At 55.3% G+C, this 230,686-nt stretch carries 197 protein-coding genes and 4 tRNA genes (2 of these 201 only partly in view); 75 read left to right on the forward strand and 126 right to left on the reverse strand.

Annotated features, from left to right (window positions below):
* Positions 1–1,203: the 3' portion of an insulinase family protein gene (locus JJO78_RS04285; RefSeq protein WP_273622883.1), read on the forward strand. It extends 1,650 nt beyond the left edge of the window; 1,203 of the gene's 2,853 nt are visible here — the last part of the coding sequence; its start codon lies beyond the left edge, outside the window; its stop codon occupies positions 1,201–1,203.
* Between the two features lie 7 nt (positions 1,204–1,210).
* Here the strand turns inward: JJO78_RS04285 and JJO78_RS04290 are convergent, their stop codons facing one another.
* The 3 genes from JJO78_RS04290 to JJO78_RS04300 are packed head-to-tail and all read right to left on the reverse strand — an operon-like array spanning position 1,211 to position 2,970.
* Complete coding sequence (locus JJO78_RS04290; protein ID WP_273622886.1) at positions 1,211–1,849, reverse strand: TIGR04282 family arsenosugar biosynthesis glycosyltransferase; 639 nt, start codon at positions 1,847–1,849, stop codon at positions 1,211–1,213.
* Positions 1,833–2,576 (reverse strand): TIGR04283 family arsenosugar biosynthesis glycosyltransferase, encoded by a 744-nt coding sequence (locus JJO78_RS04295; protein WP_228712231.1) that lies wholly within the window; start codon positions 2,574–2,576, stop codon positions 1,833–1,835. Before JJO78_RS04295 ends, JJO78_RS04290 begins: the two co-directional genes overlap by 17 nt.
* A 25-nt stretch (positions 2,577–2,601) precedes the next feature.
* Entirely contained in the window at positions 2,602–2,970 is a 369-nt protein-coding gene (locus JJO78_RS04300) for a DUF488 domain-containing protein (RefSeq protein WP_273622892.1), read from the reverse strand.
* 87 nt (positions 2,971–3,057) lie between these two features.
* Between JJO78_RS04300 and JJO78_RS04305 the strand changes: the two genes are divergently transcribed.
* From JJO78_RS04305 to JJO78_RS04350, 10 genes are all read left to right on the forward strand, one after another.
* Positions 3,058–3,134, forward strand: a tRNA-Arg gene (locus tag JJO78_RS04305).
* Positions 3,135–3,320: 186 nt separating this feature from the next.
* Positions 3,321–4,577 (forward strand): tyrosine-type recombinase/integrase, encoded by a 1,257-nt coding sequence (locus JJO78_RS04310; protein WP_273622894.1) that lies wholly within the window; start codon positions 3,321–3,323, stop codon positions 4,575–4,577.
* A complete protein-coding gene (locus tag JJO78_RS04315) occupies positions 4,574–5,332 on the forward strand; it encodes a hypothetical protein (RefSeq protein ID WP_273622896.1) in 759 nt (252 codons plus the stop codon). The genes JJO78_RS04310 and JJO78_RS04315 overlap by 4 nt, the downstream gene beginning before the upstream one ends.
* A 95-nt stretch (positions 5,333–5,427) precedes the next feature.
* A complete protein-coding gene (locus tag JJO78_RS04320; protein WP_273622897.1) occupies positions 5,428–5,637 on the forward strand; it encodes a helix-turn-helix transcriptional regulator in 210 nt (69 codons plus the stop codon).
* Positions 5,634–5,876: a hypothetical protein gene (locus tag JJO78_RS04325; RefSeq protein ID WP_273622899.1), complete on the forward strand. Its 243-nt coding sequence runs from the start codon at positions 5,634–5,636 to the stop codon at positions 5,874–5,876. The genes JJO78_RS04320 and JJO78_RS04325 overlap by 4 nt, the downstream gene beginning before the upstream one ends.
* Positions 5,873–6,223, forward strand: a complete 351-nt coding sequence (locus JJO78_RS04330) for a hypothetical protein (RefSeq protein ID WP_273622901.1) — start codon at positions 5,873–5,875, stop codon at positions 6,221–6,223. The genes JJO78_RS04325 and JJO78_RS04330 overlap by 4 nt, the downstream gene beginning before the upstream one ends.
* A gap of 3 nt (positions 6,224–6,226) precedes the next feature.
* Positions 6,227–6,631: a helix-turn-helix domain-containing protein gene (locus JJO78_RS04335; RefSeq protein WP_273622902.1), complete on the forward strand. Its 405-nt coding sequence runs from the start codon at positions 6,227–6,229 to the stop codon at positions 6,629–6,631.
* A 544-nt stretch (positions 6,632–7,175) separates the two neighbouring features.
* Positions 7,176–7,358: a hypothetical protein gene (locus tag JJO78_RS04340; RefSeq protein ID WP_273622904.1), complete on the forward strand. Its 183-nt coding sequence runs from the start codon at positions 7,176–7,178 to the stop codon at positions 7,356–7,358.
* On the forward strand, positions 7,349–7,939 hold the full coding sequence (locus tag JJO78_RS04345; protein ID WP_273622906.1) for a hypothetical protein: 591 nt from the start codon (positions 7,349–7,351) through the stop codon (positions 7,937–7,939). The genes JJO78_RS04340 and JJO78_RS04345 overlap by 10 nt, the downstream gene beginning before the upstream one ends.
* A 22-nt stretch (positions 7,940–7,961) precedes the next feature.
* On the forward strand, positions 7,962–13,997 hold the full coding sequence (locus tag JJO78_RS04350) for a hypothetical protein (protein WP_273622908.1): 6,036 nt from the start codon (positions 7,962–7,964) through the stop codon (positions 13,995–13,997).
* 50 nt (positions 13,998–14,047) lie between these two features.
* On the opposite strand, the gene JJO78_RS04355 is transcribed toward JJO78_RS04350, so the two are convergent.
* The 4 genes from JJO78_RS04355 to JJO78_RS04370 all read right to left on the reverse strand — a co-directional run bounded on the left by JJO78_RS04355 (position 14,048) and on the right by JJO78_RS04370 (position 16,293).
* Complete coding sequence (locus JJO78_RS04355; protein ID WP_273622909.1) at positions 14,048–14,203, reverse strand: hypothetical protein; 156 nt, start codon at positions 14,201–14,203, stop codon at positions 14,048–14,050.
* 335 nt (positions 14,204–14,538) lie between these two features.
* Entirely contained in the window at positions 14,539–14,940 is a 402-nt protein-coding gene (locus JJO78_RS04360) for a hypothetical protein (protein WP_273622911.1), read from the reverse strand.
* Positions 14,941–15,482: 542 nt separating this feature from the next.
* Positions 15,483–15,707: a hypothetical protein gene (locus tag JJO78_RS04365; protein WP_273622913.1), complete on the reverse strand. Its 225-nt coding sequence runs from the start codon at positions 15,705–15,707 to the stop codon at positions 15,483–15,485.
* Positions 15,700–16,293: a hypothetical protein gene (locus tag JJO78_RS04370; RefSeq protein WP_273622914.1), complete on the reverse strand. Its 594-nt coding sequence runs from the start codon at positions 16,291–16,293 to the stop codon at positions 15,700–15,702. The genes JJO78_RS04365 and JJO78_RS04370 overlap by 8 nt, the downstream gene beginning before the upstream one ends.
* Positions 16,294–16,730: 437 nt before the next feature.
* On the opposite strand from JJO78_RS04370, the gene JJO78_RS04375 reads away from it, so the two are divergent.
* The 4 genes from JJO78_RS04375 to JJO78_RS04390 all read left to right on the forward strand — a co-directional run bounded on the left by JJO78_RS04375 (position 16,731) and on the right by JJO78_RS04390 (position 20,186).
* On the forward strand, positions 16,731–16,988 hold the full coding sequence (locus JJO78_RS04375) for a hypothetical protein (RefSeq protein WP_273622916.1): 258 nt from the start codon (positions 16,731–16,733) through the stop codon (positions 16,986–16,988).
* Positions 16,989–17,003: 15 nt separating this feature from the next.
* Positions 17,004–17,219: a hypothetical protein gene (locus JJO78_RS04380; protein WP_273622919.1), complete on the forward strand. Its 216-nt coding sequence runs from the start codon at positions 17,004–17,006 to the stop codon at positions 17,217–17,219.
* 220 nt (positions 17,220–17,439) lie between these two features.
* On the forward strand, positions 17,440–18,453 hold the full coding sequence (locus JJO78_RS04385) for an SIR2 family protein (RefSeq protein ID WP_273622921.1): 1,014 nt from the start codon (positions 17,440–17,442) through the stop codon (positions 18,451–18,453).
* An 11-nt stretch (positions 18,454–18,464) separates the two neighbouring features.
* Positions 18,465–20,186, forward strand: coding sequence for an ATP-binding protein (locus JJO78_RS04390; RefSeq protein WP_273622923.1), 1,722 nt, complete (start codon positions 18,465–18,467; stop codon positions 20,184–20,186).
* Between the two features lie 197 nt (positions 20,187–20,383).
* On the opposite strand, the gene JJO78_RS04395 is transcribed toward JJO78_RS04390, so the two are convergent.
* The 8 genes from JJO78_RS04395 to JJO78_RS04430 all read right to left on the reverse strand — a co-directional run bounded on the left by JJO78_RS04395 (position 20,384) and on the right by JJO78_RS04430 (position 37,278).
* Positions 20,384–21,817, reverse strand: coding sequence for an RNA-directed DNA polymerase (locus tag JJO78_RS04395; RefSeq protein WP_273622924.1), 1,434 nt, complete (start codon positions 21,815–21,817; stop codon positions 20,384–20,386).
* Positions 21,818–22,098: 281 nt separating this feature from the next.
* Entirely contained in the window at positions 22,099–23,085 is a 987-nt protein-coding gene (locus JJO78_RS04400) for a hypothetical protein (RefSeq protein ID WP_273622926.1), read from the reverse strand.
* A gap of 37 nt (positions 23,086–23,122) precedes the next feature.
* Positions 23,123–25,969 (reverse strand): BPTD_3080 family restriction endonuclease, encoded by a 2,847-nt coding sequence (locus JJO78_RS04405; RefSeq protein ID WP_273622927.1) that lies wholly within the window; start codon positions 25,967–25,969, stop codon positions 23,123–23,125.
* A gap of 10 nt (positions 25,970–25,979) precedes the next feature.
* Positions 25,980–29,390, reverse strand: coding sequence for a site-specific DNA-methyltransferase (locus tag JJO78_RS04410; RefSeq protein ID WP_273622929.1), 3,411 nt, complete (start codon positions 29,388–29,390; stop codon positions 25,980–25,982).
* Between the two features lie 215 nt (positions 29,391–29,605).
* Positions 29,606–33,499, reverse strand: a complete 3,894-nt coding sequence (locus tag JJO78_RS04415) for a DEAD/DEAH box helicase (RefSeq protein ID WP_273622930.1) — start codon at positions 33,497–33,499, stop codon at positions 29,606–29,608.
* Positions 33,496–35,532, reverse strand: a complete 2,037-nt coding sequence (locus tag JJO78_RS04420; protein WP_273622931.1) for a hypothetical protein — start codon at positions 35,530–35,532, stop codon at positions 33,496–33,498. The genes JJO78_RS04415 and JJO78_RS04420 overlap by 4 nt, the downstream gene beginning before the upstream one ends.
* Positions 35,525–36,676, reverse strand: a complete 1,152-nt coding sequence (locus JJO78_RS04425) for a hypothetical protein (protein ID WP_273622932.1) — start codon at positions 36,674–36,676, stop codon at positions 35,525–35,527. Before JJO78_RS04425 ends, JJO78_RS04420 begins: the two co-directional genes overlap by 8 nt.
* A gap of 119 nt (positions 36,677–36,795) precedes the next feature.
* Positions 36,796–37,278 carry a hypothetical protein gene (locus JJO78_RS04430; protein ID WP_273622934.1) on the reverse strand — a complete coding sequence of 161 codons (483 nt, stop codon included), beginning with the start codon at positions 37,276–37,278 and terminating at the stop codon, positions 36,796–36,798.
* 280 nt (positions 37,279–37,558) lie between these two features.
* Here JJO78_RS04430 and JJO78_RS04435 point away from each other — a divergent pair, with 280 nt between their 5' ends.
* The 3 genes from JJO78_RS04435 (at position 37,559) to JJO78_RS04445 (ending at position 40,123) form a co-directional block, all read left to right on the forward strand.
* Complete coding sequence (locus JJO78_RS04435; protein WP_273622935.1) at positions 37,559–37,777, forward strand: MbcA/ParS/Xre antitoxin family protein; 219 nt, start codon at positions 37,559–37,561, stop codon at positions 37,775–37,777.
* 970 nt (positions 37,778–38,747) lie between these two features.
* On the forward strand, positions 38,748–39,737 hold the full coding sequence (locus JJO78_RS04440; RefSeq protein ID WP_273622936.1) for a hypothetical protein: 990 nt from the start codon (positions 38,748–38,750) through the stop codon (positions 39,735–39,737).
* Positions 39,737–40,123, forward strand: coding sequence for a hypothetical protein (locus JJO78_RS04445; RefSeq protein WP_273622937.1), 387 nt, complete (start codon positions 39,737–39,739; stop codon positions 40,121–40,123). Before JJO78_RS04440 ends, JJO78_RS04445 begins: the two co-directional genes overlap by 1 nt.
* 689 nt (positions 40,124–40,812) lie before the next feature.
* On the opposite strand, the gene JJO78_RS04450 is transcribed toward JJO78_RS04445, so the two are convergent.
* The gene (locus tag JJO78_RS04450) at positions 40,813–42,066 is read right to left on the reverse strand and encodes a hypothetical protein (RefSeq protein ID WP_273622938.1); all 1,254 of its coding nucleotides are present in this window, start codon (positions 42,064–42,066) and stop codon (positions 40,813–40,815) included.
* Between the two features lie 165 nt (positions 42,067–42,231).
* Here JJO78_RS04450 and JJO78_RS04455 point away from each other — a divergent pair, with 165 nt between their 5' ends.
* A complete protein-coding gene (locus JJO78_RS04455) occupies positions 42,232–42,585 on the forward strand; it encodes a hypothetical protein (protein WP_273622939.1) in 354 nt (117 codons plus the stop codon).
* Between the two features lie 22 nt (positions 42,586–42,607).
* On the opposite strand, the gene JJO78_RS04460 is transcribed toward JJO78_RS04455, so the two are convergent.
* The 6 genes from JJO78_RS04460 to merT form a co-directional block, all read right to left on the reverse strand.
* Positions 42,608–42,775: a helix-turn-helix transcriptional regulator gene (locus tag JJO78_RS04460; RefSeq protein ID WP_273622940.1), complete on the reverse strand. Its 168-nt coding sequence runs from the start codon at positions 42,773–42,775 to the stop codon at positions 42,608–42,610.
* Between the two features lie 105 nt (positions 42,776–42,880).
* Positions 42,881–44,236, reverse strand: coding sequence for a tyrosine-type recombinase/integrase (locus tag JJO78_RS04465; RefSeq protein ID WP_273622943.1), 1,356 nt, complete (start codon positions 44,234–44,236; stop codon positions 42,881–42,883).
* A 219-nt stretch (positions 44,237–44,455) separates the two neighbouring features.
* On the reverse strand, positions 44,456–44,890 hold the full coding sequence (gene merR / locus JJO78_RS04470; protein WP_036206363.1) for an Hg(II)-responsive transcriptional regulator: 435 nt from the start codon (positions 44,888–44,890) through the stop codon (positions 44,456–44,458).
* 97 nt (positions 44,891–44,987) lie between these two features.
* Complete coding sequence (gene merA, locus JJO78_RS04475) at positions 44,988–46,391, reverse strand: mercury(II) reductase (RefSeq protein ID WP_075194571.1); 1,404 nt, start codon at positions 46,389–46,391, stop codon at positions 44,988–44,990.
* A 5-nt stretch (positions 46,392–46,396) separates the two neighbouring features.
* Positions 46,397–46,693 carry a mercury resistance system periplasmic binding protein MerP gene (merP, locus tag JJO78_RS04480; RefSeq protein WP_075194570.1) on the reverse strand — a complete coding sequence of 99 codons (297 nt, stop codon included), beginning with the start codon at positions 46,691–46,693 and terminating at the stop codon, positions 46,397–46,399.
* A 13-nt stretch (positions 46,694–46,706) separates the two neighbouring features.
* Positions 46,707–47,069 (reverse strand): mercuric ion transporter MerT, encoded by a 363-nt coding sequence (merT, locus tag JJO78_RS04485; protein ID WP_273622945.1) that lies wholly within the window; start codon positions 47,067–47,069, stop codon positions 46,707–46,709.
* 389 nt (positions 47,070–47,458) lie between these two features.
* Between merT and JJO78_RS04490 the strand changes: the two genes are divergently transcribed.
* The 3 genes from JJO78_RS04490 to JJO78_RS04500 are packed head-to-tail and all read left to right on the forward strand — an operon-like array spanning position 47,459 to position 49,705.
* The gene (locus JJO78_RS04490) at positions 47,459–47,812 is read left to right on the forward strand and encodes a heavy-metal-associated domain-containing protein (protein ID WP_273622947.1); all 354 of its coding nucleotides are present in this window, start codon (positions 47,459–47,461) and stop codon (positions 47,810–47,812) included.
* Complete coding sequence (locus JJO78_RS04495) at positions 47,802–48,719, forward strand: hypothetical protein (protein WP_036206353.1); 918 nt, start codon at positions 47,802–47,804, stop codon at positions 48,717–48,719. Before JJO78_RS04490 ends, JJO78_RS04495 begins: the two co-directional genes overlap by 11 nt.
* 14 nt (positions 48,720–48,733) lie before the next feature.
* Positions 48,734–49,705, forward strand: coding sequence for an NHL repeat-containing protein (locus tag JJO78_RS04500; RefSeq protein WP_036206351.1), 972 nt, complete (start codon positions 48,734–48,736; stop codon positions 49,703–49,705).
* Here the strand turns inward: JJO78_RS04500 and JJO78_RS04505 are convergent.
* The 11 genes from JJO78_RS04505 to JJO78_RS04555 form a co-directional block, all read right to left on the reverse strand.
* Positions 49,702–50,541 (reverse strand): ABC transporter ATP-binding protein, encoded by an 840-nt coding sequence (locus JJO78_RS04505; protein ID WP_273622950.1) that lies wholly within the window; start codon positions 50,539–50,541, stop codon positions 49,702–49,704. The two genes, JJO78_RS04500 and JJO78_RS04505, sit on opposite strands and share 4 nt — an antisense overlap.
* A 14-nt stretch (positions 50,542–50,555) precedes the next feature.
* Positions 50,556–51,632, reverse strand: coding sequence for a FecCD family ABC transporter permease (locus tag JJO78_RS04510; RefSeq protein WP_126810343.1), 1,077 nt, complete (start codon positions 51,630–51,632; stop codon positions 50,556–50,558).
* Position 51,633: 1 nt separating this feature from the next.
* Positions 51,634–52,638, reverse strand: a complete 1,005-nt coding sequence (locus tag JJO78_RS04515; protein WP_126810344.1) for a FecCD family ABC transporter permease — start codon at positions 52,636–52,638, stop codon at positions 51,634–51,636.
* Positions 52,635–53,468: an ABC transporter substrate-binding protein gene (locus tag JJO78_RS04520; RefSeq protein WP_126810345.1), complete on the reverse strand. Its 834-nt coding sequence runs from the start codon at positions 53,466–53,468 to the stop codon at positions 52,635–52,637. The genes JJO78_RS04515 and JJO78_RS04520 overlap by 4 nt, the downstream gene beginning before the upstream one ends.
* Positions 53,469–53,557: 89 nt before the next feature.
* On the reverse strand, positions 53,558–55,666 hold the full coding sequence (locus JJO78_RS04525) for a TonB-dependent receptor family protein (protein ID WP_126810346.1): 2,109 nt from the start codon (positions 55,664–55,666) through the stop codon (positions 53,558–53,560).
* Between the two features lie 266 nt (positions 55,667–55,932).
* Positions 55,933–56,142, reverse strand: a complete 210-nt coding sequence (locus JJO78_RS04530; protein WP_085681276.1) for a hypothetical protein — start codon at positions 56,140–56,142, stop codon at positions 55,933–55,935.
* A 13-nt stretch (positions 56,143–56,155) separates the two neighbouring features.
* Positions 56,156–57,388, reverse strand: coding sequence for a TolC family protein (locus JJO78_RS04535; protein WP_126810347.1), 1,233 nt, complete (start codon positions 57,386–57,388; stop codon positions 56,156–56,158).
* Entirely contained in the window at positions 57,385–60,531 is a 3,147-nt protein-coding gene (locus JJO78_RS04540) for an efflux RND transporter permease subunit (RefSeq protein WP_126810348.1), read from the reverse strand. The genes JJO78_RS04535 and JJO78_RS04540 overlap by 4 nt, the downstream gene beginning before the upstream one ends.
* On the reverse strand, positions 60,524–62,050 hold the full coding sequence (locus tag JJO78_RS04545; protein WP_126810349.1) for an efflux RND transporter periplasmic adaptor subunit: 1,527 nt from the start codon (positions 62,048–62,050) through the stop codon (positions 60,524–60,526). The genes JJO78_RS04540 and JJO78_RS04545 overlap by 8 nt, the downstream gene beginning before the upstream one ends.
* Positions 62,051–62,130: 80 nt before the next feature.
* Entirely contained in the window at positions 62,131–62,526 is a 396-nt protein-coding gene (locus JJO78_RS04550) for a hypothetical protein (RefSeq protein WP_126810350.1), read from the reverse strand.
* Positions 62,527–62,747: 221 nt separating this feature from the next.
* Positions 62,748–63,149: a MerR family transcriptional regulator gene (locus JJO78_RS04555; protein ID WP_085681284.1), complete on the reverse strand. Its 402-nt coding sequence runs from the start codon at positions 63,147–63,149 to the stop codon at positions 62,748–62,750.
* A gap of 848 nt (positions 63,150–63,997) precedes the next feature.
* Between JJO78_RS04555 and JJO78_RS04560 the strand changes: the two genes are divergently transcribed.
* Positions 63,998–64,291 (forward strand): hypothetical protein, encoded by a 294-nt coding sequence (locus JJO78_RS04560; protein WP_126810353.1) that lies wholly within the window; start codon positions 63,998–64,000, stop codon positions 64,289–64,291.
* A gap of 82 nt (positions 64,292–64,373) precedes the next feature.
* Entirely contained in the window at positions 64,374–64,886 is a 513-nt protein-coding gene (locus JJO78_RS04565; protein WP_126810354.1) for a DUF411 domain-containing protein, read from the forward strand.
* A 77-nt stretch (positions 64,887–64,963) separates the two neighbouring features.
* Here JJO78_RS04565 and JJO78_RS04570 read toward each other — a convergent pair whose 3' ends face one another.
* Both JJO78_RS04570 and JJO78_RS04575 read right to left on the reverse strand, forming a co-directional pair.
* Positions 64,964–66,676, reverse strand: coding sequence for a SulP family inorganic anion transporter (locus JJO78_RS04570; protein ID WP_227517761.1), 1,713 nt, complete (start codon positions 66,674–66,676; stop codon positions 64,964–64,966).
* Between the two features lie 75 nt (positions 66,677–66,751).
* Positions 66,752–67,618, reverse strand: a complete 867-nt coding sequence (locus JJO78_RS04575; protein WP_126810355.1) for an MBL fold metallo-hydrolase — start codon at positions 67,616–67,618, stop codon at positions 66,752–66,754.
* 258 nt (positions 67,619–67,876) lie between these two features.
* Here JJO78_RS04575 and JJO78_RS04580 point away from each other — a divergent pair, with 258 nt between their 5' ends.
* The 4 genes from JJO78_RS04580 to JJO78_RS04595 all read left to right on the forward strand — a co-directional run bounded on the left by JJO78_RS04580 (position 67,877) and on the right by JJO78_RS04595 (position 69,427).
* Positions 67,877–68,269: a YeeE/YedE family protein gene (locus JJO78_RS04580; protein ID WP_227544241.1), complete on the forward strand. Its 393-nt coding sequence runs from the start codon at positions 67,877–67,879 to the stop codon at positions 68,267–68,269.
* Positions 68,266–68,667, forward strand: coding sequence for a DUF6691 family protein (locus JJO78_RS04585; protein ID WP_036206247.1), 402 nt, complete (start codon positions 68,266–68,268; stop codon positions 68,665–68,667). Before JJO78_RS04580 ends, JJO78_RS04585 begins: the two co-directional genes overlap by 4 nt.
* Before the next feature lie 134 nt (positions 68,668–68,801).
* The gene (locus JJO78_RS04590; protein WP_085681298.1) at positions 68,802–69,089 is read left to right on the forward strand and encodes a hypothetical protein; all 288 of its coding nucleotides are present in this window, start codon (positions 68,802–68,804) and stop codon (positions 69,087–69,089) included.
* Between the two features lie 104 nt (positions 69,090–69,193).
* Complete coding sequence (locus JJO78_RS04595; protein WP_228210876.1) at positions 69,194–69,427, forward strand: hypothetical protein; 234 nt, start codon at positions 69,194–69,196, stop codon at positions 69,425–69,427.
* Positions 69,428–69,517: 90 nt separating this feature from the next.
* Here the strand turns inward: JJO78_RS04595 and JJO78_RS04600 are convergent, their stop codons facing one another.
* The 5 genes from JJO78_RS04600 to JJO78_RS04620 all read right to left on the reverse strand — a co-directional run bounded on the left by JJO78_RS04600 (position 69,518) and on the right by JJO78_RS04620 (position 76,489).
* Positions 69,518–71,830 (reverse strand): heavy metal translocating P-type ATPase, encoded by a 2,313-nt coding sequence (locus JJO78_RS04600; protein WP_273622963.1) that lies wholly within the window; start codon positions 71,828–71,830, stop codon positions 69,518–69,520.
* A 30-nt stretch (positions 71,831–71,860) separates the two neighbouring features.
* Positions 71,861–73,213: an APC family permease gene (locus JJO78_RS04605; protein ID WP_126810357.1), complete on the reverse strand. Its 1,353-nt coding sequence runs from the start codon at positions 73,211–73,213 to the stop codon at positions 71,861–71,863.
* Positions 73,214–73,342: 129 nt separating this feature from the next.
* Positions 73,343–74,092: a copper resistance protein B gene (locus JJO78_RS04610; RefSeq protein WP_273622964.1), complete on the reverse strand. Its 750-nt coding sequence runs from the start codon at positions 74,090–74,092 to the stop codon at positions 73,343–73,345.
* Complete coding sequence (locus tag JJO78_RS04615; protein WP_273622965.1) at positions 74,089–75,873, reverse strand: copper resistance system multicopper oxidase; 1,785 nt, start codon at positions 75,871–75,873, stop codon at positions 74,089–74,091. Before JJO78_RS04615 ends, JJO78_RS04610 begins: the two co-directional genes overlap by 4 nt.
* Before the next feature lie 88 nt (positions 75,874–75,961).
* Positions 75,962–76,489: a cupredoxin domain-containing protein gene (locus tag JJO78_RS04620; RefSeq protein ID WP_151981723.1), complete on the reverse strand. Its 528-nt coding sequence runs from the start codon at positions 76,487–76,489 to the stop codon at positions 75,962–75,964.
* A gap of 213 nt (positions 76,490–76,702) precedes the next feature.
* On the opposite strand from JJO78_RS04620, the gene JJO78_RS04625 reads away from it, so the two are divergent.
* The 3 genes from JJO78_RS04625 to JJO78_RS04635 all read left to right on the forward strand — a co-directional run bounded on the left by JJO78_RS04625 (position 76,703) and on the right by JJO78_RS04635 (position 79,588).
* Positions 76,703–77,368 (forward strand): response regulator transcription factor, encoded by a 666-nt coding sequence (locus JJO78_RS04625; protein WP_151981725.1) that lies wholly within the window; start codon positions 76,703–76,705, stop codon positions 77,366–77,368.
* Positions 77,355–78,710, forward strand: a complete 1,356-nt coding sequence (locus tag JJO78_RS04630; RefSeq protein WP_151981727.1) for an ATP-binding protein — start codon at positions 77,355–77,357, stop codon at positions 78,708–78,710. The genes JJO78_RS04625 and JJO78_RS04630 overlap by 14 nt, the downstream gene beginning before the upstream one ends.
* 209 nt (positions 78,711–78,919) lie before the next feature.
* Positions 78,920–79,588, forward strand: a complete 669-nt coding sequence (locus JJO78_RS04635) for a response regulator transcription factor (RefSeq protein WP_072676521.1) — start codon at positions 78,920–78,922, stop codon at positions 79,586–79,588.
* Positions 79,589–79,647: 59 nt separating this feature from the next.
* Here the strand turns inward: JJO78_RS04635 and JJO78_RS04640 are convergent, their stop codons facing one another.
* Positions 79,648–79,887 carry a hypothetical protein gene (locus tag JJO78_RS04640; RefSeq protein WP_072676519.1) on the reverse strand — a complete coding sequence of 80 codons (240 nt, stop codon included), beginning with the start codon at positions 79,885–79,887 and terminating at the stop codon, positions 79,648–79,650.
* Between the two features lie 302 nt (positions 79,888–80,189).
* Between JJO78_RS04640 and JJO78_RS04645 the strand changes: the two genes are divergently transcribed.
* Positions 80,190–81,512, forward strand: a complete 1,323-nt coding sequence (locus JJO78_RS04645; RefSeq protein WP_273622966.1) for a sensor histidine kinase — start codon at positions 80,190–80,192, stop codon at positions 81,510–81,512.
* Between the two features lie 87 nt (positions 81,513–81,599).
* Here JJO78_RS04645 and JJO78_RS04650 read toward each other — a convergent pair whose 3' ends face one another.
* From JJO78_RS04650 to JJO78_RS04685, 8 genes are all read right to left on the reverse strand, one after another.
* On the reverse strand, positions 81,600–84,797 hold the full coding sequence (locus JJO78_RS04650) for an efflux RND transporter permease subunit (protein ID WP_273622968.1): 3,198 nt from the start codon (positions 84,795–84,797) through the stop codon (positions 81,600–81,602).
* A 14-nt stretch (positions 84,798–84,811) separates the two neighbouring features.
* Positions 84,812–86,062: an efflux RND transporter periplasmic adaptor subunit gene (locus JJO78_RS04655; protein WP_273622969.1), complete on the reverse strand. Its 1,251-nt coding sequence runs from the start codon at positions 86,060–86,062 to the stop codon at positions 84,812–84,814.
* Positions 86,063–86,086: 24 nt separating this feature from the next.
* A complete protein-coding gene (locus tag JJO78_RS04660) occupies positions 86,087–87,304 on the reverse strand; it encodes a TolC family protein (protein WP_085681218.1) in 1,218 nt (405 codons plus the stop codon).
* A 227-nt stretch (positions 87,305–87,531) separates the two neighbouring features.
* On the reverse strand, positions 87,532–87,876 hold the full coding sequence (locus tag JJO78_RS04665; protein ID WP_007151691.1) for a P-II family nitrogen regulator: 345 nt from the start codon (positions 87,874–87,876) through the stop codon (positions 87,532–87,534).
* Between the two features lie 17 nt (positions 87,877–87,893).
* A complete protein-coding gene (locus JJO78_RS04670) occupies positions 87,894–91,001 on the reverse strand; it encodes an efflux RND transporter permease subunit (protein ID WP_085681220.1) in 3,108 nt (1,035 codons plus the stop codon).
* Positions 91,002–91,015: 14 nt separating this feature from the next.
* Complete coding sequence (locus tag JJO78_RS04675; protein ID WP_273622977.1) at positions 91,016–92,200, reverse strand: efflux RND transporter periplasmic adaptor subunit; 1,185 nt, start codon at positions 92,198–92,200, stop codon at positions 91,016–91,018.
* A 49-nt stretch (positions 92,201–92,249) separates the two neighbouring features.
* Positions 92,250–93,551 carry a TolC family protein gene (locus tag JJO78_RS04680; protein ID WP_085681224.1) on the reverse strand — a complete coding sequence of 434 codons (1,302 nt, stop codon included), beginning with the start codon at positions 93,549–93,551 and terminating at the stop codon, positions 92,250–92,252.
* A 290-nt stretch (positions 93,552–93,841) separates the two neighbouring features.
* Positions 93,842–95,095: a DcaP family trimeric outer membrane transporter gene (locus tag JJO78_RS04685; protein ID WP_273622979.1), complete on the reverse strand. Its 1,254-nt coding sequence runs from the start codon at positions 95,093–95,095 to the stop codon at positions 93,842–93,844.
* Positions 95,096–95,427: 332 nt separating this feature from the next.
* On the opposite strand from JJO78_RS04685, the gene JJO78_RS04690 reads away from it, so the two are divergent.
* Both JJO78_RS04690 and JJO78_RS04695 read left to right on the forward strand, forming a co-directional pair.
* Entirely contained in the window at positions 95,428–95,724 is a 297-nt protein-coding gene (locus JJO78_RS04690; RefSeq protein WP_085681226.1) for a hypothetical protein, read from the forward strand.
* 185 nt (positions 95,725–95,909) lie between these two features.
* Positions 95,910–97,223, forward strand: coding sequence for an ATP-binding protein (locus JJO78_RS04695; RefSeq protein WP_273622981.1), 1,314 nt, complete (start codon positions 95,910–95,912; stop codon positions 97,221–97,223).
* A gap of 30 nt (positions 97,224–97,253) precedes the next feature.
* Here JJO78_RS04695 and JJO78_RS04700 read toward each other — a convergent pair whose 3' ends face one another.
* From JJO78_RS04700 to JJO78_RS04715, 4 genes are all read right to left on the reverse strand, one after another.
* Complete coding sequence (locus JJO78_RS04700; RefSeq protein WP_273622982.1) at positions 97,254–98,792, reverse strand: hypothetical protein; 1,539 nt, start codon at positions 98,790–98,792, stop codon at positions 97,254–97,256.
* Positions 98,793–98,865: 73 nt separating this feature from the next.
* Entirely contained in the window at positions 98,866–100,272 is a 1,407-nt protein-coding gene (locus JJO78_RS04705; protein WP_085681232.1) for a hypothetical protein, read from the reverse strand.
* Between the two features lie 248 nt (positions 100,273–100,520).
* Positions 100,521–101,510, reverse strand: coding sequence for a porin (locus tag JJO78_RS04710; protein ID WP_273622983.1), 990 nt, complete (start codon positions 101,508–101,510; stop codon positions 100,521–100,523).
* A gap of 145 nt (positions 101,511–101,655) precedes the next feature.
* Positions 101,656–102,003, reverse strand: coding sequence for a hypothetical protein (locus JJO78_RS04715; RefSeq protein WP_273622984.1), 348 nt, complete (start codon positions 102,001–102,003; stop codon positions 101,656–101,658).
* A gap of 183 nt (positions 102,004–102,186) precedes the next feature.
* Between JJO78_RS04715 and JJO78_RS04720 the strand changes: the two genes are divergently transcribed.
* The 8 genes from JJO78_RS04720 (at position 102,187) to JJO78_RS04755 (ending at position 107,808) form a co-directional block, all read left to right on the forward strand.
* Entirely contained in the window at positions 102,187–103,083 is an 897-nt protein-coding gene (locus JJO78_RS04720) for a cation transporter (protein ID WP_273622985.1), read from the forward strand.
* Between the two features lie 4 nt (positions 103,084–103,087).
* The gene (gene lspA, locus JJO78_RS04725; RefSeq protein ID WP_273622986.1) at positions 103,088–103,624 is read left to right on the forward strand and encodes a signal peptidase II; all 537 of its coding nucleotides are present in this window, start codon (positions 103,088–103,090) and stop codon (positions 103,622–103,624) included.
* A 12-nt stretch (positions 103,625–103,636) separates the two neighbouring features.
* Entirely contained in the window at positions 103,637–103,987 is a 351-nt protein-coding gene (locus JJO78_RS04730) for a DUF3703 domain-containing protein (RefSeq protein WP_228210855.1), read from the forward strand.
* A 101-nt stretch (positions 103,988–104,088) separates the two neighbouring features.
* The gene (locus JJO78_RS04735; protein ID WP_085681243.1) at positions 104,089–105,003 is read left to right on the forward strand and encodes a cation diffusion facilitator family transporter; all 915 of its coding nucleotides are present in this window, start codon (positions 104,089–104,091) and stop codon (positions 105,001–105,003) included.
* Positions 105,004–105,017: 14 nt separating this feature from the next.
* Positions 105,018–105,479 carry a hypothetical protein gene (locus JJO78_RS04740; protein WP_151981748.1) on the forward strand — a complete coding sequence of 154 codons (462 nt, stop codon included), beginning with the start codon at positions 105,018–105,020 and terminating at the stop codon, positions 105,477–105,479.
* A gap of 208 nt (positions 105,480–105,687) precedes the next feature.
* Complete coding sequence (locus tag JJO78_RS04745; protein ID WP_273622988.1) at positions 105,688–106,326, forward strand: DsbA family protein; 639 nt, start codon at positions 105,688–105,690, stop codon at positions 106,324–106,326.
* A 19-nt stretch (positions 106,327–106,345) separates the two neighbouring features.
* The gene (locus tag JJO78_RS04750) at positions 106,346–107,188 is read left to right on the forward strand and encodes a cytochrome c oxidase assembly protein (protein WP_151981752.1); all 843 of its coding nucleotides are present in this window, start codon (positions 106,346–106,348) and stop codon (positions 107,186–107,188) included.
* The gene (locus JJO78_RS04755) at positions 107,185–107,808 is read left to right on the forward strand and encodes an SCO family protein (protein ID WP_273622989.1); all 624 of its coding nucleotides are present in this window, start codon (positions 107,185–107,187) and stop codon (positions 107,806–107,808) included. Before JJO78_RS04750 ends, JJO78_RS04755 begins: the two co-directional genes overlap by 4 nt.
* A 65-nt stretch (positions 107,809–107,873) precedes the next feature.
* Here the strand turns inward: JJO78_RS04755 and JJO78_RS04760 are convergent, their stop codons facing one another.
* Positions 107,874–109,178, reverse strand: a complete 1,305-nt coding sequence (locus tag JJO78_RS04760) for an MFS transporter (RefSeq protein ID WP_273622990.1) — start codon at positions 109,176–109,178, stop codon at positions 107,874–107,876.
* A 112-nt stretch (positions 109,179–109,290) separates the two neighbouring features.
* A complete protein-coding gene (locus JJO78_RS04765; protein WP_126810364.1) occupies positions 109,291–109,569 on the reverse strand; it encodes a metal-sensing transcriptional repressor in 279 nt (92 codons plus the stop codon).
* 80 nt (positions 109,570–109,649) lie between these two features.
* Here JJO78_RS04765 and JJO78_RS04770 point away from each other — a divergent pair, with 80 nt between their 5' ends.
* The 4 genes from JJO78_RS04770 to JJO78_RS04785 all read left to right on the forward strand — a co-directional run bounded on the left by JJO78_RS04770 (position 109,650) and on the right by JJO78_RS04785 (position 112,329).
* Positions 109,650–110,021: a hypothetical protein gene (locus JJO78_RS04770; protein WP_126810365.1), complete on the forward strand. Its 372-nt coding sequence runs from the start codon at positions 109,650–109,652 to the stop codon at positions 110,019–110,021.
* 48 nt (positions 110,022–110,069) lie between these two features.
* Positions 110,070–110,804: a HupE/UreJ family protein gene (locus JJO78_RS04775; protein WP_206512133.1), complete on the forward strand. Its 735-nt coding sequence runs from the start codon at positions 110,070–110,072 to the stop codon at positions 110,802–110,804.
* 15 nt (positions 110,805–110,819) lie between these two features.
* Positions 110,820–111,500 carry a hypothetical protein gene (locus JJO78_RS04780; RefSeq protein WP_273622992.1) on the forward strand — a complete coding sequence of 227 codons (681 nt, stop codon included), beginning with the start codon at positions 110,820–110,822 and terminating at the stop codon, positions 111,498–111,500.
* Positions 111,501–111,675: 175 nt separating this feature from the next.
* On the forward strand, positions 111,676–112,329 hold the full coding sequence (locus JJO78_RS04785) for a hypothetical protein (RefSeq protein WP_273622993.1): 654 nt from the start codon (positions 111,676–111,678) through the stop codon (positions 112,327–112,329).
* Between the two features lie 5 nt (positions 112,330–112,334).
* Here the strand turns inward: JJO78_RS04785 and JJO78_RS04790 are convergent, their stop codons facing one another.
* A complete protein-coding gene (locus JJO78_RS04790; RefSeq protein WP_007151771.1) occupies positions 112,335–112,958 on the reverse strand; it encodes an L-threonylcarbamoyladenylate synthase in 624 nt (207 codons plus the stop codon).
* Positions 112,955–113,299: a BolA family protein gene (locus JJO78_RS04795; RefSeq protein ID WP_075194523.1), complete on the reverse strand. Its 345-nt coding sequence runs from the start codon at positions 113,297–113,299 to the stop codon at positions 112,955–112,957. The genes JJO78_RS04790 and JJO78_RS04795 overlap by 4 nt, the downstream gene beginning before the upstream one ends.
* Positions 113,300–113,422: 123 nt before the next feature.
* On the opposite strand from JJO78_RS04795, the gene JJO78_RS04800 reads away from it, so the two are divergent.
* The 4 genes from JJO78_RS04800 (at position 113,423) to JJO78_RS04815 (ending at position 120,668) form a co-directional block, all read left to right on the forward strand.
* The gene (locus JJO78_RS04800; protein WP_273622996.1) at positions 113,423–115,588 is read left to right on the forward strand and encodes a DNA topoisomerase III; all 2,166 of its coding nucleotides are present in this window, start codon (positions 113,423–113,425) and stop codon (positions 115,586–115,588) included.
* Positions 115,589–115,702: 114 nt separating this feature from the next.
* Positions 115,703–116,428, forward strand: a complete 726-nt coding sequence (locus tag JJO78_RS04805; RefSeq protein ID WP_075194521.1) for a response regulator transcription factor — start codon at positions 115,703–115,705, stop codon at positions 116,426–116,428.
* A 1-nt stretch (position 116,429) separates the two neighbouring features.
* Positions 116,430–118,067 (forward strand): FecR family protein, encoded by a 1,638-nt coding sequence (locus JJO78_RS04810; RefSeq protein WP_273622998.1) that lies wholly within the window; start codon positions 116,430–116,432, stop codon positions 118,065–118,067.
* Positions 118,068–118,100: 33 nt separating this feature from the next.
* Positions 118,101–120,668 (forward strand): CHASE2 domain-containing protein, encoded by a 2,568-nt coding sequence (locus JJO78_RS04815; RefSeq protein WP_273622999.1) that lies wholly within the window; start codon positions 118,101–118,103, stop codon positions 120,666–120,668.
* Between the two features lie 46 nt (positions 120,669–120,714).
* Here JJO78_RS04815 and JJO78_RS04820 read toward each other — a convergent pair whose 3' ends face one another.
* The 17 genes from JJO78_RS04820 to rpsB all read right to left on the reverse strand — a co-directional run bounded on the left by JJO78_RS04820 (position 120,715) and on the right by rpsB (position 136,281).
* Positions 120,715–121,176 (reverse strand): fibronectin type III domain-containing protein, encoded by a 462-nt coding sequence (locus JJO78_RS04820; RefSeq protein WP_227517763.1) that lies wholly within the window; start codon positions 121,174–121,176, stop codon positions 120,715–120,717.
* Positions 121,177–121,507: 331 nt separating this feature from the next.
* Positions 121,508–121,584: transfer RNA gene (locus JJO78_RS04825), tRNA-Met, on the reverse strand.
* Between the two features lie 70 nt (positions 121,585–121,654).
* Positions 121,655–122,332, reverse strand: coding sequence for a ribonuclease HII (gene rnhB, locus JJO78_RS04830; RefSeq protein WP_041335156.1), 678 nt, complete (start codon positions 122,330–122,332; stop codon positions 121,655–121,657).
* Complete coding sequence (gene lpxB / locus JJO78_RS04835; protein WP_273623002.1) at positions 122,329–123,513, reverse strand: lipid-A-disaccharide synthase; 1,185 nt, start codon at positions 123,511–123,513, stop codon at positions 122,329–122,331. Before lpxB ends, rnhB begins: the two co-directional genes overlap by 4 nt.
* A 19-nt stretch (positions 123,514–123,532) precedes the next feature.
* Positions 123,533–124,324 carry an acyl-ACP--UDP-N-acetylglucosamine O-acyltransferase gene (gene lpxA, locus JJO78_RS04840; RefSeq protein ID WP_273623004.1) on the reverse strand — a complete coding sequence of 264 codons (792 nt, stop codon included), beginning with the start codon at positions 124,322–124,324 and terminating at the stop codon, positions 123,533–123,535.
* Positions 124,324–124,761 carry a 3-hydroxyacyl-ACP dehydratase FabZ gene (fabZ, locus tag JJO78_RS04845; protein WP_036206143.1) on the reverse strand — a complete coding sequence of 146 codons (438 nt, stop codon included), beginning with the start codon at positions 124,759–124,761 and terminating at the stop codon, positions 124,324–124,326. The genes lpxA and fabZ overlap by 1 nt, the downstream gene beginning before the upstream one ends.
* 11 nt (positions 124,762–124,772) lie before the next feature.
* Positions 124,773–125,798: a UDP-3-O-(3-hydroxymyristoyl)glucosamine N-acyltransferase gene (gene lpxD / locus JJO78_RS04850; protein WP_273623009.1), complete on the reverse strand. Its 1,026-nt coding sequence runs from the start codon at positions 125,796–125,798 to the stop codon at positions 124,773–124,775.
* 50 nt (positions 125,799–125,848) lie between these two features.
* Positions 125,849–126,346 (reverse strand): OmpH family outer membrane protein, encoded by a 498-nt coding sequence (locus tag JJO78_RS04855; protein WP_041335153.1) that lies wholly within the window; start codon positions 126,344–126,346, stop codon positions 125,849–125,851.
* A gap of 51 nt (positions 126,347–126,397) precedes the next feature.
* The gene (bamA, locus tag JJO78_RS04860; RefSeq protein WP_036206138.1) at positions 126,398–128,716 is read right to left on the reverse strand and encodes an outer membrane protein assembly factor BamA; all 2,319 of its coding nucleotides are present in this window, start codon (positions 128,714–128,716) and stop codon (positions 126,398–126,400) included.
* Positions 128,717–128,759: 43 nt separating this feature from the next.
* On the reverse strand, positions 128,760–130,109 hold the full coding sequence (rseP, locus tag JJO78_RS04865) for an RIP metalloprotease RseP (RefSeq protein ID WP_041335150.1): 1,350 nt from the start codon (positions 130,107–130,109) through the stop codon (positions 128,760–128,762).
* A 49-nt stretch (positions 130,110–130,158) separates the two neighbouring features.
* The gene (gene ispC / locus JJO78_RS04870; protein WP_174447637.1) at positions 130,159–131,352 is read right to left on the reverse strand and encodes a 1-deoxy-D-xylulose-5-phosphate reductoisomerase; all 1,194 of its coding nucleotides are present in this window, start codon (positions 131,350–131,352) and stop codon (positions 130,159–130,161) included.
* The gene (locus JJO78_RS04875; RefSeq protein WP_075194517.1) at positions 131,346–132,185 is read right to left on the reverse strand and encodes a phosphatidate cytidylyltransferase; all 840 of its coding nucleotides are present in this window, start codon (positions 132,183–132,185) and stop codon (positions 131,346–131,348) included. Before JJO78_RS04875 ends, ispC begins: the two co-directional genes overlap by 7 nt.
* Before the next feature lie 22 nt (positions 132,186–132,207).
* Complete coding sequence (gene uppS, locus JJO78_RS04880; protein ID WP_036206128.1) at positions 132,208–132,978, reverse strand: polyprenyl diphosphate synthase; 771 nt, start codon at positions 132,976–132,978, stop codon at positions 132,208–132,210.
* A 75-nt stretch (positions 132,979–133,053) separates the two neighbouring features.
* Positions 133,054–133,611 carry a ribosome recycling factor gene (frr, locus tag JJO78_RS04885; RefSeq protein WP_040474182.1) on the reverse strand — a complete coding sequence of 186 codons (558 nt, stop codon included), beginning with the start codon at positions 133,609–133,611 and terminating at the stop codon, positions 133,054–133,056.
* A 42-nt stretch (positions 133,612–133,653) separates the two neighbouring features.
* The gene (gene pyrH / locus JJO78_RS04890) at positions 133,654–134,382 is read right to left on the reverse strand and encodes a UMP kinase (RefSeq protein WP_007151790.1); all 729 of its coding nucleotides are present in this window, start codon (positions 134,380–134,382) and stop codon (positions 133,654–133,656) included.
* A 186-nt stretch (positions 134,383–134,568) separates the two neighbouring features.
* Complete coding sequence (gene tsf, locus JJO78_RS04895) at positions 134,569–135,438, reverse strand: translation elongation factor Ts (RefSeq protein WP_036206125.1); 870 nt, start codon at positions 135,436–135,438, stop codon at positions 134,569–134,571.
* A 90-nt stretch (positions 135,439–135,528) separates the two neighbouring features.
* Positions 135,529–136,281, reverse strand: a complete 753-nt coding sequence (rpsB, locus tag JJO78_RS04900; protein WP_036206122.1) for a 30S ribosomal protein S2 — start codon at positions 136,279–136,281, stop codon at positions 135,529–135,531.
* Between the two features lie 285 nt (positions 136,282–136,566).
* On the opposite strand from rpsB, the gene map reads away from it, so the two are divergent.
* Genes map through dapE form a run of 6 tightly spaced genes read left to right on the forward strand, consistent with a single transcriptional unit; the run spans position 136,567 to position 143,704 of the window.
* Positions 136,567–137,337, forward strand: a complete 771-nt coding sequence (gene map, locus JJO78_RS04905) for a type I methionyl aminopeptidase (protein WP_041335145.1) — start codon at positions 136,567–136,569, stop codon at positions 137,335–137,337.
* The gene (locus tag JJO78_RS04910) at positions 137,338–139,983 is read left to right on the forward strand and encodes a [protein-PII] uridylyltransferase (protein ID WP_269400118.1); all 2,646 of its coding nucleotides are present in this window, start codon (positions 137,338–137,340) and stop codon (positions 139,981–139,983) included.
* Positions 139,980–141,182, forward strand: a complete 1,203-nt coding sequence (gene dapC / locus JJO78_RS04915) for a succinyldiaminopimelate transaminase (RefSeq protein WP_269400117.1) — start codon at positions 139,980–139,982, stop codon at positions 141,180–141,182. Before JJO78_RS04910 ends, dapC begins: the two co-directional genes overlap by 4 nt.
* On the forward strand, positions 141,179–141,523 hold the full coding sequence (locus JJO78_RS04920) for an ArsC family reductase (protein ID WP_036206111.1): 345 nt from the start codon (positions 141,179–141,181) through the stop codon (positions 141,521–141,523). Before dapC ends, JJO78_RS04920 begins: the two co-directional genes overlap by 4 nt.
* A 17-nt stretch (positions 141,524–141,540) precedes the next feature.
* Positions 141,541–142,569: a 2,3,4,5-tetrahydropyridine-2,6-dicarboxylate N-succinyltransferase gene (dapD, locus tag JJO78_RS04925; protein ID WP_075194515.1), complete on the forward strand. Its 1,029-nt coding sequence runs from the start codon at positions 141,541–141,543 to the stop codon at positions 142,567–142,569.
* Positions 142,556–143,704 (forward strand): succinyl-diaminopimelate desuccinylase, encoded by a 1,149-nt coding sequence (gene dapE / locus JJO78_RS04930; protein ID WP_151981785.1) that lies wholly within the window; start codon positions 142,556–142,558, stop codon positions 143,702–143,704. Before dapD ends, dapE begins: the two co-directional genes overlap by 14 nt.
* Here dapE and JJO78_RS04935 read toward each other — a convergent pair whose 3' ends face one another.
* Positions 143,705–143,923: a SlyX family protein gene (locus JJO78_RS04935; RefSeq protein WP_007151799.1), complete on the reverse strand. Its 219-nt coding sequence runs from the start codon at positions 143,921–143,923 to the stop codon at positions 143,705–143,707. It abuts the gene before it with no gap.
* Between the two features lie 244 nt (positions 143,924–144,167).
* Between JJO78_RS04935 and JJO78_RS04940 the strand changes: the two genes are divergently transcribed.
* Positions 144,168–144,749: a cold shock domain-containing protein gene (locus JJO78_RS04940; RefSeq protein ID WP_036206100.1), complete on the forward strand. Its 582-nt coding sequence runs from the start codon at positions 144,168–144,170 to the stop codon at positions 144,747–144,749.
* A 71-nt stretch (positions 144,750–144,820) separates the two neighbouring features.
* On the opposite strand, the gene JJO78_RS04945 is transcribed toward JJO78_RS04940, so the two are convergent.
* The 4 genes from JJO78_RS04945 to JJO78_RS04960 all read right to left on the reverse strand — a co-directional run bounded on the left by JJO78_RS04945 (position 144,821) and on the right by JJO78_RS04960 (position 148,598).
* Positions 144,821–145,198 (reverse strand): hypothetical protein, encoded by a 378-nt coding sequence (locus JJO78_RS04945; RefSeq protein ID WP_136634016.1) that lies wholly within the window; start codon positions 145,196–145,198, stop codon positions 144,821–144,823.
* Positions 145,170–146,576, reverse strand: a complete 1,407-nt coding sequence (locus tag JJO78_RS04950; RefSeq protein WP_136634015.1) for a hypothetical protein — start codon at positions 146,574–146,576, stop codon at positions 145,170–145,172. The genes JJO78_RS04945 and JJO78_RS04950 overlap by 29 nt, the downstream gene beginning before the upstream one ends.
* A gap of 54 nt (positions 146,577–146,630) precedes the next feature.
* Positions 146,631–148,037 carry a mannose-1-phosphate guanylyltransferase/mannose-6-phosphate isomerase gene (locus JJO78_RS04955; protein WP_075194511.1) on the reverse strand — a complete coding sequence of 469 codons (1,407 nt, stop codon included), beginning with the start codon at positions 148,035–148,037 and terminating at the stop codon, positions 146,631–146,633.
* A gap of 120 nt (positions 148,038–148,157) precedes the next feature.
* A complete protein-coding gene (locus JJO78_RS04960) occupies positions 148,158–148,598 on the reverse strand; it encodes a VOC family protein (protein ID WP_075194510.1) in 441 nt (146 codons plus the stop codon).
* A 77-nt stretch (positions 148,599–148,675) separates the two neighbouring features.
* On the opposite strand from JJO78_RS04960, the gene JJO78_RS04965 reads away from it, so the two are divergent.
* Entirely contained in the window at positions 148,676–149,620 is a 945-nt protein-coding gene (locus JJO78_RS04965; RefSeq protein ID WP_273623016.1) for a DUF1853 family protein, read from the forward strand.
* An 11-nt stretch (positions 149,621–149,631) separates the two neighbouring features.
* Here the strand turns inward: JJO78_RS04965 and JJO78_RS04970 are convergent, their stop codons facing one another.
* Positions 149,632–150,693: a GGDEF domain-containing protein gene (locus tag JJO78_RS04970; RefSeq protein WP_226909896.1), complete on the reverse strand. Its 1,062-nt coding sequence runs from the start codon at positions 150,691–150,693 to the stop codon at positions 149,632–149,634.
* 192 nt (positions 150,694–150,885) lie between these two features.
* On the opposite strand from JJO78_RS04970, the gene JJO78_RS04975 reads away from it, so the two are divergent.
* Positions 150,886–152,763 carry an MFS transporter gene (locus JJO78_RS04975; RefSeq protein ID WP_269400114.1) on the forward strand — a complete coding sequence of 626 codons (1,878 nt, stop codon included), beginning with the start codon at positions 150,886–150,888 and terminating at the stop codon, positions 152,761–152,763.
* Between the two features lie 141 nt (positions 152,764–152,904).
* Positions 152,905–153,777 carry a substrate-binding periplasmic protein gene (locus JJO78_RS04980; RefSeq protein ID WP_151981795.1) on the forward strand — a complete coding sequence of 291 codons (873 nt, stop codon included), beginning with the start codon at positions 152,905–152,907 and terminating at the stop codon, positions 153,775–153,777.
* Positions 153,778–153,783: 6 nt separating this feature from the next.
* On the opposite strand, the gene JJO78_RS04985 is transcribed toward JJO78_RS04980, so the two are convergent.
* The 5 genes from JJO78_RS04985 to JJO78_RS05005 form a co-directional block, all read right to left on the reverse strand.
* The gene (locus tag JJO78_RS04985; RefSeq protein WP_075194506.1) at positions 153,784–154,167 is read right to left on the reverse strand and encodes a hypothetical protein; all 384 of its coding nucleotides are present in this window, start codon (positions 154,165–154,167) and stop codon (positions 153,784–153,786) included.
* A gap of 171 nt (positions 154,168–154,338) precedes the next feature.
* Positions 154,339–154,635, reverse strand: coding sequence for a contact-dependent growth inhibition system immunity protein (locus JJO78_RS04990; protein ID WP_075194505.1), 297 nt, complete (start codon positions 154,633–154,635; stop codon positions 154,339–154,341).
* Complete coding sequence (locus tag JJO78_RS04995; protein WP_269400113.1) at positions 154,632–159,434, reverse strand: RNase A-like domain-containing protein; 4,803 nt, start codon at positions 159,432–159,434, stop codon at positions 154,632–154,634. The genes JJO78_RS04990 and JJO78_RS04995 overlap by 4 nt, the downstream gene beginning before the upstream one ends.
* A gap of 14 nt (positions 159,435–159,448) precedes the next feature.
* On the reverse strand, positions 159,449–160,231 hold the full coding sequence (locus tag JJO78_RS05000; RefSeq protein ID WP_136633646.1) for a DUF4123 domain-containing protein: 783 nt from the start codon (positions 160,229–160,231) through the stop codon (positions 159,449–159,451).
* On the reverse strand, positions 160,224–162,290 hold the full coding sequence (locus JJO78_RS05005) for a type VI secretion system Vgr family protein (protein ID WP_273623020.1): 2,067 nt from the start codon (positions 162,288–162,290) through the stop codon (positions 160,224–160,226). Before JJO78_RS05005 ends, JJO78_RS05000 begins: the two co-directional genes overlap by 8 nt.
* A 181-nt stretch (positions 162,291–162,471) precedes the next feature.
* Here JJO78_RS05005 and JJO78_RS05010 point away from each other — a divergent pair, with 181 nt between their 5' ends.
* Positions 162,472–163,497, forward strand: a complete 1,026-nt coding sequence (locus JJO78_RS05010; RefSeq protein WP_228210829.1) for an NADP-dependent oxidoreductase — start codon at positions 162,472–162,474, stop codon at positions 163,495–163,497.
* Between the two features lie 26 nt (positions 163,498–163,523).
* On the opposite strand, the gene JJO78_RS05015 is transcribed toward JJO78_RS05010, so the two are convergent.
* From JJO78_RS05015 to JJO78_RS05040, 6 genes are read right to left on the reverse strand one after another with little or no spacing between them, the layout of a single operon-like run.
* Entirely contained in the window at positions 163,524–164,489 is a 966-nt protein-coding gene (locus JJO78_RS05015; RefSeq protein WP_036206891.1) for an NAD(P)H-quinone oxidoreductase, read from the reverse strand.
* Between the two features lie 32 nt (positions 164,490–164,521).
* Positions 164,522–165,634, reverse strand: coding sequence for a tRNA-queuosine alpha-mannosyltransferase domain-containing protein (locus tag JJO78_RS05020; protein WP_228210828.1), 1,113 nt, complete (start codon positions 165,632–165,634; stop codon positions 164,522–164,524).
* Between the two features lie 15 nt (positions 165,635–165,649).
* The gene (locus JJO78_RS05025; protein WP_273623022.1) at positions 165,650–167,380 is read right to left on the reverse strand and encodes a sugar phosphorylase; all 1,731 of its coding nucleotides are present in this window, start codon (positions 167,378–167,380) and stop codon (positions 165,650–165,652) included.
* 1 nt (position 167,381) lies between these two features.
* A complete protein-coding gene (locus JJO78_RS05030; protein ID WP_036206058.1) occupies positions 167,382–168,602 on the reverse strand; it encodes a glycosyl transferase in 1,221 nt (406 codons plus the stop codon).
* A 29-nt stretch (positions 168,603–168,631) separates the two neighbouring features.
* Positions 168,632–169,435: an HAD-IIB family hydrolase gene (locus tag JJO78_RS05035; RefSeq protein ID WP_269399819.1), complete on the reverse strand. Its 804-nt coding sequence runs from the start codon at positions 169,433–169,435 to the stop codon at positions 168,632–168,634.
* Positions 169,436–169,446: 11 nt separating this feature from the next.
* Entirely contained in the window at positions 169,447–170,394 is a 948-nt protein-coding gene (locus JJO78_RS05040; RefSeq protein ID WP_227544243.1) for a hypothetical protein, read from the reverse strand.
* Positions 170,395–170,509: 115 nt separating this feature from the next.
* Here JJO78_RS05040 and JJO78_RS05045 point away from each other — a divergent pair, with 115 nt between their 5' ends.
* Positions 170,510–171,964, forward strand: a complete 1,455-nt coding sequence (locus tag JJO78_RS05045; RefSeq protein WP_269399820.1) for a protein adenylyltransferase SelO — start codon at positions 170,510–170,512, stop codon at positions 171,962–171,964.
* Between the two features lie 13 nt (positions 171,965–171,977).
* Here JJO78_RS05045 and JJO78_RS05050 read toward each other — a convergent pair whose 3' ends face one another.
* A complete protein-coding gene (locus JJO78_RS05050; RefSeq protein ID WP_036206052.1) occupies positions 171,978–173,492 on the reverse strand; it encodes a fumarate hydratase in 1,515 nt (504 codons plus the stop codon).
* A gap of 195 nt (positions 173,493–173,687) precedes the next feature.
* On the opposite strand from JJO78_RS05050, the gene JJO78_RS05055 reads away from it, so the two are divergent.
* The gene (locus tag JJO78_RS05055; RefSeq protein ID WP_085681338.1) at positions 173,688–174,461 is read left to right on the forward strand and encodes an enoyl-CoA hydratase; all 774 of its coding nucleotides are present in this window, start codon (positions 173,688–173,690) and stop codon (positions 174,459–174,461) included.
* A gap of 295 nt (positions 174,462–174,756) precedes the next feature.
* A complete protein-coding gene (locus tag JJO78_RS05060) occupies positions 174,757–177,645 on the forward strand; it encodes a hypothetical protein (RefSeq protein ID WP_085681339.1) in 2,889 nt (962 codons plus the stop codon).
* A gap of 134 nt (positions 177,646–177,779) precedes the next feature.
* Here the strand turns inward: JJO78_RS05060 and JJO78_RS05065 are convergent, their stop codons facing one another.
* Both JJO78_RS05065 and JJO78_RS05070 read right to left on the reverse strand, forming a co-directional pair.
* Positions 177,780–180,428, reverse strand: coding sequence for a penicillin acylase family protein (locus JJO78_RS05065; RefSeq protein WP_269399821.1), 2,649 nt, complete (start codon positions 180,426–180,428; stop codon positions 177,780–177,782).
* Between the two features lie 119 nt (positions 180,429–180,547).
* Positions 180,548–181,666, reverse strand: a complete 1,119-nt coding sequence (locus JJO78_RS05070) for a CaiB/BaiF CoA transferase family protein (protein ID WP_269399822.1) — start codon at positions 181,664–181,666, stop codon at positions 180,548–180,550.
* A gap of 177 nt (positions 181,667–181,843) precedes the next feature.
* Here JJO78_RS05070 and JJO78_RS05075 point away from each other — a divergent pair, with 177 nt between their 5' ends.
* Positions 181,844–182,863 (forward strand): AraC family transcriptional regulator, encoded by a 1,020-nt coding sequence (locus tag JJO78_RS05075; protein ID WP_075195573.1) that lies wholly within the window; start codon positions 181,844–181,846, stop codon positions 182,861–182,863.
* Here the strand turns inward: JJO78_RS05075 and JJO78_RS05080 are convergent.
* Together JJO78_RS05080 and rmuC are read right to left on the reverse strand one after the other, a co-directional pair.
* Complete coding sequence (locus JJO78_RS05080; RefSeq protein WP_269399823.1) at positions 182,854–183,714, reverse strand: hypothetical protein; 861 nt, start codon at positions 183,712–183,714, stop codon at positions 182,854–182,856. The two genes, JJO78_RS05075 and JJO78_RS05080, sit on opposite strands and share 10 nt — an antisense overlap.
* A 5-nt stretch (positions 183,715–183,719) precedes the next feature.
* Complete coding sequence (gene rmuC, locus JJO78_RS05085; RefSeq protein ID WP_228210907.1) at positions 183,720–185,195, reverse strand: DNA recombination protein RmuC; 1,476 nt, start codon at positions 185,193–185,195, stop codon at positions 183,720–183,722.
* A 367-nt stretch (positions 185,196–185,562) separates the two neighbouring features.
* On the opposite strand from rmuC, the gene JJO78_RS05090 reads away from it, so the two are divergent.
* The 4 genes from JJO78_RS05090 (at position 185,563) to JJO78_RS05105 (ending at position 189,365) form a co-directional block, all read left to right on the forward strand.
* Positions 185,563–185,949: a hypothetical protein gene (locus tag JJO78_RS05090; protein WP_036206881.1), complete on the forward strand. Its 387-nt coding sequence runs from the start codon at positions 185,563–185,565 to the stop codon at positions 185,947–185,949.
* Between the two features lie 154 nt (positions 185,950–186,103).
* Positions 186,104–186,901: an ATP-dependent zinc protease family protein gene (locus JJO78_RS05095; protein ID WP_126810392.1), complete on the forward strand. Its 798-nt coding sequence runs from the start codon at positions 186,104–186,106 to the stop codon at positions 186,899–186,901.
* Entirely contained in the window at positions 186,898–188,415 is a 1,518-nt protein-coding gene (locus JJO78_RS05100; protein WP_091644480.1) for an inactive transglutaminase family protein, read from the forward strand. Before JJO78_RS05095 ends, JJO78_RS05100 begins: the two co-directional genes overlap by 4 nt.
* A complete protein-coding gene (locus JJO78_RS05105) occupies positions 188,415–189,365 on the forward strand; it encodes an alpha-L-glutamate ligase-like protein (protein ID WP_036206034.1) in 951 nt (316 codons plus the stop codon). The genes JJO78_RS05100 and JJO78_RS05105 overlap by 1 nt, the downstream gene beginning before the upstream one ends.
* Positions 189,366–189,428: 63 nt before the next feature.
* On the opposite strand, the gene JJO78_RS05110 is transcribed toward JJO78_RS05105, so the two are convergent.
* The gene (locus JJO78_RS05110) at positions 189,429–191,018 is read right to left on the reverse strand and encodes a BCCT family transporter (RefSeq protein WP_075195576.1); all 1,590 of its coding nucleotides are present in this window, start codon (positions 191,016–191,018) and stop codon (positions 189,429–189,431) included.
* Positions 191,019–191,266: 248 nt separating this feature from the next.
* Between JJO78_RS05110 and JJO78_RS05115 the strand changes: the two genes are divergently transcribed.
* Positions 191,267–192,913 (forward strand): FMN-binding glutamate synthase family protein, encoded by a 1,647-nt coding sequence (locus tag JJO78_RS05115; protein WP_127400829.1) that lies wholly within the window; start codon positions 191,267–191,269, stop codon positions 192,911–192,913.
* A gap of 116 nt (positions 192,914–193,029) precedes the next feature.
* Positions 193,030–193,106, forward strand: a tRNA-Pro gene (locus JJO78_RS05120).
* A gap of 60 nt (positions 193,107–193,166) precedes the next feature.
* Here JJO78_RS05120 and JJO78_RS05125 read toward each other — a convergent pair.
* The 22 genes from JJO78_RS05125 to JJO78_RS05230 form a co-directional block, all read right to left on the reverse strand.
* Positions 193,167–193,538, reverse strand: coding sequence for a VOC family protein (locus tag JJO78_RS05125; protein WP_075195578.1), 372 nt, complete (start codon positions 193,536–193,538; stop codon positions 193,167–193,169).
* 116 nt (positions 193,539–193,654) lie between these two features.
* Positions 193,655–194,020 carry a MerR family transcriptional regulator gene (locus tag JJO78_RS05130; protein ID WP_036204624.1) on the reverse strand — a complete coding sequence of 122 codons (366 nt, stop codon included), beginning with the start codon at positions 194,018–194,020 and terminating at the stop codon, positions 193,655–193,657.
* Complete coding sequence (ihfA, locus tag JJO78_RS05135; protein WP_007151838.1) at positions 194,001–194,303, reverse strand: integration host factor subunit alpha; 303 nt, start codon at positions 194,301–194,303, stop codon at positions 194,001–194,003. Before ihfA ends, JJO78_RS05130 begins: the two co-directional genes overlap by 20 nt.
* 3 nt (positions 194,304–194,306) lie before the next feature.
* Positions 194,307–196,679 carry a phenylalanine--tRNA ligase subunit beta gene (gene pheT, locus JJO78_RS05140; RefSeq protein ID WP_036204618.1) on the reverse strand — a complete coding sequence of 791 codons (2,373 nt, stop codon included), beginning with the start codon at positions 196,677–196,679 and terminating at the stop codon, positions 194,307–194,309.
* A gap of 59 nt (positions 196,680–196,738) precedes the next feature.
* A complete protein-coding gene (pheS, locus tag JJO78_RS05145; RefSeq protein WP_036204614.1) occupies positions 196,739–197,737 on the reverse strand; it encodes a phenylalanine--tRNA ligase subunit alpha in 999 nt (332 codons plus the stop codon).
* Positions 197,738–197,876: 139 nt separating this feature from the next.
* The gene (gene rplT, locus JJO78_RS05150) at positions 197,877–198,230 is read right to left on the reverse strand and encodes a 50S ribosomal protein L20 (protein WP_007151841.1); all 354 of its coding nucleotides are present in this window, start codon (positions 198,228–198,230) and stop codon (positions 197,877–197,879) included.
* A 50-nt stretch (positions 198,231–198,280) separates the two neighbouring features.
* Positions 198,281–198,472, reverse strand: a complete 192-nt coding sequence (gene rpmI / locus JJO78_RS05155; RefSeq protein WP_007151842.1) for a 50S ribosomal protein L35 — start codon at positions 198,470–198,472, stop codon at positions 198,281–198,283.
* A 93-nt stretch (positions 198,473–198,565) separates the two neighbouring features.
* Positions 198,566–199,108: a translation initiation factor IF-3 gene (gene infC / locus JJO78_RS05160; protein WP_075195579.1), complete on the reverse strand. Its 543-nt coding sequence runs from the start codon at positions 199,106–199,108 to the stop codon at positions 198,566–198,568.
* The gene (gene thrS, locus JJO78_RS05165; RefSeq protein ID WP_075195580.1) at positions 199,105–201,030 is read right to left on the reverse strand and encodes a threonine--tRNA ligase; all 1,926 of its coding nucleotides are present in this window, start codon (positions 201,028–201,030) and stop codon (positions 199,105–199,107) included. The genes infC and thrS overlap by 4 nt, the downstream gene beginning before the upstream one ends.
* Positions 201,031–201,176: 146 nt before the next feature.
* Complete coding sequence (locus JJO78_RS05170) at positions 201,177–203,774, reverse strand: TRAP transporter permease (protein WP_036204608.1); 2,598 nt, start codon at positions 203,772–203,774, stop codon at positions 201,177–201,179.
* A gap of 86 nt (positions 203,775–203,860) precedes the next feature.
* Complete coding sequence (locus tag JJO78_RS05175) at positions 203,861–204,844, reverse strand: TAXI family TRAP transporter solute-binding subunit (RefSeq protein ID WP_036204607.1); 984 nt, start codon at positions 204,842–204,844, stop codon at positions 203,861–203,863.
* A gap of 188 nt (positions 204,845–205,032) precedes the next feature.
* Positions 205,033–207,417: an efflux RND transporter permease subunit gene (locus JJO78_RS05180; RefSeq protein WP_126810395.1), complete on the reverse strand. Its 2,385-nt coding sequence runs from the start codon at positions 207,415–207,417 to the stop codon at positions 205,033–205,035.
* Between the two features lie 46 nt (positions 207,418–207,463).
* On the reverse strand, positions 207,464–208,612 hold the full coding sequence (locus JJO78_RS05185) for a WD40/YVTN/BNR-like repeat-containing protein (protein ID WP_227544245.1): 1,149 nt from the start codon (positions 208,610–208,612) through the stop codon (positions 207,464–207,466).
* Between the two features lie 154 nt (positions 208,613–208,766).
* Positions 208,767–210,155 carry a DUF1329 domain-containing protein gene (locus tag JJO78_RS05190; RefSeq protein ID WP_126810396.1) on the reverse strand — a complete coding sequence of 463 codons (1,389 nt, stop codon included), beginning with the start codon at positions 210,153–210,155 and terminating at the stop codon, positions 208,767–208,769.
* Between the two features lie 185 nt (positions 210,156–210,340).
* Positions 210,341–212,986: an aminopeptidase N gene (gene pepN, locus JJO78_RS05195; RefSeq protein WP_126810397.1), complete on the reverse strand. Its 2,646-nt coding sequence runs from the start codon at positions 212,984–212,986 to the stop codon at positions 210,341–210,343.
* Positions 212,987–213,016: 30 nt separating this feature from the next.
* Positions 213,017–213,820 (reverse strand): DUF2797 domain-containing protein, encoded by an 804-nt coding sequence (locus tag JJO78_RS05200; protein WP_412535603.1) that lies wholly within the window; start codon positions 213,818–213,820, stop codon positions 213,017–213,019.
* Between the two features lie 35 nt (positions 213,821–213,855).
* Positions 213,856–214,155 (reverse strand): YeaC family protein, encoded by a 300-nt coding sequence (locus JJO78_RS05205; protein ID WP_036204593.1) that lies wholly within the window; start codon positions 214,153–214,155, stop codon positions 213,856–213,858.
* A gap of 138 nt (positions 214,156–214,293) precedes the next feature.
* Positions 214,294–215,169: a rhomboid family intramembrane serine protease gene (locus JJO78_RS05210; RefSeq protein WP_075195586.1), complete on the reverse strand. Its 876-nt coding sequence runs from the start codon at positions 215,167–215,169 to the stop codon at positions 214,294–214,296.
* 3 nt (positions 215,170–215,172) lie between these two features.
* Positions 215,173–216,186 carry a metallophosphoesterase gene (locus JJO78_RS05215; protein ID WP_036204586.1) on the reverse strand — a complete coding sequence of 338 codons (1,014 nt, stop codon included), beginning with the start codon at positions 216,184–216,186 and terminating at the stop codon, positions 215,173–215,175.
* A 4-nt stretch (positions 216,187–216,190) separates the two neighbouring features.
* Positions 216,191–217,075 carry an NAD(+) kinase gene (locus tag JJO78_RS05220; RefSeq protein WP_007151855.1) on the reverse strand — a complete coding sequence of 295 codons (885 nt, stop codon included), beginning with the start codon at positions 217,073–217,075 and terminating at the stop codon, positions 216,191–216,193.
* Positions 217,076–217,207: 132 nt separating this feature from the next.
* Positions 217,208–218,458 carry a DNA repair protein gene (locus JJO78_RS05225; protein ID WP_041334726.1) on the reverse strand — a complete coding sequence of 417 codons (1,251 nt, stop codon included), beginning with the start codon at positions 218,456–218,458 and terminating at the stop codon, positions 217,208–217,210.
* A gap of 214 nt (positions 218,459–218,672) precedes the next feature.
* Complete coding sequence (locus tag JJO78_RS05230; protein WP_127400826.1) at positions 218,673–220,739, reverse strand: oxidoreductase; 2,067 nt, start codon at positions 220,737–220,739, stop codon at positions 218,673–218,675.
* 131 nt (positions 220,740–220,870) lie between these two features.
* On the opposite strand from JJO78_RS05230, the gene JJO78_RS05235 reads away from it, so the two are divergent.
* Positions 220,871–221,929, forward strand: a complete 1,059-nt coding sequence (locus JJO78_RS05235; RefSeq protein ID WP_126810399.1) for an AraC family transcriptional regulator — start codon at positions 220,871–220,873, stop codon at positions 221,927–221,929.
* A gap of 206 nt (positions 221,930–222,135) precedes the next feature.
* On the opposite strand, the gene JJO78_RS05240 is transcribed toward JJO78_RS05235, so the two are convergent.
* A tRNA-Asp gene (locus JJO78_RS05240) sits at positions 222,136–222,212 on the reverse strand.
* 125 nt (positions 222,213–222,337) lie between these two features.
* Positions 222,338–223,369 (reverse strand): AraC family transcriptional regulator, encoded by a 1,032-nt coding sequence (locus JJO78_RS05245; RefSeq protein WP_036204580.1) that lies wholly within the window; start codon positions 223,367–223,369, stop codon positions 222,338–222,340.
* A 169-nt stretch (positions 223,370–223,538) separates the two neighbouring features.
* On the opposite strand from JJO78_RS05245, the gene JJO78_RS05250 reads away from it, so the two are divergent.
* Entirely contained in the window at positions 223,539–224,414 is an 876-nt protein-coding gene (locus JJO78_RS05250; protein ID WP_075195589.1) for a MaoC family dehydratase, read from the forward strand.
* Between the two features lie 13 nt (positions 224,415–224,427).
* Here JJO78_RS05250 and JJO78_RS05255 read toward each other — a convergent pair whose 3' ends face one another.
* From JJO78_RS05255 to JJO78_RS05265, 3 genes are read right to left on the reverse strand one after another with little or no spacing between them, the layout of a single operon-like run.
* Positions 224,428–226,017, reverse strand: coding sequence for an ATP-binding response regulator (locus JJO78_RS05255; RefSeq protein ID WP_126810400.1), 1,590 nt, complete (start codon positions 226,015–226,017; stop codon positions 224,428–224,430).
* 45 nt (positions 226,018–226,062) lie between these two features.
* Positions 226,063–226,689: a response regulator FixJ gene (gene fixJ, locus JJO78_RS05260; RefSeq protein WP_007151863.1), complete on the reverse strand. Its 627-nt coding sequence runs from the start codon at positions 226,687–226,689 to the stop codon at positions 226,063–226,065.
* A 59-nt stretch (positions 226,690–226,748) separates the two neighbouring features.
* Positions 226,749–229,157 carry a Lon protease family protein gene (locus JJO78_RS05265; protein ID WP_126810401.1) on the reverse strand — a complete coding sequence of 803 codons (2,409 nt, stop codon included), beginning with the start codon at positions 229,155–229,157 and terminating at the stop codon, positions 226,749–226,751.
* Between the two features lie 167 nt (positions 229,158–229,324).
* On the opposite strand from JJO78_RS05265, the gene JJO78_RS05270 reads away from it, so the two are divergent.
* Positions 229,325–229,609 carry a hypothetical protein gene (locus tag JJO78_RS05270; protein WP_036204572.1) on the forward strand — a complete coding sequence of 95 codons (285 nt, stop codon included), beginning with the start codon at positions 229,325–229,327 and terminating at the stop codon, positions 229,607–229,609.
* A gap of 177 nt (positions 229,610–229,786) precedes the next feature.
* Positions 229,787–230,164 carry a PilZ domain-containing protein gene (locus JJO78_RS05275; RefSeq protein WP_036204571.1) on the forward strand — a complete coding sequence of 126 codons (378 nt, stop codon included), beginning with the start codon at positions 229,787–229,789 and terminating at the stop codon, positions 230,162–230,164.
* Between the two features lie 6 nt (positions 230,165–230,170).
* Here the strand turns inward: JJO78_RS05275 and JJO78_RS05280 are convergent, their stop codons facing one another.
* Both JJO78_RS05280 and recA read right to left on the reverse strand, forming a co-directional pair.
* Complete coding sequence (locus JJO78_RS05280) at positions 230,171–230,641, reverse strand: flavodoxin family protein (RefSeq protein ID WP_126810402.1); 471 nt, start codon at positions 230,639–230,641, stop codon at positions 230,171–230,173.
* A 37-nt stretch (positions 230,642–230,678) separates the two neighbouring features.
* Positions 230,679–230,686: the end of a recombinase RecA gene (gene recA / locus JJO78_RS05285; RefSeq protein ID WP_036204567.1), read on the reverse strand. 1,045 nt of this gene lie beyond the right edge of the window; 8 of the gene's 1,053 nt are visible here — the last part of the coding sequence; the start codon falls outside the window, past its right edge — the gene reads right to left on this strand; the stop codon is at positions 230,679–230,681.

The following is a 230,686-nucleotide window of genomic DNA, read 5'->3' on the forward strand; positions in this document are numbered from 1 at the left end:
AATGTGTACCTAAGCCTGCGAACCCCGGCGACACGGGCATCCGCTCGCAGCAATGTGCTGTCGTCGCTGTTGGTGGATGCCATCAACACCAACGTGAACGCATGGGCCTATCCCGCCCAGCTGGCGGGACTCGACTACAGCATCTACCCCCACCTTCGGGGCATAACCGTCCGCGTCGGCGGTTACAGTGACAAACTCCACACCCTGATGGCCCGCATCCTGACCCAGGTAGCGGACCCCACACTCACCGAGCAACGCTTCCGCATTGCCCGGCAAAACATGATCGATGGACTGCTAAACAAGGCCAAAGAACGGCCTGTGCAGCAGACCTCTGAACGCATTCAGAGCCTGCTGATCGAGGGCGCCTGGAGTACAGAAGAGAAGCTTAAGGCCGCCCGGGAAGTCACGCTGGATGAACTCAAATCCTTCGCCGAGGCGTTCCTGGCCCAGGTCGACCCGGTGATGCTGGCACACGGCAATATGACACAAGCGTCCGCCCTTAACCTCACCAATCGTATCCATGCCATGGTGCTGGACGACAGTGAGCTGACAACGGTCGAGCGCAGCCGCGTTCGGGCCTTACCGGAAGGTGAAACCCTGTTACCGCTGGAGGTAGACCATCCGGACACCGGCTATACCCTCTATGTACAGGGCGATAACACCGGCTTTGAGGAACGCGCCGTGTTCCGCCTGCTGGGGCAGATTATCAGCAGCCCGTTCTATGAAGAGCTCCGCACCAATCGCCAGCTTGGCTATATCGTTTACGCTACCCCGTTCGAAATGCTGGAGACCCCCGCACTGGGCTTCGTGGTGCAATCCCCGGAAGCCAGTGGCGACCAGATCGACCAAGCGGTGCGGGAATTTTCCAAGGCTTTCAAGGACACGTTATCCAACCTCTCGGAGCAGGACCTGGCGCGAGAGAAACAGGCTGTCATCAGCCAGTTGATGGAACAGGATCGGCAACTTGGTGAGATTTCGGAGCGTTACTGGCGTGAAATCGACCGCGGCGCGACCGACTTCAAATCAAGGGAGAAACTGGCCAAGGCGATACAACGCGTGAGCCGGGAAGCCCTGGTTAATACTTTGCAAGAGCAAGTCATTGACCGTGAACACGCACTGCAGGTGTTCACTGCTGCCGAGGCAAAAAACAACGCCAGCGTGGTTGAGCTGTTGCTGCAACGCAGTGCTGTTCCCGACGCCTGATCAGCTCTCAACCTGAGGACTGGCCCGTGAACCGGTGCCAGTCTTCGGGTTCATCCACGTCCCATCGTTGCGGAAGTAACCTGAACGACAGACCCGCTTGCGTAAGGCGGTCACAGGTTTGCGACAACGCGTTTTCCGTTCCCCAGGCCACGTCGGCCAGCATGCCTGGGATGACCCGGCGAGCACCGATGAGAACATAGCCGCCGTCCTCCGACGGCCCCAGTACCACGTCCACCTCGTCCAGCGCAGCCACGGCCGTTCGCACGTAGTCCGCATCCACGGAGGGGCAATCACTGCCCACAATCATCGCCTTGCCAAAGCCACACAACCCTGCGTCCAGTGCCTGTGACATGCGTTCCCCAAGGATGTCGCCCTCCTGTACAGCCTGAGCAACCCCGTGAACGTCAAGCCGTTCCAGTACAGGAGCAGCACCCGTGGGCACATTCTCCAGCGCCCGGTCCCACAGGAACTGGACGGTATAACCACTGGCCACCAGATTATCGAGCACAGCCAGACTGAGCCTGACGTGTGCCGCCATTGCCCCCTCGGCGCCCAGTGCCGGCATCAGACGGGTTTTCACCCTGCCCGCCTCCGGCCACTTGGAAAACTGCATAACCAGCACTGAAGCATCAGGATTGACGGGCATTACGAACATCCGATCGGTAGAGGGTAACAAGGGTTTCCGGCGAGTCGCCGCGCCAATAGCGCCAGCGCAATCGCCACATCAGCAGGATGGTACGCCAGGCACCTTGCTGTTCCCAGCGCCGGCTATCCGTGACCACGGGATCGGTAATACGGAAAGGTCGTGACACCAGCCTCAGGCGAGACGATAGTTCCACATCCTCCATCAACGGCATCTCTTCAAAGCCACGCAAGGCCTCGAACACCGGCCGACGCACGAACAGAGCCTGGTCGCCAGTGGCGATACCCGTCAGCCAGGAGCGTTGATTCATGAACCAGGCGATCACCCGGTACAGCACTCTCTTGCCGCTGAGACGCACATCAAACCGCCCCCATGCCTTACGGCTGGCATTAAATTGCTCCAGTGCCGCCAGCGTAGAATCCGGTAAACGGGTATCAGCGTGCAGGAACAGAAGGACATCGCCACGGGCTGCTTGTGCGCCGGCGTTCATTTGCGGCGCCCTTCCACGGCCACACTGGATGACACGGTCACAATGACCCTGCGCCAGCCTGGCTGTTCCATCATCACTGCCACCGTCCACCACAATGACTTCATGGCCCGCCGCTCTGAGCGGCTGCAGATGATCCAGGGTGTCGCGAATGGTGGCGGCTTCCTGCCAAACAGGCACAATAACGCTTAAACGCAACGGCTGGGGCGGTGTCTTGGAAGTGTGCTGTGCTGCTGTCTTCAATGCGCCTGGTATCCCCTGTGCCCGATCAAACCGGTAGCTCGCTCGCCTCAATAAACTGTTTCAACGCTACCGCATTATTATGATCTGTATCTTTGGCTGCAAATACCAGCGTGATTCGTTCGTGCTTATCAACGTAGGATGCCAGAGTGCGCAGGTCCGCACGATCGGACGATGCCAGTTCCTGCAGGTACTTTTCACGAAACCCGTCCCATCGGGCCGGGTCATGGCCAAACCACTTACGCAATTCAGTGGATGGGGCCAATTCCTTCAACCACTCGGCCAGACAGGCCTTTTCCTTGGCAACGCCTCTCGGCCAAACCCGGTCAACCAACAGCCTCGGACCATCAGAACGGGCCGATTCATCATAGGCACGCTTCAACCGAATTTCTGTCATAGCGATCTCCTTCTATTCCGGAAGTATTCCCGCAAGCCCTTGAGACACATCACTCAGCCCGCTATCATACCCGCCTTCTGACGATCAGCCCCCGTAGCTCATCTGGATAGAGCGTCCCCCTCCTAAGGGGAAGGTAGCAGGTTCGAGTCCTGCCGGGGGTACCAAATCAGCGCCTACCCCGCCCCACAAAATATCCTGAAAGCCCCGCACTGCAAGACTTCAAGATCAACCATAGCACACAATATACACCACTGCACAATACTAGACGTACCCACAAATTGAGGGTACTGTTGAGGGTACTTGGTCACTCATCGACCAACGGTACCCGCAATGATGCACAGGTGGCGCGTATGGCGAGAGAAATCAATAAGCTGACCGACAGCATGGTGAAGGCTGCAAAATCCGAAGGCCAGAAAAGGCGGAAACTCGCCGACGGTGGCGGCCTAACTCTAGTCATCAAACCTGAATCAAAAGTATGGTGGTTCCGCTACCGGTTTGGCGGAAAGGAAAAGACCCTAAGCCTGGGCAGTTATCCAGAGGTTTCACTCAAGGAGGCCCGGGATGGACGAGACGCAGCCCGCAAGCTGGTAGCGCAGAAGAAAGACCCCGTGACACATCGACGCTCAGAAGGTGCCAAGAACCTTTCAGCAGCCAGCAATACCTTCAAGGCCGTGGCGGAGGACTGGCTCAAGCTCCAGAAAGGCCAACTCAACGACAGCACCATAGACGTTACCCGCAACCGCCTGACCAAGTGGATCTACCCACACCTTGGCAGTATGCCGGTCACAGATATTGAACCTCCCCTAGTTCTGCAGGTACTGCGCAAGATCGAAACCAAAGGCAAACACGAAACCGCACACAGGATGCGCCAGAGAGTCAGCCAGATTTACCGTTTCGCCATATCCGAAGGCAGAGCCACCCGCGACCCCGCCGCCGATTTGCGGGGACTTCTGAAAGCGGTACCCGCAAAGAATAGATCTGCCATCACGAAGCCGGAAGAACTCGGAGGCCTTCTCAGAGCCATGGAGGCCTATTCAGGACAACCGGCAACCTGCGCTGCCCTCCAGCTTGCCCCGATGCTGTTCTTGCGCCCTGGCGAGCTCAGGAAGGCCGTTTGGCCCGAGATCGATCTGAAGGCCGGCATGTGGATTGTTCCCGGCGAAAGAATGAAAGGCACGATGAAAGCCAAGCGGGCCGGACAAGTGCCAGACCATAAAATCCCCCTACCCCGCCAGGCCATCGAGATTCTGAAACCCCTTGAGAAACTCACCGGTCACAGGCCGTACGTTTTCGAATCCATCAAGCCGGGCCGTCCCCTCTCCGATAACACCATCAACACCGCCCTGCGAAGCATGGGCTATGACAGTGACACGATGGTAGGGCATGGCTTCAGAGCCACGGCTTCAACGCTCCTTCATGAGATGGGCTGGCCTCCAGAGGTCATTGAACTGCAACTGGCACACCGTCAGCGCAACCAGGTTGCCGCCGCCTACAACCGGTCCGCCAGGCTGGACGAACGGAAAGCCATGATGCAGCAATGGGCGGATTACTTGGACAATCTGAAAAAGGGCGGCTCAGTTGTGTCGTTCAAAGCGGTGAAGCAATGAACAATCGAATCGAGGACCTTCTGCCTAAAAGATTCAAAATGCTTGTAGAGTTTCGTCGTGGAAATATGGAGCCTCTCATCGACTGGATCGAGAATAGCCCTGACAGCTTTCGATCGCTTAATCTCAACAGAGAAGATAGGAAACGCCTCGCAAGGGCACTCAGAACCGGCTCGCCATTGACCAGAAGTGAAAAACGTGAGAACAGCGAAGCCTGTCAACATCGCGACGGCTATCTCATCTGCTCCGTGTTCTATTGGATCGGAGCAGGACTCCCTGGTTTTTCGCTCACCTCCGAAAACACCGCTTTCCATGCAGCGATAAATGATTTTGAGGCAGAGGTGTCTTTACATCCGAAAAAAGAGCCATTCGACAAAAATTTGTTCAGAGGCGCGCCTTTCAGAACAGCCGAGAGTCTATACAGGCATGCATGGAAGCCTTTTGTGAACCGCCTAAATAGCGGGAGCGCCACAAACTCGGATTTTAGCCTCCTGTTTGGTGGATTTATTCAGTTCGCATTTCGCGGCCTAACAAATTCAAGCCCCAAGCCCGAAGAAATAAGAGATCGACTTCAATGGTTTCAAACAAATTTTCACGTACCAGGGGCCGGGTTTTTGCTTTCCTATAACGGTCTGAAAAGGTTCCGCGAACTATTGGATCTAGCAAATATACAGGGCAGCGAATGGAAGCCCTACCTCCATCTCACCGGAGCACGCGACCGATCCGACAAAATAATGGGCGAGCTTTTCTCTGACTGATGGACAGATAGCCCTTCACTAGCCGTCCATTATGGAAGCAATCCCCTGCTGATTTACTGATTCCCGTGTACAACACTGGATGAGGTTAATCAGCAATGACCGAAGCAAACCGCCCCGCATCAAACGTAGACCGCCTTTTACGGTATCGAGAAGTTGAGAACGTGACCGGCTTTCGCCGTTCAACAATCTACTTCTGGATGAGCAAGGGCCTATTCCCGAAACCCCTCAAGATTGGCCGTGCCATCGCCTGGCGCGAGCGTGACATTCAACAATGGATGGACGAGCGAGCGGAGGCGACGGCATGAGACCAAGCAACCGCTTTCAGCCTGGCTGGTTCTTCAAAGACGAACACCCTTATCTGGCGCTCAGCCATGTACCAAAAGTCGCCAACATGACCGCAATTGACGTTGAGTGCGCCATCACAACCGGCGACCTCACTGAAGAGCGTGTGGCCGGGTGCAAAGCGATAGCGCTTCTAGAGCTAATTGGTTTCCTGGAAAGAAGAGCGATTCTATCGGATCGGGAAAAGGGGGGCCGCGCATGACCGACCAACAAAAAGCCCCCGCCGGCCGCAATCCGGACAGGGGCTCCACAGTCACTTCCAAAGCACGCAATCAGACTATCACAAATCGCCTGCACTCGCCGCGCCAATACAGAGCTCTGAGGGAGCTGCTGACGGGGCCCCGCTCAGTCCGCCAGCTATTCGACAGCGTTGGTTGTAATGGCGTCCCTCAGCTTGTTTCCGCATTGCGAGACAAGGGGCTTCAGATCGACACCGAAGAACGAAAGGGCCAAGACCGAGACGGTAAACCGGTGGCGTTCTGTGTTTACGTGCTTCACAGGGATTCGCGCCGGAAAGCCTTCCGTTTGCTGGCGGATTACGCGGGGTAAGGTATGGGCCGGAGCCGAAATAAGGGCGAAAAGCTGCCCTTCGACAAGGCTGGCGGTGTTATCGCTATACAGCGCCGCTTGATCCAGTCGAGGCCCTACTTGGGCCTCTCACCCCAGGCCAAAACACTCATGGTTCTGATGCAGTCTCATTGGGACGCTCAGGGGCCCGTAGACTACGGAGTGCGAGAAGCTGAGGCCAAGATCCCCTGTTCCCGAAAAACAGCCATGCGCGCATTCAAGGAACTGGAAGAGGCCGGCTTCATCGTCAAGATCGACGAGAGCCTGTTCAGTTCCAGGACGGAATCCAAAACCCGAACATGGCGCCTTACGTGGATGCCTTGCTGGAGAAACCGAGCACCGACGAACGATTGGGAGAACGCTTCCCGTGGTGAAAACGAGGCTGCATAAAAAAGTTACCGGTGTATTTTCGACACCTCTGGCACATTCACAGGTGTCGTTTTTACACCATTGCAGAAAAATCAGGCCTGTTTTAAAGGCCACAGGTGTCGTTTTTGCTACCTGTGGACCCCATTTTTCAATGTCTCAGGTGTCGTTTTTACACCACACCTACATAAGCCACCCACAGAAGTTTCTATTAAGCCTTTATGACCGAAGGGAAAGCGCGCGCGGGTCGAAAATGCGGCTGCGTGCTCGAACGTTTTGAAGGTCACTTACAGGAAGACGATACCGGCAAACTTCCGACTGCGCTCAGGAAATGAATAAGGCTTCTACTTGGTAAAGGCCTGTCTGCCAGGGCTCTGACAGCCTTCAGCGACCTATGAGCAGAAAGCCCAATACCCTCAGTGAATAAACACTGTTTATCCACACATATATCAAAGCAAAAATGTTATAATTGTAGAACAGTCCGACAAAATTAACAGGCCAAAGATTGTCAGACAAAGACACAGCAAAACGCAAGGATGCGTTAACCATTTCGCTTTGAGGTATCGATATGGCACGCACAAAAGGCGCCACCAACGCCAAGCCCTCCAAGAAAGCCCTCAAGACCTATTACGCAATGCTCCGTAGCGCTGCAGACCACGGTGACCTCGCCGCAGCCGGCAAACTCATCGAACTGGACCACCTCGAAAAACAGCGTCAGCTTCAAGCAGAGGAGAAACACCAATGCGGGTAACAAAATTCCACCCAGAGCTTGCCCCTCCCCCACTTGGGAAAAGCTTCGAGGAAGGCACAGAACCCACCGGTGATGGCTGGGTAGATCACCCTTCCGAATTCCCCAACACCAAGGTTTACCTCTACCACCCCTGGAAAGCGCCACGAGGGGAAACGTTCGAACAGGGCGAAGAACCGCAAGAACCCGGCTGGGTAACCTCCAAGAAACACCTTCCGACTATGCCGGATCCACTAGGGCCGATTTACAACGAGAAGCGAATTCCTGCCCTCGTGAGGGTTGCTGAAGTGCTGCGTGCTCGAGGCTTTCCCGAAGTTGAGATCAAGAGACACGTGGAGACGGTTAACCAGCGGGAATGCTTGCCGGCAGTAGAAGTGCACAGCCTTGATGAGGTTGTTCAAGGCACAACGCCAATTGGAATGCCTCACCTAAGCTTTGTTCTACAGGACGTTGTAGAGGAACTGGCCAGGCAAGGCAAACCCATAGAGGCCGCATACGAGACGCTGAACGACTTGAACGCCAACCGGGGCAACAGCGCGCTTGGTGACGATGACATGCAGCAATTCTACAACCGCTTTTCCTGAAGCAGCTGGCCGGGAGGCTTCAATGGTGAATCCATACAACGAGATTGCAGACCAGATCGACCAGAAAACGATAGGAAATGATAAGTCAGCAACACCGGAGAGACGCCGACCGCTGGCGCCACCCAACCCTTACGAGGCGTCAATCAAGAAGGTTGAACAGCAAAGGAACGTGCTACTAAACCGCGCACTGAAACGCGCAATGAGTAGCCCGCCTGATGAGATTGCTGAGGTAATCGGCCTTTCCAGAGCCACCGGACTGAACCCCGAAATCGTCAAAGGTCACAAGCAGGAGGTGGAGTTTCGAGCCAGGCAGCGCGAGACCGGCGCCCAGGTGGCTGCACTCTCTCACCCTGGCCAGGAATGGCTCACAGAAAAGTACAACCTGGATCTGTCCCGAGATGACCTTGCCAACATTAAGGCTCTTGATGACGCCATCCAAAACCGTGACTACTACGAACAAACCGCTCTGGAGCGAAATCTAGTCACTCCTGTACGCGATGCCCTTCTCAGCATTCGGTCTGCCTTCACCTCGCAGAAAGCCGCGGCCAATGCTCCGGTGATTCCGGTGCTCGAGCAAGCTGAGGAAATCCTCCAGACTCAGGGCCGGGAAAAGGCCCGCGAGTGGGCCCAAAGAGACGAGCGAGTCCGGGAGCTCGGCATTCACTCCAATGTCGATTACTTCCTCAGACAGTCGGAGGACAAGCGCCAAGAGCTTCTTGGATACCGCGAGCAATCAGCCACAGAGGCCGCACAAGCGACGGTAGAGACCGAGACAGAGCGCCAGGGACTGCCGAGAAACCCGCGCCTGACAGAAGCTGAGGGCTTCACTGGTGTCACCAGCGCAATCTTCAACAATCCTGAAATCATCCTTCAGGAAGCAACCCGGGCTACTGCCCTCTCCTTGCCGATGCTCGCCATGGGCGCCGCTACCGGTGGCGTTGGTGCCGCTGCCATTGGGTTCGAGACAGAGCGCAGCCTGGAAATCCTCAGCCGACTGCAGAAAGCCGGAGTAGACGTTACCGACACCGATGTACTGCTGGCGGCCTTCGCTGATTCTGACCTGATGGAAGAAATTGGGGGCGAGGCCGTTCTGAAGGCAGGAGGCGTAGCCGCCATGGATCTGCTGAGCTTCGGAGTAGCCGGTAAGCTGTTGGCGCCAGCTGCCATCGGCTCCAGAGCGCTAACAGGGCCGCAACGAGAATTGCTGAACGTCATGGCCCAGGTTCCGGTTCAGTCAGCCTTTGAGGGCGGTGGTGAGGCCCTTGGCCAGCTGCTGGCGGATGGTGAAGTGGATGGCGCTGAAGTCGCCATTGAAATGATTGCTGGTGCTGCCACTTCTACGCCTGAAGTTGCTGTCTTCGGCGGCCGCAGAATAGTTGAGAGTTTCACCCGCAAGGCCCTGGACTACAGGACGGCAAAGCGAGACCGGGCCTATCTCACCGAAGTGAAAGACGCGGTGAACCAGACCAAGCTACAGAAGCGCGACACCCAGGCCCTGAAGGAACTGATAGCCAAGCTGAACGAGCAGGCACCAGCGAAAGAGGTGTTCATCGGCGCTGAAGACTTCCGAGAGCTGTTCCAATCCCGTGACATGGATCCTGATGAATACGCCGGACGAATGGACTCTGTCGGCAATCAGTACGCCGAAGGGCTCGCCACCGGCTCTGATATCGCGGTATCCATGGAGGACTTCGCCTCAATCATTGCGCCCCTGGAGCTGGCAGAAGACTTTATTGAACTCGCCAGAACGCAACCGCTCGGCATGAGCCCGGCAGAGGCTGAGGCCTGGATGAGCGAGGAAGCGCGGCCGGCGCTGGACGATGTACTGAGTGCGCAGAAGGATGAACTGCTGGCCTCCGGTGACCGAGTTTTTCAGGAAGTTACCCAGGCACTGACCGCTACCGGCATGGAGCGCCGCACCGCTGAGCGCAACGCCACGCTCTACCGGGCATTTTTCGAGACTCAGGCCGAAAGCGAAAGCCTGGATCCTTACGAGCTGTTTCGCTCTTACAATCTCGACATTACACGCGAGCTTCCAGAAACGCTGAAAGCCGATAATCTGGACGCACTGAATCCATTACTGGATGCGCTCCGCGAGGAACTGCAGAGCGCCACCACTGAAAGCTCACATGCTGATGAACAAACGGGGACGACTACTCCCGGTACTGAACGCGCCACGGACCTGAAAAAACTTGAAATTGAACTTGAACGCCTCGGCCTTTCCGTTACGGAGATGGACAACGATTCTATCAAGGCTGCCCTACGAAGTTTGGACAGTCAGGCCTCGACCGATACGGACACGGTGCTCTCCCAGGACTCAGAGGGTGACGAGACCAGCGGAAAGAATCGGGGCCGTATCCGAATCAACCGCAACGACAAGCGCTTTCAGATTGAACTTCTGGAAAACGCCAACTTGTCTACGTTCCTCCATGAGTCAGGCCACTTCTTCCTCGAGGTCTTGGGTGACCTGTCGAGCCGGGAAAACGCCAGCGACCGGGTAAAAGCCCAATATGAGAGCCTACTGGATTGGCTGAAAGTGTCTGACCGGGATGCGATAGCGACCGACCAACACGAGCAATTCGCCCGAGGCTTCGAAGCCTACCTAATGGAAGGCAAGGCCCCCACTCCTGAACTGCAATCCATATTCTCACGCTTCCGCGCCTGGCTACTTTCGATCTATCGAAGAATCAGCCGTCTCAATGTTCAGCTATCGGGTGAAGTGCGCCAGGTAATGGATCGTATGCTGGCAACGGATGAAGCCATAGCTCAGGCCCGCGAGGGTGCTGCCTATTCCGCCAGCCTGTCCGATATTGAAGCGTTGAACTGGACTGAACAGGAGCGAGCCCGCTACCAGGATTTAGTCACCCGGGCACGAAACGACGCTGAGGAGACGTTGACCCGCCAGCAAATGGCGGACTTGGATAAGGTTAATCAGCGCTGGTGGAAACAGGAGACCAAACGAGAGCGAGAGAAAGCCCTCAAGGCGATGAACGAGGAAATGCCTTATATCGCCCGCGCTATCCTTCAAAAGGGCGTCCTACCGGACGGTAGCGCCCTTCCCGAGCCTCTACGCGCCATGAAACTAAGCCGTCAGGCCTTATCGGAGATTTACCCAGCTGACAGCGACGTATGGAAGCAGCTGAAGGCGATGAAAGGCACCTACATCTACACCAGGAAAGAAACTGGAGTGCACCCGGATATCTTGGCCGAGGTACTGGGCTTTGGCTCAGGTGATGAACTTGTGAGAGCCGTTATCCAGACCCAGCCGATTGCTGACGAGGCGCAGGCCAGAGCAGACGCCGCAATGAAAGCCGCCTATCCGGATCTCAGTCTCAGCGGTGAAGCTTCACAGGAAACAGTTGAAGCCATCCATAACGAGAAGCAGGCGGAGCTGTTACTTACTGAACTGAAGAAGTTGCACAGTTTGGGCAACCGAACCGGACGCCCTCTCACGCCCGCCAGGATGCTGAAAGAGACCGCCGGCTCCGTTATCGCCGGCACACGTGCCAAGGACATCAGACCTGACCTATACCGTCGTGCTGAGGCGAAGGCCGGACGAGAAGCGTTTGAGGCCGCCGTTCGGCAGGACTTCGAAAGCTCCTACAGAGCGAAGCAGCGCCAACTATTGAACCACTACCTTTACCGAGAGGCCAGACAAGCTCAGGAGGCATCAGAGAAGGTCTACCAGTACGCCAAAGGCTTCAACCGGAAAAGCACACGAGAGCGCATTGCAAAGGCTGGAGGCGGTTACCTCGAACAGATTGACGCGATTATTGACCAGCACGAATTCCGCAGGGTGTCGGTCCGCCAGCTGGACCGTCGCCAATCTCTTCGAGCATGGGCGGATGAGCAGCAAGCGAACGACCTGCCACTCGATATTCCCGAAGAAGTCCTTGAGCGCTCGCAACGGGTCAACTATCGGGAACTCACGATGGAAGAACTGCAGGGCGTTTATGACTCCATCCGAAACATTGCCCATGTTGCGAACTTGAAAGGCCGTCTGCTCAAAGACCGACAGAAGCGGGAACTGGAAGAGGCCCGTCGCCAGGCCGTGGAAGGCATCAACCAGAACGCCAACCGTAAAGCGAAAGCAGAGGTCGAGACACGCCTGCCCTTCCAGGAGGCCGGCTACATGGTGGGTAATTACCTTGCTTCACACCGGCGCCTTTCCAGCCTGATACGTGAAATGGATGGCGGAAAAGATGGGGGCACTCTCTGGCAGTTGGTGATGCGGCCATTGAACGAAGCCGGCGACCTGGAAACCGAGCGAACGCGAATCTTCAACGAAGCACTGGCCAAGCAGTTCAAGAAGTACAACCCGGGCGAGCTGTCGCGCTTCTATCGCAAAGAGTACATCCCAGAACTCGACTACAGCCTGAGCAAACAAGGGCTTCTGATGATGGCTCTGAATGCCGGTACCGCCGACAACTGGCAAAAGCTCGTTGCCGGGTATCAACAGCGCAAAGGATGGACCGAGGAGCAGATGCGGGCCGCCATAAACCGGCTTGAGAAGCGAGATTGGGAGTTCGTGCAAGGCGTTTTGGATCTGGTGAACAGTCTCTGGCCAGACATCGAAGCGAAAGAGAAGCGGGTGAAGGGAATCGCCCCCGAGAAAGTACCAGCCCAGCCGATTCAAACGCCCTATGGCACCTATGCTGGCGGCTACTTCCCTCTAACCTACGACGAGCGGCAAAGCGAAAAGGCGTACTCCGACCGGGTGAAGGAGATGGCAGAGAAGACGATGCAGGGAGCGTTCACGGCGGCCACGACAAAGAGAGGCTTCACCAAGTCCCGGGTTGAGGGAGTAGTTCTGCCGGTGCGCCTGGATTTCGGCGTCATCTTCGAGCACTTCAATGAGGTCATCCACGACCTGACCCACCATGAAGCGCTATTGGACGTGAACCGCCTGCTGCAATCGAAGTCTGTACAGGAATCGATCTACAACTCTTATGGCAACAACGTGTACCGGACCATGAAGGCTGCCGTTGACGATATCGCAGCCGGGGACGTGCCGGCCATTCACGCCCATGAAAAAGCGCTCAAACACCTGAGAAACGGCGTCACTATCGCATCAATGGGCTGGAATATCGGAACAGCTGCAATGCAGCCACTCGGCATCACAAACTCCATCGTGCGAATCGGGCCCAAATGGGTTGGCCGTGGCCTCAAGCGATGGCTTGGCGATGCGGCAAAGATGGAGAACACCGCCAACTGGATCTTTCAGGTATCCCCGTACATGAAAGACCGGGTGTTCACTCAGAGCCGGGAGATAAACGACATCCGCAACCAGATGCGGGGACGCGGAAAACTTTCTTGGATCGAAGATTCTTATTTTTGGTTCATCACCCGCATGCAGATGGCTGTTGATATCCCGACCTGGCTTGGCGCTTACGAGAAGGCCCAGAGCGAGGGAGCGAACGAGGCAGACGCCATCTCAATGGCTGACCAGTCGGTGATCGATGCCCAGGGCGGCGGCCAGATTAAAGACCTGGCCCAGATTCAACGAGGCCACCCGGCACTGAAGCTGTTCACCAACTTCATCAGCTACTTCGTCACCACTTGGAACCTGATGGCCGAACGGTATCGCCTGAACAAGTTTGAGAACCTTTCAGACGCCGGAAGATTCGCGACAGATTTCCTCCTGCTCTACACGGTGCCCGCGATTCTCGGTTACTACGTGTCCGGCGCCATTAGGGGCTTTGGGGGTGACGACCTGGAGGATCCAGAAGAGATGGCGAACGTCCTGGCCAGAGAGCAGCTGTCCTACATGCTCGGTGGCTTCATAGGTATTCGGGAGCTCACGTCAGGCATTCAGGGTTTCTACGGCTACTCTGGACCGGCCGGCACCCGGTTCTTCAGTGAGGCAGTCGGAACCATGAACCAGGTGAGCCAGGGAGAGGCAGACGCAGCCTTTGCCAAGTCAATGAACGACATGGCCGGCATTCTGTTTCACTATCCGTCCGGGCAAGTGGAACGCTCAGTTGAAGGCGCAGGCCTGATACTCAACGGTGAGACCATGAATCCTTACGTATTGCTCACGGGCGAGAAACGAGAGTAGAGGGAGTTTTCGGAGTCCATAAAAAGGAACTCAGAGCGCAAGGAGGCGCTTTATTCCATCTTGGCGAAGTAGCCAACTATCAAAATGAAGAGAGTAATCACAACAGCGCTGCCAACACCAACTTGATCCCTAAAAACACCTATCCATAAAGAGAAAATGACGCAGCCTACAACCACCCATTTGATACCAGAATCACGGCTATCCATAAATTCGCCTTCAAACCAACTCGTTCCGGCGCATTACGCGTGGGTCCCTGTCGAATGAGCCATACCGCGAGGCCAGAGCAGCCACGCGGTGAACGGCAAATTTTCGGGCATGTATAGCGCCTCACCAGTTAAAAAGAATCAGGGCCTATAAACAAGAGCTTAACCCTGTGACATTTGAGTAGATCGACCCGAACTTCCCCGCCCGGGCCATGCAGCAACCTGGCAACGCCCCGCCCCATTCGCTCACGGATGAGCCCCGCTCCACGCGGGACAACGGAGTTTTGCGAGTCCATAAAAAGGCAGGGATGCCGAGCATTTCTATGAGCATAAAAGCATCAGTCGGAGGTTGCCGAGACTGGGAAAATTCTCGATATATACCAAGCCTGTATGCCGAGCATCCCTATGACGGCGAAACCGGCAGCCCATCTCATCAATATTGAAGCATCGTAAAAAAAGTAGGCAATGACGACCCCCGACAGGCAAGCGGTCACATTGGCCAAAACTGCCAGAAGAAAAGAAAGTGCCTGAAAGCTGACATTTCGGAAAAATAGCCAACCAGTGTAAAGGTGTGCGAGAAGATACAGAGCGGGGACCAAGGTGCCACCAGCCAAACCAACATCGAAGTAAACGCCATCCATGATGACCATCCGCCGTCCCTCATAAAGAACAGACCCGCTCAACCACAAGGCAACCAAAGCGCCGACAAAAGCGGTGATTGCGTACAATGCAATTTTCATCAGAAAGCCCCTCACACCTCGCAAACCACTAGCCGGAAACAATTCAGGCTCAAAACCTTATTGCTACCCTCTGAAACTAGCACACACCACAGCCCGCCAATCTAATTCCGGCTATGTTAGAAAGCCTGGTCACTTTCAGGCCATTGAATTCTGATCTGTGCGCAGCAAAGTGCGCACCCCCTACGCGGGGGGATCAAAGGTGCGCACAACAACACAGCATGTCGCTCTGCTTGAGTTGCGGGCGTCCAGGCCTCCGGCAGCAAATAAATCTTGTCTACCAATCTCGTAGCAGATCATAAGCGTTTACGCGGTTTTCAATGGACTGGAAAGGTACTCACGAAACGCAGGCCGTGAAGGGTGTCGTGGATCGCCAGGCCTCGTTGCATGTAGAAAAAGCCAGAGGATGGTTGTTGTATGAGTTACCACCAGCGCCCGCCACGCCTGAATTGTGCGCATCAAAACCTACAACCGCGACCCAAGATTGTCAGACAACCTCGCAGTAAATCATAAGCCCCGGACCGGCCGGGGCTCACGCTCTCAGGTTACCTTTCAGTTATTTTCATCCCAACTAGTTTCATTGTCTCCCGCTGAGCAAGCTCCATGTTGGCCTTCATCTGTCCGAGATAGTTTTCGAGGGCATTAGAATTGATTTGCTCCCCGCCATCGCGCTCCGCTGCAACATAAACCATCATCATCAGAAGCATGGCGTCTGTTTGGCTGTGCAGCATACACAGCGCATCAAGTGGATTTAGCTCCTCTTCATTCATGGCCTGCCCCCTCGTTTTCGCGTCCGTTTTCGCTCGCAAGTTGGCATACACGTTCACCCAGAACTTCACTTGCCTGAACGAGACCACCGAGGACATAATCTGATTCCATCCAATCGGGGCAGCCTTGCAGCGTACGCTCTACCAAAATTCGTTGCATAAGCTCGGATACGACAGTGCTGGCGGCGCCGACCTTTTCCAGCTCATCATTTTGATCTTTCAATCGGGCATTCATCGTGCCGCCCGTCCTTTCGCTCTCAGGCAGCGCTTTCTGAAACCCTGCCGTCAGGTCTTCATTATCCAGGTCTTCGAATTTGAACGACTTGGCATGATTGATTGCTTCAATAGCAGCTTCTTTATACTCTGCCAGGAAATCCTCGTCCCTGGCCTCTAGCAAAGCCTGGCACAATTCATTCGCGTCAGAGATTGAATTATAAGCGCTGTCCAGCATGGCCTGTATTGGGTCTTCCGGAGAGCCGTGATTTAACATCTGCTGCAAGTTTTCACGGTCACGCATGAAGAAAAGCAGCGACTCAGTATCTAGAACGCGTGCTCTGAGGTCATCAAGTTTGGCTGAATGCTTATTCATAGGTCACGTCTCCATTGATGGTTTTGGCAATGCAGCGCGTGATTTTGCGGGTACTTTTGAGGGTACTCGGAAACCTCAATCAACAGCCACGCCATATAAAACATAGCCTTAAATCAAGGTTTCGGCTCCTGCCGGGGGTACCACCACAGCATTAAAATCATATAGTTACAGCTCAAAATACAGCTAACCCACCAACCTACCCCTCAACCCCAAAACGATCAATTTTTAGCCAAAACCTTTCACCCCCAGCCACATAAATTTTATGACTTGGCGATCGCCGTTTTTCAATGGGGGCGATATCTCTCTGTTTTGCCTGATATTCAAGCACACGGTCCGGCCAAAATCTATTTGCTTGCTAGAACGACGAAATGGGGTAACGTCGAAATAGGTCTCGAATGACGTGACCAATTCAACAGGCAAGCAGAGGATACTCCAAAATGATGAAACACTTGATTGAACAAATTACCGACCTGCTGAAACAGGCGAATACACTGGCGGAGACTCTCGACAATTTCGAGCTGAGCACGGCGGAACTGAAAGTGTCCTGCACGGATGGCACCAGGCTGGTAATTGGCGATACTCTCCAGAACTACAGCGATGGCACTACCGGTGACAGCTCCCTGTCACAGCTAACACCCGCGACCGCCAGCGCTGCGGACCAGCTGGGCACCATCAAAAAGAACGTCTGGTTCTGATCGGAGGGATTCAACATGGATTTCATGAAAAAGACCCAGAACCTGGCAGCCACGCTCACCAAAGAGTTTGATTGCGAAGAGATCAATCTCACCGTCCAGATGCGACGGGGAGAGGACTGGATTACGCTCGATCTTTTCCAGAACTCTGAGGAGCCCAATAAGTTCTACGCGACCGTTGACTACTCTTCCAGCCAGCAGGTCCAGATCGGTTCCGGAAGAATCCTACACTGAGACGAGAGCCCATCCTCCTAAGACTAAAAGGCGAGGATGGGCATTTACGTTTGCCACCTCTCACCTAAGTCCCTCTTAGATTTCAAAAACCACCCTCCCTGGTATATGCTGACTCTCACTCTGTCTGAAGCTATAGCTGCGGAACTGCCCCCCGCAAAGCCGCAGTCACAGAAAATGCAGCCCAAAGCACACAAGAGAGTTGCGGAATACAGGGACGTTCATGTCTGACTTCGATTTCAAGAAACAAGTTCAAGATTATTTCGCAAAAGGCCCCGCCATCGTGCTGGGTAGCGGTGCATCAGCTGCTTATGGGATACCTGGCATGGGCCAGCTCGGCACTCACCTCATCGCTACCGTAAAAACGGACGATTTGAGTGGCGAAGAGATAGAGGGATGGTCTCTGTTCTGCGAACTCCTGGAACAGGGCACAGGACTTGAGGAAGCGTTACACAGAGCACGACTCAGTACCGCCATAACATCTCGCGTAGTAGAAAGTACCTGGGAACTGATATGCCCAGCAGATGAGAAAGTATTTTTGGAGGGTGTGGCAGACAAAAATCGCTTCGCTCTCAGCGATCTTCTTAGACAGATCGTAAGAAGTGACATTAACGAGATATCGATAATAACAACCAATTACGACTGTCTGGCAGAATATGCCTGTGAGCAAATTAAACTGCATCACTTCACGGGGTTCTCCTTCGGCGCTCTGAGAACCATGTCTCCAAAGGGCCGGGTCAGAACTGACAAACAGGCCAACATTTGGAAAGTTCATGGCTCTATTGACTGGTTTGACGGGCCCGACAAGACAACCATTGGTCTTACTCGAAGCAGATCAATACCAGCCGAGCACATCCCAAAGATAGTGACACCGGGCATTGAGAAATATCGGCTGACCCATGGTGAACCCTTCAGAACAGTAATCCAAGAAGCTGACAGAGCAATAATGCAAGAAAAGAGCTATCTCTGCGTGGGCTTTGGATTTAACGACGAACATATTCAACCGAAGTTAAAAGACCGGTGCACAAGCGACCGCATTCCAATTACGGTCATAACCCGGGACTTAACTCAATCCGCCCGAGAATTCCTGCTCCAGGGTGATATTAAAAATTACATCGCCATTGAGCGCGGTGCCTCGGATAATGAGTCAATCGTCTACAGTTCACTTACCGAAGAACCGATCACGGTCCAAGAGAACCTTTGGAGCCTTGATGGCTTCAACACAATTATTATATGAGGTGACACAGGATGTCTTTATTCGAATACACGGCTGAGGATGCATTGGGCACGGTCTTGGCTGTTGACACAGGGACAGTGACCGTGGAGGTCAAAGATGCCGACCACCTTCGAAGACTTCAGGTAAACCGACTGGTCGCACTGCAGAGTAAGCCCGGAAGACACATGATTGGTTCAATTACAAACGTCACTCGTAAGCGTCTTCCGGGGTTGGATGAGGATACTGACGAAGCTCAGGAACTAAATCTCTGTAAAATCGCGCTCATCGGAACAATGTTTGATCGTGAAGGAGAAAAACGCAACGTCTTCCGCAGAACACTGGAGAGCGTCCCCGAGATCGATGCTTTGTGCTTCGCACTGGAGGGGCAAGAACTAACCAATTTCATGAGGACGCTCGCTAGTGTCGCTGCTGATGGCAGCTCACTAAAACTGGGCACCTATACACTTGATGAAAATGCAGAGGCTTTTCTGAACGGTAACAAATTCTTTCAGAGGCATGCATTCATTGGAGGGAGCACAGGTTCTGGAAAATCGTGGACAACTGCAAAAATCCTGGAACAGATGTCTACTCTCGCCACTGTGAACGGAATCGTTTTCGATGTGCACGGGGAATATAAACCTCTCAAAGGAGATCGGATTCAGCATCTACGAATCGCGGGACCTGAGGATATTGAGCGATCTAGGGGGCTGAAAGACGGTGTAATCCACCTGCCCTATTGGCTGCTTAGCTATGAGGCTTTGACATCGCTTTTTGTCGATCGGACTGATCAGAACGCCCCCAATCAGGCAATGATAATGGCCCGGGAGATCAATGCTTCAAAGCAGCGTTATCTCCTAGGCAAAGGCAAGGATGATGTTCTTGCCAATTTCACGATCGATAGCCCCGTTCCGTTTGGGCTAGAGGAGTTTCTGGATAGTCTGCGGGAAATCAATGAAGAGATGATCCCGGGTGCCAAAGCTGGAACTACCAAACAGGGCGATTTCCACGGCAAACTTTCCAGAATGATCTCGCGGCTAGAAAATAAAACCTCTGACCGTCGACTTGGCTTCATGTTCCAAGGCGGTCCCGCGACGCTGGAGTTTGATTGGTTGCAACTACTAACCGAAACGTTAATGGGTGCCGCGTCTGAGACAGCGTCAGGCGGCGTAACGATTGTGGATTTTTCAGAGGTTCCTTCGGACGTATTACCGCTTGTGGTTTCGCTCGTTGCTCGAATGGCTTTTTCGATTCAGCAATGGACGCCTCCCGATGACCGACACCCACTTGCCATCCTATGTGACGAAGCTCATGTCTATATGCCGCAACGGGGACAAGCATCTTCTGCAGATAACGTTTCTCTCGACATTTTCGAGAAAATCGCTAAGGAAGGCCGAAAGTACGGTCTCGGGTTAGTAGTAATCAGCCAGCGCCCTTCTGAAGTAAACAAAACGTTGATCAGTCAGTGCAGCAATTTCATCTCTATGCGATTGACCAACGCCGAAGACCAACAAGTTGTGAAGAGATTGCTTCCCGACAGCCTCGGTGGCTTCAGTGATATTCTTCCCACTTTGGATACTGGCGAAGCCTTGGTCGTGGGCGACGCAAGTCTTTTGCCAACACGGATAAGAGTGGACGAGCCATTAAACAAGCCCAATAGTGGAACGGTCGATTTCTGGACCGAATGGCAAGCCCCTGTTGCTAAAAACCGACTGAAATCGGCTATTGATAACTGGCGAAAACAAACATTGCAGTAGGCCCAGATGTCTTTAGATCTACGCAACCAAATAAGGTCGGTAGACGGGATCCTTTGTCAAAGTATCTGTTAGAGGGATCCCGCAGGGCATCCCTGTCGACCCTGAGCACCAATTTCAACACACCCAATATCAGTTGCAACCAGCGGTCGGATCAATGTACAAAGAGGTTAACATCTTCTTTACGGAATATTTAATCCTCAAAAATAGCTCGACTCCTGCAACTGTGTGATGACGTCAAAGGCGAGCTGTTCATCCCTATCAAATGCCGTATCGAGCATTTCGGTGTGTCGTGAATCTGGATAAGCTCCGTGTAAACAGGCTAGCTCCTGTACGAATGGCTCCTCACTACTCATTAAGTCGGAGCCAGATTTCCACTCTGCAAAATCATTGATTGGAGCCCGATGGCCATCAATCCCATCAAGCCTGAGTCCATTTATAACTAGCATCGCCGCGCCTTGACTTTGCACCTTGCCTAATCGTTCAGCACTGCAACTTATTTGGTACCTCCCGGTCCGGAGTACTTGAGCTGCTGCATTGACGGCATTCGTTCCCAGATTCAAAACCTCGGTCACATCTCTTGTGGCGATTGCTCTGCTGACCCGAGAGATGAGAAATAACTCTGGGTGCTCTTCCAGCTTTCCAGCCATTGCTAGCAGCTGGTCGTCCGGCAGAAGGTAAATCAGTCTGCCGGCAAAATAACGAAGCTTTGGGATAGCCCGTTTTCGTCCAAAGCCACTTGCGGGCACGTGTTCCAAATGGCTATCGAGAGCCTCGGTATAATTACTCCGTGCCAGCAATGCTTGGCGTACCAGGGATGCTACCGAGATTTCCTGAATCCGCCTTCTTGCCCAGCTATATCGACGAGCCCAGTCGTATGTCCGTTCAACAAAAGATGACTCGGCAATGGCGCTTTCGTAATCCAAGAGGGGGAGGCGAATTCCATTGTCTGAAAAAGCCCGATGAAGCTCAGCTTTCAGTCCGGGCTTGTAAAGGAGCAGCTTTTTTATATTCGAGACAAGCTCCATCCAAAGACCGCTGTCTGAATTTGAGAAATCATTCTCTCCTTCTAACCAAGTCGAGGCTGAAACCCTAAAGTCTTTATCCCCGGTATGAAGTTCGAGTTCAAGTTCACCCATCAATTCAGAGAGGCGATGCCTTCCATCCGCGGTTCTGCCCTTCGTACCAGCTATTACAACGTCATCCACGTAACGCCAATAGTGACCCGGAAATTCTGACTCCATCTTCTGGTCGATTTCATCCATCACCAAGTTTGCGACGAAGTGGCTGAAGGCAGGCCCAGTCAAAATCCCCTGCGTCCCCGAACGCTCTGAGATCAAGCCATGGTCATGGATTATCCTTTCCCCTAGCTCAATCCAACCCGGCTCAAGGCCCGCCAGCTCACTGCGTTTCTTCCATACTTGCAGTGCCCTATCTATCTTTATTGATGGGTAGAATTTTTTGATATCTGTGTACAAGAGAAAGTCGACGTCGTCACCGTGGCTCGCCGCTGCAATTGATCGATGTCGCTCCCGAAATCCATTGAAGTACGGCTCGAATATGCCGTCTTCCGAACCATTTTGAGGAAGGCGATAGCTATACACACAAGACCGGGCTTGAAAGGGCGCTTCCACAGCACACCGGTTGATCAGAGCAGCTTCGGCGTACATCTCTGTGGGGGAAGGTATATCTATTCGTCTGTGCAGAACTTCCCCCTCGTCATCAACCTCCTTGAAATGCTGAGATCCGAAGTAAGGTGCGTTGCTTCGAGTCCGAACCAAATGCGTCGCTATCTCATTCGCCCACCGATCTCTGCGGGCACACCGATTATTTAGAAAATATCGCAGCCCAACATAGGCTAGAGTGTCTCTCCGTCGATACTGGTTGATTGCCCGCAGTGCCAGAGTCTGAGCCCTCATTCCGCACCACCTACTCTCGGCAAATCGAATCGAACAACAGTTAGGTTCGAACGAACTTCATGGTCTTTCAGCGGATGCTTAAACTGACTCGTTGAGGAAACAAACTCAACATCGTCCAAGTTCTTGCCACTACCGAAGAAAACAGAGAAGCTGTCCTTGAACCATTTCGTTACTTTTCCAAAAAAGCCGGACTCGCTAGTGACGTCGTTTTTCCCTGGCTCGATCCAAATAGCTGTACTAAAGATTTCATCGGTGCTGTGCCTGAAAATCTCCTCGAACTGTGGTTTGGCTTTCTTCCAATTACCACTCGAATTCAGAAAGCCGGAAAAGTTGGCCAAAATAACCATTCGGGCAGCTGCGTTTTGAGAGTGGAGGGTCATTTTTCGAACCAAGTTCGACGTCGAGAAGGCATCCAAAGCATTCCAAGGCAGTATGTGAAGCTCAATGGTGATAGCCTGATCTGCCAAATCTTTTTTGACACTATGCAGCATCGAGTTCGCGTAACCTCTGGAAAACTCTGAAAGCTCTCCAGCAAGGATTACCACTGTAAGAGGGTTCCTCGGAATCCGTTCTTGCTTGCGAAGCTCTGCCAGAGTTGTCAGTACCGTGAGGATGGACGCCCCTGCACCTGCGGGGATATCAGCGATAAAAACGCGGTTGCCAGAAAACGTTTGATAGAAAGCGTCAGAGATATCATCTAACTTCCCTTTTGGATCGAGCATTAGCATCGATACCCTTGCTGACGAGCCAGTGAATCGCCACGTCAAATGATCTTTAGAGTCCTTCTCAGTCAAACCACCGATTAACTTTTTTGGCGCAGGTTGTTTGGCTTTATCGAGCAGTCCATGCTTCTTGAGGAGCTCTGTCCATGAAGAAATCAACATGGGAGGCAGGTGAATCATTGAGGATACCGAACACCAGAGCTCTCCCGGTATATCTTGGCTCCCCACAAGCCGTCTTTTACCACGCGTGAACAATTCCATGCGTACTGCCTTTCCTATCCCTTTGTATCCATTAATATCAAGCAGAAACAGACTGCTTGGCATGAGCACCGATAACATCCCGAACCTGGCTAGGATCGAACACAGTATCAAAGCACCAGGAACCAAATCCTCCCTGCTCGTTGACCGCTTTGATCCATGTGTCCATCGCTGCACGCTTGGCCCGATTCTGCTCTGAATCCTGGCCTTTCACCTCCAGTACCAGAGTCTGTCCACTTTTCAACCGAATGAGATAGTCCGGAACAAAGTTACGGGATGAGCCATTCCACAGGTATCGTACTTTGAAACCCAGATGATCGTTCTTTGCCCAGGCGTGAATCGACTCATCCTTCTCGCAGATGTCCGCCACCGGTTTCTCCCAGGTACTGTCATACACTACATGGCTAATTTGTGACCGTTCTGTAGGGCGGCAGGGTTTGGTAGTCAGCCATGGGCGCATTTGTGAGGTCGCGCCAATCGGTTGGTGCTCATCGAACAATGCCTCCAGGCGCTCAACGTTCTGCTTGCTCACGAAGCGATTCACATGGGTAACTACGTTGTCCATATTCAGAGCAAACAACAATCTGCGACGCACCGGGTCCTGATGCCATAGGCTTGGGATATCGAGTTTGTCTGACTCCAGAAATTGCTCAACAATTCGAATCAGCTGCACCGCCAGATACTGTTTATCTCCTTCAAAACCGTCGTTACTACTCAAGAACAGTTTTCGTGCGGCCCGAAAGATCAGGTGCTGCAAGCGGAAGTCTTCTACGGCCTTCTCAAGGTCGATCTGAGAGACCTGCGCGAGGTTTGGAATGCCCGTCAACGCGGGGGCAATCTCAGCGTTGAGCGGAGTCTGAGCGGGATCCAGCGTCAAAGGCTCCACCGCGCGCCAATCCATCTTCAATTCAGGCTTGAGAACGGTCTGAACGCGGTCAATATTGGGCCAGCGTATTTCGAAGTGGTTTCTGCCTGGCTCCACTTCAACACGCACACTCGGTTTCGGCGGCGGAGGTGTTTCGCCACCCTCACCGACTTCCTGGAATATCGAAAGCGGCACGCCGAACACATTTACGTACTCCGGAATAAACTTACCGCTTTCGTCCATGTCGTGAGCGACACGGCGTAGGCCTCGACCAATCACCTGCTCACAAAGAAGCTGGCTACTAAACGCTCTCAGGCCCATGATGTGAGTTACATTGGCGGCATCCCAACCTTCGGACAGCATGGCCACCGAAATCACGTTCTCAAGGTTCTGTCCAGGCTTGCCGCGCTTCCCTACGGTGTCGACCAGGGCCCGTAGCTGGTCCTCTTGCTTCTCCGCCAGCAGGGCCTCTTTCTTGTCTGTGGGCAAACCGGATGCCTCTATAATTTCCTCAAGCCGAGCAACGTAATCTTTATCCTTCGTGATGCTCTCACCACGCTCTGCTTTTTCCAGAACCTTTGAGTCCACCCGTAAGGTAGCCTTTGGGTTCTGGGTACCGGAAATCAGGCAATCACCGCTGTTAAAAAAATGCTCAATACGAGAAGCAGTTTCCGTCCGGTTACAGACAGTCAGCAGCACTGGCGGAATGGTATGACCGTTTTCTTCCCAGCTCTTCGCCGTCTCCCGCCAGTCATAGGCAAGAATCGCATAGGCTTTCTGGACCAGATCCGGAAGCGGATCGGTGGGCTGAGCCTTCCTGGCTAGGTCCTGCTTTACGGCATCATCACGATACAGATGGTAGAGCTTGCTGGCATAGGTCTTCGCATCAGGCAATGCATCATCCCGGACCACGATTCGAGGCGTTTTTACCAACCCCGCCTCAATCGCATCGTTCAACCCAAAATCCGAGATAATCCACTCGAAGAGCCCTTTCTCAGTATTCTTTTTGCCTGTCGGAGAAAACGGCGTTGCCGTTACGTCGAAGCAGCGACGAATACGGCGGGTTTTATGGATGCGGTCGAGCCCCTCAATCCATCGCGTTGCTTCCTCCAGGTCGATCCCCATTTCCTCCGCTTCTTTCTTACTGACCTTTACTTCAGCTTTCTGACGGTAGGCGTGATGAGCTTCATCGTTGATGACCAGGATGTCTTTAAAGGAAGCCAGCTTGCCAAGTACCCGACGGGTGAAAGCTTCATCGCTTTCCTTGCCTTTCTTCACCACTGAGCGAGTTTGTTCCTTCAGGGGCATCAGGCTATGCCAGTTCTCAATCACCAACGCTACCTGGTTCAGCTTTTGGCGCATTGCTTCGTTAGGGCACAACACAAACTCGTCGTAGACGTTGTTTTCGTTGCCTGGGTTCAGAACCTGCAGTCGACTTTTAACCGTCAGGCCAGGGGCCACCACGAAAATGGCTTTGGAGTAACGCTTGTCTTTCGGATAGGTGACGGCATTGAGGGTTTGCCAGGTAATGATCAGCGCCATCAGGGAAGTCTTACCAGACCCGGTGGCCATCTTGTTGCAGATACGCTCCCATGGCCCGCCATCGCCTTGCAGGAAAATACCTTGGCGGTACTCTTCCGGAGCCTCCAACCACCAGATCAAAGACTCGATGGCTTCAAGCTGACAATAGTAAAACGGGTATGGTCTCGGACCACCGTTCCAGCGTTTTGAGTCAGGATCCCACTCACCTCTGGAGTACCAGTGGTTGAGCAACTCCCGGGATACGCTAGTTACACCTGGCCAACCGGCATCGCGCCACTCATCTACTCGCTGGCGGATCCGGTTGACCGTTTCCAGTTCCTCTACCCGTCTGGTGTTGTTACGGGGGTCGTAAAGCTCGTAGGCGGCAGGCCTGCGACCCTCAACTACCCCAGCAACCCGACCATTATCATCCTGAGACCAGAATTTGTTGGGCTTGTCATAAGGTGAATTGATCACCAGGGAATTCGGTTTATCGGCCATAATCCCCTCCTCAATCCAGCCTGATGACTTTCAGTGACTCAATACCCCTGTCGTCGACAATCTTGACCGCGATGCAGCGATTATCACCTGGCTCGAAAGGAATAGATTTGGTGCCATGGAACTGGTCCAACAGATCTTCATTGAGTTCCGCACGAATATCTTTCTTTAGCTTGTACCAGCCATCTTTCTTACCAGCCATGGGAAAGAAAACCTGACGGGCATAGAGTGAACGGTTGTCGTAATCCGTATCGAGCTGCCACATAGCGATATTTTTCTTCCCACCAGATTTAAGCTCACCGGTTTTAGTATCGAAATAATCGAAGCCGTGGACCTCAACCTGAAGCTTACCGCCCTTTAGCTCATGCAGTTGAACGTCTGGCTGTCCCATCAGCCAAAAAGATTCGTTACTTGCACGACCTTTCTTAAGATCAGTTGTGAGCAAATCGGTATTCATCTGAACTTTTAAGGCGTGAATACCCCTTATATTGTCTATATCTTTCGCAGCCTCTGGATCAAAATTAAAAGCACAAAATACCAGCATTTTAGGCAATGGGAATAAATCACCTGCATCACGCATAGCGATTTCAACTTGCCTTTGCTCTAGAGCGGCATATTCAGGCCCAAAACTTACAGCGACTCGCTCCCCCGTATCCGCCAGCGTTCCAATTGCATGAATATATTTAGACTGAGGTAATACTTCCAAATCTTGGAGCTTCAGTTTCTGTCCGGACTTACCTCGAATCCCAGTCCTGAGCAGTTCATCCCTCCACAACGAATGACGAGAATTTGCGCCGGATCGTGCAATAGCCACATCAGCCCTCTCAGGCTTCTCAATGTCGCCTAGACCCAACACTGTGGCGAATGGTACCGCTTCAACTGTAAATGGGCCGGTGATTCTTAGTTTATTTTTGCTAACCCGAGGGTCGTCATAGAGTGTCTCTTGTCCGGCATGCGATGCGATGCTGGCATCTATTTCTTCTCTCAAGATGGCGCGCAGCTCTTGATACTTCTCAAATTGGCCCTTTACAGATTCTGGCCAAATTTCGGGTAACTGATAAGGAACCTCCCAAGAGAGAAGTTGATTTGCGCTAACGTTCTCGCCTGTTTCTAACGCCTCTGATTTCTTGTTATCAGGTGAGAACCGAACTGTTTTTCCAGCACGTGCGCCAACCTGGACCATAAACTCCGCACCAGCATCAATTAGTGCTTTGTTTAAATCAGCCAAACTGGCTTGCATTTTTTTCTGATGCCTATCATATATTTCGTCAATCTCAGCGTTATTTGCGAACGATTTCAAACCTATCTTAGGTTGAGTCTTATATATGAATCCCCCGCTTAGGCCTTCCTGCGGGAACTTTAACTCAAAATAAGGAAAGCTTGACGTAATCATTCGTTGCTTTGCTAAAGTGATAGCAACTCTAGAAGTGTCACACGTAATCCACCGGCGCCCCCACTTTTCTGAAGCGAACGCAGATGTACCCGAGCCACATGTCGGATCCAAGACTAAGTCGCCCGGATCAGTTGTCATCAAAATACAGCGCTCAATTACCGTTGGAGACGTTCTCACGACATACTGCCCCTCTCGATCGCCGACAGTATCCAGCCACGCAGACGATAACTTTTTAAGCGGATAATCCTCTAGAAAGTAACAATATCTAAGGTTTTTCTCTCCTTGAACACCAATTCGATTAGCCTTTTTTAGCCTATTCATCGCCCTCTCATTAGAAATCCAGGACGCACCTGGCTTTGGCCTATAAACCCTTCCCTGGAAATCAAATGGAAACACATCTTTCGGAGAAAAAGATGGAGGATAAAGGGATACTTCAGAATATACTTTGCTCCCAGACGGCAGCGGATCTGTTCCTCGTCTCTCAGCCGTTGTTTTCTTCCTTCTTGAGCCATCTGGCAGCTGAATATCGACCCAATGCGCATCCCCATCAAGAGATTGTTCTTGGAATAACTGACGATATTTTGTTTTATCCTTGTCTTTACCATACCAAACCAAGTAATCGCCCATTGACTCTAAAAACTTAGCGCCCAATGGCATAGTTTTTTTTCGGAAATATATTTCAGATATAAAATTATTAACCCCAAAAATTTCGTCCATTAATTCTCGAACATGATGGATGTTCTCGTCAGAAATTTGGACAAATATACTCCCAGATTCAGCCAGCAACTCACGCGCCAAAAGAAGTCGATCCCTCAGATAGCTCAAATATGAATGGAGCCCAAGCTCCCACGTATCGCGAAAAGCTTTAATCATTTCGGGCTCTTGGGTTAAATCTTCATCTCTTCGGTCTTTCACATCCTTCTTGTTGACAAATGGCTGAAAATTAGACCCATACTTTATTCCATAGGGTGGATCAATAAATACCATTTGGACATTGCCGCCCATTCCCTCTTTCTCTAGCAGAGAATTCATGACCAGTAACGAATCCCCCGCAATCATACGGTTAGCCCAGTCTCGCTCATGCTTGTAAAAATCTATTGCATCCCTCAGCGGCAAGTTCTCAAACGGAGCGTGAAACAAGTCAGGTTGAAGAGCTGGTGAGGACTTTCCCTTCGAGTCTTTAATGCGTTTTTGAACTGCCGCCAAAATAGTGGCCGGGTCAATCCGCTCATGAACATGAAGCGAAACGGTATCCACCTCGAAACTGGTGCGCTCGGCTTTACCAGTCCAATTCAGATAGGGAGCCTGCATACGCTTGAGCTCAGACAGATCGCCTCGCTCCCGCTCCAGAAATTCCTTACCAGCTACTCTCTTCCGGAGATTGGTCACCACTTCTCGGATAGCAGACTCGTTGTCAGCGGCTAGGGCATGATCCAGCCACATCAACAGGTCATCTTTCGCCTGTTTTGCTTCGACCTCTCGGGCGTGTAGCACATCCTCAATCAGGTCTTCGACTTGAGACCTGGTTGAATCGAATTGCAGCTCTGGTGAGAGGTGCGGGTCATACTGCCAGGTCGCTTTTTGCTCCTCTCCGTCGGAATGTGTATCCACCATGCCAACGTGAGGATTGTTCTTCCGCTTCTCGTCGTATCGGTACGACAACACCTGACTGTGCTCCCCCTTTTTCTTTGCCGGCTGGCGAGGCGCTTTCGGTGAGGCTGGCTTCTGACTGGAATAGACGAGATCTTCCTGTGACGGCGCTTGCTGAGCTTGTAACTCAAAACCATCAGGCATCGCTTGCTCGCCTGCCGCAGGCTGGTGTAGGTAGGTTGCACCCCCGCGTCCACGCCCTTTCCCAATAGTCCCCTCATCGAGGAGCTGGTTTCGAGCCGCGTCAAAATCCTCATCGCTGATAGCAAGTTGATGGTCGTTGCGAATCTGGTCTTTGAGGCTCATGTTGCCGACGGTTGATCCATCCTTGGGTAACAAGGAAAGCAACAGGGATTTGATCTGCTCGATATTGGTGCTCATTAAATACTCGCTGCGAATACTTGGTTCCGTCCTCCCCATCGTTGCGACAGGGCTGGCAAGTGGCCAAGCCGATGGGCTCAGGCTTCGGCCACGCTCTCTAATGTTGTCAGCTGGTAAAAGTAGCAGAAAGAGACATAAACATCAGTTGTTTATCTCACCTAGTTCTCCGAAGCGGAGCGCTAATCAGCTTTGTGCCTGGGTTTCAGAGATGAGTATCAAAACTGATCCGCCTCACAAACCAGGTACTCCAGCCGGTCACTCTCCACCGCCAGCACATGAGCACAGTAGACAAACTCCCGCCAGTGCAGGCTATCAACCGGATGCACGCAGCGGCCGACAATCTCTTGGCTGTCATTAAGCATGAACTCGACCACGTCGGTAGAACGATTCCGCTCCCAGGTCAGCTCTACAATTTTCTCAACAGCCAGTGCACTCACAACGTCCGAGGGCACTGCTGAGCTTATAAAAATACACTGCCCGCCGCACTCCGACAGGAGAACTGTCTGAGAACGCTGCATCTCACCCTCTGCGAACCAAAACCGGAGCCCCATTGTTCGTCCGGAATCGACCACCTCCACTTTCAGGGTCTGCTCACCTACCTGGATATTCTGATTTTGCCGCAGTCGTTCCAGATGTCGAAAAACGACAGAGCCGGGCAGTTGGTCTTCCTGCGGATCATGACTTTCATGAAACCGGTCAAGCAGAGCCGTCATATCTCTCTCAACGGTTACAATCTCATCTCCCACCAGCATTTCTGCATCGTAGGCCAATCGCCAAACGTTTTTGGCAGTTTGGTAGGCAAATGTTCTATGGAGCGTGGTCCAGGATTGTTGGTGCATCAACGTGGCCAGTTCACCATGGGTACTCACCTGGACTTGCATTCCACGACCGTCTTTGTGATCAACCACAATTCGGGCAAGGATCTCCCCTGAGGCCCTAGCTGTCGTCAGACGGACTTCTGCCACATCGGATACCTGTCCGACCAGGTCGCTGACCTTCAGGTTAACGTTCAACGGGAACCGAGCGTCCTCACTAACACCGAGCGATGACGCAATCAGTCGCTTCGCCTGATCGACGTTCGCCTGCACCTGCTCTTGGGTCTCCCTGATCTGCTGTTTGAGAAAACCCAGGTGCTCCAGATCAGACCTCGGATCTGCCGGATCAAATGGACTCTCCAGGAAATCTTTTATTTGCGGTTCTATTCGGGTGCGATCTGCAATTTCCGCTTCCCCTATCTCCTCTTTGTCCGAAGCAACGGTGTTTCCGATCTCATGAAGCGAAGCCATGTACCGGTTGATGCTTTCCGAGAGGCGACGAATCTGAACCCGCTCAATGCTCTCTTTCACATGAGGAAAGCTCACCTGTATTAAGTCATCATCGTCAGGATTATCGTAGCTTCCATTGGTGAGCCGCCGCTGCGCCAGCGAGCCAACACGGTCAACCCGACCGTTCTTCTGTTCGATGCTTACTGGCGAGCCTGATACGCCGTAGTGGACAACGCTGTCACAGAACAGGTGCAGGTCTTCGCCTTCCTGAAACACGTTCGTGCTCACAAGCACCCGCGGATACCCTGGCATACGGAACTTTCGGGCTTGGGCTGAGCGTTGTCCGGGCGCATTGGTCTCACCCGTGGCGCCAATGACCGGGGCAATCGGACTGAGCTGATTACTCAGGTAACGACGATATTCATTGACACCCAAGTCGAAAATACCCGGGAGGTTGGCTTTCAGTATTGCCGGCAGCTCATCCGCCAGCCCTTTTAACTCACGATAGGTGGAGAATCCGGGACTTCGGGACTGCCGCGATAGCTCCAGTACGAAGTCTTTAATCCAGCCAGTGAGTACGTTGCTGCTGAGATCACCTTCTCCCTGCCTCAGGCGCGACACGTATAGATCAATCATGCCGTGGCCCGTGCGCAGTGCCGTCGATACAAGTGCGGAGTGGATATCTATAGTCCGCAGCAGCTCTTGTGTGTTCTCAGGGATAACGTGAGCTGGTGTTTCAGTCAGCAGGCCAAGCAGCTTTCCAAGGCTTGGAAGAATTTGCCCCTTCAGCTCATCGTTGGCTTCCAGTTCAGAGAACAAACTTGGCAAACAGAGCTGTTCTCGAACATCTGGAGGGGTAAGTGGAGTCCCGTCCTCTTGCGACTTCTGCTGACTGAGGGAGGCTCGGAGATGGTCTCGCAGTGGCGTAAAAGTACTAAATCCAAGCTGGTCGACCCAAGAATTAAGAAAGAACAGTTGCGACAGCCTGAATTTACGGAGGTATTCCTGTGGCTGAACCTGTCCGAGTTCGGCAAGGGACGCTTCAGTGGCGGCAGCCAAGCATTGCTCGATCGTCCGGCGTAGGTCCACCCCACTGTAGAAACAGATGAGTTGAACCCAATTGATGTCCAACAGCGGGCTCGCCAGCCGTTTGGGCAAAGAAAGGCTCTGTTTCACTTGGTAGGGCGTGACCAAATTTGTCCGATTATTCTGGTTTCTGAGCTCAGGCGACTCACCGCGGAAGAACCAGTTGAAGAGATTGTCGTTCTTGGGTGGCTGCCGAAGTTCAGCCTCTCCGGTGTCGCTCTCTTCTGAGACACCTTCATCTATGCGTTCATCCCTGTATCGGCTGACTTCACGGTACTCTTCAATCACCCCTTGCAAAGAGCCCCATGCTTTGGGGAAGTCTTTCAGGCGTGACTTCAGATAATTGATCAACCAATCGTCATAGCATTCATCGAGTTTCTGCTTCAGTTCTTTGACGCTTTTTACCCGGCGCACAAATACAAGCTGTTTGCGGTTCTCTTGAAAAACCGCATTGGCTAACTGCTTTGCAACGGTGTCCATTTTAGGGTGTGGCAGTGACCGCCCGAGATCTGCATTCACATAGCTGTCGACAATGGCACCGACCACATTCCGGTCCTGGGCATCGCGCCCTCTGTCATCCGGATCTTCACTATCGAACTCCACCCGAGGGGAGCGGGTGGTTTCACCATAGCTCTCGAAGGATGCGAGCATGCCCATTTGAAATGACGGCGAGCCATGCTTGTGGCCAAGTGCATCGCCGACTTTTTTCTGAACCAGGGCCGTTACCAGCTTCTGCTCGTCCGTTGCCAGCTCAATCGCGGCCTTTGGGCCGTCACGCCATTCCACACGGTACATGTTGCGAGTGTATTCCCGGTCGCCTATTTTCAACCGGTTGAGGCGACGTACCATGAATCGCGCAATTTCCTCTTTGTCCGTTACGGACTGGGCGTTACTTAGTAAGCCATCCTTCCCTACCAGAGCAAGCTGGTTACGTAGCTGTTCCAGATTGCGATCGTAAGGAGTGGCGGAGAGCAGCAAAGCATTGCGTACGCGACGCTGGTAAGGACCGCCCTGCTCGCTTTGACTTTGATAGAAACCCATGACCTGTGAAAGCACGCGGTTTCGGTCACTGCTCTCGAAATTGTGTTTGAAATTATGGCTCTCGTCGATAACCACCAGATCAAAGGTGGGCAGAACGTAATTCAATGCGCGAGCGAACTCGTCTTTTACTCCACGATGAGTGGGGTCTCCATTTGGGAGACGGAAAGCGGGAACCATACTCTGCAGTTTCTTGCGCTGCGCCTTCCAACTTTTAATTGCTTCTTCGTCGTACTCACTACCGGCCTTTTTCAGGCCGAAGCTGAAACTCCCGTTGCGGACAAAAAAGTCAGCATAAAAGCCGGAAGCTGCTGTGCGGATGAGGTCTTCCAGGCTATCGCATTTGGCCACAGGGGCAGCGGGTTTACCCTCTGGAGTGCGCACACGATAGCTGGCGGTGCAGACGTTCCGATCAATAAAGCTGCCATGCTCCCGCAGCCATTTGTCCTGAACGTTGGCACTGGGGCAGATATAGAGCACCCGAAGAGAAGGGTTGAAATAGCGCATCAGCGCTACGACACCAAGCGCTATGTAGGTCTTGCCCATTCCGACTTCATCGGCAAGGTAGCCAAGCCCAATGTCTTCCGTATTGATCATGTTATAGAGGGCTACAGCGCCTCTCAGCTGCACTTCCCCGAGCGATGCCAGCTCCTTTCTGCCGCCACTAAAGTCGAGAATGTTTCGAGCAGTGTCCAGGTCCAGGATGGGGTATGGCTTCATCCATTCACCTCAGCTTCCGTGACCCGATACTGTTCCAGAAATTGATGTTCGAACCATTCAAAGAAACGGTCCCGATCGGTTTCCCGTTCATCAGAAAGCTTGATCAATTTAGTCTCGCGGATTTGCCTGAGCAGCTTATCCACCCGTTGAGACTGTTCGCGGACATGAGGACGAGAGACAAGCTCTTCCGCCTGATAAATTTCCTTGGCGCTGAGCAACAATAGATAGGCGCTAACCGGGTGCAGAGGCTCATCGTCCACTTCTTGCGAACTGACGACTGCTTCAGCGCGAGCAATCAAGGTTGGCAAGCTGTCGACACCGGTACCGGTGAGATAATAGTCCTGCTTCTCCGGGGATGTTTTCTCATCCGTTAAATCGCGCCTCAGCATACGAAACGCGTGGAACAGTTCGGCGTATTCCGAGAAGAACACGTTTTCCAGTTGTGCTTCGTCGGTCAGGCTCGTTTCGCCCCGCTCTCCCAATTCAAAAAGGCGTTTAACCCTCGCATCCGTGAGCAATAACTGTCGACGGTCCGGAGACATCCCTGCATAGATGGCCAATATCTGTTGCGGGGAGAGTGTGGCCAGTTCTGGCTGGGGTTTATGTGACCAGTGTGTCTGCTGGAGCAACACACGATGGGGAGCAATTAGTGCGTCAGAATCGAAAATCCGACCGCGAACCAGAATCAGTGACCCGTTACCAAGAGACCTTTCCAGATCTTGAGTATCCCCCTCAAAATGGCTAAAGGTTTTGCTCAACCGCCAGCCCTGGATCACCGGATTTTCTTCACCGTCTGGTCCGATCAGGTCAATTTCGACCGGGCTGTCAGACCCCACACATCCACTCAGCGTTCTATCCAACCAGTCAAACGCGAGGGAAATCCGGGGCATTTGACCTTGAGACTCTTGCTCTGGATTACCAGGGGCGGGTTCAAGGCGACGTTGGCTTACCTCCGGCAGATCATCTGAGATCGTTTCCAGCAGTGGCTTCGGATCCGTTGGCACCAGAAAGCCGGCCTCGACATTTTCATAGAGCGCCTTATGGGTGAAATTCACGGATCCAACAAAGATGTAGGCAGTTTCACGCCCAATGAAGTTGAAGACCTTGGCGTGTAGTTCTCTGTGAGGCTCCTTGCCTACACCCAAAGGTTCCGCTTCACTATTGAGCCAGTTGGCCCAGGCGATATTCTCAGCACTATCGACATTGGTCAGGTAATCGAGGTTACAGAGCGCTTCCCCGCTGTCATCACGCGGCAACAGGAGACGGACACTGCCGACCCCGAGATGCTTGAATGTCTCATGTAGGCGATTCTTTGCATCATCCGCGAAAAACGGTGAAATAATTTCCAGCTCAGCCGGCTCATCGAAACGCTCGATTTTGCCTGAAAGGAAGTCGATAAAACGCGGGGGATGGGATAGCCCGAAATAGTGCACTGGTTTTGCTTCAGGATCAGCAACGCAGGTTTTCAGAAATCCCTGGATTTTGGCGAGAGCGTTACCTTCAGACTGAACAATGCTTTTGCCTTGCAGGTACTCAAAATCCTGTTTGAGGTGGTGGAGAAAGTCACCATCTCCGCCCACTTGCCCAACTTCTTCCCAATGTTGACACTCGACGTTATCCCACCAGCCTGCGCGGGTAAGGTTATTGGAGCCGGCGGAAATCAATAAGGAATCGGCTTGCCCGGCACCATTCGCTACCAGCAGGAAGCCCAGCTTTGCGTGAAACGCACGGTTGCCTTCCGATACCCCATGGCAGCCGTATTCCATCCCGGGTGAGCTCTCACCACTGATACGGAAGATGTCGTGATCGTAAAAGACATCAATCGGAAGTTCGGCCTCTCTCAAAGCCTCCCGCACCTGAAACTGCTTTACTCGCTCATCAATCGAAAAGGAGCTGTTCTCGGGCAGTAAAAGTGGAATAACGTCCAGCTCAAAGAACTGCGGGTCGAATGTATACGTGGTGAAGACTGCTGCTTTTACCTGTCGGCCCTTCAGGCTGTCTTCGAAGTACTGGGAGATCTGAGCGTTATCCATTGCGCTCCCCCAAGTTGGCTTTCGCAATTCGAAGGTACGAACCCAGGAAGTAGTCGTAGTCCCAGTTGTTGAGGAGAGCCTCTTGAGACTTCAGGCTGGCTGTTTCTGACTTTACTTTGACGTTGAGGATCTCGCCATTTTCGCAACTGACCCATGGAGCTCCCCCGCGCGCTTTCATCACATCGGCATTCAATTTGATGACTGCCTGCACAGCGCTACGATGGTCACCTACTTTCAAATTATCGTTGATCTGGCGAAGTGCCTCCCGGCGGTTCATCCCATGAGGTAGAGCTTCAGGGAGGTGGTCGTACTGGTAATCCATTTCTTCAATTTTTCCCACCACAGCCGTCAATGAGCTGTGGTCATGCCTTAGTAGGTAGTAAAACAGGTTATTGGCAGCGACCAGGACACGCTCCACCTGCTGAATGTCGCTCAAGGAGTCTTTCAATTCCGGTGGTGCAGACGATTGGATCTGATCGATATTCCTGGCAAAGCCCGCAGTTAGTTGCCCCTGTCCAATCAGTTGCTCGGTGACACTAAACAGTTCTTCCTGAACAGGGGCATTGCTGTTCTGGCGTCCGCGAAGCAGTACATCGGTAAGTTTTCGTCGGACCTCATCTTTTCGTATCGCCCGCCAAAACTGAGGTGCCAATCGATCGCAAACCGCTCTGGTGAGGTGGGAGTCTTCCCTAAACAACGAAATGAACTCTTTTGCGTCCAGGTCCTCGGAGATTATTTTCGCGAGATTATCTCCTTCCACCGTCGGCTTTCGCTCACTCCCTTCGACCAGGCCCGAATCTCTGAGAGCCGAACTGTACAAGCCCCACATTCCATAGCTCGCCTGATTACTCAAGATCTGAGCCTTCAACCCAATGTCCAAGTGATCGGACCGGGAGTTCATGTTTTTCTGAACACGGGTGATACCCATAATTTCCTTGCTACCGGACTGGTAGCGAAGGTAAGCCGCCAGCTGTTCGTAACGAAGAAAGGTATCTCGAATCAGCCGCTCACGGGTGTCTTTATTCGCATTTTCATGCAGTTGGTGGGCCCAGTAAAAGCCAAGCAGCGCTACCGTGAAGGTTTCAATAGAGCCGGTAATGGTTGTCAGGTTGCCGACCACCTTTCGGCCGAAATGGGTCCACACCAGCTCAAATCCTAAAGGATCACGTGAGCCCTTAGGCCTGGCCCGGTCATCAAGGAGCGAAAGGAAAGGCATTATTAGTCAGGTCCGTCTTGTTGTTCTCATCGGATTTGTATCGGCATTCAGAGCGTCGCAACTACCTTTTGCTCTACATCAAATGGTTCCACATCATCATCAAACTGATCCTGGAGGCCGTAAGCCATCCGCTCAAGCGGCGCCTGCCTGCCATAACCGAACTTCCGGATTTCTTCGATATATCGTTGGATGAAGGCCTGAGCTCCGAGCTCTCGCCACTGGATGACATGTACGAGCTCATGAAAATGGATGCTGAAGTCATCCGCTACTTTTGGAACGAGGTAGTAGGTATCTTTGTAAGTGATCCCTTCATACTGATTTTGGTTGTCGAGGAAATCGCCCAGGCCGGCCTCCCTCAGCTCCGGGAGGTCAGGCAGAGGCAGCTTGTCCACGACGACGTAAAAGGAAGCATCGAGTAGCTCAGGAGAGTAGAACCCATGAAACGGTCGCTGGAATCTCGAACAGGATTGACGATCAGCGGAATAAGAATCGTTGAGATCGTCAATCCAGGATTCCAAGAAATCGAGCACAGTTTCCTCCGGTTGAACGCTATTACCACTTGACCGATTCGGCCCACGATGGGAAACCGGTGAGTTATGTACCTTTTATAGATGGTTTCATACTGCGTCATCCCCGGACGTTTTCCAAGTCCTGCAGCACTTGCCACTTAGGCAATGACCAACCACCCTTCGCTAATCGTTGAACAGGGGGTACGATAGAGACTGGCCAGATCACAGCCTATCTGGAATCGCTGACGCCGTAATCGGCCTGAGTTTCCCTCTACGGACCACGACCATTGGGAGCGAAGAGGTGGATAACCAAAAGAAAACCGTTGAGGCGCTCCGCGAAGATGTATTCGCCGAAGCAGTGGAGCTATTCGAGGGTGACCGGAAGGCTGCGCTCGCTTGGCTGAATCAACCATTGCGGGCGATCGGCCACGAAGTGCCCTCTGAATACATGAACTCTCCAGAGAACATACAGAAAGTTAAGGACGTCATAGGTCGATTGGAGCATGGTGTCTGGACATGAGTATCTACCGATCGAAGTGAAGTGACGTTATCAGGAATCAGTGTACCGGTGGTGTACCCACACTGTACCTGGAGTGCACCTAAGCCCTCGGCGAATTCAAGACAAGCGCCCATACATTTTGCTGAATTCAGCTTGGGGTTCACCACAGGTACACTAGCGGTAAACCTGACCTGCTCCCCTTTACCTTGATCCTAATTAAACCCAAGCACCGCTCCCTGCCCTGCCCCCCGCAACCCGGTGTTATTTGAGAAAATGAGCGTTTTGACGAGTGGACAACCCTGGGCTCATTTTCGATAATGGTTGCTCTTTCCAGGCAATGCCTGGCCGTGTAGCTGGCACGGTTATGTAAACAGCAAGCGCTTTACCGTCGAACTTCGACCGGTAGCCCAGGGGGCAAAGCCCCCAATCCAGCGTGCTTTTTTTGCACCTCAGCAAACTTTCTGTTTGCTAACTAAACCGCCCAACTTGGGCAATGCCTCACCTCTACGAGCGAATACCGCACGTTAGAGAGATGACCTGACCTGGAGCTGGGAACCCCAGCATTTCCAATGCCTTCAAGCCTTTCAACGGACTAGAACTGGTCGAAAACCCTGACTAAAACCAGATTCGAGCGGAATCGTTCCCCTGGTGCGTCACCACCGGCATGCTCGATTCGACCTGTTCGCCCTTAAGCCTGATCCACGTTTCAGGCGCCCCTCTTTTGCATCGTCACGCTGACCGCGTGACAACTCCGCTACCCCAACAAACAGCATTGGCTGATTTGTTACCCACGGTTCGCAATGGACAAAACCTGTGCCTGCAGCGGCACGACGACACTTCCACCGATCAGAGGAGATTTCCGATGGTTCTGTATCTGACTGCGGCGACGGGGCGGAGTGTCAGCGAGGAGACCAGGCACTCAAACAGCCGCAGGGTTTGCCTCGCATCAGCTGCATTCATTCTCAACTTTTTAGTAACAGGTAATTTAGCAATGAAACAGAAACGAAAAACACCGCGAGACAAAAAGCGCAATTACGGCTATGGCAAGCAGTTGTTGTTCGCCTTCTTGCAGGCGTTAAATGCCCTCTTTGGCCCGAACGACCACTACGGGACGCGCCGAACTCACGGAATTCGGATCAGACTTTTCGTCGAATTCTGCCGGCAACATGGCGTCCGGGACGCCCTTGATATTGATCTGGAGCTCGTGGAGGCATATGGCAATTACCTGCGTCACCGCCTGTATGACGCTTACGAGTGGACCGATGGCAGGCGCGACAACATGATTTCAGTGTCATATGCACACAATCTCATCTCGACGGTGAACACCTGTCTGTACGCGATGCGTCGAAATGAGAAGTTGCACTTGTCCGCTCGCAAAGCGCTGGGCGTGGCCAGATCCAATGTACGAAAAACCCAGATTGAGGCAGACAAGGCGGACACGCAGACGGCGGCAGATCGAATGATTGCCTCTGGCAATGAACGTGGAGCTGCCGTGGTTTTGCTATCGCGTGCCTGGGGAATGCGACCGAATGAGGCCTTCCTGCAGGACCTAGACCGCATGATGCGAGAGGTAACTGCAACAGGGTCCGCGGCTATTCTGGAGGGAACAAAAGGCGGCCGCCGTTGTGGGAGCCGGACAATTAAGGCTGGTGAGTTTCAGCGAGAGACGCTCGAATTCGCTATCTCCGTTCGGCCGGCAGGCTCCAAATGCCTGCTGTCGAAAACGGACAATGTGATCAGCTTTTACCGACGGGAACTCGGGCGCTGCAGGAGAATCCTTAAAAAGTGCGGGATTCCTTCCATCCGGGAATTGCGCTGTGGATTCGCGCAGGACGTCTACGAAGAAATCGTGCGCGGGCCCAGCCCACTCCGCGGCCCTATTGGGGATCGGGTACTGGATCGCATCGCCCGTGAAACGGTCGCTCGCTTGCTGGGGCATGGTCGTCCCCAAGTGACCTCTTCTTACATCGGGGGCTACTGATGAATATCCGGGAAATCACAAAGCGCATCAAATGGAAAGAGGGAACTTCCGAATCGTCGAAGGGTACTTCTGGTGCGACCAAAAGTCGGACGATTAAGCGCATTCAAACGATGGCGGATGCTATTGAGGCGCAGTTTCCGACCGTTCGATACTGCAACCAGATTAAGCTTAAACACATGAAGTACCTCAAGGAAGCCTGGTTCGACAATGAGGGCTTTGCCCCTACAACCATGTCTGATTACACCCGTTCCATGCGACTCATGATTACGGCATTGGACAAAGATCGGCATTGGTTCGGTCACCTGGGCCTGGTCCAAGACCGGACACGCGGAGGGCGCCGAGTGGTTTCACGAGTGACGAAAACGAGGTCAAGAAATCGTCGATGAACGATCGTCCGACTATGCGGGTGGGGAGCTTTGGAAAATTTCACATGCCGAGCCCCCTCCCGGCACCGGTTCAGATTTCCGATGATCGCGATAGGTGATGAGAGAGCTCATTGCCTGGTAAATGCGAATCCACAATCTGAACTGGAGTATCCAATGAGACTGACATTCGACAGTTGCGTCAGCAAACGAACTGGTGAACCGCTGGCAGCCTACGAATCTGAATATGAAGCGTGGAGTTCTTCCGACCACGCGAGCTTGTTCTACGGCCAGGATTTCACGTATTACCAATGCCAGCGATGCCAGCACTGGCACCTAACCCCCAAGGAGCGATACACACCGAGTAAGCCCTGCGAGTTCTGCACTGATAGCGTCGGAGAAACCAAGGGATTGTATTCAACCAAGGCGGGAGCGGAGGCCCGGGCAGAGATCATTGGCCGCGAGAACCACATTCATTTGCGGGTATATGAATGCCCCTACCAAACAGGCTGGCATCTAACTAAACAGTAGTGCCTGACGATGAAAACCCTTAAAACGCACTCAAGAACTGGAGTAGATTCCCATGTCAAAAGGTAAAGGTAGCTCTCGTCCCTCCAACGGTCATCCGGGCGGCAACTGGCCAAGCACAACCGGCCGGCCATCTGGAGGAGGCCGAGGTAACGCCCCTTCCAAGGGTAAGTAACTATGCAAGATCAGGCCGCTGAAATGTCGGCGGCCTGTTTCTGATAGTGGCTCCAGTATTTGCTGTAGAACCCGATCGCGTTGAAACGTTGAAGATCTGGATGCGCACTGAAAATTGAGGAAAGGGTCGCTTCTTCTTCATCGATCAATCGCCCCCATGCCAGTGCAGCCTGGGCTTTCATCCACGCCAGATAATGGTCTGAGTCGTGGCCGGCACAGAGCCTGGCAATGAATGTTTCCAAATCCGATAAATCGGGGATAGTGCCACTCCGCCATCGTTTCAGTTTGCGATACTTGAGCATTGCCAGTGTGTACCCTGCAGGAGAAACAAACTCCTCTCCAGCTGAGTCACCAGGCAACGGCAGGTAGCTGGCCATTCGTCTGTAGCTAAAGTCGCAACCATTAAGCGCAGACAATCGATATTTCCAAACCTCAAATAGCCGAATTAAGGGTCTGTCCTGTTCAGACAGAGCTTCCAGAGCCGATGATCGGGGAGCAATATCTCCCACAAATCCCTGATCGACCAACTGTTGTTTGTGCGCCTCATACGCCCCTTGCACAACAAGATAGTCGGCCACATCCAAAGCCAACTCACAGAGCAGCGTGTAGTAGAAATCAACTCGCAGTTGGTGGTTAACCAAGTTCAGTATGCTCTTTCCGCTGCGCCACTCTGCGCTTTCTGGATCTCTGGCTGTGTGGTCGATCTCGGCGATCAACGAGATGAGTTCCGGATCTATGAGAGTGTACTCCCTCAAGAACTCTTGACCCCGTCGAATCCAGACGGCGGGGTCATGCTGTTTATTCGGCTGTCGGCAGGTCTCCTGTTTGACCCAGTCGAGAAAAGACTTCTCTTGGGCCATCCGCTTCTCAAGGAAGCTGGCAACCCTGGATCCCTTGAGGGCCGAGCCAATTTTCGACTTGTCAGCACCCGCCAGTGCAGCTACCCACGAGGAACCATTGTTCTTCAATTGGAGGCCGTTCCAGGGCTCCACTGCAGCTTCGATTGATTCCAGGAACTGCTTGTCGGGAATACTTGCTTGCCAGACGCGTTGAATTTTCATCGCGGCGCCCCGTGTTACGGGTTCGCTTTCAGCTTTCTTCAAAGTGGTACGGTGCGGTGCTTTGACCCCGGCAGTGTTCGCCATTGTCTCCACCAGCCTAGGGAAGGAGCCCGAATCGCCGAGCGCGATTTTAAGAAAATCCGAAACATGAGGCAGAAAAAACACGTCAAGGGGCGGGAGCGTCACCATGGTTCCATTCTTCATACATCCCTCAGTACAGCAGAGGCACCGGAAACCTCAGAATTTTCTGACGTTGCCACAATTGATCATATTTCGAAAGGCTCGTGGCCATCATTCCTCAGTAGTCTTTGAAGTGTCGATCAAATGACGCTGCCAGTATCAACAAACAAAATCCTGGGGAGCAAGCGCATGAAAACCGGAATTCAGAATACCAAGAGCTTCTCTTACCTGCTGGCGCTTGCCAGGGGTGCCTATGCAGGCAATATGGACGCAACCAAGAATTTGGCGCGCCAGCTTCGCCATGCATCGAACGCCAAAGCGGTACTACGCCAACTGAAACAGCAACTGCACCAGGACCAAATTAAACGGGAGAAGATGGCACTGAAGCGTCGCGCTGAGCAAGAGAGAAAACATTGTGATCGCTTTCCACCAACACACCCGCTGTTCCGGAAAAGCAGAGCCACCGGGGGCCGGAAGAATCATGATGCAATGAAAAGAGCGGTATTGTGTGGCGGGTTCGAAACGAACAGAACCCGCCATTAGCCACGATGTTGATGCAGAGCCCTTAACTGCCAAGGCCCTCTTCATAGGCTTGCAGGTCAGTCTCTCGCCACCGAGCAGTCTTGGGAGCGAGCTTGACCGGTTTCGGAAAGCGCCCTTCACGAATCCAACGCCAGATGGACTTGGGAGAAACGCCGTAACGATTGCTGACTTCTTTGATGCTGTAAAACACGTTATGTACCTCATTACGATTAATTGGTACTCAATAAGTTAATCGGTAACAAGGGTCGGTTGGCGCGTGTAATTGCTAGAAAACTGCAGAAACTCAGGATTTATGTTAATAATCCTCTTGCCGTCGTTTCCGTGGCAACTTTCCTGTGTATGCATACCTGGCGTAGGCGTTGAGCAATTGCAGGCGACGATCCAAGATCTGTTCGCTCAGATACGCTGCGCGGGTCTCATCGCTGTCCAGATGCGCCAAACTGAGCTCGGAGACCACATCATCAAAATCTGTCTTGGCCGCGGCAAAATTTTTGAAACAGCTTCTCATTCCATGTGCACACGCGATCTTGTTATACCGAGGGTCCATAAATCCTTTGCCGCCAGCCTTCAAAGACTCTTGATGAACTGCCTTCACAGTGTTGTTCAGCGCGTTCTCGCTGATCTGCGCTTTTTCTTTGTAACCCGGAAATACGTATCGTCCGGACCGAGGCATGCTCCGGAGGATTTCTATTGCCCTTGGCACCAAAGGCACCACGTGGAGCTCATTCGGGTTCCTATTCTTCATTTTCGAGCCTGGAATCGTCCAAGTTCCCTCGTCGAGATTGATTTCCGGCCATTCAGCAAATTGAACCTCTGTCGGTCTAGCGATAGTCAGTATTTGAAATTCCAATGCACGGGAGGGCGTCGTGTCTCGCTCCAGCAGGAACTTCATAAACTCAGGCAAGTCATGATGCCGCATCGCAGGCTTATGCCTCGTGTGGTGGATACGCTTTGCCGGTGGCAGCCAGCCATCCAGATTGTCGTCCCAATCTGCAGGATTCTTCCCGGAAACCAAGTTACGAGATGCCGCCAGCTTCCAGACTTGGGCGATAGTCTGACGAATTCTGGTGGCCGTTGGTGTTTGGGTGGTCCAAAGCGGATTCAGAACTCGTACGATGTCCTCAACGATGAGGTCGCCGATTTGGGTATCACCAATCTCCCCCAGACATCGATCAATCGACTTCCGTAAGCGGTTTCGCTGCCGCTGCGGGTTCTTGCCGCGAAAAGTCACCTCTTTAATCTTGTAATATTCCTCCGCGAGCTCTCCGAAGGTGACTTGTTTCCGCTGACGCTCACGGTCTCTGGCCTTTCGCTCTTGATTCTGCTCAACAGGATCTACGCCATTGCGGATTTCCTCCTTTTTCTGGCGGGCCTGCTCTCGCGCCTCTCCTAGGCTCACATCGGGATAGCCTCCCAGGCCAATCTCGCGACGACGGAGGCCCACCGTCGTGACCAGAAGCCAAGAGCGTGAGCCGATTTCCTGTCCAGCCGCTGGCGGACGACATTGCAAAACTAGACCGTCTACCCCACCCACCCTGTGATAAGCAACACAAGGCTCTCCGGCTTTTCGCGTTTTACTGTCCTTTTTCACTACCCCATGGCGGAGGTTGCGAACTTGGGCAGGCCCCATTTCAGGCACTTTTTTTGGCATCGTTTAGCTCCACACTTCAATCTACCCTTCATCCTACCCCTCAAAACACCTGTCGCAAGATGGGTAAATGTGTCTATAAACGATACCACCAAAAACTCATCTAGCAATACTTTTTGTTTTATTACAGTATCTTAGTTACCAGCTGAGACATTCTGAGCACAAATTAGATATTGGTGTGGAACCTGCCGGGGGTACCATGCCAGCAATAAAATCATATGGTTAGAGATCTGCCTCTGGGACTTTGCTGATTCCGGTGTGCAATGACGCAATGAGAGGGCACGCGATGTCCCCTTTTTGCTCATGACATCGAGCGACCATATCGCTCAGAACACTCTCAATCCTCACCAGCTTTTTGATCTTTCCACGTACAGACTGCAGTTTGTGCTCGGCCAGGACACTGGCTTCCTGGCAGTGGGCACCATCTTCCAGCCGAAGCAGGTCGATAATCTCATCGAGACTGAAGCCCAGGTTCTGCGCCGATTTCACGAACGTCAATCGATCGATATCGGCAGAACCATAGCGTCTGATCCCACCGGGAGGACGCTGGGGTTCCGACAACAGGCCCCGCCGCTGGTAATAGCGAATGGTCTCGACATGGACACCGGCCGCCTTGGCCAGCCCACCGATGGTCAGTGGATTTACTTTATTCACCATGCGGGCTTACTCCGTAGTTGACTACGGCATCAGTTTACGTCATCAAACAAGGTCACTAATAGAGCATTTGCCCATGCTATCCAAGGGTTGCCTTGCCTTATCCCGCGCAGCAGGATAGTTGCTTGACATCCTTGGTAAACGTTTGAGCGCACAGCTTCAAACCTTCTACCATCGTCAGGTACGGGAACAGCTCATCGGCAATCTCGTTGACAGTCATGCGCGCACGAAGCGCCATCACCGCGGTCTGGATCAGTTCGCCGGCCTCACCCGCCACGGACTGCACACCCAGTAACCGCCCGCTTTCACGTTCCGCGACCATTTTAATGAAGCCTCCGGTATCAAAGTTGACCAGGGCCCGTGGCACGTTGTCGAGGGTCAGGGTACGGCTGTCGGTGACGTAGCCACTTGCCTCGGCGTCGGCCTCGGATAAACCGACGGTCGCAATCTGTGGCTCGGTAAAGACCACCTCCGGCATGGCACTGAGATCGAGCCGTGCATCACCACCGGTCATATTGACTGCTGCTCGACTGCCACCCGCGGCGGCGACATAGACAAACTGCGGCTGGTCGGTGCAGTCCCCAGCAGCATAGATGTCGGGCACGGTGGTACGCAGACCGTCATCAACTAAAATCGCCCCGCGGGCAGTCTCGACGCCGATAGCCTCCAGGTTCAGTCTGTCTGTGTTCGGTGTGCGTCCCACGGCCACCAGCAGCCGATCGGCGCGCAGCTCTCCCACGTTTGTGGCGAGCACGAACTCCTCATTGGTATAGCGGATCTGGCTCGCCTGCGTGTCATTCAGAACCTTGATACCCTCGGCCTGGAACGCGGTTTCAATGGCCTCGCCAACAGCCGGGTCCTCACGGGAAAACAGCCGGCTACGCGCCAGGATGGTCACCTCGCTGCCCAGCCGGGCAAACGCCTGTGCCAGCTCCACTGCCACGACGGACGCCCCGATGACAACCAGCCGTTCCGGAATGGTGTCGCTGGCCAGTGCCGTGGTGGACGTCCAGTACGGCGTATCGGACAGGCCCGGAACCGGGGGAATGGTAGGCCCCGCACCGGTACCAATGAACGCTCTGTCAAAGCGTACCTCGCGTTCCGTGCCGTCGGTTCCAGTCACTGTCAGCGTATTGGCGTCGGTAAAACGGGCCTCACCCTGCAGGACAGTGATCGCCGGATTGTCTTCGAGAATCCCCTCATATTTCGCGTGACGAAGCTCATCGACCCGGGCCTGTTGCTGGGCCAGTAACCGGGGCCGGTGAATAGAAGGCTCGACCGCGGCAATGCCCTCGTCGAACGGACTGGCGCGACGCATGTGGGCCACGTGAGCGGCGCGGATCATGATCTTCGAGGGCACGCAGCCGACATTGACGCAAGTGCCACCGATGGTGCCGCGTTCGATCAGCGTCACCCGGGCTCCGCGTTCCGCCGACTTCAAAGCGGCGGCCATGGCACTACCGCCACTGCCAATCACGGCAATGTGCAGATCGTTATCACTCATAAACACTACTCCTGCTTCGCCCCGGACTGCATCAGTGTGGACGGGTAGCCCGCGTTGGTCGTGGCCTCAGTTATTGCTTCAACGGAGGTTTTTTCATCGTCGAAAGTAACCGTCGCATCACGCTCCTCATAACGGACCTGCACAGAACTCACCCCATCGACCCTCTTGAGAGCGGCTTTGACGGTGATCGGGCAAGCCGAACAAGTCATTCCGGGAACCGACAAGGTCACCGTCTTTTGCGACGCCAAGGCAGGCATGCTGAACAGCGTAAACAGTACGGCAGTGATCAGGGACTTTTTCATGATGTATGGCCTCTCAGTAAAATAGCGGTAAGACGAAAGGGAATGCCAACGCGATCAGTACGAGCAACGCGACGATCCAGAAAGTGATCTTGTAAGCGGTGCGCACTTGCGGTACTGCGCAGACCTCGCCCGGCTGGCAATCCTGTGCAGGCCGGTATATCCGACGCCAGGCAAAGACCATCGCCACCAGAGCAGCACCAATGAACCACGGCCGGTAAGGCTCCAGAGCAGCCAGGTTGCCGATCCAGGCACCGGAAACACCAAGGGCGATCAGGACCAGGGGGCCAAGACAGCAGGCCGATGCGAGCACTGCTGCGATCCCGCCTGCGACTAAAGACCCGCGACCGGATTTGGACTCTGATTTCAACTCTGACATTACGACGGTTCCTTTCATGACTTTGCTGGCTATCTTCAAAATACTTCCGTAGTCGGCTACGGAGTCAAGCCCTGCACTCCTATGGAATGTTCAGCACTCTTGACCCCGTACCGTGGTACGGGCACTACTCTTATTATTCGAATCTACTGGGTGGGGGTTCTGCCATGACAGACATGACCATTGGCAAAGTGGCTGACGCGGTGGGTGATTGACCAGTTACGACAAATCCGCCAGAGACTTGCGGCACTTGTGGACCGTTGTCCCGGTCAAGGTCCGTTGCAGTGCTGTTCCATATTTGATGCGCTGGAGCAAACTGAGGGCTATTCCACAAGCATCATGAACAAGACAGAGTAATTCCTTAACGCCGTATCTTGGTACGGAGTCTACCCTTGAAACACAGCTTCATCTCACCAGAGGGACGCGTCATGTTAAAGAAATATTTCTTGGTTTTAGCGGCCTTGATCTTCAGCGTTGCCGCGCTGGCCGCCGACAAAAGCTACGTATTGGGCGTGGACGGCCTGGCCTGTCCCTTCTGTGCCTATGGCATCGAGAAACGTCTGAATAAAGTGGATGGCGTCACCGGCGTGGAGGTGGACGTTGGGAAAAGTACTGTGAATGTCACCCTTGAGGAGGGCAAGACGCTCTCGGAGGAGCGGGCACGTCAGGCTGTTGAAGAGGCCGGCTTCACGCTGCGCTCCTACTCAGAGGCCGACGGCGAAACAGGAGGCAGCGATGCGAAATAACAACCAGTCAATCGGCTTGTCCCTGCTGGTCGGAGCCCTGGTACTGACCGGTGTGCCTTCGGCACAAGCCGCACCCAACACCTTTAACACGGCTCTGCCCGTGCCGCAGGGTGAAACCATCTGGCGGGAGCAACTGGTCTTACGAGAGCGTTCCGATGATGGGCCTATGGATCGCGAGGTTTCGGTCCAGGCTCTGGGCAGTGTCCTGGGTTATGGCATTACCCCGAAGCTGGCGGTGTTCGGCGTTGTCCCTTACTTTTTCAACAAGGCACTGGACGTCACCACGCCCATGGGCCGGATTGAGCGCGATACCGGTGGCATCGGCGACGTCTCGCTGTTCGGGCGCTACACGGCTTACCAGGACGACTTCACCGGCGGCACCTTCCGGATCGCGCCGATTTTCGGGCTCACTGCACCAACCGGGGACAGTGACGACCGCGATCGTTTCGGCGAACTGCCACGTCCATTGCAGGTTGGTGACGGAGCCTGGGATGGGTTTGGCGGCGTGGTGGCCACCTATCAGACGCTGCAGCACCAAATGGACGCGCAGTTACTTTACCGAGAAAACGGGCGCCACGACGGCTTCGCCCACGGCGACGAGACCCGTCTCGACGCCTCACTGCAATACCGGATCTGGCCGCTCAGCCTTGAAGGCATCTCCGGCACACCAGGCTTTACCTATGCACTACTCGAATCCAGTTTCGTTCACCGCGAACGCAACGAGATTGGCAGTGGTACCGATGCCAATTCCGGCGGTACCCAATGGCTGCTGGCGCCGGGCGTGCAATACATCACCCGGCGTTGGGTCGTCGAGGGCACGGTACAACTGCCGGTGGCCGAAGATCCCAATGGTGATGCCATTCAGGACGATTACATTGTACGCGTTGGCTTTCGCCGCAATTTCTAGGGATTGAGGACATCATGAAAAAGGTTGGACAATGGCTGGCCTACACTACGCTCGGGCTGGTGGCAGCTCTCACCCTGCTTGGCTGCGTGGGCGGAGCCATCAACTGGAACCAGGAACCGCCCTACTCGCTGACGCTTACCTGGGGCGAAAAAGGCAGTGGCCCGGGGCAATTCAACGACCCCACCGGGGTTGCGGTAACAGACACCGAAGTGTTCGTGTCCGATGCCCGCAACGGGCGTATCCAGGTTTTCGATCACCAAGGGCACTTCAAGCGTGAATTCGGTACACCCGGCGATGGGATCGGTGAGCTCGGGCGCCCCATGAACCTGACCATTCACAACGACAAACTTTACGTGCCGGAGTACATGAACGACCGGATTCAGGTGTTCAGCCTGACTGGCGAGCCGCTGAGGATCATTGGCAGCTCCGGCAAGGGGCCTGGCCAGTTTAATGCGCCCGGCGGTGTTGCCGTAGCGGATAACGGTGATCTGTTCGTGGCGGACTTTTATAACCATCGTGTACAGCATTTGCGGGCGGATGGCTCTTTCGTACAACAGTGGGGAACAACCGGTGTGACAGGCAGGGGTGCCGGGGAATTTACCTATCCTACCGATGTGGCGCTCGGAGAGGATTCGGTCCTCTACGTAGCAGACGGTTACGGTAATCGAGTTCAGGTCTTCAATACCGGGGGCGACTTTCTGCGCAAGTGGGGAGGCCCCTTCGCCATCGGCCTTTACGGGCCGTTCAAGGGCTGGTTCACAACCACAACCTCCATCGCCCTGGGGCCCAACGGTGAGGTCTTTGTGGCCGACTTCTACAATGACCGGATCCAGAAATTCACGGCTCAGGGCGACTATCTCACCGCATTCGGAACGACGCCCAGCAACCCCGGCCACACGGCGATGGCAGTTGCCGTTGGCCATGATGGAGCAGTGTGGAGCGTGAATTTTGCCGACAACCGGGTCGGGAGGTGGCAGCCGGATTAAGTGGTCTGATGCTCAGCCATCCCGTGGATCAGACCGTGATGGTTCGGTGTCCCGCTGTCCCGGAAAGACTCGGCAAATCCGGAACAGAATGGTCGGCCGTCCCGCCCCGTTGTGACGTGTGTATGCACCCGAAAGACCCGGTTGATCAGGGGCTCGGTAATAACCTCTCCGGGGCTACCGATGGTGTCGAGCTGGCCGTCCGCCAGAACCGCAATCCGGTCGGCAAACTGTGCGGCCTGATTCAGGTCATGCAATGACATCACCACCGTCAGTCCGTGCTCACGATTTAGCTTGGACAGCAATTCCAGTACTTCCAGCTGGTAGCCCCAGTCCAGAAACGTGGTGGGTTCGTCCAGCAGCAGAATGTCGGTTTCCTGGGCCAGAGCCATGGCGATCCATACCCGCTGCTGTTGCCCTCCGGACAGCGCTTCCACCGGCCGCTCCGCCAAATCCGAAACCCCCGTCATTGCCATGGCATCGAGGGTAGCGTTGTCGTCGGTGGTGAGGTTGCGCTGCCACCATTTGCGGTGTGGGAAACGCCCCAACGCCACCAGATCCTGAACCCGAATGCCATCGGGAACGATCGGTTTCTGGGGCAGCATGGCGAGCCTGAGGGCCAGTTTGCCCCGGTGCCATTGGTCAACCGGCTGGTCGTCCAGGTAGACCTGACCGGTCCGGGCCGGCAGCAGGCCCGCGAAGCTTTTCAGCAAGGTACTTTTACCAGAACCGTTGGGGCCCAGCAGGCAGGTAATCCCACCCTCGGGAATGGCCAGCGAGACGTTGTCCACGACCGGCTTGGAGCCATAGGCAAGAGAGAGCTGCTCGGTTCGTAGCATGGAGAATCCCGGCCTCAGGGTTGACGCGATAACAGATAAAGAAAGAACGGTACACCAATGACGGCGGAAACCACACCCACGGGCACTTCGTAGGGCGTAAACAGCGTCCGGCCGAGTAAATCCGCCAATACCGCCAGCACCGCTCCCAATAGTACACACAACACCAGTTGGACCGGAAGGTTGGCCCCCGCCAGCCGTCGGCTGATGTGTGGAATCAGCAAACCAATGAAGCCAACCGGCCCCACCACTCCCACGGCACTGGCCGCCAGCAAGGTGGCAATCAGCAGCGCAAAGGCGCGCCAGCGGTTCAGGCCCAGGCCCAGAGTGCGAACGTGTTGATCGTCAAGCTGCATGACTTCCAGGGGACGCACTAGCACGCCGACACCGACCAGACCAATAACCGTCCATGGCAGCAACGTGCGGAGGTGCTGCCATTCGGCGCCGTACAGTGAGCCAGCCAGCCACTGGGCCACCAGTTCAGTATGGGCGTGGCCCCAGAACGCCAGCGCACCGGTGGTCAGTGCATGCAACATACCGGCAATGACCGCACCGGTCAGCGTCATTTTGACCGGCGACAGCTGGCCATGCCGCATGCCCAGGAAGTACACCGCAAGCGCCGTTACCAGCCCGCCTGCCATGGCAAACAGGGGCAAATATTGAAGGGCAAACGACGTATTGTTGTAAGGATCGGCACTGGACACCAACCAGTCTCCGATAATAAAAGCGACGACCGCCACCAGGCTGGCGCCGGCGGAGATGCCGAGAATGCCGGCTTCTGCCAACGGATTGCGGCTAAGCAACTGTAACAGCCACCCTGACAGGGCAAAGTGAATACCAATGAGGGCGCCGGTCAGCGTGCGGGGCAACCGTAATTCGAAGACCACTCGCTGCACGTGTTGAGTGCTGTCACCGGTCAGCCCGGCCCACACCTGGGACCACGTCAGGTCCACCGCCCCCAGCTGGACGCCCGCGACGATGACAACAACCAGACTGAGCCCGCCAGCCAGAAGCAGCCGGGCAACGGGGCCGGCGCCTGGAATCTGCATTCCACGGCGGTCTGCCCGAGGCGTGGTCGTAGACGGATGGGTCACGTTATGCGCTCCGGGGTGAGGTTCGCGAGTTAAGCAGATAGATCAGCCAGGGGGCCCCAATAAGGGCCGTCAGCATACCGACGGGTAGCTCCTGGGGAAAGGCCAGTTGCCGAGCCAGGATATCCGCCGCCAGCAACAACAACCCTCCAAACAGAGCACTCAGGGGCAGCCAGTGCTGGATCTGGTTGCCGGCCAGCCGCCTGGCAATGTGCGGCGCCACCAGTCCAATAAACACGATCGGGCCGGTGAAGGCGACCAGCGCGGCGGCCAGCAATAAGGCCAGCAGCAAAAATAGCAGTCGCCAGCGGCCGACCGACAACCCCATGGCCAGCGCCAGATCATCATCAAGTTGCAGTAAGCGGAAGGGTCTCTGCATCACAATCAGGGCACCGAGCGGAAGCAGCAGCCAGGGCAGCACCATTTGAAGCTGGAGCCAGCCCCGTCCCATCAGGCTGCCCGCCAGCCAGTAATACAGTTCCGCCGCCTCCGCCCCCGATACCAGCAGAAGGCCGGTGGTGAGTGCAGTAGCCAGCGACGTGACGGCGATGCCGGCGAGTACCACACGCTCGGGCTGAAGCTGACGGCGGCCAGCAATGGCAAACGTCAGAGCACCACCGAGCAGCCCCCCGGCAAGAGCCATCAGCGGCAGCCACAGTGCGCCCGGCGAACTCAGGGTTCGAAGCGACACCACCGCCAGGGCAGCAGAAGCAATCACGCCGGTGAGGCCGGGGGATGCCAGCGAATTCCGGGTAACGCCCTGCATGACGGCACCCGCCACCCCGAGGGCCGCACCACCAAGGATACCGAGCAGGTTGCGCGGCAGCCGCAGTTCCAGCACGGTGATGCGCGTCAGCAAGTCGCTGCTGCCGTCGATGGCTGACAGCAACAAGGTCGGTGACACCCATCGGGAGCCTGCCATCAGACCAACGAAGAACAACAGCACGAGGAGAAGTACCGTTGCTCCGTAAAGGCCCATGGGGCGTATGGCTGAATCGTCTCCCGTCATTTGTCGGGTTCCGACGTCAGCAGCAGTCGCTGTATGTCGTCCAGGATACGCTCCCGGGCAATCGGACCAGCACCTTCTTTCCAGTAATGCGGCACTTCGTAAACCTGGTCAGTACGCACGGCTTTGAGATAGGGCCAGATGGGGTTCATCGTGAACGCGCGCTGTCGGCTGGTGGGCAACAGCAGAATGGTGTCTGGATTCAGCTCCAGCAAGGCTTCGAGACTGATCCGGTAGCCTAGTGGGATGCCACTGTCCGGATTCGGCGGCTGGCCACCGACATTGTCGAAGCCCAGACGTTCCAGCAACGCCGTTGGCAGAAAATGATCGTAATAAACGAAGGGGGTTTCACTACCGCTGGTCAGCAGCGCCACCGTCTCGGCAGGCTTTGGTTTGTTGCGGTCCGCGAGTAATTGAACGCGATCACGAAAGCGGGTGTTGAGTGCGCTGGCTTTCGCCGGTGCCCCCAGCGCCTGCCCCGCCAACTCTACGCCCCGCAAGCTGTCCTGGACCGTGATCAGGTCCAGGGCCAGCATCGGGGCGATGGCTTCAATCTGGTCACCGTCTTTCTCGGTATAACGGCGAATGGCGATGACAAGATCCGGCCGGACCGACGACAGTACCTCCAGGTTGGGCTGATGTCGGGGGCCGAGCCCCGTCACCCCGTCTAACCGTGAGGCCAGGTAATCGGGCACGCCCTGAAGCCCGTAGTCGGTGACCGCAACCGGCGGTGTATCCAGCGCCAATGCGACATCCGCCCCAAAGGTCGAAATCGCAGCGGGCCGGGCCGCCGGTACGGACAACCGCAGGGTTTCCCCGCGGTCATCCGTCAACCGGATAGTCTCACCCTGCGCCCATCCTGACGCAGGCGATAGCAAAACAACGAGCAGGATCTTTGCGATCCGGTTCCGTAAGCAGGCCATCAGAAGTCGAGCTGTGCCTCAAGAATAAAGCTTCGGCCCGGCTGGGGCACACGGCCGACCGGGCTGACGTCCACGCCCCGGAAGTAGTAATCCTCATCCAGCAGGTTGTTGACGGCCAGGCCCAGGTTCAGCACACGATCACCGCCAACCGCAAAATCGCGACCGACTCTGGTTGTGACCAGATGGTAGTCCGGCAACTCACCGGCACTGCCATTGCTGGTTTCTTCTTCGGTGTTGTCCGCATCGCTGTAGCTTTCGCTGACGTAAACCCAGTTCAGGCTGGCGTCCCAGGCCTGGTAACTGTACAGCGCCTCCGCACTGACTTTATGGGTCGGTGCGTTGGGAAGTTCGTTGCCCTCGTTGTCACCGGTCAACTGCTCGGTGTCGAGGAAGGTATAGCCAAGGCCCAGTTCCCACTGACTGTTGAGGGCCCAGCGGTTCGACAATTCGACCCCCTGGTGGCGAGTTTCTCCCAGGTTCTCGAAACGACTGGTCGAGCTGTTAAATTGGATCTGATCCTCATAATCGATGCGGAACAAGGTCGCTGAAGACAGCAGCTCGGGGGTGACCTGCAGGCGCGCGCCCAGCTCGTGGTTCCACGCTGTTTCATTGGCAACTGCACCGTCACGGGTGGTCTGGGCAATCTGTACCGGCACCAGAGAGCGCTGGCTGTTGGCAAAGACAAACAGGTCATCAGACGCCTGATAGCCTACGGTCAGGCCCGGCAACAGCTCATCCGCGTTGTTTTCCTCGGTGTTACCAGTCAGGTTGTCACGGAAGTCCATGTCGACATCTTCATAGCGCAGGCCCGGTGTCACCGTCAGGCGGTCATCCAGGAACGACACAGTATCACTGATGTAAAATGCCATAGCCCGGGTGTCCAGGTGCCAGTCGCGCGCCACGGAACGGTTACCGGAGGAAAATTCCAGGCGATTAACGTCGAACTCCACGTCCTCGCTGACAAATCGTGCACCCACGGTAATGTCGTGGCGGCCGTGGCGAATAGCAAGCCGTGGTTCCGTGCCCAATACGGTGAACAATCGTGGTGAATCCGCGACATGGGTGGAATCCAGCCCCGGGTCCGCCCAGTGGCCGGTGCCGCTGAGGTTTTGGCCGAAGTAGAAGGTGCGGTCGGCATCGTGCACAAAGTTGCGCCATTGGAATTCCACGTTATCGGCCGGAGTGTATGTCCAGGTGAAGGTCGCGCGGCTCATGTCCGCTTCATATCCGTCATGTGGGCGCTGGCTCTGGGTGCGATCCTCTTCATAGGCTTGCGGTGTCAGGGCACCGGGCAGTTCGGCCTCGACGCGATAGTATTGCAGCTGGGTGGCCAGTTCATGCTGGTCGTTCAGGTAATAGCGGGCGCCCAGGATCAGGTTATCCACTTCGGTATCGGAGTGATCGCGAAATCCGTCGCCGCGCTGGACGTTGGCCTGGAACTGCAGGTCGAGCTTGTCGGTCGCCCGGCCGCCAACACGGTAATAGGTATCGGTAAAGACATTGCCGGTTTCTTCCGCAATGGTCACCCGCTCACGAAGGGTCTGGGAGGTTTCCGCCGGAATCGGTTTGGTGACGAAATTCACCACGCCGCCCACGTTGTTGGGGCCGTAGTGAACGGAGGCGCCACCCCGGACAATATCCACGACTTCCAGGCTCGGAAGTGTAACCGGGAAAAGCGACACGCCCACGTTGCTGTAGGGGCCGATGGCAATCGGGTAACCGTCCAGAAGAATCTGAAGCCGTTCACTGCGCAGCGGGTTCAGACCACGCACACCGATGTTGGGAAGGATGCCCGTGCCAGTTTCATCAAGCACCGTGAGCCCCGGAACCGGGCGCAGGGCGTCGTTCAGATTCAGCGCTCCGGTCGCCTGGAGCTGATCTTCCTCCACCACCGTTCGGGCCCCGGTATAGGTCTTCTCGGACTCTTCGGTCGGTGGACCAAGCCAGTCAGCGGTAACATTGAGGCCGGGTAGCTGAGTGGGCGCATCAGCCTGCTCCTGTGCCAAAGCGGACGCCGAGCCAACAGCCAGAAACGACACCGGGAGCATAGCTATGGCAAAAGACAGTCGATGGCGGCGCAGCGGCGTTGAAACTTCGGACTTTGACATTGGATTCTCCAGCACGTGTTATTAAATTTGATTGCGCATTTTACTGATAATAATTCGCATTACAATCAAAACAGATTGTTCCTGCCTGAAGTCCCGCTTCCCGGACTATTCGATGAAATATTCGTTTGGGTGGGGATGCATCAGAAACGCCTGATGGGAAATATTCCAGGCGTAGGCACTGCGTTTCGCCGTCCGTAGGCGGAGTGGCCATGTCGGGGACATGGCCGCTTACCTGATCTCCTTCTTCAAAGTGAATCGTTTCGTCGCTACCGGTTTCGCAAGTATTTGATCAGTGCCAGGATGCCCAACACCAGTAGCGTGATCAGCAGTAGCGGCATAATCATCATGGGCAGCATCATCCAGCCCATACCGGACATCATGGAGTTGCAGGCTTCCCAGAACCCACTCTCGGGGGCCGCTAGCGCAACTCCGGGTAACAGGATCAGTGTGAATAGCATTGCCAGTAATCGTTTCATGGTGAATCCCCTTCTATTTTGACACGCTGATGGCTTGCGTTGGTTGCAGGGCTTCGTATCTTGCCCAGGCATTAAATAGGTCGCGAATGACCGCTTCCCGAGTGAGCTTTACGCCAGTGAGCTGTCTTGCGCTGTTGATGGCGTTTTCCAGTCTGCCAGTGCCGCTGGCCAGCTCGTTCAGGCTGGCTTCCCAATGGGCACGCTGGTTGGGAAGATGTCGCTGGTCAAGAATTTCAAGGCGGCCGTAGCCAGCCTGAACGGACGCCTTCACATCACCAATTGACGCCAGCAAATCGCGGTGGGCTTGAGTGGTTTGCCACTGTCGCTGAGAGACTTCAGCCGCCGCTCTCCGAACGGCACTGTTCTGTCGTTGCCCGCTGAACGGAATCTGAACGCCCACGCCCACCGTCCAGCGCTTGCTTTCGTCAGCCCACAGGCTGTTGTAGCCTGCACTGGCTGAAAATGTGGGTCTGCGGTCGGCTTCCGCTGCATACAGCCGGGCCCGTGCTTTTGCGGTTCGTGCCTCCGCGGCCCGGACCAGCGGATGATCAGTTGCTAAAGGGATTTCCGCCACCATTGGCAAGCGGGAAGGCACGGGCAGCACCAGGTCGGATGGTTTCGGGCGACGCCCCAACAAAGGAATCAGGCTGGCGGAGAGGCGACCCTGTTCAGCCTGAAGCTCAACCAGTTGCGCATCCAGAGTGTCCAGTTCCGTTTCTATCCTGAGCAACTCGCTCTGGGTGCCTTCGCCGTATTCCAGTCTTTGCCGGGTTATGTCCGCTAATTGCTCCACTAGGGCGCGGGTTTCGTGATGCAACTCAATGGCCCGGTCCGAATACCACAAGCGGGCATAGGCCTCCTTAACGGAAGCAGTCAGTTTCCGTGTCTGCCACAGGGTGTCCTGTCTTGCCGCACGCACGCCCGCCTCCGATGCGCCACGGGACGCCGATAGCTGATCCGGCCACGGCAGTTTTTGACTGACTTCAAATCGGTGCCCGACCATATTGGGACCTTCAAGCGTTTCGGGTGCAATGCCGTACTTGACGACAGGGTCAGCCCAGGTATCTGAACCTTCCACGTCCGCCTCCGCTGCCTCGATTGCGGCCTGCTGCGCACTCAGGGAGGCGTTGTTGGCCAGCGCCTCCGCAATCCATTGCTCCAACGTTTCACGGGTTTCTGCCACAGCCGGCATCGAAAGTGCGATGAATGCCGCCAGAGTTGCCTGAGTTCCAAGGCGTCGAATCATTGGATCGCTCCTTTTTGGGCAAGCTTTTTCAAACGGGCGCGCTGCCAGAGATAGAAAATCACCGGAATCAGCAGCAGGGTCAGGATCAACGTGGTCACCATGCCACCGATCATCGGACCGGCGATGCGTTGCATCACTTCCGAGCCGGTGCCACTGCCCAGCATGATCGGCACCAGGCCAGCTACAATGGCCGCGAAGGTCATCATGATCGGACGCACCCGTTGCGCAGCCCCGTGGCTGATGGCCTGGCGCAGGGCATCCGCCGACAGTTTCCCGGGCTGATGTTCAACGGTCTCCAAAGCGTTGTGCAGGGACTGGTTCAGGTACACCAGCATCAGTACACCGATTTCTACCGCGACTCCGGCCAGGGCAATAAAACCGACGGCCACAGCCACGGACAGGTTGTAACCCAGCAGATACATCAGCCAGATGCCGCCGATCATGCCGAATGGCAGGGTGCCGAGGATAATGCCCACCTCGGTCAGGTTGCGGAAGTTCAGGTACAACAGAATGATGATGATCGCCAGGGTCAGCGGAACCACCAGCGTCAGGCGTTCCTTGGCACGCTGCATATACTCATATTGGCCGGACCAGGCCAGGGAGTAGCCGGCGGGCAGATCGATCTGTTTCTGCACCACGGACTGCGCTTCCCTTACCCAACTGCCCAGATCCCGGCCCTCGATATCCACCAGAGTCCAGCCATTGATACGGGCGTTTTCCGACTTGATCATGGGCGGCCCCTTGTCGATCCGGATATCCGCCACATCCGCCAGCGCGATACGCTGGCCGTTGGGTGTCACCATCGGCAGCAGGCGCATCTGCTCCACCGAATCCCGGTAACCCTGGGGATAACGCAGGTTGATGGGATAGCGCTCCAGACCCTCCACCGTACTGGCCACGTTCATGCCGCCAATCGCGGTACGTACGACCGATTGAATGTCTGCGATATTCAGCCCGAAACGGGCGGCAGCCTCGCGCTGTATATCCACCTTGATGTAGCGTCCGCCGGCCACCCGCTCGGAAAACGCAGAGGCTGTGCCGGGTATGTCAGTCAACACCCTTTCGAGCTCTTCCCCTATACCCTGGATTACCGCCAGGTCAGGGCCGGCCACCTTGATGCCCACCGGGGTCTTGATGCCCGTGGATAGCATGTCGATACGGGTTTTAATGGGCATGACCCAGGCGTTGGTAAGGCCCGGAAGTCTGACGGTTTTGTCCAGTTCGCGGCGCAGGGACTCCGGGGTCACGCCGGGTCGCCACTGGTCCCGTGGTTTGAACTGGATAAAGGTCTCAATCATGGTCAGCGGGGCCGGATCGGTGGCCGTCTCGGCGCGGCCGATTTTGCCGAATACCGTTTCCACTTCCGGAATACTGGCGATCAGCTTGTCGGTCTGTTGCAGAATCTGCCGGGCCTTGCCAATGGAGATACCGGGATAGGTGGTGGGCATATACATCAGATCCCCCTCGTCCAGGGGTGGCATAAATTCACTGCCCAGCTTGTTGGCCGGCCAGAAGCCGATGATCAACACCACCAGGCCTCCGGCAAGCATCAATGCCGGCCGTCGCAAAGCCCAGCCGATAATCGGCCGGTACAGGGCGATCAGCATCCGGTTGATGGGATTTCGATGCTCTGGCAATACCCTGCCACGGATGAAATAGCCCATCAGCACTGGAACGAGAGTGATGGCCAGCCCCGCTGCTGCCGCCATGGCGTATGTTTTGGTGAACGCCAGGGGCGCGAAGAGCTTGCCCTCCTGAGCCTCCAGGGTGAAGACCGGCAGAAAGCTCACGGTGATGATCATCAGTGAGAAAAACAGCGCCGGCCCCACCTCACCCGCGGCCCGCGACATCACGGCCCATCGGTTTTGCGGTGTCAGCGGGGTTCGCTCCATGTGTTTATGGACGTTCTCCACCATCACGATGGCCCCGTCCACCATGGCACCGATGGCAATGGCAATACCCCCGAGGGACATGATATTGGCGTTGATGCCCTGGGCATGCATCACCACGAATGCCGCAAGGATACCCACGGGCAGGCTGACGATGACCACCAGCGAGGAGCGAAGGTGAAACAGAAACACCGCGCAGATCAGGATGACCACCAGGAATTCCTGCAGCAGCTTTCCATACAGGTTGTCCACGGCGTTGTTGATCAGGGTCGAGCGATCGTAGGTGGGCACGACCTCTACCCCATCCGGGAGGCTGGCCTTAATCTCCTCAAGACGTTGTTTGACCCCCTGAATGGTTTCCAGTGCGTTTTCGCCGAAGCGCATCACCACGATGCCACCAGCCACCTCGCCTTCTCCATTCAGTTCGGCGATACCCCGACGTATCTGGGGTCCTAACTGGATATCTGCCACATCCTTCAGCAACAGGGGCTTGCCATTGTCATTAACACCCAGCGGTACCTGGCGCAGATCATCCTCGTTCTGCAGATAGCCGGTAACCCTGACCATGTATTCCGCCTCGGCCATCTCCACCACGGAGGCGCCGGTTTCCTGGTTGGCGCTGTTGATGGCGGCATGAATACGCTGCAACGTGATGTTGTGGGCGCGCAGTCGGTCTGGGTTCACCACGACCTGATACTGTTTCACCATGCCGCCAACGCTGGCCACCTCGGACACACCGGGCACGGTTTGCAGTTCAAATTTCAGGAACCAGTCCTGAATAGCCCGCAGTTCCGACAAGTCATGCTGGCCCGTGCGGTCTACCAGGGCGTAGGAGTATACCCAGCCAACGCCCGTCGCATCCGGCCCCAGCTCTGGTTTGGCGGCATCGGGCAATTCTCCGGCCACCTGGCTCAGGTACTCCAGTACCCGGGAGCGGGCCCAGTACAGGTCGGTGTCGTCATCAAAAATCACGTAAACGAAGGAATCGCCGAAGAAGGAATACCCCCGAACCGTCTTGGCGCCCGGTACCGACAGCATGGCGGTGGTCAGGGGATAGGTCACCTGGTCTTCCACCACCTGGGGTGCCTGGCCCGGATAGGGAGTTTTGACGATCACCTGCACATCCGACAGGTCCGGGATGGCGTCAATGGGCGTTTCCTTGACGGAATACAATCCCCACCCCGTCAGGATGAGGGTGGCGAGCAGCACAAAAAAACGGTTATGGAGTGACCACTGGATAATACGGTTAATCATGAGCTGAGTCCGGTCTGGTGATCGAAGTCACCTGCTGGCCCTTGCCAGCGGGCGTCAGGGTGAAGACCACCGTGTCATCCTTGCTCAGGCCATCCAGCGTTACTTCGGGCGCAACTGAAAATCCCATGGTCATGCTCGGCCAGTTCAGCGCCGGAATGGGCTCGTGATTCAGCGTTACCTTGCGTTTTTCAGTGTTGATCTCGGTAATCACACCCCGGCTCTGGATCGGGCCCGCGGCCTCGTTGGTGTCCATACCGGACATCGAATTCATACCGTTATCGGCCATGCTGGCGTTGTTTTGCTCCTCCGGTTCCAGGCGCAACATAGCGGCCTCAAGGCTAGTTTCTGAATCAATCAGGAACTGGGCGGACACCACCACCTGCTGCCCTTCCGTCAGCCCCTCGCGAATAACCACCCTGTCGCCTGCTTCCTGGCCGGTCTTGACGGGCACCGGACGAAAATAGCCGTCGTCTTCGGCCAGTAGCACGTGCTGACTGTCACTTCGCTGGATAAGCGCCGGGCGCGGGATGGTGAGCAAGTCCCCACCGATGGGAGCGTCCATGGTGAGAGTCACGAACATATTGGGGCGCAGCTGGCCATCTGGATTGGGGACGCGCACCCGAGCCCGCAGAGTCCGCGTCTTCGCATCCAGCTCTGGATAGACGTAATCGATGGTGGCTTCCCAACGGGTGCCCGGCATGGATGGCGTGGCGAATTCAACGGCCTGGCCGGTCATCACCAGCCCGGACTGACGTTCGAAAAACTCGGCGATCACCCACACCGTATCGCGGCTGCCGATGGCCATGATTTCGGTATCCGGGCGCACGTACATACCGGCACGGGCGGGCAAGGCGGCCACATAGCCAGAGCCGGGGGCAAACACGGTGATGCGCTCGCGGATCTTTCCGGTTTTTTTCAGGTTGGCGATCTGGGCGTCGGTCATGCCAAGCGCACGCAGTTTGCCGCCAGCTGCCCCCGACTGCGAACCCCGGCTCATGCGCTCAGACATCAGAAATTCCTGCTGGGCGTTTACCAGCTCCGGTGAATAGATCTCGTACAGCGGCTCACCACGGTTGACCGTTTCCCCCAGTGAGCGTACGTGCAGTACCTCAACCCAGCCGGCAATGCGGCTGTGAACGTGGATCAGTTGGTCTTCATCATCGGTGACGTAGCCCACGGTTCGAACCGGAACAGAAACCGCACCCCGGGACACCGCCTGGGTTCTAACGCCCAGATTGGCCCGGACGGCTGCGCTTATCGTCACCCCGCCGTCGTCCCGTCCGCTGTTTTCCTCGGCGTATACCGGCACCAGGTCCATACCCATGGGAGACTGGCCGGGCTTGTCACGGCGATAGTTGGCGTCCATGGGTGCCACCCAGTACAAGGGCTTACTATCAGATGATTCCTCAGCAGGGTTACCAGAACCGGCTGACTCAGACATCGGCATGGTTTGTTGACTGGTCAGCCAGCCAAGACCAAAGCCGATAGCGATTACTATCGCCACCAAGGCAATGCGCATTGATGTTTCCTCGTTTAAAGCTTATGAGCGCACGTTCGCCGCCCACAGGGCCGACTGAACGTGCAAATTAAAGACTCAGTTCAGGCTTTTGAGGAATTGGGGGGTGGTGTGAGGGTATCGAGGATGATGCTGAGATAGCCTTCATGGGGACGACGATGGGCGGGGTCTGACAGAGATTGCACCGGCGCGACTGCTTTTTCAGAAACCAGTGCACATAACATCGTACCGCAGTTGCCCTGATTGGCAGCGATAGCACAATCCACCGATGTCATATCGCCACAAGCCATATTCTGTTCTGAACGCCCGTTATTTGAGGCTAAACCAGCGTTGCAACAATCCATCGTCGCCAATTGGCTGAAACGGGCAGGATGTTCCGTTGCGTCTGCCGTAAATTGCCCAAATGCCAGCACCGGCTGTATTACCATGATCAGCAACAGCAGGTTAACAATGGCTTTAGGCGTTATTGAGCGTGGCAAGTGGAGTGACCTATATTGATGATTCTAAAAATGCTTTGACAAAAATGTGCGCATATCAAGACTTGGTGCGTATCACTAACCCGCCCCGACGGTTGATCACCATTACATGGGTTCGCGGCGGCTTACGCTGTGTTACTTCCATTCGCCAAGACGGTATCCTTAGAGTTGGCTTTAAGGTCAAGTCTTTTGTTGCCTGGATTTTAGTGGAGTGGGCCATGACATTACCCTCTCTGGGCAATAGCTTCGACAATCGGACAGTCGTCCATCGGCCCCTCGCCGGAACATGCCTCCAGAGAATCCGACAGGACCGCCTCAATGCGGGATAGACTCTGGATCTGATGTCGAATCTTCTCCAGTTGCTTTCTGGCGATGCGTTTGGCATCGGCTCGATCACCATTGGCATCCTGAAGCATCAGCAGTTCGCGAATCTCATCCAGGGTGAAGCCCCATTGCTTGGCGTGAATAATGAATTGCAACCGGGCAATCGCATCCTCCGGGTAACGGCGATAGTTGGACGAAGTGCGCGCAGGCTCGGGCATGAGATTCTCCCGCTCGTAGAAGCGGATTGCATGGCTGGCAACACCACTTTTTTCGGAGAGCTCACCGATATTGAACGTTTTCATCCACGCACCTCAGGCGTAATCTTGGAAGCACAGGGCTAACAATAACCTTGAAGTACACTTTAAGGTCAAGAGCTTTTCTGAAGGCCTAGCGCTTCTGGCTGCCGGACATGTTTGGCCTGGACCTGGAAAACTACGATGTGGAACTGAGCCTGCGCGCCACTCCCGACTCTGTTGGCATACTCCCCGGCCAACCCACTGAAGTATGGCGCTACAAGGCGGAATTGGAAAAGGGTCCGGACGATACGATCACAGAATGTAGCGGTGTCGTTGAAATAAAAACTGCTAGCATCCGGTGAACTAAACGATTTACTGGGTGTCACAGCCACTAATGTTCACAGTGTGGTGCTAGAAATCAGGATGACCGCAACAAACCGCCGAATTATGTCTCTGTTGCTATCACTGATTATGGTGATAAGCGGGCCGGCGTTGGCGATTTCCGAAATGGCCGGCGATCAGGCGGATGCGCCCATGATGATGGATTGCAGTTCCATGATGTCCGATGCAACCGGAACCAGCGACTCTGCCTCTGATGGCAGAGTCAGTTGTTTCACAGGTTCAGACATGGCCTGTCAGGCCGCCAACGGGCTGAACAGCTGTGGTGTCAGTATCGGTCTTTTGCCAACAGGCCCCAGCGGCTTGATTGATGCCGGTTCCCAGCCGGTTTTAAGCGCCCTTGAGAACGACTACCAAGATCCTTTCCTGGTTTCTATCACACCCCCTCCACAATTTCGCTCCTGAGTCTTAACCCGGACTTTTGCCCATTGCGGCAATGTCATTAACGTTAATTCTTACAAGAAAGCCTCGTGTTCACACCTATTCGTCACGAGTCTTTAACTGGAGCAAACCAAATGCGCAATTCAAATATCAAGCTTTCAATCACCGCTGCCATTTTCGCGGGTAGTGTTGCTTTCTTCTCTGTCTTCGCCCATGCCGAAGGCAACGGCATGATGGACCCTGACTCCGAGGAGAATGGAATGATGTCCTCCAAAGGCATGCACGGAATGGGTGGCATGATGGGCAGGATGTCCGACATGTCTTCGGAAGATCGCAAAGCGATGACGGAAGCCTGCATGAAAATGATGCAGAGCCATGGCGGCGATGAAATGAACATGAACGGCGGCGAGAAGGACCAGGACGCCTAAACCAAAACCCATTGCCCGGGGAAGCCAATGTGCCCGCCCCGGGCCTTGCATCGCCGATGACCGAATCACATCGAGGATTACCATGAAAACCAAGAAACTTGCCCTGTTTACAGGTGTAGCCGCTGTCGTTCTCGTTGCAGGCGCTAACACACTGGCAATCCAGGCTGGTGAGTCTGCCGAGCCATCAGCCGCAGTCGCATCCACTGCAGAGGCTGGCACAGCCATCACCATCTACAAGAACCCCAATTGCGGTTGCTGTCAGTCCTGGGCTGAGCATCTTGCGGCCAATGGCTTTGAGACCGACATTGTTGAAACCGACAACCTCAATCAAATCAAGCAGACTCATGGCGTGCCCCGCGAAATGGCGTCGTGCCACACCGCATTGATTGGCGATCTGGTGATTGAGGGCCATGTGCCGGCAGATGATATCGTCGCTTACCTCGAAAACCCGCAGTTCAACACCCTCGGTCTCTCTGTGCCCGGCATGGTCCAGGGCAGCCCCGGCATGGAAACCGGCCGGAAAGAGGATTATCAGGTCATCGCTTTCAGCGCCAATGGTCAGCAGCGCGTTTTCCGCGAACACAAGGATTACTGAGGAGAGCCAATAGCAAGAAAACTGGCCCCCATGAGTTAATAAGAGGCTCCTTCGTTCTGCACCATTTTGAACTTGCTTCAGGATAGACAGAGTGTTTTCCAGGCGTCATACGTGCTGAGGAAAACCTGCCCCGTGAGTTCCTCACAGAAATGAGTGCGGCGTAGACCGTCCATCACAGGGCCTTTCACCTCACACATATGCAGGCGTATATCCATAGCCTTGAGCCGGCCATTTATTGCCTCCAGGCTCTCAAGTGCTGAAGCGTCAATGGTATTTACCGCCTGACAAGCCAGAACCAGATTTTTCATCTTCGGTTGTTGAGACGTCAGCGCCATGACGGTCTCTTCCAGATAGCGTGCGTTGGCGAAATAAAGACTTTCATCAACTCGCAGGACGACGGATTTCTCGTCCGTTTCAACCGTGTGGCGCTCTACGTTTCTGAAATGCTCGGTACCCGGCACCCGGCCAACAATTGCACTGTGCGGACGACTGGTGCGATACAGATAAATCCCTATCGATAGACCCACACCGACCAGGATTCCGGCTTCAACGCCCTGAATCAGCGTAAGCACAATGGTTGCCAGCATCGCGGCGAAGTCCGCTTTTGAGTAATGAAAGGTGCGTCCAATGGCTTTTACGTCAATCAGGGTGCTCACTGCAATCATGATTGTGGCGGCAAGTGTCGCCTTTGGAAGGAAAGCGAGTATGCCGGTGAGTGTTAGTGTGGCAAGTGCAATCCCGACTGCGGTAAACATACCCGCAAGTGGCGTCCGGGCTCCGGCTTCATAATTCACAACCGAGCGTGAAAAACCACCTGAGACTGGAGAGCCCCCGCTTACGCCGGAACCTATGTTCGCCAACCCCATAGCAATCAGCTCAGAATTGGGATCGATCCTCTGGCGCCTTTTGGCTGCAAGGGTCTGGGCAATGGACACTGATTCTACAAATCCAACCAAGCTGATCAGAACGGCTGCGGGGACCAGAGCCGCCCATATGCTGGGGTCCATGGAAGGTAAACGGATCTCCGGTAGTCCGCTTGGAACTTGCCCCACCAGATTGACTCCGGCACTCCCCAAGTTAAAGTGCCAGGCCGCTGCTGTTGTCACAATAACCGCTGACACGGGGGCGGCTTTCGCAACGATATCTGCCCCCCGGGGCGCCAGACCGAGCCCGACCAGTGCATTTTTCAGATATTGGCGACACAGAAACAGGTACAGGAGAGTGCCGGCTCCAATAGCAAACGTGATCAGGTTGAAGGAGCCAAACTGGCTGATCAGGTTTGCACCCATTTCGATCAGATTGTGACCACCACCCTGTATACCGAGAACATGGCCAAGCTGACTGCCCGCAATAAGAATTCCGGAAGCGGTGACAAACCCTGAGATCACGGGGTGGCTCAGAAAATTTGCGATAAAACCAAGTCGCAAGACGCCCATGGCGAACAGAATCAGCCCCGACAGCGTAGCCAGTACAAGAGCGGCACCAACGTATTCGGGCGATCCTGTAACAGCAACGCCTCCTAACGCAGAGGCTGTCATCAGTGACGCCACTGCGACAGGACCAACTGCCAGCGTCGCACTGGTGCCGAATAAAGCGTAGACCACCAGCGGGATCATACTTGCATACAACCCAACTTCAGGCGGAAGCCCTGCCAACAGGGCATAGGCCAGGGCCTGAGGAACAAGCATGAGTGTGACGATAACCGCCGCAAGGCCATCGCTTAGCAATGTATCTCCACGATAACCTTTCAGCCAATCAACAATTGGCAAATACGCCGCAATTCGCTTCACCGTCAACCTTCCACGGCCGTCAGAGTTTTCGCTTTAGTGGTCTCGCCAACCATTTGCGCCCATCCAGACCTTTGTTTAAAACCGGTTGATCGGAATTTTCAGGTACACCTGTCCGTTATCCTCGGAGGGGGGCATTTTCCCCGCCCTCATGTTGACCTGAACGGCCGGTAGTATCAGTCGGGGCATTCCGAGCTTGGCGTCACGCTCTGAGCGAAAAACAACAAACTCGTCTTCACTAATATCGTTGCCCACATGGATGTTGCTGGAACGCTGCTCGGCGACGGTCGTCTCATGAATAAACTCATCGCGCCCCGCTGCTTTGTAGTCATGGCAAAGGAAAACGCGGGTTTCTCCGGGAAGCGCCAGAACTTTCTGAATGGAGTGGTAAAGGGTATGGGCGTCGCCCCCTGGAAAATCGCAACGGGCGGTCCCGGCATCCGGCGCAAAGAGTGTGTCGCCGACGAAGGCAGCATCTCCGATGACGTACGTCAGGCAAGCCGGAGTATGTCCCGGCGTGTGAAGTACACGTACTTTAAGCTTCCCAACCTGAAACACATCGCCTTCCCTGAACAGTCGATCGAATTGGCTACCATCCCGCGCAAAATCTGTTCCGGCATTGAAAGCTTTGCCAAACACCTCCTGAACGACAGCGATCTTTTCACCAATGCCTGTTTTTCCGCCGAGACGTTCATGGAGGTAGGGTGCAGCAGACAGGTGATCAGCGTGCACGTGGGTTTCTAAAACCCATTCCACACTCAGGTCATTGCTTTGAACGTACTCAATAATTTTGTCAGCGGAGCGGACATCGGTCCGGCCCGCGGCATAGTCGAAATCCAGCACAGAATCGATGATCGCGCAGGCGAAGCTATCAGGATCCTGAACGATGTAGCTGAATGTGTTTGTAGGCTCGTCAAAGAAATGCGTGACCAACGGATGTTGCATGGCGTCACCCTCGTTGCAAAGAGAATAGATAGGATTTCAACGTATCAGGCTTTATGTTATAACGATAGACCTAACGGTTATATTAAATAATTGAGATTATAGGTTGCAACAATCTCGTGGTATGCCTCCGTTACGTGGAGACGACACACTGTCCGCTGGGCAAATTGTGGCATTTGAAGAGGTATAGAAATGGACTGGAGCTCTTTTATTCAAGGTGCCTTCGGAGGTCTTTTAATAGGCTTGTCCGCAGTGATGCTTATGGTCACATTGGGACGTATTGCAGGCATCAGTGGGATGGTATCTGGTCTGATCTTTGATCGGTTTACTGCGGAGTCTGCCTGGCGACTGGCATTTGTGCTGGGCCTTATCAGCGGGCCTCTGTTGTTGGTTGTCCTGAACGGCTCGCTTGGAAATGTGGCGGGCAATCCGGAAGCCGTGGTCGGCGCGCCCATCGGTGGCGTGCCGCTGATGGTCGTGGCTGGTTTGCTGGTGGGCTTGGGGTCTGGTATCGGCAACGGTTGCACCAGTGGGCATGGTGTTTGTGGTATCGCCAGGCTATCCCCCAGATCCATGCTGGCAACGCTGGTTTTCCTCCTGACGGGTGTTGTAACCGTCTACGTCGTCAGACTCATGACAGGACACTCTTTATGAAACTGATTTTTGGTTACCTGGCTGGTTTGTTGTTTGGCCTGGGTCTGGCTATCGGCGGTATGACTGACCCCCATCGTGTTCAGGGGTTTCTCGACGTCTTTGGTAACTGGGACCCAACGCTCATATTTGTTATGGGCGGAGCGGTGATAACAACGTTTATCGGCTACCGATTGGTGTTCCGTCGTCAGGGCCCTCTTTTCGCAGAAACGTTTATCGTGCCCACACGTCGTGATATTGATACCCGTTTATTGATTGGTGCCGCTGTGTTTGGGATAGGCTGGGGTCTATCAGGTTATTGTCCGGGCCCAGCCTTTGCGTCAATAAGCGGTATAACCTGGCCTCTCGTGGCGTTATTGCTGTCGATGGTCGTCGGTTGGTGGTTGGCTCGCCGAGTCTGAGGTAGCGCAGCATAATTCACGAACGTTATAAATCCTCCTCATATATTTAAATCAACTTTAATTTGATCGTTTTCAGGACCATTTCAGAAACTAGTGATTAAATATAATCGACAACCAAATAGGAGGTGTCGATTATGAAGAACATACTTTTATTTACCGCAACAATCGCTCTCTCAACATATACATTTGCTGGCAACATGTCATCAGATGAAGATATGAAAGCCACACACGATCAGTCTAAAGATAAGCGCTCCTTCGAAAACATTCTCAACAATGACGAAATGAAACGCTTACACAAACAGATGACTCGCTATGGCATGTCCGAACCTGGATTCGAGGCACGCCTGGAGATGACTACCACTGACAAAGGCCGGGCGTACCATAGAGCACTGGAAGAAGCAGAGAAAAATACCGCAGGGTGAACCCTGCGGCCAAGTTAACTCATGGAGACATGAGAAATTTAACCATACGAACCTGAAATCAGGCTGAAATACTAAACTGGTTTTATGGTCAAAAGGGGAATGTCATGAAAAAACTAATGGTGATCGCAGCAATCGCAGCTTTGTTTTCAACTATGACCTCAGCCAATTCAGGTTTAGCGGACCGTATTAACGAGGCTCGCACTTATCCTAATAAAATGGTTGAGGATAAAAAGGTTGAAACTTGCATGGAGCATATTAAGAAAAACGAAAAAATAAGCCAGGTTAGATCGCAGAGCACTGAAAAGCATGCAAGCGACATGAGCCATAAATACTCATAAACTGAAGCGGATAATTTAGTTGCAATAAATAACCGACCCCCGTTCAAATGGCGGTGGTCGGTTATCGCTCGTTACCCGAACATTGAAGTGTCACCGTTTTGGCGCCAACCGTACTACCCTCAACCGCAATGCGTTCACGATCACGCTAACCGACGACAGCGACATGGCAGCCGCCGCGAAAATTGGAGAAAGCAGCAAGCCAAAAAACGGATAAAGAACACCCGCTGCTATCGGAACGCCAGCGGAGTTGTACACGAAAGCAAAAAAGAGATTCTGCCGTATATTGCGCATGGTCGCCAGGGACAACCGGCGCGCTTCGACGATACCCATAAGGTCGCCACGCAGCAGGGTAATTCCCGCGCTTTCGATGGCCACATCGGTGCCCGTACCCATAGCCACCCCGACATCCGCAGTTGCCAATGCGGGCGCGTCGTTTACACCGTCTCCCGCCATCACCACAACGCGGCCTTCGTCTTTCAGGCGCTGGACAATCTTGCCCTTGTCTTCCGGCAGCACTTCCGCTTCCACTTCATCAATATGCAATTTGCGGGCAACCGCCTCGGCTGAGGTGCGGTTATCGCCAGTCAGCATGACCACTCGAATGCCATCTTCTTGCAGGGCCAAAATGGCGGCCTCGGTGGTTTCCTTAACCGGATCGGCAATGGCCAACAACCCAGCAATTTTTCCATCGACGGCGGCAAATATCACGGTGGCACCATCTTTGCGGAGCTGATCGGCTTCGCCGTCAAATCTCGTGGTGTCGACATTGTCCGATTCCATCAAAAGGCGATTGCCAAGCAGCACCCGCTTGCCGTCGATTTTTCCGGTTACCCCTTTACCGTTGGGAGAGTCGAAGTCTTCCGCATCCGGCAGCTTCAGCTCCATGCCCTTGGCTTTGTCCAGAATGGCGTGGGCCAGTGGATGCTCACTGCCTTTCTCGAGTCCGCCCGCAAAACGCATCAAAGCATCGTCATCGTACCCATTCGCTGTAACAATTCGGGTGATTTGTGGCTGCCCCTCCGTCAACGTGCCGGTCTTATCCACTACCACCGTATCTACCTTTTCCATGCGTTCAAGGGCTTCCGCATCGCGGATCAGCACACCACTTTGGGCGCCGCGGCCAACACCTACCATGATCGACATGGGCGTTGCCAGACCCAGTGCGCAAGGGCAGGCAATGATCAGAACACTGACCGCCGCAATCAGCCCGAACGCCATGGGCGGTGTCGGCCCAAGGAATGACCAGGCTATAAAGGCAACAATGGCAATTAGGATCACGGTGGGCACAAACCAGCTCGCCACCTTATCGGCAAGCCCCTGGATCGGTGCGCGGCTGCGTTGGGCGCTGGCCACCATCTGCACGATTTGGGAAAGCATGGTGTCCCGGCCAACCTTGTCGGCCCGCATGATAAAGCTGCCCTGTTGGTTTATACTGCCGCCAATCACTTGGTCGCCAGACTTTTTGCTGACTGCAAGAGGCTCACCGGTCACCATGGACTCATCCACGTTGGAGCTGCCTTCAAGTAACTCACCGTCCAGCGGCACCTTGTCCCCCGGGCGCACTCGCAGGCGATCACCCACCTTGACCTGATCCAGCGACACATCGGACTCGTCGCCCTGGTCATCCAGCTTTCGGGCCGTCGCCGGTGCCAGATCCAGCAGCGCCTTGATCGCGCCCGAGGTTTTCTCCCGGGCCCGCAGTTCAAGCACCTGGCCTAACAGAACCAGCACCACGATGACCGCAGCCGCCTCGAAGTAGACGGCGACAGAACCGTCTTCCTGCCGAAAGGCGTCGGGGAAAATCTGGGGCGCCAGTGTCGCCACCAGGCTGTAGATCAGCGCCACGCCAGTACCAATGGCAATGAGCGTGAACATGTTCAGATTGCGGCTGACGACGGACTTCCAGCCTCTGACAAAGAAAGGCCAGCCACACCAGGCCACTACTGGCGTCGCCAACACCAGTTGAATCCAGTTGGACATTTGTGGGGCAACGATCTGGTCAAGGCCGGTGAGATGTCCGCCCATTTCCAGCACCAATACCGGCAGGGCCAGCACCAGGCCAATCCAAAATCGACGGGTCATGTCTTTGAGCTCTGCCGAGGGCCCGTCATCCAGACTTACCTGCTCGGGCTCCAGGGCCATACCACAGATAGGGCAATCTCCGGGGCCCTGCTGGCGAATTTCCGGATGCATCGGGCAGGTGTACATGGTGCCCGGAGCCACGGGTTCGTCCTGTTTCTGTTCTCCACTGAGGTAGTGTCCCGGGTCGCCGTCAAACTTCGATTTGCACCCCGAAGAACAGAAATACCAGGTTTTCCCGCCATGCTCGCTGCGATGTTCCGCCGAGTGTGGATTCACCGACATGCCGCAAACAGGATCTTTGACCGTGTGCTCAGCCGTCATGGCCGATCCCTCCCTATCGAGTTCTGGTGATTAGTGATGATGAGCATGAGATTCTTTGTGTCCCGCTTCTTCGGCTTCTGTGGCCTTTTTCAGGAACAGTTGCTCGGCCACTGCGATAACAATCATGGTGACAACCGCCACGCCAATAACAAACGGGTCAGTATTCAGTTTGACCCAAACGAAGCCACCAAGAGCGAGCAAATCCAGAACAATTGCCACCGTGGGCACCCACACATTGGCCTTCACATCCTCCCGTAAATAGCGCAGAACGCCCCAATGGATAGCAATGTCCATGATCAGGTAAAAAATGATGCCCAGCGCTGCAATTCGGGACAGGTCGAAGAACGCCGTGAGGATAAGCCCAAGCACCACGGTATAAACCAGCGTGTGCTTCTGGATGCTACCGGGCATGCCGAAATGACTGTGGGGGACCAGCTTCATTTCAGTCAGCATGGCCAACATGCGTGAGACGGCGAAAATACTGGCCAGAATGCCACCGGCGGTGGCCATCATGGCAATGGCGACGGTAAACCAGACGCCGTAGTCGCCCAATGCGGGACGCGCAGCGGCCGCCAGAGAGTAGTCCTGCGTCTTGATGATTTCCGCCAGGGACAGGTTACTGGCAACGGCGAAACCGACCAGGGTGTAGATCACCACGCAGGCTGCGATGGAAATAATAATCGCTCGCCCCACGTTTCTCTTGGGGTCTATGACTTCCGAGCCGCTGTTGGTGATGGTGGTAAAACCTTTGAAGGCCAGAATGCCAAGGGCCGTTGCCCCCAGGAAATTGCCAAAGGTTCCAGCCTCACCGGGGCTAGAGAAATCAACAGAAACACTGTCGGCAATCCAGATACCCACCAGCCCGAAAACCAGAATGCCTCCGATCTTCAGGATACCTATAAAGGAAGCCACGCCCTGAATCATTCGGTTGCCCAACAGATTGATCAGAAACGCGGCCAGAATTAGTGAGACGCCAAGAATGGGCACCATGCGGCCACTTTCATCGCCACCGAACAGTTGCATGGTGTAAGAACCGAAGGTTCGCGCAAGAAAGCTCTGGGCAATCACCATCGAGAAATACATCAGCAAAGCATTGAAAGCCGTCGGTAACCGATTGCCATAGGCTTTGTGCAGGTACATGCCGATGCCCCCGGCTGACGGGTAGGCATTGGAAATTTTGATGTAGGAATAGGCACTGAAGCTTACGATTACCGCCGCGGCCAGAAACGCCAACGGGAAAAGAACGCCGGTCATCTGCGCCATCTGCCCGGTAAGGGCAAAGATACCGGCGCCAATCATGACACCGGTGCCCAGCATAACAGTTCCCGGAAGTGTAAGACTGCCTTCCTGATAGCGCGTGGTTCTGTCGTGCGTGCTGCTCATACAACCTCCTGTTGTTTTGAACGGCGTTTGATACTCAATAAATAGCCAATGCTGGCTTGGGTAGATCTCACTTGCATCAATGTCGAGAAAAACGGGCCAAAGAAATATCTTTAGCCCCTAAGTACCTGATCAGAATGCGATGCGCGCGCCAATCACAGCAAACCAATCTGCTGTACTGCCGCCGTCCGCTTCGGCAAAGTCGGCACTATCGCCGTATTTGCGCTCATGCACCACGCCCACATAAGGCGAGAACGCACGGTCGATCAGATCATAGCTCAACCTGAGTCCGGTTTCGGTAGAAACCAGTCCTTTACCAACGCCAATTTCCCGGTCCTCGCTAAACGCAACCGTGGCATCCAGCGTTGCCGCCAGAATCCAGTAGTTGGTGAGAAGCAGCTCGTACTCGGCATCCAGTTCGGCTGACGTATCGCCATCCTTACTGACATACAGGTTTGCATCGATCTCAAACCATTGGGGCGCCAGCCCGGCTACACCGAGAACGGCATATGTACGGTCCGGCCCCTCGGGCGTATCGAAACGCACGCCCGCTTTGGCGTCGAAGAACTTGGAGATGGGGATCTGGCCGACCAGCTGGTTTTCCAGTATTTCGTAGGCCTGCTCCTCTATCTCGTATTCCCCGGTTGTGAGCAGCCGGACTTTGAACTCGTCGGTGCCATAGAAGGCGTCCGCGTTCCAGACTCCAAGTTCCTCGTTATCGTCGCTGTAGCGGTATTCAAACTCCTCGAATTGAACACCCCAGGTTGTGAGCGGCTGTTTACGAGCGGTGGTGTCGGAGATCATTTCCTGAGCTGTCACCGCCGTTGAGAATCCGATAGAGGCAAAGAAACTGACCGCAACAAGTGATCGAATACAACTCATGCCTCACCTCCTTCTTCAGCAGCCGCGCCTGTTTTTGCCTGCGTCGACTCTGGCCCACCTTCAACAATCACCTTACGGAACATACCAGCGGCCGCGTGGTAAGAGAGGTGGCAGTGGAACGCCCATTGGCCTGGCTCATCAACCTCGGTTTCCATGTACACCGTAGTGCCTGGGTTCACGCTAATCGTGTGCTTGATCGGGTTCCACTGGCCTGCGCCAACATCAAGGATGGACCACATGCCGTGCAGGTGCATGGGGTGAGTCATCATGGTTTCGTTGACAAACTTGAAGCGGACCCGCTCACCGTATTTCAGGCGGATCGGATCGGCATCTTCGTACTTAACGCCATTGATACTCCAGGTGTACCGCTCCATATTGCCGGTCAAACGAAGCTCTATTTCTCGAGTCGGTTCGCGGTCTTCATACAGTGGATCTTGGGCCTTGAGGTCAGCGTAGGACAGGAACTTGCCGCCATTGGCTGCTGTAGGTACGAGGCCACTACCCTTGGCGTAGAAGGGATCACTTGGACCTTCTTTTTTACCCATCGCCATGGAACCGTGATCCATGCCGGACATGCCAGAGTGATCCATGCCTTCCATGTTGGAATGATCCATTCCTTTCATATTCGAGTGGTCCATTCCCTCCATCGAAGAATGATCCATTCCAGACATCCCTTCTGAGCTATTCATATCCATGTCGCCATGATCCATGCCAGCCATGCTGCCGTGGTCCATGCCGGCCATACCGCTCATGTCTGCCATAGTCAGGCGCGCCGGTTCGCGCAGTTGCGGCACGGCCGCTTCCATACCCTCTTCTGGGGCCAGTGTCGCTCTGGCATAGCCCGAACGCCCCATGGATTCTGCGAAGATGGTGTAGGCCTGCTCATCTTTCGGACGGACGATCACATCGTAGGTTTCCGCCACACCGATCCGGAACTCGTCCACACTAACCGGCTGAACGTTGTTGCCATCAGCCTGCACAACCGTCATGTCCAGACCGGGGATCCGGATATCAAAGTAAGTCATCGCCGAAGAGTTGATAAAACGCAGCCGAATGCGTTCGCCCGGCTCGAAGATCCCTGTCCAGTTTTGGCTTGGTCCTTTGCCGTTGATCAAGCCCGTAAAGCCTTGGAGATCCTCAACGTCCGCTTTCATCATCCGCATGCCACCCCAGGCCATACGGTCACTGACGGTGTTCATCAGGCCATTTTTTGACACGTCCGAGAAAAACTCGCCAACGGTTTGCTGCTCGCGATTGTAGTAATCCGGCATCATTTTCAGGTTGCGCATGATGCGGTCACCGGAATGGGGGTGCTTGTCAGTCAACTGCACCACGTATTCACGATCGTAGCGGAACGGTTCACGTCCCTCGGGTTCGATAACGATGGAACCGTAGGCGCCATCCGGCTCCTGAAAACCGGAGTGGCTGTGAAACCAGTAGGTGCCTGCCTGCTGAATAGGAAATTCGTAGGTGAAGGTTTCACCCGGCTTGATGCCTGGAAAGCTGATACCAGGCACACCGTCCTGATCAAAAGGAAGGATCAGGCCGTGCCAGTGAATGGACGTCATCTCGTCCAGGTTATTGGTCACGTTGATCTTTACGTTTTCGCCTTCTTTGAAGCGCATCACCGGTCCCGGAGATGCGCCATTGTATCCAATGCCTTCTTTCACGAAATCGCCAGTATCAATTTTTACCCGGTCGACCGTCAGGTCGTACTCACCGGCCATAACCATGGCTGGCATCAGCAGGCTTAAAAGTCCTGTCAGTAGGCGTGTTTTCATCTTTTTCTTACTCCAAACTGCACTTCGTTGAAGCAGGGCTGGGACACAGTCCCAACCCGTGCATTCGCGGGGTTGTCAGTACGCCGGTTTACTCAAAGTTAACGTCACCGTACATGCCGGCCTGGTAGTGGCCTGGCACGTTGCAGGCAAACTCAATGTCGCTTTCTTCGGTAAACTTCCAGACAACCTCCTTGCTCTGCCCTGGTTCCAGCAACACGCTGTTCGGGTCGTCATGCTTCATGGTTTTACCGTTGCCCATGTCCATATTCATCATATCCTGATTGAGCTTGCCGCCCTGGATCACGCCGTGTTCTACCATCATCATCATTTCTTTCTGATGGCCTTCATGCATGGAAGGGGTACCAATGTTGAACTCGTGGACCAGGCTACCCTCGTTCTTGACCACAAAACGCACGGTTTCACCGGTCTCAACACTGATTTCTTCCGGCTCGTAGTAGTTGTCGTACATTTCCACTGTGATAGTGCGAGAGGCCTCCGAGGCTTTACCCGGTTCGCCGCTGCTGGCGCCATGGCCGCCGCCATGAGCACCGGCGGCGAGGGTCACTGCCGACATCGACATGGCAGCGGCTGCAACAATCAACTTGGATGCGTTCATATTGTTTTCTCCATTAATAAAGTGGCCGGAAATTCCGGCGTCGGTTAGCTCTGAACAAAGAGGGATGCCAAAATACGAAACACACCATCGCGCATTAACCTGAATTCTTGCTGAAAATATCGAACTAATTGGTCGTTCAGGCTGAATTCAGGTTGATCGGCGACACTCGTTTCAAATTTGGCTCACAGCCTGGTTCAAAGAAGGAACGTCGTGATGCGATTACTGCTCGTTGAAGATGACCGTTTGCTGGCTGACGGACTAAGTGGACAGCTTGAAAAGGCGGGGTTCAGCGTTGATACAACCTATACAGCCAGAGAAGCCGCGATCCTGGGCGAGCAGGAGGATTATCGGGCCGCCGTTCTTGATCTTGGCCTGCCTGACGGCAACGGATTAGACGTATTAAGGAAGTGGCGAAAACATCAGATCGCCTTTCCGGTGCTCATTCTCACAGCAAGGGGCGACTGGCATGACAAAGTTGAAGGCCTCAAAGCGGGGGCAGACGATTACTTGGCAAAACCCTTTCAGACCGAGGAGTTGATCGCCCGGCTCAACGCCATTGTGCGCCGAAGCGAAGGGCGTATTCATTCAATGGTAAAAGCCGGACGCTACGAATTGGATGAGAATCGTCAGAGCTTGAAGTCCGACGACGGCAAGGAACACAGCCTCACCGGCACCGAATTTCGCCTGCTGCGCTGTCTGATGAGCCGTCCCGGCCATGTTTTCTCGAAAGAGCAGCTAATGGAACAGCTTTACAACTTGAACGACACTCCGAATGAGAACGTGATCGAAGCTTACATTCGCCGATTGCGGAAACTGGTTGGCAACGACACCATTGCAACCCGTCGCGGCCAGGGATATCTGTTCAATGACGCTGTTTAGTAAGCCGAGATCTGTCAAAGGCACGTTGCTTTTATTGCTACTGCCTGCCGGCATTGCGTTAATGGGGCTTGCATGGCTGGTTCACGGCCTCTTACTGGACCGAATGTCCCGGGAGTTCGTCGAGACACGTCTCAAAGATGAGGTCGCCTTTCTGGAGCACCAGATTCGTGATTCTGGCGGTCAATTGGATAGCCTCCAGACCGGTGACTACTTTCAGGAAGTCTTTCACCACGCCTTCGCCATACATTCTCCGTCCAAGACTATCATTTCCCCGGATTCGTGGGCGCCGGTGTTAACGTCGTTGATTGAATCAGCGGAGGATGGAACCCTTCGTGTGCAGAACGGAGATACAGTCGAAGGACCCAAGAACATTCTTGCGTACCGAAAATCGTTCCAGATGGACGATACGCCGATTGTAGTGATCGTGTCCGAGGATCTCGGCGCACTGAAACGCAGCCAGGCAGAGTTGCACGCGTGGACGGCCATCGTCTCTATTCTGCTGATTCTGCTCCTGGTCGTTGTGATCTGGTTCGGTATCAATTTGTCCATGCGCCCTGTCGTCGAGCTAAAGGCTACGCTAAAGCGACTTCAAGATGGCAAGGTTTCTCGGATTCATGTTCAGACGCCTGAGGAGTTTCGACCACTAGTCCAGCAGCTCAACCAATTACTCGATTCGCTTGATCAACGACTGGAACGGTCAAGGGATGCGCTGGCGAATCTCTCTCACAGCGTCAAGACCCCGATTGCGGCCGTCCGGCAGGTTCTTGAGGACACCAGCCGTCCACTCTCCAACGATCTCCGCCTTCAGATGACCGCGAGACTCAATGACATCGACAAACAGCTTGAAGCCGAGATGCGCCGAAGTCGCTTTGCAGGACCACAGGTTGGAAAAAGCGCTTACCCTCTGAAACAGGCGCGGGATCTACTTTGGATGCTGGGGCGGCTATACCCGGAAAAGTCCTTTGAACTGTCGAGTTCTCTGCCGGAGGAAGCCCGCTGGCCGATTGAGGAACACGACCTGAATGAAATCATGGGCAATCTCCTGGACAACGCAGGCAAATGGTCAGAACGATGTGTAGAGCTGTCACTTGTTCAGAATTCCGGAACATTGAAGATCTGCGTGACAGACGATGGGGCAGGCGTCCACGAGGCAGAAATCAGCAAGCTGGGTCAACGGGGATTGCGGCTGGACGAGCAGACCCCAGGCCATGGCCTTGGGCTGGCGATTGTTCGAGAAATTGTCGAACGCTACAGTGGAACCCTCCACTTCTCACCTGCTCCGAAAAGTGGGTTGTCCGTGATAGTTGACCTTCCCAGGGCGGTGCCGGTGATCAATCGTTGACCCGGCCACCTGGTATGTGGTTAAGCGATCACATGTGGATAGTGTTTGTATAGAAAACTTTCCTCACAGTAATGCCTTTTTCAAGCTAGATTCAGCTTCGTCTGTTGTTATAGCGGGTCGCTTGAAGTCCGATCTCTTAGCTAATTTTGATTTGCTCTCGAGAAGGGCGACAGCCACAATTTTCCAACATCCAGAGACGGCGCTTATAGATGAAGGTTCTAATTGTCGAAGACAACGCGGTACTCGCAGAAAAAATCTCCGTTTGGCTTGCGAAGGAAAACTTTACTGTAGATGTTGCCCAAAACGGAAAAGAGGCAAATTTCTTCGTAGAGACAAGCAGTTATCAGGCGATCATTCTGGATATAGGACTGCCCGACGAGAACGGGCTTTCTTTGATGCAAAAATGGAGAAGCAACGGCAAAGATGAAGCCATCCTGATTCTAACTGCCAGGTCCAACTGGACAGAGAGAGTTGAAGGCTTGAATGCCGGGGCAGACGACTATCTTCCAAAACCGTTCGAATTTGATGAACTGAAAGCTCGACTTAGCGCCATCATAAGAAGAAAAGACGGGCGAACAACTGATAAGATAGCGGTTGATGGGTTTCTTCTAAGTTCAACCTACAGAACGCTAACAACCCCTGATCATAAAGAATTCAGGCTAACCGCAACAGAGTATCGCCTTCTTCAATGCTTCCTTCGATCTCCTGACAGAGTCTTTTCCCAGGATGATCTTGTTGAATCACTTTACAATATCGAAAGATGCCCAACGCGAAATGTTGTTCAGGTATATATTGCGAGGCTTAGGAAAATACTTGGGAAAAAAAGAATAAAAACGTTGAGAGGGCAAGGTTACTATTTCGCGAGAGAGACCCACTAAAAAATTTATACTGCGAGTCACGTCAGTAACTCTCACCTGACTCGCAGAAAACCAAAAAATTACTGTTTCTTCAATAGATCAGCAACTAGCTCCTTGATTACTCGATGCTCTTCCTTCAACTTCTTGACCGTCTCGCTTTCTTCAGAACGATAGTCGGAGGACCGTTCATCGATGCTCTTATCAGGGTAGCTTCTTGCCTCATTATACCTATCTGCTTGTCCGCCATTGCTGCCTGCGAGGGCTATGGAAGCCCCGGTTCCTAGAAAAGATGCTATTAAAATTACAGACACTTTTTTCATAAACAGCTCCGATATGTCATTCTATTCAACCAACGAAATTCAATCGCCTCACGCAGTTAGTAGAACATCGAAACCTTAAACACATTTGAATGTGGACGTATTTTAAAGATTTTCACATTCCGTAAACTACAGGCCCACAGCTATTCAGGCAGATTTTGACAAGACTAAACGAACGACCAAAGCACAACCCCTCCAGCGTCAGGTGAGTTGCGACACGCATCAATCCCATCTATGCTTTCAAGCTCAGTCGCCTCTCTAGCCCTCAGCTAGCTCCTCCCGCTCAATCGACCATAACTAATACCATGACAGCGCAGAAAAGCATCCGAAAAACTGCACTCCAATATGGCATCGTTTTCAGCCTCTTGTATTTTCTACTAATTTTTTTCTCGCACACTTATGTAATAGAGCAGCTTTCGAACGAGTCCAGAAAACATCGCCTTGACAAGGAGGTGGAGAGTTTTCAAACCATCATTGAAAACGAAGTTCCGACGCCCGACGAGATTGGCAGCATGATTGATCGATTCCAATTGCTACTGGAGCACGCCCTCGTCGTCGAAATGAAAGACGGAAGCATCATTGCCAGTAGCAACATAGATCAAACAACGTTGCGCATGGTTTCAAGAAAGCCGGCGGGCTTTGTAGAAATATCCCAAGGTGCAGATGGCCTTCTTGGATTGAAACGAGGTGTCGGAATTGATAGTCCGCTTTCGTCAGTCACCATCCTGGAAATGGAAAGCGGACTAGCTGAGCGATCCAGTGGGGCTCACCTGACCTTGCTGGCTGCCTCCGCATTATTACTTGTTGTTCTCTTGGCTCTGGTAGGCACCACTACTTACCTCGCTTTGAAACCGATCGAACACATCAAGGAAGACATGAGGAGACTGCAATCTGGCAAACAACCTCGTTTGAATCCTGACGCACCAGAGGAGTTCAGTCCGCTGATCAAACAGTTCAATAACCTACTTGAACTAGCAAGTCGTCGCCTTGACCGCCATCGCCGCCTCAATTCCGATCTTTCTCACATGGTCAAGACCTCGATCTCTGCCAATCTCGCAATCTTGTCAGACACTGGTTCATTACCTCCGTCCCGCGACGACATAGAGTTCATGACCTCCAACCTAAAGGATCTAAGCCGGTCCTTGAACTACCGCATGAGCAAGGCAGATATCTCCGGCAGGCAGATGGGGCAAACATGTTTGCCGATTGAAATAGCGAACAACGTCATTTCTGTCATGGAAAAAATCTTTCCCGATAAGAGTTTCCGTATTAATACATCCTTGCCGAATAACTTCAGTTGGCCCATGGAGCGTCAGGACCTATCAGAGTTATTCGGTAACCTGCTCGAAAACGGCGGGAAGTGGAGTCAGGCTGAGATTGACGTTTCAATAAGCCAGACCGATTCCGGGCTAACGATAGAAGTTGCAGACGACGGCCCTGGGATTACTCCAGAAGCGGCCTCAAAAGTGATGGATAGAGGTTCCCGGCTTGACGAAACCGTTTCTGGATTTGGATTGGGACTGTCCATCGTGTCCGAAATACTAGAAGACAATTTCGGACGGATGAACATTGGCCCCTCAGAAACAGGGGGCGCCAGAATTACAGTTGTGCTTCCTTTCCCAGAGTAGAGCACAACCATAATTCCTCCGCCCCGCTATGACGGAGGGATTACCCTCCCCTGCTCGCGATCAAAACTGTGTATTTCCACCTCTCTTCTACCGTTGCATATCATCGAGTTTAGCCCTTGAGAAGCGCGTGAATAGAGCCGGTAAAACAAAAAGCGTTAGGAAAGTCGCAGTCACGAGACCACCTACAATCACGCTGGCCAGTGGCTTCTGGATTTCCGCACCCACGCCCGTCGACAATAGCATCGGTATCAAACCGAGTGCCGAGGTTATTGCTGTCATCAAGACAGGGCGCAAACGGGAGACGGCACCTTCAAACACCGCGGCATCCACGCTTAACCCATCCTGTATTCGCTGATTGATGCTTTCGACCATAACGACCCCGTTAAGCACCGCCACACCGAACAGCGTGATAAATCCAACGGAACTGGGCACTGAAAGATACTGACCGGAGATCCAGAGTGAAAAGACGCCACCAATAACGGCAAGCGGCACGTTGACCAGAATCAACAATGCTTGACCGACCGAACTGAAAGCAAAGTACAGCAACAGCGCGATCAGGCCCAGAGATACAGGTACCACAATGGTCAACCGCTCCTGTGCTCGCTGCTGGTTTTCGAACTGACCACCAATATCAACCGAATAGCCGGGGGGAAGGTTCACTTCTGACGCGATGGTATCCTGAATATCGGCAACCACACTGCCCATGTCACGACCCTGCACATTGGACTGAATGACCACACGGCGCTGCACGTCATCGCGACGCACCTGAGGCGGGCCGGACTCAATAGACACATCGGCCACATCACCGAGTCTCACCCAGGCTCCGGACGGCGCCTGTAACCTGAGATCGGCAATGGCATCCCGGTCTTCCCGGAAACGTTTGGCCAGACGCACATAGATATCATACCGCTCATTTCCGTTGATGATCTGGCCAGCGGCGGCACCACCCAGTCCATCCCGGACGACACTCATCACATCAGACACGGCGAGTCCGTACCGGGAGAGTGCCTGACGGTCAGGCTGAACCACCAACTGCGCTTCACCAGCAATCTGCTCCATGGCCACGTCTCGTGTTCCCTGAACTGTTCGGACCGCCGCTTCGATCTGTTGGCCTTTCTCCGCCAATACATCGAGATCCGGGCCAAAGAGTTTGATGGCCAACTGCGCACGAACACCAGACAACAATTCATCAACCCGAGTCGCAATAGGCTGAGAAAAGTTAAACAGTAGCCCCGGGTGCTGTTCGAGCTTCTCCTCAAACAGGGCCTGCAATTCATAGCGATTGCTGGCGCTGGTCCATTCCGAAGTTGGTTTCAAGCCAATATAGATCTCTATATTGTTAACGGGCTCTGGGTCGCCGCCTATTTCTGCTCGACCAGCCCGGGACAGAGCATAAGTCACTTCTGGAAATTCCATCAACATGGCTTCCAGTTTTGGCGCAACTTCAAGCGCCGTATCAAGGCTTGATGAAGGGGCAAGCGTCACCCGGAGGTTGATCGTTCCTTCTTCCAGCTCAGGGACAAACTCAGTGCCGAGTCGAGGCACGACCAGGGCCGCCAGCACCACAAGAACAGCGGCAGCACCGACAACAGATCTGGTGTGTTTCAGCGACCAGTCAAGGCCCTTGCGATAGAGCTTCTCAAGAGGTTTTAGAACGAAGCTTTCCCTCTCCCGAATACCCTTGCGAAACACAAAAGAAGCCAACGCAGGCACAACGATGAGAGCGACGATCACAGCGGACACAATGGCCAGCATGATGCTGATCGCCATTGGCTGGAAAAGCTTGGCTTCCACACCTTCAAAACTGAACAGAGGCATGAAAACGACCAGAATAATCGCCGTCGCGAAAAAGATGGGGCGCGCCACTTCCCGGCCGGCTTCCTGGAGTCTAAGCGCAATGCCATGATCATCGTGTGACGCGTCCAACGGATCGGGGTCGTTTTCAACCAATTCATCCCGATGGGCGTCATGCTCAGCATCGGGATGCGTCAGATGTTTGAACATGTTCTCGACCATAACAACAGAGCCGTCCACCAGCATGCCAATTGCCACAGCAATGCCGCCCAGAGACATCAAGTTGGCCGAGAGGCCGAACCAGGCCATGATCATCAGCGCAATACCGATTGAAATCGGTATAGAAAGCAGCACGAGCGTTGTTGCCCGAAGATTCATCAGACACAGGGCAAGCACGATCGCAATGAACACAAAAGCCAACAGAAGCGCATTGGTCACCGTCTCTACGGCCTTGGTCACCAGATCCGCCTGGTTGTAATAGGGCTCAAAACGAACCCCACTCGGAAGCGCCTGATTTATGCGATCAATGCGGGCCTCGATGCCGTCGATGGTGGCTTTTGTATTGGCCCCCATTCGTTTGAGTACAATGCCAGAAACCACTTCACCCAGTTGTTCAACTTGACCGTCTTCATCCTTCCGGGTCATGGTCACCGCACCCTGGCGAACTTCAGTGCCCAGCGCTACTTGGGCGACATCGCTCACCGTCACTGTAATGCCATCACTGGTTTTAACGGGCACTTGACGGATCTGCTCCAGCCCCTGCTCGCCATTACCCAGCCAGCCCATACCGCGAATAACCAACTGCTCCTGTCCGCGGCCCATATACCAGCCCCCAACATTGGAGTTGTTGTTCTCCAGGGCGTCCATGACGTCGTTCTGTGATAAGTCATAGGACAGCATTCGCGCCGGGTTCAGGTTGACCTGGTATTGACGGACCTCCCCGCCAAACGACAGAATCTCTGTTACCCCTTCGGCGGGTATCAGCAACAGCTTGACCAGCCAGTCGTGCAAGCTGCGTAATTCCATTGCGTCGTACCCAGAATCCGGGTCAGCTATTAGCAAGTACTGGTAGACCTGGCCGAGACCGGACGTATTCGGGCCCATTTCAGGCACCCCGACCCCGTCCGGAATCAGCTCCCGCGCGGCCTGCAACCGCTCGAAAACCAGTTGGCGCGCGAAATAGATATCCGTGCCCTCTTTAAAGACCACGGTGACACCAGACAACCCGGTTTTGGAGATGGACCGAACCTCCTCAACATTCGGCAACGCATACATCACCGCTTCAATGGGATAGGTGATCAGCTGCTCGACTTCCTCAGCCGCAAGTCCGGGCGCCTCTGTATTAACAGCAACCTGGACGTTTGTAACGTCGGGGAAAGCATCAAGGTTCAGTTTTGGTATCTGAAACGCGGCCGTGGCGATAAGCACTGCAAGCGCAATAAGAACCAACAGGCGGTTCTGAACCGCCCAGTCGACAACTCGGTTGAACATAATGGCTCCCGGAATCAGTGGTTGTGTGGGTCAAAGCCGCCTTTGGCAATTTCAGAGGCCACAAAAAACGCGCCCCGCGAAACGATCCGTTGGCCCGCAGTCAGGCCGAAAATTTCACGGAGTCCGCCAATTGAGCGACCCAGTTCCACTTCCACAGGCTCATACTCCGCTTCAGCCTCTTCCACATAAACCGTCCAGTCGCCATCGGCGCCTCGCATCAACGCACTCTCCGGCACCGCAAGCACCGGCTCCGTGGTTTTAAAAAGGAAATACACATCTGCAAACATTCCGGGATGGAAACGATCTTCAGGATTGTCCAGCTCCAACCGAACAATCCGCGTGCGGGTCACAGCGTCAATGGTATGAGCTTCCTGGGATACCGTTGCCACAGCTACACGACCTGCGACTCTTACTTCCGCTTCTGCCCCTTGCTTAAGGACAATGTCGGAGTTTGCTGGCAGGTGAGCCTCTACCCAAAGTTCGCTTTCATTAGCCAAAGTCACCAGCGGTTGGCCTGCCTCAACTCTTTGTCCTTGCTCAAACTCATCGGTCAGCACTGCGCCATCCACGCGAGCCCTGAGCGTGTATTCACCGAGACTACCTACGCCGCTGGCCTTCAACGCACCAATGTCATCATCGTTTAGCCCATAAGCAAGCAGAGTCGCCCTCGCCCCTTCAATATTGGCTTTCGCGGTATTGAACCGTTGATCACCGACCACGGAACGACCCAGCCCGCTGATTCGCTCCCATTCAGGAAAAGCTTTCCTGTAATCAGCCTGCGCTTGTGCCACCGTCTCACTGAACAGGGTTACCAGTTGCTGACCTTTGGTTACGTGCTCACCCAACTCCACGTGACGTCTCAACACCACCGAGGCAACCCGGGGGGACACGTGATAGCTGGTATAGCCGTTGGTCAGCAGCTCACCGGGAGCGTAGATTTCATAGTCAACGCGCTTGCTCTCGAGGGTTGCTACCTCAATGCCGGCGAGCTCTTTCTGTTTGGCATTGATGCTTGCGGTAGCTGCTTCTTCATGACCACCATCGCTCTCCTCTTCGTGGCCATGACCTTCTTCCTCTTCATGCTCACGTTCTTCAGCATGCCCGCCCTCATACTCATCCTCTTCACCGGTGCCTTCTCGATGATTGTCGCCACCGGCGGCATGATCATGGCCCGCCTCGTTATGAGCATCTTCCTCTGCCTGCACCAATGAAGGGGGAGCTATAAACAGCGTCAAAACAAATACTGAAATCAGAGTTTTTTTCATGATGAATATCCAGTTTCCAGAATATTATTGGAAGGGGGTGGTCAGTTCGCCAGACTGGCTCAATAGCTCAATCAGGCCCAGCTGCGCCAGCTTTTCCAGTTCAATACCGGTTTTCAGGCTCTCCGCGCGCTGGCCCAGCGCCTGGAGATACTCAGAGGTGGAGAGGTCGCCGACCTGCCACTGCTTCTCAAGCAAATCGGCACTTCGCTGTACACGCCCCTGGGATAGTTCTTTCCATCGACGGAGTTGCTTGTCGTATCGCTTCCAGGAAGCGCGAGCGCCTGCCAGGTCGTATTGTTGTTTCCGGTAGAGCGCCTGAAACCGCGCTTCGGCCTCCAGAGCCCGTCGATTCGCAGCCCGGATTTCAGCGCTGTAGTTATTACGGACGTTCAGAGGGATCGAGAATGTCAGGCCAACCACGTTCTCGCCGCCGTCACGCCCTCCGCTCAGCCCTACTGTCGGCGATGCTGTGGCTTTGCGTCTGGCAACCTCTGCCTCACTTTTCAGCACCTGCCACTCGGCTCGAGCGGCTGCAATTGACGGGTGTGCCAGCAGATCAGCCTCACCAATCTGGGACTCCAGCGCTGACCATATATACTCAGGGATTCCCCCATCCTGAAACCTCCAGTCCGGCAGACGTTCTCTAACCTGAGTTTCTGCCCGATCAACTGCGGCCTTTGCCTGGGCGACTTCGCTCAACTGACGGGATAGATTTAAAAACAGAAGCTCTGCGTCGGCACGCCCCAGATCACCTGCCTGCTGGCGCTGTTCAACCTGGTCCAGCAAGGCATCCAGGCGCTGCTGTTGGGATTCAGCAATTTCCTCAAACAGCGTAGTAGCGCGCCACTCGACAAGCGCAAACAATGATTCAGACGTTTGTGTCAGAACTGCTTCGCTCAAGCCAGCTTGCGCAGAAAGCCTGATCAGCTTTGCCTTCTCCTTTAATACGCCCTGTTGATCAGACCAATCGATCGTTTGTGACAGTCCTGCCTCAAAGTTATTCTCACTGCCCGTTCTGTCTGCTCCCACGGACAATTCCGGGTTATACAGCGGTTGTTCGCTTGCCTCAGCGTCCTCTTTCCGCGCTGCCGCCTGCTCTGTCGCTGCCAGTACCTCCGGGTGCTTGCTTATCTGGCCATTGAGCCAATTCGCCCAATTAACAGTCTCCGCTTGACCTAACAGAGGAATGGATAATAGTACTGAACACAGCAACGCCCGAGGCGAGTGCTTGCTTGCCTTCATCGTCTTTCTCCCGAAGCGATTAATAGCCAAAAATCATAGGTGTAAGGCGCCTATGACGAGGTAGGAAAAGATCGAGATAATAAGTGCAAACTTTGAAATGAGCTTGAATTCGGAAAAACAGTTCAGATATGAGTCGCTAAAAACTCTTTGTAACGCTTCTCAATGAGGCTAAGAACGGCAGCTCGCGACCAATCGCCGCGATGCCACCGTCTCATTCCAGGAAGGGGCTAGATTGAAGTGGGTTGGAGTGCGCTTTCGTCGGTCGCACCGTCTTCAATACGAACGGCCTGGACCAGGCGGGATACAAGTACCTTGCCATCCCCCGGGTGCCCATCCCGGGTCCTGCTCGTTCGCACAATGATGTCCACAACTTCATCGGCAACAGCATCGGTCGCTACATCTACTTCCAGCTTGACCATCTGCACTTTCTCCAGAGGCGATTCATCGCCAACCAGATGACCAAATTCGTTGAGAGACACGACAGCAATGCTTGCCACCCCCTTAACTTTGGCCAGAGCATCAACCACATGCTCTGCCATCACTTCTCTGACATACGCTTTTATTTCATACATAAACCGCCTCCTGACTATCAGACTTCAACGTCACGACGTTCGGATGCAAACCACTGATACACGCTGGGCAACACTACCAACGTCAGCAGCGTTGACGTGATCAGACCGCCAACCACAACCGTTGCCAGTGGCCGTTGGACATTAGAGCCAATGCCATCTGCCAGCAGCAGGGGAATCAGCCCCAGAATAGCCACAGAGGCTGTCATCAGAACCGGCCGCAAACGGCGTTGAGCGCCCAGCTTGACTGCTTCAATGACTTCGTAGCCTTCGTCCCGCAACTGATTGATGTAGCTCACCATTACCACACCGTTCAGTACGGCTACGCCAAACACCGCAATGAACCCCACAGCAGCGGGCACGGAGAGGTAAAGCCCCGTCACAAACAACGCGACAATGCCACCAGTAACCGCAAAGGGCACATTCATGAAGATCAGCGCCGCATAGCGAAGACTACTGAATGCAGAAAAGAGAAGCAGGAAAATAAGCGCCAGAGTAATGGGCACAACGATCGCTAGCCGCGCCATGGCCCTTTCCTGGTTCTCAAACTGACCGCCGAACTCCACGAAATACCCCGGCGGCATATCCACTTGCTCCTCGATCCGCTTGCGCAAATCCTGAACAACACCACCCATATCGCGACCACGCACGTTCATCTGCACGTACTGACGGCGACTGGCATTGGAGCGTGAAATTTTCTTGGGGCCTGCGTACATTTCAACATCGGCCACCCGTGAAAGCGGGATAAGCTCGCCACTGTTGCCCCTGAGGGGAAGCTTTCTGATTTCATCGATGGACCCGCGATAGGACTCTTGCAGCCGGGCGAAAATCTCAAATCGACGGACACCGTCGAAGACCAGCCCGGCGCCTTTACCACCTATACCGGTTTCAACCGTACTCATCAGGTTATCGACGCTGATGCCGAACTGCGCCAGCACTTCACGGTCGGGGCGAATAACGATCTGTTTTTTACCCGCACTCTGCTGAGCGCGGACGTCCGTTGCACCCGGCACCTCTTGCGCCAGTGCCGCCACTTCTCTGCCGATCCGGCCCAACTCGTCCAGGTCGTCGCCGAAAATGCTGGCAACCAGTTGCGCCTGAACGCCTGACAGGAGTTCGTCGGTTCTGAGCTGAATCGGTTGGGACAGATTGTTGGCAAGCCCGGGAACCCGCTCATCCAAAGCATCCGCAATCCTGCTTTGGAGATCCTCGTAGCTCACGTCCTCTCGCCACTGATCCAGGGGCTTCAGATTGACAAGCGTCGCAACAACGTTCACAGGTTCAGGATCACCACCGACCTCGGCACGACCGATCCTGGCATAGGTGCCGGTGACCTCTGGAAATTCGTCTACAACGGACTGAATCCTTTTGCCATATTTGATGGCGGATTCAAGACTGGCTCCAGGAGGCAATGTCGATCGAATCTGGAACGTGCCTTCCCTGAGCGTGGGCACAAATTCGCTCCCGAGATAGGGAAACAGCAGAAGACTGCCGGCAAAAGCAATGACGGCAACGCCCATCACAATCTTAGGGGCTTTGACGACAGTATTCACTACCGGCTTGTATAGCCGGTTCAGGAACAGAACCAGCTTCGGCTCTTTGTGACGCCCGCCCATCTTGAATGACAGGGAGGCCAGAACAGGCACCAACGTCAATGCGAGTAACAGCGCACCGATCAACGCAAAGCTGATGGTGTAGGCCATGGGCGAAAACAGCTTGCCCTCAACGCCCTGTAGCGTAAACAACGGAAGAAAAACGATGATAATAATGCCAATCGCAAACACGATCGGACGGGCCACTTCCCGGGCTGACTCACCTACAAGCCTCAGAACGCTGATCTTTTCATCGGATCGCTCCTCAAGGTGTCGGAAGATGTTCTCTATCATCACGACAGCGCCGTCCACCATCATGCCGATGCCGATAGCCAGCCCCCCCAGACTCATCAGGTTGGCCGACAGGCCCGACATGCGCATAGCAATGAACGCAAAGAGTACAGACAACGGCAACGTCGCCACCACGATCAGTGTGGAACGAATATTTCCTAGGAACAGATAGAGAAAAACCAGCACCAGAACCGAGCCTTCAAGCAGCGCTTTCTCGACAGTGCCTATAGCCTTGCCCACCAAGTCTGCCTGAGAGTAATACGCTTCTATTTTCAGCCCTTCGGGAAGTGACTTGTTCAGATCATCGATTTTTGCGTTGACATCCTCTAGAACCTTACTGGTGTTGGTGCCAATCAATTTCATCACGTAGCCGCCCACGGACTCCTCACCTGAGGACACCTCTGCGCCACGGCGAATTGCCGGTCCAAGGCCTACCTCCGCCACATCCTTGACGTAAATAGGAGATTCTCCCTCACTCTTGGACACAATGATGTTCCGGATATCTTTGATGCCTGCGGTACCGGAGTTGACCCAGCCGTAACCACGGACAATGTACTCTTCACCTCCTCGAGTAATGAATGAGGCGCCGACGTTACGATTATTCTGGGTGAGGGCACCGCGAACATCGGACACCGTCAGGTTCCTTGCCTGAAGCTTCTGCGCATCGATATTGACCTGGTACTGCTTTACCTCGCCACCGATAGAAAGCACACCGGTTACGCCCGGCACGGTCCTGAGCTGGGGTTTGACAATCCAGTCCTGAATCGTGCGAATTTCCTGCAGGCTGTATTGATCTTTATCCTCAGCTTCCAGGGAATACATCAGGATGCGCCCAAGACCGCTTGCGATGGGCCCGAGTTCGGGTTCCCCCATCCCTTCGGGAATCTGTCGCTTGGCCTCGGATAGCCGTTCGTTAACTAGCCGCCTGGCGAAGTAGATATCGGTGCCATCTTCGAAATAGATGGTCACCCGCGAAAGTCCGAAAATCGACGTGCTCTGCACTTTTTCTAACTTGGGAATACCATACATGCTGATCTCAACGGGATAGGAAATCAGCGTTTCGATATCAACCGGCGACAATCCAGGACTGGTAGTGAATACCTGAACCATGGTCGGTGTCGCGTCCGGAAACGCATCCACCGGCAGTTTTTGAAATGAAAATACGCCGGCAACGATCACGGCGATAGCAAAGACAAGCGTCATCAGACGATTGTTCAGCGCATAATTCACAATTGCGTTGATCATGCTCCCCCCGAGTATTAGTGTCCGTGAGCGGCGCTGCGGCCACTGGCGGTAATGGCCGACATCAGATCAAAAGCGCCCACTGAAACCACTTCCGTGTTTGCGCTGATGCCGGACTTAATCTCTATCCAGTCGTTAGCCTCCTTACCAAGAGTGACTGGAACCGCCTTGTAGGCTCCCCCTTCATTACCCGGAACAAATACAACGGACTCGTCATCGATGGTTTGCACGGCATCGTGTGGAACTAGGGGCAGTGATGCCGCCGATTGAGTCATGACTCTCGCTTTGGCATAGGTATTTGGACGAAGGTCGCCGTTGGGGGATTCGAGTACAACGCGAACCGGAATGGTGCGGGTTTCCTCGTCAAGCTCATTTGAGATCCAGGACACTTCCCCGGTGTGAAAGCGGTCTGCAACCGACTTTGAGAAGACCTGAACTTCATCTCCGACGGATACCCTGCCAATGTCAGTTTCGGCAACTTGCAACATCACCCACACCACAGAGGTATCAGCTACGGTAAAAGGCGTATCTGAAGAGCTTAAGGTTTGGCCCAACCGGGCATCCATGCGCTCAATGCGCCCCTGGATAGGAGAACGGAGCGCGTACTGTGCGAGACTGCTATCTGCGCCTGACGAATCACAGCCAAAAACCGCCAGTTGCTCACGAATCGAATCGTACTCCGCTGTAATCTCAAGATAAGCGGCCTTGGCGTCCAAGAACTCTTCTTCGCTGGTGAAGCTTTCACTCCGCAATTGCTTTTCTCGCTGATACTCCGCAGTCGCGGCTTCTTTCCGAGCTTTCAACGAGTTCAGGCGGGAACGAATGCGGGCCAACTCAACGCTGTTCAACGCGGCCAACAACTGGCCTTTTTCAACCTGTTCCCCCAGATCAACAGCCAGTCTCGTAAGCTTTCCCTGCAATAGCGGCCCTACCTCAGCGACGCGATCCGGAACATAGTGAACTTCAGCTGGCGCAGTGACGATATTGTCAGCACGGCCTCGGGGCACCGTTACAGTCTGCACGGAGAGCAACTCCCTCTGCTCTGGAGTCAGATGAACTTCGCGGGCCTCACTGCCTTCAGCCGAGTGCCCAGCCTCACCCTTTTGGTGCTGCCCTCCTTCGGCTTCTTCGGCGCCGTACGCCAGTGGCTGATAGACCAGAAAACTGATCGCGACAAACAATATCTGCAGATTTCGAATCATCTAAACACCTTCGATAAAAGAGAACGTTCAACCATTAATTTTCTTGTCATCAGGAACCGGATGACATTGAAAGGGCACCGCCGGTGCTTACTTCCAACGCCCGGACGGCGTCGATATAGTCGTGTTGCACTTGGACGTATTCCTTCCTCACCGACAAAAGATTGTCCTGAGCGGACAGGACATCGGAAGCATCGACTTTTCCCGCTTGAAGAGCTTTCTGCATAAGTTGCAGCGTTTCCTCCGAACGCTCGAGAATCGACTCGTTCATCTGGCGCAATCTGCGTACGGCGGATTCGTACTGAGCTACAGCAGATACGACCTGGCGTTCAGTCGCCAAACGCAGCGCCTCGGCCTCAAGCTCGGAGATTTTCAACTGAGCCGAGGCCTTCCTTTTTTCACCGGAATAATCATGAAACACAGTCAGAGGCATCGACACACCCGCACCAAAAAGGTTGGATCTTTCCTCCCGTTCGTAGAACCCGAACACTTTCAGGTTCGGAATACTTAGACTCTTGGCCAGTTCCAGACCGGACTCATTTGCAGCAATTCTGGCTGCTGCCGCCTTCAGATCCCCTCTCTGGCGCTGAGCCATCGCGACAAGCCGATTAGTTGGTGGCAAGTTGGCACGAGCTACATTGAGCTCTCCCGCGACCCCTACCGCATCGGAGGGGGACACCCCAAGAACTTCCGTCAGGTCAATTTTTGACTGCCTAAGCTTCTGCGCCGCTTCGGCCTTTTGGTTCTTAGCTCTTGCCAAGCCAATGACGGCGGTATTGAGCTCAATCCGGGTCTGTTTGCCCCGCTCAACGGACACCTCGACCAGCTCTTTGGTTCGGTGCATCAGCTCAACGGTGCGGGTTGCCGTTTCCAGCTCTTTCTGTGCAAGCAGTATTTTGAAGTAGGCTGACCGCACTCGGGCCTTGGTCGCCACCTTCAGGTATTCAAGTTCCTGCTGTTGAGAAGTGAGAGTGCTCTGAGCACGCGACTGACCGAGATCGCCCCGATTGCCCATCCAGACTTCCTGAGTAACCCGAACCTCGTAATTCAGTGACTGATCCGCCTGATCTGGATTGTCGCGGCCACTCATCTCAAGCTCCGGGTTGCTGGGCGCCCAGCGGCTGGCATGATCGAGCTCAGCTTCCTGCATGGACACCGCAGCCCGCCTCAAAGCCAATATCGGGCTATTCTCAAATGCCATTACCATTGCCTCATTTAAAGAGACAGCCTGCCTGGCCTTGGCTTGCTGGTACTCCTTGAGTGAAACGCTCTCCCCGGCGGTGGCCGCCGCCGAAGGCATGACGTTCAAGACTCCGGGTACTATCAGCACCCACAACAACAGTCGTTTGTTCATTCAATATCATCCTGGCTATTTGACTGAGATACATGAATCAGCGTTTTCGCCGTAAATGCCAGGACGACCCTACAGACAGACCTTTAAATCAGTCTGAATTCGGCGCCATCAAACCTAAACTCGTACGGAGTTCAACGAAACTATGGCGGGGTATACGCCAAAAAGAGGTGAAAGAAAGAGACAAAAGAGGAGGGCATCGTCCAGCGCATCGGAGGGAGCGCAGATAAAAAACGACGGGCCTATTTCAGCCCGTCGTTGGGTCCAATTATGTGAAGCAACACTATGAACGATTAAAAATCGAACTGCGCAGCCAGTTGCAGGCGAGTGTTATCAGCAGATTCTCCATTGGCCAACTCTTTGTCTGCGAAGGAAAGCTCCAATCCCAGCGTTACCGGGTCAGCAACTTTGTAGAAGTTGCTGAAGTGAACGCTTTGCAGGGTTTCAAAGGAGTTCGGGAACAGATCTGCTGGCTGATCGCCCTCTACGCGCCCATAGGACAGACCAGAGGAGAACTTCGGCGTCCACTGCTGACTGATAGCAACGTTGGCACCGTATGCCTCAATGGTTTCAAGATCGCCGTTGGCGTCGATGTATGCTTCACCAATACCAGTGCGGCTAGCGCTGCTGTCATTATTGCTGAAGGAACTGTAGATGTAACGACCCACGCCGTCACCAAAGATCGCCCCTGCCATGACCGTGGTGGCGTCGGTCAGGTTTAGCCGACCAGCGATCAAAACGCCATAACCAAAGGCGTTATCGTCGCCCGTAGCAGCTGCAGAGTCAGTCTGAAGCGAACGTGCCAGACCGGCAACTTCAATGCCACCAGCACTGCCGGCCCACTTGTACTTGGCAGTCAGATCCGGCGCATTATCGCGGGAGCCGTCAAAACCCGTTGTTTCCGGATTCTCAGCAGAAACGGAAAAATTAGCACCGCCGCCAAGAGGCATGGTGTAGCGCAACTGTGCCTGACGAATAAAAGAAACACCTACTGGACCGTCGAAATCAACCGTGGACGGATAGGCGGTAAATTGCATGAAGTTACTCCAGGTTTGACCGGCGAGCAGGCCGTTCAGCTCACCATAGGCGTGACGAAGACGCAGCCCTCTGGAGTTGGAGAAAATTTCATTACCGCCACCACCGTAGAAGTCACCTTCAACGGTCGTTTTGACATCACCCACTTCTGTTGGCGTGGTTGTCTTAATGCGAACCCGTGATTGTCGAGCATGGGCTCGAAATGAAGGGTCGCTATCGCTATTAGCAGTATCAAGGCCTGCTACGAACAGGCTGTCACCCATGTCCTGATCAAAATCATAGATCATGTCCAGCTTGACATAGCCACCGATTGTTACAGTGGTGTTGGTGCCAGGCACCATCCAACCTTCCGACCCCTTACTTTCCGACATGTCATCCAATTGGCGCTGCAAATCATTAATCTGTGTCTGAAGTTCAGTTGCAGATTGCGCATGAACAGACGGGGCCAGCAGACCCGTAACCGCAAGCGCTAGTGTTGCTCTCATCGCTAACCTGAGTTTATTAGTTTGCATTGTAAATCAGTCTCCATGAGCTTTCGTTGTATGTCATCTGACCGGTATTTGGCCCTGAACAAACAGACAGCTAATGCGCTTCAGTTGTCGGCCACTACCGGTAAGTTGTTCATTGATCTCGCACTTTCCGCCAGAACAACGACTCGCCATTGATAGCAGATGAACTTGAAACGAAATTGAAAAAAAGCCCCCTTAATACCTTTGTATTAACGCCCCATCGCAACCGCTCTTCTAACTGAGCCCTTTTCATCATCTAATTTTATTTTTTCAAGCTGAGTTAAAGTTCATCTGTTTCCATCGGGATGCAGACCATTCAACTTAAAGGTGACTCTATGAGAAAACATCTCTTGCTCACATCTCTCGCATTAACCTTGACGGCAGGAAGTCTCCATGCCTCTGAGGCTAATAACGGTAGGCTGGCACAAAACATGCTCTCCGAAAGCGGCATTCAGGACATGAAGAGGCAGCATAGAGTAATGACACAGGCAGCCGCATCTGAAGTGGGCATGGAGGCTCGCCGGAAATTGATGCTATCGAATAAGGACGATATCTATCACGAGATGATCAAATCGGGAGGTATCAATCTCTCTGAATTGGACCAGTTTTCAAAAGATCAGTTTAGTCATTAGAACAAGTTTCGCACTAAGCGCCTGTGGATTTAAGAAGAAAATTCTTCCGATAAATGACGTTTCAAAACCAGTTGCATCGTGAATGGTCTCCACCATTCCGTCTTGCCGCACTACTTTTGTAGTGCGGCTTTTTTAGGCCTAGATTTAGTCGATAACAAATTCTAACCACCTGCTTGGCAGACAACATGCCCAGAAAACAACAACGCCCTTCAATAAAACGGAAACTGCTTACTTTCCTGACACTAACGGGTTTCGCGTGTACCGGGCTAATATTCTTCTCACACACCCTTTTAATCGACTATATCCATGACGAGCTTCACAGGCAGCAGCTAGAGGCTGCAGCTAACCGACTCTCAAAGATGTTAACAAATGATAAAGAAGAAATTACAAAATCCTCTCTCAGAAATTTTTCATTGTCTCAATATTCTGTTCACATCGAAGACAGTCAAGGTCGGAGTTTTACAAGCGAGAACATTAAACCGAAATTACAGGTGGTAGAATCGTTCAAAAAGCCTGGAATTTTTCACATATCGGATGATGATCGCTCAATCCTTGGCTACTACAAAATATTTAATAACAGACAAGATAAACTAAGCGTTACTATAATTGAAAAAAGCTCCTACTCACCAAACACGCTTGACAAAATTCACGTTCTTATATGGATAATATCTTTTGCAATTCTCGTTACGATATCAATGATCATATTTATTGGGGTAACTATCGCACTAAAACCCTTAAAAATGATGAGTTCCCAATTAACGTCGCTTAAAAAGGGTGAGCGTAATAGACTGGATGAGAACGTACCTGAAGAATTCAATGAACTTGTCAAACATCTTAATCGTCTATTAGAGTCGTACGACAAAAAACTTACCCGTTCACGCCACCTAGCCGCAGATATTTCTCATAGCTTAAAAACCCCCCTTGCCGTCATAAACTCCATGATCAATGACGAAGCCATTCCCACCACAATCGTGAGTCAAATTAAGTCTCAACTGTCTGAAATGCACGAGCTGATCGACACTCAAATGAGAAAAACCGAAATGTCCGGTCAGTACATTGGAAAGGCGACACCGATCATTGAGAGAACTCTGGCACTGGTGGACGTAGTCAGTCGAATCTATCCTTACAAACAGATCCATCTTCAAGAAACATTACCCAGAGAGCTTGTCTGGCCAATTGATGAGCGTGATTTTAATGAGATCTTGGGTAATGTGCTTGATAACGCAAGCAAATGGTGCTCTCAGGAAGTTCATCTACACTTGAAACTTCACGATGACACTTTGACCATTCTTGTTGAAGATGACGGCCCCGGAGTAGCGTCACACCAACTCGCCGATCTTACCAAGCGCCAGAAAAGACTGGACGAAAAAACCCCTGGCTATGGCCTTGGCCTATCAATCGTTGAGGAAATCATCAATGACTACGGTGGCGCCATGCATTTTTCTATATCACCCAAAGGTGGTCTTCGGGTTCTAATCGAGCTTCCCAGAAGCATTTGACGACTACAAGGGCAACTTATCCAGCTTTCGTCAGCGACCAGTAGGCATAGCAGCCCGATACACCAACGTCTCAACGTCAAAACTGTCACTTTGAACTGAGTTTTCATCCGGCGACATAAAGAATAACTCTGTATTGCCTGATACGGGGGACACCGGAGCCGACGTTAGAAGACTTGTTGACTGAGTTTTGGGAGATTTCCCGGATCTCAGCGTCAACCAATCAACTCGAGTATCATAAACACCTATCATATCTTCGGCTGCACTGGATTCCTGTGGAATCCCGATATTAACTGCGTCCCCACCGGAGCGTACGAGCAGGTTCGGCAAAAATAGTGTTTGCCTCGGACTAAACACCAACTCAGGCGACACGTCGTAAGTCATACTCGTGCCTGACACCCGTTTTCCAATCTCATAGTCCAGATGTGGGCCCTCAGTGCCAGCAGGGAAAAATGAAACCTTCCCTTGGGAGACGGTCACCATATTCAAAGGTCCCGGTTTGTTCTGAACAACGGCACCGATTACCCGAAACACCGGCGTGTATCGGCTTAACTTTTCATGATCGGCCTTATCAAGGTCAGGCCCGTTCGGTGAGATTAATATCTCATAAACCTCTGAACCAAACCCCTGCTCTGAGTAGAAAGACTGCCCGAGAATAGTTTCCCGGCGACCGTTAGCATCCAAATCCTGCAATCCCAAAATTAAGGGAATGAAACCGATGGCTTCGGCCTCCCCCTCGGCCAACTGGATCAAAGAACTTGAAACGCGACGGCCATTCCACTGATTTAAAATGAGGTAATATGAGTTCTCTGAAACGTACCAGTCCATTCGGATAACTTTCTCCCGACGGGGCACCTCAATGGACGCCAGGCTCTGAACAGCCCCGCTGGAATCAACAAGGAAAAAGCTGAGTTTGTTTCCATGCTCCGCCGCAAAATAGTAATCGCTGCCAGAACGAAACGCGGACAACGACTTTGCGTTGATGGGCAGTCTGGCAAATGGAGACGCTAAAACCTCCTCCTCAACTGAACCTACCCGACGTTCTTCAGCATCGGTCTGTACGATGCCGACCAACCAGGTGTTATTGTAGGTCGCAACGGCTTGACCTCTCCCGGTAACTTGAAAGCGCACCAATGGCACATCGTTTGACGCCTCTGGCTCGTCCCGCCACAAAAGATCAGGAAATCGGGCTTTCAACGCCGGCGTTACCGCCCTGGGGTCGCCGGCTCTGTCAGTAAACACTGCCGGGATACCGTAAAAGCGTTTCGATACAGCGCCAACGGAGGGCATCGTTCCAAACAGCACTTTCCCTACCGCCTGATCCTTTCCGATACTCTCGATACCGATGACTGCAAGGTTTTTCTCCGGGATGCCTGCATGATCAGGCTCCCGCAACACAACAAATAAATCACCTACCTCAACAGTGGCATCGTCGACTGTGAGGGAAAGCACTTTTTGATCACGATCTACCTGAGTGACCTTTGCCTTTGCTGGATGCTCACGCTCAACCGCCTGTACCGCACCAGCTAGTAGTAGCATCAGGAACACAAATACTGCAGAACGAGTCATCATAGGAAAAAGTCACTTAATGCGGATTCATTTCGTATAACAAAAGCGGGGTGGCGCTCCCACCACCCCGTTCTTGTTAGAACTTGTACCTTACCCGACCGGCAACATGAACAATGTCCTGATCGCTTTTGCCGTCCTGTAAGGCAGTTTCCTCCAGCGCATCCATGGCATCGCCTGATGCCAGGTATGCAGCTTCTGCCGACAGCTCAAGCGAAGGGTATGGGAAGTACGAGACCTTGGAGCCAAATTCCAGTCCGAGATCTTTTGAGGACGATCCATCGGCAAGTGCAATGTCCTCAGCCAAGCGGTTGTAGACAATCATTCCGCTGACCGTAATATTGGCCGCTACTTTATGATCGAGCTGTAGCTTGTTCATGAAATACCCTTTGTCGAGGATATAGGGCGTTTCGGCGAAGTAGTCATCGCTCGTCATGTTTTCCTGAAAAATCATACTGTCGCTGAAGTCGACATCCGTGGCGATGAAGGCGTCGAAGTCCCCGTCTTGCTCATTGCCATCGCCCGATGCGTAGAGCACGGTGTACGTCAGTTGGTTTGGTCCAAATTGCAGCCCGAGCTCGCCGCGTCCCAGAAAGGTCGAAAGGTCATAGTTCGTATTGGGATTCGTAGCACCATTCAATGGGACGAAATTTACACCTTCTATTGTTCCGCTTTGGCCAATCACCGTACCCTTCACGAACATGCGGCCTAGCGACGTCTCTTGACCATAATCCATCTCCACCCCAAAGCTGGAAACGGAATATTTGGAGTTATCAGCGATACTCTTCAGTTCATACTCCCTGCTATTTACCGTACCTACTCCCTCAGCAATTTGATCATTCATCTGATAGAGATAGAATAGGCCCGCGCTCAGGTTCGGTGAGTAACGCTTGTTCAGGTTGATCGCGAAGTTGTCCGCGCCATCCCAGCCTTCGTCCTGTTCTGAGTCGACGCCGCTCTCATTGGAAGAGTCACCTCGCCCCCATAACAACTGATAGTCAAATCCAGAGCCCAGTGAGCCTTTCCAAACAGCGGCTGTGGCGGTTTCAGTCCAGACATGTCGGTTCACTGACACTGGCTGCAAGCCCAGCGATACGCGCTGGTCTAGCGTGTTGGGCACCAAGAAATCCACATAAGCCCACCGTGTTTCGATGTTCACACCATCACCGGAATAGTCGCCACCCGACCCCTCACCGTAGCGGATGCCACCAATCTCCGTCGCGAATACACCGGTAACTTTCTTGTCGTCAGAAGTTGCCTTCGCCCAGAAGCGATATTTGACCTCGCCGAAGCTCTCGGTCGGCTCGTCATCTTTCAGCGTACCGCCACCTGAGTTACCACCAGAAAACCAGTCTCTTTGATTGGTGTAAGCCTGAAAGCGGTTATCCATATCACCGTGGAATTCAATCTCCGCTGCCGTCGCGGCCCAACTTCCCGACAGTGTTGTCATCCCTGCAATCGCAGTGGCCAGAATGTTGCGTTTCAATGTAATCCCCTCCAGTTTCTTTCTTGATTGTTTGTGATATCCGATTCGTACGGATCGTGGCGTAAATCTTAAAACCAGCTAGAACAACGGACTAAAGGTCAAAAAAAAGGCGGGAATGAAGCATTCCCGCCATTAAATAACCTTAGTTAACTCACAAGTAGGCTCTCACACGAACCTTAAATGAACTTGAAATCCGGAAAAGATTTCAGATACGTCGGTCTCCCTGTATTCAGCGATCACGCTCGACCCTACATGGAAAACTTATGCTCGAAGCCCACACCAAATGTGGAGTCCTCAGAGTCAGCCAAGTCCGCCTCCACCTGAGACACGTAAGCATAAACCTTACTCTTGCTAGCCAGTTTATAATCGAGCCCCAAGGCCACCAGGGTTAGCTCCTCGTTTGTTGTCTCGGCTTCTGTCAGTCCGTACTGCGCCTTGATCTTCCAACGCTCAAGGTTAACGGCACCGCCAACCAGATAAGACGTATCTTCTCCAGGGCCATCGCTTTCTTCTGCCAACTGGTAAACTGCGCCGATCTCGAAGTTGCTTAATCGGACCTTCCCTACGGTTCGCAGGATATTGAGACGACTATCGCCACTTGAATCGGCTTCCAGTGAATCTTCAATCTCAGAATCGTAGGCAATACTTCCGTAGAAATGGTCATTCTCAAACGTAAAAGAGCTGGAAACTGCATCCGCAGGTCCGTCGTTCTCTGCCCCAGCTGACTGCTCTTCACCCGGGATGACGGCAACACTAACGCCCACAGCATCAAACAGACGTGGAGAACTGTATTGAACAATGTTGCTGGTCCGATTTTCACCAGCCATGATATTTTTTATATCCGCCTGTAGGTCGTTGAACTGGTCAACCTTGCCCTGCGCTGACTTTAAAGGTGTGTCAAATTTTCCCGCAATCAGTGCACCGAGGTTCGCCTGCTTGAAGCCACCGTAAATATTACGCTGCGAGAAAGTCTGGCCATCCTTATCTCCATCATCAATCGATATTTCAAATTCTGCCTTGTAGATCGCCTCCAAGCCTTCGAGGTCGGTATTGAGCGCCCCTTTTACCCCCAGACGGGACGCATTACTCTGGAGCTTCCAGGTATCGCTATTACCGTCGTCCTGGTTTTCATACGAAACATTGGCTTTGCCGTACAGGATAGGACCTTCCGCCGCTAGTGCATTCATTGAAGTTACTGCAACCCCACCAAACACCAACATTGATAGACACTTTTTCATGGACACCTCTTCAGATTAGATAGATTCAAAATGACACTTGAAGTCTTTCAAATGCTGAGTAGATGGTGCTTTGCACTTATTGCAGAGTTGTTACATTTTTAAATTTTTTCTTTGTATTTCAACAATCTAAAACAAAAACCTTTTATTATACCCTTTGACACTGAATTGAACTTGAATATAAGCGGCTGTCTTCGTACATCGCGTCGTGGGCACGGAAGCGCTTTCCGTCTGACGCCAGGTCATTCACTAAATTCTTCTGTTCGCTCCCTGTGGTGGCCCCCGCTAAACCGGACACCACCTTGTTAATTTGATGCCAGCTCTGCCCGGTATTCCCCGGGCGATCTAATTGTTCCGCCCGTTCACGCCCTTTTTCCAGCGACCGGCCTGCCAAGACAATGTTGCCGTCGATCCGTTGCCCCAAGAGCGTTGCAATAGCCGCCCCTGCAGCTCCGTAGCTACCAAGGATAAGTACGCTCTTGTTGCTCTGTCTCATCGTTGCTCAAGCTCCTTTTGATGTACTCCAGTTCAACCCGTTAGTTACTACAGGGTTGAACCGCAAGTCGTCGAATCGCCGTGGGTTCACCAGTGTCGTCAAAAACTAACAACTTAACGTTGACCCTGTAGTGACTACAGGGTTTTAAATAACGGAACTTGTGTGAGAACCGGAGCCGCGAAAATGAGCAAACCCTGCGATGGACAGTGCGGCAGCGAAGATTCTGTCGTAAACAATGAGCTTCAGAGACCCGTCACCGCCGAAACAGACAGCCAGCTCAGCACCTACAGCGTGCCAAAAATGGATTGCCCCTCAGAAGAGCGAATGATTCGAATGGCGCTCACGGGTTTTGACAACATTCAGTCACTCTCATTCGACCTATCGAATCGAAAGCTGGAAATTATCCATCAAGGCGAAGTCGAACCTATTACCAGCAAACTGGAAACCCTGGATCTGGGCGCTTCCTTGCAGAAGACAGAAGACGCCAGCCCTGAGTCCGTCAGGGCGGCTGAATCGTCTCATGCCAACGAGACTGAGGAATCCGGCACTTTATGGATACTGCTGGCAATCAACGGCCTGATGTTTCTGGTCGAGATGACGATGGGCCTGATCGCGCAGTCTGCTGGCCTAATTGCAGACTCGCTAGACATGCTTGCCGACGCTGCCGTCTACGGTCTTGCTCTTTACGCCGTTGGGCACGGCATCAAAATGCAGGTCAGAGCTGCGCATGTGGCTGGCATTCTCCAGCTTATCCTTGCCGTCGGTGTACTGGTTGAGGTTGGCAGGCGTTTTCTGTTCGGCAGTGATCCCCAGTCGTCAATGATGATGACCATCGCCTCTCTTGCTCTCGTTGCCAACATCAGCTGCCTTCTTCTGATCGCAAAACACCGTGAAGGCGGTGCTCACATGAAAGCCAGCTGGATCTTTTCGGCCAATGATGTGGTTATCAATCTGGGAGTTATCCTTGCGGGGCTTCTTGTTGCCTGGACCGGATCAAACTATCCGGATCTGGTTATTGGCGGCGTTGTGGGAGGCATTGTATTCATTGGTGCCAAGCGCATCCTTGCACTAAAAGGATAATTCGATGTCTGAACACCGTGCTAGTTTTTCTACGTTTATCTTTCTCGGCTTTTCCACACTGGTAGCGCTGGCCGACCAGCTTATTAAATGGCTCGTCCAGCAATCCATGGCTTACGGGCAATCGGTTGAGATCACTCCTTTCTTTAATTGGGTGCACGTATGGAATAAAGGCGCTGCCTTTAGTCTCTTCGCCGATGGCGGGGGCTGGCAGCGATATTTTTTTATTGCGATAGCCGTTGTCGTCTCGGCTGTTCTGGTCAAATTGATTCGGGACAGCCATAAGCGAACAGAAGCCCTGGCCTATGCGATGGTACTTGGCGGTGCATTCGGAAATGTCATCGACCGAGTTTTCCGAGGCTACGTTGTCGATTACCTGGATTTTCATTGGCAATCCTGGCACTGGCCGGCGTTCAATCTTGCCGACGTCTTCATAGTCCTGGGCGTGATCATGATTTCGGCCACTAGCTTTAGAACCCAAAAAAGTCCCGACGAACAAGTGGAAGACTCGCGCTCAAAAATGGGCAACTACGGAAGGGAGTAGGAGGAGGAATCAATGCACAGTGAATTGAAACGCTTCTTTCGTGCGGAACTTCAGGCTGCCCACGAGGCAGAAAAACGGGGCGATATCCAGTCTGCCTTCACCCATCTTGAACGCGCCCATATCCTCAGCCAGAAATACGCTCTGGCGCACGCCGCAACTCATATACGGATGCTCAAACTGGGTTGGCGGACGAGAGATGCTCGCGAAGTCGTTGGGCAGTTTACTCGAGCGATCGCTGCCTTACTCTTCTCCCGCATCTGGGTTCCGGCTGGGAACACAGGGCGCGCAAACGTCAGCGCATTCGCGCCCATGCCGTTACCTGAGGATTTAGCACGCGTACTAAAGGAAACCCACGAACGGTAGGTTTTCTCCCCAAGCAAGAGAAAAACCGACCGCAAATATTTGACCCTGTAGCTACTACAGGGCTCATAACTGTGTACAAATCCTTGTTGATAGAGGCAGACATGCACGACCACAGTCACGACCATAGCCATCATTTCGACACTCATAACCGCTCATTTGCGATTGCGGTCATACTCAATACGCTGTTTGTCGTCATCGAAGCGGTGTATGGGATTATTTCCGGCTCTCTGGCGCTGCTGGCCGACGCTGGCCACAACCTCAGCGATGTGATGGGTCTGATTCTGGCCTGGGTGGCGAGTTGGCTCGCCAGTAAAGCCGCAACATACGGCAAAACCTATGGTCTGAAGAAAACCACCATCCTGGCGGCACTTTTCAACGCCTTGATTCTGATCGCCGCTGTTGGTGGCATCACCTGGGAAGCTATTCAGCGCCTGACGGAGCCTGCTGATGTCGCTGGCTTGACGGTGGTGATCGTGGCTGGCATTGGTGTGCTGATCAACGGCGCCACCATGATGCTTTTCCTCAAAGGGCAAAAAGGCGACATCAATATCCGCGGCGCCTTTCTACATATGGCCGCAGATACTGCAGTGTCAGTGGGCGTGGTAATCTCCGGTACGGTACTGATGTTCACCAACCTGGCCTGGATTGACCCCATCGTCAGCCTCATTATTGCCGTTGTGATCTTTATGGGCACCTGGCAGTTGCTGAAAGATTCCGTAAAACTGGCCGTCGATGCTGTTCCCAAGGGCATTGATCCTTCGGCCGTCCACGAACGCCTGGAGAATTTACCTGGTGTTCAATCGGCCCATCACCTTCACATCTGGGCACTGAGTACCACTGAAAATGCACTAACCGTTCACTTGGTGAAACCGGACCCCGAGAGTGACGACCGGATCATCAGCGAGGCCGCTGACATGCTGAACGAGCACTTTGGCATCCAGCATACAACCATCCAATGGGAGCGCGGTGATGATCAATGCCCGAACACTGCCCATTGCGGGGCGCAGACTCACTGACAAGGAATGTGAGCGTGAGGTTAAGACTAACAACAACCTTTCCAGCGCCGGCTGATCATGTCTGGGCGTTAGTCAGAAAAAGCAGTACCCTGCTGTTTGTTTGCAGGGGGCTTCTGGGCTTTAGAAGAGCCGAGGATTTTCCGCAACAATGGCGAAATGGCGACACAGAGGTTGCACGCTTACTGTTCTTTGGCTGCATTCCTGCGTGGAAGCATTCACTGACGTTTGAAAGGATCGACGACGACGCGCGAATTCTTTCCACCAGAGAAGGCGGAGGGCTGGTCCCCGTCTGGGACCACATCATTCGAGTTACACCTAACGGAAATCAGGCCTGCACCTATCTGGACGAGGTAGAAATCAAAGCGGGCGTTCTCACGTTCGTGATGTGGTTATACGCTCAGACTTTCTATCGGTATCGCCAGCTTCGTTGGCGAACCTTACTGCGAAAAGTTCCCCAAAATGCAACATCGAATTGATTATTGAATCACCAAGACAGAAGAAACCCATGCGAGACAAAGTTAAACGACATCAGGCCTTGGCGGCGGCCGTCGTGACGATTATCGTGCAGTCCCTAGTGTAACTTATTGAAATGATGCTTTATCTAAGGTAGGTCCCCAATCGGCTACTACCGAATACCGGAAAACCTGACACTCGTTAAACCCATCTAAAATAGGAAGATCTTACGTGCGTACCCGAACCCTGGTCACAAGCCTCGTTCTTTTTTGTCTGGTTGTCTTCGCTGGTGCTTTTGTTATTTACGATCGCTCTCAGGGCACTAATGAGCCCGCTGTTGTTGAAAAAACGCCACTGGTGAGGGATTACTCTCCCGTTATTGGCCCTGAGGACGCGCCGGTAACCATTGTCGAGTTCTTCGACCCATCCTGCGAAGGCTGTCGCGCCATGTACCCTTATGTGAAACAGATTATGGCGGCATACCCGGACAAAGTGCGCCTGGTATTGCGCTACGTGCTATTTCACAAAGGCTCGGAAGAGGCCGTCAGAATTCTGGAAACCGCCCGCGAACAGGGGATCTACGAGCCGGTGCTTGACGCTGTCATGGAAGCCCAGCCCCAGTGGAATGACGATCCCGATGTCACCGCAGCATGGGATGCGGCGGAGTCAGCCGGGCTGGATGTAGAAGCCGCTCGGGCCAGTATGACCTCGCCTGAAATAAACGGCATTATTCAACAGGATGCTGCGGACGTTAAAGCGGTTAAAATTTCCGGAACTCCAACATTCTACGTCAACGGAGACTCCTTGAGCCGGCTGGGGCCTCAAGAACTGTACGACCTGGTGACATCCAAGGTAGAGTCACTGGAATAACAACAAAACCGGCAACGCTATGTCACTGCTTGACTACCTTCTACCCTACGATTTCTCGCCGCTGACCGTGCTGAGCTACATGCTCGTGATGGGGTTCTATGGCATCGGTCTGCTTCGGATGCCGGATCAGGATCGGCCTGGCGCGCTGCGGATTTTTGCTTTCACCCTGGGGGTGCTGATCTGTTATGCGGTGATGCAGACCCGCTTCGATTACTACGCGCAATACATGTTCTTCGTCCATCGGGGCCAGCATCTGATCCTTCATCACATCGGGCCTATCCTGATCGCGCTTTCCAATCCCTTGCCGGTCATGCGGTTCTGGTTTGAAAAAATCAGCCCGGGCTGGAAGCGCACGCTCCGGCCTTTGGGTTGGGTTTATCAGGTCCTGCAACAACCCTTCATCGCCCTATTCCTGTTTGTCGGGCTCATTTATTTCTGGCTGTGGCCATCAATCCATTTCGACGCCATGCTCAGCCGGGACCTGTACTGGGTCATGAACTGGAGCATGTTACTGGATGGCCTGCTGTTCTGGTGGTTGATCTTCGACCCGCGACCGCCTGCGATCACCTCATCGCTGGGGTATGGCAGACGCATGTTGGTTCTGGCTGCCGCAGGTGTGCTTCAGATGTTTCTTGGAGCGTGGATCGTGTTCTCACGTGACATGGTCTACGACGTTTACGAAGTCTGTGGCAGGGCCTGGCCGCTGGACCCGGAAGTCGACCAGCTTCTGGGCGGCATGCTGACCTATATCCCTCCGGCCATGATGAGCATCCTTGGCATTCTTCTGATGCTCCGGCGAGCCATGCATCAGGACGGAAAATATACCAATCAATCCAAACAACTTGAGGAAACAGCGTCATGAGAACTCGCTTCTGGCGACAGCGCAACAAAATCATATCGGCGACCTTAACGCTGATAGCATCCCTATTGCTGACTGGTTGCCTTGGCAATGACGCGGAAGACTGGAACGGTAAAAACATCAGTGGCTTGATGCCTGAGCTGGAATTCGACCTGATCAATAGCCGGGGCGAGTCGGTATCTGGCGATGATTACAGTGGCCGCGTGAGAATGCTGTTTTTCGGGTTCACCTCGTGCCCCGATGTTTGCCCGACCGCCCTGCAAAAACTCAATCAGGCAACCAGTGGCCTGGACCCCGAGCTTCAGGATGAAGTACTCACTTTGTTCGTGAGTGTCGATCCGAAACGTGACACGCCTGAGCGTCTCGCAAAATACGTGGATTTCTTCGGCGACAATATTGTAGGACTCACTGGAAAAGAACCCCAGCTTCGTGAACTGGCAAAACGATATAGAACAACCTTCGGTTATGACGAACCTGCCGCTGATGGAAATTATGCGGTGTCACACAGCAGCGCGATTTATGTATTTGATCGCGAAGGTAACCCCCGCCTCTTAATGCGGCCCGATCTGAGTAGAGAAGAAATTCGGCATGACCTCGTTGCTCTTATTCAGGAGGATTCCTGAATCGAGTTGGAGTTGATCTTAGGGCACATTTCCATCAGCTTGACGCCTAAAGGCGACGAAGTCATTTAACCCGGCCACCGCGGATGCAGTTCATCAATCACATACCGGTGGGAATGCTCCGCTCCCGATTCCGTTCTGTGCGGGTGGTCGCGTGGCAGGTCATGATGGCTATGGGCAATCACCAATGGATCATCGGCGGGCCACAGTCGGCTGGCTGCAATCAGGAAGACAAGCCCCAGAACCGCCAACACAATCAGCGTTGGCTGAATGCCGGCAGATGAGCCAAGCCATCCCGCCAGCGGATAGGCGACCAGCCAGCCGGCGTGAGACAGCGAAAACTGGGCGGCAAACAGTGCTGGGCGGTCTTCGCCATGAGAAGACTGGGTGAGCAAACGACCTATGGGTGTCTGAACCGCTGAGAATCCGACACCAAGCAGCGCCCAGACTGGCATCAGCTTGTAGAGGCTGTCGGCAAACCACGCCGCGCCCAAACCGCCGAGCAACACCCAAGCCCCTGCCAGCATCACCGGACGGTCCTTCCAGCGTTTGAGCAGCGCGGGCAACGCCAGTGCCGCCAGCATGGAACCCGCGCCGAATGCCGCAAAAGCCATAGCCGTGTGCTGATCGGTCAGGCCAAAACCACCTTGCACGATCACTACGGTGTTCACGATCACCATGGAGCCGGCCATGCTGACCACCACATTCAGCGCGATCAGCCCCCGAAGGCGCGGTGTGGCCATAAAAATACGAAACCCACGGCGGGCACGCTCGTGAATACTCCGGCGCTTCTCCGGTGCAGAGCCAGAAGGCAGAGCCACCGATACGACGAGCAACGCGGATGCGATGAAGCCAACCACCGTGCCGGAAAACAGCCCTTGCCAACTGGTGACCAACAACAGCATGCCGGCCAGAGCCGGGCTGATCAGGTTTTCAAGATCGTAGGCCAGACGGGAAAGGGACAGCGCCCGCGTATAGTCGTCCTCGTTGGGTAAGGTGTCCGGGATGGTGGACTGGAACGTCGGCGTAAAGGCCGCAGATGCAGATTGCAGCACGGCGATCAGTACATACACCTCCCAGACTTCCGTCACAAAAGGCAAGGCAAGTGCAACGGCAGCCCGCACCAGATCCAGCGATACCAGCATCAACCGTCGGGGCACACTCTCGGCAAGCGCCGAGGCCAGCGGTGCAATCAGCACATAGGCAACCATTTTGATGGCCATCGCCGTGCCAAGTACCTGCCCCGCTTTATCTCCAGCCAGATCGAACGCCAATAGACTCAAGGCCACGGTTGCCAGCCCTGTGCCGAGCAAGGCGACCACCTGGGCCAAAAACAGATGACGATAGGTTTGGTGTTTCAGGATTCCAATCACGGGTCACCCACCGCTTACAAAAACCGCATTCAGAACCAGTGTCAGTCGCTGGTACATGTAAAGATTGAACCGCTACGGTGTGACTGAATCCGGGAATTGGTTACTGACAGGATCACAGATACCGGGCAATGGCCTTAAATTCGTCCACTCGGCGTTGCTGATCCGGTGCCAGAGGTCCGATGGCATCATCGAGGCAGTGCTCTATATGATCCTGAACCAACACTCGCTTGGCCTGTTGAATGGCCTTTTCCACGGCGTGAAGCTGTTGGGCCAGTTCCAGGCAGGGTTTTCCCTGATCAATCATACCAATCACGCTTTCAAGATGGCCGTTAGCCCTCTTCAGGCGTTTGATAATATTCGGGTGAGATTGATGCGTGTGATTATTTACCATGTTTAATTCCTATCCCCCATGGGGGGATGTTATCCTCTATCTCCCTTGAAATCCAACCACAGATTCGACGCATTAGATTGATGATTTCGGCCATCCACCAGAGAAAACTGCTTCCGACGCTCGTCATGCTGTTTGCATTGGCGGGTCTGTCACTGTCGGTGATTGGCGAGTCATTCTCTCACGGTGTGGCTGAGCTGGCTGGCGATTGGGAATCACTGCATGACGGCCACCCAGGCAATGGACACACCCACGATTTTGACGAAGAGCCAGAGGCGGCGTCACTTCATCATGATGCTGGCAATCATACCCACGAGACCGTAGATCAGCTCAGGGTTCCGTTTGTTTCCCAAAGCCTGACCGTTCTCCGGCAGCCCGTGCCCTTTGCCGGAGGTTCTCCCCGCAGTTTGCGCTATCGGCTTGAACGCCCTCCAAAAGCTCTCCTTTCCGCTTGATTCTTGCCGCTTGCGCGGCCCGAAAAAACACATTCGATTGGAGTCTTTATGTTGTCAAACTTGCCTGGCCGATGCCGTGGTGTGTCCTCAATGGGCACAGGCAATCGTCTACTCTGGATATTTCTGACTTTGGGCTTGCTGGGCCTGAGTACCGATGTACTCGCCCATGCCGTCGCCCAGGGCGACAAGGGGTACATCCAGGAAATTACCGGGATAAACCTTATTTCGTTCATCTATCTGGGGGCCAAACACATGGTCACCGGCTATGACCACCTGCTGTTCCTGCTGGGTGTCATTTTCTTCCTCTACCAGATGAAGCACATCGCGATCTACGTGAGCCTGTTTGCCCTGGGGCATTCCACCACAATGCTGCTGGGGGTGTACTTCAACGTGGGCATCAACAGCTACATCATTGATGCGATTATCGGTCTGTCCATCGTCTACAAGGCACTGGACAACATCGGTGCCTATCAGCGGTGGTTTGGCTTCCAGCCCAACACCAAGGCCGCCACGTTGATTTTCGGGTTCTTCCATGGCTTTGGTCTGTCCACCAAGATCATCGAATACGACATCTCACAGGACGGCCTGATTCCGAACCTCCTTGCCTTCAATGTGGGCGTGGAAATCGGACAGTTAATCGCCCTGGCCATGATCCTGATTGCCATCAGCTTCTGGCGAAAAACCGACGGCTTTTTCCGCCATGCCTACACCGCCAACGTGGCCATGATGAGTGCAGGTTTTCTGCTCTTTGGCTATCAGCTCACCGGTTACTTTGTCGCCTGATTCTGGAGATTTTTTATGTACAACACCGATATACCCAACCGTGAAGAACTGCCCAGCACTGCCAAACTGGTTCGATCCACCATCATTGCCGCTATTGTGGCGCTGTTTCTGCTGGTAACCGTGGTCATGCCCGCTGAATACGCCCTGGACCCAACCGGCGCAGGTCGCCTTTTGGGCCTGACTGAAATGGGCGAGATCAAGGAGCAGCTTGCTGAAGAAGCAGCTGCTGACGAGGCTGCCCAGATGGTTGCTGTGCAGCCTTCAGCGGAACAAAAAGCAGCAGAAACTACCAAACCTGTTCAGGAAACAGCATCGGCTCCCGAGCCTGAGCTCGCGCCTGCCGAGAAAGAGCCTGCATCAGAACCGACACCTGCAGAGTCGCAGTGGCAGGATGAAGTGCGCGTGGTTCTCACGCCGGGAGAAGGCACTGAGTTCAAACTCACCATGGAAGAAGGTGCGACAGCCCGATTTTCCTGGGTTTCTGAAGGCGGCCCAATCAATTTCGACACTCACGGTGACGGCGGTGGCCAATCCATCTCTTACAAAAAAGGCCGGGGCGTTCCGGAAGATGAAGGCGAACTTGTGGCTGCATTCACCGGCAACCATGGCTGGTTTTTCCGAAACAGGAACGACAACAACATCACCCTCGTGCTGAGAACGAGTGGAGATTATGGCGAGTTGCGAAAAGCGTTATAAATCCGGGTGATCTTACCAAGGGAGGGCCGGTCTCGCGGCCGCCCCTCCTGCCAACTATTCAGGGTATTAAGAAGTGCACTGCAGTAAGTCGCGATGGCCCGCTTTATGCTTACACCTCCCCTAGACACCAAAACCGTCAACATTTTCTCATTGGCCATGGGAGGGAACCAACGCCATGTCGCTACTCACATCGCTGATCAAAGCCAGCACCCAGTTCCAGCAGGCCATGGAAAAGAAACAGCCGGCGGCGCCAGGCAATGCGCCGGCAAAGCCCGCTGCTCCGGAGGCACCGGGCTCCGCAACCGATGACCGGTTCACCCTGTCGGAACGGGCGAGCTTCGATACCGGCCGCCCCAAGTCCACCCGATTGCAGATGGCGGAATACAAACAAACCGTCGGGCAGGACCTTGCCTATATGCGAGAAACGCTGCGGCATAAACTTGCCGAATACAAACTCAACCCGGCAACCAGTGTGGAAGTTTCGAAGAACGACGAAGGCAAGATCAGCGTTGGTGGTGGCATCCCAGAGGAAAGCCGTAGCCGTATCGAACAGGACCTGAACAACAGCAAGCCGTTCGGGGAGGCATTCAGCCGGCTCAGCGCCAGCGAGCCCACCCTGCATTTTGTGGACAACGCGCTCAAACTGAACAAGGCATACGGCGTGAACAATTCACTGCTGGACACCCTGGTCAGCGATAACCAACAATTCAACGGCCTGCAGGACCTGGCGCACCGCTACGACAGCCTGCGCAGAACCATTAATACCGATCAGGCGACCAACTACGCAGACCGCAAAAATTTCGCCCTGAGCCTCAACACCCGGGCCTGATTCCGCTAAATCCGGAAGGGCTCTGGGTCCCCTTTACCGACGCGAGTCACCTCCGGTGCATCCCCAGTCATGTTCACCACGGTGGTCGCCTCCAGGCCGCAAAAACCACCATCGATGATCAGATCCAGCTCGTGTTCCAGAGTTTCCCGGATGTCATAAGGGTCGGTCATCGGGTCCTCGTCACCCGGCAATATCAGAGTACTGCTCATGATGGGTTCGCCCAGTTCCGCCAGCAGCGCCTGCACAATCGCGTTGTCTGGCACCCGCATGCCAATGGTTTTACGCTTGGGGTGTAACAGACGGCGTGGTACTTCACTGGTGGCGTCCAGAATGAATGTGTAAGCCCCCGGCGTGAAGTTCTTGAGCAGCCGATACTGGGTGTTGTCGACCTTCGCGAACACACCGATATCCGACAAGTCCCGGCACATCAGGGTGAAGTTGTGCTTGTCATCCAGGCGGCGAATGCGCTTTATCCGGTCCGCTGCCTGCTTGTCACCGAGGTGGCAGCCAATGGCGTAGGCGGAATCCGTCGGATATACAATAACGCCTCCCTTGCGGAGAATATCCACGGCCTGGTTGATCAGTCGTTTCTGGGGCGTTTCCGGGTGAATCTGGAAGAACTGGCTCACTGGCCACCTCCGGATGCAAAGGCCGGATCGTTCTTGGAGCCGCCCATGCAATTGGGAGAATCAGGCGCAGCCTGGCCGGAACTCTCCCACTCCTGTGGTGAATACACATGCAGCGCCAGGGCGTGGACGCCACCGGCCATTTCGTCCGCCAGTATTTTGTAGATGGCTTGGTGCCGCTTGACCTTACCCTGCCCCTCGAACTCTGAAGACACCAGAGTCACCTTGAAATGGGTTTCAGAGTTCGGCGGCACGTTATGTTTGTGGCTCTCGTTTTCAACCATGAGGTGTTGGCTGTCGAAAGCGCTTGTCAGCTTTTGCTCAATGGCTTGTTGTGTGGACATAAACAGGCCTGCTCCTGATTGAATGTGTTATGGAACAGTCTACTACACCAAACGCTGTGTTACCTTGACAGGATACAGACAAAGCGCCATCTTCCATCCCCACCCGAAAACTGCTTCCGACTTATGCGCCTGTACATTGCTGAAAAACCAAGCCTGGGCCGGGCAATTGCTGCTGCCCTCCCCGCTCCCCATCAGAAGGGGAACGGATGGATTCGTTGCGGCGAAGGAAGCAACGCCAGCACCGTTAGCTGGTGTATCGGCCATCTATTGGAACCGGCGGAACCCGGCCAGTACGACCCGCGCTGGAAAAAATGGCGACAGGAAGATTTACCCCTGTTTCCCGGGCGTTGGGAGGTGATGCCTAAAGACAGCGTACGCCAGCAGCTCAAGGTATTGGAGTCTCTGGTCCGCAGGGCGGAGACCATTGTCCATGCCGGCGATCCGGACCGGGAAGGCCAACTGCTGGTGGACGAAGTCATCCGCTACACCGGTGCCACCTGTCCGGTGCAGAGAATCCTGATCAACGACCTGACTCCGGCGGCCGTGGCAAAGGCCATCCAGGCTCCCAAGGACAATCGTGAGTTTCGCCGCCTGTCCCATTCCGCCCTCGCCCGCCAGCGGGCGGACTGGCTCTACGGCATTAATCTTACTCGTTTCTATACCCTGTCCTACCAGCAGCAGGGCCAGCAGGGCGTATATTCCGTCGGCCGTGTACAAACCCCGGTGCTGGGATTGGTGGTGGAGCGGGACAACACCATTGAGAACTTCCAGCCGAAACCTTTTTTCCGCGTTCAGGCGACGTGCCACGCGATAGATGAGGAATCGGACCAGCAATCGTTTACGGCACGCTGGCAGCCCTCGGAAGCCTACCGGGAATACCTGGACGAAGAAGACCGTTTGTTGGACAGCGATGTCGCCAGACAGATCGCCGAGGCCGTAGAAGGACGGCCCGGCAAAGTTACGGAATCCCGTTTCCGCGACAGGAACGAAACGCCGCCTCTCCCATTCTCACTCTCAGCCTTGCAGATCGAGGCGGGGCGACTGTTCCGCATGGGCGCGAAAGACGTGCTGGACACCGCACAAAACCTGTACGAACGCCACCAGTTGATTACCTATCCCCGTTCGGACTGCCGTTATCTGCCGGAAGGTCATTTTGACCAGCGTCAGAGTGTGGTGCAGGCCATTGGCAATGTCGCCGGCGAACTGGCGACAGCCTGCGAGGCAACGGACCTCAACCGCCGCACCGAAGCCTGGAACGACAAGAAGGTGGATGCCCACCACGCTATCATCCCGACGGCCAGAAAGGCGCCCAATGGACGTCTGAGCGAAGCTGAGAGAAACATTTACGAACTGATCAGCCGGTATTACCTGATGCAGTTCAGCGCCGACGCCATTCACCGGGATGGCAAATTAACTGTCGGGATTGGCGAACACGCGTTCAGGGCAACGGAAACCGCGGTTCTTCAGCCGGGCTGGAAAACCCTGGAGATTCGCCAGCGGGAAAGCCGACAGGAGGCCGCCAAAGCGCCCCTCCCTCGCCTGGAGAAAGGTGACCCCATACTCTGTGACTCGATGGACATCGCCGAGCGCAAAACCCAGCCACCCCAATATTTCACCGACGCGACGCTGCTGTCAGCGATGACCAATATCGCTCGCTTTGTCAGCGATCCAGAACTTCGGAAAACCCTGCGTGAGACCGATGGGCTGGGCACTGAGGCCACGCGGGCGGCGATCATTGATACCCTGTTCCGGCGCGACTATCTATACCGGGACAAGCGCCACATCCGGTCAACGCCGAAGGGAAAAGCGTTGATTGATTCATTGCCGGAATCCGTCAGCAAGCCGGATATGACGGCCATCTGGGAAGCCACCCTGGAAAGTATTCGCCGCGGCGAGGGCAATCCCAAGCAGTTTATTGCAGACCTGAAAGAACAGATACGCGGGTTCATCAATACCCCAGAGCAGGAAGCCAAGACTGCCCCACCAAGCGAGGGGCAGCCGCACTGCCCCAAGTGCCGCGCTCCCATGCGCCAGCGCGAGGGCAAGTTTGGTGCCTTCCATGCCTGCACCCGCTTTCCTGACTGCAAAGGCACACGGCCCATTGAGGACCAGTCTCCGGCGGATGGCACGGGAGAGAAACCCATTCCCTGCCCGCACTGTTTTTCGCCCCTGGTGCGCAGACAAGGCAAAAAAGGCTGGTTCTGGGGCTGCAGTAATTTCCCCGGCTGCCGACAAACACTGGATGACGACAACGGAAAGCCTGCGATCCGTTTACGCAACACTACATAACGACACTGAAGCGAAATTGCGGATTTGTAATAATATGAAGCTGAATTCAATACCCATTCCCCGCCGTCGGCCGGGAAGCCTGAATATGACAAATTTGATGTCGGGAGACGTTTGATGCGAATTGCCCTGCTTGAGGACGAACATGAACAGGCTCAGCACATTCAGTCTGTGTTGTCCGAGCGCGGGCACCACTGCGACAGTTTTCCGTCAGGCCAGGCATTCCTGAGCGCGGTCCTTCACCGCAGCTATGATCTGCTGGTGATGGATTGGCAAATACCCGACATGACCGGGATTGAGGTTCTGGAAAGCGTACGTGCGCAGTTGAACTGGCAGATTCCGGTGGTGTTTCTCACCCAGCGCGACAGCGAGACGGACATCGTACGTGCGCTGGATGCTGGTGCTGACGACTACCTCGCCAAACCCGCTCGCGAGGCAGAACTGGTGGCGCGCATCAATGCATTGGCACGTCGCACCAGCCCCGATACCGAAAAAGAATCGTTGCAGTACGGCCCTTTCGAGATCAATACCCAGCTTCGGACCATTGCGCTTCACGGCAACGTGCTGACGCTGACCGACAAGGATTTTGACCTGACCCTGTTCCTGTTCCAGAACCAGGGCCGCCTACTGACCCGCGAGATGCTGCTTGAGCGAGTATGGGGACTGGCGAAAGACATCAATACCCGTACCGTGGACACGCACATGAGCCGGCTTCGCCGCAGACTGGGCCTTAATCCCGAAAACGGCTTCCGCATCAAGACCATTTACCAGCGCGGCTATCGTCTTGAGGCCATGAAAGCCTCTGGCCCGGATGAGAACGTACCGGTCATGGAACAAGCCTGACATGAGTCAATGCGTCACCCTGCGAACACTCATCGGTTTGCTGCTCCTAATCAGCTCCCTGGCGGCGTTGCCAGTACAGGCGGAACTTTCGGTCACCCGGGGTTCCCAGGCGGCCACTGCTACCCCTGAATCCAATGCGACGCCGGAGTGGATCTATACGGTACGACCCGGTGAACATTTTGCGGAGATCGCTGACGCATTGTTGTCCAAGGGTATTCCCGCCATTCGCCTGCTACAGCATAACGGCATCGATAACCCCGCCAAGGTGGGCAGTGGAGACAACCTGAGAATTCCCCTTGCCTGGCTTCAGCGCCAACCCAACCCTGCGCGGGTCAACTCGGTGACCGGGTCGGTGCAACTGATTTCCGGTAGTGACGGCACCAAACGCCCCCTGACCAGCGATTCCCTGATTCGGGTGGGTGATGAAATCCGGTCACAGGCTGGCACGGCAACCATCGAACTTGCTGACGGCTCTGTAGTGCGGATATCACCGCATTCCCGCCTCGCCTTCAATCGCCTGACGCAGTATGGGAAGTCCGGCATGGTGGACACCCGCCTGCGCCTCAATCAGGGCGAAATTGAAACCCAGGTGAAACCCGTGATCGAGGGCGGTTCACGTTTTGAGATCGAAACTCCCTCCGCGGTGGCGGCAGTCAGGGGCACCATGTTTACCCTCAGGACTGCGCCCGGCATGACCGATCTACGGGTTACCGAGGGCGAGGTATCGTTTGGCCCGCCGGGGCAAACACGCCGGATTCCAGCTGGTTATAGCGCCAGCGTTTCAACCGCAGGTGTGGGCAGAATGAGCATCCGCCGCCTGCCCCCAGCTCCGGAGATTAACCCCCTGCCGCAGCAGTTGAAGCAACTTCCTGCACAGTTGAGCTGGACGCCCAACGGAGCCAACAGCCATCGCGTGGATATCTTTGATGCCGAGTCCGGCCGCTGGATTAACAGCAGCGAAGTCAGCGACAATGATTTCGATATTAACCTGCTGGACAATGGCCGCTACGAGATTCACCTTGCCGCCATCGACAATCGTGGCATGGCAGGCATGCCCGGCGTCATGTCTTTCGAAGTCGACCTACAGGCCCGGACTGCCGCACTGGAACAACCGGAACCAGGCGCGACCGTTAACGACGACATGCCCGAGTTCCGATGGCAGTTGCGCGGCGAAAACGAAGTCGCCCGGGTGGAAATTGCGGAGGACAAAGACTTTGGAAACACGATTGCCACCAGCGAGTGGGCGCCGGATGAAAGCGCGCTGCCTTCTCGACCACTGACACCGGGACAATACTACTGGCGGGTGGTCACCGAGGCCGGCGGCAATTCTGTGGCCACGAGTGAGGCACGCTCGCTGGTCGTGAACGGGACCTTGCCACCGGTTCGCATCATCAGTGTCAACTACGTCGATAGCCAGGTAAGGGTATTCTGGCAGAAGGTGGATACTGCAACCGATTATCGCCTGCAGCTGTCTGAAGAACCGGGATTTAACAACATCATCAAAGAGGCTACGCTGTCGGATACCACTGCGGCCTTGCGCCTCATTCCCGGAAGACGGTATTTTGTTCGCCTGAAAGCCCTCTCTGACGGTCCGCTCGAAAGCCGGTGGGGACCAGGGAGGGAATTGTTTCTGGAATAACCCACAATTTCCTGATACCCGACAGCAGGCCCCATGACCCGGAACTGGTTTCCCATTAAAACAACACCTTGGACGCTGGGCCTGCCACTACTGACATTTTTGCTACTGCTCCAGACGACCTCTGCTCCGGAGCGCCTGGACTTCTGGCTTTACGACACCCTTATCACCGCAACACCCGCAGAACCGGCCGATGACGTCGTTGTTATCGCCATTGACGAACTGAGCATGGATCGCCTGGGGCGCTGGCCCTGGCCACGGACAACCCATGCACAGCTCATTGAGAAACTCCATCAGGCCGGCGCCAAAACGATTGTCTTCGACATCCTGTTCCCCGAACCATCGCCGGCAGACCAGGCAATGGCCAACGCCATGCAGAAACACGGCAACGTCATCCTGCCGCTTCATCTGTCACCGCCCTCCCGGCACTACCTGATCAGCGAACAACTTCCCGCCCCTGCGTTGGCGTCCGCAGCTGCAACGCTTGGGCACGCCCACGTGGAGCTTGACGAAGACGGCTTGGCGCGAGGACTTTATCTGTTCAATGGCCTGGGCGATCAGCTATGGCCCAGCCTGGCACTGGCGGCCTCTGATACACCGTCACCGGGCCCGGAAATATCCAGTGTGCCGCCCTACACAAACGTCAGACAGCACTACCGCGCCATTCCAATGGCTGGCGGTGCCGGGACGCTGCCTTCCCACTCCTATACCAAGGTGCTTGATGGGCAATTCGCAAAGGATGCTTTCAAAGGGCAAACCGTGTTTGTGGGTGCAACCGCACCGGGTTTTGGCGACATCCTGCCCACCCCGTTTTCGGGCCTCAATCAGCCCATGTCCGGCGTTGAGTTCCACGCCAACAGTTATTCCGCATTGGTGAAAGACGAACTGATATCACGGGTATCGAAGCCTATTGCGATTGGTCTCGCCGTTTTTATCATCGCTCTATTGTCGTTCACCCTACCCCGCATGCGACCGGCACGTAGCATTTTGCTCTGTTTGACGAGCCTCGGCTTATTGGCTCTCCTGCATGCGCTACTGTTGGTCGGAGCCAAGCTCTGGCTACCGATCTCCCACGCCATCGTAATTCCCCTGCTGGCGCTGCCCGTATCCAGCGCACTACGGCTGGCCATGACCAACAGCTTCCTCAACCGGCAGCTTGACGAGCTTGCCCGCGGGCCCACCATGACCCTCGAAGAGCCGTCACTGAGGCACCCACCGCAACTGCTCAGCCATTTCCAGGCCCTGCTTCAACCAGAGGGCTGGCTGTTAGCTGAAGGTGATGACGTGATGACGTCTTCTGGTCTGGCCGCCGATGATATCCCGCCACTGGACACCCCGGGCCAATGGCATCACATTGATGGCCAAAGCTGGGTCAGCCTGATACGCAATGGCGTTACCTACAAAATCGGGCTCAAGCTGCCCAACGACCTGAGCCGGGAGGCCATCCAGCGCTACCTCCGCCGTTTGCCGCTGTCCAGCACCCAGGAGCCGGTGCGTAAAACGGGGCCAAGGGAAAACATCTCCGCTCGAATCGAGCGAGTACGCCTGGCGACCGAGCGCATGAGTCAGATGCAGAGGTTTATCAGGCGCAGCTTCGAACGCATGCCGGACGGCATTATCGTAACCGACGAGTTAGGCGTTATCCGCTTTGCCAACGGCCACATTGAAGAATGGTTTCGTGAACCCATGCCAAGCCTCAGCGGCCTGCCCCTGGCCAGACTTCTGGAGGGACATGACCCACGAGACAATCCGCCCTGGCATGAAACCGTCTCGGAAACCCTCACGCTGGCTCAGAGCCGCACAGTGGACCTACGGATTCGCGATAAGGATTTCCTGATTCACTTCGCGCCGTTTTCACTGCCTGACAGCGATCAGAACGGCATTATCGCCAACATATCGGATATCTCGGAACTCAGGGAACAACAGCGCCAGCACCGGGAGGCCATCGACTTCATTTCTCACGATGTTCGCTCGCCCCTGGTTTCACAACTTGCACTGATCGAACAGCTCAAGCGGAATCGTGGCCATATCGAGCCGGAACAGCTCGACCAATTGGGTCGGCTAGCGAAGCGCAGTTATCATCTTGCTGAAGAATTCGTGCAGCTTGCCAGGGCCGAACAGTTAACCGAAACCCGCTTTTACGAATGCGAGTTTTTAGCCATTGTTGAGAACGCCCGCGACAGCGTCAGCGAGCAGGCTGCCGAGAAAGGCATTCAGCTGTTACTTCAGGGAACAGAGGATTTATGGCTGAAAGGAAATGCGGAACTGCTTGAACGTGCCGTGATCAACCTTCTGACCAACGCCGTGCAGTACAGCCCATCCGGATCGATCGTCAATATTCAGGTTTTTCAGGCCGGCCACCAGGCGTGCCTGACTGTAAGCGACGAGGGGGAAGGCATTGCTCCGGAAGAAATCCCCTATCTGTTTGATCGCTATCAGCGCCAGAAAAGCAGCGAGCTGTCTGGCAATCATGGCACCGGGCTCGGGCTGTCGTTCGTGAACGTTGTGGTCGAAAAGCATCGCGGTGAAATAACCCTTCGCTCCCGACCCGGGGAAGGGTCGGCCTTTACCCTCAAACTGCCGATTGCGCATCCATTGGGGTAACAGCAAGGCCGAGCATACACTTCATGTCAGAGATCCGTTGTCTGAACTAGATGGTTTTGCTGACCGGCGCCGATGGCGCGCTCATCAGGCCATCAACATCTTCCACCTGAATCGTGAAGTACCAGGTGCCCGCCGACAAGTTCTCAACGTCATAGCTCATCGTTTCCAAGCCTCCGACATTGTCGACTTGAACTTGTTTGTCGAGGTTATTCCTATCCGTTCCGTACCTGATAACGTAGCGCTCCAAATCGTACGGACTTAGATCATCGCCGTTTTCACGATCGGTGGGCGCATTCCAGCTGAGCGACGCCGAGCGGTCAACCACTCCCTCGCCACCACCGCTCGGTGGTGGATTGCCCTCGGAACCACCTGAGCCAACCCCCGTGCTATCGCCTGTACCTGCAGTGCTCTCTGAGCTACCAGAAGAACCGCCCCCACAGCCTGTGAGGACCAATCCTAAAAACAACGCGGCAATCCATGCCTGTGACACTTTGATGACGCGTTTCATATGTATTTCACACCAATAAATTGCCGAATTTGTTAAATTGTATAAAACGTGGGCAAGTATCGATGTGAATGGTGTCATTTCCCAAGTTACGATTTTGTCAATTTTTCGACAGATAACCGTAATGAAACAACTGAGGATACTGATTAACCGGGCAATTTTTTGCCCGAAAGGCGATAAATGGCGGTTATTTTTGGTACGAAAGTATTAGATTTAAGGAAAGCCGACTGGATAGGAGTTGCAAAAGGGTCGAAAAATATGCAGGGCGGAACTAAATCCTGAAGTAGACTGAACAGGCACAAAAAAAGCCGGTCAAAGACCGGCTTTTTATAAGTGGTAGCGGGGGCAGGATTCGAACCTACGACCTTCGGGTTATGAGCCCGACGAGCTACCAGACTGCTCCACCCCGCATCAAACTGGTTGTTTACCGGGGCTTCCCCCGATCAACGTGCGCGTATACTAAGGATTCGACCGGAACCTGTCAATCGATATTTTCAAACAAGTCGCCAGGATATTGCAGTTCCTGATCCGCGGCGCGGCTGTACAAACCCACGGCATCAATCGCTTCCTGAACCGGGCGGAATGAGCGACGATGGTGAGCGGTTGCACCCAATCTGCCAAGCGCTTCGAGGTGTACGGGCGTCGGATAACCCTTGTGGCCTGCAAAGCCGTACTCAGGGAATTCCTCATGGAGCACAGCCATCTCCCTGTCACGAGTCACCTTGGCGACAATGGACGCCGCACTGATGGCCTCCACCCGGCTGTCGCCCTTCACCACTGGCTCAGAGGTCCAACGCCATTTGGGGCAGCGGTTACCGTCCACCAGTACATATTCCGGCTCGACATGCAGGCCCGCCACGGCACGCTCCATAGCCACCATGGTTGCCTGGAAGATGTTCAGCCTGTCAATCTCATCGGCCTCACAGCGCCCCAGGCTCCAGGATACTGCACGCTCAATGATCTGTTCGTAAAGAGCCTCACGGCGCTTGTCCGTCAGCTTTTTCGAATCCGCCAGGCCCGGTATTGGCTTTTCCGGGTTCAGGATAACCGCGGCCGTCACCACAGCCCCAACCAGCGGCCCGCGTCCCACCTCGTCCACACCGGCCAATAGTCGCCCCTGATATTGGCACTCAAACGGCGGCAAGGGGCGCTTACTCATACTGCTCCGCCTTCTATTAATGCGGAGATGGCTGCAGCAGACTGCTCGTCAGCCCCCTGTCGCAACTGTTCATGCAATTGTGAAAAAGCGGCTGTCAACCGGGCGCGTTCGGATTCATTTTCAAGGCGCTCAAGCACGGCTTCTCCGAGAGACTCGGACGAAGCATCATCCTGCAATAGTTCCGGAACCAGTTGTTCCTTGGCCAGCAGGTTTGGCAAGGCCACATAAGGCACCTTGACCAGCCTTGAGACCAATGCATAGCTGACACGACTCAACCGGTAACCCACCACCATGGGCTTCTTCAGCAACATGGCTTCCAGAGTGGCGGTTCCGGACGCAAGCAATACCACGTCGGACGATGCCATCACCTCTCTCGAACGGCCTCGCACAATGGTCACCGCCAGTTTCACGTCCAGGGCTTCCACCAGTGCCTGAACCTGCTTTTCCCGATCCCGGTTTACGCAAGGAATCACCAGTTGCAAATCCGGACGCCTGCCCTGGATCCAACGGGCGGCCTCCAGAAAAAGAGTACCCAGGCGCTCCACTTCCCCGCCCCGACTCCCCGGAAGAATGGCCAGCACCGGCGCATCTTCCAGAAGCCCCAGGGACTGACGGGCACCAACTGTATCAGGCATCATTGGAATGCGGTCCGCCAGGGGGTGCCCTACAAAGGCCACGGGCACGCCGTGCTCTTCGTAGAAACGGGCCTCAAACGGGAACAGGGTAAGCATAAGGTTGACGGATTTGGCGATCGTGAAGATCCGCTTTTGCCGCCAGGCCCAGACGGACGGGCTAACATAATGGGCGGTCGGAATACCGGCATCACGACACCTGCGCTCAATACCCAGGGTAAAGTCCGGGGAGTCGATACCAATGACGACGTCCGGCGGTGTCGCCAGCAGGTAGTTCATCAGCCGTGCGCGAATATCGAACAGCTCCCGTATTCGCCCGAGCACTTCGACGAGCCCCATCACTGACAGCCGTTCCATAGGAACGAGAGAGTGGAAGCCTTCCGCGATCATTTCATCGCCACCAATACCGACAAACCGCGCGTTCGGATACCTGAGCCGCAGGGAACGGATCAGACCGGCGCCGAGGATATCTCCTGACGCCTCTCCGGCCACGATGGCGAAAGTCACTTTGCGGGTGCTGGCTACAGAGTTTTCGTGATGGTCCGTCACCGGGGCATTCACTCCCTGGTTAGCGGATGATGCCGCGGTGTGCACCACGAAGGGAATCGATCAGGGGCGTAACTTCGGGAATATCGGAGTAGGCTTTTTCGAGCTCTTCAACGGCTTGTTCCGTAGTCAGGCCCTGACGATAGATAACCTTGTAAGCACGACGGAGTGCCAACAACACCTCCTTGCTGAAACCACGGCGGCGCAAGCCTTCCACGTTCATGCCAAACGGCTGTGCAGATTGCCCGCTTGCCATGATGTACGCAGGGATGTCTTTCAGCACAATACTTCCACCAGCACTCATGCTGTGGGTTCCAATATGACAGAACTGATGAACCATGGTGCCGCCACCCAGTATCGCGAAGTCACCAACGGACACATGGCCGGCCAATGTCGCACAATTGGCCAGGATGGTGTTATTGCCAATAATGCAGTCATGCGCCACATGCACGTAGGCCATGAGCAGATTGCCATTGCCGATACCGGTTTCACCACGATCCTGAACCGTGCCCCGATGAATGGTGCAGTTCTCACGGATGATATTGTCATCACCGATAACCAGCGTGGTTGGCTCACCCGCGTATTTTTTGTCCTGGCATTCTTCCCCGACACTGGAAAACTGAAATATGCGGTTATTGCGGCCGATTCTCGTTGGGCCCTTGATGACCACGTGGGACATCACTTCAGTCCCCTCTCCGATCTCAACGTTCGGGCCGATGTAGCTCCATGGGCCAACCGTTACGTTGTCGGCAAGCTTGGCAGAGGGGTCCACAATCGCCTGAGGATGGACTCCCGACCATTCTTTTGTCGCCATCAAACTTCTCTCTCAGCGGTCAATATTTCTGCCACACAGACGACTTCATCATCAACCAGTGCGCGGCACTCGAATTTATAGATTCCACGCTTTCCGGAAATAACCTGTGACTCCATGCACAGCCTGTCCCCCGGCACCACGGGGCGCTTGAAACGCGCTTTACTGGAACCAGCCAGGTATTGTACCACGCCGTCTGAGGGTTTCCGGCCAACCGTCACAAAGCCGAGAATACCTGAAAGCTGCGCCATGGCTTCGATGATCAGCACGCCCGGCATAATGGGGTTATTGGGAAAGTGGCCGGTAAAAAAAGGCTCATTAAGGGAGATATTCTTATAGCCCTTGATGAATTGTCCTTTTTCCAGCTCTGTTACCCGATCAACCAGCAAAAACGGGTAGCGATGGGGCAGGTATTCCATGATCTCGTCGATATACATCATCAGTAGCGGCCTCAGCCTTCCATTTTCTTTTCCAGTTCTTTAAGCCGACGCGCCAAGGCATCAAGCTGACGGAAACGCACAGCATTTTTACGCCATTGCCGGTTGCTGTCGGCGCTGGTTCCAGACGAATACACGCCGGGCTCCCGAATGTCACCAGAAACCAGCGTCATGCCGGTCAGGTGGACGTGATCCGCAATCGTAAGGTGCCCTGCCACACCCGATTGGCCGCCAAAAACACAGTGGCTGCCAATACGTGTGCTACCCGCGATACCCACCATCGCCGCCATGGCACTGTGATCACCAATACTGACGTTGTGCGCAATCTGAATCAGGTTATCGAGCTTCACGCCATCGCCAATGATCGTGTCGTCCAAGGCTCCCCGATCAATTGTGGTGTTCGCACCCACTTCAACATCGTCCCCCAGAATGACCCGGCCAAGCTGGGCTATTCGATGCCAGGCTCCTTTCTCATTAGCAAACCCGAAACCATCGGAACCGATGACCGCACCACTGAGGATATGGCAACGCATCCCCATAACGATATCGTGGGCCAGGGTTACCCGTGGACGCAGTATAGTCTGCTCGCCAATCTGACACCGGGCTCCAATAACACAGCCGGCGCCCACGACAACGTTTTCGCCCACGACAGCCTCAGCCTCAATAACAGCCTGAGGGCCGATGCAGGCCGTATCCGAGACCCTCGCGGAAGACGCCACAACGGCCGACGGGTGAATACCAGGCTCTGGAACCGGCGCCGGGTCAAACCAATGGCTCAGGCGAGCATAGCCGAGGTAGGGGTTATCCAGTAACAGGACGTTGGTAGGACACTGGTCCGCAGTCGATTGCGAGAGTATAACCGCTGAAGCGCTGGTCTCCGTCAGGTAGCGACCGTACGACGGGTTGGCCAGGAAGGCTATCTGGCCCGGAGAAGCCGCCTGAAGCGTCGCAAGCCCGTTGATTTCCGTATCGGGATTGCCCTTGAGCTCCGCGCCAAGCTCAGAAGCAATGTCGCCCAGCCGGTACGAACGCTTTGTCATTGTCAGCTCCACAAGGTTTATCCGGGCGGGCCATTATCCGGCCCTCCGTATCAGCGGTCCAGTTTCTCTAGCAACTCTTCTGTCAGATTCATTTCAGGCTTGACATACACCACCGCCTCGCTGGGCAGGATCATGTCCAGATTGTTCTCTTCCAGGAGCTCCTTAACCGCTGCGTCTACCTCCGGGCGGGCTTCTTCGAGGAACTGTTGCTTGCGATTGGCCACAGTGGAGTCCAGGCGCTGCTTGAGGAAATTGAATTCCTTAACTTTCTCCTGGAACTCAGCAGCCATCTGTTGGCGCTCGGACTCATTCATCATGGCACCGTCTTTCTCAAGCCGCTCCTTGAGCTTGCGGGCGGCCTCCTGGGCTTCACGAACCTTGGCTTCCTCTCCAGCGAAATCTTTCTGTAGTGTCTCGCTGAACGCGCGCGCATCGCTGGACGAGAACAAGGCCTGGCGAAGGTCAACCACACCTATTCTGGTTTCGGCAGCAGCCGGGAATGCGATCAGCAGCATTGACAGAATCGCTGCAACGGAATATCGGAACATGTTATTTCTCCTGTTTATCATTGTCTTTCGCACCCCCTCCGGCCCTGACGATCAGAAGGTCTGGCCGAGGGAGAACTGGAACACCTGAGTGTCATCACCGCTCTTGTCGTTCAAGGGTTTGGCAAGACTGAACGCCAGCGGTCCTACTGCCGTGATCCACTGGAATCCTACACCGGCCGACAGGCGAATTTCATCCAGGGCCGGATCAAAATTCCTATCGGCATCAAAAACCTGCCCCGCATCCACGAAGAACGCGGTTCTCATGGAACGGGTATCCCCAGCAAACGGTGTGGGGAAAATCAGTTCCAGGCTGCCTTCCGTCAACAAGCTACCACCGAAGGGGTCCGGATCAGAGAAGTCGTTCGGCGCATTGGTAGCAAGTGGGCCGAGAGAGTTTGCCTCATATCCGCGCACCGAACCATAGCCACCGGCGTAGAAGTGCTCGTAGAACGGCATCACGCTTCGGCCGTTGTAACCGTCCCCGTAACCAATCTCCGAACGCGCCCTGAATACCCAGGTCTGATTATCATTCAGTGGCTGGTAGAACTCGGTTTTCTGATTCAGCTTATAGAATGTCAGGTCGCTGCCGGGCACCGCTACATCAGCGGATAACGACAGGCTATAGCCGTCCGTTGGAAGAACACCCCTATTTAGTGTGCTGCGCCGCCACGAACCGAACAGGAAATAATTGTTGAAATCGTTGCCTTCTTCATCAATGAAGGTTTTGACCTCTTCTGAGGTGAATGCACCCTCCTTCACCTTGGACAACGTATAACCAAGCCCGAAATTAAGGCGGGTAATGTTGTCCGTAGGATAACCGAAGGTGAGGCGGCCGCCGTACTCATCCAGCAGGTAAGAGGAAATATCCTGTTCTTCAAAGTCGGTTTCACGGGCAAACACGCTGAAACCACGGCTGACGCCATCCACGGTGTAGTATGGGTCTTGGTAGGAAAAATTGGCACTCTTGATGGAGTCACTGACGTTGACACCAAAGGAGACACGCTTGCCGCTGCCAAAGAAGTTGTTCTCGGACACGTTAGCGCCCAGGATTACCCCGGAGGCCTGCGAGAAGCCGACAGACGCCGACAGACTGCCGGTTGCCTGTTCCGCCACGGAATAGTTAACGTCCACCAAATCATCCGTACCGGGCACAGGAACCGTCTCCACATCGACGGTTTCGAAGAAGCCAAGCCGCTCCAACTTTGTTTTCGAGAATTCGATCCGGTCGGTGGAGGCGACGCCACCTTCCATCTGGGTCATTTCCTGGCGCAACACATCGTCCCGGGTGGAGACGTTGCCATCAAAATTGATGCGCCGGACATACGCCCGCTTACCAGGCTCCACGAAGAAGGTTACTGACGCTGTATTGTCATCGGCAGGCTCCGGCACCGCATTCACGTTTGCAAACGCATAACCTTCGCGGCCAAGACGACGGGAAAGCGCTTCCGAAATCGCCGTCATCCGGGAACGAGAGAACACGTCGCCCTCTTCAATGGGAATAAGCTCCCGCAGCTCTTCCTCAGGTACGATCAGCTCACCGCGCAGGTTGACGTCTGACACCGTGTATTGAGGCCCCTCGTTCAACGAGATGGCAATAAACACCTGTTTCTTGTCGGGGGATATCGAGACCTGGCTGGACTCAACCGTAAAGTCGATGTAGCCGCGGTCAAGGTAGAAGGACCGCAGTGACTCCAGGTCGCCGCTCAGGCGCTCCCGGGCATACTTGTCAGCACTGGTGATGGAATTCCACCAACTGGTGGTCTGGAGCTCAAACAGATCCAGCAGCCGCTCGTCGTCAAACGCGTCGTTACCCACAATATTGATGTGCTGGATAGCCGCAACCGTACCTTCGTTAATGTCCAGCTTGATGGCAACGCGATTGCGGGGAAGGTCCTCGGCGGTGGCCTTCACCCGCGCGTTGTAACGACCCTGACTGATGTAGGACCGGAGAATCTCAAGCTCCAGTCGCTCAAGGGTCGCCCTGCGAAATACCTGCCCCTCCTGGAGACCCGCTCCGGATAGCGCATCCATCAGCATGGGGGTTTCGATGTTCTTGTTGCCTTCAATGTCTATGGACGTGATTGAAGGTCGCTCCTGAACCGTAAGGATCAGCACACCACCATCACGGCTGGCTTTGATATCGGTAAACAGGCCGGTGCGAAACAGGTCTTTGATCGCATCGGACAGCTCCACCTCATCGACCGGCTCCCCGATCGAAACGGGAAATGCGGAAAATACCGTCCCTGCGGATACCCGCTGAAGGCCTTCTACCTCGATATCGGATACGGTGAATTCATCAGCCAGTGCCGGTTTTATGGTTGAGGTGGCGACTACCAAGCCTACAGCTATACCCAGAAGAGAACGTCTCATTCAATAATTTCGCCTGTTGATGCGCGTAAGGAGTTCGCAATTCTCACAACCGCATCAGGTCGTTGTAAAGTGCGAACACCATTAATGTAAGGATCATTGCCATTCCAATACGCAGTCCGAACGCCTGGGCCTGCTCTGATAGAGGCTTCCGGCGGATGGCTTCAATGGTGTAATAGACAATATGCCCACCATCAAGAACCGGTATTGGCAGAAGGTTCAGCACCCCAAGACTGACACTGAGGTAGGCAAGAAAACGAATAAAGTCTTCGAAACCGGAACTTACACTGGCTTCCGCTATCCTGGCAATGGTAATCGGGCCACTAAGGTTAGTGGGAGAAAGCAATCCGGTCACCATTTTTTTGATCGCGACCAGGGTCAATCGAGTGTCACCCCAGGTTTCGGAAACCGCGTTGGGAATCGCTGCCAGGGGACCATAACTGACATCCCTGAGTACGTGATCAGGCCAGGTCACCTCGCTGACACCCGCACCCACAAAACCGGTAACACTGCCATCGTCTGCCGTTCTTTCCGCGGGCGTCACACGGATTTGTTCCATGCGGCCATCGCGTTCGACCGTTAGCTCCAGGGGCTTTTCGGGCGCCTCGCGTATGAAAGCCACCAGTTCGAACCAGTCCGCTACTGGCTTGCCGTCCACCTCAACCACTCGGTCGCCGGATTTCAACCCGCCGGCCTCAGCCCGGCCACCCGGTGATATCTCCCCCAGCACTGCCGGTACGTCGGGCCGCCAGGGCGTCACACCAAACTCATTCAACGGGTTCGGCGTGTCCTCACTTAGACTCCAGCCATCCAGAGCTCCCCGCAGAGTCCCGCGGTTACCGTTCTGCGAGACATCGATGGTTACCTCACCAAACTCACCCGTGCGCTCAAGCAAGCGCATGTTCACGTCGCGCCAGGATGTCACACGACGGCCGTCGACCTGGTGGATTTCCATGCCGCTGGTGAGCCCGACCCGTTCCGCGACACTCCCCTGACTGACGTCGCCTACAATGGGCGCAACCGTGGTGAAACCAACCACGCTGAGCAGCCAGTAGGCAGCAATGGCAAACAGGAAATTCGCTATGGGCCCAGCGGCAGCAATAGCGATACGTTTCGATGGGGGCTTGGCATTGAACGCCTGATCCTTGAGCTCTTCGGGCACCGGCCCTTCCCGCTCATCCAGCATTTTCACGTAGCCACCGAGAGGGATCGCCGCAACCGCAAACTCGGTGCCCTGCCGGTCGTACCACGAAAACAGAGGCTTCCCGAAACCAACAGAAAACCGCAAAACCTTGACACCGCAGCGGCGAGCCACCCAAAAGTGACCAGCTTCATGGAGCGTCACCAGAATGCCCAGCGTGAGTATCAACGCCAATACGGTTTCAACGATCTGCATAATGCTCTCTGTTGGTGATGATAGAACCGCCTCTCAGGACTCGCATGGTTCAGACAGCCAGCGCCTGTATCTGTTCCCGTGCGACAGCCCTGCCCTCGGCATCCTTCGCGAAGATGGTATCGAAACTGTCTGCCGGTACAACCTCGGTGGCTGCCAACGTACGCTCTATGATAAGGGGGATATCCGCAAAACACAGGTTACCGGAAAGAAAGGCCGACACAGCCTCTTCGTTCGCAGCATTCATTACCGCTGGTGCCGTTCCACCCTCGTGGAACGCCTCCGCTGCTAACCTCAGGCACGGAAAGCGCTCCAGGTCCGGGCGCTCAAAGTGAAACTGCCCGATGCGAAACAGATCCAGCGGAGCAACACCGGCTTCAATTCTTTCGGGCCACGCGAGACCGTTAGCAATGGGTGTGCGCATGTCGGGACTACCAAGCTGCGCCAGAACGGACCCATCGGCGTACTCAACCATCGAATGAATGATGCTCTCCGGGTGGACATGCACTTCAATCATTTCCGGCGTGGTATTGAACAGCCAGCATGCTTCTATCAGCTCCAGCCCCTTGTTCATCAAGGTCGCGGAATCGACTGAGATCTTCTGCCCCATCGACCAGTTGGGGTGATTGCAGGCCTCGGCAGGCAGCACATTGCGCAGGGATTCGGCCGAGTGAGTACGAAACGGCCCACCGGAGGCAGTAAGCAGAATGCGAGTAATACCCGCACCACGGGTATCCCGGATCTTGTCCGGCGGCATACATTGGAAGATGGCGTTATGTTCACTGTCGATCGGCAGAACGTCTGCACCCGACGCCAGAACGGCATCCATAAACAGCTTGCCCGACATAACCAGTGCTTCCTTGTTGGCAAGCAAAACGCGCTTACCCGCCCTCACTGCAGCAAGCGTAGGCGGTAATCCCACGGCTCCAACGATCGCCGCCATAACCGTATCGGAATCATCATCGCCCGCAACCTGGCATAACGCTTCCGAGCCGCCGAGAACCAGGACGGCAGGCAAATCACTTAACGCACGGGACAACGCTTCAGCCGCATTTTCATCGGCCATGACCGCATACCTCGGACGAAACTCATGGCAGAGTTCCACCATGCTGTCGACACTGGTACTGGCGGTTAGCGCTGAAACCGAAAACCGGTCCGGGTGGCGACGAATCACATCGAGTGTACTCAGGCCAATGGAGCCCGTCGCACCAAGTATCGAAACACGACGTTTCACAATAGTCACCATTGCCCCGTCGTCAACCAACCCATCAGCGTGATGATCAGGGCGAACACCGGGATGGCAGCCGTCAGGCTGTCGATTCTGTCCATGATACCGCCATGGCCCGGCAATAGCTGACTGCTATCCTTAATACCCCTGAAACGTTTCAGCATGCTTTCCAGCAGATCGCCAAGCACGGAAACGGCACCGGTAATCAGGCTGGCAACAACCAGAAGCAGCAACTGCATGGTGGTGGCTGAGGCCAGCACACTGATCACAATTGCGAAGATCGCGACCGCCACCAGACCACCCCAGACACCCGCCCAGGATTTTCCCGGACTGACCCTGGGTGCAAGCTTCGCTTTGCCAAACGCACGGCCGGCAAAATAGGCGCCGATATCCGCGACCCAGACCACGCAGAAAACATAAAGAATCAGTAGGAGGTTATTGGCACTGTCGCCGAACTGAAAGCCGCCAGTGCGAAGATGGTTAAGCCCTACCCACGCGGGAACCAGCACCAACAGGCCCATCAGGGCACGGGCAGGCACGCCGCCCCAGCGCTCTGAACCGCCGGGGTAGTTTCTTACCAGCAGGAAACTCAGTACCCACCAGAACAATGCCAGCCAAAGCACCGCAACTGCCGGAACGTTCAGCAGTCCGTACAGCACCGCCGCGACCACAAGGGCATATACAACACGGGCCGCGGGCGCAGTCAGGCCGGACATGTTGGCCCACTCCCAGGCACCAACGGTAATAATGGCCCCGGTAAACAGGGCGAACCCCAGGGGCGGCAGGAAGAAAATTCCGCCAATCGCGATGGGGGCCAGGATAAGCGCGGTAATAATACGGGTTTTAAGCACGATATCGTTCGCTATCTTGTCGTTATTGTTCTGACGAAACGCTGGCTATCTGGTCGTCTGTCTGACCAAAACGGCGTTTCCGACCCGCATATGCCTGCAACGCCTGCCCCATTTCCTGCGCCTGGAAATCGGGCCAGTAAACGGGAGAAAAATACAGTTCGGTATAGGCCAGGTGCCAGAGCATGAAGTTGCTGATGCGTTGCTCGCCAGCCGTACGAATCATCAGGTCCGGCATGGGCAAGTCACCAATAGACAGATGTTGCTGAATAAGGTCATCGGTGATGTCGGAGGGCGCCAGCTCTCCAGAACGGACCTTCTCAGCCACTTTACGACTGGCTTGGGTGATATCCCAATGCCCGCCATAATTAGCGGCGATAACCAGCGTCATCCGGGTATTGTCGCGAGTAAGCGCCTCGGCGCGCTCCATATGTTCCTGCAGGTTTGTACTAAACGCGGAGCGATCGCCGATAATGCGCAGGCAGATGTCGTTGCGGTGCAACTTTTTGACTTCCCGCTCCAACGCAAACAGGAACAGGCGCATCAGGGCCGACACTTCATCCTCGGGACGGCGCCAGTTCTCGCTGGAAAACGCAAACAGGGTAAGTACCTCCACCCCTTCCCGGGCACAGGTTTCAACCACTGATCTCACTGCTTTCACGCCGGCCTTGTGGCCGGCGACACCTTTCAGTCGCCGGGCTTTGGCCCAGCGATTGTTACCATCCATGATAATGGCCACATGCCGGGGCCGGCTACCAGCCGAAACCGGAATCTCTGCGGATACACTTTCCGTCATGCAATCCCCTGTTCAGCCGATACCGGACAACTGCAATGGCACCGGCTGATCATTGTGCTGAATTGGACCGGCTGATCAGACAGCCATCAGGTCCTCTTCCTTGGCCTTGAGCTGCTTCTCGATCTCAGCGATATAACGGTCAGTCAACTTCTGGATTTCTTCCTCACCGTAACGCTCTTCGTCTTCGTTGATGTCTTTTTCCTTCAGCAGCTCTTTCAGCGTGCTGTTGGCATCACGACGCGCGTTGCGGACGGAAACCTTGCCGTGCTCCGCATCAGCCCTGGCCTGCTTGACCATTTCCTTACGGGTTTCCTCGGTCAGCATCGGCATGGGAATTCGAATAACCTCACCGTTGTTGGACGGGTTCAGACCCAGATCCGACATCATGATCGCTTTTTCGATCTTCGGTAACAGCGGCTTTTCCCAAGGCGACACAGCCAACGTACGGTTATCCTCAACGTTCACGCTCGCCACCTGCTTGAGCGGTGTCTCCTGGCCGTAGTAATCCACGGTTACGCTGTCCAGGATGGACGGATGTGCTCGCCCGGTACGAATCTTGTTGAAAGCCCAGCTCAGGGATTCAAGGCTTTTCTTCATCTTCTTTTCAGCATCAGCTTTAATATCGTCAATCACTGCAGCGTCCTCGGATTCGTTGTACAAAATGTCTCAATCAGATTATTCAATCAGTGTGCCTTCCGACTCTCCGGTCACGATACGGGTCAACGCGCCAGAGCGGTTCATGTCGAAGACCCGGAGAGGCATGCCATGATCTCGCGCAAGGCATATAGCGGTCAGATCCATCACGCCCAGCTTTTTGTCCAGCACTTCGTCATAGGTGAGACGATCGTATTTTTCCGCAGTCGGATCCTTGTAGGGATCGGCGGAATAAACGCCATCAACCTTGGTTGCCTTCAGCACGGCATCCGCTTCAATTTCGATCCCCCGCAAACAAGCGGCTGAGTCGGTCGTAAAGAACGGGTTACCGGTGCCTGCACAGAAAATCACCACATCGCCGTCTTTCAGGTCGCGTACCGCCCGGCGGCGATCATAATGCTCAACAATACCACTCATAGGGATGGCGGACATAACCCGGGTACGGATATTGGATCGCTCCAGGGCGTCACGCATGGCCAGTCCATTCATGACCGTTGCCAGCATGCCCATATGGTCGCCGGTCACCCTGTCCATGCCAGCGGCGTTCAACGCCGCACCGCGGAACAGATTGCCGCCGCCAACGACCAGGCCGACCTGAACACCAATGCCAATGAGCGAACCAATATCCAATGCCATCCGATCAAGCACTTTTGGATCAATGCCAAAATCGTGCTCGCCCATCAAGGCTTCACCACTGAGTTTGAGCAGGACGCGTTTGTATCTGGGCTGGGTATTGGACGACTTCGGCATGAGGATCCCCTTCTATGTGTCTGGCTTGGTGCCTGGCAGGACAAGCTTCTCAGGCTTGTATCTGACATACTCCTCAATAAAAAGGGGTATCTCAGATACAAGCCCGCCACGAGAACCGGAAAATTCCGGCTAACGTGGCAGACTTGGAAGGTGCCCCGGACATCGCCCTGGCACCTGTCAGAAGGATCAGGACTTGCCGGTACCTGCCGCCGCAGCGACCTCTGCCGCAAAATCCACTTCTTCCTTCTCGATACCTTCACCGACTTCCAGGCGAACAAAGCTAACCAGCTCACCGCCGTTGTCCTTAATCAGCTGACCCACGCTTTGGTCAGGATTCTTGACGAACGGCTGCTCGACCAGGCTGTTCTCCGCCAGGAATTTCTTGATCCGGCCACCCATCATCTTTTCGACGATTTCAGCAGGCTTGCCTTCCATATCAGGCTGGGCCTTGATGACCGCTTTTTCTTTCTCAAGCTCGTCGGCCGGCATGTCTTCCGGCTTGCCAACCCGCGGGTTAACAGCGGCAACGTGCATGGCAACGTCCCGAGCAACTTCAGCGCTGCCTGCGGTGAGGGCCACAACAGACGCAATCTTGTTGGTGCTGTGAACGTAAGCACCCACAACCGGGCCTTCCACCCGTACGATACGACGAACGGTGATGTTCTCGCCGATCTTCTGAACCAGCGCTTCACGCTTGGCTTCCAGATCGCCTTCCATCAGTTCGGCAACGTCTGTTCTGCTGTTCTCAAACGCAACATTCAGAACGTCGTTGGCGAAATTCATGAAGTTGTCATCACGAGCAACAAAATCAGTCTCGGAGTTCACTTCCAGGATGTAAGCGACAGTGTTGTCGTCAGACACCTTGATCAGGGAAACACCTTCAGCAGCGGTACGACCCGCCTTCTTGGCAGCCTTCAGGCCGGAAGACTTACGCAGCTCTTCAATTGCGGCATCAACGCTTCCGCCAGCTTCCACCAATGCCTTTTTGCATTCCATCATGCCAAGGCCGGTGCGCTCACGAAGCTCTTTGACCATTGCAGCAGTAATTGCAGCCATGTTCATTCCTCTTAACTGTTCCGAATTCTGGACCGGTGTGCCCGGAGGTAAACCACGGGCACACCCTACAACCTGTTCGCGAAGGAACTATTACTCCGCAGCGGGAGCAGCACCTTCCGCGTCTTCGCTGACTTCTACAAACTCGTCAGCGCCGGCACCGGCAGACTGGGCCGCTTCGATGCAGGTTTCAGCAACGGCCTGCACGTAAATCTGGATCGCGCGGATGGCATCGTCGTTGCCCGGAATCACGTAATCAACGCCGTCAGGGTCGCTGTTGGTATCAACAACGCCGATCACAGGAATGCCCAGCTTGTTGGCTTCCTTGATGGCGATACGCTCGTGGTCAACATCGATCACGAACATGGCGTCCGGCAGGCCACCCATGTCCTTGATACCGCCGATTGAACGCTCAAGACGGTCCATTTCGCGGGTACGATCCAGAGCTTCTTTCTTGGTCAGCTTGTCGAACGTACCGTCCTGGCTCTGTGCTTCCAGGTCGCGATAGCGACGGATTGACTGGCGAATGGTCTTGTAGTTGGTCAGCATGCCGCCCAACCAGCGATGGTTCACGTATGGCTGACTGGAGCGCAGTGCTTCTTCCTTGATGATCTTGGCCGCCGCACGCTTGGTGCCAACGAACAGGATCTTGTTCTTGTTGCCCGCGAGGTTATGAACGAAGTTCAACGCATCGTTCATGGCAGGAACAGTCTGCTCAAGGTTGATGATATGAATCTTGTTGCGAGCGCCGAAGATGAACTTCGACATTTTCGGGTTCCAGTAACGAGTCTGGTGACCGAAGTGGGCGCCTGCTTTCAGCAGGTCACGCATATTTACCTGAGCCATGATATTTACCTTTTTAGCTTCGGGTTAGTCCTCCACACGTCCGATTGCCCCAACCTGGCTCCGTCGCCTTTATATAGAGACAACATGAGCAGGCACCCTGGGACAACGTGCCGACGTGTGTGCGAATTTGCCGGATTTGTTTCCAGCGGGCGCGTTTATACCATAAATCGCCCGCCGGATTCCATTAATTTGTGTCCCGGAAAGCACGGCAAAACCGCCTCTTCCTTGTACCGGGCAACACTCCCCCTTAAAATGCGTGTTTGATCCAAATCAACGGGAACCCCAATGCAGGTATCGATCAAGACTCCGGAAGAAATCGAGAAGATGCGTGTCGCTGGCCGCCTGGCGGCCGAAGTTCTTGAGATGATTGGCGAACACGTCAAACCGGGCGTAACAACCGAGAAGCTCGACAGTATTTGCCACGCTTATATGGTGGACGAGCAAAAGACCATTCCGGCGCCGCTGAACTACAAGGGTTTCCCGAAATCGGTATGCACCTCAGTGAATCATGTGGTCTGCCACGGCATCCCGAACGAGAAAAAGGTGCTGAAGGACGGTGACATCGTCAATATCGACGTCACGGTAATCAAAGACGGATGGCACGGTGATACCAGCAAGATGTTCATCGTCGGCAAGCCCAAGCCCGGCAGCGAACGCCTGATCCAGATCACCCAGGAGTGTCTGTATAAAGGCATTGAACTGGTAAAGCCTGGCGCCCGGCTGGGCGACATTGGTCACGTGATCCAGCAGCATGCTGAGAAGCATCGCTATTCTGTGGTACGGGACTATTGCGGCCACGGCATTGGAAAGGTGTTTCACGAAGACCCTCAGGTGATGCACTACGGCAAGCCCGGCACCGGGATGGAACTGCAGGAAGGCATGACCTTTACCATCGAACCGATGATTAACCAGGGAAAGTACCACACCAAGCTGCTGCCGGATGGCTGGACCGTGGTGACCAAGGATCATAAGCTCTCCGCGCAATGGGAGCACACTATCCTGGTGACATCGGACGGCTACGAAGTACTGACCAAGCGCACGGAAGAGTCATTCTAGGTGGACCTCAGCGAACTGGAATCCAGGATAAGCAACGACATCTCACCTGTTGTAGCAGCCCGGGAGCTGTTGAAGGAACGCTACAACGCAGACGCAGAAGCGTTCCGGCAGGGAGCTGATGTTCGCGCACTGGTCCATTCCCGGTCCGGAACCCTGGATACCGTTCTTGCCCTGATCTGGAACCGCTACGCCTTTGCCGCCTCTGCCGATATCTCTCTCGTTGCAGTCGGCGGCTATGGCCGGGGAGAGCTTCACCCTCACTCCGATATTGATCTGTTGATCCTCACCCGGAGCGGTATAGAAGAGAACTGGCAGGAAGACCTTGGCGCTTTCATAACACTCCTGTGGGACCTGAAGCTGGATATCGGCCACAGCGTCCGCAGCATCCAGGAAAGCATGGATGCCGCCAGAGAAGACGTCACGATCCTCACCAACCTGTTGGAAACCCGCACCATCGCCGGCCCGGATAACTTACGTGACGAACTCAGTCATCAGGTTTATTCAGACGCCATCAGCTCTGACCGCGATTACTTCATCGCCAAACGGGAAGAGCAAAAGCAGCGCCACGCGAAATACGGGGACACAGAATACAACCTTGAGCCCAATGTAAAAGGCTCTCCAGGCGCGCTGCGGGATATACAGACCATCGGCTGGATTACCAAGCGACATTTCGGCCTGCAGAATATCGCGGATCTGACACGCTTCAGCATCCTGACCGAAGAAGAGCACCGGATACTATTGCAGGGCGAAACCTTCCTGTGGCGACTTCGCTTCGGCCTGCAGCTGATTGCCGACCGCAACGAGAATCGCCTCCTGTTTGACCATCAACGGGCACTCGCCCAGATGTTGGGTTACAAGGATGAGGGCAAGCGGCTGGGCGTCGAGTTGATGATGCAGTCCTACTACCGCACCGTGCTGGCCCTGGCGGAGCTGACCGACGTTATTCTTCAGTACTACGACGAGGCCATCCTCGGCGCCGGAAGTGACGACGACATCCTGCCCCTGAACAAGCGCTTCCAGATTCGCAACTACTACATTGAAGCCGTCAACAATCAGGTCTTCGCCTACGCGCCCTATGCCATCATGGAAATATTCGTTCTGATGGCGCAGCATCCGGAGATCAAGGGCATCCGCGCCACCACCATCCGCTCACTGCGGGCGCACCGCCACCTGATTGACGACGCTTTCCGCTCGGATCTGGCCGTTACATCCCTGTTCATGGAACTGCTGCGGACGCCCCACGCCCTCGACCAGACCCTGTCGGCTATGAAGAAATACAACGTGCTGGGCCGCTACCTCCCCGAATTTGGCCAGATCATCGGCCAGATGCAGCACGACCTGTTCCACATCTACACCGTGGACGCCCACACCATGCGGGTGATCCGCAACATGGTGCGGCTGGACAGCGCCGACGCCCGCAATGAATACCCGTTGGCATCCCGACTGATTCACAGGCTACCAAAACTCGAAACCCTGTATATTGCGGGCCTCTATCATGATGTGGCCAAAGGCCGGGGTGGCGATCACTCAGAGCTGGGCGCAATTGATGTCGAGAGCTTCTGCGAACGCCATCACCTCAGCGAGCGGGACACCCAACTGGCCTCCTGGCTGGTGGAAAATCATTTGCTGATGTCGATGACCGCCCAGCGCAAGGACATCTCCGACCCGGACATCATTCACGGCTTTGCCCGCGCCGTGCCCAGCCAGGTGCACCTGGACTACCTTTACGTGCTGACGGTGTGCGATATCAGCGCCACCAACCCAAAGCTTTGGAACACCTGGCGCGCCTCGCTGTTGCGTCAGCTTTACATCGAGACCAAGCGGGCACTCAGACGCGGCTCGGAAACGCCGGTAGACCGTCAGGAATGGGTGCGCGCCACTCAGTCCGAGGCACGGGAGATTCTCCACGCCCAGAATATGACGGACGAACAGATCGACGGAATCTGGGAAACTCTGGACGAAGACTACTTCCTGCAGGATTCCACGGTAGACATTGCCTGGCAGACCGCTGCCATCATCCGCCATGGCGATGATCCCGACCCGCTGGTGCTGATTCGTGACACCCGGGGCGGCCCTACTGACGGCTACTCCCAGATCATCATTTATATGAGTGACCGTATTGACCTGTTCGCGGCCACCACGGCGGTGCTGGAACAACTTAACCTCAACATCGTCGATGCTCGCATCAGCTCAAGCGAAGGCCCCTTCTCCATCAGTTCCTACATTGTTCTGGACGAGAAAGGCAAACCCCTGGGCATTGACCCGGCCCGCAAGGATCGGGTTCGCATGCGCCTGATTGAGGAACTGGATGACCCGGAAGATTACCCTGACATCATCCACCGCCGCACTCCCAGACAGCTGAAGCACTTTGCCTTCCCCACGGAAGTGACCTTCTCCAATGACACCATCAACCAGCGCACGGTGATGGAAGTGATCACACCGGACCGCCCGGGGTTGCTGGCCCGCGTTGGACAGGTATTGTTGGAGCATCGCGTGCGGCTAACCAACGCCAAGATTGCGACGCTGGGTGAACGGGTGGAAGACGTATTCTTTGTAACCGACGAGCACGGCGAGCAGATCAGCGACCCCGCAGTCTGCCAGGCCCTGCAGCAGGATCTTTGCCAAATGCTGGATGACACCCAATGAACCCCGACCTGGACAGGCTACACCCCTACCCGTTCGAGAAATTGACCAAACTCAAGTCCGGCATCAGCGTTCCCAAGGACCTGACGTCGATTTCCCTGGGCATTGGTGAGCCCAAGCATCCGTCTCCGGAATTCGTCAAACAGGTGATCTCGGATAATCTGGACAAACTCGCCAATTACCCTACAACGAAAGGCACCGACGAACTGCGTCAGGCCATCGCGCGCTGGGCCACCCGCCGCTTTGAACTGACACCCGGATCACTGACGCCTGAGCACCATATCGTTCCGGTGAATGGCACTCGCGAAGGCATCTTCTCGCTGGTGCAATCGGTGGTGGAATCCAGCCAGAGCGCCACCGTGGTCAGCCCCAACCCGTTTTACCAGGTCTACGAAGGCGCCGCGTTCCTCGCTGGCGCAACACCCCATTACCTCGCCTGCGACGCAGACAGCCATTTCATACCGGACTTTGACAAGGTTTCGGAATCCGTATGGAAAGACTGCCAGGTCCTGTTCCTGTGCTCACCGGGCAACCCCAGCGGTTCGGTAATTCCCCGGGAGACGTTGGTGCGGGTCATCGAATTGGCGGACAGGCATGACTTCATCGTCGCGTCCGACGAATGCTATTCCGAGCTCTACCCCGACGAAGGCCAGCCGCCGGAAGGATTGCTGCAAACCTGTGCCGCTATTGGCCGCAACGATTTCGCCCGCTGTATCGTGTTCCACAGCCTGTCGAAGCGGAGCAACTTGCCGGGCCTGCGGTCCGGTTTCGTGGCCGGCGATGCCGATATCCTCAAAGGCTATCTCAAATACCGCACCTACCATGGCTGCGCCATGCCCATACACAACCAGCTGGCGAGCATTGCCGCCTGGAGCGATGAAGACCACGTGCAAGAGAACCGGGCGGCCTACCGCGCCAAGTTTGAGGCGGTGGTACCCATCCTGCGGGAAGTGATGAACGTGGACTTTCCCGATGCCGGGTTCTACCTCTGGCCGGAAACCCCGATGGACGACGAAACGTTCGCGCGGGAACTGTCGGCCCAGCAGAATGTGCACGTGCTCCCCGGGCGCTACCTCTCTCGCACTGTCGATGGCCATAATCCTGGCAAAAACCGGGTAAGAATGGCCCTGGTGGCGCCGGTTGAAGAATGCGTGGAAGCGGCCAAACGCATTGTGACTTTTGTAAAGGCAAACAGGACATGAAACTCTACGGCATCCGAAATTGCGACACCGTCAAGAAAGCCCGAAAATGGCTGGACGACGCCGGCATCGACTACGAATTCCACGACTTCAAGAAGGACGGGCTGGACACTGACCGGCTCAGCCAATGGGAGCAGGCGGCCGGCTGGGAGGTGTTACTGAACCGTCGCGGCACCACGTGGCGCAAACTTCCGGACGAGGTTCGTGATAATATTAGCGCCCAATCCGCCCACGACCTGATGCTCGACAATCCGTCCATCATCAAGCGGCCCGTGGTTGAGCACGGCAACACGGTCAGCGTCGGCTTTAGTGCCGATGAGTGGGCCGAACGATTCAAACACTGAGAACCAGGAGCACATCAATGAGTTTTGCATTCGGAATTGGTATCGGCACCCAGAACAATCAGGGCGAGTGGCTGGAAGTGTTTTACCAGCAGCCGGTCATCACCCCCGATAACGGCCTCATCGAAGTGGCTCAAAACGTTCTGGATTACCAGGGAGGCAATCAGGCGGTATCGGTGACGCCCGATCAGCTCAAGGCGCTCTCGGACGGATTACGACAGCTGGGCCAGATGGAACAATCCGCCCTGGCGGGCAAAGCTGCCGAGAGCCGGCGCCCGGTCGTGGTGACCCTACTGGACACCGACGACACTGCCTCCAGCACGCCAGAGGTCTACCTCAAGCTACACCTGATCTCCAGTCGCCAGGCCAGACCCCATGAGCTGAAACTGGACGGCATTTTCGGCCTGCTGCCAAACCTGGCCTGGACCAGCGAAGGCGCCATCGACCTTAACGAGCTGCCAGAGCGCCAGCTCAAGGCGCGCCTCGAAGGCCGCACCCTGGAAGTGAAGTCCGTCGACAAGTTCCCACAGATGACGGATTACGTGGTACCAAAAGGCGTGCGCATCGCCGACACTGCCCGTGTTCGCCTGGGCGCCTATGTGGGTGAAGGCACCACCGTGATGCATGAAGGCTTTATCAACTTCAATGCCGGCACCGAAGGCACCAGCATGATCGAAGGCCGCATCTCCGCCGGCGTGATGATCGGCCAGGGCTCGGACCTCGGCGGCGGCTGCTCCACCATGGGCACCCTGTCTGGCGGTGGCAACATCATCATTTCCGTTGGTGAGAACTGCCTGATCGGCGCCAATGCCGGAATCGGCATTCCCCTGGGTGACCGCTGCAAAGTCGAAGCGGGCCTGTACCTTACCGCCGGCACCAAGGTAGCCCTGCTGGACGACAACAACGAACTGGTTGAAGTCATCAAGGCACGGGATTTGGCCAACAAGCCGGATCTTCTGTTCCGCCGTAACAGCCAGACTGGCGCGGTTGAATGCAAGACCAACAAGTCCGCCATCGAGCTGAACGAAGAACTGCATGCAAACAACTAATTCCGCAGAGCTTTCCCCGACCCTCAAGCTCGCCGTTGACCTGATCCGCCGGCCATCCGTTACCCCGGACGACGCCGGCTGTCAGGAACTGATGATGTCGCGGCTCTCTGCCCTTGGCTTCAAGGGCGAGGCCCTGCGCTTTGGCGAAACCGACAACCTTTGGGCCCGCAAGGGTTCGGAAGGCCCCCTGCTGGCGTTTGCAGGCCATACAGATGTTGTGCCCACCGGTCCGGAGAAAAACTGGCGTCATCCGCCGTTCGAGGCGGTGATTGACGATGGCTTTCTTCATGGCCGGGGCGCAGCTGACATGAAAGGCAGCCTGGCGGCCTTTGTCACAGCCTGCGAGCGGTTTGTGACAAACCATCCCGATCATCGGGGCTCTATTGCCTTGCTGATCACCAGTGACGAGGAAGGTCCGGCCCAGGACGGCACCGTGAAAGTGGTGGAAACCCTGGAAGCCCGGAATGAAAAAATCGACTGGTGCCTGATTGGTGAACCGTCCAGCACCCGTGAGGTGGGCGATGTCATCAAGAACGGCCGCCGGGGCTCGCTCCATGGCTATCTCACAGTACAGGGCACACAGGGGCACGTGGCCTACCCGCACCTGGCGGAAAACCCGGTTCATACCGTTGCCCCGGCTCTGGACGCCCTCGCGAAGGAATTCTGGGACAATGGCAATGATTTCTTCCCGCCAACCACCTTCCAGATCACCAGGATCGAAGCTGGCACCGGGAGCAACATCATCCCCGGCGAGTGCCTGGTTCACTTCAATTTCCGCTACTGCACGGAAAACACAGCGGAAAGCCTGGAAGAAAGAGTGGTTGCCATTCTCGACCGCCACGAGTTGAAGTATGACCTGCAATGGCATCTGAGCGGCCGGCCATTCCTGACCGATAGTGGATCGTTGGTTTCGGCGGCACAAAGTGCCATCCGCTCCGTTACCGGCAGGGAAACCGAGCTGTCTACCTCGGGCGGTACGTCGGATGGACGCTTTATCGCTCCGACCGGCGCCCAGGTTCTGGAACTTGGCCCCATCAACGCCACCATCCACAAAGTCAATGAGTGCGTGAAAGCCGCAGACCTGGACACCCTGTCAGAGATTTACGAGCAGGTACTTGTGGAACTGCTGGCCTGATCAGTAGTGGGGAGGAGGCGTTTCGTCCTCCTCCTTTCTGATGTTCGATGACGACACTTCCTTGAGCTGAGTGTTCAGCTGCTTCTTCGCCTCCCAGAGTTCCCGGATATCCAGCTCCTGACGGGCCACCTGCTCGCTCAGGGTATGAATGATGTCGTCCTGGAATGCCAGACGCGTTTCCAGTTCGTCCAGCCGGGCTTGCAGATCTTTGTCGCTCATAAGGTTTTTGGTTCTCCGGGAAGGATTCCCATCAAGGTATTGTGTGATCAATTTGGTGTCGGCGGACACGCCGCTTGGTCAGCGCTCCCCGTTATCTGGTATCATCCCGCTTTTGCCCGCCGGGGAACCTGCAAGACCCGTTTATGTCCTGCTGGCCCCAGCGGTTTTCACCGCCGGAGACCCGATTTTACCCGATATCCGGCTCTTTATCGTTAGCGTTAGATGAATGGAGAAACTTCAGTCCATGCAAAACCCAGCAAAAGCGATCGTCCTTGCTCTCCTGGTCGCGATTCCGTCACCTTTTATCCTCGGTTTTCTGTTGGTGACTTTCACCCCGGAACTCTTCCAGATTCTGTCTCAGGCCGGCACTAGCGAGGAAGCAACCAGTACCACGTTTGTATTGGGCAGCGCCCAGGGCATCGCAGCCTATATTATTGCGGTTGTCCTTTTCGGCCTGGCAGGCTTCGTTACCGTCGCTCTGGCAGCCAAGAAACCCTCAGCCGTGAAGCAGCAAGCGCCTCGCGCCAGCACGGCACCTCGCCAGCCGGCCCCGCGCAAGCAGCAATCCCAACCGGATTACGAGGATGACGATGACTACGACGACAGCACCCCTGAAGGCAATGAGGAAGGCACCGTCAAGTGGTTCAACGTCAAGAAAGGCTTCGGGTTTATCGTTCGCGATAGCGGCGATGAAGTCTTTGTACACTTCCGCGCCATTCGTGGCCGTGGCCGCCGGGTATTGCGCCAGGGCCAACTGGTCCGGTTCAGCGTTGTCGAAGCGGACAAGGGCCTTCAGGCGGACAACGTGTCCATTCTGAGCGACTGATCCACGAGAACGTGCATCACAAAAAAGGGGGCAGCCAACCGGCTGCCCCCTTTTTTATTGCTGTGAAAAACTCAGTTCCAGACCGCCAGTTGCTCTCCGCGCTGATCCAGCCGCCACCATTTCTCATCCTCCACGGGCTCCCCTTCTTTCCAGTCACCGGGGCTGCAGCGAATCTCGGTATCCATGGCGCGCCAGGCACTCCGGGCGCAATCGAGGTCGGACACCCAGGGCAGATCCTCACCCTCCAGGATCACAGAGGTGTATCGCTTGCCACCTGCACCGGGGTACAGATTAACGCGGACTCTATGCGCCCGATAATGAGCTGATCCTTTCACCGCCCTGTCACCCAGCGCGTCATCCCTAAGCTCAATGTCGTCCAGATGACTGGCAAGCCAGCTCGATACCGCTGACGACTCCAGGTCACGAATGTAGATTTCGAGATCCCGCACCTTCTGTTTCTCCTGCCGGTTGATCACAATGGACCACATAGTGAACCGGCCCGGGGCGGGCTGCAACCCAGCGTTCGAGTTCATGGCGAAGGTCATCGATTTTCAGGGTCCTGAGCGTACCCTCTGCTTTTCGCTCATGCCACGCCACCTCCGCCGCCGCACGCTCAACGGCCAGGCTTTCAAGGGATCGCTCCAGTGCCTCTGTCGGTTGTTGCCTGGCCATTGCCACCAGTGACTGTCGCCGCAGCGTATCGGTCCTGCCAGCGAGCGCCATACCCTCAATAGGGCCTCGTTCGGCAAACAGGTTCAATCGGGCGGCTGCGCGCTCCACCCACTGGATCATACCGCCAGGAGACCCGACCAGCCGACTCCGGCTTGAGGCGGCATAGCGGATAAGCGCCTGGGACAACTCTATGTTCCAGCGCTTTTCAATCGCTGGTTGATGAGCCGTCAGGATGGCAACCTTCTGGCCGGTACTCGTGCCGGGCATGTCAAAGATATCAAAATCCCGCCCCAGGCAACGCTCCAATTGCCCAACGGCAGCCTCTGCTTCCGGTGAGTCTGGCCCCAGCATGACCACGGGGCCCGGATATCCGGTAACCAGACTGCGGGCCACGCTGAGCTCGGGCGCCATCATTGCAGCCAGGTCCACCGGAGAAACGTTATCCAGAACCAGCGCGGGATAATCCTTGCAGTCGATGCCTTTGGACGGAATGGCGGGATTCTCGCTGGCCATGATTTCCGCCTCATTGCGAAGGTCCAACCTTATAAAACCACAATACAGGAACGGCAATAGTGCCTGTAGCCAACTGGTTTTACCGGTACCCCTTGCCCCTCTCACCCACACCAGCGCTCTTGGAACCGAGACCAGGGTAATCGATACATCTTCCGCCAGCTCCAGCCAGTCCAGGTCGGTAATCACAACGGGCGTATCGCCTTTGTCGGAGGTTTCGGCGACTTGCTGCTGTTCGTCCGCAGCGGGCCACCGGTCGACCAGTTCCAACACCGCAACGTAGGCTTTCTCCTGCAGGCGTTCGGCGTTACGAGTCAGCACCGACAACAGGATGGGCCAGTCCAGCCAGGGGGCATTGCTCAGTTCGCGGGCAGAAGAAAACCAGTACATGAGCTGTGAGGACAACTGGCCCTCTCCGCCCACTTCGGTCACGATGGGTTGCTCACATTGGATGGTGCGGGTCAGTTCGTCAAGATCAACACCGCGGCTGCGCAGGAATCCGCAGATGGCAGGTTCACCATCCAGCAGCGCCAACAGGAAATCCTCAACGGTGATGGCATAACCACCTCGCTGGGCAACGCTGTCACGTGCCCGTTGCAGTGCGGTTTGACAGAGGGGGCTCAGGCATCCTTGCCAGTCTTCCATTCACTTCTCCTTGTGTTGTCGGGCATCATCCTGATGCCGTTTCATGTAGATCGATCAGACCCGGTTGTAGGTGTCCTCGAAACGCACAATGTCGTCTTCACCCAGGTAGCTACCCGTCTGCACTTCAATCAGTTCCAGGGGAATAACGCCAGGGTTGGTCAGCCGATGGGTCACACCCAACGGAATGTAGGTGGACTGGTCCTCGGTCAGCAACAACACATCGTCGCCGCGGTTGACCGTGGCCGTTCCCTTCACCACCACCCAGTGCTCGGCACGATGATGATGTTTCTGCAGTGACAGCGACGCGCCCGGCTTAACCGTAATGCGCTTGACCTGGAAACGTTCCCCCATGGCGATACCTTCATAGGTACCCCAGGGGCGGTGGACCTTCTTATGGAAGCGGTGTTCATGGCGGCCCTGAGCCTTGACCTGGGCAACCAGCTTCTTCACATCCTGAACCCGACCACGATCGGCCACCAATACCACATCATCCGTTTCAACGATGACGTGATCCGTAATACCCAGCGCCGCAATCAGACGGCCCTCTGAGTGAATGTAGGAGCCGGAAACGTCTTCGGTAATCACATCTCCCCGGCACACGTTGTTGTTCTCATCGTGGGGCTGGATATCCCAAAGCGCGGACCAGGAGCCCACATCCGACCACCCGGCATCCAGGGGCACCACCACCGCATCGTGAGTCTTTTCCATCACCGCATAGTCGATGGAATCGTCCGGGCAAGCCCTGAAGTTCTCGGCACCCACGCGAGTGAAATCCATGTCAGCGTTGCGCTCCTTCCAGGCAGCTCGGCAGGCTTTCATCATCTCGGGCTGCTGGCTTTCCAGTTCTTCAAGGTAGCGATCAGCGCGAAACAGGAACATGCCGCTGTTCCAGAAATAATCACCCTCTTTCAGATACTGGCGGGCGGTGTCTTCGTCCGGTTTTTCCACAAAGGCCGCTACATCGTTGTACCCTTCGTGGGCCGCGCCGGCCTTGATGTAGCCGTAACCTGTGTGAGGCGCGCTGGGCACAATACCGAAGGTAACCAGTTTGCCGGAACGGGCGGCTTCAGCGCCCTGACTCACCGCCTGGCGGAAAACATCCTGATTCTTCAATACGTGGTCCGAAGGCATCACCAGAAGCAGCTCTTCCGGGTTTTCTTCAGCAGCCGCGAGGGCCGCGAGGGCAATGGCCGGGGCCGTATTGCGACCGACCGGCTCGAGGATGATCCCGGCGGTACGCTCCGGTGCCTGAGCCTGCAAATGGGCCGCGACCACAAACCGGTGCTCTTCATTGGTGATGGCCAACACCCGGGCTTTGTCATCCAGTGCCAGGCCACGATCGATCGTTTCCGCCAGCAGGGAATCGTCAGACACCACCGGCAGAAACTGCTTGGGATAGGCTTCACGGGACAACGGCCAGAGACGGGTGCCGGAACCACCAGAAAGAATCACTGCGAGCATGGGTCGTCCTTGTCTTGAATTTTCGCGAATTTTACCCCAAAAACCGCCAACCTGTCCTGCCAGTGACGATTAAACCGGTTCTAACGTGCAAACCTTCACACCTTCTTACCAGGCGCCGGCTTACCAGGTGCCGGTGTTTTCCATACTGGCCCAGGGCTCCTTCGCCGGTAGTGACTCGCCCTTCTGGAGCAGTTCAATGGAGATGCCGTCCGGCGACCGGATAAACGCCATGCGGCCGTCGCGCGGGGGTCGATTGATGGTAACGCCGTTGGCCTGAAGGTGACTACATAATGCATAGATGTCGTCCACCCGATACGCCAGATGCCCGAAATTGCGACCACCAGTGTATTCTTCCGGGTCCCAGTTATAGGTGAGTTCTATCATCGGAGCCCGCTCTTCCCTGGCCCGCGCCTCATCCTCGGCAGCCGCAAGGAAAACCAACGTAAAGCGCCCCTTTTCACTGCTCTTGCGACTGATTTCCACCATGCCCAGTAGCTCGCAGAAAAAGTGCAGGGTTTTTTCCAGGTTGCTGACCCGGATCATTGTGTGAAGGTACTGCATATCGCCTCTCCTGATACGTTGCCCCGAGGCCTATGACGGGGACTGATCAAATCAATGGTTTAGGGTATCCTGCCAGAATGAACCGACGCCCTGAAACCACAGCCCATCTCCAATACCGAGTTCCAGCCGTGCGCCACTTGGCGTGGATGTGTCATGCTCCCCAGCTTATCAGTTCTCCCATGGGTTTTGCCCCGGAAACTTACCTGCCGGATGATGCTGAAGAGCGCCTGAAGGTATGGGACAGTGCGCCCGAACTTGGCCCGGAGGTACTCACGGAACCACCGGCGCGACGGCTTGGGCACTATTTCGAGCGCCTGTACGAATGCCTGATGCAGGACCTCCTGGGCTGGGAGGTTATGCTCAAGAACCAGCCGGTCCGCAGCAACGGCATTACACTGGGCGAACTCGATTTCCTGGTCCGCAACCCTGCCGATAACGTGGTCGAACACCACGAAATTGCCGTGAAGTTTTACCTCGGCCATCAGGATGACGGTCAGGCGAGGCCACTCTGGTACGGGCCTAATACTCGGGACCGTCTGGATCTCAAAACCCAACGTCTGACCGACCACCAGAGCCAACTCACAGCAAGACCCGAGACCCGCAACCTTCTGGCGTCTCTGGACATCCAAACACCCGTTCGTCCACGAATTTTCATGCCGGGGTATCTGTTCTATCCCCTGGATACGCCCCTATCGCCACCGGAGTGCATCCCGGTGGGACACCTGCGTGGTGACTGGCTCTATATCAGCGATCTGGACGAAATGAATGCGACGGGAAACCTAACGGCCGCCGACGGGAAACGATGGATTCCGCTGGTTAAACCTCACTGGCTCGGCCCCTGGCGCCAACAAGAGACCCCCGATCCACAGAGCACCGAAGACGCATTGGCCGTCGTTCGATCGGCCGGTGTCCCCCGCCTGTTTGCAGTGCTGGAGCGGTCGCCAGAGGACGGTTACTGGAGTGAGACCTCCCGGGTGTTTGTGGTTCCGAGTACCTGGCCTGGAGTGCCTGATCAGCGCTGAACTGCCGTTGGCTATATCGTCTCCAGTTCCACACGATTCCTGCCGCCCTCCTTGCTGCGATAGAGTGCTCGATCCGCACGACTGATGGCGGAATTCAGATTGTCGCCCGGGCGCAACTCACTGACGCCTGCACTGATGGTCAGATCGATGGATTCGCCGGTCGTCGCCAGCCAGTCATGGGCCAGAAGCGCCTTGCGCATACGCTCCGCACTGGCCTGGGCGCTATCCAGGCCAGTATCTGGAAGCACCGCGAGAAACTCCTCACCACCCCAGCGGGAGATCAAGTCCTGAGTACGCAACTGGGCCTTGATAAGGTTGGCGACTTCAATCAATACCCGATCACCAACCTCATGTCCGTGCCGGTCATTGATGGCCTTGAAGTGATCAATATCAAGCACCAGGAACGCAACCGGGCGCCCTGTCCTCTGGAAGCGCGCCAGTTCCTTTTCCGCAAGCTCGGTCATTTGGCGCCGGTTGAATAGGGCGGTCAAAGAATCGGTTGTCGCCATCCGCCGCAGTTTTCGGTTTGCCGTGGTCACCATGGTGAGGTAGAAAAACGACAGGTAACTGAACATGGCGAACACCACACTCAGGTTAAACAGATAAACCGCGAGCAAGGCGCCAGGGGCAATGGGCTGTAGCGGCTCGATAACCCACATCACCAGATAAAGAGTGATGTAATAGCTCCACAGCGCCACCAGAAAGATCACCGCCGTTCGCAACGCCATGCTAACGAACAGCGCCGGAATGAACATCAGCAGGAAATAGTGAAAGCCGCTCTCCCAGCCGATAAGCAAAACGCCCAACCCAGCGTGGATAATCACTTCCGCCCAGATCAAGCTCATGGCCAAGCCATTCTGCTTCCTGGCCAATGCCCGGTAGGCCACCACGTACATGGTGACGCTTACCACGTTCACCCACGCCAATATCGGTGAACCAAGAAGATGGAAAAGAAAGAAGAACGCCACATCAACCGTGGCGGCGATCTGGCAACAGCGCTTGGCCACCTGCCAGAATTGCGGACGACGCTCCCTGATGGGTTCCCTGGCAGACATGGATTTGGGCCGACTCATAAACAGTGATTTCCAAAACGGTTATCTTCAGGTTACCCCGAAAATTACCAGCCTGCTCACCACAAACGTTAAATACTGAAAATCTTTGAAACACCCGTACGAAGCGTAAAGCTCATGCAACCAGAGCCCTGTTTCAGTAACCCGTTTGTGGCAGAATATTCCCCATCAACAACGAGATGATGGATCACTATCATGGACGACCACAGCCAGTTCCGGCTGCTTTCAGAGCGACGCTTCCTGCCGTTCTTCCTGACCCAGTTCTCAGGCGCATTTAACGACAACCTGTTCCGCAACATCCTGCTGTTGCTGATTACTTACACGGCTGGTGGCCTGCTGGGCCTGCCCATTGATGTGGTGGTCAACATCGCAGCGTTGCTGTTTATCCTGCCTTTTTTCCTGTTTTCGGGTATCGCTGGCCAACTGGCGGACAAGTATGAAAAGTCCCGTGTGATTCGCTGGGTAAAACTCGCGGAGATCGCCATTATGGCGCTGGCCGCCGCCGGGCTCTGGGTCGGCTGGTACGAATCACTGCTGCTGTTGTTGTTCCTGATGGGCGTGCAATCCACCTTCTTCGGCCCGGTGAAGTACGCCATCCTGCCCCAGGTGCTTCGGGACGATGAGCTGGTGGGCGGAAACGCGCTGGTGGAAATGGGTACCTTCGTGGCTATTCTTGTGGGCACACTCGCCGCTGGCCTGCTTATGGGCAGCGACCAACCGGAGAAACTCGCAGCAATCGGGGTCCTCGCCCTGGCCGTCATCGGCTACCTGGCAGCGCGGCAAGTCCCGGTGACCGGCACCACCAATCCCGACATGACCATACGCCTGAACCCACTGCGGGAAACCTGGCATCTGATGCGCCTGGCCGCGGAAAATCACTCGGTGTTGCTGTGCATTATGGCCATTTCCTGGTTCTGGTTCCTCGGCGCCGCCTACCTCACCCAGTTCCCCAGCTTTGCCCAGACCGACCTTATGGGTGATGAAACCGTGGTCACCCTGCTGCTGGCCATCTTCACCATCGGCATTGCGTTAGGCTCTGTCGCCTGCGAACGGCTTTCCGGCCATCGGATAGAACTGGGTATTGTGCCCATCGGCTCCCTCGGCATCAGCCTGTTCGGACTCGACCTCTACTTCAACATGCCCGCCAACCCGGTACCAACCGACTGGTGGATGATGATCAGCGACAGCCAGCACCGGCAAGTGGCCATCGACCTGCTGGGAATCGGCTTTTTTGGTGGCCTGTTTATCGTGCCCCTCTACGCGTTTGTGCAACGGGAAACCCCGGAGGAACGGCGCGCCCGTGTTATTGCGGCACTGAACGTGTTCAACGCCCTGTTCATGGTGGTCAGCGCCATCATGGGCGTGATGATGCTGGGCGTGATCGGCCTCAGCATCCCCGAGTTCTTCCTGATACTGGCCATCATGAACCTGATTGTGGCGGGCTTTGTGTACCAGCAGGTGCCCGAATTCGCCCTTCGGTTTATTGTCTGGGTGCTTTCCCACACTATTTACCGGGTACACCACGAAGGCCTGAATCGCATTCCCGAGGAAGGACCGGCACTGCTGGTCTGCAACCACGTCACCTACATGGACGCCCTCGTGATTGCCGGCGCGATCAGGCGGCCGGTCCGATTCGTGATGGACTACCAGATCTTTAAAACGCCGGTACTCGGCGCGATTTTCAGGCTTGCCAAAACCATTCCCATTGGCTCCCGCAATCGGGTGCCGGAGATCTACGACGCCGCCTTCGAGCGCATTGACGAAGAACTGGACGCCGGCCATGTCGTCTGCATCTTTCCCGAGGGCCGCCTGACCTCCGACGGTGAGGTAGCCACCTTCCGCAGCGGCGTGGATATCATCCTGGAGCGACGCCCGGTACCGGTCGTTCCCATGGCCCTGCGAGGCCTGTGGGGCAGCTTCTTCAGCCACTGCGGCGGGCCTGCGTTGAAACATCTTCCCAAGCGCTTCTGGTCGCGGATTGAACTCATTGCCGGCGAGCCGGTACCCGCGCAGGAGGCCAATGCGGAAGTGCTGGAAGAAAAGGTAAAAGCCCTGAGGGGCAATCACCGCTAGGCACCCCCAAAACCGACTGGTTGTAATGATCTGAGCGACTGCTACTCTTTGACTATCATCAACTTTTAGTGCGACCGATCGATGGCGGTGTTGTGAACCACCCCCGCCATCCGGCCAGCACCTGCTTTGGTGGATGGACAGATGTTTAAGCAGGGATCGCCCAAGCACGATCGACGACTCATTCGGTTGATCAGGCAGCTATTGAGTCACCTCTACACTACCCTTACCAGTGCGCTGATTGCCTGCGCCCTCGCCTCGCCGCTTCAAGCCAACGAAGCGGCTCCGACCATCAGGCTCACCAATGGGCACTGGCCTCCCTACATGGAAAACACACCACCTCATTACGGGGTCATTTCCCAAATCGTCACCCTGGCCTTCGCCAAGAAAGACATTCCCGTATCCTATGGCTTTTTCCCTTGGTCCCGCGCTCGCCTTCTGGCGGAAAAAGGCCGGTGGGACGGATCAGTCGCCTGGACCTGTCGAAGGAAATTACTAAAGCATTTCCACTTCAGCGACCCTATCGTCGCCCATAACTACGCCCTGTTTCATCGCACCAGCATGGATTTCGACTGGGAAGACGTAAAAGACCTGGAAAGCTATCGCATAGGGCTGACCCAGGACTACAACTACGGCGAGGAATTCGAGGAAGCCGTCGCCGCCGGCACCATCAGTGCCGATGTCACCACCTCCGACGAATCCAACTTCCGCAAACTTGCGGCCGGCCGAATCGACCTGTTTCCAATGGAGCCCGCCGTGGGCATGGGCATGCTGAAAGAGCTCGGCCTCAGCGACAAAATCACCTTCCACACCACTCCGCTGCAATCGGATTACTTGTACCTGATCCTGTCCAAACTGGTGCCAGAAAGTGAACGGTATCTGGAGAAATTCAACGAAGGGCTCAGTGAGTTGCGGGCGTCTGGCAGGCTGGAGGAGTTGATTACAACCTCACTGCCGGATTTGCCGGCTAGGTATCTGGTGGTGGAAGATGGGGATAAGGTGCAGTGTGTGGAGTGAGGTCGACTACAATGCCTTTCCAGATTGGTCTATTGCGGGTGAAACTGAAGGACGCCGAGTTACGATTACACCAATCACCTTTTCCGGTATGCCCTCAAAATAAAGCTTGGCTGAATAGCCAGCTCCTTTGAAACCAATAAACTGAATGTTTTCACTTTCGGAAATACTAAGTTTCTCAATTGTTGATTCGAATCCCCAATTCTCAAATCCCGCATTCAGAACTGAATCGTAGTGTATTTTCATCTGCTCAGCCTCCTGCTTCGGCTCGACACTGACAGGAGCTGAATTCAAGAATCTAAAATCAGATGATAGTACTACCTCATTTAACAACGAACTATCCACTTCTTTGATATAAATGAACACAGCATTCTCTATGTCCGCCGCCATCATAAAAATTACCTAATCGACATCTGTAAACCAAAGCCCCTACGCGGGCCAAAAATGGCTTCCAGTTGCCAATCCAACTGGCAAGATGCAGGAGTCGTATATGCTCACACTAGCAGGCATTCTCGGTGCATATCAGGTGACATACTTCCATTGCAGAACCGAATCCATCACCACTCACTTGATATCAAATGAAACTAGCAAAAACTCCAACCACTCTCTACTGCTATATCCATCGAACTCATATTCATACTCATTTCCCAGTGCAAAAAGCTTATCTTTATATTCCTCCTCTGACATATCTTTATTTAGTACCTCTTCTATAGCTTCTTTAGCAGAAACAATTTTCCGACGCGACTCATTCTTCAAGATATACTCTATCGCCTCTTTCTCAGAGGAAAATTCATCCATCCAATCTTGATGAAAATAGCCGCCTAGTATCTGCTCAAGATCTTCAAATCCAAGCTCACTCATAATGTGGGGAACCCTGTAACGATTCTGTAACCTATAGACATTTTCGGATCACGCTCCAATACGACCCTTACATTACTAGCAATGCCAGCAGCCGCGTCGCCTCGTCTCACTGAAATACCGACAGTCTCTTCCAGCGAATGATTAATAACAAGCCGTCGTTCATCACCACTAAGAAATCTTTCGATGCCGCTGTCATTTACCTCTAGCGCCTGACTAACTGCTCTTTCTGCAGCAGGACGATCCAGAAAAGACGATGCACCGCTGATTCGTCTATTTTGCTCTACTCTTGACAACAACTGTTGCTCTGATTGCCCAACATGCCGCTCCAATAGATGACCGCCAGCCTTTTCATGGCTCATGAGTCCACCACCAGGAACAATCGGGCTGTAACTCCCCTGTACTCCCGGACAATCCCCTTTTACCGAGGTTAACCCCAACGGATCCACCCACCCCGTAGGATTCGGAACATACTGGTAGTTATTCAACCCACCCGCAAGCCCAATCGGGTCCGGGGTTAGGAAGCGCCCGGTGTTGGGGTTGTAGTACCGGTGTCGGTTGTAGTGCAGGCCGGTTTCCGGGTCGTGGTATTGGCCCTGGAAGCGGATCGGGTTGTCGATTTCGTTGACCAGAGCGCGGACGACGTTGCCGTAGGCGCGGTAAGTCACCGACCAGACGAGGCCACCCTCGGCGTTGGTAATCTCCTGGGGGGTGCCCAGGTGGTCCAGGTGGTAATAGTAAATGCTGGCCTGTTCGGGGCCGCAGCCGTCTACCAGTGCCAGGGGTTTAAAGGTATCTGGCTCGTAGACGTAAGTGCGGTACTGGTCGCCGGTTTCCTCGGCGATCAGGCGGTCGCCCTGCCAGAGGAATTCGGTTCGTGTCAGGCCGTTGGTTTTGGCGATGCGGCGGCCGAAGGCGTCGTATTCGTAGTGCCAGGTGCCTCCATCCGGTTTGGTGACGCTGCTCAGGCGGTGTTCGCAGTCGTAGGTGTACCGGGTGACCAGTCTCTGGTCCCTACCACGGCGTTCTTCAGTCAGGTTGCCGAATTCGTCGTATTCGTAGTGGCAGTCACCGTGCATGGTGAGCCGATTGCCGCGTACGTTGGCGGTGTTTCCACTGGCCGGGCTTTGGCTTTGTTCCAGCAGGTTGCCGGCTGGGTCGTGGATCAGTTGTTCGTAGAGGTCACCTCGCACGCCAACCAGCCTGTCCATGGGATCGTAAACGTATTCCCGCAGGCCTTTGCGGCTGTCCTGAATGGCCTTTAGGTTGCCGTTTGGATCGTACTGGTAATCCCGCTGGGCAGCGATGTCCTTGATGCGGCCCTGGTGCACCCGGTGCTGGGTCAGACGGCCTTCTTCGTCGTAGACATAGGCACTCAACAGGTCGCCCTGTTGGCGTTCGATTTCCTCGCCGGTGGAAGCCATGCGATGGCGGGTTAGTGGTTTTCCGTTGAGGTCGATGCCAGACAGAAGGCCAGCTTTATCATGCTGGTAGGTCAGCGACTGACCGTCCGGGAGCACCATGCCGCGCAAGCGGTCCATCTCTTCGTATTGGTAACGAAGGGTCGCCCAACCCTGGTGCTCCGTTTTCAGTAGGCCGAATTCATCGTACTCAAAGGCCAATGGCCAGCGCCCGTCATCCACAGCGGTCAGCTTACCGTCGGCGTTATAGCCGTACTGGATTTCACGGCCGTCTGGCAGCACTTTTTTCAGTAGTTGACCGAGCTCATCCCGCTCGTAGGCCGTGGTCTGCAGTACGTCTGTGGACGTGCCGTACTCAGCTTTTTCGATCAGGTGACCGTTCAGGTCGTACTGGTAAGCCGTCCTGTGACCGTCGAAAGCCGTTTCCTGTTTGACCAGACCATTCGGGTAATAGTCGATGCGATACTCTTCACCACGTTCGTTCTCGATGTGGGTGAGCAGGAAACGGTGGTGATCATACCGGTAGCGCAATTCGCTGCCGTCCGGGTTAATGCGTCGGGTCAGCAGGTGGAGGTTGTTGCCGTATTCGTAGCAGGTTTCCCGGCCCTTCTCGTCAACAAAACGCGTTACTTTGTTGTAGTGGTTGTAGTGGTACTGTCGGCGCCGGTTGCCAGAGAGAATTTCGTCCGTCACCCGCCCCAGGCCATCGTATTGATAACGGGTAATGGCGCCACGGGCGTCTTTCTTGGCCAATAACTGGCCAAATTCATCGTACCGGTATTGGTAGAAAGCACCGGTGGGGGTGGTTTCCTCGATCAGTTGGCCGTGGTTGTTCCAGCCCCATTTGTGGGTTCGGCCATCGGGCAGGTTTACCTGAGTTAGCTGGCCCTCGGGGTTGTAGCTGTAGCGGGTAACCCGTCCCTTTGGATCGGTTTCGCGGGCGAGGTCACCGTGCTGGGTATAGTCGAACGCCCAGGTCTGGCCGCTGCGGTGGATTTCCGCGATCCGCCCTTTGCGATAGGTGAAGAGAACAGGCTGGCCGTCGGGGCCGGTTTTACCCTGCAGGCGTCCGTTGCTGTCGTATTGGTACTCGGTGCGGGCGCCCATGGGGTCAACGGTGGCCTGCAGGCGGCCTTTTTCATCGTACTCGCTGATGTGTTTGGCACCGTCCGGGTCGATCTTTTCCTGCAGTTGCGCTGCACCGTCGTATCGCCAAATCTCCTTGCTCCCGTCGACGTAGCTGACGGTGCAGCTGTGGTTATCGTCGTCCCACTCAAACCGGGTATCAATCTGGGCACTGTCGCCCCATTGGTGAATGCAACGCCCTTTGGGCGAGGCTTCGTCCCATTCCAGATAGAAGCTGTATCCGCCAGCAAGCTGACGGCTGGTCAGCATGTGGTTGTCATAACCGTAGCGTTCGATACCACCGATCGCATCTTCAGCCGCGATCAGGTCATCACCGTCATCGTAGCTGTATCGGCGCTCGGTCCTCAGCGCCTGCCACTGGTAACCGGTGTCGGTCAGCTTACGTCGCAGGCGGTTGACCGCTTTGAGATAAGGGCCGTCAAATTCGAATGCGAGGGCGTCTCCAGCATCACTGACCACTCGCTCCAATTGGCCGTGGAGGTCATAGCCAACCTGCAGTTTGTTGCCGTATCGATCGGAAATCTGCACCAGCACACCACGATCCCCCTCCCGGCGGAAGTGGTAGCGTGGTGCTTTCTCCCCGGCGCAGGCAACAATCTGCTCGCCGTCTTTCCAGGCGGCCATGCCGGTCTGAGAGTTGGTGCCAAAGGGGGTGCTATCCAGCTCAGGAAGACGGGTATTCTTACCTTCGTGGTCATGCCAGGTGATGCTGTTGCCGTCAAAGCTCAGGCCATGGTTCAGGCTATGGCGCCAGCCGTAACCCATATCCAGGCGCCGATCACTGCTGCCGGAGCGATACACCCGCTTGAATTCAAAGGGCAACGGGCCGCTGAGGCGCGCATCCGTCAGCTCAAGCACCTCTTCACCAGTAACCGTGCTGATCGGGTCTTCCACGCTTTCCGTGGATTCATTGTCCTGCGTGACCCGGCCCTGATCGGTTTCAGAGGGTGATGGATCATCCCGGACCAGAGCCTTGCTGGCCTCACTGGCGGCAGCATGATCACGGCCTCCAGCCTGCAAGTTCACAACCTCGTCATCGTCAGCAATCTGCTGATACATCGCATTGCGGTTTCGAACGTCCGGACCGGGCTGGGTGCTGGACGGGTTCAGGCGGCTACCGCCGGCCACCTGGATGGCGCGGTGATTGGTACCGATATCCTCCATGAAATCCTGGAACTCCCTGGCGAACTGGCCAAGAAATTCCCCGAGAATATTTTTGTTGGTGCGTGCGCCATCCGCCACGTTCATCGCACCAGCAACCGCTTTGCTGCCAATACGAACACCATACTTGGCTGCCAGGCCGGCACCTCCGGTGATGATCAGCCCAACCACTACGTCGAACAGGATCTGCCCAACCAGCTCGCCCGAGACTTCAGCTACCTGAGTGGGTGACAGAAGCCTGAAATACTGACGGACGGTGTACATCACCAGGAACAGGAAGATCTCGTCGTTAGCCACAAGGCACGCCTTGAGATAGGCATCGTCGGCTTTTTTCAGCGTCTCCATCTGTTCCTGAAGATCGTCTGGCAGGTTGCTGAAGTCGTAATCCAACAAACCGCAGATTACGTCGTAGATACGACGGATATCATCCAACACGGCGGTAAAGCCATCCGCGATGCCTTCCTGAAGACGGCCGTAAACGGCCAGCGACTGTTCCGTGGAGCTCATTGACAGATAACTGTCCCATTCCTGGCGGGCGCCGTTGTTCCAGGTGCTTTCCAGCAGAGCGCAGCAACGGTCTACGAAGCTCTCGTAGGTTTGATAGAGCGCATCCATCTCCGCCTGGGAGACATCAGGAGACATCACCACCCGGTATTCCTTTCCGGGAGTGACCGGCACTTCCGCAAGGCCATTTTCATCCGTGGTGCCGCTGTGAATCGCGTCCCAGCTATCGAATATCCATCCGGTATTTTCCTGAATCTGGAAACGCGTGGACGGTATCGGAGTCTTGCTCACGTTCTCATGGAAGTGGGCAATCTTGATTTTTCGGGTTTCCTCGCAAGGCGCAACGGTGGACGAGACAATCTCGTTTTCACTGACGTCCTCACGGTTGTTCTCACCATTGACCTCCAGAACCTGCTCATGCCCCATGAAGATCGATGAGAACCAGCCGTCACGCCAGTCATCGTAGGAATTGGAAAGGGATTCCCGAAGCTCCCGGGTAATGGCATTGATATCCGGAAGTGCGCCGGATGTCTGTTCTGAAGCCTGAAGAGCCGTCCGTGACTCGATCATTGATTCATCCTCAATCAGTGTGCGCCCTGCAATGCCTCACGCATCAGAGCTTCGTGTATGGTTTGCACGTGTTCCGGAGACAGTTCGGTGATGGCGTCACCGCTGGTCAACCGCCGTAAATGACGTTCAACTTTCTGGCGGGCGATGGGCCCAGGATACCGAACCAGGGGCGTCTGCTTTTTCTTGCCAAGCGCCGAAACCGTATTGTCCACCAGCTGCCCCCAGCACAGGGCTGCAATTTTCTTCAGAGCTTCGGCGGGCAGAACAAACCATGGAAACTCTTCTACAGGTTTGGCGGTATCCGGGGCACCCGGGTGCTCAATGACCTCGCCTCCAGGCAACACCACGGTTGCTATCGGCCCCATCAATTGGGCGCGGCATGTCTCATCAACGCTTTCCAGAATCGCGCCAAAATACCGTGCGTCCCAATAGCGAAAGAACACCTCTTGTCGGTCTGGCAGGAGAATCTTGGTCAGGCTGCGGATGTGGCTGAACACCTCCTCCAGCGTGGCGTTACTCACTAATCCCCAGCCCCAGTCGGCACTGTCGGATTCGTCGATCCAGCCCAGGAATGCGCTTGTTTCCGTTACCTGTGCCAGGAATGGCATGACTTCGTGCCACCCCGCGTATTGAGTGCCCTGAAACAGCGGAAGGGCGGTCAAGCCATCCATGGCGTAAAAATGACGAACAGGCTTCGAAGCACTGGTGCCACTCAGTACAAGATAGATGGCGCTTTCGGGCCCAGCCTGCTGACGAACATCGTCAAGACGTGTGCAAAAACCTTGCGATTCAGACATCACACACCCCATCTCGACACTTCACGCACTCTTCACAGAAAGGTGCATCCGACATCAGGTTGTTGAACTGTGGTGCGGTGAGGGGCACTTCGGGCAGCGCTGCTGGCTCAATGGCCTGATGGACCAGCCCCTCCAGGTTCTGGGGCATTTCCGCCATCACCACACCTTGCCCGGAACCACTGCCCGGTGCCCCACCAGAGTTGATCTTGATACCGGGCCCTGCCAGGGTCACGCCGCTCGGGTCCAGTTTCAGCAGGCTGCCACCGGCGGAGATGGTGAGTTCTGCACCCGCGTCCAGCACCACTTTGGCGCCTGCCTTGTGGTGAACTTCGGTGCCCGCTTCACTTAGCGTGCCCTGGGCGGATTTCTGGTGGAAAGTGCCACCGATGTTCTGACTGCAGTCGCCGCCGACTGTCTGTCGCTTCTCACCGTCCACAGTGCAGTGGTCGCTGCCCTTGATATTGCTGAACTCGTTGTTGTCCACCGTTCGGTGGCTTTCGTTCTTAACAACCTCGGTGCGATTGTTCTCCGTCAGCAGGTCCAGGTCTTTCTGGGCGTGGACATAGATCTGTTCCTTGTCCGCTTCGTCTTCGAACCGCAGTTCGTTGCTGCCCTCACCCTTGTGGGTCTGGGTTTTGAGGGTGGTGCGGGTCTTGTGCTCCGGCAGCGCGTACGGCGGCGTGTTGGTGGCGTGGTAGGTTCTTCCGGTAATGATCGGCTGGTCCGGGTCGCCGTCCAGGAAGCTGACGATGACTTCGTTGCCGATTCTTGGCAGGGCCATGAAACCATACTGGCCACCGGCCCAGCCCTGGCTGACCCTGAGCCAGGCGCTGCTGTGTTCATCGTTTTTACTGTAGCGATCCCACGGGAATCGCACTTTGACGCGCCCGTGTTCGTCGCAGTGGATCTCTTCGCCTTTGGGGCCGGTGACAATGGCAACCTGGGGGCCGTCCATCAACGGGCGATGTTCGACCTGGGGCCGCCAGGTGCGGTCCGCAGGGATGGCGTTGAAGGCGTTGTGGTAGGTGGTGGCGCCGTTGTTGCCATCCTCTTCCAGAGCCTGGGGTTGTTCTCCGGTATGGGTGATGCTGGTGAACAGCCATTCCCGGTTCAGGCGTGGGTTGTCGTGGTCGGTGAGTTCGACTTTGGCACCTACGGTGAAGTCGGGGCGATTGCTCTGGCCATCGGCGATGGCGGCGTCGTTCCTGAGGGCATCGAGACGGCTTTCGGTAAAGGGCTGGCCGCTGGCATCCGCTTTGAAGCGGCCGGGGTAATCGTAGTGCTGATAGTCTTCCCGCTGGCCGTCGAGTTTGTCGGCCTGGTGTTCGTGCATCAATGCATAGGCGGGGTTCTTGAAGGTGTAGTCCTTCATGGCCACAGAGGCGGCTTTCACCCGTTCCCGGTAGCGGAACTGGAAGACGGTACTCTGGCGGGTGCTGCCGCCAGCCTTGGCGTTGTATTCCACCGGTTCGAGCCGGGGGGCGTCGCCGTGGTGGTCGGCGATGATGAGGGCGGGTTGGTCGTTGCCTTCCACATCGCCGTGGTAATAGCGGTAGTGCCAGCCTTCTTCGGCGGCCAGCCGTTCGACAAAGGCCAGGTCGCTTTCCCGGTGCTGGACGCAGTATTCCCGTTCTTCGGGGGTGCGTTTCAAATCAAACACGGTATCGATAAGGCCCCGCTCTTCCAGCAGGGTGCGCACGATGGCGTCGGTGGCCTGGATCTGGAAGATGCGGCTGTTGTGCATCAGGTCGAGGCGCCACAGGGGTGGCTGAACGATGACGTCGTAACGGGTGCGGCGGTGGCCGGAGTCGCCCCGGACAAATTCGTTGATCACGCCGGTAAAGCGCCGCAGCGGTACACCGTCCTGCCACATCACCAGTTCCACGGGCTGTTCCAGCACGTCTTCGGGGGCGATGTCGGGCGAGGTACTGGCCAGTTCCAGCTTGCAATGGCACAGCCTGGAAAGGTGCTCGGTCAGCTCGAAACGGGCGACCACGAACAGGTCTTTGGGGAGTTGGCCAAGGGTGGCCGTGAACTGCAGTCCGGTTGCCTGGGGCATGTCTTCGGTCCCTGAAGATGTCTGAAATTGGCGTCGTTCAACAAACAGCTCGTCCTGAGCTTGGGTGATTATAACGATCAGGCAGGAGAATGTAACCCCGGCTTCGCAAAGCCGGGATGTTGACCTCAAAACGAATCTGCTGCACCCTAATCTGGTTTCATTATGCAACCGGAGATGATTTGTGACCAACCATACCAATCGAGCGGTGATTCTCAAGCAGCGCCCGCAGGGCGAAATTCAGGAGGGTGACCTGGCCCTTGAAGAGCGGCCAGTCCGCGAACTGAAAGAAGGTGAGGTCCTGGCCAAAGTGCTATGGCTGTCGCTGGACCCTTACATGCGCCCCCGCATGAACGATGCCAAGGGCTACATGGATCCTATTGGCCTTGATGAGGTCATCGTTGGCGAAAGCGTCGCACGGATCGTCGAGTCCCGGTCAGACAACCTCAAAGTGGGTGACCTGGTGACCTGTTACTCGGGCTGGCAGGAGTATGTAGTGTTCCCTGCCAATGCGGAGATGGTCTACAAGATTGAACCGAAGGACAACGTGCCCCTGCAGGCCTACCTTGGCGTTGCCGGGATGCCCGGACGCACCGGCTATTGCGGCCTGATGTACGTGGGCAAGCCGACATCCGGTGAGACCGTTGTAGTGTCCGCCGCGTCTGGCCCGGTGGGCACGGTGGTTGGTCAAACTGCCAGGAAAGAAGGTTGCCGTACCGTCGGCGTGGCCGGAGGCCCGGAGAAATGCCGGTATGTGGTGGAAGAGTTGGGTTTTGATGCCTGCGTGGATTATAAGGCCGGCAATCTCGAAGCCGACCTCAAGGCCGCCTGCCCCGACGGCATCGACATCTACTTCGAAAACGTGGGCGGTGCCGTGACCCGTGCCGTGGCGCCGTTACTCAACCCTGGCGCTCGGGTACCTATCTGCGGCTTCGTGTCCGCTTACAATGCCGAGGATATGGGGGCAGTGGAAACACCTTTCCACGTACTCAAGGCGCTGGACCCGGTGCCGGACCACCGCTTCTTCCTGGTCACAGAGTGGCAGGACAAACATCAGGAAATCACCAATATCCTGGCGGACCGTGTTGCTTCTGGCGAACTCAAATACCGTGAGACCATCGCGGAAGGCCTGGAAAACGCACCGGAAGCCTTCAAGGGTATGCTGAAAGGGAAAAACTTCGGCAAGCAGTTGGTACACATCGCCGATTGATCCGGAAAACCTCCAGGGAAGGAGGTTTACCCGGCAACCTGCAACAAGACTTTCCCGATGTTTCGATTCTCCGCCACATAGGCCATGGCTTCCCCCGCCTTCTCGATAGGCCAGGCACTATCAATCACCGGATCAATCTGCCGGGCACTGAGCAGTGGCCAGACATGCTTATACAGGGCACTCATGACGTCACCCTTGTCCGCCACGGGCCGGGACCGAAGGGTTGAACCGATCAGGCGATGGCGTTTCATCAACATCAACCCCAGATCGACTTCCGCCATACGACCGCCCATCAGGCCAATGAGTATGATTCGGCCATCCATATTCAATACTTTCTGGTCTTCGGCGATGTAGTTTCCGCCAACGGGGTCCAGCACCATGTCCACCCCGCCCCAGGATTTGATGGCATCGACGAACGAACCGTCCTTGCGATTCCAGACACCGCTGGCGCCCAGCCTTCTGCAGATCTCGAGTTTGTCGTTGTCGCCGGCCGTGGCAAACACCGGATTGCCGAGAGCCGTTGCCAATTGAATCACGGCCGTACCAAGGCCACTGGCCGCTGCGTGGACCAGCACTTTCTCACCAGGCTTGAGTGCAGCTTCGTGATAGAGATTCAGCCAGGCGGTCGCAAACACTTCAGGAATGGCCGCTGCCTCTTTCAGGCTGTAACCCTTTGGAACGGGCAACACCTGAACCGCAGGCACCACCACATGGGTGGCATAACCACCGCCCGTAAGCAGTGCGCAGACTTCATCACCGGGTTTGAGGTTATGAACACCCTCTCCCACCCTGGAAATAGTCCCGCTGACTTCGAGGCCCAGGATGTCCGACGCCCCGGGCGGTGGCGGATACACACCGGCTTTCTGCATCAGATCCGCACGGTTGATGGCGGTCCACGCAATATCAATAGCCACATGATTTTCGGGCACCTCGGAAGGCGCTTCATACGCTTCCCAGCTCAGTGTGTCGCCACTGACTTTGATGGCTCTCATCATCTGCGCTTACTCCGTGTTTTGGGTCAGGCTCAGGATACCGTCTGCTGGCCCAGGGTTGCACTGATCACTTTGTAATATTTCATTTGCAGTTCACTGAGCCGCCAATCTCCGGGTCTACAAATCTCCGGTGGTTGATGTATTAAGCGGCTTAGTAGACCGGCTGCGGCGTCAGCCTCCGCCGCTGGATTATCCACGTGACTGGCATAGCGTTGCGCCGCTGGTACATATTCCGGGTAGGCCAGCCGGTCCGGCGCCAATGCCAGGCAGCCAGATGCCATCGCCTCCAATACCGACAGCCCCTGGAAATCATGAAGAGCGGTGGAGATAGCCACATCAGCTTCGCCCAGCAACCGGTCGTAATCCGCCCTGCTCTGCAGGTATCCCCAGTTCACTATGCGCTCCCGGTGTCGCTCACGTATACCACCGAATGCCTCGGGCTCATTGCGAAACTGCTCCCCTACCACACTCAACCGGAAGTCCTGACCGGCGTCGGCAAGCGAATCCAGCAACAGAGACAACCGGTCTGGCGCCTTGTCGTATTCCCAGCGGTGATTCCATAGGAGATGGGGGCACTGTGCGTTGATCGGCTTCTCTCTTTCAACAAACAGGCGGTCTTCGATCGGCACGGGAACGACCTGGGATTTCCTGCCGATACCCTCCAGCAGGCCATCGGGGAGCCCGTCCGGCATCATTTCCAGGAAACGTCGGGCGCCATCCAGAAAGCTGTCCCGGTTCCACGCGCTGTTGAACAGCACTTTATCCGCGGCAACGGCGCTGTAGAGATTAACGATTTTGGGCTCGGCACTGGAATGCTGCCGGCCGGAATCCGGGTAGGCAAACTGGTTCTCATGCATGTAGAGAATCGTAGGCGTACGCGCCAGATGAGGATGGAATCCCTTCAGGGACGCCAGATCCACCATGGAGGTCACCACCAGGAGATCATAGTGGGCCTTTAGCGCCGGCTCCTGTAGCCAGGTCAGTGCATTGCCGCGAATCCGCCAGCGAAAAAAGCGGGGCGGGAGCGCCAGCACCTCCCAATCGAAATCGGGCTGGCTGGCCACCAGTTGTTCACGCCAGCGTTGATGGCTGCCGGCGTCGTAGGCGGACAATAATAGAATGCGGGGCTGGGCTGTCGATGGCATCCGCGCATTCTGCCATCATTCCCGGTTCGACAACCACACACTTTGATAGGGCTTGAGAGTCAGGCTGCCAGACAGGTCGTCAATCTTCAGGCCAGAGATCAGGTCCTGCCATTGGTCGGTTCCTATCAGGTTAATGTCGCCAAGGGACACCTGCTGGACCTCATCGGTGATGTTGTGAATGCAGAAGATCGACTGGTCACGGCGCATGCTCTGGCGCCAAAAGCCGAACAGCTGCAAACCGAGATGGAGGGTGAACTGGGTAGCATTGGGGTGGAAGGCGGGCTGCTTGCGGCGAATGGCAATCAGGCGCTTGAGCTCGGTGAACACGTTGTGATGATGGCTCAGCGGGTCCGCCAGCTCAGCTTCCAAAGTGTCCAGGTTCCACTGCCCGCGGTTGATGGAACGCAGGCGACCGGTGTTCTTAACCCGCTCATGGTCGTTCTCAGTGCCCAGCAGGCTGTGGATGTAGAACGCAGGAATCCCTTCCAGGGCCAGCATAACGGTATGAGCGCAGATAAAGCGGTGCAACTGCCAATGGTCAGAGCCTCTCTCCGCTGTTCCCTTTAAGGCATCAAACAACGCCACGTTCATTTCATAGGGCTGATCCTTGCCATCTGGCGTACGCCGATAGGAGACTTTACCGCCGAAAGATTCCATGGTGTTGATCAGTCGCAGCTTTTCTTCTTCCGTCAACAGGCCGTCTGTTGGGCGCAGGCCCACGCCATCATGGGAGGCAATGAAGTTGAGATAGGTGGTGCCCATCTGCGCCGGCGGCATGCTCATCAGCCAGGTTTTCAGGTGGCGGCAGTTGCCAGTGACCAGAGTGTTGATCAGCAGCGGCGGCAACGAAAAGTTGTAGATCACGTGGGCTTCGTTGGCGTTGCCGAAGTAGGTCAGATTCTCGCGGTTGGGAACGTTGGTTTCCGTAATGACAACGCTCTCGGGGGTGTGGTGTTCAATCAACAGGCGCAGAATCTTGATCAGTTCGTGGGTTTGCTGCAGATGGATGGACGGCGTACCCACCTCTTTCCATAGAAAAGCCACCGCGTCGAGCCGGAAAATGATCACGCCCCGCTCGAGATAGTAGCGGATGATGCCCACAAATTCGTTCAGCACCTGGGGGTTTGCAAAATTCAGGTCCACCTGGTCTTCACTGAAGGTGCACCAGACGTAACGCTCGCCATCCTCTGTCTGTACAGCGTTAAGCAACGGGGATGTGCGGGGCCGGACCACAGCGCTCAGGTCGTCTGTTGGCCTGGCCTCGAAGAAGTAATCCTTGCCAGGATCGATCCGTTTCCGGAAGTTCTCGAACCACCTGCTGCGGGCCGACATGTGGTTGATCACCAGGTCCGCCATCAGTTTGTAGTCGTCAGCTATTCGCTCGATGTCTGTCCAGTCGCCATGGGATTCATTGACCGCCAGATAATCCATAACGGAAAAACCGTCGTCCGAGCTGTAGGGGAAAAACGGCAGGATATGCACGGCGGACACGGTGTCATTCAGGCAGTCGTCGAGAAACCGGTTCAGGGTCTGAAGTGGCTTCTCACCCTTGCGCTGGACGGTGTCCGCGTATGTGATCAGCATGACATCAGATTCGTCCCAGTTATTCTGGTGGGCCGGGGGCGCCGACGTATCCCACGCCAGCCCCATGGTTTCGAGCAGTTGATCCGCGAGGACGCCCGTATCCGCTTCCGGGTAAACCACATCCAGCATCGTGGCGAGCTTGTGATGCAGGGTATTGCTCATGCTACCGATACTCCTCGTTGTCCAGCTCTACGGCCTCGAGAAGCTGTTGCTTGATATCCGGAATGGCACTGGTGACGCGATTCCAGCTCGGAATAAACGGTGTGTCCATGGGGTTGTCCAGAAAGTAGGCCCCTGCCCGCATGACATTCTGGGCAAACAACTCCACCGCTTTCTCTTCCTTATGCCGGTCAAAGCTCAATCCGTTGATCACCGCATCGCTCTGGTAGGTTTCAACAAAGTCCAGGGCAATGCGGAAGTAGGCCGCCTTGATGGTGCGGAACTTTTCGTTGGAGAAGATTTCGCCATTGGTGGCCAGCTTGCGGAACAGGGCCTTGCTGATGTCGGTGCTCATTTTGGACAGGCCGCGGCTGGCGTCCTCCGGCGATAATTCCTGATGCTTATGATCGTAGGTATCCGCGATGTCCACCTGGCAAAGGCGGTTGGTGGCATAGTTGCGCTTCATCTCCGAGAGCACGCCCACTTCCAGCCCCCAGTCGCTGGGTATGCGCAAGTCGTTAATGACGTCGGTCCGGAACGAGAATTCCCCCGCCAGCGGATACCGGTAGCTGTCGAGATAGTCCAGGAAGTCGCTAGGGCCGCACACTTTCTTCAGCGCACGAATCAGGGGTGTGACCAGCAACCGACTAACACGGCCGTTCATTGCGCCATCCGCTACCCGGGCGTAGTAGCCTTTGCAGAACATGTAATTGAAACCGGGATTGGCCACCGGGTAGATCAGCCTTGCCACCAGGTCACGGGAATAGGTCAGGATGTCGCAGTCGTGGAGGGCAACCGATTTGCTCTTGCCGGAGGCAAGCACGTAACCAAAGCAATACCAGACGTTCCTCCCCTTACCCATTTCTGTGGGTGCCAGGTTCTGCTCGCGCAGTTGCAAATCCAGCGCTTTCAGCCGTGGGCCGTCGTTCCAGAGCACACGCACATGCTGGGGCAGTTCGGAGAAATACGCCAGGGCGTGCCGATATTCCTCCTCGTTGGCGCGATCAAGGCCGATGACGATCTGCTCGAGGTACGGCACTTTGGCGAGTTCTTTCACAATGTTCTTAAGGGCCGGGCCTTCAAGCTCTGAGTACAGGGATGGCAGCACCAGCGACATCGGTCGCTCTTTGCGGAACCCCATAAGTTCCCGCTCCAGCTCTTCCACCGGCCGTCGGCACAGGTTATGAAGGGTTGTGATGATGCCGTTCTGGTAAAAGTCGCCCATGGCGGCTCTCCTGTGGTTAGTACCCGGTTTCAGTAACCGTACTCAATCAGAAGATTCAGCACGCATTCGTTCCACCCCGCCGGACCGGCCTTAATGGACCGTATTGCCCGGCTCTGGGATGGCAGGGATACGCTCTCTGAGTGGACGCCCCGAACGATAACCGCGATATCGGCTTCCTCCAGCATGTGTTGGTCGTTGGGACTGTCGCCCAGTGCAATGGCAATCAGCCGGTCCTGCTCAAAGTGTTCCCTGTATTTACCCAGCAAAAAACGGACCCCATCGGCTTTATCAAAAGTGCCCATGGCATGGAGAAAGCGCCCGCCCTGCACCAGACGGCAGTCGTGTTCATCCAATTTCTCGCGAAATTTGGCCAGCGAATCCTCGTCTCCTTCCCACAGCAATGGCTCTGTGCCGGCGCGGTCTTTCGCCAGTTCGGCTTCGGATTCAGAGAGGTTGGCGTGCCCGGCCAGCTCCGCCGGGCTCATATCCGCAAAACTGCGGAACTGAAAACCCTCAGCCCGACATTCCTTCAGCAGGGTTAACACCTCATCCCGGGATGCCCCAAAACTCTGCACTTGCTCAGGGCCCGGTCCAAAACAGTTCGCGGGGACAATAACGGCAGCGCCATTTTCAACAATGAAAGGCGCCGTGTTTCCCAGTTGCTCCCGCACGGCCTGTATCTCTCCTGCGGTTTTACTGGAATTGAGCACCACCGGGATGTCCGCCGCCGCCAGCCGCTCAAGCGCTGGCTTCGCGGGCGACCAGTCGTAACTGTCGTGGTCCAGAAGTGTGCCGTCCAGGTCGGAAAACAGGAGCAGTCTGGGTTTGGCCATGGCAATGTCCTCTATTGGCGCTGACGGATCAGCGGTTCACCGAAACTGTGGTCTTCACCGACATTGATCACGCAATCGGCGCGGGCGGGCATTTCTTGCAGGCTGGCGCGGGTGATCCGTTCGTAGTGCATGATGAATCGGGCAATTTCCTCATTGCTCATGATGCGTAACTCATTCCCGGCCTTTTGATCAGACGCGCTCTCTTTTGGTGCAGCCCGAGAACGATCCCTTAACTTCTGCTCCTGTAGGGTGCGCCATGTCAGCACGCACTCCATGGAGGGAGCACGCAGCATGATCAGGCTGTCGAGCTGGCTGAAAAACCGACCATACTGACCTTTCAGGCAGCTATTCACGTTTCGACGCCACAGGCCCTCAGGGTCCTCGGACCGCTCCAGTTCGTTGACTGGCTCCATCAATTCCTCTTCGCTACCCGCTGGAACGGCTCCCACGCACCAGCCCTCCACCAGGATGATGTCGGCCCTGCCCTTGAAAACAGGCCACTGTGCTTTCGGGTAACGGTCATCCCGGGACTTATCAAACGCTGGAATGGCGGTTTCCGTGTCCCGGTGGGCGGCTTTCAGTTGGTCAACAACGTGCTGCCCCAATGCCAGGTCGTGGGTGCCGGGAACGCCCCGGGTAATGAACAGCGGGTGGATTTCGTTTGCTCGCTGCTCCCGCTCTGCACGGGTGAGATAGAGGTCGTCGAGGGAAAAACTGGCCGTGGGGATTCGATAATGATTGGTCAGCAGTTCCCGGAGGAACAGGGTCAGCGTGGATTTTCCAGTACCCTGAGCGCCGTGGATGCCAATGACGATGGGCTCGTTTCGGGCCTGTTTGAGACTGTGCAGGTGCTGGGCCAGGGGTAGGATGGTCTTTTTGACGGTGTCGGCGTAGGAATCGGGAAGAGATTCCTGTTTGATCAATGTACGGATGGTATTGGTCAATTCGGGTGAGGACACGGTTGACGGCTTCCCTGTTGGTTTGTTTTGAGTTTTGCAGGTTTTGTACCAATTGGAGTATAGGCAGTGGTTATTTGGTTTGTGGGAGATTGGAGTTATCTGGGACACTGACGCTATGAGCAGCAACCCGTTTAAAGTCGAACATCGTTATCTTGAGCTTCCGGACAGTTTTTACACCCGGGTGCCGCCCACGCCGTTGAAGGATGCCCGGATGGTGTGTTTTAACCACGACCTGGCCGGGGAGATGGGTTTTCACACGCAGAACCCCGAGGACTGGACCGGCATTGGTGCCGGGACGGAATTGCTGGAAGGAATGGACCCGGTGGCGATGAAATACACCGGGCACCAGTTCGGAATGTATAACCCGGACCTGGGCGACGGCCGTGGGCTACTGTTATGGGAGACGGTGGGCCCTGATGGGCGACGCTGGGACTGGCACCTGAAGGGGGCTGGGACAACGCCCTATTCCCGGTTCGGGGACGGCAAGGCCGTTCTGCGCTCCACGATCCGCGAGTACCTGTGCAGCGAGGCGATGGCAGCGCTGGGAATTCCCACCACTCGGGCATTGTTCATGGTGAGCGCGAAAGACCCGGTGCGGCGTGAGTCGATTGAGACGGCGGCGGCGTTGGTGCGAGTGGCCCAGACGCACATCCGATTCGGGCATTTTGAGTTCGCAGCGCATCATGAGGGCAAACAGGCCCTGAAAACGCTGATTGAGCATGTGATTGCGCTGCACTTCCCTCACCTGATCGACCTCCCGGAGGACGAACGCTATCAACGCTGGTATGTCGAGGTGGTCGAGCGCACGGCGCGGATGATTGCCGACTGGCAGGCCGTGGGGTTCTGCCATGGGGTGATGAACAGCGACAATATGTCGATTATCGGGGACACCTTTGACTACGGCCCCTATGCCTTCCTGGACGATTTCGACGCCGGTTACATCTGCAATCATACCGACCAGGGCGGACGCTACGCGTACAATCGCCAACCCAATGTCGGGTTTGTGAACTGCCAGTATCTTGCGAACGCGCTGCTTCCGATCATGAACGAGGACGACGTAAGACGGGGGCTGCGGCGTTACGAGCTTGCCTACAACGAACGCTTCCTGCAAAACATGCGGGATAAGCTGGGGCTGGCCCAGGAAGACGAATCCGACCTCAGCCTGATAATGGACACCTTCAGCATGCTGCACGAGCACCATGTGGACTACACGCTGTTTTTCCGGGGGCTATCCAACCTCACATCGAAAGGCTCATCACCGGTCCGCGACCTGTTTGTGGACCGCAGTGTGGCGGATGAATGGCTCGGGCGGTATGAACAGCGCCTGCAATCCGAAACCCGCGCCCATGACGAGCGGGAATACCAGATGCGGAAGGTGAACCCTAAGTACATTCTAAGGAACTATCTTGCGCAGCAGGTGATCCTGGAAGCCCAGAACGGCGACTACGAGCCTATGAAGGAGTTACTGGAGGTCTTGAAGAAGCCGTTCGATGAACAGCCGGGGTTCGAACAATACTCAGCGCCTCCCCCGGACTGGGGGAAGCACCTGAGTATCAGTTGTTCTTCCTGAGTTCTCGTGAGGATCACACCGCCTTGGCGGTGATAATCTTCTCGTGCCATTCGGCAGGGCCGGTCTGGTGAACAGAGGAGCCCTTGGAATCCACCGCGACCGTCACCGGCATGTCTTCCACCTCAAATTCGTAGATGGCTTCCATCCCCAGCTCTTCGAAGGCAACCACTTCCGCGTGTTTGATGGCCTTGGACACCAGATAGGCAGAACCACCAACGGCCATCAGATAGACAGCACCGAACTCGCGGATGGCATCAATGGCCACCTGGCCGCGCTCAGCCTTGCCGATCATGCCGGTAAGGCCGGTTTTCTCCAGCATGGTGCGGGTGAACTTGTCCATGCGGGTGGCGGTGGTGGGGCCCGCGGGACCAACCACTTCCTCGCGCACCGGGTCGACCGGGCCGACGTAATAGATGAAGCGGCCTTTCAGGTCCACCGGCAGCTCCTCACCGCGCTCGATCATGTCCACCATTTTCTTGTGGGCAGCATCACGGCCGGTCAGCATCTTGCCGGAGAGCAGCACGGTTTCGCCCGGTTTCCAGTCTTTCACGTCTTCCGGTGTAACCGTATCCAGGTTCACGCGGCGAACGCTGTCACCCACTTCCCAGGTAATTTCCGGCCAGTCGTCCAGGCTCGGCGGGGTTTGCAATGAAGGGCCGGAGCCGTCCAGAACGAAGTGTGCGTGACGGGTGGCCGCGCAGTTGGGAATGATCGCCACCGGCTTGTTGGCAGCATGGGTCGGGTAGTCTTTCACCTTCACATCCAGAACCGTGGTCAGGCCGCCGAGCCCCTGGGCACCAATACCCAGCTCATTCACCTTGTCGAACAGTTCCAGACGCAGCTCCTCGGAACGGTTGGAGGCACCACGGGCCTGCAGGTCATGGATATCAATCGGGTCCAGCAGCGACTCCTTGGCCAGCTCCATTGCTTTTTCAGCAGTGCCGCCTACGCCAATACCCAACATGCCCGGCGGACACCAGCCAGCACCCATCTGCGGCACCATTTTCAGCACCCAGTCCACCACGGAATCCGATGGGTTCAGCATGGCGAATTTTGACTTGGCCTCGGAACCGCCGCCTTTCGCAGCCACATGCACATCCACGGTATTACCCGGCACAATCTTGTAGTGGATGATGGCAGGTGTGTTGTCCTTGGTATTGGTGCGCTTGCCGTCCGGATCGGCCAGGATAGAGGCACGCAGCACGTTGTCCGGGTGCATGTAGGCCCGGCGAACGCCCTCATTGATAATATCGTCCAGCGCCATGTCGGCATCCCATTGCACATCCATACCGACCGTCACAAACACCGTAACGATGCCAGTGTCCTGGCACAGTGGCCGCTTGCCCTGAGCGCACATGCGGGAGTTAATCAGAATCTGCGCCATGGCATCCTTGGCCGCCTGGGACTCTTCCTTTTTATAGGCCTCGTGTACAGCCTGAATAAAGTCTTTCGGATGGTAATAGGAGATGAACTGCAGCGCGTCCGCTACGCTCTCGATCAGGTCGTCCTGGCGGATTACGGTGGTCATAGGCGTCTCATCAGGTCTGGTTTGTCTAGTAGGGGTTTTAAACGTGTCTAATAAAGGAAGCGCGAAGTTTACCAGAAAATCCAAAACCGAGGGACCAAACCCGGCGCGAAGGTTTCTAACGACAAACTTGCCTAAACGGCCACGAAAAAATGTAACATTGCTGGTATCTTCGATATAAAAACAGCAGGAGACATCGTGACCGACCTCGTCCTAACTGAAAAAAAGAACCATATCCTAACCGTCAGGATTAACCGCCTGGACCGCAAAAACGCCCTCACCCATGATATGTACACCGCCCTCGGTGATGCGATTGAACAGGCCCGCGACGACAGCGACATTCGCTGTATTCTGTACACCGGGAGCGATGAGTGCTTCACAGCCGGGAACGACTTGAGCGATTTTGCCGCGGGCCTGCCCGGCGAGTTTGAAGACACCCCTGTAGGCCGGTTCCTGTTCCTGATGGCCACCACCAACAAACCGATCGTAGCCTCAGTGAATGGCCCCGCCGTGGGCATCGGCACCACCATGCTGCTGCATTGCGATTTGGTGTTTGCCGGCAACAACACCCGCTTCCAGATGCCTTTTGCCAACCTAGGCCTGTGCCCGGAAGGCGGCTCCAGCCTATTGCTGCCATCCTGGCTCGGCCGGGTACGCGCTGCGGAGTTGTTGATGCTGGGCGGCGCATTTACAGCCGAAGATGCTCAGCGCCTGGGGCTGATCAACCAGGTGTGCGAACCGTCACAAACTGAAACCACGGCTCTGGAAGCCTGCGCACGGCTTGCAGCCCAGCCCCCGGCGGCCGTCCGTGCCACCCGTGAATTGCTGAACCGGGCCAGCGGCGATACGCTGAAAACCGCCATGCTGGCCGAAGGCAAACTCTTCGCAGAACGCCTGAAGTCACCGGAAAATGCCGAAGCCATCAAGGCCTTCACTGAAAAGCGGAAACCGGATTTCTCAAGCTTCAGCTAGGCTGGCTACCCCAGCCCCGAAAGACTCGACAAAAGTCTCGGGGCCAACTATTTTTCAATGAAGCCGAACTCCGACCGTGCGGGTAGGCTCCCAATGATCAGAATCACACTTTAGAGCGATCAACTGTTGCTTTACTGCCGCTATAGTCAGAGTTACAGAAATCAGGCACAGAGCGCTGGCCAGAATTTCAGACAACAGCTAAGCAAACCAGGCCACTGACAACGGGTTTACCGGGCCAGACCGGCCCCGTCAGCTGCCGAACATAACGACACAACAACAGGAAAAGGTTCCACCCATGTTCAAGAAAACTCTAATAAGTCTTGCCGTGGCTTCTTCCCTTGGACTGACAGGCTGCTTTGACAGCGCCGGTTCCGGGTCCAGTAATGCGGATCCCGATTATAAGATTAGTAACCCCAACTTTGACGGGAAAACCTGGCCACTATTCAATCCGGTCACAGGTGACCTTCCCATACCAAATGACCTGATATTCCGTTCAGACAACCCGGCTACCACCATCAGCGAAGCCGATGGCTCCTTTAGCGTTGCTGACTCCTCGCCGCCCGTGACAACTGCGTTAAATCAACTCAGCGGCGCATCAACGGTTGCGCCGCCAGTGGTTCAGTTCAACGGACAGATTGATGCGGACTCCGTGGATTCAAGGGCCTTTATTTTTGCGGATCCGACCGATCCAACCAGCCTGATTCCAAACCCGAACCAGAACGTTTTCCTGATTGAACTCCAGTACGCAGGCGGCGACCCCGTGCAAGGTCTCGGCGCAGGTGAATCACCCACTATTCCTTTGGCCATCACCGCACAAGTTGCCGCCGGCGCTGCGCCTCAGGACCTGAGTGGCCGCGACCAGGCGCAGGCAGGTGCTTATCTGGGAAGCCTCGCGCAATCTCCGGATTACGTTGCTGAAGTCGTGACTCTGGACGGCGACTCAGCCATTCGAATCAACCCAACCAAGCCTCTTAACCCGTTCAAGCGCTACCTCGTCGTAGTGACAAATGAAGTATTGGACGTTAATGGCGATCCAATCATCAAATCCCCACTTTATACAGACGTATCGGATCCTAACGCAGTTCTAGGCAACCCCACCGCGTTGGCCCCGGTCCGCAGAATCGTGGATGGCTTCTGGGAAAAAGTCGCTGCCAACTTCTTCGGCGTTCCGAACCAGGCTCGCCCAGGCAACGCCCTGACTGAAGACGATATCGCGATCTCTTATAGCTTCACGACATCCAACGATCAGCGTGTTCTTCAGTACATCGCCGACCCAAAGGCCTTCTTAAAGGAAACCATCCTTGGCTCGGTGCGCTTCGGTGCCGTCTCTGACGCCCGCGAAGCAGGCGAAACCGATTTCTTCGCGCTCAACACCATCGGCAACAATGCCGTTGCAGCCGCAGATGCAACCGCGGACGGTCAGGCCGATGCACTCGTTGGCGCCTTTACCACAGCTAATCTTCTGCCGACACCCAGTGATCAAAGCTCTACAGCCAGCTTCGGCGCTCCGCAAGACGTAACCCAGGTTTCTGCCGTGGCCAGCCAGTTTGTGGACTTCGGGCAGGTGAATCTGGTTCAGGGAACTATCGACCTACCCTATTACCTCGCCGTACCAACCGGCTCCTCTGATGCAGAAGGATCCGTCATTAACACCCAGAGCTGGACCGCTAATGCAGCTCTAGCTGCAGCTGCCGGAGATCAGCTAGGCGTTTCACTGGCCCAATCGGATCCGACCGTCAGCCAGGTTGTTAACTATCGTTTCCCATTCCCGGCTGAAACCCAGGAAGTCACAGTCCCGATCATGGTCTTCTACCCGGCCGGCTATGATGGCAGCACACCGCTGGAAACCGTCATGTATATGCACGGCATTACGACCGACCGAAGCTCTGCGCTAACCTTCGGTAGTGCATTGGCTCATAACTCTCAGGTAGCCGTTGTCGTTATTGACCAGCCACTCCATGGTGTTACTCCGTTCAGTACAGCTGAGCAGGAAGGCTTGGCCGAGCAGCTATTGACCTCAGGTCAGGAAGGTGGACTACCTGCCTCTCTGGCACCCTCAGAAGCCAATATCGATGCAGTGATCGCGGGTCAGATCGCGGTAGGCTTTACGGCCGGGGCACTCAGCGTAGATGCTGCGACCGCTAGTACTGTTGTAACCGCAGTTGTTGCAGGCGGTTCAACCGAAGACTTTGGCGCCCCAGCAGCTCAGGCACCGCTTCTGGACGCAGCCATTCGTTCTTTGCGCTCGTTTGAGAACACCGTAGCAAACGCCGGCTCCACGGTTCCCGGTATTGCCAAGACCGAGAACGAACGCCACTTCGACTTCACCGCGAACGCTGCGAATATGCCAACGGCAATGACCGCTACCTCGGGTGAATCTGGAAGCCTGTTCATCAACCTGACCAACTTCACGAATTCCCGTGACAAAAACCGTCAGGCCATTGTGGACTTGCTGAACGTTCGCGCTTCCCTCGGCGGATTAGACTTTGATGGCACCGCTGGCGCAGACCTCGACGCAAGTAGCGTCTACTTCACAGGTCACTCTCTGGGTACCATTGTAGGCGCACCGTTTGTTGCAGTTGCCAATGAAAGCAGCAACCCGGACGACGACATCGTTGCCGCACAGCTTCTCACTCCGGGCGCTGGCATCGTCAGATTGCTTGAGAACTCTCCGGCCTTTGCCCCCCAGATTCTGGGTGGACTCCAGGCCGCGGCAGGTCTTGAGCAAGGTGACGCAGACCTGGAAACGTTCTTCAACGTCTTCCAGGCCGCACTGGACTCCGCGGACCCGATTAACTTCGCGGCCAGCCTGAACGCTTCTGGTAGTGCGGTGTTGCTGTCACAGGTAAACGGAGATCAGGTCATCCCGAATGATCCTCTGGCAAACCCTTTGGGTCAGGCTTTTGACGCGTATCTGTCCGGTACTGAACCGTTTGCTGAGCTTCTCGGAGCAACGGCCGTTACTGGTAGCGGAACACCCATTCCGCTGGATAACGCCGCTATCACCCGCTATCTCGCCGGTACTCACAGCACTCCTGTTCTGCCTCAGGGTGGGGAGCTGGATGTAAGAGTGTTCACTGAGATGGTCTCCCAGACCGCCACAGTGATAGGTGCAATGGGAACAGCGGTTGTTCCTGACGCTGGGCTGGATCCCGATATCACTGAGATCGTACAACAAGACTGAGAACTTCAGTCGATATAGGAAGGGGTGGCGTAAGCCACCCCTTTTTTGTTCGCTGGTTTCTATGGACGCAAAAAAAGCGCGGGCAAAGTCACTCTGCCCGCGCTCGTACGACCTACCTTTCTTTGCAATCACCATCAATTGGTGATTGTTATTTCTCCATTGGCCAAGAGGTTGGCCTCGATGTCCGCCTCGTTAAACCAGAACTGGCGATAATCCTCTTCAGAATACCGCAGGCTTTGGTCATTGAAGTGGGTCGAGTCCGCATCGGAAGACTGGGAATAGCTGGTCAGCCCGTATGCTACCGGCCCCTGGTCAGTAAACTCCAAACCGAAGTGCCAGCTTGTGCCTCTAGCCATCTGCCATCCTTCACCCGACTGGTCGGAGAGGCCTGCCGTATTGGAGATGACTTCTGGAGCGATCCGCGGAAAGACAGTGTCCTCAGCTACTTGGCTCGTCACTACTCCAATAGCGTTAAAAGCACCGTCAATGGAGCCATCCCCGCCATGCCACGGAAACGGGTTACCGAGAGTTGTTGGTGCGCCGCCTGGTGGAACACCACCTGTGGGCTGGTAGTACTGAACGTCTCCCAGAGGTGAGTCGTAGGCAATATTGACAGAATCAAGCGCTTCCAGACCATCCGCCAGCGCAATCAACATCGTATCGTCAGCGGTTCCAGCATTCGCTGCCGAGGGAGTCGACGGTGTCGCGATAGGATCGGCTGCGTCGAACGGCACAGTCAGATCCGTCCCGAAGTCATCCCGGTAATTGGCGATAAACACTCTGAAGACATGAGCACCGATACTGTCGGTGTTGTAAACACCGTCCCAGCTCTGCAGCACGTCACATGCCGTATCGACGGTGCGTGCACCTCCGGCGGACAGGTTAACGGGGGTCGCTCCGATCGTTGTGCATCGAGACCTGAGCTCTGTCAGGAACATATCCGTGTACCAGGTACGGTTGTTGTAGATTACTTCGATGAGATCAATAGCCCCGAACTTTCCATCCTGCCCCGCCGGTGCTCGATCCGCAAAACCGGCATCCATAGGATTCTTCAGCATTGAGATCCCGATGCGAGTCCGCGGGTTAAGCGGCGTTTCCTCAGAGCCAAAGAGCGGCGAGAAGCCCGTCAGGAACTGATCCGGGTTGGTCGACCAATAGCTGTCATTGGAGTTCTGAACCCAATCCGTACGGACCATCTGGGGACGCTGCTCGAACGGTACGAGACCGTCACACTCCCCTTCAACCCAGTCATCACGGGACTTACTGCCATCCAGCAGGGTCAAGCCATTGTTGAACAACTGGTTGTACCCGGCATTCACCGAACGCTTGAAGTCCACCACCGCAAGCGCGGCACCCGAGAGATTTGGCACCGAACTGCTGTCAATGTAATAGGCGTTACCCTGATCGTCAGCATAGGTGGTGTTGGTCCAGAACGTTGTTCCGCAGTTTTCAAAGACGGCCTGAAACTCATCCAGGTTGGATGCTCTGCTCATCTGCAACCAGGTATCCAGCAGTTTTTCCGTACCGGCATTGGCATCGCGGTAGGTATATGCCGTTCCGTTGGCTCCCCAGGCCGGGAGAGCCCCGCCAGTGACAGCGTCCGCTGCCAGCATCGGGCCATACTCAGAGAAGTAGAAGGTTTTCTCCAGCACCAACGGTGCCGGCCCTCCAGTGTTTACCTCAATCTGATAGGTCTCAGAGGTGATCGGTTTTTCCTCACCATCCTTTATGTAGGTGAAGTTGTCACCGTCCTTGAGCGTGAGTTCGTAAAGCGTGAACCGGCGACTGGTGGTTACAGTATGAGACCAGGCCAGATTCTCATTGAAGTTGATCAATGGGATGGCCGTCCCCAACAAACCTGCGCCGTTGGTGTTCAGATACCCAGGCACGGTCAACTGAACCTGGTAAAGCCTACGATGTCCCGTGTAGGGGAAATGTGGATTGGCCAGCAAAGCACCCTTGCCCTGCTCCGACATATCGCCACCAATGCCCCACGCATTACTGCCAAGGCCGATATCCTGAAAATCGGTCTGGCTTGAGGCGCCTATGTGAGCGTTCGCCACCATACGCTTCAGGTCACTCTCCTGTTCTTTGCCCTCAGTGCCAGTTACGCTTGCAACCGGCGTCGGCAGAGGCGACTCGCCATCGGGTACAGCAACAAATACGGCTCCCGTGGCAAACAGTGCGCCACTGGCATACTGGCCAACGATGCGATAGTGAGCGAACAGGTCTACCGGAGTAATTTCCTTCACCCAGGGTTGATCACGACACTCGCTCGGCAAGTCTCCTGGAGCGGTTTCGTTCACGTATTGATTATAACCAGCCGCGAAGCCCTCAATCATGGCACGGGTTTCCGCACTCAGATTGGGATATTCCTCTTCTGCCCCGCTGAGAATCTTCTGTGCTTTGTAGCTGAAGTCGTTGATAACGTTAATGTCGTCCGGCCCAGGGCCAAAATATTTCGCACGCTCACTTCTGGCTTTGACAATGGCCTCTGCAAGCAGGCATACGTTGTCCTGAGTTTGAGCGTAGCCCGCACCAAACGCCGCAGATGCGAGATTGTCCGCTTTCACGTGCGGAACTCCGTTCGTAGTCCTCCTTATAGTTGCCTCAAATGTACCGTCCGCCGGGAAAAGCTGTTCGTTCACCGAGCTATCGGAGTCGGAAGAAGAACTGCTTCCGTCGAAACATCCTGCAATCAGAAAGCTGCTGGCCAGCGCTACCCCGGCCGCTTTCAACGCGCTTTTGTCTGCGCTCCTGAAAGGTTTGCGAAGCGATTTCATAGTGATTCGTCCATTGTGATTGTTATGGGTAAGCCAAAGATGACTCACTATCACAAATTAGCAGACAACCCGTTATTTAGCTAAGGACTGACGAACGATTCAGTTTTTGTCTGGGCGTCTCAGAAATCGCCGTTGTCGGCCCCCAGTGTCCGGCCGATATAACGGCTCTCACAGGGCGTGGCACTGAATTTTATCGGGTGGCCGATCTGCTTTTGGCCCCCCCCGTTACCTTTTGCCACATCAATAACCATGCCGCGCGCTTTCAGCTGAGGATGTTCGGCTGCCTCGGTAATGGTCAGCACCGGCTCCACGCACGCATCAACGTTCGCAAATACGTCCTGCCATTGTGCCAACGTTTTTTGTGCAATGTTGGACTTCAACGCCTCCCGGATGGCCTGCTGGTGCTCAGGGTTCTGGCTCAAGGCAAAGCTCTTCATGTCGGGGATACCCAGGGCATCACAAAGCCGGTCGGAAAACTGGGGCTCCAGGCTACCCACAGACAACCATCGGCCGTCGCTGGTCTGGTAGTAGTCGTAGAAGGTGCCGCCGTTGAGCATGGAGCTTTCCGGCTTCTGTTCCTGCCCTCCCGCCAAGGCTGCAGCACCGGCCATCGTATTGAGGGCAAAGGCGGCGTCGGTCATGCTGATATCGATAAACTGCCCCTCTCCTGTTTGCTGGCGGTGAATCACAGCCGCCAGTATCCCCATAACGGCATGATGTGAGCCGCCTGCCACATCGGCAACCTGGATACCCATCGGTGGTGGCCCAGCTTCCCGGCGACCGCAATGGCTGGAAACTCCGGCCAGTGAAAGGTAGTTGATATCATGCCCTGCCCGATCCTTGTAGGGGCCAGTCTGACCGTAACCGGTAATCGCGCAGTAAATAAGATTGGGGTTGATGGCCTTGAGGGTTTCATAACCAATCCCAAGCCGGTCCATAACGCCGGGTCGAAACTGTTCAACCACCACGTCGTACTCTGTCACCAGCTGCTTGACCAGGTCGGCACTGTCCTCTTGCTTCAAATCCAGCCCAAGGGAGCGCTTACCCCGATTGAGGAAGGTGTGGGACGTACTGACGCCATCTTCCAGCGGCGGCATCACTCGGGTCAGGTCCAGGCGGCCAGGGGCCTCCACCCGCAATACATCCGCGCCCATATCCGCCAGCAGCATGGTAGCGTAGGGGCCTGGCAGCAATGTACTGAAATCCAGAACCTTCAGGTTGCTCAGTGGGCCGGGCATGCAAACCTCCTTCTCTATTTTTGGACAACCCTGATGCTGCCCTGTTTTCCCCGCGGGGCCAACTGCCGGTTCCATCATTCCAATTGGCTATTTCTTCCAGTGCGGCGCGAGAGTGATGGTTGCATTGTACCCAAGGGGTTTTATGATGGGCTTCGTTCAATAAGGATAAAGGATGATATGTCGGAACTCACCGTTTCCAGGCACTTCGTGGAAGCCGCATTGGTTGGGGCCGAAAGAGCGGGGATTGATACCCATACAATGCTGCGCGAGGCCGGAATTTCACCGGACCTGCTGAAGATCGAAATGGCCCGGGTGAGCAGCACCCAGTACAGCCGGCTGATGCAGGCTGCCTGGAACGCAATGGACGATGAGTTCATGGGGTTGGGGCCACGCCGCTGCCGCACCGGCACGTTCGCCACCATGTGCGCGCTGGTTATCGACTGCCCCAATCTTGAGGCGGTCTATCGCCAGGCGTTTGATTTTTGCCGCCTGTTCGAGCCCATGGTCACCATGAAACTGGAAGTGGACGACAGGACTGCCCGGCTGGTAACGGTGATCGAAGGGGATATCCACGACCCGATGCATTTTTTCCGGGAAAGCATACTGGTCATCTGGCATCGTCTTGGCAGTTGGTTGATCGGGCAACCGGTGGAGCTGCTTAAGGCGGAATTCAGTTACCCCAGGCCGCCCCATGGCGACGAATACCGGCATATCTTCCATTGCCCACTGTCGTTCGAAGCCAGCGAAACCGCCCTGACGTTCGACAAGCGTTTTCTGCAGGCTCCGGTGATACGCGACAAGCCGGAAATGCGGCAGTTCCTGAAAACCTCACCGGCCGACCTGCTGTCACGCCCGGACGAAAGCAACACCTTCACCGGACGTATCCGCGCGCTGATTGGCCGGGATTTTGCGAGATCCCTGCCCGACTTCGAATGGATTGCCACAGAGCTTCACACCAGCCCCCAGACTCTTCGCCGACGGCTGAAGCAGGAAAACACCTCCTTCCAGGAGATCAAGGACCTACTACGCCGGGACATGGCCATCTATTACCTGTCCCGGCCAGACCTGCCGATCAATGACATTGCGTTTCGGGTCGGATTCACCGAACCCTCAACGTTTCACCGCGCCTTCAAGAAGTGGACAGGAGTCACTCCCGGTGCTTACCGCGAAGGCGAACGGGGTCAGCTTCAGGATTGACTGGGGCTCTGCATGGTGCGAATCAGCCGGCCAAGGGTGCGGGCAATTTCCTCGGCCCGTTCGCGATCCGGGCTGAGTTTCATCAACCGCGAGCCATCTCGTGGGTCGTAAATCCAGCAACTGGCGGTTGAACTCTCGCAATTCCATTCAATCTGAGGATTGACTCCGAAAACGCCCATGGACTCGGTCGTTTTGACAACACGACCACCGGACTCACGTCGGGACTCCTGGATACTGATAGTGTCGTTCAGCCTCTCAATCCTGTACGACACATCGGCAGGACGGTCCAGCCTTACGATCCTCTGATCTTCACGCCAACCAGCAACGTCCAGGAGCGTATTGGCATGAATCACCAGCGCGTCGGCGTTCGAATCCGCCAGATAGAGTTCCCGGAGTTTCCCCAGTGACTGCTCGCTTGCAGGCTCGATAATGGCCACTGGCTCCGGATCAATAGAGCCATTTTTCTTGGCACTTGCGCCCTCTTGCTGGCGGGCTTTTTCGACATTGGTTATCAGTTTGAGCGCATCGGTGTAGTGCTCGCCTTCACTGCCCGCCAGACTGACGTACTTTTCCAACGCTGCTTGTGCCTCATTGTAGTGATCAGATTCCAGCATCACGCGGCCGCGAAAATAGAAATAGTTCGCCGGTTTCTCTCCCTCCAGTTGCTGGAGACGGTTCAGGTACTCACCCGCTTCACCCCAGCTCTCTGAGGAAACGGCCTCTTCAGTGGCAAGCATTAATCGACGGGTCTCGTGTTCAGGCTCAAGGGCACTAACCTGACCGGCCATCAGTAGGGATGCCAACATAAAACCACTGACTGAACGACGCCCGACTCGGGTTATCTTCACCATCTTGTTTACTCCTGCTGATTATCCCGGGCGGCGTCTTCGTCCACCGTGGGCCCGACCGGATCGCTGGTGTCATCCACACCATCGGCGTCCACTTCGGCTTGATCCAAAATCGCTTTCGGGAGTTCTTTTTTAACACGAACGCCCAACTCCACAAAGCGATTGGCTTGCGAGATAAGGTTGCCGCGACCACGGGTGAGCGTATTCATCGCCGAATCATAGGTTCCCTGCGCGGTGTGCAACTGGCTGCCCAGCTTTTCCATCGCTTCTACAAAAACCCGAAGCTTGTCGTACACCGCACTGGCACGGTCGGCAATCCTACGCGCATTCTGGCTTTGACGCTCGTATCGCCAGATATTTTCAATGGTTCGCAAGGTCGCAAGCAATGTCGTCGGTGTAACCACAATAATCTTTCGCTCGAATGCTTCTGCGAATAGGTTCTCGTCCTGCTGAAATGCAGCCACAAACGCCGGTTCAATGGGCATGAAAAGAAACACGAAATCCGGAGAGTGCAGGCCGTGAAGCTGGCTGTAATCTTTCTCGCTCAGGGCGCGAATATGATTACGCACCGCCTCAACGTGCTGGCGAAGAGCTTCTTCCCTGGCAGTCTCATCCTCTTCCGTTGCCCACTGCTGGTAGGCCAGCAGGGACACCTTCGAATCCACCACCAGGTTTCGGCTGTCCGGCAAATGAACGATGACATCGGGGCGCAGCAACTGGTTGTCATCATCTCGGTAGCTGCCCTGGGTTTCATACTCAATACCCTTGCGCAAACCGGAGCGCTCGAGGACGCGCTCCAGAATCAGCTCGCCCCAGTTGCCCTGGATTTTCTTGTCTCCTTTAAGCGCCTTCGTGAGGTTGGAAGCTTCTTCGGTGATCTGGCGGTTCAGTTCCTGCAGGGATTTGATCTCACTCCTTAATGCCTGTCGATCCCGAGTTTCGGTGGTATAGACATCCTCTACCCGTTTACGGAAATCCTGGAGTTGATCCCGGAATGGGTTCAGCAGGGTGTCGATGCTGGTGCGGGTCTGCTGGCTGAAGCGCTCGCTCTTCTGCTCGAAAATACGATTCGCAAGATTTTCGAACTCCTGTTTCAACGCATCACGATTTCGTTCCAGTAACTCCAGTTTCTCCGTGGTTGCACGGCGCTCCTTGTCCAGCGTTACTTCCTGCTCGCGCTGGGCAACCCTGGCGTCGCCAAGCTCGCGGGAGAGCTCATCGGCTCGCTGCTGCTGGGACTTCCTCTCGGTTTCGAGTTGTTCTATGCGATCCAGCCGCGCCTTACTTTCGGATTCCAGCCCGGCCACCCGATTTTCCAGCGTTGCCGCACGCTGTCGCCAGTGTTCGGTGTCCCGGCTCGCCTGCTCTGCCTCGGTTTTGCCGTTTTCGAGAGCAGCTTCAAGCTGATGGAGGCGCTGTTCGTCCATCGCCCGCGTGTACTCAAGCTCCCGGAGTGCGGATCTGGCACGGCCCCCCTTAACCATTGAAAACACCAGACAGCACAGCGCTAGCACCAACATAATCAGCAAAGTGACGGTTTCCGGCCTACGCCCCACTATATCGATGATTGCCTCGGGCACCCCGATCTCCTCTAAATGACTGACTCAAACATTACGATAGAACAACAGTTTACCGTATTCGTGGAACCTTTTTGTTCGGACTCACGTCAAAGGTTTGCCATTCACTGGTTCTAGTGGACCAATTGGCAAATTTCCCGACCCAAGGCATCCGGCTCTGGACTCGGAACGTAATATCATCTAAAACGGTGAATGTGGCCTGTTTGCCGACAGAATGGCTGGTTTGCTGCCGGGTGCCAAGGTCCAGGAGCAGTATAAGGGACAGGAATTCAACATGCTCAAAGAGCTATGGAGAAAATTGGGATCTGAATTCTCCCATTCCGGGTGTTCGGACGTGGAAGGCCGTGAATACCGTAGGCCTGGCGCTCAAGCCAGCCACGGTGGTTTTCGCATTCTTCCCCATATGACCCACACTGGGGAATTCCACCTGGAAAGACTGACTGGCATCCTGAAGGGGCGCTACGGCAGAACCTTTCAGAACAATGGGGACGAATCCATCCGCGATCTGATTCACTTCGCTTCCCGCATTCAGGATCAGGATGTCCAGAGAGAACTGCTGCTGTTTTACCTGAACTGCTCCCCTGTGGTGCAGGAATACCTTCGTTCCGAAGAAGTTCTTGCTCAAAACCACTTCCTTTCCCGGACATCCGGGAAAAAATAATACCCGCCGTTAATGATCTGTAAACCGACTCAACAGTTATGTTGTTGTATACTGCCGGCCTGTGATTACAAGTGGCTGTTCTAGCACACCCGAATTATCCTTGCAGCACTCTGTAATTAAAGTATCAAAGTCGTGGATTCAGGGGTTTCGGATCTTGTCTATACGTTCAGAGTTTGGAAAGTTGGCCGCGGCCGGCCTTGTGGTATCACTCATCACCGGCTGCACTGCGGATCGTTACTTTATGGTGCCGAAGCAGGATCTTGACGCGCTGAATACCTCCGTTATTAATCAGGGTGAACAGGTCGTTCGCCTTGAGAACCGGACGGATGAGAATTTCCAGGCGCTGACCCGGCTGAATGAGGAATCCACGAAAACCATCCTCGACGCCATCACCGAACAGGTCGAAAAACCCGCCTGCCCTCCCACCCCCAAACAGCAGGCCTGCACAGCGGGGCAGTCTGGTTCCAAAAGCGATGGAAGGGCCGACCGACTCAAGGGCAAGGTTGTTGTTGGAGAGTTGGAGAAATTCTACCTTGCTGGCCCCGGCCTGATTTACGATGCTCGCATTGACAGCGGGGCCGAAACCTCTTCATTGGATGCCCGAAACATCACGCGGTTTGAACGGGATGGGAACAACTGGGTAAGGTTTGACGTGCCGGTACCTGACTCCGAAGACATGGTAACGCTGGAACGGGAAATCTCACGCCGGGTCAGGATTATCCAGTCCAGCACCGATGAATCGGAACGCCGTGTGGTGGTGGAGTTGCAGTTCATGATTGGCAACCACCGGCAACAGGCTGAGTTTACACTGACCAACCGAGAGCACCTCTCACACACGGTGCTGGTTGGCCGCAACATTTTGAGGGACGTCATGTTGATTGATGTGGGCAAGGAGTTCGCCACCGAACTGCCCGACAAACTGCCAGCCGAAGAAAATGGGGACCAACCTTGAGTAGCCGCTCACGCATTCCGTTTTTTTTCGCCATCCTCCTTCTTATTGCGGCTGGAATTTCGATAGCCACTTGGCGGCACGTCGAGCTCGGCATTCCCTGGTTTACGGGGGAGCAAAAGCCGGTCTGGATGGTTGAGGCCCGAGTGGACTTCGATGGCACCGGAGAACCCGTACTCGCCAGCCTGAACATCCCCGATCAGCCACCCCAATTCCGCATTATTTCGGAGCAGGCTGCATCTCCCGGTTACGGTTTTTCCATCGTGGATGACTCCGGTGAACGCCGGGCTGAGTGGTCAAAGCGCAACGTTAGCGGCCCCCAGACGCTCTACTTCAAGGTTCAACTGATACCTGATGACAGAGCCCTGGGCAGCCAGCCCAAACGACCGCCCAAACCTGAACCGGTCTTCTGGGAAGAACCTCAGGCAACAGCCGTGGAAGAGTTGTTGCAACAGGCCGCTGAACGCTCCAGCACGCCTGAGAGCATGACCCGGGAACTGATTAAACTGCTCCAACCGGACCAGGGCGCCCAGAACACCACCCTGCTCGTGTCCGAAGCAAACTACATTGATCTGCTGACCCGGATGCTCAATCATGCAGGCATTCCCGCTCGAACGGCAGACGGCCTGGCCCTGGAAGATGCCAGGCGACGCCAGCAACTTCGTCCATTCCTGCAGATCTATGACGGTTCCCGATGGCTGACCTTCAACCCCCGCACAGCGGAACAGGGGCTTCCGGAACATGTCTTGCTGTGGCGACAGGCTGCAGCTTCCCTGCTGGATATTGTCGGCGGTGACAATTCAGACGTTAGCTTTTCCATGCTTCGGCAAACCATCCCGGCACTGCAATTGGCGCAGGCTCAGTCCAGCGAGAATGGCCTCGGCTTCCTGAGTCTTTACCAGCTCCCCATTGAAGAGCAAAGCATGTTCAGAATGCTTCTGCTGCTTCCCCTTGGGGCGCTCGTGGTGGCCTTTATGCGAATTGTCGTCGGCATACGAACGTCCGGCACGTTCATGCCGATACTGATCGCCGTGGCCTTTGTGCAGACGACACTGATTCCGGGGCTGATAGCCTTTATTTCCGTGGTGGCCATTGGCCTGCTCATGCGTGGCTACCTGTCGAGCCTTAACCTGCTGCTGGTCTCGCGAATATCCGCGCTGATCATTCTCGTGATCTTTATCACGGCCGGGCTGAGCATTGCGGGTTATCAAATGGGCTTCAACACGGGGATGACGGTTACCTTCTTCCCCATGGTGATTATCGCCTGGACGATAGAGCGCATGTCCATACTCTGGGAAGAGGAAGGCGCCCGGGAGGTGTTTGTTCAGGGAGCCGGTAGTTTGTTTGTGGCAGTCTGCGCATTTCTGATTATGAGCGCGCCCCTGGCGAGCCACCTGACGTTTAATTTCCCGGAACTTCATTTCGTGGTTTTGGGGCTGATCCTGCTGATGGGACAGTACACGGGCTACAAGCTCACAGAGCTCCGTCGTTTTTATCCGATGAAGGCGTATAACTGATGGGCTGGATTTCGCCCTTCAAGCTGAACCAACTGGGCATGCTGAACATGAACCGGCGCAATGTGGACTACATTGCGCGGTACAATAGCCGTTCTTCATACCCCTTGGTGGACAACAAACTCAAAACCAAGCTGGTGGTTGCCGAATACGATGTTCGCACCCCCAGGCTGCTGCAGGTGGTGCGTCAGCAACACGAAATCTCCCATTTCCGGGAAATGGCAGAGGACCTGGACGGCTTTGCCATCAAACCGGCCAAGGGTTCCGGAGGTAAAGGGATTACCGTGATTACCGGCCGGGACGATAACGATTACGTCAAGGCCTCGGGCTCGCGGGTATCCTCGAGCCACCTTGAGCGCCACCTGTCCAACATTCTTGCCGGGCTCTACTCGCTGGCCGGCACGCCCGACGTCGCCATTGTCGAGAACCTGGTGGAATCGATTCCATCACTCGCCAAGTATTCCTTCCAGGGTGTACCGGATATCCGCATCGTCGTTTTTCAGGGCTACCCCGTGATGGCAATGCTTCGGCTGGCTACAACCGCTTCAGATGGCAAGGCTAATCTACACCAGGGTGCCGTAGGTGTTGGACTCAATATCGCCAATGGCCACAGCCTGAATGCGGTACAGTTCAATCGACCGATCACCCTGCATCCCGATACAGGCCTCGCCCTGGAGAACCTGGTGATTGATGACTGGCAGGAAATGCTGGTAATGGCATCACGATGCTACGAGGCAACCGGGCTGGGATATATGGGTGTCGATCTGGTCGTGGACGCAAACGAAGGGCCTTTGCTGCTTGAGCTGAACGCCCGCCCCGGCCTGGCCATCCAGATGGCTAATGGTCGCGGTCTGTTGCCGCGCCTGAGGCAGATCGAAGCCCTCCGAAGGACGCACTTCACCCCGGAAGAAAGAGCCGCATTCGCCATGGATACCTTCACGTCCAAAACCTGACCTTCAAATAGCAGGCACAAAAAAACCGGGGCGAACCCCGGTTTTTTTACTTTCTCACACTTCTCAGAGCTTACCTTCGGCAATCAGCAGCTTGCGCTCATGGGTGAGGCCTTTCAGCAGCCCCCAGGTCATGACCAGCAATACTGCTGTAAACGGCAGTCCTGCCGTAATGGCAGCCGCCTGGATAGCGCCCAGTGCGTCTTCACCGCCACCGAAAATCAGTGCTGCGGCAATGGCACCTTCCATTACCACCCAGAACACACGCTGAGCTGTCGGCGCGTCGGTTTTACCACCCGCGGTAATGCTGTCGACGACCAACGAACCGGAATCAGAAGATGTCACGAAGAACACCAGCACCAGCACGATACCCACGAAGGATGAGATGGCAACGAACGGTAGGTTAGCGAACATCTGGAACATTGCCAGGGACACATCCGTCAAGCCATTCTCAGCCAGAGCACCAACACCGTCCTGGATCTGCTCCAGTGCGGAACCACCAAATGCGCTCATCCAGACCACGGTAATAACGGTTGGTACGATCAGCACCGCTGTCACGAACTCACGAACCGTACGACCCTTGGACACGCGGGCGATAAACATACCAACGAACGGTGACCAGGAAATCCACCAGGCCCAGTAGAAGACTGTCCAGCCGTGGAACCAGGCCTGGTCTTCGCGACCAAACGGATTGCTCAGTGTCAGGGCGTTACCAACGTAACTCGATGAGGTTACCCAGATGGTTTCAAAGATGGTCATGGTCGGACCGGCGAAGATGATGAAAAACAACAAAATACCGGCCAGCGACATGTTGAGGTTACTCAGAATCTTTACACCACCGTCGAGACCACGCAGCACCGAAATCAGGGCTACGGCCGTCACGCCGGTAATGATCGCCATCTGCACATTGATACCTGACGAAATCCCGAACAGGTAATCCAGGCCGGAAGCAGCCTGTTGCGCACCAAAACCAAGAGACGTGGCGAGACCAAAAATGGTTGCCACCACCGCCAGGATATCAATGATATGACCGGGCCAGCCCCAAACCCTATCACGGAGCAGTGGGAAGAACGCAGAGCGAATGGTCAGCGGCATGTTCTTGTTGTAGGCGAAAAACGCCAGAGACAGAGCCACAATCGCGTAGATTGCCCAGGGATGCAGACCCCAGTGATACATGGTCGCACCCATGGCCAACCGCGCGCCCTCGGCCGTATTGGCCTCAACGCCGAGCGGCGTTTCATACCAGCCTGTGTAGTAGGCGACTGGCTCGGCGACGGCCCAGAACATGAGACCGATACCCATACCTGCTGCAAAGAGCATGGCAAACCACGACATCGTCGAAAATTCTGGCTTGGCGTCCATCCCGCCGATGCGGATTTTGCCAACGGGCATGAATATAAGAGCAAGGGAGACAACGACAAAAATGTTGGCACTGATCAGGAAAAACCAGTCAAATTGTGCGATGGTCCACCATTTGGCGCCGTCGAGGAGCTCCTTCGCCTCTCCCGGGAAAATCAGCGTCCCGATTACAAACGCAACAACGATTATTGCCGTAATCGGAAAAACTGGCGCGTGTAGGTCCAGGCCAAACGGATTAATATTATCCTGGCCTGCGACGTAATCCGTTTGGTACTCGTCTTTTACAACGTCGCCCACGTTTTGAGCCTCCTGTTGGTGAAAATCTTTTCAATATTCGGATGCAAACGTTACAAGCTCGCCATCTTATTGCTTTGAGTTCAAAACATCAAAGAACGGACAACTTACGCCCTGAAAACAATCTTAGACCAATATTTCAGTGTTCGTACAAATTACTCCTTGATCCGTCTTGCCATACGGGAACGTATCTCCCGCACTTATACTGTTAATATTCTGCAAACATACTACACATCCACTCAGAGGAGTTTATGGCTAAAACCGAAACCTTCCCCTTCCGATATACGCTTTATGCGCTGAGCCTGACCGGCTTTATCGTTTCTCTACTGGCCAGTACCATCTGGGGGGGCTGGTTTTATGTCGTCCCCGTCCTGCTCGGGGGATTGGCGGCAACCGGCACATGGGATCTGCTTCAGCGTAAACGCACTGTTAGCCGAAATTACCCCATCCTCGCCCATTTTCGATATTTTCTTGAATCGATTGGCCCGGAAATACGCCAGTACTTCATCCAGTCCGACACCGACGAACGCCCCTTTTCACGTGAACAGCGCACCATCGTTTACCAGCGAGCCAAGAACGTACTCGACAAGCGCCCTTTCGGCTCACAGTTAGGTATGTATGACGAGGGTTTTGAGTGGATCAACCATTCCCTCCAGCCTTCTGCACTGAAAGACGCTGACTTCCGGATCGTGATTGGCAAACAGTGCGCCAAGCCCTATAACGCCAGCGTCTTCAACATCTCGGCGATGAGTTTTGGCTCGTTGTCGGCCAATGCCATCCTGAGCCTCAATGCTGGCGCAAAAATGGGGAACTTCTATCACGATACCGGCGAAGGCTCCATATCCCGCTATCACCGGGAACCGGGCGGAGATCTGGTCTGGGAAATTGGTTCCGGATACTTCGGATGTCGCAACGAAGACGGCACTTTCAACGAAGAGAGGTTCGCCCGCAATGCCACTCTCGACCAGGTAAAAATGATAGAGGTCAAACTATCCCAGGGTGCCAAACCTGGACATGGGGGCATTCTTCCCGGCGAGAAAGTGACACCGGAAATTGCCGAGGCCCGCGGCGTCGAAGCTGGCAAGGATGTCGTTTCCCCGGCAAGCCATTCAGCGTTCTCTACACCCAGGGAATTTCTCGAGTTTCTGGAGAAACTCCGTGAGCTATCGGGCGGCAAACCGGTGGGCTTCAAACTGGCTATAGGCCATCCCTGGGAGTGGTTCGCCATCGTCAAGGCCATGCTGGAGACAGGAAAAACACCCGATTTCATCGTTGTGGATGGCGGTGAAGGCGGCACCGGCGCGGCTCCTCTGGAGTTCATCAACCGTATTGGAACACCCATGACGGAGGCCCTGTTGCTGGTACACAACACACTCGTGGGCACCAACCTGCGCGAACACATTGCCATTGGCGCTGCGGGCAAGATCACCTCAGCATTCAACATAGCCCGGACCCTGGCCCTGGGGGCAGACTGGTGTAACGCGGCAAGGGGCTACATGTTCTCTCTCGGCTGCATACAGGCGCTCAGTTGCCATACAGGAAAATGCCCCAGCGGTGTTGCAACCCAAGACCCAAGGCGAAGCCAAAAGCTTGATGTTCAGGATAAGAGCCAGCGTGTTTACAACTATCACAAGAACACCCTGGAAGCCTTGATGAACCTGCTTGAGGCGTCAGGGCTCAAGCACCCCTCCGAACTTGGGCCGGAACACATCATCCGCCGCACCTCCAAGACGGAAACCCATTCCTATATGGACCTGTTTCCCTTTCTGGAGCCGGGTGCCCTTCTGGAAGGAGAGACCGGTGAAAGAGTGTTTGATACCTACTGGCCGAACGCTACCCCGGACAGCTTCGATCCGCCGGAGTTTATTCGTCAGCTTCGAGAAACCAAACTGCGATAGAAATGCCCGAAGAATTCGGCGATTGGATGTTTATTTTTATCCGAGGCTGGTGTAGACTTCGCTCCCGCTAAGCCACTGAGATATCTCTCAAGTTTCTCTCTGGCCACTGGCAATTTCGGGGCGTAGCGCAGCTTGGTAGCGCACTTGCATGGGGTGCAAGGGGTCGTAGGTTCAAATCCTACCGTCCCGACCAAATTCCCTACACAAAGCCCGGGCCGAAAGGCCCGGGCTTTGTTGTTTTCACAGACGACTGCTAGCCAAAGTGGAAGAAGGCCAGCTTGTTACCGTCCAGGTCTCTCACGTAGGCGCCATAGAACTGATCAGGGATCCGCTGGCCAGGCTCGCCGTCACAGCTCGCACCCAACTCCAACGCTCGCTTGTAGTGGGCATCTACCGCCTCCTTGGACCCTGGGTGAATGGCGACCATATTGCCATTGCCCGGCTGATTGGGTTCGCCATCGTAGGGAGTGCACACGGCCAGCATCGGCGCCTTCATACTCTCCCCAATAAACGCAATGCGGCCCATATCCAGAAGGACCCTAGCGCCGATATCTCCCAACAGTTCCGAGTAAAAGGCCTTGGCTCGGGACATATCACTGACGCCAATCGTTACGTATCCAATCATGCTGTTATTCTCCGGTGTGAGTGTCGGTCAACTATACGACCTATTTGTTCATTTCGGCGACTGCCACCAACAAAAAAGCCGAAGGCGAACCTTCGGCTTTCAGCTTCAAAAACGTCTCACTTCACCGGCGTATTGAGCACGTCGAGAACATCTTCCAGTTCGGTAATCATCTGCCGGATCAGCTGCTTGTACTGGGAGGTATCGTCTTTCACCTCGTGGCTGCTGAGCTTCTGCTTGGCCCCGCCAATGGTGTAGCCCTGATCATACAACAGGCTGCGGATCTGGCGGATGGTAATGACATCGGCACGCTGATAGTAGCGGCGGTTGCCACGGCGCTTGACCGGAGAAAGCTGAGGGAACTCTTGCTCCCAGTATCTGAGCACGTGCGCTTTTACAGCACAAAGTTCGGCAACTTCACCAATGGTGAAATAACGCTTCCCCGGTATCGTGGGTAATTCGTTGTTATGACTGGGTTCCAGCATACGCTTCTACTTTCTGTTTTAGTTTTTGTCCCGGGCGGAACGTAACAACACGCCGTGCACTGATCGGAATTTCCTCACCGGTCTTCGGGTTCCGTCCCGGCCGCTGTTTCTTGTCACGCAGATCAAAGTTACCAAATCCCGACAACTTCACCTGTTCGTTGTGGCTGAGAGCGCCTCTGATCTCGTCGAAAAAAGCTTCCACCATTTCCTTGGCTTCACGTTTGTTGAGACCCAACTCCTCGTACAACCGCTCTGCCATCTCCGCTTTCGTCAAAGCCGCCATCTGCTAACTCCTCAGTGTTGCCCCCAACTCTTCGCGCAGTGCGTCAATCACACCGTTGAAGAGCGAATGCACCTCTTCTTCATTTAGTGTGCGCTCGGGATGCTGCCAGAACAGGCTGAGAGCGAGGCTTCGGTTGCCTTCACCCAGGCTTTCACCTTCATAAACATCAAACGCACGCAAAGCCGTGAGGTGCTCCCCGGCGTGCTTTTTCGCTACACGCTCGACGTCTGCAAACCCCACGTCGCTTCCGATAATAATAGCCAAATCCCGCCGAACTTCTGGGAATTTTGAAATATCTTTGAAATTAGGCACATATCCAGAAACGACCGAATTCAAGAATAGCTCAAACATCAGAATCGTGCCATTAAGTTCCAGTTTTTTCTGCACTTGTGGGTGCAATGTGCCCAGCCAGCCTACATGTTCTCCGTCCCGCATCAACTCCGCCGTCTGGCCCGGGTGCAATGCGGGATGCTGACTGGCAAGGAACTGAACCTCGATACCAAGGAGCTGGAACAGACTCTCCAGCTCTCCTTTTACGTCAAAGAAATCGGCGTTTCTGCGACCGTTTGCCCAATTCTCTGGCAATTGCCCACCTGCGATCACCCCAGCGAGCATGGGCTGCTGATCAATCCGGTCGCCGTCTTTCACGAAACGGAGCCCGGTTTCGAACAGCCGAATTCGAGGTTGCTGACGGTTCTGATTGTAAGCCACGGTTTTCAGCAGTCCGCTCCAGAGGCTCGTGCGCATGACAGACAGATCCGACGAAATCGGGTTTGCCAGCGCAATGCCTTCCCGCTCTGGATCAATCAGGCCCTGAACCTTCGGGTCTACAAAGCTGTAGGTAATCGCTTCCTGGTATCCACACGTCACGAAATAGTTCTGGATAGCCGATACCGGGCGGACGGCCTCTTCCTGCGGGCGAAGGCCGAGTGATCCCGTGGGTTCCGTGACCGGCAGGTTGTTGTAACCGTATATCCGTCCAATTTCTTCGATCAGATCCTCTTCGATACTGATATCCGGGCGGAAACTCGGCACGTGTACCCGCCAGCCATCCTTCAGCAGCTTATCGATATGAAGGCCCAGACGGGTCAGAATTTCTTCCACCGTAGTGCGGTCGATCTCCAGCCCCAACACGTCGGCAACACGTGTCTCCCGAAGGTCCACCGTGCGGTCTTCAGGCAAGTCCTGCTTGCTGACAACCTCGACAATATCCCCAGGCTCGCCACCCACGATGGACATCAACAATGCCGTTGCACGCTCCATGGCATCGCGGGCAAGCTCGTAGTCCACGCCACGCTCGAACCTATGTGAAGCGTCCGTGTGAAGGCCATAGTGGCGCGCCTTACCCGCCAGAGTAATCGGATCAAAATAGGCAGCCTCAAGGATCAGGTCGCGGGTTCGCTCACTCACTCCGGAATGCTCGCCACCCATCACACCGGCAATCGCTATCGGCTTGGCGTGATCCGCGATAACCAGGGTATCCGGGGTCAGTTCCACTTCCTGTCCATCCAGCAATACCAACTTTTCACCCTGCATTGCCCGGCGCACAACAATGCCACCCTCTATTTCCTCACGGTCAAAGGCGTGTAGGGGCTGACCCAGTTCAAGCATCACATAGTTGGTAACATCCACCGCAGCGTCGATAGAGCGGATCCCGGAGCGGCGAAGCTTTTCCTGCATCCACAGTGGGGATTCAATGCTAAGGTCCACGTTGCGCAGGATTCTCCCCAGATACCGGGGGCAGCCTTCGGGGTCTTTCACGGCGATGTCAGGCACCTCTGAGTGCACTGCTTCCACGGGGAGAATTTCCGGCCCCTCAACCACAAGGCTGTTCAGTACCCCGACTTCCCGGGCGATCCCTTTGATCGACAGGCAATCACTGCGATTCGGCGTCAGATCCACATCGATGGTGACGTCGTTCAACTTGAGAAACTCACTCAGCTCCTGGCCTACCGGCGCATCGTCCGGCAACTCCATCAGGCCGTCATGGCTGTCCGAAAGGCCAAGCTCTGACTCTGAGCACAGCATTCCTTCCGAAGGTTGCCCACGCAGCTTGGCCTTCTTGATCTTGAAGTCGCCCGGCAACACCGCTCCGACGACGGCAAACGGCACCTTCAGGCCGTCGCGCACGTTGGGCGCACCGCAAACCACCTGTACCGTTTGAGCACCATCACTGACCTGACAAACCCGAAGCTTATCCGCATCGGGATGAGGCGATACCGACACAACCTCACCCACAACAATGCCACTGAACTTGCCGGCTACCGGCTCAAATCCGTCAACTTCCAGACCCGCCATGGTGATCTGATCCATCAATGCCTGGGTATCATTCGCCGGATTGACCCATTCGCGTAGCCACTGTTCACTGAATTTCATGGTATCTGCCTTGTCCTGATGCGGTGTTGCCTGTTAGTTCGTTTACCTTGATGGCGTGTTCAACGGAACTGCCGCAGAAAGCGGAGGTCGTTCTCAAAGAACATGCGCAGGTCATTCACGCCATAGCGAAGCATGGCAAGGCGCTCTACGCCCAGACCAAACGCAAAGCCACGATATTCCTCGGCATCGATACCGCAATGCTCGAATACTTTGGGGTGAACCATGCCGCAGCCCATCACTTCCAGCCATTTGATGCTGCCATCCTCTTCGCGCCCCCATTCGATATCCACCTCGGCGGACGGCTCCGTGAACGGGAAATAGGACGGGCGGAATCGCACTTCCAGGTCGCGCTCGAAGAATACCCGCAGGAATTCCTCAACGGTGCTCTTCAAGTCCGCAAAGCTCACGTCTTTCTCGACCAACAACCCTTCCACCTGGTGAAACATGGGAGTGTGGGTCATATCCGAGTCGCAGCGGTAGACGCGGCCGGGGCAAATCATCCGAAAAGGTGGCTTGCCATCTTCCATGGTGCGAATCTGAACCGGTGAGGTGTGGGTTCGCAGCAATGTGCCGGGATTGAAGTAAAACGTGTCATGCATGGCACGGGCCGGATGGTGGCCGGGAATGTTGAGAGCTTCGAAGTTGTGATAGTCGTCTTCGATTTCCGGCCCCTGCTCCACGGTATAGCCCGCGCGGGAGAAAAATTGCTCAATACGCTGAAGGGTGCGGGTAACCGGATGCAAACCACCCAGATCCTGGCCTCGCCCGGGAAGCGTCACATCAATGGATTCACTGGCGAGTTTTTGCTCGATGGCGGCGCGCTCAAGGTCTGTACGGCGGGCGTTGATAGCCTGCTCCACCTGCCCCTTGGCGTCGTTGATCTTCTGGCCGGCGGCGGGACGTTCTTCCGCAGACAGCTTACCCAGTGTCTTCGCCTGCTGGGTGATCACACCCTTCTTGCCAAGGTATTCAACACGAATCTGATCCAGTGCCTGCAAACTGTCGGCACTTTCAACCGCCGCCAGGCCGTCCTGAACGAGTTGATCCAGGTTTTCCATTGACCCTGCTCCAATCCAGAAATGGAATCACTCTAAACAAAAATAGGGGAAGAGCGCGCCCTTCCCCTATCAGAAGGCGTCTTCATGAACCCATGGAGACGCCTGAATCGATCGGTTAACCGATGAAAGAGCTAAGCGATCACAGAGACGCTTTGGCCTTCTCAACAACAGCGGTAAACGCCTGCTGCTCGTTCATGGCCAGGTCGGCCAGAACTTTACGGTCGATCTCAACATTGGCCTTCTTCAGGCCAGCAATCAGACGGCTGTAAGACAGGCCGTTGGCACGGGCGCCAGCATTGATACGGGCAATCCACAGTGCGCGGAACGAGCGCTTACGGTTACGACGGTCACGGTAAGCGTACTGACCGGCCTTGATAACCGCCTGTTTGGCTACGCGGAAGACGCGGCTACGCGCTCCGTAATAACCCTTGGCCTGACTGAGAATCTTTTTATGACGACGGCGTGCAACCACACCACGTTTTACGCGAGGCATACGTTAATCCTTCTACCTTTAAACCTAAAAAGAAATGGCTAGCGGCTGAATCAGCACGCCGTCATACGTTTGATTGAAGCCACATCGGACTTGGCAATCAACTTGGTACCACGGAGCTGACGCTTACGCTTCGGGCTCTTCTTGGTCAAGATATGACTGGTGAAGGACTGCTTATGCTTAAAGCCAGTAGCGGTCTTCTTGAACCGCTTGGTGGCCCCGCTTTTGGTTTTCATCTTGGGCATTTTTAAAACTCCGCATTCTGTTTTTAAGTGATATCAATGTGCCCCTGAACGACAAATCCCCCGCGACCGCGGGGGATCAGCACCGGATCAGGTTCACTTCTTTTTACGGGGGGCCACTACCATGGTCATCTGGCGGCCTTCCATTTTCGGCCGCTGTTCTACCTGGGCAAGCTCTTCAATATCCACTTCGATCCTGTTCATGAGCTTCATACCAATTTCCTGGTGTGCCATCTCACGCCCACGGAAGCGGATAGTGATTTTGCCGCGGTCCCCGTTTTCAAGGAAACGTACCAGGTTGCGTAGTTTGACCTGATAATCCCCTTCTTCAGTTCCTGGCCGGAACTTAAGCTCTTTGACCTGCGTCTGCTTCTGCTTTTTCTTGGCAGCCGCTTTGGCCTTCTTCTCATCGAAGATTTTCTTGCCGTAGTCCATTATCTTACAGACGATCGGATCGGAATCCGTAACCTGAACCAGGTCAAGAGACGCTTCTTCAGCCTGCTTGAGTGCATCTTCAATCGGTACGACACCGACCTGATTGCCTTCGGCATCGATCAGACGGACTTCAGTTGCGTCAATGTTCTCGTTGATCGGCGCTTTTGGAGTGCGCCCCCGATTCGCTCGCTGTTTAATAATCAGATCTCCGTTTTGGTTCTGCCTTTGCGATTGATTTCGTCAGCCATCAGCTGCTCAAACGCTTCCAGCGATAAAGTTCCCAGATCCTCACCCTTGCGGGTTCTCACCGCAACGGCGTTGTTTTCAACTTCTTTGTCGCCGATAACAACAAGGAAGGGAACTTTGTTAATAGTATGCTCGCGGATTTTAAAGCCGATCTTCTCGTTTCTCAAGTCAGCATTAACCCTATAGCCAAGGGAATCCCACTTTTTCGCAAGATTCTGGCAATAATCCCGCTGATTGTCGGTAATATTCAGCACCGCGATCTGCGTTGGCGCAAGCCATGTCGGGAAAGCGCCCTCGTATTCCTCGATGAGGATACCAATAAAGCGCTCGAACGAACCAAGAACCGCCCTGTGCAACATCACCGGCGTCTTGCGCTCGGAGTTATCTGCCACATATTGGGCACCCAGCCGTCCCGGCATGGAAAAATCGACCTGAATGGTACCACATTGCCACACCCGTCCGATGCAGTCTTTCAGCGAAAACTCGATTTTCGGGCCATAAAAGGCGCCCTCACCCGGCAAAAGCTCCCAATCAACGCCTTCCCGGTTCAATGCTTCTTCCAGCGCGGCTTCCGCTTTGTCCCAGACTTCGTCCGAGCCAACCCGCTTTTCAGGACGGGTTGAGAGCTTGTAAAGAATCTCCGTAAACCCGAAATCCGCATAAATCTCGTGGAGCATGCCGATAAAGTCAGACACTTCCTGCTGAATGGCATCCTCTTCGCAGAATATGTGGGCATCGTCCTGGGTAAATCCGCGAACCCGCATCAAACCATGCAAGGCACCAGACGCCTCGTTACGGTGACAGGAACCGAACTCGGCCAGACGCAGAGGCAGGTCCTTGTAGCTTTTCAGGCCCTGGTTGAAAACCTGCACATGGCAAGGACAGTTCATCGGCTTGATGGCGTAATCGTGCTTCTCGGACTCCGTGGTAAACATGTCGTCCTTGAACTTGTCCCAGTGCCCTGACTTTTCCCAAAGCGCCCTGGAAACCACCTGCGGCGTCTTGATCTCCTGGTAACCATGCTCATGCTGCTTGCGGCGCATGTACTGCTCGATCTCCTGATACAGGGACCAGCCATCCGGATGCCAGAACACCATGCCCGGGGCCTCTTCCTGCATGTGGAACAGGCTCAATTTCTTGCCGATCTTGCGGTGGTCGCGCTTCTCGGCCTCTTCCAGGCGATGCAGATAGGCCTTCAGGTCTTTCTTGTTGCCCCAGGCAGTGCCATACACCCTCTGCAACTGCTCGTTGCTGGTATCACCGCGCCAGTAGGCGCCGGCAACCTTGGTCAGCTTGAAGGCCTTGAGCTTGCCGGTGTTGGGCACGTGAGGGCCACGACACAGATCGATAAAGTCACCCTGGCGGTAGAAGGACAGATCTTCCTCACCGGGAATATCCTCAATGATTCGAACCTTGTATTCCTCGCCCATCTCATCAAACAGACGGACAGCTTCGTCACGGGACATGACCGATCGGGACACCGGAATATCCTGCTTGGCCAGCTCTTCCATGCGCTTTTCGATCCGGCTCAGATCTTCATTGGTGAACGGCCGATCGAATTTGAAATCGTAATAGAACCCGTTGTCCACAACCGGACCAATAGTCACCTGAGCGGAAGGAAACAGTTCCTTGACCGCCATGGCCAGGAGATGTGCGGTGGAGTGGCGGATAATGTCGACGCCGTCTTCATCACGCTCGGTGACAATGGCAAGCTCAGCGTCTTCTTCAATCGGGAAGCTGGTATCGACCAGTTGGCCATTTACACGGCCGGCAATGGCGGCCTTGGCAAGCCCGGCACCGATGTCTGCGGCAACATCGTGAACGGTAACAGATTCGGCAAAACTGCGGTGACTGCCATCCGGCAGGGTAACAACAGGCATAGTAGGCTCCTAGGGACTCAGAGGTGATCCGTACCAAAGACCACATGTTGACGGTTGGCCGCGATACAAACCGCGGACCGTTGCGCGCAGGAGTTTAACAGAAAAAAGCCCGGCAGGTTAATGCCGGGCTTTTAAGGGGAAAAGAGTCAGCCGTAGGCGCTGGCCTCTTCGGGTGTGCGTCGCCGCAATTGGCCGAACGCGACAAGACCAAGCAGTATAAGCGCGGGAATGAACATAAGTTCCTTCGGCGGGCGCTCATTCTCAACCTGCACGGCATCAATGGTCCAGCCGAAGCTGACGCCGGCGTTCTCTGCCTGGCTACCATAGCCAACGAAATCCACCACCATCGTGTCGTCCTGACGCGACAGCTCAAGGCCAGCGCTCGCCAGTCTCGCCTCCGGGGATTCCGCTGCGGGTAGCTCCAGACTGAGATAAGTGGAAACCTCGTCACCACTCAGGGACATGCCCGATGCCTGCACTACCAGGGACTCGCCTGCGGGCACATTTTCAATATGCTCAATCACTTCGGTACCCGGCCTGTCCTGCGTTGCCGGGTAGACCATGTCCCACCAATAACCTGGACGGAACAGGGTAAACGTGATCAGCAGCAGCAGAGCCGACTCCCACTTGTAGCTCTTGGTAAACCAGTAACCCTGAGTGGCCGCCGAGAAGACCAGCATGGCCGTCACCGCACTGGCAACCGTCACCAGCAAATCCACCCAACCCGTCAGGCCAATCAACAACAACTGGGTGTTGAAGATGAACATGAAGGGCAGAATCGCTGTCCGAATATCGTACGTGAAGCCCTGCACACCCGTTCGTATCGGGTCCGCCCCTGATATAGCCGCCGCCGCGTAGGCGGCCAGCCCCACGGGCGGCGTATCATCCGCCAGTATGCCGAAATAGAACACGAACAGGTGGACAGCAATCAAAGGCACCAACAAGCCGTTCTGGGCACCCAGTGTCACGATAACCGGGGCCATCAGGGTGGAAACCACGATGTAGTTGGCGGTCGTAGGAAGCCCCATACCCAGAATCAGACTGATAATCGCTGTGAAAACCAGCATCAGCAACAGGTTGCCGCCGGAGATGAACTCCACAAACTGGGTCATCACCAGGCCAATGCCTGTCAGCGTCACCGTGCCCACCACAATGCCGGCGGTGGCAGTCGCCACACCGATACCAACCATATTCCTCGCGCCAGTTACCAGCGAGAGGGTGAGGTCAACGAGGCCGGTTTTTGTTTCCGCAAGGAAGTGACCTTTTTTGCGGAAAAACGCTTTCAGTGGCTGCTGAGTGATCACGATGAAAATCATAAACACCGTGGCCCAGAATGCTGATAGCTGGGGCGAAAACCGCTCAACAGTCAGGCACCAGACCAGGACCACCACTGGCAACAGGAAGTACAGGCCGGTCTTAACCGTTGGCCCCACGTCAGGCAGTGTATCCATTGAGGATTCAGGATCGTCCTGAGCCAGTTCCGGAAAGCGGGTGGAGTACCAGACCAGCCCGATGTAAATGAACAGCAGAAGCGGCCCGAGAACCCACACAGCGGCTTCGCCCAGAACCACCTTCAACCATCCAATGCCGTAATACACGATGAACGTGAGAGCACTCAGGCCAATCAGGATCACAACCCAGTTCAGCATACGCTGCGCGAGAGTCGGGCGATTCGGACGTTCAATACCCTTCATCTTGAGCTTACAGGCCTCAAGGTGAACGATGTAAATCAACGCCACGTAGGAGATCAGCGCTGGCAGGATGGCGTGTTTGATCACTTCCAGGTAGGAAATGCCCACGTACTCAACCATCAGGAAGGCTGCCGCGCCCATAATGGGAGGCGTCAACTGACCGTTAGTGGATGCAGCTACCTCAACAGCACCCGCCTTGGTAGCGGGGAAACCAACCCGCTTCATCAGGGGGATGGTAAAGGTGCCGGTTGTCACCACGTTGGCGATGGACGAACCTGAAATCACACCGCTCAGACCACTGGATACCACCGCGGCCTTGGCGGGACCGCCGCGCATGTGCCCGAGCATGGCGTAGGCAACCTGGATAAAGTAGTTGCCCGCCCCTGCCCGTTCCAGCAGCGCACCGAATAACACAAACAGGAAGACAAAACTGGTGGACACGCCAAGGGCGACACCAAACACGCCTTCCGTACCCAGCCACATATGGGAAGACAGCTTGCTCAGACTGGCCCCCTTGTGGGAAATCACATCCGGCATATAGGGGCCGGCCAGCGCGTAAATAAGGAACACACCAGCAACGATGGTCAGCGGCAGCCCCAGTGCGCGGCGAGTTGCTTCCAGAAGCAGTACCAGACCACCAAGTGCAATGATCAGGTCCTGGGTAATCGGCGAGCCCGGACGCGTCGCAAGCTGGTCATAAAACAGGTACAGATAAGAGGCTGCAAAAGCGGCAGCCAGGGCAAGAATCCAGTCGTAAACCGGTACGTGGTCAACATTCCTGCCACGAATCATGGGATAAGCCGCAAACGCGAGGAACGCTGCAAAGGCGAGATGAATGGATCTTGCTTCCGTCGAGTTAAAAACACCGAACTCAACAATGTAGGGGAGCGGTGACGCTATCCATAGCTGAAAGAGGGACCAGAGCAGAGGGACAACAAAGAGAATCTTTGCAGCCGTACCGGTCGCAGCCCTTCCACCGGTCTCGGTTTGGAGAACCTCTGCAACCTTCTTGCTGTCGATGGTATCCCCGGCTCTCGGTTCGCTATTGGTCATAGCTGGGTCCTGTAAGAATATAGCGGGTCGGAGATCAGAACACCGCGGGCAGGCCTGCCCGCGGTGTCGTTTTACCGGTTACAGGATCAGTCGATCAGGCCGGCTTCTTTGTAGTACTTCGCCGCGCCCGGGTGCAGAGGTGCACTCAACGCGTCGGATACCATTTCTTCTTTCTTCAGGTTGGCAAACGCAGGGTGCAGGCGCTTGAAGCTGTCAAAGTTCTCGAATACAGCCTTGACCACTTCGTACACTACGTCCTCAGATACCTCGGTAGACGAGACAAACGTTGCCGCCACACCAAACGTGGTCACGTCATCGTCAGAACCACGATACATACCACCCGGGATCACCGCTTCACGGTAGTATGGGTTGTCTGCAACCAGCTTCTTGGTCGCTTCGTTATTGACGCTGACGATCACACTGTCACAGGACGTGGTCGCTTCCTTGATCGCACCGGAGGGGTGCCCAACGGTGTAGAAGAATGCATCAATATTGCCATCACACAGAGCCTGGGATTGCTCCGCAGCCTTCAGTTCCGCCGGAAGCGAGAACTTGTCCATGGTCCAGCCCATTTCGTCCATCAGCACTTCTGCTGTGGCGCGCTGGCCGGAACCGGGGTTACCGACGGACACGCGCTTGCCTGCAAGATCTTCAAACGTCTTGATACCAGACCCCTTGCTGGCAACCACCGTGAATGGCTCGGGGTGCAGCGAGAATACAGCACGCAGCTTCTCGTTCTTTCCGTCTTCCTCGAACTGGCTGGTGCCGTTGTAGGCGTGGTACTGCCAGTCAGACTGGGCTACCGCCAGGTCCAGCTCACCCTGGCGAATCGCGTTCAGGTTATAGACCGAACCACCGGTGCTCTCTACAGAGCAGCGAATACCATGTTCCTTACGATCCATGTTAACCAGGCGACAAATCGCACCACCAGCCGGATAGTACACACCGGTTACGCCCCCGGTACCGATGGTGACAAATTTCTGCTCCTGCGCGGTAACCGCTGTCGAGGCGGTTCCAAGGCTGACCGCTGCTGCAACTGCAAGTGCGGAAAATTTCTGTTTCAGTGCCATGACTTTTCCCTTATCTGTTCATTATTGCTTTTTTGGGCCCGCGTAACGAAACGGACACTCCTCACTTTCGCCTTAAAACATAGACCACTTTGCGATATAAATAAAGCAAGGGTTAGCTCGCTAACCACTTGAGCAAAAAAACAAAAAAGCCCGCAGAGCGGGCTTTTTTGATCAAGCGGTCGCGAATCTTATTTGTTCGCGCGGGCCTTGGCAACCATTCGATCCGGGCGCAGGAGGAAACGCGCCAGGGCCGGCAGCAGCCAGATAGAGCCCACCATGTTCCAGATGAACATGAAGAACAGCAACAACCCCATATCCGCCTGGAACTTGATCGGCGAGAAGATCCAGGTAACCACACCGATACCCAGTGTGACACCGGTAAAGATAACCGCCTTACCAGTAGATCTCAGGGTCTCGAAGTATGCTTCCTGGAGTGTCTTGCCCTCCAACAGGAACTTCTCGAGCTTGCTGTAGATATAGATACCGTAGTCGACACCAATACCCACGCCCAGCGCAATAACCGGCAACGTCGCTACCTTGATACCAATGCCTGATACCGCCATGATCGCCTCCGCCAGGATCGACGTCAGGCCCAGTGGGATCAGAATACACAGAACCGCACGGATAGAACGGAACGTCAGCAGGCACAATGACGCGACCACACCGTAGACGAAGATCAACATCATGTTCTTCGCACTTGAGATGACATCGTTCGTGGCAGCTTCGACGCCCGCATTACCGGCGGCCAGCATGAACGTGTATTCGTCGTTGTTATTGTTGCTGGCGAACTCCTCAACGCGTTCGGTGACTGTTTCCAGCGTTTCTGCCTTGTGATCCTCAAGGAAAACAAGCACCGGTGTCAGATCACAATTGGTATTGATCAGGCCTGCCGGCGCCTCACGGATCGAGGCATTGATAATGGTCTGGTTGCGGGAAATCTCATACCACTTCCAGTTACCCTCGTTCAGTGCCTTGGTAACAATCTTGGACACATCGGCCAAAGACGCCGAGGACTGCACGCCAGGCGTGTTCTGAAGCTCCCACTGAAGGTTGTCCATGGCGCGGAGAACGTTGTACTGGGTACACTGCTCTTCCTCGGTTTTCACCATCACGACCAACACATCGGCACTCGTTGAGTAGTTGTCGATGATGTAGGCATTGTCCTTGTTGTAGCGGGAATCGGCCCGCAGCTCCGGCGCACCCTGATCAAGGTCACCGACTTTCAGGCCTTGCTTGTAATAAAGGCCAAGCCCCAGGCCAATAACCGCTATCAACAGAGAAATCGGTGCCACACCGGGATGTGCGAAGTAAGACATGACGCGCCACTTGCGATCCTGCTTTTCACCATGATTCTGCACATGACGAACACCGCCCTTGGAGATACCAAGGTACGACATGATCAATACGTGCAATACCAGGTTGGTCAGAATGACGAACGCCACACCGATGCCGGCGGCAACGGCCAGATCCCGGATAACATCGATCTCGATGAAGAACAGAGTCAGGAAGCCGAAGGCATCTGAAATCAGAGCCAGCATGCCCGGGATATAGAGCGCCCGGAACGCAAGGCGGGCCGCGGTAACGGAATCAAACCCTTTCGCCGCTTCCACCGCCATGGCATTCACAATCTGAACGCCATGACTGATGCCGATGGCAAATACGAGGAACGGAACCAGAACCGAGTAAGGGTCCAGGCCATACCCCAACAGCCTCAATGTGCCCAGTTGCAGGAACACCGCGATGATGGAGGTGAACACCGGAACCAATGTTCCGGTAATGCAACGTGAGTACCCGAACAGCAACAGGGTCGTCAGGACAATGGTGATGCCCGCAAACCAGGCAATGGAACCAATACCCTCAATGAGGTCGCCCACTTTCTTGGCGAAACCGACGATGTGAATTTCAATGTTCGGATTCTGCGCCTCGTACTTGTCCCGGATCTTTTCTTCCAACTGGCGCGAGAACTCACCGTAGTCCAGCGGCTCGCCAGTTTCAGGGTTGTTCTCATAAAGCGGCGCGTACACGATGGTAGAACGGAAGTTGTCGGAAATCAGGCGCCCTACTTCGTTCGAACGGAGTACGTTCTGACGCAGCTGTTCAAGGGTGGCCCGGGAGCCATCGTAACCGTCCGGGATCACGGTGCCGCCCTGGAACCCTTGCTCAGTCACCTCAACCCAGCGAACGTTGGAGGTCCAGAGTGATTTCAATCCGGAACGGTCCACCCCGTTGAGATAGAACACCTCATCGGTGATCTGCTTCAGGGTTTCCATATACTCGGCTGTGAAGATATCGCCCTCTTCCACTTCCACGGCGATACGCACAAAGTTACCCAGGTTCTCCAGATCGTCCCGGTGCTCAAGCATATTGACGATGTAGGGATGCTCCAACGGAATCATCCGCTCGAAACTGGCATCCGGCTCAATCTTGACCGCGTTGTAGCCAAGGAACAGCGTCAGGAAGAAAAAGGCAATCAGGATGATGGCCCGATTGTTGAAGATCAGCCGTTCCAGGAACGGTTCTGCCTTCGGTGTAGTCAGGTAATGCTCGCCCTTGTCGTGCTTCGGGTTCGACATTCAAAAGCCCCTCTAATTTTCTATCTGTTGGTGCCGCATCAGGGCGTTATTGAAGATTCTTGCCGCGGGCGTCGGTGTGCTTCACGCCACCCTCGCCCACAATCAGCAGATTGGTTCCCGATACGGGGACAATATCCATCACCCCTTCCCGATCATCCCGGAAGTAGGGACGGAAGGTATCTCCACCGTTGGTGCTCATTAGCACTGCGCCACCATTGCCAACCAACGTGATACGGCCGTCTTCGGACACCGTGCCATCATTGAGGGTTGCGTCCGACTCACTGGGCACCACTTTCCAGCTTCTGCCCAGGTCGGATGAAAAGAAGATGTTCCCACGCAAACCGAATGCGAGTATCTCATTCACATTACCGGTTCCGATTGCTCCGAACAGGGAGCCTTCATAGGGGCTCTCACGTCTCTCCCAGCTGTCACCGCCATCGACGGACACGAAAATCTGCCCAGCCTCTCCGACGATCACCAGGCCACCGCCAGTGATCTGGCCAATGCTGTTCAGGTGAAAACTGCTGGGATTCTCAAGCTTCGGCGCCCAGTCTTTCCAGGTCTTTCCGCCGTCCGTCGTGCGCAAAAACATGCCATAGGCACCAACAACGAAACCGTGGTTCTCATTTTCGAACCAGACATCCAGAAACGGGTTCACCGGGCCGATTTCAAGATCCGCCTGCAGGTTTTCCAGCGAGAAATACAGATCGCCCAACGCCCAATCGAGGTCGTCTTTCTCGTCCTCCGGGGCTTCTTCCAGTTTCTGCTCCATTTCGTCGATCTGCTCCTGGCGACTTTCAATCGCCAATTCAGCAGCCCGGACACCGGTGAGCTGGAGCTCCCAGTTTTCGCCCGCATCGTCTGAATGGAGAACAACGCCACTGTGCCCAACGGCCCAGCCATGCTGTTCAGTGCCAAAATCCACGCCGGTCAATGTGACGGATACCGGAACTTCACCCTGCACCCAACTTTCACCATCATCATCGGAAAAAATGATATGACCACGCACACCGGCTGCCACGATTCGTTCGCCCGCCGTGTCGACATCATTGAGCAGATGCTCTGGCGCAAGCGCAGTTGGCCGGGATGGGGTTTCGATGATATCTGCAAGCGCAAACACCGTGGGCGCGGACAATGCCATGGATAGTCCAAGACAGGCCGCTCCCAGAGTCTTGCACATCAACCTTGTAGCCATTCAGATTGCCTATATGTTGTGTTGAACTGTGTCACTCTGATTTTGCCGGTCGCACCGGCCAATACTATGAATATACCGGTGACCTTCCGACCACCGGTATATCCGTCGCCATCCGTCTCTGGCGAAAATCGTGTTCCAACAACGAGTCAAGACGTTAACGCACACTCCTGCGACGCAGGGAAGCCGGCGAGAAATACCGTCGGTTGGGCACGTCGTTGGTAAACTTACGGGTGGAACCCTCTTCGGTATCCAGGCCCAGCACGTGATAACGACGAGCCTGAAGGTCATGGTACACATCCAGCACTGTCCATACGCCAGGCAATTCATAATAGTTTTTCGCCAGACCCATGGTCACGCGCCAGAGCTCACCGCGGCCATCGTACTGGTCCAGCAGCAAGGTGTTCCAGCTATCGGCATCCACATAGAAGCGACGCTTGCCGTAAATATGGCGCTCCCCTTCCTTCAGGGTCGCTTCCACAACATGCACCCGATGGAGCTCCCAACGGGTAAGGTCCGGATTCAGGTGGGAAATACCCAGGATTTCGGAGTAAGGCGTGCCCTGCTCACCGATGCGGTAATTGTTGTAGGGAACGTAGATCTCCCGCATACCCTCATATTCCCAATTGTAGCGGTCCAGGGCACCGTTAAAGATATCGGTGTCATCGGCTGTTCGCAGATTGTCTGCGGCTGCAATCGGAGAGTCATAGCCCAGGTTGGGTGCACGACGAACACGGCGCTGGCCGGCGTTGTAACCCCAACCATTACGCGGGTTGATAATCTGGTTCAGAGTTTCATGAATCAGGATGGCACCACCGGCAAGACGAGGTGGCGACTGGGTAAACGACAAATAATAGAAAATAACGTTATCGAGTTCTTCTTCACTACCCTCAGGGTTGTAGTAATTGAAGAAGGCTTCCTGCTGAGAGGTCACAAGGGAGTAGTCGCCATCCGGCTGCACTGCCACTTCGCTTGAACGGCGGGTTACGGAAACGCCACGCCAGCGAGTCAGGTGATTCCAGACTACCTGCCAGGCTTTTTGCTCATTATTACCGTGCAGGATGGGGAAAGGATAACCGGCAAAGGCGCCATCGATCCCCTCGCCTTTACCCACTACCTCAGCATCTACGGCATTTTCCCTGGTGTTTTCAGCAACCCAATCCGGCACCGCGTGTGTGCGACGGCTTTTGTAGACCGGAATACGGAAGGTCGTCGGATAGGTGTCGAGCATGGCACGGAGGCCGTCGGTCAGGTACTCGTCATACTGATCCATGTTGGACGCGCTGATGGTGAATAACACCTCATCGTCCGGGAAAGGGTTGATATGGTGCTGACCACTACCCTCATATCCGGTAGGGGCTTCGGTGAGGCCACCCGTCCACGCGGGAATGGTGCCTGCCTCGTTGCCGGCTTTCACGGAGCCAAACGGGGTAAGATCCTGACCCAGTCGAGCGGCTTCACTACTGGAAACGGCGGAATTGGCTGGCATGGCAAAAACCGAAAGAGCAAACAGACTGCCCAAAATCACATTGTTCTTGTATGTCATTTTTTAACCTTAAACCTGTCTGAAAGCCCTGTAGAAGGCTTTTCTTATTGTGTTGTCATGGAATATCGGCTCCTGACAGAGTAGCCGATTGGCCGATATTGTCTATCGACCGAAAGTGCGATTTTGTATCCGCCTGTGACAGGCCCCGCGTTGCGGCAGACGGATACCCCAGCGATCTCGCTTCCCTATTGGCCGGCAAGGCTCTTGTGAACCACCTCGTAGACATCCCGCGACAATCCAGACTTGTCACGAACGGTCTCCAGCGCCGATTTCATCTGCTCGCCGTGAACCGGCGCGAATTTGCGCCAGCGGGTCAGCGGAGACACCAGCCTGGCCGCAATCTGTGGGTTACTGTCATCCAGTTTTCGCACCTGCTCCGCCAGGAACTGATAACCGGCTCCATCCTCTGCGTGAAAGGCAGGGAGATTCTGGCCGGCAAACACCCCGATCACCGAGCGGATCTTGTTGGGGTTCTTCCAGTCGAACGCCGGGTGCTCCATCAGTTCATGGACTTTGCGCAAGCCTCCGGTGCGGGTACTGCCCGACTGCACCGCGAACCATTGCTCAACCACCTGGGGGTCGTCCTTCCACTGCTGGTAGAAGTCTGCGAGTGCCTGCTCCTGCTCTTTTTCGTAACCGGAGTTCACCAGGGCACGAAGGGCTCCCATACGATCCGTCATGTTATCGGCCTCGTTAAACTGGCTTGTCGCCAGCGTCCGGCCCTCTTCATCATCGATGTGCAGGAGCCAGGCCAGGGCGGTATTCCGCAAGCTTCGACGCGCTACGGCCTCCGGCGTCACCTCGTAGTGACCGCTCAGGGTGTTGCGGTGATAGCAGGCCAGAAGCTCGTCCCTTAGCGATCTCGCCAGATGCGCAAGCACGCGTTCACGGGCTCTGTGGATGGCAGGTACGTTGGGCTGATCAGCCAGTTCGATCAGATAGGCTTCGGATGGCAGTTGCAGCATTTTGGCAACCAGCGCCTGATCCAGAGACGAGTCCGCCAACAGGCTGCGATACGCCTCAACCAGGCCGGCGTCCACGTTCCCATCGGTGGACGACACCAGTGAGTTGATGACGTCCACCGCCAGGCGCTGTCCCGCGTCCCAGCGATTGAAACCGTCCGAGTCATGGCTCATCAGGAAGGTGAGCTGCTCCCGTGTCCACGGGTAGAACACCCGCACCGGCGCCGAGAACCCCCGCAACAATGAAGGCACTGGCCGCTCCGACAAGCCGTGGAACTCGAAGGTATGACTGGCGTCGGTCAACTCCAGGACCCGGTCCGTTGGCGCATCGGCATCATCTGCAGCCAGCTTCAGTGGCAACGACTCACCCTCGGCACCCAGAAGGCCGATGGCAAATGGGATGTGCTGCGGCTTCTTATCGGTCTGTCCCGGTGTATCCGGAATCGACTGTTTGATGGTCAGGCGATAGATGCCAGCAGCGTCATCAAACTCATCCCGCACTGTCAGCTCTGGCGTGCCAGACTGCTCGTACCAGAGACGGAACTGCGACAGGTCACGACCACTGGCATCCTCCATGGCGCGGACAAAGTCGTCTGTTGTCACCGCCTGACCGTCATGCCGCTCAAAGTACAGGTCACTGCCCTTGCGGAACAGATCGGGCCCCAGCAGCGTATGGATCATGCCCACCACTTCCGAACCTTTCTCGTAGATGGTCAGCGTGTAGAAGTTCGTGATCTCCATATAGGATTCCGGACGAACCGGGTGCGCCATTGGCCCCGCATCCTCGGCGAACTGAGCGGTACGAAGCATGGTCGCATCCTCAATCCGCTTCACAGTGGGCGAACCCACATCGGCAGAAAAACAGGAATCCCGAAACACCGTGAAGCCTTCTTTCAGGCTAAGCTGGAACCAGTCGCGACAGGTCACGCGATTACCGGACCAGTTGTGGAAATACTCGTGGGCCACGATCGACTCGATGCGCTGGAACGCCATGTCCGTCGCGGTTTCCTGGCTGGCCAGTACGCACGAGGAGTTGAAAATGTTCAGCCCCTTGTTCTCCATGGCGCCCATGTTGAAGTCGTCCACTGCGACGATCATGAAAATATCCAGATCATACTCGCGGCCATACACCTCCTCGTCCCAGCGCATGGCGCGTTTCAGGGAGTCCATGGCGTGGTCGCACTTCTCGGCGTTGCGGGGTTCAACGTACATGCGCAGGTCAATGTCACGACCTGACATTGTCTTAAAGGTGTCCCGCTTCTCCAGGAGGTCACCGGCCACCAGAGCAAACAGGTAGCAAGGCTTCGGGAATGGGTCTTCCCAGGTGACAAAATGCCTGCCGTCGGCCAGATCGCCCTTTTCAACATCGTTGCCGTTGGACAGCAGGATGGGATAACGGGTTTTACCCGCCTCAACACGGGTGCGGAAACGGGCCATCACATCGGGCCGGTCAGGAAAGTATGTAATGCAGCGGAAGCCTTCGGCTTCACACTGAGTACAGAACATACCCGACGATTTGTACAGGCCTTCCAGGCGCGTGTTGTTCTGGGGTTCGATCCAGGTCACGACCCCCAGATTAAACTGATCCGGCACTTCATGAAGGGTGAGTTTGTCGTCACGGTCCTCGTAGGCGCTGCCCTCCAGGGGGTTGCCATCCAGGCTCACCGATTCAAGTGTGGTCAGGCTGTCGCCGTCAAGTTCAAGGCTCTTGTCCGAGGAATCGCTGTCGGGATTCCGGCGCATGGCCAGGGTACAGTGAACCCTGGCCCCATCTTCAAACAGTTCAAAACGCAGATCCACATGGTCCACCAGAAAGGCGGGCACGCGGTAATCCTTGAGGAAAATGGTCTGTGGCTGACTGGTACGCATTCACTTTCTCCAGAATTCGTTGGGCCGGGCTCAGTGGTTTGGGAAGACCCGGAAGCGGACTTCATAACCGGTGTATTTACGGATATTGATAACACCGGTATCCAGGATCAGGTATTGGCCCTTGATCCCCTGGAGCACGCCGTCCGCCGAGGGCGACTTGTCCAGATTATGAGTTTTTACCGTCCGGGGCCATACCTCGACCGGATATCTCAGAGCCACCCCGTCTTCATCGACAGCCCGGATACTGTTCTCACCGTGGGCGGCGCGCAATTCCGACAAATCGTCGGCGACCAGCTCCAGCATGCGGCGACGCTCTTCAACCAGATCCAGCTCCGGCACGTCGCCTTTAAGCATGGCCCGCCAGTTGGTTCGGTCCGCAACGTATTTCTTGCAAGCGACTTCCACAAAGCCCGCTAACTGGCGGGTAGCCACCCTGACCATCGGGATGGCATCGACGGCACCCTGGTCTATCCAGCGAGTTGGCACCTGAGAACCACGGGTTATGCCCACCTTGAGACCGGACGAATTAGCCAGATACACCACATGCTCAATCATGCAGTGAGTCTCTCCCCACTCCGGCTCACGGCAGGTGCCCTCATGGTAATGGCATTTTTCCGGGCTCATGATGCAGCTGTCACAGGCGGCCAACTTGCGAAAACAGGGATAGCAGTAACCCTGGCTGAAACTCTTGTTGGTCTTACGATCACAGTTGATGCAGCGTATCACGCCATCGAAATCAAACTGCAACGTGTACCCGACCATCTCATTAAGGGGGATGAGGGTATCGCCCACCCGGATGGTATAGCTGACCGGATCACCGGCCTCTGCAGGCATCTTGCGCAGGCGACCGGTCACATCAACCAATGCGGTCAAGACTTCACCTCAAAGTACTGATCTGAGCCAGCGGTACCGTTTGACGATTTCCCTGCTGTGCGCGACACGCTGGGATCGCACGCAGTCCCCGCCTTTTCGCCGCGGTCAAGGTAACCAACCCGCTCTTCCATCGGTGTGTTGTGGTGGTCTTCGTAATAAATAACGGCCTCCATGCAGATCGACCGCTGCTCGTCACTCAGTTTACGACCATCCGGCCACTTGCCCAGCTCAAGGGCGCGCTTGAGGCTCTGATAAACAGCGGGGTCCAGCCGTTTGATCAGCTCTTCGTAGGTCATTTCGTTCTCCAATCATTTGCTAGCAAAAAATGTGAGGAAACCCGTTGACAACAATAAACGATAATGATTATCATTAACTCACCAAATGACGAAGGTCGTATTCATTTGGTCTCTCTCATCAGGAGCTATACGCTCTTTTCATGCCCCGCGGTTTCGCGGGGCTTTTTTTGGTACCGGCAAAATGGCCGCCAGGGCAAGGCCAGCCACAAAGCCTCCCAGGTGGGCTTCATTTGCCATCTGCCCCAACCCCACCATTTCGGTAAATGGCGTAAAGCCAATCACCATCCAGGCCACGGCAAACGTCACCAGTGCAGGCGGGAACTGGAAACGGGGCACGCGTCGCTGGCTCAACCAGCAATAACCCAGAATGCCGTACACAACGCCAGACAGACCGCCAAACAGAGGCCCACTCACGATGTACTGCAATCCGTTGGACAGCAGGCTGGTCACTACGAACAGGGCAAGTAACCGCGCACGGCCATCGAACCACTCAACCTGACTGCCCAGGAACCACAACATGACGGAATTAAAGATGATATGGGTCCAGCTGAAATGCAGGAAATCCGGCGTGATCAGGCGCCAGACCTGCCCACCAGCCAAGGTAGAAGACAGCGCCTGGATTCGATCCGCCATGGTACCAACATCATAGAAACGCGGATCGACGAACATCAACAGGGTGGATAGCTGATTCTGTCCCATGGCCGTCACCCAAGCCATCAATACGGCCAGGGCAATCATGGCGAGCACCATGGGTGCGTGGCGTGGCGACGGCTGCCAACGCCCCCCGACAAACACCGGCGATTGCGCTGTCGTATTGACAGCGTCCTGCACCTCGGGTTCCTTCAGGAAGCGCTCAAGGGCCTGTAACACCGGCTCCGTATGCTCAGGGTTCTCCAGCCACAGCACCTGTGACCCACCCTCCTCGGTGATCCGGTGCTCCACCCCCTGCTCTTTCAGCCAACGACTGAAACCAGCCAGGTTTGTGTCGGTATCAATTTGTTTCACGCGATACACAGGTTACCTCGCCACGCTGTCTTCGCTGGTGGGATAGTCCGGCTGCTCCGGCCTCTCCACATCCACCCAAACGAACTTGTCACGGGACAGGGTACGTTCGCCATCCAGGCGATAGGCCACTAGCTTGCCGTATTTGACCGCACTGAAGTCGATGCAGGCCACATTGTGTTTCAGTGGTGCCGGCTCGCCTTCCATCCAGTAATGGCCCACGAACACCGGTGGCGCTGAAGCGGGATAGCTGATCAGCTGGCCTCGCTCAGCGTCCGTCAGCTCACGGCAGGCGACGTCCTCCGGCAAGGGGTCGGGCTGGAACACCACGTCGGCGTAGGTTTTCGGGTTATCAGCCCAGAACTTGGTGCGGAAAAACTCCCTGACGTAGCCGTCTTTACCGGTAATCTTCACGCCCGGCGGCAAGCGAAGATCCGTGCCGCGCAGCAAGGTATCCATGACCTGGCCGGCGAAGGACTCAATCGCCGCCGACGCATGGAGGAACTCGTCATCGATACAGGCACCTCCCTGATTTTCCTTGAATTTGGTGATCAGGTCGCTGTCCCAACACGCATGTACTGCCCGGAAATCCGGCTCATCGATAAACAGGGGAATGGTGTAGAACCACTCCAGAAACTCGTTCCATTCGTGGGGGTAATGCTCGAACTGTTCGAGGGTTTCTCGGATCAACCGGTCGTGCCGGGCATTGTGCTCCCGCAGGAACGTCTTGCCACTGCCGGGGCGGGCACGGGTGCAGTAGCCCAGGGCGTTGTACTCGTGATTTCCCATTACGATGCGGGCGGAACCGTGCTCGACCATGTCCCTGACCAGATGCAGTGCCTCACGGATACGAGGTCCGCGGTCAATGATGTCACCAATGAATATGGCCTGGCGCCGGGGGTGTTCATAGACACCGTTAACCTTGCGATAGCCCATCTGGTCCAGTAGCCGCACCAGGGTATGAGCGCATCCGTGAATATCGCCGATAATGTCGTAACCGCGGCTCGCGGATCTTTCCTGTCCTGGCATGTTGTTAGCTCGCTGCAATCTCACTGGCCCAGCCCAGCTTGTCCCGGCATGTGGCGTAAAAATTATGATCCGCGGGGTGAATCAGGCGAATCTTGAAGGGTTTCTTGGTGATTCGGATGATGTCGCCGGGGGCACAGGCAATGTTCATCTGCCCGTCGAAACTGATCTGCGGATAGGTTTCGTTTGTTTCACCGATCACCAGCTTGATCTCGCTCTTGCCGTCCACCACGATCGGGCGACTGCTCAACGTGTGCGGGAACATGGGCACCAGCACGACGGCATCGAGTTTCGGATGCATGATCGGCCCGCCCGCCGATAACGAATAGGCGGTCGACCCGGTCGGCGTAGCCACGATAAGCCCATCCGAGCGTTGGCTGTATACGAAATGTCCGTCGATGTAGAGGTCGAACCCGATCATCCGGGTCGATTTGCCGGGATGCAGCACCACGTCATTCAGGGCGGTTCCAAAGCCCAGCGGCTGGCCATTGCGCTCCACGTGCCCATCCAGCAGGAAACGGGTCTCTTCGATGTATTTCCCCTGCAGGACCTTGCCCAGCCGTTCCTCCAGGTCAGACGGAGAAATATCGGTCAGGAAACCAAGACGACCACGGTTCACACCCAGCAGCGGAATCTTGGATTTGGCCAGTTCCCGGGCAGCGCCCAGCAGACTGCCATCACCACCCACCACAATAACCAGGTCACAAATTTCACCCAGCAGCTTCTTGCTGGCCACCTGAAGACCATGACCAGGCAGCATGCTGGCGGTGTCTTCCTCAATGATCACGTGATAGTTATTGCTCACCAGATACTGTTTGAGCTGACGCAGCGATTCGACCACCTTTACGCTGCCCATGCGGCCAATCACGCCAATGTTTCTGAATTGATCCATGTAGCTTCCTGTGGGTGTCTGGGTTGGGCCGGGGCGGAGCTGATTCATCACCCGGGGGCGTATCAGCACCCATAGTAACGAAATACGGCCCGATTCTGAAAAAAGATCCCGCAGGAAATCGCTAGAGGCAGGTTAGTTGGAGTCCTTCGGCCGGTGCTGTTCGCAGCGATCATCCACCTCTGCCCGAAACTCAGCCGGCTGACTGATGCGCATGACGGGCTCACCACAGGGTTTACCGTTGGTAAGCTTATGATGGCAGACCGGGTGTTCATAGTGATCAAGCCATTGCCGATAGGCCGGCTCATTGAGCCCGCAACGCTCAGCAGCGTAGGCCACAGGGTTGCGGAAATAGCTCTCGATATCATCGTAAGGCAGGGTAATATGACCTACCCCGGCGTGGTAGGCCACCAGGAAGACCGAATGGTTTTGCAGATGATCCATGACTGAATTTTCGGTTGGCGGCTGGTGTCGCAAGTCATAGTTTTCCTGCTCCAGCACCACGATCTTTTCGTCCCTCAATTCCAGTTCGCGCTGACGGCGCTCCAGTTGCTCTCGCAGCAACACCACCTCGGCATCCGCCGTAGCACCCTCGCGCTCATTACGGGCCTCACCACTGGCGATCTGCTCCTGCATCATCAGGTACTGCTCATTGCGCTCAGCAAGGCGTTTTTTCAGCTGTTCATTGCTGAGTTTCTGGCGCTCATACTTCTGCTGGAGTTCGGCGGTTTCATTACGCAGGGCCTGCATCTCATGGCGGTTTTCACGCTGCAGATCAGACAGCGCATCGCGATGAACACTTTGCAGGGTTTTGATGCGAAGCCGCTGTTCCCGGATAACACGGGCAAGCCGCACCCGGTCTGCGGAAACCTCAGGTTCTTCCTGGGAACGGGACTCGGCACCCAACACAGGAATATCCTCTTCCGGCGTGGGCTCCACCTTGCGGAACCTCAGTGTGTTCGCATCCACGGCGCGCCGAATGGCCTGGAAGTGGTTGCTTCCCGGGGTCATATCAGGATCCCAGAAATCCTCGGCACTGGCAGACTTCGGGCATTGACTGCGACACACCAATCGAATCGGACCAGCACCCATATCCGGGCCCTTGGCACCTTTGCGGGCCAGTTTTTCTACGGGCAAGTTCCAATGGCTGTCAGCCCTGCCTTCCTCATCAAAATAGATTCGGAAGAAAACCAGCGAACGCACCAGAAGGTCGCTGCCAAGCAATACGTAAACGGCCTTTACATCGGTATCTGCCAGGTCGGACAGGCCAACGTAGCCATCAAGAAAGGCTCCGAACTCAGACGCACGCATCTGGCGCGACACGTCGCTGCCGTCCATGAAAAACACCGCCGAATAACCATCGCTTGCCTGGTCGGCAGACCCCATTGCTAACTCCCCACTCTCCAAAAACCCGACCGCTACACGACAAACACACCAAAAGTGTTCCGTTTTTTCGTCAGACACCAGAAACCGGCCCTGCACAGTGCGCGGGGCCGGCTTCAAACTGACAGACTTCCGGATAATAGTCTAGCGGGTCAAACCTCTGAAGGTAGAGTAAAACTGCAACGTTTTGTGATCAGGGCCCGCACGCCCGTGGCACTCAGAGCTCCGCTGCCAGGCGGCTGCCCTGATTGATCGCGCGCTTGGCATCCAGTTCCGCGGCCACGTCGGCGCCACCGATCAAGTGCACCTTCATTCCAGCGGCTTCAAGCCCACTCTGTAACTCACGCAAAGGCTCCTGGCCGGCACACACAACAATGGTATCCACCGGTAATACCCTATCCTCTCCCTGCTCGGCACCTTTCGGGGTCACCGTTATGTGCAGCCCGTCATCATCAATCTTGCGGTAGCTCACGCCCGGAACCATCTGCACCTGGCGATTCTTCAGTGAAGTGCGGTGAATCCAGCCTGTGGTCTTGCCCAGGTTTTTACCGACTTTCGATGCCTTGCGCTGCAACAGGTACACCTCGCGGGCCGGCTCCGGCACCTCCGGCTCCATGCCCTGAATACCGCCACGATGACCAACGCTCAGGTCCACTCCCCATTCACGCATGAAGTGCTCGGGGTCCAGTGCCGCCGAGGTGCCCTTGTGGACGATGAATTCCGAGACGTCGAAACCGATGCCACCGGCACCAATCACCGCCACTTTCTGCCCTACGGGCTTGCGACCCAACAGCGCATCCAGGTAACCAATGACACTGGGGTGATCCACTCCCTCAATCTCTGGCGTGCGCGGGCTGACGCCGCTGGCCAGCACCACATGGTCGTATCCACCAGCCTTGAGGGCATCGACATCCACACGGGTGTTCAGGCGTACGTCCACCCCGTGTTTGTCCAGCATGACCCGGAAATAACGCAGGGTTTCGTAGAACTCCTCCTTACCCGGTATCCGCTTGGCCACGTTGAACTGACCACCCACTTCGCTACCGGCGTCAAACAGCGTTACTTTATGACCACGCTCCGCCGCTACCGTCGCAAACGCCAGGCCTGCGGGGCCGGCACCAACCACCGCGATCGTTTTGGGCTCGGCGGTTTTGACGTAGGTCAGCTCAGTTTCGTGACAGGCACGGGGGTTGACCAGACAAGAGGTCAGCTTGCCGCTGAAGGTATGATCCAGGCAGGCCTGGTTGCAACCGATGCAGGTGTTGATTTCATCCGCGCGGTCTTCGGCAGCCTTCAGAACAAGGTCCGCATCCGCCAGGAACGGACGGGCCATGGACACCATATCAGCATCGCCTTCCGCGAGGATCTTCTCGGCAACATCCGGCATGTTGATGCGGTTGGTGGTCACCAGGGGAATGCTGACCTCGTCTTTCAGGCGCGCCGTTACCTTGGTAAACGCGCCTCGAGGCACAGAGGTAGCAATGGTCGGTACACGGGCTTCATGCCAGCCGATGCCGGTGTTGATAATGGTTGCGCCGGCTTTCTCGATTTCTTTCGCCAATTGCACCACTTCATCCCAGGTACTGCCATCTTCGATAAGATCCAGCATCGACAAACGGTAAATAAGGATGAAATCGCTGCCCACGCGCTCGCGAACCCGGCGAACAATCTCGATCGGCAGTCGAATGCGGTTCTCGTAGCCGCCACCCCACTGATCAGTACGATGGTTTGTATGTGCCACGATGAACTGGTTGATGAAGTAACCTTCCGAACCCATGATCTCCACGCCGTCGTACCCGGCTTCCCGCGCGAGCGCCGCGCAGTTGACGTAATCCTCAATCTGCTTTTCGATACCCGCTTCGTCCAGCTCTCTAGGCTTCATCGGGTTGATGGGCGCCTGAATCGCGGACGGGGCCACCAGCTCCGGATGATAAGCGTAGCGACCGGCATGGAGAATCTGCATACAGATCTTGCCGTCGGCCTCATGCACCGCGCGGGTGATCACCTGATGCTTGTCCGCTTCTTCCTGGGTGTTCATCTTGGCCGCGTGCTGGAACACCGCACCTTCCACATTCGGGGAAATACCACCAGTCACAATCAAACCCGCACCGCCACGGGCACGTTCGGCGTAGAAAGCGGCAAGCCGATCAAAACCATTCTTCGCCTCTTCCAGGCCAGTATGCATGGACCCCATCAGTGTACGATTGCGAAGACGCGTGAACCCGAGATCCAACGGCTCCAGCAAATTGGGGTAACGTTTAACGCCCGGTGTCGATTCGGTCATGATCTCTCTCCTGTTATTGGATCGGCAATGCAGTGATATGGGCTCTAAATTAGCCATCCGACCCTTCCCAAACAATATCCCGAAACAACAGTTTGATATCCTGTAACGACTTGTCGGACAATACCTGCATCATGAAAGCGAGCACCAGACACAAAAACCCCCTCGGCGATATCAGCGTGCTGTACGTCGCCGTCATGGCCCGCGCACTTCTGGCCGAAGGCCGGGACCCCACAGACCTGCTGAGCCGGTTTGGGCTGGACGAACAGGCACTGGGAGCGCCTGCGGCCCGGATCAGCATCCCCCGGTTCATGAGAATGGGTCAGGCGGCTATCGCCCTCACCGGCAACCCCGCGCTCGGCCTGACGATGGGCCAGCTGTCTCGCCCCGTGGACGCGGGTATCGCAGGGCTTGCCGCCCAATCTGCCGCCACAGCTGGCGAAGCCATCAGCACGCTGATTCATTATTCCCTACTCAACAGCCGCAACAGCAGGGGTGTTCCCTGGACAGCCGGCAAGGGCCGTGAAGCGCATTTTTACTCCATCAAACCCTACAACGTGTTTAATTACTTCGTGGTGGATTCGGTCCTTGCAGCCTGGGCCCAATTCCTGAGGCTCATTACCGGCCACGACCGGGTCGTTGAACGGGTCTGCATTGAGTACCCTTCCCAGGGTTACGACGATGTGTTTGAACAGTGGTTCGGGTGCCCGGTGAAGTTCGGTGCCGAAGGCAACAGCCTCAGACTGGCCCCGGGAATAGCGGAAGCCGCTTCGCTACAGGCGCAGGCCGCCATGTTCGAGTCACTGTCAGGGCAGTGCGCACTGGAACTGTCACGTATCCGCGCCGGGTGGAGCACGGCTGACCGGGTGAAAGACCAGCTCCCACCCCTGCTACAGGGCGGCACTCCGACCCTGATGACCGTCGCCCATAAGCTCGGCGTCGCGCCCTGGACACTTCAAAGACAATTGGCAGAGGAGAACACCGGATTTCGGGAACTGGTGGACGACACCCGCAAGGAGCTGGCTATCGAGTACATACGGGAAACACGGGTATCGCTGTCAGAAATTGCGTGGCTATTGGGCTTTGCCAATCCGGCAGCATTTCATAAGGCGTGGCGTCGCTGGTTCAACACCAGCCCGGGGGAACATCGAAAACAGTACCTGGCGGAGCAGGCTGCCAAAGGTATTCTCTAAAAACCTGAAAGCACCACTACAACTCAGTGGCATCGTCCAGAGTATCGTCATCATCATAGTCTTCAAACTGACAATCCATCAGCTCTTCTTCGTAATCGGACATTGTTCGTCTCCCAAGTTTCAAACAGGAGAACGATAGCATGGACAATATTACAGAGAGATGAATCGGGAATGACAACAAAAAGAGGTAATCAAAGAAGGGAAAATGGCGGAGCGGACGGGACTCGAACCCGCGACCCCCGGCGTGACAGGCCGGTATTCTAACCAGCTGAACTACCGCTCCGCGTGAGCCGCCACCTCGGGCGCAATCAAGGGTGTGACTGCTCGGTGACAACGAGGGCGCATTATAAAGAGGCCGCCCTGCATGTCAACGTTTTTCATGAAAAAAGTTCGGTTTTCAGAAGGCTCTTACATGGCATCAACCATGGCATCCTTTCCCTGTGCGGTCTTTCGGTATTCGATAGGCGTCATGCTCGACCAACGCTTGAACGCCCGGTAGAAAGTACTGGGTTCCGAGAAGCCGGTGAGATAAACGATTTCGTCAATGGATTCGTCGGTGGTTGCCAGCAACTGCCGCGCCAGGCGATAACGGAAATCCGCCAGCACCTGGTTGAAGCTGGTTTCTGCTTCAGTCAGGCGGGTACGCAGGGTTCGGGGCTTAATGCCAAGACGCTCGGCCACGGCATCCAGAGTAACCTCGCCGCTGTCCAGCAGTTCCGCAACAATCCGCTCGACCTGTCCGACGATGTCTTTCTTCTCAAGACGGGCCACCTGCTCACTGGCAAACCGCTCATGGAGGTCCAGCAACTCCGGTTCCGCATGGGGTGAAGCATGGGACAGCAGGGTGGCAGGGAAATACAGCCGGTTTTCCTTGGCGCCAAATATGACATCGCAGCCAAGCACGTCGATCACATGCTCCTGGCCATGCTCACGCTGATGCTCAAACTCGATGCGCGACGGATAGAAGCTGTCATCGGTGATCGATCTGAAAAAGGTAATCAGGCCCTGCACGAAACATTCGTTGAAGTGCCGCAGACGGCTGACTTCGCTGGAAGCGGCATCCAGAACCATGCAAGCCTCGTCGCCCTCGATGAAGAAGTCGGTATTGGCAGCATCGCTCAACAGGCGCTGATAGTTCTGAGCCCGCCGCAGGCCCTCGCCAAACGTGGGGCTACTCAGAAACAGATATTCCAGTACCTGCCCCTTGTAGGCCGGTAACAACTGACCCAGGTGGAGGCCGGCGTCGGAGTCACCCGACACATCCTCAACCACCTGCCAGAAATACAACTGGGCACTGTGAGGTGTTCTTAGCTGCTCGGTGTAGACATAGTCTTCATCCACTCCCAGCCGGGCAAAAATGGCATCTGTATCAATCCCTTTGCGTTTCATGGCCTGATAAATCAGGCGCAACATCACACCCGCATCGCGAAGTTCCTGCATAAAATCCCGCTTTATAGTTGTTTATTAATCGGCTTGGCCGGCCGGACAACCTTGCTGGCAAGCCAGGTCAATGCTCATACTGGCCGGGTTTGCCAGACTCTGAGACCTTAGTCTTATATTAGAGCATATCAGGCCACAGACGCACAGGTGTACCAGGAGAGATAGCAATATGACAGATACTTCAATCTACCACCGTCACCCGCCCGGCCTATGGTCGCTTTACAGCAAGGCCCTACTCCCGAAAACCAAGCCATCCGGCGACGAACTCAGGATCCCCGGCCTGTCCACCCGATTAATCGGTGTCAGTACGGCCAACGATAACCTGAAACGCTACCGGAAGGTATGTGGCTTCGATACACAGGCTAACGTGCCCATCACCTGGCCCCACATCCTGGCGTTTCCGTTGCATCTGAAACTGCTGACCGAGAAAGACTTCCCACTGCCCCTGCTTGGGCTCGTTCACCTTCGCAACAACATCACGCAGCACCGAGCCATCGGCACCGGGGAAACGCTGGACATCACCGCACGGCTGGACGGTCAGAACAATACGTCGAGGGGCCTGGAGTTCGATCTGGTCACCGAAGCCTGGTCCGCAGGGAGGCTGGTGTGGGAAGAGACGAGCACCAACCTGTTCCGGCAGCCGGATAAAAGCAAAAAGGCCTCGGGCGATAAACCTCCCGAACTGCCCCACTACCCTGAGACCACCGACATCAGTGCCGCGGAATCCATTGGCCGGCAATACGCGGGGGTATCCGGTGACAGAAACCCGATACACCTTCACGCGCTGACCGCAAAGGCCTTCGGTTTCCCCCGGGCGATTGCCCACGGCATGTGGAGCAAGGCCCGAGTGCTGGCACTACTGGAACAGCAAAGCGGCTGGCGCCCGGACGCGATATCCGTCTCCTGCCAGTTCAAGAAGCCGCTGTTCCTTCCCGGAACCGCACAACTCAACTGGCAGGTGGGGCAAGACGGCTGGGTTTATCAGCTACTGAATGCGTCCGGAAACGCACCCCACCTGAGCGGCCAGATACATTGGGAAAGTTAAGTGGGGAGAGAGGTTACTCTGTCGGCTCTCCGGAGCCGTCAGTGGACGCACAGGGCGAACCCACGGCACCGGCGACCGGCAGGGTAAAGAAGAAACACGCACCACCGTGCTCGGGCCGCTCAAACCCGATATCACCGCCCTGGGCCTGGATCAGGGATCGACACATGGGCAAGCCAATCCCCATGCCTTCTTCCTTGGTGGTATAAAACGGCAGGAACAGCTTTTCTTCCGCATCGTCCTGCAGGCCAACACCATGATCGGTGACCGCCACACGGACACAGCCAGTGCCTGACATCGCCACGGTTACCTCCACAGGCTTTTCCGATTGGGCGCTGCGAGTGGACTCCAAGGCATTACGAATCAGGTTCAACGCAACCTGCTGTACCTGAATCGGGTCCGCAAGGACATCCGGCACGTCATTGGCCACCGAAATCTCGACGCCGCCCTCGTTGTTGCGGATATCCACTTCTGCGAACTGGCGGGTATCTTCCAACAGCGCCGCAATCGACAACACATCCTTTCCGGCAGCCGGCTTCTTCATAAACCGCCGGATGCGTCGGATCACCTCACTGGCGCGGTGTGACTGGGCTTCGATCTTCTCCAGCGTTTCCTCAAGCAACTCGTGGTCCGGCGCTTCCTTGGCTAACACGCGCTTGGCAACGCGGGCATAGTTGGTGATAGCCGTCAGTGGCTGGTTAACCTCATGTGCCACACCGGCCGCCATCTCCCCCATGGTGGTCAGGCGGGAGAAGTGGGCCAACTGCTCACGCTGCTCCTGAACCATGTGCCGGGCGTCGTCCAGCGCCCGCTCACTTTCAAGCTCAGCAGTGATGTCACGGAAGACCACAACCGCGCCATGCAGTTCATCACCATCCAGTTTCGGTGTCGCACGATACTCCACCGGAAACGGTGAACCATCTGCGCGTAACATCTCAATATCGCGCTGGTTCTCCGCAACACCCTTGGTACAGGTGGCATAGATAGGGAGTGACTCACATCCGTGGCCGGCGGTGCGGAAATGGAGATCGAAAAAACCCTCACCAATCAACTCTTCAACAGGCCTGCGCATGATCAGCGCCGCCGCCGGATTGGCGAACACGATGGTACCCCTGGCGTCGAGACCGTAAATACCTTCGCTGATGGAATTGAGTATGCGGGCCTGATCGTTTTCAAGCTGGCGATTACGGGCCTGAAGCGCCCGCTCAAGGCGGATTACCCTGGCATGGGTTTTCACCCGGGCAATCACCTCCTGGGCCTGGAACGGCTTGGAGATGTAGTCAGCGCCTCCCAGGGAAAATCCCCGGACTTTCGCCTGCAGATCATCCAGAGCGGAGAGAAACACCACGGCGCTGTCTGACGTAACCGGGTCTGCCTTGAGGCGTTCACACACCTGATAGCCGTCAAGTTCCGGCATCATGATGTCGAGAAGGATCACTTCCGGCTGATGGCGATGAGCAAGGTCCAGCGCCTTTTCACCATCGTTGGCAATGAGCAGGCGATAACCCTTGTCTTTCAGGGTCTCATAGAGAACCTTGAGGTTCTGCGGGTTGTCGTCAACGAGCAGAACCGTTACGTCTGTTGTCTCAAGGACAGCATCTGTCATAGAAGTACGGCCGGTTACGATGATGAATGCATGATGCCGGCCAAATCAGCGCGCGTCGATAAGGTCCTTTACGGACAGAACCATACGGACCAGGTGTGCCAGTGAATGCGTGCCCATCTTATGCATCACCCGTGAGCGATGAATTTCCACGGTACGCTGGCTGATCTCCAGTTCGATGGCAATGACCTTGTTCGCCTGCCCGGCAATCATCCGGTCCATGATTTCATGTTCCCGGGGCGTCAGGCTTTTCACGCGGCGCAGGATTTCCTGCTTCTCACCGAGAGTTTTGCGCTGCTCCTTGTCCTGTTCCAGGGCGGCTTCGATTTTCTGGAGCAGGGCCTCTTCACGATAGGGTTTCTGAATGAAATCGACCGCGCCCTCTTTCATGGCATCCACGGCCATGGGGACATCACCGTGCCCGGTGACGAAGATAATTGGCAGGATGGAGTGCTTTTCATTCAGTTTCTTCTGGAGTTCCATACCATCCATGCCCGGCATGCGGATATCCAGTACGATACAGCCGGCCATTTTTTCGGAGTAATCCTTGAGGAATGCGTTGGCATTGTCATAAGTCTTGACCGGCTTGCCATCGGATTTCAGCAGCAGTTCAAGAGAATCACGAACCGCCTCATCGTCCTCAACTACGTAGACCGTTTGCTGGGTATCAGTCATGTGCCTTGTCTCTCCTTTCAATGACCGCCGATCACACTTGTGAAACCGGCTGATGGCTCTCAGTGAATCGACGGATCTTTGTGGTCGTCCCGGGCATGCTCCTGACGCTCATGCTCGCGCATTTTTTCCAGACGTTGCTGGATAATGCCAAAAACGCTCTGCTTAGGGTACCTGCCTTTGTCATCAGCCTTGCCTGCCGGTTTACCGAGCAACAGCGTAATTGCTTCCTCGGCACGGCTGACCGCATGCACGGCAAACTGTCCATTGCGAACAGCCTGGACAACCTCCTGCTCAAGCATCAGGTTCTGGACGTTGGTGGAGGGTACGATCACCCCCTGGGTGCCAGTGAGTTCCCCGGTCAGCCTGCAAGTGCTGAAAAAGCCTTCAACCTTCTCGTTCACGCCACCAATGGGCTGAACCTCTCCGAACTGGTTCACCGACCCGGTGATCGCCAGGTCCTGCCTGACAGGCAGGCCGGACAACGCAGACACCAGGGCACAGAGTTCCGCCAGCGAAGCACTGTCACCGTCCACTTCGCCGTAGTTCTGTTCGAAGGTCAGGCTGGCCGACAGATGCATGGGATCCGTAACGGCAAAATGGGCAGACAGCCAGGAACTGAGGATCATCACCCCTTTCGAGTGAATATTACCTCCCAGCTTGACGTCCCGTTCGATATCCATCACACCGCCATCTCCATAATAGCAGGTAGCGGTGATACGGTTGGACAAACCAAACTCGAATCCGCCGGTAGAGAGCACTGACAACGCGTTCACCTGCCCAACACAGGTGCCCGTTGTGGACACCAGCGTGGTGCCATCGCGGATGGAGTCGTAAAACTGATCACGGATACGGCTGCTGCGATATTGGGCGCTCTCCAATGCCTGATCCACATGGGAGTTCTGGATCAGCTTTGCCCCCGCCTGTCTCGCCCAGTAATCAGACTCCCTCAGCAGATTGGCGATATCCGCTGCGTGCAGCGACAGCCGATCCTGATGTTCTGCCATGCGCGAACTGTGCTCAATCACACGTGCCACGGCTTTGTTGCTGCAATGCAGCAGCTTCTTTTCGTTCACCAGGCTGGCGATGAACTTGGCGTACAGGAGCTGGCTCTCGTCGGTACGCATCATCTCGTTTTCAAAGTCTGCGGTGACCCGAAACAGCTCAGCGAACTCGGGGTCGTATTCCTGCAACAGCATCCAGGTTTCCCGATCGCCAAACAGTACGATCTTTACGTCCAGCGGAATGGCTTCGGGTTCCAATGAAATCGTGCCTGACAGGGTCAGCTCCCGTTCCAGCGAGTTGATCTGGATGGACTTGGATCGCAAGGCACGCTTCAGCCCGTCCCAGACAAATGGCTGCTCAAGCACCTTGATCGCATCCATCAGCAGATACCCCCCGTTGGCACGGTGAATACTGCCAGGGCGTATGAGCGAGAAGTCGGTAAACACCGAACCCTTGAAGGTTACGCTTTCCACGTAGCCAAACAGGTTGTGGTAGGTGGGATTGTCCTCGACCACAACCGGCACTTCGTCGGTTTTCTGGTGAACCAGCACATTGACCAGATAGCGCCGGGGCATTTTTTTATCCAGCGACGCATAGGCGATGGCCGCCTGCTCTTCATTGTCTTCCAGAAAAATTTCCAGGCTCTCGGACAGATCCTTACGCACTTCCTCGAAGTACGAAACCACCTCCGGCATATCCCTGTATTTCTCGATCAACTCGTCGATCTGGTGGCCGGAGATGCTTTCCAGTGTTTCCTCGTTGAGCGCCTGCTGGCTTTCGGCGTATTCCTGCTCCCAATCCGCCAGTTTGCGTAGGGCCTGACGCAGCTTTTTCTCGAGCTTGTTGATGTCATTCTCGAACTTGTCCCGCTGAGCTTCTGTCAACGCCTGGAAGGATTCAGCGGTATGGGGTTCCTCGCCATTCATCGCCACCAGCCGATAGCCGCCGGGTGTCGTAATATTCAGGCTGACCTTCTTTCGCTTGGCCTGGGCTGCCACCTTCTCCAGTTCATCTTCCTGCTTCTTGGCATACCCGTTTTTCAGCTGCTCAGCACGCTCAAGGAAACTGTCGCTGTCGAACGTCTGGGGGATCATCTTCATCAGACGCCCCATCAACTTTTCCATATCCTGTTTGAGCTCGGTGCCCTTACCGGCGGGCAACTGAAGAACACGGGGAATTCGTGGTTCCTCGAAGTTGGCGACATAACACCAGTCGTGGCTCTGATTCTCAGTGTCCACGTGATGCTCCAGATAACGGAGCATCATCGTGCGCTTGCCTAAGCCGTTACGGCCCACGGCATAGACGTTGTAACCGCCATGAGGCATGGCAAGCGCAAAACGCACCGCTGCCTGGGCCCGATTCTGGCCAACAATTTCCGCCAGGGGCTCGAGCTGTCGCGTGGTCTTGAACGGTAGATCTTTTAAAACACAGGCTTTGTAGAGCTGGTTCAGGGACAGTGACTTCAAGGTTCGGTCCTGTAACGGTATGAAAGCATTTTGGTTATGGCCGCTCATTGTAGAATCTGGGGCCGGCCCTGTCGCGCTCTCGCTAAAGATTTAGCCCAACTTGTCGATAAATTGATCAATCGGGCATAATGACAGAGGCCTCAACCTAAGGGCAGGACACTCATTCAATGGATATTTATCGGAATCAGTCACAACCGTTGACGGTGCTGGAGTCACTGCGAAAACGCAAACCCTTTACCGCACCGCAGCCGCAACAGGCGTCACCGTCGCCGGAAAAACCGCAGGGCGACCGACGTGTACAGCCCGACCGACGCCGGGCACAGGTGGCTTTTGAGGGGCCAGACCGCCGCAAGAAGCGGTCCAGGCGCAGCCCGCGATTACTGAACCCGAAAACCGGCAAGGCCGCTCCCACCGAAGACCGCAGGGGGCGACTGGTCAGCACCCAGGCCTGAACACCATGTCATTAGGGGCATGATTTTGCTGTCGGCACACTGCAGCCCCATTTTGATAACCCGGTCACAGTTCTTCGCTTGGTCATTTTTCAGTCACCATCGTGGGCACTAGACTTCAACGTCCCGGTGGAAGAACGGGCCAATAATAATCACAAGATACGCAACGGATGCCAACGTATGATGAGTGATTCCGCAGACCGCAGAATCAAGGACCGCTACCCTGCCATGTGCCTGAAGGTACAGCTGCAGGAGCGTGGCTTCTTTGGTCGAGGGAAGAATTCAACCGCTGTCACCTGCCTGGACCTGAATCGCTATGGCATGGCGGTGCTTTGCCCAAGGCCAGTAGAGTCTGGCGCCCGTCTCTATATGGACTTTCATGGCAAGTACATCTGCGAATCCCGTGTCGCCGCCCGGGTGATCAGTTGCCAGCCCTATCAGACCGGCTACCGGGTAAGCATCCAGTTCAGCTACTGTTTCGACAAAAAGGGGTATTCACGAACCGTGGACAATGCCCTTTCCCGCATTGAAGGCCTGTACAACCGCTACGCCAGCTAAAGCTTCCTAGAACAGCCCGGCATCCAGGCTGGCGGCCATGTAGAGCCCCAGTTCCCGGCACTGATCCTCGAATTCGTCCCGATAGTCGCCATGACAGAGCAATGGCTCCTGCACCAGCCGCCAACGCAGGCCCGTGGTGATGGAATCGATAGCGCGATGGGTGCCGGTACCGTCGAGACCGGCGCGGATGTAGAAGGTGAAGGGCAAACCCTGGGTTTTCTCAAGGCAGGGGTAGTAACTGCGGTCAAAAAAATCCTTTAACGCACCACTCATGTAACCAAGGTTTTCAGTGGTACCGAGGATGATGGCATCACAGGCCAGAATATCTTCCGGGCCTGCTTCCAGCGGAGGGAGCACCGTGACCTCGACATTTTCGATGTCTTCGTGTTTTGCGCCCTGCTCTACGGCTTGCCTTAGTTTAAGGGTATTCGGGGAGGGTGCATGGGCGACAACCAGTAGTTTTTTCTTCGCATCCATACTATCTCCCCGATAACGCAGGAACTAATAACAGAGCTTAGAGAA

Origin of the sequence: Marinobacter sp. DS40M6 (assembly GCF_028581595.1) — a bacterium.
GTDB lineage: Bacteria > Pseudomonadota > Gammaproteobacteria > Pseudomonadales > Oleiphilaceae > Marinobacter > Marinobacter salarius.

What these genes read in the sequence shown, in the direction of transcription:
- JJO78_RS04680 (WP_085681224.1), bottom strand. Translation starts at nt 93,551, where the DNA reads ATGAACAAACGACTGTTGTTGTGGGTGCTGATAGTACCCGGAGTCTTG.
- JJO78_RS04555 (WP_085681284.1), bottom strand. Translation starts at nt 63,149, where the DNA reads ATGAAAACGTTCAATATCGGTGAGCTCTCCGAAAAAAGTGGTGTTGCC.
- JJO78_RS04525 (WP_126810346.1), bottom strand. Translation starts at nt 55,666, where the DNA reads ATGTCAAAGTCCGAAGTTTCAACGCCGCTGCGCCGCCATCGACTGTCT.
- JJO78_RS04365 (WP_273622913.1), bottom strand. Translation starts at nt 15,707, where the DNA reads ATGAATGAAGAGGAGCTAAATCCACTTGATGCGCTGTGTATGCTGCAC.
- rseP (WP_041335150.1), bottom strand. Translation starts at nt 130,109, where the DNA reads ATGCAGATCGTTGAAACCGTATTGGCGTTGATACTCACGCTGGGCATT.
- JJO78_RS04970 (WP_226909896.1), bottom strand. Translation starts at nt 150,693, where the DNA reads ATGAGTCGGCCCAAATCCATGTCTGCCAGGGAACCCATCAGGGAGCGT.
- rmuC (WP_228210907.1), bottom strand. Translation starts at nt 185,195, where the DNA reads ATGGTTAAGGGGGGCCGTGCCAGATCCGCACTCCGGGAGCTTGAGTAC.
- JJO78_RS04765 (WP_126810364.1), bottom strand. Translation starts at nt 109,569, where the DNA reads ATGGTAAATAATCACACGCATCAATCTCACCCGAATATTATCAAACGC.
- JJO78_RS04300 (WP_273622892.1), bottom strand. Translation starts at nt 2,970, where the DNA reads ATGACAGAAATTCGGTTGAAGCGTGCCTATGATGAATCGGCCCGTTCT.
- tsf (WP_036206125.1), bottom strand. Translation starts at nt 135,438, where the DNA reads ATGGCTGCAATTACTGCTGCAATGGTCAAAGAGCTTCGTGAGCGCACC.
- JJO78_RS04585 (WP_036206247.1), top strand. Translation starts at nt 68,266, where the DNA reads ATGAAACTGATTTTTGGTTACCTGGCTGGTTTGTTGTTTGGCCTGGGT.
- JJO78_RS05215 (WP_036204586.1), bottom strand. Translation starts at nt 216,186, where the DNA reads ATGCCAGGACAGGAAAGATCCGCGAGCCGCGGTTACGACATTATCGGC.
- JJO78_RS04750 (WP_151981752.1), top strand. Translation starts at nt 106,346, where the DNA reads ATGTCACTGCTTGACTACCTTCTACCCTACGATTTCTCGCCGCTGACC.
- JJO78_RS04390 (WP_273622923.1), top strand. Translation starts at nt 18,465, where the DNA reads ATGTCTTTATTCGAATACACGGCTGAGGATGCATTGGGCACGGTCTTG.
- JJO78_RS04950 (WP_136634015.1), bottom strand. Translation starts at nt 146,576, where the DNA reads ATGGAAGACTGGCAAGGATGCCTGAGCCCCCTCTGTCAAACCGCACTG.
- JJO78_RS04515 (WP_126810344.1), bottom strand. Translation starts at nt 52,638, where the DNA reads ATGACGGGAGACGATTCAGCCATACGCCCCATGGGCCTTTACGGAGCA.
- JJO78_RS04410 (WP_273622929.1), bottom strand. Translation starts at nt 29,390, where the DNA reads ATGAGCACCAATATCGAGCAGATCAAATCCCTGTTGCTTTCCTTGTTA.
- JJO78_RS05005 (WP_273623020.1), bottom strand. Translation starts at nt 162,290, where the DNA reads ATGCCCCAGGCAACCGGACTGCAGTTCACGGCCACCCTTGGCCAACTC.
- JJO78_RS04450 (WP_273622938.1), bottom strand. Translation starts at nt 42,066, where the DNA reads ATGAAGAATGGAACCATGGTGACGCTCCCGCCCCTTGACGTGTTTTTT.
- JJO78_RS04620 (WP_151981723.1), bottom strand. Translation starts at nt 76,489, where the DNA reads ATGAACGCATCCAAGTTGATTGTTGCAGCCGCTGCCATGTCGATGTCG.
- JJO78_RS04340 (WP_273622904.1), top strand. Translation starts at nt 7,176, where the DNA reads ATGGCACGCACAAAAGGCGCCACCAACGCCAAGCCCTCCAAGAAAGCC.
- JJO78_RS04380 (WP_273622919.1), top strand. Translation starts at nt 17,004, where the DNA reads ATGGATTTCATGAAAAAGACCCAGAACCTGGCAGCCACGCTCACCAAA.
- JJO78_RS05280 (WP_126810402.1), bottom strand. Translation starts at nt 230,641, where the DNA reads ATGGATGCGAAGAAAAAACTACTGGTTGTCGCCCATGCACCCTCCCCG.
- pheS (WP_036204614.1), bottom strand. Translation starts at nt 197,737, where the DNA reads ATGGAAAACCTGGATCAACTCGTTCAGGACGGCCTGGCGGCGGTTGAA.
- JJO78_RS05035 (WP_269399819.1), bottom strand. Translation starts at nt 169,435, where the DNA reads ATGGCCAAACCCAGACTGCTCCTGTTTTCCGACCTGGACGGCACACTT.
- JJO78_RS05050 (WP_036206052.1), bottom strand. Translation starts at nt 173,492, where the DNA reads ATGACCACCGTAATCCGCCAGGACGACCTGATCGAGAGCGTAGCGGAC.
- JJO78_RS04355 (WP_273622909.1), bottom strand. Translation starts at nt 14,203, where the DNA reads ATGGATAGCCGTGATTCTGGTATCAAATGGGTGGTTGTAGGCTGCGTC.
- JJO78_RS05065 (WP_269399821.1), bottom strand. Translation starts at nt 180,428, where the DNA reads ATGAAATCGCTTCGCAAACCTTTCAGGAGCGCAGACAAAAGCGCGTTG.
- JJO78_RS04445 (WP_273622937.1), top strand. Translation starts at nt 39,737, where the DNA reads ATGAATATCCGGGAAATCACAAAGCGCATCAAATGGAAAGAGGGAACT.
- pyrH (WP_007151790.1), bottom strand. Translation starts at nt 134,382, where the DNA reads ATGCCGAAGTCGTCCAATACCCAGCCCAGATACAAACGCGTCCTGCTC.
- fabZ (WP_036206143.1), bottom strand. Translation starts at nt 124,761, where the DNA reads ATGATGTATATCGACGAGATCATGGAATACCTGCCCCATCGCTACCCG.
- JJO78_RS04695 (WP_273622981.1), top strand. Translation starts at nt 95,910, where the DNA reads ATGCCCAGAAAACAACAACGCCCTTCAATAAAACGGAAACTGCTTACT.
- JJO78_RS05020 (WP_228210828.1), bottom strand. Translation starts at nt 165,634, where the DNA reads ATGCCATCGACAGCCCAGCCCCGCATTCTATTATTGTCCGCCTACGAC.
- JJO78_RS04715 (WP_273622984.1), bottom strand. Translation starts at nt 102,003, where the DNA reads ATGAGACAGAGCAACAAGAGCGTACTTATCCTTGGTAGCTACGGAGCT.
- JJO78_RS04710 (WP_273622983.1), bottom strand. Translation starts at nt 101,510, where the DNA reads ATGAAAAAGTGTCTATCAATGTTGGTGTTTGGTGGGGTTGCAGTAACT.
- JJO78_RS04755 (WP_273622989.1), top strand. Translation starts at nt 107,185, where the DNA reads ATGAGAACTCGCTTCTGGCGACAGCGCAACAAAATCATATCGGCGACC.
- rpmI (WP_007151842.1), bottom strand. Translation starts at nt 198,472, where the DNA reads ATGCCCAAGATGAAAACCAAAAGCGGGGCCACCAAGCGGTTCAAGAAG.
- JJO78_RS04505 (WP_273622950.1), bottom strand. Translation starts at nt 50,541, where the DNA reads ATGCTACGAACCGAGCAGCTCTCTCTTGCCTATGGCTCCAAGCCGGTC.
- JJO78_RS05070 (WP_269399822.1), bottom strand. Translation starts at nt 181,666, where the DNA reads ATGCCCGGCCCACTGAGCAACCTGAAGGTTCTGGATTTCAGTACATTG.
- rplT (WP_007151841.1), bottom strand. Translation starts at nt 198,230, where the DNA reads ATGCCTCGCGTAAAACGTGGTGTGGTTGCACGCCGTCGTCATAAAAAG.
- JJO78_RS04310 (WP_273622894.1), top strand. Translation starts at nt 3,321, where the DNA reads ATGGCGAGAGAAATCAATAAGCTGACCGACAGCATGGTGAAGGCTGCA.
- JJO78_RS05125 (WP_075195578.1), bottom strand. Translation starts at nt 193,538, where the DNA reads ATGATTGGATACGTAACGATTGGCGTCAGTGATATGTCCCGAGCCAAG.
- JJO78_RS05225 (WP_041334726.1), bottom strand. Translation starts at nt 218,458, where the DNA reads ATGGGGTCTGCCGACCAGGCAAGCGATGGTTATTCGGCGGTGTTTTTC.
- JJO78_RS05230 (WP_127400826.1), bottom strand. Translation starts at nt 220,739, where the DNA reads ATGACCGAATCGACACCGGGCGTTAAACGTTACCCCAATTTGCTGGAG.
- dapE (WP_151981785.1), top strand. Translation starts at nt 142,556, where the DNA reads ATGCAAACAACTAATTCCGCAGAGCTTTCCCCGACCCTCAAGCTCGCC.
- JJO78_RS05170 (WP_036204608.1), bottom strand. Translation starts at nt 203,774, where the DNA reads ATGACCAATAGCGAACCGAGAGCCGGGGATACCATCGACAGCAAGAAG.
- JJO78_RS04685 (WP_273622979.1), bottom strand. Translation starts at nt 95,095, where the DNA reads ATGCAAACTAATAAACTCAGGTTAGCGATGAGAGCAACACTAGCGCTT.
- JJO78_RS04965 (WP_273623016.1), top strand. Translation starts at nt 148,676, where the DNA reads ATGAACCGACGCCCTGAAACCACAGCCCATCTCCAATACCGAGTTCCA.
- JJO78_RS04645 (WP_273622966.1), top strand. Translation starts at nt 80,190, where the DNA reads ATGACAGCGCAGAAAAGCATCCGAAAAACTGCACTCCAATATGGCATC.
- lpxD (WP_273623009.1), bottom strand. Translation starts at nt 125,798, where the DNA reads ATGACAAAGCGTTCGTACCGGCTGGGCGACATTGCTTCTGAGCTTGGC.
- JJO78_RS04590 (WP_085681298.1), top strand. Translation starts at nt 68,802, where the DNA reads ATGAAGAACATACTTTTATTTACCGCAACAATCGCTCTCTCAACATAT.
- map (WP_041335145.1), top strand. Translation starts at nt 136,567, where the DNA reads ATGCAGGTATCGATCAAGACTCCGGAAGAAATCGAGAAGATGCGTGTC.
- JJO78_RS04640 (WP_072676519.1), bottom strand. Translation starts at nt 79,887, where the DNA reads ATGAAAAAAGTGTCTGTAATTTTAATAGCATCTTTTCTAGGAACCGGG.
- JJO78_RS05255 (WP_126810400.1), bottom strand. Translation starts at nt 226,017, where the DNA reads ATGACAGATGCTGTCCTTGAGACAACAGACGTAACGGTTCTGCTCGTT.
- JJO78_RS05275 (WP_036204571.1), top strand. Translation starts at nt 229,787, where the DNA reads ATGATGAGTGATTCCGCAGACCGCAGAATCAAGGACCGCTACCCTGCC.
- JJO78_RS04815 (WP_273622999.1), top strand. Translation starts at nt 118,101, where the DNA reads ATGACCCGGAACTGGTTTCCCATTAAAACAACACCTTGGACGCTGGGC.
- JJO78_RS04360 (WP_273622911.1), bottom strand. Translation starts at nt 14,940, where the DNA reads ATGAAAATTGCATTGTACGCAATCACCGCTTTTGTCGGCGCTTTGGTT.
- JJO78_RS05250 (WP_075195589.1), top strand. Translation starts at nt 223,539, where the DNA reads ATGACAGATACTTCAATCTACCACCGTCACCCGCCCGGCCTATGGTCG.
- JJO78_RS04530 (WP_085681276.1), bottom strand. Translation starts at nt 56,142, where the DNA reads ATGAAACGATTACTGGCAATGCTATTCACACTGATCCTGTTACCCGGA.
- dapC (WP_269400117.1), top strand. Translation starts at nt 139,980, where the DNA reads ATGAACCCCGACCTGGACAGGCTACACCCCTACCCGTTCGAGAAATTG.
- JJO78_RS04955 (WP_075194511.1), bottom strand. Translation starts at nt 148,037, where the DNA reads ATGCTCGCAGTGATTCTTTCTGGTGGTTCCGGCACCCGTCTCTGGCCG.
- JJO78_RS04960 (WP_075194510.1), bottom strand. Translation starts at nt 148,598, where the DNA reads ATGCAGTACCTTCACACAATGATCCGGGTCAGCAACCTGGAAAAAACC.
- JJO78_RS04855 (WP_041335153.1), bottom strand. Translation starts at nt 126,346, where the DNA reads ATGTTCCGATATTCCGTTGCAGCGATTCTGTCAATGCTGCTGATCGCA.
- JJO78_RS04595 (WP_228210876.1), top strand. Translation starts at nt 69,194, where the DNA reads ATGAAAAAACTAATGGTGATCGCAGCAATCGCAGCTTTGTTTTCAACT.
- JJO78_RS04920 (WP_036206111.1), top strand. Translation starts at nt 141,179, where the DNA reads ATGAAACTCTACGGCATCCGAAATTGCGACACCGTCAAGAAAGCCCGA.
- JJO78_RS04700 (WP_273622982.1), bottom strand. Translation starts at nt 98,792, where the DNA reads ATGATGACTCGTTCTGCAGTATTTGTGTTCCTGATGCTACTACTAGCT.
- JJO78_RS04315 (WP_273622896.1), top strand. Translation starts at nt 4,574, where the DNA reads ATGAACAATCGAATCGAGGACCTTCTGCCTAAAAGATTCAAAATGCTT.
- JJO78_RS04335 (WP_273622902.1), top strand. Translation starts at nt 6,227, where the DNA reads ATGGGCCGGAGCCGAAATAAGGGCGAAAAGCTGCCCTTCGACAAGGCT.
- JJO78_RS05175 (WP_036204607.1), bottom strand. Translation starts at nt 204,844, where the DNA reads ATGGCACTGAAACAGAAATTTTCCGCACTTGCAGTTGCAGCAGCGGTC.
- dapD (WP_075194515.1), top strand. Translation starts at nt 141,541, where the DNA reads ATGAGTTTTGCATTCGGAATTGGTATCGGCACCCAGAACAATCAGGGC.
- JJO78_RS05270 (WP_036204572.1), top strand. Translation starts at nt 229,325, where the DNA reads ATGGATATTTATCGGAATCAGTCACAACCGTTGACGGTGCTGGAGTCA.
- JJO78_RS04630 (WP_151981727.1), top strand. Translation starts at nt 77,355, where the DNA reads ATGACGCTGTTTAGTAAGCCGAGATCTGTCAAAGGCACGTTGCTTTTA.
- JJO78_RS04780 (WP_273622992.1), top strand. Translation starts at nt 110,820, where the DNA reads ATGTACAACACCGATATACCCAACCGTGAAGAACTGCCCAGCACTGCC.
- JJO78_RS04330 (WP_273622901.1), top strand. Translation starts at nt 5,873, where the DNA reads ATGACCGACCAACAAAAAGCCCCCGCCGGCCGCAATCCGGACAGGGGC.
- JJO78_RS05105 (WP_036206034.1), top strand. Translation starts at nt 188,415, where the DNA reads ATGGGCTGGATTTCGCCCTTCAAGCTGAACCAACTGGGCATGCTGAAC.
- JJO78_RS05205 (WP_036204593.1), bottom strand. Translation starts at nt 214,155, where the DNA reads ATGACCTACGAAGAGCTGATCAAACGGCTGGACCCCGCTGTTTATCAG.
- JJO78_RS04535 (WP_126810347.1), bottom strand. Translation starts at nt 57,388, where the DNA reads ATGATTCGACGCCTTGGAACTCAGGCAACTCTGGCGGCATTCATCGCA.
- JJO78_RS05185 (WP_227544245.1), bottom strand. Translation starts at nt 208,612, where the DNA reads ATGGCTACAAGGTTGATGTGCAAGACTCTGGGAGCGGCCTGTCTTGGA.
- JJO78_RS04665 (WP_007151691.1), bottom strand. Translation starts at nt 87,876, where the DNA reads ATGTATGAAATAAAAGCGTATGTCAGAGAAGTGATGGCAGAGCATGTG.
- JJO78_RS05030 (WP_036206058.1), bottom strand. Translation starts at nt 168,602, where the DNA reads ATGGGCGACTTTTACCAGAACGGCATCATCACAACCCTTCATAACCTG.
- JJO78_RS04675 (WP_273622977.1), bottom strand. Translation starts at nt 92,200, where the DNA reads ATGATTCGAAATCTGCAGATATTGTTTGTCGCGATCAGTTTTCTGGTC.
- JJO78_RS04320 (WP_273622897.1), top strand. Translation starts at nt 5,428, where the DNA reads ATGACCGAAGCAAACCGCCCCGCATCAAACGTAGACCGCCTTTTACGG.
- JJO78_RS04785 (WP_273622993.1), top strand. Translation starts at nt 111,676, where the DNA reads ATGTCGCTACTCACATCGCTGATCAAAGCCAGCACCCAGTTCCAGCAG.
- JJO78_RS04370 (WP_273622914.1), bottom strand. Translation starts at nt 16,293, where the DNA reads ATGAATAAGCATTCAGCCAAACTTGATGACCTCAGAGCACGCGTTCTA.
- JJO78_RS04820 (WP_227517763.1), bottom strand. Translation starts at nt 121,176, where the DNA reads ATGAAACGCGTCATCAAAGTGTCACAGGCATGGATTGCCGCGTTGTTT.
- JJO78_RS04995 (WP_269400113.1), bottom strand. Translation starts at nt 159,434, where the DNA reads ATGATCGAGTCACGGACGGCTCTTCAGGCTTCAGAACAGACATCCGGC.
- JJO78_RS04345 (WP_273622906.1), top strand. Translation starts at nt 7,349, where the DNA reads ATGCGGGTAACAAAATTCCACCCAGAGCTTGCCCCTCCCCCACTTGGG.
- JJO78_RS04575 (WP_126810355.1), bottom strand. Translation starts at nt 67,618, where the DNA reads ATGCAACATCCGTTGGTCACGCATTTCTTTGACGAGCCTACAAACACA.
- JJO78_RS04985 (WP_075194506.1), bottom strand. Translation starts at nt 154,167, where the DNA reads ATGATGGCGGCGGACATAGAGAATGCTGTGTTCATTTATATCAAAGAA.
- JJO78_RS04720 (WP_273622985.1), top strand. Translation starts at nt 102,187, where the DNA reads ATGAGCAAACCCTGCGATGGACAGTGCGGCAGCGAAGATTCTGTCGTA.
- JJO78_RS04990 (WP_075194505.1), bottom strand. Translation starts at nt 154,635, where the DNA reads ATGAGTGAGCTTGGATTTGAAGATCTTGAGCAGATACTAGGCGGCTAT.
- JJO78_RS04420 (WP_273622931.1), bottom strand. Translation starts at nt 35,532, where the DNA reads ATGGATAACGCTCAGATCTCCCAGTACTTCGAAGACAGCCTGAAGGGC.
- JJO78_RS04565 (WP_126810354.1), top strand. Translation starts at nt 64,374, where the DNA reads ATGAAAACCAAGAAACTTGCCCTGTTTACAGGTGTAGCCGCTGTCGTT.
- JJO78_RS04610 (WP_273622964.1), bottom strand. Translation starts at nt 74,092, where the DNA reads ATGAGTTGTATTCGATCACTTGTTGCGGTCAGTTTCTTTGCCTCTATC.
- JJO78_RS04495 (WP_036206353.1), top strand. Translation starts at nt 47,802, where the DNA reads ATGCGAAATAACAACCAGTCAATCGGCTTGTCCCTGCTGGTCGGAGCC.
- JJO78_RS05000 (WP_136633646.1), bottom strand. Translation starts at nt 160,231, where the DNA reads ATGTCTGAATCGCAAGGTTTTTGCACACGTCTTGACGATGTTCGTCAG.
- JJO78_RS04580 (WP_227544241.1), top strand. Translation starts at nt 67,877, where the DNA reads ATGGTCACATTGGGACGTATTGCAGGCATCAGTGGGATGGTATCTGGT.
- JJO78_RS04375 (WP_273622916.1), top strand. Translation starts at nt 16,731, where the DNA reads ATGATGAAACACTTGATTGAACAAATTACCGACCTGCTGAAACAGGCG.
- uppS (WP_036206128.1), bottom strand. Translation starts at nt 132,978, where the DNA reads ATGACGGAAAGTGTATCCGCAGAGATTCCGGTTTCGGCTGGTAGCCGG.
- JJO78_RS04810 (WP_273622998.1), top strand. Translation starts at nt 116,430, where the DNA reads ATGAGTCAATGCGTCACCCTGCGAACACTCATCGGTTTGCTGCTCCTA.
- JJO78_RS05015 (WP_036206891.1), bottom strand. Translation starts at nt 164,489, where the DNA reads ATGAGAGCCATCAAAGTCAGTGGCGACACACTGAGCTGGGAAGCGTAT.
- JJO78_RS05025 (WP_273623022.1), bottom strand. Translation starts at nt 167,380, where the DNA reads ATGAGCAATACCCTGCATCACAAGCTCGCCACGATGCTGGATGTGGTT.
- ihfA (WP_007151838.1), bottom strand. Translation starts at nt 194,303, where the DNA reads ATGGCGGCTTTGACGAAAGCGGAGATGGCAGAGCGGTTGTACGAGGAG.
- bamA (WP_036206138.1), bottom strand. Translation starts at nt 128,716, where the DNA reads ATGAGACGTTCTCTTCTGGGTATAGCTGTAGGCTTGGTAGTCGCCACC.
- JJO78_RS04940 (WP_036206100.1), top strand. Translation starts at nt 144,168, where the DNA reads ATGCAAAACCCAGCAAAAGCGATCGTCCTTGCTCTCCTGGTCGCGATT.
- JJO78_RS05190 (WP_126810396.1), bottom strand. Translation starts at nt 210,155, where the DNA reads ATGACATACAAGAACAATGTGATTTTGGGCAGTCTGTTTGCTCTTTCG.
- JJO78_RS04465 (WP_273622943.1), bottom strand. Translation starts at nt 44,236, where the DNA reads ATGCCAAAAAAAGTGCCTGAAATGGGGCCTGCCCAAGTTCGCAACCTC.
- JJO78_RS05200 (WP_412535603.1), bottom strand. Translation starts at nt 213,820, where the DNA reads ATGCCTGCAGAGGCCGGTGATCCGGTCAGCTATACCATCCGGGTGGGC.
- merT (WP_273622945.1), bottom strand. Translation starts at nt 47,069, where the DNA reads ATGTCAGAGTTGAAATCAGAGTCCAAATCCGGTCGCGGGTCTTTAGTC.
- JJO78_RS04560 (WP_126810353.1), top strand. Translation starts at nt 63,998, where the DNA reads ATGCGCAATTCAAATATCAAGCTTTCAATCACCGCTGCCATTTTCGCG.
- rpsB (WP_036206122.1), bottom strand. Translation starts at nt 136,281, where the DNA reads ATGGCTCAGGTAAATATGCGTGACCTGCTGAAAGCAGGCGCCCACTTC.
- fixJ (WP_007151863.1), bottom strand. Translation starts at nt 226,689, where the DNA reads ATGACTGATACCCAGCAAACGGTCTACGTAGTTGAGGACGATGAGGCG.
- JJO78_RS04600 (WP_273622963.1), bottom strand. Translation starts at nt 71,830, where the DNA reads ATGACGGCTGAGCACACGGTCAAAGATCCTGTTTGCGGCATGTCGGTG.
- merR (WP_036206363.1), bottom strand. Translation starts at nt 44,890, where the DNA reads ATGGTGAATAAAGTAAATCCACTGACCATCGGTGGGCTGGCCAAGGCG.
- JJO78_RS04440 (WP_273622936.1), top strand. Translation starts at nt 38,748, where the DNA reads ATGAAACAGAAACGAAAAACACCGCGAGACAAAAAGCGCAATTACGGC.
- JJO78_RS05060 (WP_085681339.1), top strand. Translation starts at nt 174,757, where the DNA reads ATGTTCAAGAAAACTCTAATAAGTCTTGCCGTGGCTTCTTCCCTTGGA.
- merP (WP_075194570.1), bottom strand. Translation starts at nt 46,693, where the DNA reads ATGAAAAAGTCCCTGATCACTGCCGTACTGTTTACGCTGTTCAGCATG.
- JJO78_RS05235 (WP_126810399.1), top strand. Translation starts at nt 220,871, where the DNA reads ATGAAAGCGAGCACCAGACACAAAAACCCCCTCGGCGATATCAGCGTG.
- JJO78_RS04415 (WP_273622930.1), bottom strand. Translation starts at nt 33,499, where the DNA reads ATGAAGCCATACCCCATCCTGGACCTGGACACTGCTCGAAACATTCTC.
- JJO78_RS04975 (WP_269400114.1), top strand. Translation starts at nt 150,886, where the DNA reads ATGGACGACCACAGCCAGTTCCGGCTGCTTTCAGAGCGACGCTTCCTG.
- JJO78_RS05245 (WP_036204580.1), bottom strand. Translation starts at nt 223,369, where the DNA reads ATGCAGGAACTTCGCGATGCGGGTGTGATGTTGCGCCTGATTTATCAG.
- JJO78_RS04650 (WP_273622968.1), bottom strand. Translation starts at nt 84,797, where the DNA reads ATGTTCAACCGAGTTGTCGACTGGGCGGTTCAGAACCGCCTGTTGGTT.
- JJO78_RS04670 (WP_085681220.1), bottom strand. Translation starts at nt 91,001, where the DNA reads ATGATCAACGCAATTGTGAATTATGCGCTGAACAATCGTCTGATGACG.
- JJO78_RS04540 (WP_126810348.1), bottom strand. Translation starts at nt 60,531, where the DNA reads ATGATTAACCGTATTATCCAGTGGTCACTCCATAACCGTTTTTTTGTG.
- pheT (WP_036204618.1), bottom strand. Translation starts at nt 196,679, where the DNA reads ATGAAATTCAGTGAACAGTGGCTACGCGAATGGGTCAATCCGGCGAAT.
- thrS (WP_075195580.1), bottom strand. Translation starts at nt 201,030, where the DNA reads ATGCCTGTTGTTACCCTGCCGGATGGCAGTCACCGCAGTTTTGCCGAA.
- JJO78_RS04615 (WP_273622965.1), bottom strand. Translation starts at nt 75,873, where the DNA reads ATGAAAACACGCCTACTGACAGGACTTTTAAGCCTGCTGATGCCAGCC.
- JJO78_RS04735 (WP_085681243.1), top strand. Translation starts at nt 104,089, where the DNA reads ATGCACGACCACAGTCACGACCATAGCCATCATTTCGACACTCATAAC.
- JJO78_RS04405 (WP_273622927.1), bottom strand. Translation starts at nt 25,969, where the DNA reads ATGGCCGATAAACCGAATTCCCTGGTGATCAATTCACCTTATGACAAG.
- JJO78_RS04605 (WP_126810357.1), bottom strand. Translation starts at nt 73,213, where the DNA reads ATGAGCAGCACGCACGACAGAACCACGCGCTATCAGGAAGGCAGTCTT.
- JJO78_RS04770 (WP_126810365.1), top strand. Translation starts at nt 109,650, where the DNA reads ATGATTTCGGCCATCCACCAGAGAAAACTGCTTCCGACGCTCGTCATG.
- JJO78_RS04795 (WP_075194523.1), bottom strand. Translation starts at nt 113,299, where the DNA reads ATGTCCACACAACAAGCCATTGAGCAAAAGCTGACAAGCGCTTTCGAC.
- JJO78_RS04655 (WP_273622969.1), bottom strand. Translation starts at nt 86,062, where the DNA reads ATGAAAAAAACTCTGATTTCAGTATTTGTTTTGACGCTGTTTATAGCT.
- rnhB (WP_041335156.1), bottom strand. Translation starts at nt 122,332, where the DNA reads ATGAGTAAGCGCCCCTTGCCGCCGTTTGAGTGCCAATATCAGGGGCGA.
- JJO78_RS04730 (WP_228210855.1), top strand. Translation starts at nt 103,637, where the DNA reads ATGCACAGTGAATTGAAACGCTTCTTTCGTGCGGAACTTCAGGCTGCC.
- JJO78_RS04690 (WP_085681226.1), top strand. Translation starts at nt 95,428, where the DNA reads ATGAGAAAACATCTCTTGCTCACATCTCTCGCATTAACCTTGACGGCA.
- JJO78_RS05115 (WP_127400829.1), top strand. Translation starts at nt 191,267, where the DNA reads ATGGCTAAAACCGAAACCTTCCCCTTCCGATATACGCTTTATGCGCTG.
- merA (WP_075194571.1), bottom strand. Translation starts at nt 46,391, where the DNA reads ATGAGTGATAACGATCTGCACATTGCCGTGATTGGCAGTGGCGGTAGT.
- JJO78_RS04660 (WP_085681218.1), bottom strand. Translation starts at nt 87,304, where the DNA reads ATGAAGGCAAGCAAGCACTCGCCTCGGGCGTTGCTGTGTTCAGTACTA.
- JJO78_RS04800 (WP_273622996.1), top strand. Translation starts at nt 113,423, where the DNA reads ATGCGCCTGTACATTGCTGAAAAACCAAGCCTGGGCCGGGCAATTGCT.
- JJO78_RS05090 (WP_036206881.1), top strand. Translation starts at nt 185,563, where the DNA reads ATGCTCAAAGAGCTATGGAGAAAATTGGGATCTGAATTCTCCCATTCC.
- JJO78_RS04455 (WP_273622939.1), top strand. Translation starts at nt 42,232, where the DNA reads ATGAAAACCGGAATTCAGAATACCAAGAGCTTCTCTTACCTGCTGGCG.
- pepN (WP_126810397.1), bottom strand. Translation starts at nt 212,986, where the DNA reads ATGCGTACCAGTCAGCCACAGACCATTTTCCTCAAGGATTACCGCGTG.
- JJO78_RS04625 (WP_151981725.1), top strand. Translation starts at nt 76,703, where the DNA reads ATGCGATTACTGCTCGTTGAAGATGACCGTTTGCTGGCTGACGGACTA.
- JJO78_RS04805 (WP_075194521.1), top strand. Translation starts at nt 115,703, where the DNA reads ATGCGAATTGCCCTGCTTGAGGACGAACATGAACAGGCTCAGCACATT.
- JJO78_RS05075 (WP_075195573.1), top strand. Translation starts at nt 181,844, where the DNA reads ATGTCGGAACTCACCGTTTCCAGGCACTTCGTGGAAGCCGCATTGGTT.
- JJO78_RS05080 (WP_269399823.1), bottom strand. Translation starts at nt 183,714, where the DNA reads ATGGTGAAGATAACCCGAGTCGGGCGTCGTTCAGTCAGTGGTTTTATG.
- JJO78_RS05130 (WP_036204624.1), bottom strand. Translation starts at nt 194,020, where the DNA reads ATGCTGGAACCCAGTCATAACAACGAATTACCCACGATACCGGGGAAG.
- JJO78_RS05045 (WP_269399820.1), top strand. Translation starts at nt 170,510, where the DNA reads ATGAGCAGCAACCCGTTTAAAGTCGAACATCGTTATCTTGAGCTTCCG.
- JJO78_RS04325 (WP_273622899.1), top strand. Translation starts at nt 5,634, where the DNA reads ATGAGACCAAGCAACCGCTTTCAGCCTGGCTGGTTCTTCAAAGACGAA.
- JJO78_RS04980 (WP_151981795.1), top strand. Translation starts at nt 152,905, where the DNA reads ATGTTTAAGCAGGGATCGCCCAAGCACGATCGACGACTCATTCGGTTG.
- ispC (WP_174447637.1), bottom strand. Translation starts at nt 131,352, where the DNA reads ATGGTGACTATTGTGAAACGTCGTGTTTCGATACTTGGTGCGACGGGC.
- lspA (WP_273622986.1), top strand. Translation starts at nt 103,088, where the DNA reads ATGTCTGAACACCGTGCTAGTTTTTCTACGTTTATCTTTCTCGGCTTT.
- JJO78_RS04385 (WP_273622921.1), top strand. Translation starts at nt 17,440, where the DNA reads ATGTCTGACTTCGATTTCAAGAAACAAGTTCAAGATTATTTCGCAAAA.
- JJO78_RS04635 (WP_072676521.1), top strand. Translation starts at nt 78,920, where the DNA reads ATGAAGGTTCTAATTGTCGAAGACAACGCGGTACTCGCAGAAAAAATC.
- JJO78_RS04935 (WP_007151799.1), bottom strand. Translation starts at nt 143,923, where the DNA reads ATGAGCGACAAAGATCTGCAAGCCCGGCTGGACGAACTGGAAACGCGT.
- JJO78_RS05180 (WP_126810395.1), bottom strand. Translation starts at nt 207,417, where the DNA reads ATGTCGAACCCGAAGCACGACAAGGGCGAGCATTACCTGACTACACCG.
- lpxA (WP_273623004.1), bottom strand. Translation starts at nt 124,324, where the DNA reads ATGGCGACAAAAGAATGGTCGGGAGTCCATCCTCAGGCGATTGTGGAC.
- JJO78_RS04400 (WP_273622926.1), bottom strand. Translation starts at nt 23,085, where the DNA reads ATGGAATTGTTCACGCGTGGTAAAAGACGGCTTGTGGGGAGCCAAGAT.
- JJO78_RS04290 (WP_273622886.1), bottom strand. Translation starts at nt 1,849, where the DNA reads ATGCCCGTCAATCCTGATGCTTCAGTGCTGGTTATGCAGTTTTCCAAG.
- JJO78_RS05220 (WP_007151855.1), bottom strand. Translation starts at nt 217,075, where the DNA reads ATGGATCAATTCAGAAACATTGGCGTGATTGGCCGCATGGGCAGCGTA.
- JJO78_RS04545 (WP_126810349.1), bottom strand. Translation starts at nt 62,050, where the DNA reads ATGCGCATTGCCTTGGTGGCGATAGTAATCGCTATCGGCTTTGGTCTT.
- JJO78_RS04350 (WP_273622908.1), top strand. Translation starts at nt 7,962, where the DNA reads ATGGTGAATCCATACAACGAGATTGCAGACCAGATCGACCAGAAAACG.
- JJO78_RS04500 (WP_036206351.1), top strand. Translation starts at nt 48,734, where the DNA reads ATGAAAAAGGTTGGACAATGGCTGGCCTACACTACGCTCGGGCTGGTG.
- JJO78_RS04775 (WP_206512133.1), top strand. Translation starts at nt 110,070, where the DNA reads ATGTTGTCAAACTTGCCTGGCCGATGCCGTGGTGTGTCCTCAATGGGC.